Below are 224,490 nucleotides of genomic sequence, written 5' to 3'. Positions count from 1 at the left end.
AGAGCAGCGCCCTTGCGCAGGTTGTCCGAGACGCACCACAGGTTGATGCCGTTCTCAACCGTGCTGTCCTGGCGGATACGGCTGATGAAGGTGGCGAAATCGCCAACGCATTCTTTCGGCGTGACGTAGCCACCGGCCTCGCGCTTGTCGATCACCATGATGCCGGGGCTTTCGCGCAGGATGTCGCGGGCCTCGTCCTCGTCCAGGAACTCTTCGAACTCGATGTTCACGGCCTCGGAATGGCCAACGAAAACCGGCACGCGGACGCAGGTGGCCGTGACCTTGATCGCGGGGTCCACGATCTTTTTGGTTTCGGCCACCATCTTCCACTCTTCCTTGGTCGAGCCGTCTTCCATGAAGACGTCGATGTGCGGAATTACGTTGAAGGCGATTTCCTTTTGGAACTTGTTTGGCGGCACGTCCGTTGTGGGGTTGTAGACCGCTTTGGTCTGATCCCACAGCTCGTCCATACCCTCTTTGCCCGCGCCCGACACCGACTGATAGGTCGACACGACAACGCGCTTGATCTTGGCGCGGTCGTGCAGAGGTTTCAGCGCGACAACCATCTGCGCGGTCGAGCAGTTGGGGTTGGCGATGATGTTTTTCTTGGCGTAGTCGTGGATCGCCTGCGGGTTGCACTCGGGCACGATCAGCGGAATGTCCGGGTCGTAGCGATAGAGCGAGCTGTTGTCGATCACGGTACAACCAGCCGCCGCCGTCTTGGGTGCATAGACCTTGGTCGCGTCAGAACCCACGGCAAACAGCGCCATGTCCCAGCCAGTGAAATCAAAGGTATCCAGATCCTGGGTCGTGAGTGTCTTATCGCCAAAGCTAACCTCGGTACCCAGCGAACGGCGGCTGGCCAGAACGGCGAGCTCGTCCACGGGAAACTGGCGCTCGGCCAGGATGTTCAGCATTTCGCGGCCCACGTTGCCAGTGGCGCCGACGACGACGATGCGATAACCCATTTTCTTTCTCCAGATATCCCGGTCTTATGACCGGCGGCGGTTCCATACAGCGAAAGTGGCCGAGGGGAAAGAGGTCAGGGGGCAAAAGCCGCGTGTCAGTCCACACTGTCGCGGCTGAAGAGGTAGACCACCAGACCGGCGGTCAATGTAACTGCGAAGAACCCGAATATGATCACATAAGGTGTTCCGGGGGTGGCGGTCGTGGCGCCCTCGTGCAAGCGGCCCGAGGCGATCTGCATGACCCCCACGCCACCGATACCAAACAGATTGAGCAGGGTCACACCGCGTCCAACCAGATGCGCAGGCACAAAGGCACGACCATGGGCCATGATGACGGGGAAGGTGGCCCCGGTGAACCCGATCACCGCCAGCAGAATGACCGAAGTCCAGACGCCCTGGTCAATCCACAGGCACAGCACGGTCAAGGCCACGGCGGACAGCAGGTTGCCGCCAAAGATCACCCATTTGCGCGTGCCCAGGATGCGGTCGAGGGGGCCATAGACAAAGGTGCCCGCAATCATCGCGGCCCCCATGACCAGCGTGGCTTGTCCAATTTGCCCGGTCGACAGGCCAAACACGTCGGACAGATACGGACCAGCCCACAGGCCCCGGATGGCGCCCGACGGGGCGTAGGCCACGAACATCAGTGGCAGAATGGCCCAAAGTGCGGGCAGTTTCAGCAGGTCGAGCAGCGAACCTTTCTCTTCTGTTTCAACGGGTTCAGGGTCCTTGACCGTCAACCAGATGCCCAGGGCAACAAGGCCGGACAAAACCGCCAACCCCATCAGCGTGCTGCGCCAGCCGATCAACTCGACGGCCAGGGCGGTGGGGTAAGAGGCAACCAAATTGCCGCTGGACCCTACGCCCAGCATCAGCGCGGCCAGGGTGGCAAAGCGCGCGGGGGGATAATTGCGGGCGAAAATGTAGTAGGACGCCATAAGCACAGGCGAACATCCGATCCCGATCAGGACCATCGACAGGCTCACGTGAATGGGGGTTGTGGCCAAGGCAAACAAAACTGCACCGCCGCTGCCGCCTGCGAGCAAAAGCACCGCAGCCGTACGTCGCGGACCGATCTTATCCAGCGCCAAACCCACCGGCAGCTGCATCGCGGCAAAGGTCAAAAACCAGAGGCCGGACGCAAAGGCCAGATCATCGGGACTTGCCCCGATATCCTGGTTCAAGACACCGGCGAGCACGGCCAGAAAGGCGCGGAAGAATTGGCTCAACACATAAGCCAGACATAATATGATCAACCCTACCTGCATGTGACGGCCCTCTGCATGACTCTTCGGGCAGATGGGTGACATGTTAACCAACCGTGCACAAGCCCGTGTGTTTTGTTGCAATCGCGCGACAATGCGACCGTGCGCGTTAACTTCGGCGTATGAACGTGCACGAGCAAATACCTGAAGCGCAGGCGCAAACCAGCGCGCGATTCTACGAGGCGTTGGACGTAACGGCGAGCTTCGACGTGTTGACCGAGCCATCGCACTATAAGCCGGTTCCAAATGATTGGTTCGTGGGCACCGCCGACATTGTTAACTCCACAGGCGAAATTGCAAACGGCCGCTATAAAACCGTCAATATGGTGGGTGCTGCCGTAATCTCGGCCATTGCGAATGCCATTGGCAGCAATACGTTTCCGTATGTGTTCGGTGGGGATGGCGCGTCTTTTGCGTTGCACGTTTCACAGCGCGAGATCGCCGAGCGAACGCTGGCTGATCTACGTCGGTGGGCATCCGAAAAGTTTGACATCGAACTGCGGGCGGCGATTGCTCCGGCGCCTGACATCCGTCAGGCTGGTGTGGATGTACGGGTCGCCCGGTTTGCGGCCTCCAGCGGGGCCGACTATGCGATGTTTGCCGGTGGCGGTCTGGCCTGGGTCGACGAGCAGATGAAGGCCGGGCACATGATGGTTGGCCTTTCTGATCCGGGGGCCGAGCCCGATCTGACCGGATTGTCTTGCCGATGGACCAACGTGCAGGCTGAACAGGGGGAGATTATCTCCTTGGTGGTTCTGCCAACATCTGGCGCGTCCGAACGCGACTTTGCCGATATCGCGCAAAGGGTGGTTCAGGCCATAGGCGGTTTGAACCGAGCAGGTCACCCAGTTCCGGTCAACGGACCGCGCGTCGGCTGGTCCTCACCCGGTCTGAATCTCGAGGCGCACTCGCTGCGGGGACGAATGCCGGTCTGGCTGTTCAAATGCAGTTTGTTTTTCAAAACGCTGTTCAGTTGGACACTGTTCAAGACAGACCTCAACGTGGGTTCGTTCGATCCGGTGCACTACAAACGCATGCTCAGCGCCAACGCGGATTATCGCAAATTCGACGATGGGCTCAAGATGACGCTGGACTGCGATCCCAAAACCCGCGCGAAGATCGAGGCGATCCTGTCCGAAGCCGAAACACGCGGCAAAATCCGTTATGGGTTGTTTGCCCAGTCCGAGGCGATGGTCACGTGTTTCGTGCCCTCGGCCATGGAGGACGACCACGTGCATTTCATTGATGGGGCGGCTGGCGGCTATGCGCAAGCCGCGGCGCAGCTTAAGACCTAGCTTTTTCTTTCCACTGTTTGGCCAGTGCCCGCGCGTGGTTTGCCAGAATCAGCACGTCGATCCCAACCGCAAGAAACTGCGCCCCCATGTCCAGATACGACTGCGTCGATTCCTGGGTCACACCCAGAATGCCAGGCGCCTTGCCTGCGGCCTTGATCCGTTTGAGCGCGTCGACGATCACTGCGCGCACCTCAGGCGCGGCGCTGTCGCCTTGGAACCCCATGTCCGTGGACAGATCCGCCGGTCCGATAAAGACGCCATCAATGCCGTCAACGGTCAGAATTTCGTCCAGCGCCTCCATCCCGGCGCGGTTTTCGACCTGTACCAGCAAGCAGATTTCTTGGTCCGCAGTCTGGATGTAGTCCGAGGTTGAGCCGAACATGGTGGCTCGGGCCGCCATCGCGCCGACGCCACGGGTCCCGTGCGGGGGGTACTGACAGGCCCTCACCAATTCGCGCGCTTGGTCTGCGGTTTCGACAATCGGAACCAGGACCGTTTGTGCACCCGCATCCAGCACCTGCTTGATGATCCAGGTCTCTCCAATCGGTACGCGCACAACCGGGTGCGACGCGCTAGCGGCCAAGGCAATCAATTGATCGCGGATCGAGCGGATATCGTTGGGCGCATGCTCGCCGTCCACAACCAACCAATCGAACCCGGCAGTGCCCATGATTTCCGCGCAGAGTTGTTCAGCAAGGCTCATCCAACATCCGATCTGCGTCTCGCCTCGGGCTAGGGCCTGTTTGAACGGGTTTGTGGGCGCTGACATGGCTGGACCTTTCTGTGGTGTGAGATTTCGGATTCTGTGGGCAAATAGGACGGATCTTGCGCGACGTTAAACGGGCAGGAAACGCGTTGTCCATAGAGTGTTACTTGTCGTTCTGGAAATGCCCGGACCGCGGCAGGAATTGCGCATAGCGGTGTGCGAGACGCTGCGAAACACTCTACAGTTGAACTGCATAGGCTAATCTGTGACAGTTGGACATGACCAGCGCTGACCGGAAAATCTCGCGTTCTTTGCCGATCATGCTGTTGCGTGGGCGGGAAAAGGTGATGGGGCCGATCCGTGCCATGCTGGCCGATGTGGACATCACCGAACAACAATGGCGCGTGCTCAGGGTGCTGACCGAAGAAGGCGCACAGGACCCCACACATATCGCGCACAAGGCCTGTCTGTTGCTGCCCAGCCTGACCCGTATCCTACAGAAGCTGGAGGAGAAGGGACTGATCCATCGGCACCCTGACCCCGAAGATGGGCGCAAGCAGATCGTCGAAGTGACCGAGGCAGGCGCAAACATCATTCGCGAGAACCTGGGCACCAGCATCGAGTTGACCCGGCAGTTGCGCGATCAGATGGGGGCGGATCGGTTCGAATTGCTGCTTGATCTGCTCAATGAGCTTGATGGTCTCAAGGAAACGTGATCGCCACAATTGCACTTGGCAGGTGATGTGAAAAACGTGGCCGAGGAGGGCAATCTCGGGCCACGCTCTTTTGTTAGCGTGGGAATGAATGCCAAGTGATTCCCCGACCCAAGGTCACAGTTTCAGGCCGCAGTTTTCGAACGCTTCACGTGTCGCGGCCTTTTCTGCGTCGGTCAACTGCAATAGGGGCGAACGCACCGGTCCGCCCACCTGACCCAGCAGTTCTTGCCAGTATTTGCCATGCGCTTGCGGTTTGCCACCGGGTTTTGTGCGTTTGATGGCTTCGCGCACGGGTTCCAGGCTGTCACGTACTTTGCGGGCCTCGGTAAATTTCCCCTCGAACGCCAATCGGGTGTATTCATTCATCCGCTGGTCGTTTTTGGTCTGAATTTGATAGGGCGGAGACGAGCAGAGGTAGAGCTTCCAATCGAGCTCTTCGATGTTGTCCAGCCATTCGGCCTCGGACGCGGTCGAGACGTGGATCTTGTCGCCGACCAGATGGGTCAGCTTCACATACATCTCGCGCGGGACAGAGTACTTGATCGCGACGATGTTGGGCAGATCAGCAACCCGAGCGCAGAGCTCGGGACTCATCAGGTATCCGCTGTCTGGGTGGCTCCACATGGCGATGCCTATGTCCACACGGTCGCAGAGTTCCTTGTAGTAGTTGTAAACCGTATCGTCCTGATCGGTGACGAAATGAAGGATCGGCGCGTGGACCACCACATAGTCTGCGCCACAGTCTTGCGCGTGTTTGGCAAGTTCCACCACGGTGTCAAAGTTCTGGTCCGAGGCGGACATGATCGTGCCTGCCTTGCCATCGCATTCATCGACCGCGATTTCGAAGTTCCGCTTCCGCTCGTCCAGTGACATGGAAAAGAACTCACCCTGCTTGCCGGCGATGAACAGACCCTGGATGTCCAGATCGTCCACCCAATGGCGGATGTTCGATCGCAGCCCAGCCTCGTTGAACGACCCGTCTGCATTGAACGGGTTGAGCGCAGCGGCCCAGATCCCGCGCATGTTCTCGCGGGCGTAATCCTTGGCGTCGAGTTTTGAATACTTCATGAGCTGTGTCCTTGTTTCGCCGCTTGCATGGCCTGCCAAAGGGCATGGGCTGTAAGCGGCATGTTCAGATCGGTGACGCCCAGTGGGCTGAGCGCGTCGATGGCGGCGTTTAGAATGGCGGGGGGCGCGCCGATGGTTCCGGCCTCGCCCACGCCCTTGGCCCCAAGTGCGTTGAGCGGGCTGGGGGTTTCGAACGTGTGCATCGCAAGCGATGGAACGTCATCTGCGCGCGGCATGGCGTAATCCATGAATGATCCGGTCAGCAGTTGCCCATCCTCATCAAACACGACCTGTTCCATAAGCGCCTCGCCCAACCCTTGGGCAAAGCCGCCCTGGATCTGACCTTTGACCAGATCAGGGTTGATGATGTGGCCCGTGTCATCGACGCAGACGACTTTTTCCAGCGTTGGCGTCCCAGTGTCAGAGCAGATCGACAGCATCGCCAGATAGGCACCATAGCCCCAAGCCTGGCCTTCGTTTTCGTACCGGACTTCGGACGTCAGCGGCAGGGATTGGCCCTGATCCAGGCGCGCGCGGATGTCTTCGCAAGCCTTTAATACGGCGCTGCCGCCGATGGCGGTTGATCTGCTCGCAAGGGCGCCGATCCCTTCGGGACAGGTGCCAGTGTCGCCGCAGCGGACAGTGATTTGTCGCATCTCTACCCCAAGAGCATCTGCTACGATTTGGGCAAAGACGGTCTCGCGCTCATGCCCTTGAGAGGAGCTGCCGCTGTCCACTTGAACTTGGCCGTCGTCAGTCATTGTGACCCGCGCGCTTTCCCAACCGGCACCTGACGGCTCAACATAGAAACACACGCCAATGCCAACCAATTCGCCAGCTGCGCGACGGCGATCGCGCTCTATCTTCAACGCGTCATAGGCGGTGTAATCCCGCAACAGGGTCAAGGCGCGCGGGTAGTCGCCGGAATCAAGCAGGTTTCCAGTGGCCGTGGCGTGGGGCAGCTGATCCGATTGCAGCAGGTTCTGCAGACGCAGGTCAATTGGGTCGCGCCCAAGGGCCGTGGCCGCCTTGTCCACCAAGCGTTCCATCAAGCAGTTGGCCTCGGGCCTTCCTGCGCCGCGATAAATGCCTGTAGGGCCGACCCGCTGCTGGGTGGCTTTGGTTTCTATATCCAGTGCGCCGACCTTGTAGCCCGAGGGCAGCAAACGCGCCGCGTTCCAAGCTGTGATCAAGCCGCTGTTTGGCAGCCAGGCACCGATTGGAGCCTCGACTCGCGCCTCAAGTGCCAGAAAGTTCCCATTCCCGTCTACGGCCAGGCGACCCCGGCTTTGCACACCGCGCCCATGGGTGGCGGACAGGAACTCTTCGGACCGGGTCGCTGTCCATTTTACATTACGTTTGTGGGTGAAAGCGGCCCAGACCGAAAAGACCTCTTCGGGGTAGATCGAGCCTTTCATCCCAAACGCCCCGCCAACGTGCGTGGCGATGACACGGATACGGTCAGGGTCGATCTTCAGGATACGGCTGAGTTCTGAGCGAGACCGGTGGGGCGTCTGGGTCGAATGCCAAACTGTCACTGTGTCTGTTCCTGCGTGATAAGCTACGGCAATGGTACGTGGTTCCATCGGATTGGGGGCCAGGCGCGGATGCTGGACCGCGACCTCAATCACATGTGCGGCCTTGGCAAATTGCCCGGCCGCATCGCCCGCGTTCCAACGCTCAGCGGCGATGGTGCGCAGCGGGATCGGATCGCTTTCATCCAGATCGGCATAGATCATCTCGGCAGCGTCCATGGCCAGGGACGGACTTTCGGCAAGTACGGCCGCGATGGGCTGACCGACGCTTTCCACCAGCGATCCGGCAAGGATGGGATAGTCCAGCGAGTGCAGCAGGGGAATGACCTGATTGACCGCCAGAGCCCCCAGATCTGCCACCTCCGCGCCGGTATGAATGCCTACAACACCCTCGCTTTCGCGCGCGTCGTCGATGTCCAGCGAAGAAATCCGGCCAAAGGCAACAGGGCTGCGGTGAAAGGCGACGAACAGCGGCGGATCCAGGTTGATGTCATCGGCATATTGCCCCTGACCCCGCAACGCCACAGGGGCGGCACGGGTGGGGGCTGAGCGTCCGACATGTTTTGGCGTTGGGGCTGACATAGCTACCCTGCAGTCCGAGTTTCGATGTTGTGAACTGACCACGACAGGGTCATTCCGCAAAATACAAAGATGCAAAACAGCTATAACAGGAATGGATAGCAAAGCGGGCTGTGCGAAAGTATATAGGGGATCGAAACGTCTTTGGGGGCAACACATGAAAATCGCGCTGATCGGCAATGGGGCCATCTCTCAATTCGTTCAGAAGGCGTTGGCAGATAGCGACGTCGCACTTGCAGCGCTGATCGTACGGTCCGAAAGGCTGGGCTCTGTCGACGTATCAGAGGGGGTAAAGGTCGTCGCTGCGATCCAGGAATTAGCGAGCGATGTCACCCATGTGGTAGATTGCGCCGGGCACGCAGGGCTGCGCGAACATGGCGCAGCGGCATTGGCCAGTGGGCGTGACGTCATCACGGTTTCTATCGGTGCGCTGGCGGATGACGTTCTGCTGTCAGAGCTGGAGGGCGCAGCGCGCGCGGGTAACAGCCGCCTGCATTTGGCCAGCGGTGCCATCGGTGGATTGGATGCCTTGCGCGCCGCGCGCGCGGGTGATCTGGGTACCGTGCGTTACGTGGGGCGCAAGCCGCCCGCTGGGTGGAAAGGATCGCGTGCCGAAGAGGTTCTGGATCTTTCGACCCAGCTCACTCATCCGCAGATCCATTTCATGGGCAATGCGCGCGATGCCGCGCTGGCCTATCCCAAGAACGCAAACGTTGCAGCCGCCGTGGCACTGGCTGGGGTTGGGTTCGAACGGACCGAGGTCGAGCTGGTTGCGGATCCGGGCACTGAAACCAACGTGCATGAAATCCATGCACAGGGCGATTTTGGCAGTTTCACCTTCACGATCTCGGGCAAGACTCTGCCGGACAATCCGCGCAGCTCGGCCCTGGCGGCGATGAGTGTTGTGGCTGGCATTCTGGACGCCAGCCAACCCATTGGCAGCTGACGAGAGGGGGGATCATGCGCCATTCCCGCATCGTCGAACGTGTGTTGACCCGGCTCAAGCTGCGGCAACTGCGGTTGTTGGTGGCCGTGGGAAAACACGGCAACATCCAGAACGCGGCGCGGGAATTGAACGTCTCGCAACCAGCGGCGACCAAGATGATCAAGGATCTGGAGCTGGATTTTGAGGTGCAGCTGTTCACCCGGACAAACCGAGGGGTTGTGCCGACTGTCTACGGAGACGCGCTGATCCGGCACGGCAAGTTGATCTTTGCCCAAGTGTCGAATGCCGCGCAGGAACTGGATGACTTGAACGAGGGCAACAGCGGCCGGGTGGTCGTGGGCACACTGTTGGCAGCCTCGCCCCAACTCTTGCCTGCCGCCATCGAACGCGTGATCCACGCAAGACCCAATGTCGCAATCAAAGTGGTCGAGGGCACCAACGAGGTTTTGATGCCGGCCCTACAGTCGGGCGAGATTGACCTGGTGGTCGGGCGTCTTCCGACACATCGCTATCGAGATGCGCTGGAGCAGCGCACCTTGTTCGACGAAAAGATACTGCTTGTCGTGGGTGCGTATCATCCATTGAGTGGGCGCGCAGATCTGACGTTCGAAGACCTCAAGGAATTTGGGTGGATCTTGCCCCCGATCGAAACGACGCTGCGGCGGCAATTGGACCAGTACTTTGTCCGCAACGGTCATTTCTCGCCCGCGATGTCGGTGGAATCCGTATCCTATCTTACCAACCGGGCCTTGTTGCAGAACAATGCCCTGATCGGCCTGATGCCCGCCCATGTCGCGGCGCAGGATCTGGCCGCTGACACCCTGGCTGCCCTGTCCCTTACCTTGCCGTTCGGGACTGGGCCGGTTGGCGTATCGTACCGGGCCAAGACGCAGCTTTCTCCGGCCGGGGCTGCATTTCTTGAGGCGCTGATTCAGGTCGCCGAGGGGCTTTAGCTCCGCAGCGCCTGATCCAGATCCGCGATCAGATCATCCGCATCCTCGATCCCGATCGACAGGCGCAGCAGGTTTTCGGGAATGCCGGTGTGCGGCTCGATCGTGTGGCGATGTTCGACAAGGCTTTCAACGCCGCCCAAAGACGTGGCACGATGAAACAGATTCAAGCGCCCGGCAACCGCCAAGGCCTCAGATGCGCCGCCTTTGACCAACACAGACATCAGAAAACCGTAGCCGCCTGCCATCTGACGGCTGGCAATGTCATGGCCGGTAAATCCGGAAAGGCCAGGGTAATAGACGTCTTCGACCCGATCGTGGGACAGCAGGGCCTCGGCAATCTTTTGGGCGTTTTCGCACATCCGCTCGACCCGCAGGGGCAGGGTGCGCATGCCGCGTACCAACAGCCATGCGTCAAACGGGCTCATCACTGCGCCCGCGCCTTGGCGGTCGGTGGCAATTTCCTGCCAGAGGTCATCGTCGCGGGCCGTCGACAGAACACCGCCCAAAACATCCGAATGCCCATTCATCGCCTTGGTCACCGAATGCATCACCAGATCGGCCCCGTGCTCGACGGGACGGCACAGGATTGGAGTTGCAGCGGTCGCGTCCACCAGCAGCTTGGCGCCTGCTCCGTGCGCTTGCTCTGCAGCGCTCGCGATATCCACAGTCAGCAGCCAAGGGTTCGAGGGGGTCTCGATCAGCACCAGTTGCGCAGGGGTGACACAGGCCTGCGCCAAGGTTTCGGGCGTGCGGGCATCAAACTCGTCTAAGGTGATCTGGCGGCGTTCGCAAAATTCCCGCACCCATTTGGTCGTGCCCCAATAGATGCCGGATTGCACGATCGCCCGCCCGCCATTGGGGATGGTTCGGAACGCTGCCGCGATCGCGGCCATGCCGGATGGGAACAACAGCGAAGCCTCGGCCCCTTCAAGTCGTGCGATCAGTTTTTCAGCCAGCCGTGTGCCCTCGTTCTGGTCCCGCAGATACACGTTGTCCGGGTTCAGGGGTTGGTAGTCACGGTCGCGCGCAAAGGTTGTTGCGGGTTGGATCGGCGGCACCACGCCCCCGCTTTGATGATCAAGCGCGCCCATGGCTTGAGCAGCCAGTGTCGCGGGTTTCAGCTTGGGGTTATCCATTGCAAATCCTTTGGTAGCGGTGGCAGGCGCGCGCCATTGGTGTCGCGTGCTGTGTCCAATGTCCAGCCCGATTGCATTTGTCGGATGGGGTAGGTCGCGGTAAGCTTGGCCAAAACCCAGCGTACACGACAGGTACGACCGCGTGTTCCACGGGACCTACTCATTCCGGTCAACGGGATCAAAAGACACTGTGGGACCGAATTGAAAGACGAACATAGACCGAAGACCGCCCAAAGCGCGCAAAGTGGGGCGATGATGCAAGATACAGTGACCGCAATGCCCAAGCAGATCCCGGTGAAACGGTTGAGCGTAACGCAGGTTTTTCTGCGCGGGCTGGGCCGCATTGTCATGACCGCTTTTTTTAGTCGTATCGAGGTCGTGAACGCAGAACGGTTTCCCGCAAACGGTCCAGTGCTGGTTGTCTCAAACCATGGCAACAGCCTGGTCGATGGCGTGCTGGTCAGCTGTTATCTGCCTCGGATGCCGCGCCTGTTGGCGGCCAGCATTCTGTGGAACTACAAGCCCCTGATCCCGCTTTTGCAAGCGGCGGGTGTTGTGCCCATCTTTCGCCAACAGGACGTAGGGGTCAAAGCGGCCAAAGAGCAACCGATCTTTGACCGTTCGTCCCAAGTGCTGGCACAGGGCGACTCGCTGTCGGTGTTCCCCGAGGGGCTCAGTCACAATCAACCGCATTTGCTGCCGTTCAAAAGTGGCGCGGCCCGTATGGCACTCGAGGCCGAGTCGCAGGGAGAAGACCTGGGCGTGCAAGTTTTGCCTGTAGGGCTGACTTTTGATGAAAAGAACAAGTTCCGCTCGCGAGTGCTGATCCAGGTTGGCGAACCCATGGACATATCGCGCCAGGCCCGGGTCTATACCTCGACCCGCGATGTTGCGACGCGTCGCGCGGTTGTGCGCGACCTGACCGGTAAGATCCAGGAAAGGCTTGCACAGGTCACGCTCAGCTTCGCCAATTGGGAAGATGCGCAGATGATCCGGCAAGCCACGGATCTTTGGGCAGCAACCACGGACGAGGCCGAGACCACGGACGACATGTTGGATCGGGTCGAGCTTCAACGGTCTTTCTCGGAAGGCTATGCTTGGCTCAAGCGGAATTGCCCAGCCGAAGTGCAGCACGCCCGCGACAGCCTGAAACATTACAATGATGTGTTGGAAAGTTCTGGGCTGGAGGTCGAAGAAAGCACGCCGCGTTCATCTGCGTGGGACGGTCTGATCCTGTTGGCCTTGCTGCCAATGTGGTTGATTGGATCAACGTTGAACTTTGTTCCTTTTCACGTGTCTCGATGGGTCGCGCATGGCAAGGACGAGGATAAGATGGCCACATGGTCGCTGTTTTCCAGCCTGATCCTGTTTCCTGGCAGTTGGATCGTCCAGGCGGTGCTTTTGGGAGCTCTGCTTGCCACGCCGCATGGCTTTGGCTGGGGTGCGTTCTGGGCGGCAATGATCCTGGCGCCCGGAGCCGGGTATCTGGCGTTGGAGTTTCTGGATCGCCGCCGTCGATGGTTCAGCAGGCTCAGATCGCGCAGGGCGTTCGAGAAAGTGTCTGCATCTGGGGCAGATCTGATCAAACTCAGGGCGAATCTGACAGAGCAGATCAAAACGCTTGTTGATCTTTATGTGAACGGTGCTCAGCAAAACTCTGCAGAGTACGATGAGATGAAATCCGTTGTGGCGGAAAAAAATCCGCAATAGTGAAAATCCTCTATTTCGGAAAATCATCCGCTATGGTAGAAAGTGACTCGAAATCAGGAGGTCACCCATGTCCCACGCGTTTTTGTCCCATGTTTCCGACACCCTTGAGCAGATCGAAGCCGAGGGCCTTTATAAACGCGAACGAATGATCACCTCCGCCCAAGGGGGCGAGATCACCGTGGGCGATCGCGAGGTGATCAACTTGTGCGCCAACAACTACCTGGGTTTGGCGGACCACCCCGCTTTGATCGAGGCCGCACAGGGCGCGATGGGGGACAAAGGGTTTGGCATGGCCTCTGTCCGGTTCATCTGCGGTACGCAGGACATTCACCGCGAGCTGGAGCAGCGCCTGGCCAAGTTCCTGAACAAGGACGACGCGATCCTGTTTGCGGCCTGTTTCGATGCCAACGGCGGACTGTTCGAGCCGCTGTTGGGCCCCGATGATGCCATCATCTCGGACAGCTTGAACCACGCCTCGATCATCGACGGGGTACGGCTGTGCAAGGCCAAGCGCTATCGCTATCTGAACAATGACATGAACGACCTCGAGGCGTGGTTGAAACAGGCCCGCGCGGATGGTGCGCGGCATATCATGATCGCGACCGACGGTGTGTTCTCGATGGATGGTTACCTGGCCAATCTTCCCGCCATCCGTGCGCTGGCGGACAAATATGACGCCGTAGTCATGGTCGACGACTGCCACGCCACGGGCTTTATGGGTCCGAACGGGGCTGGCACCCCAGATCACTTTGGCGTTGATGTGGACATTCTGACGGGGACTTTGGGCAAGGCACTCGGGGGGGCAATCGGCGGTTACATCGCTGCTCGCCAACCAGTGATCGACCTGCTGCGGCAGCGGGCGCGGCCCTATCTGTTCTCAAACTCGCTGCCGCCTGCCATCGTCGCCGCCGGGATCGAGGCAATTCGCCTGGTCGAAGAAGGGGGCGCCTTGCGCGCGCAATTGTTTGAAAACGCGGTGTACTGGCGCAAAGGACTGTCCGAGCTGGGGTTCGACCTGCTTGAAGGGGAACACCCGATCATCCCTGTGATGCTGGGCGATGCGACCCTGGCGCAAGAGATGGCCTCCAAGCTGTTTGACGAGGGTGTCTATGTTTCCGGCTTCTTCTTTCCTGTGGTCCCGCGAGGCAAGGCGCGCATCCGGACGCAGATGAATGCGGCCCTGACACGCGAGGATCTGGACCGTGCACTGGCCGCCTTTGGCAAGGTAGGCAAAGAGCTGGGAGTGATCTGATGCGACCAAATACGATGAAGGCTCTGGAGAAGTCGCATCCCCGAGAGGGGCTGTGGCAGGTGCGCGCGCCGGTGCCCGAGATTGGCCCGGATGAAGTATTGGTACGGGTCAACAAGACCGGGATTTGCGGAACCGACATTCACATTTGGAACTGGGATGAATGGGCGTCACACACGGTGCCGGTGCCGATGATCACGGGGCACGAGTTCGCCGGTGAGATCGTCGAACTTGGGCGCAACGTGACTGGTCTGAGCGTGGGCCAGCGCTGCTCGGGCGAGGGTCATCTGATCGGCACTGACAGCCGTCAGAGCCGCGCGGGCAAGTTTCACCTTGATCCAGGCACACGCGGGATTGGCGTGAACGAGCAGGGGGCCTTTGCCGAATACCTGCGGCTGCCCGCCTTCAACGTGGTGCCCTTGCCGGATGACATCCCGGATGAGATCGGCGCCATTCTGGACCCTCTGGGCAATGCGGTGCACACCGCACTGAGCTTTGATTTGCTGGGTGAAGATGTGTTGATCACTGGTGCAGGCCCCATCGGCATCATGGCGGCAGCGGTGGCGCGTCACGCGGGTGCGCGCAACGTGGTGATAACCGACATCAATGTAGACCGTTTGAAACTGGCCGGACACGTGGTGCCCACGGTTCGTGCCGTTGATGTGTCGCGCAAGGATCTGAACGATGTGGTCAATGAGCTCGGGTTGACCCAAGGGTTCGACGTCGGGCTTGAAATGTCGGGCTCTCAGGCCGCGCTGGATCAGATGGTCGAGGCGCTGGTGATGGGCGGCAAGATTGCCTTGCTGGGTATTCCACCGGGCACATCGCCGGTGGATTGGTCACGCATCGTGTTCAAGGCGATCACGATCAAGGGCGTCTATGGCCGCGAGATGTTCGAGACCTGGTACAAGATGATTGCCATGCTGCAAAACGGGCTGGACGTCAGCCGCGTTATCACGCACCGTTTTCGGGTCGATGAGTTCGAGGCCGGGTTTGCGGCGATGAAATCGGGTCAGAGTGGCAAGGTGGTTCTGGATTGGAGCTGAGGGATGGGGGCTCTGCCCCCGTCGCCACGCGACTCCCCCGGAGTATTTTCAAAAGGGTGAAAACATGGGTCACAGCTCTATCGTGGATGTGATTGGCGGTACGCCATCTGTATGGCTGGACCGGGTGGTCGCCGCACGCGGACTGCAGGGGCGGATCTTGGCGAAGCTGGATTATCTGAACCCGGGGTTCTCCAAAAAGGACCGCGCGGCCAAGGGGATCATCGAAGCAGCCGAAGCGGATGGCAGTCTTGTGCCCGGCCAGACCGTGGTCGAACTGACCAGCGGCAACATGGGCACCGGGTTGGCGATTGTCTGTGGAATCAAGGGCTATCCTTTTGTGGCGGTCATGTCGCGCGGCAATTCCGAAGAGCGCGCGCGGATGATGGCAGCCCTTGGCGCCGAGGTGGTGTTGGTCGATCAAGCCCCTGGGGGCATATCAGGCGAAGTGTCTGGTGCGGACCTGGCCTTGGTCGAAGAAGAGGCTGCTCGGATTACCGCAAGGCGCGGCGCTTTTCGGGCCGATCAGTTTCATCATCCAGGCAATGCCCAAGCGCATGCAGCCACTACAGCGCCCGAGCTTTGGACGGACTCGGATCACACGCTGACTGCATTTGTGGATTTCGTTGGCTCCGGAGGGACTTTTGCGGGAACGATGCAAGGCTTGCGCCAATTTAAGGCCGATCTGCGCGGATATCTTGTCGAACCTGAAGGGGCTGCGACCTTGGCCGGTCACGAGGTCACCCAAGCTGGGCATCCCATTCAAGGTGGCGGCTATGCCATGCCGGATTTGACGTTCCTGCGCGGTGTCTGCGCTGAGGGGTTCTTGACCGTGACAGGTGAAGACGCCCGGAAGACGACGCGCGCGCTGGCACAAGAAGAGGGGATCTTTGCCGGGTTTTCTGCCGGGGCCAATGTGGCCGCGGCACTAAAGCTGCTGGAGGGACCAGAGGCCGGAGGGGTGATCGGCGTTGTGATCTGCGACAGTGGTTTGAAGTATCTTTCAACCGATCTCTGGAACTAATCGCATCCGGCCTTGATCCGTCAACAACCAGCAATCACCGTTTTCGAACACGGCAGCGGACAAAGGCCCGCCAAATGCAGCGCCGGAATCGAGATTGACGCGGTTGCCTTTGTGTTCGGCCTGTTTGGCCGGGGTGTGCCCATGCACCACCAACCATGGATGTGGTTTTCGGTAATCCAGAAATGTTTGTCTGATCCAGATCAGATCATCTTCGGTCTGATTTTCAAATGCCACTTCGGGTCGGACACCTGCGTGTACGAACAACAGACCGTCCTGCAGATGTGCTGCAGGTAAGTCGTTCAGAAATGCCACATGCTGAGACGGAATAGCCTGGCGCGCAGATGCATGGACTTGATGAATGCGAGCGCGCTCGGGGACGTCGACACCGTATGAAGCCAGCGTTTCGATGCCACCAAGGCGTTCGTGCAGCCAATGGTAGCCAACAAGCAACTGATTGTCGTTCATTGGGTAGTCTTGCATGAACATGGCAAACATTCGATCGTGATTGCCCTTGAGTGTAATCCAATTACGCCCTTGAGCTCTGCCTTGCACCAAAAGATCAAGCACCTTGCGACTGTCTGGTCCCCGGTCGGTATAGTCACCCAAGAACACGATGCGTGCATCTTTGCCCCCATCCGTTTCGATCCGATCGAGAGCAGCTTCGAGAAGCCCCAACTGACCGTGAATGTCACCAATGGCATAAACAGGTGTCGTCATCGTGCGGCTTTCAATGTCCTAGGCCAGACGTATCGGCAAAGAGGTTGGGCCCCTGAAGGCAAAGCCATACCAGGGAACACTGTGAGGGTCAGGCAGTGAGATATTTGGAAACCGCTCAAAGAGCAACGGGAGCATGACCTTGATCAGCATCATCCGGGCCACATGTGTGCCTTGGCAAAAATGCGGACCGCTGGCAAAGCTTTGATGTGTCTTCTTGGGGCGAAACAGATCAAAGTGTTCGGGGTTCTTGTGGATGTCTTCGTCATGACCAGCACTGGCTTGAATCGTCATCACGATTTGATCCTTTGCAATTGGCATGTTCCGAATTTCCGTATCTTCAGCAGCGCGACGAGAGCTGGTTTGGATCGGCGCCACCCAACGAACACCTTCTTCGAAGGCTTCAGCGAACCATTTGGGATCTTCTTTGGTGGCGGCCAAGTATTCAGGATTGGTCAGCAATCCAAACAAAATCGTGCAAAGTGCATCGCGTGGTTCGTTTATTCCCCCGCCAATGGCAATCTTCAGGTTCGCACGGATTTGCGAAAGCTCGATGGGATCGGCTGCGTTGACCATGGTTGACAGAGCGGAAGGGCCTTGTTGGTGAAGGTGTCGTTTGGTTTCGTGTTCGAACAACGCGTTCATTTCTATATTGGCCGCATCTGTCGCTTGGAAAGGGGCTGCCTTCCACGCGAAATTACCGGCTCCATCGATCAGCGTCTGTGACCAATGGATCATCTGTGCGTCCGATGCCGATTCAATGCCAAGCAAATGAGCTAGACACCGCGCAGCATAAGGCGCGGCGAGGTCATGGAATATGTCAATAGTGCCATTGCGTGGCAGTCTATCCAAACAATCCTGTGCGGTTTTAAAATAGATGCCGTGCCAGTGGTCCTTGAGGTTTCTTGGAGAGAATGCAGGCGCCATTGCCTGACGGTCACGTGTGTGATCATCACCATCCTTACGCATGAGAGTCGTCGCTTGGAACGCGCGCTCCATCGGCGTTTCTGTGCCCCCTGACCGAAAGAGTGAAGGGTTGTCCTTTACGTTTCGAATATCGTCTGCCTTGGTCAGGAAAATTCGCCCCAAGGCAGGTACGTTCAGTACAGGTGTTTCACGCCGCAATCGTCGATAGATCGGATAGGGATCGCGGTGGAGCGTATTGATGTCAATTGAGGAATCAGATGGGACTTGGGGCATGACGCGTCCTTGGATGCACGGCACCAATATATCCATAAATGTTAACAAGTGAATTAAAATAGTGCACGGCAACTTGGGTCAACTTTGTCCCAAGCATGTTCTTGAAATGAGAAAACGCTCCTCAATTGGAGAAGCGTTTTCAAAGCACCGTCGAAATTACGGATTAGACGACGTCAAATTCAAGTGGCTTGATCTGGGTGAACAGGCCGGTTTCTGCAAGTTTGGCACGTGCTTCGGCCGGAACGGGTTCGTCCACGTAAAGCAATGCGATGGCTTCTTCACCAGCACCAGCGCGGCCCAGGGTAAAGTTTGCGATGTTTACGCCGTTTTCGCCCATGGTCTGACCCAATGTACCGATGATGCCTGGCACGTCCTCGTTGGTCGTATAGAGCATGTGGCGTCCGATTTCGGCGTCGATGTTGATGCCTTTGATCTGGATAAAGCGCGGCTTGCCATCACTGAACACGGTGCCACCGATCGAACGCTCGCGCTTGTCGGTGACCACGGTAACCTTGATATAACCCTCAAATGCGCCCGACTTGTCCTGATTGGTTGTCGAAATCTGGATGCCACGTTCCTTGGCGACAACCGGAGCCGAGACCATGTTCACCTCGGGGTTGAACTTTTTCATGATTCCCGCGACCACGGCACAGTTGAGCGCGGCCAGGTTCATCTCGGCCGCGACGCCGTCATAAAGGATGTTGATCGCCTTGACCGGCTCGTCCGTCATCTGACCCACGAAAGAGCCCAAGTGACCGGCCAGTTTGATCCAAGGGCCCATGACCTTGGCCTCTTCTGCGGTGACCGACGGCATGTTCAGCGCGTTTTCCACCGCGCCGGTCAGCAGATAGTTCGACATCTGCTCGGCCACCTGCAGGGCGACGTTTTCCTGTGCCTCGGTCGTGGCGGCGCCCAAATGGGGCGTGCAGACCACGTTGGGCAGGTTGAAGAGCGCATTGTCCTTGGCCGGTTCCACGGCAAAGACGTCAAAGGCCGCACCAGCGACATGGCCCGATTGCAGCATCTCGGCCAGGGCTTCTTCGTCGACCAGACCACCACGCGCGCAGTTGATGATGCGAACACCTTTTTTGGTCTTAGCCAGGTTTTCGCGGCTCAGGATGTTGGCAGTGGCGTCGGTGAACGGCACGTGCAGGGTGATGAAATCGGCGCGCGCCAGCAGGTCGTCGAGTTCGACCTTTTCAACGCCCATCTTGTCGGCCTTCTCTTCGCTCAAAAAAGGATCATAGGCGACGACTTTCATTTTCAGACCACGGGCGCGGTCACAAACGATGCCGCCGATATTGCCCGCACCAATGACGCCAAGCGTCTTGTTGGTCAGTTCGGTGCCCATGAACTTGGATTTTTCCCATTTCCCGGCATGAGTGCTTTCGCTGGCCTCGGGGATTTGACGTGCAACGGCAAACATCATCGCAATGGCGTGCTCGGCGGTGGTGATCATGTTGCCGAACGGCGTGTTCATTACGATCACGCCCTTTTTCGACGCGGCATCCTTGTCGATGTTGTCGGTGCCGATGCCAGCGCGGGCGATGACCTTGAGGTTGTCGGCATTGGCCAGGATCTTTTCGGTCACTTTGGTGGCCGAGCGGATGGCCAGGCCGTCATATTGGCCGATCACCTCGGCCAGTTTGTCTTTGTCCTTGCCCAGATCAGGCTGGAAATCCACGTCGATGCCGCGATCGCGAAAGATCTGAACGGCGGTTTCGCTGAGTTTGTCGGAAACGAGTACTTTGGGGGCCATTGGAATGGGTCCTATGTTCTGGGTGCGGGAGGGGAGCGGAATTTTTGAAAAATTCCGCCTCGTTTTCTTTTCAAGAAAACGGTCCCCGTTGCGTTAAGCGGCTTGGGATTGTGCTGCGATTTCGGTGTCGAACGCCCAGGCCAACCAAGGCAGCATCGCCTGGATGTCCAAAGTTTCGACCGTGCCGCCACACCAGATCCGCAGACCGGCGGGAGCATCGCGGTACGCGCCGATATCGAGCGCGATGTTCTCGGCCTCCAACCGTTTGGCGACAGCCTTGGCAAAGGCAGCGCCGTCTTGGATGCGGGCGTCGGTGAACTTCAGGCAGACGCTTGTGTTCGAGCGGGTTGCGTCATCTTCGGCCAAGTTGGTGATCCAATCGTTGGCGTCGCAGAAATCGAAAACGGCCTGTGCATTGGCATCCGCACGGGCAATCAGACCCTGCAGGCCACCAACGGAGCGAGCCCAGTCCAGCGCAAACAGGTAATCTTCGACCGCAAGCATTGAGGGCGTATTGATGGTTGCTCCGGTAAAGATGCCATCGATCAGTTTGCCACCCTTGGTCAGGCGGAAAATTTTCGGAAGTGGCCAGGCTGGGGTGTAGCCTTCCAAACGTTCCACCGCACGGGGGCTGAGGATCAGCATGCCATGCGCGGCCTCGCCACCCAGCACCTTTTGCCAGCTGAACGTGGTCACATCCAGCTTGTCCCAGGGTAGGTCCATCGCAAAGGCGGCCGAGGTGGCGTCGCAGATGGTCAATCCGTCGCGGTCATCAGCGATCCAGTCGCCGTTGGGGACGCGCACGCCGGCAGTGGTGCCGTTCCAGGTGAACACAACATCATTGTTGAAATCGACGGATGCGAGATCAACGATCTGGCCATAATCGGCGGTTTTGACCTCAGCCTCGATCTTCAGCTGTTTCACAACATCGGTGACCCAGCCCGAGCCAAAGCTTTCCCAGGCCAGCATTTCGACCTTGCGCTGACCCAGCAGCGACCAGAGGGCCATTTCCACGGCCCCGGTGTCCGAGGCGGGCACGATGCCGATCTTGTAATCTGCGGGGATGCCCAGAACCTCTCGCGTGCCTTCGATCGCGGCCTTCAGCTTGTCCTTGCCAACAGCGGCACGGTGCGAGCGGCCAAGAGCGGCGTCGGCGAGTTTGGAAACATCAAATGTGGGGGGTTTGGCACAGGGGCCAGAGGAGAAACGCGGATTGGCCGGGCGCGCTGCCGGTTGCTGAGTAGCCATTGCTGGTATCCTTACAGATATCTGCCCTTCGTTGGGGAAGGGTGTCCCGCGGACAGAGCTAGGCCGCTGCGGCGCGGCGTGCAAGTCGAAAAGAGGTCTGATTTCGACCGTTTGTTGTGAGAAGGCGACGTAAATGACCACTATCGGAAACTCTTGTTCCGAGTATGAATGGCTGTTCTGGAGCGGTTTGATTGTTGGTTGAGGTTTAGGGTTCCTTTGAAAAAGTGTACTAAATCAATGTGGTAAGGTTCCCTGACTGGATCGACGGAAACGTGCGACGAAGGTTGAAGCTTAAGAAAGCTGATCTCTGGTGCATTTTCTGCACCTGCGGTATGTGAAGGGCAAAGGAGATGCCCTCATGTTTGTCGTCACGCTGCTCACGAATCCCGCTCAACCAAACCTGGACCCGGCTTTGGTCGAATCCCTGCGCAACGCATGGGGCGGCGGCGACGCGCAGTGGCTTAGCCCTGATGAGGCGGCCGAGTTCACGCTGACAACGCTGCCCGAGAATCAGTGGGACGTCTGGGCCGATCTGCAAAAAACGGGTGTGGATCTGGTGGTGCAACCCTTCGAGGGGCGGCGCAAAAAGATGCTGCTCGCGGATATGGACAGCACCATGATCCAGCAGGAGTGCATTGACGAACTGGCCGAAGTGGCCGGTGTGGGCGCGCGCGTCAAAGAAATCACCGCACGGGCAATGAATGGTGAGTTGGACTTCGAAGGGGCGCTGACCGAGCGTGTTGGATTGCTCAAAGGCCTGGACGAGAGCGTTATTCAGCAGGTGCTGGAGGAGCGGATCACATTGATGCCGGGTGGTAAGGCGCTGTTGACCACGATGAAGGCAAATGGCGGTTACGCCGCATTGGTGTCGGGCGGGTTCACGGCCTTTACTTCCTCGGTTGCAGCAACGCTGGGGTTTGACGAGAACCGGGCCAACACGCTGCTGGTGGCAGACGGCAAGCTGACCGGAGAGGCGGGTCGCCCGATACTTGGAAAGCAGGCCAAGGTCGAAGCTTTGGAACAGATCACAGACCGTCTGGGGATTGCCGAGGCGGATGTGATTGCTGTCGGTGACGGGGCCAATGATTTGGGCATGCTCAAGCGGGCTGGAACCGGCGTGGCGCTGCATGCCAAGCCCTCTGTCGCGGTTGAATGTGACGTGCGGATCAACCACGGCGATTTGACCGCGTTGCTTTATGTGCAGGGCTATGCGCGTAGTGAGTTTGTTCTGAGCTGACAGCCTCGGCAGATCGGGACTTTACATATTTAACGATGGTGTTAAATATTGGGTATGCCTGATCTCGTCACTGCATTTTCTGCCCTGTCTGATTCCACCCGATTAGGAATCGTCGAACAACTTATGGCGCAAGGTGAACTGCCTGCGGGGGACCTGATCGAGGGGCGCGGCATGTCTGGTGCCGCGATCTCGCGGCATCTGAAGGTATTGCGCCAGGCGGGGTTGGTCAAACAGCGTGCCCAAGGCCCTCAGCGCCTCTATTCCATCCAACCTGACGGGCTGCGCGCCATCGCGGATTGGACCATTTCGAAACGTGAATTTTGGGAAACCAGCCTTGACCGGTTGGAAGCCGCCATTCTGGAGGATGAGCAATGACCGACCTGCGTCTTGAGCGTGAGTTTCCCGTGAGCCCTGACAAGCTGTATGCTTGGGTGACGAACACTGAAAAGCTGCTGAAATGGTGGGGCCCCGAGGGGCTGCATGTGCCGGTGCATGATCTGGATTTCTCGCGCCTTGGCCCCTGGTATTCGGTCATGCAGAACGAAGAGGGGCAGCAATACAAGGTATCCGGTCAGGTGACCCATGTCGACGCGCCCAAGTCGGTTGGTTTCACCTGGGGCTGGCACGATGACGACGACAAGCGCGGCGCCGAAAGCCATGTGACGTTCACGATTGTCGAAACCGCATCTGGTGCGCGGCTGCTGATTGATCACCGAGAGCTTGGTGATGACGAGATCAGCGCCAACCATGAAAGCGGCTGGACGTCGTCGCTGCGCAAGCTGTCCGCTCAATTGAATTAACGATTGCAACAGGAGGAAATTGAAATGCCACAGTTCGTATTTGCCTATCACGGCGGTGCAAAGCCCGAAACTCAGGAAGAGGGCGAGCGGGTCATGGCAGCCTGGGGTGCCTGGTTCGAGAACATAGGCGAGGCGCTGGAAATCCCCGGCGCGCCGGTTGGCATGTCCAAGACTGTCAGCGCAGGTGGCGTAGCTGACGATGGCGGGGCGAACCCAATCTCGGGCTACACCGTGGTCAAGGCCGACAGCATGGATGCGGCCACCGAAATGGCCAAGGGGTGCCCGATGGTCGTTGATGGCACCGGCTCGGTCGAGGTTGCCGAAGTGATGGAGATGTAAGCCCGCAGGCCTGGGTTCAAAGGAACCCAGCCGCCGGTTTGATCACGCCACAATCCACATTGCGCCGGTTCAGGATCGGCGCGTTCATGTACTTTCTGGTCGCCGGGTGATCGGCGTCCAGAACGCCAAGCTCGACCAGAATGGCGGCAATCGCACATTCGCTGGCGCGCGTTGTGCCATCCGCGATTTTCAGCGCAACGCCCATGCGTTTTTCAGGGATGATGGCGATGAACACGGCCTCGGCCCCGGTCTTGATCGCAACTTTGCCATTCATCGCCCGCATCAGCTCGGTGCAGGCACGGCCTTCGCCCGCGACCAATTCCGGGTGCTTGATCATGGCGGCGGTCAACTGCTCGGCGGCGGCGCTTTGGCGGTCCGAGCGGTCGGCTGCCGAAGCAAACCACGCCATCGATCGGGCCAGCCCTGTCAGCGAGGTTGCAAAATTGGGTGCTGAACAGCCGTCGATCCCGTAACCGGGACTGGTCTCGCCTGCGGTTTCTTCGAATGCTGCCAGACAGGCCTGTTGCACGGGATGATCGATGTCGATGTATTCGGTGCCCGCATCCATGTGCTGGGTCAGGGTCAGAAAACCGGCGTGTTTGCCTGAGCAGTTGTTGTGCATCTGGCAGGGGGATTTGTGATCAAGGATCAGGCCATTGCGGGCCTCTATGTCCGCGGGCTCTTGCGGGCCGCAGCGGAAATCATCATCCCCCAACCCAAGGTGATCGAGCCATGCCGACACTCGATCGGTATGGATCGCAGCGCCATTGTGTGAGGCGCAGGCAAGCGCCATGTGCTCGCTGTTGAGCCCGTATTTGGCAGCAGCCCCCGAGCTGAGCAGGGGGAGCGCCTGAATCATCTTGGCGGACGAGCGGGGATAGATGCGCGCGTTGGGATCCCCCCAGCTGCGCACGATCTGACCGGTGTCGTCACAGATCACCGCGTGACCCAAATGGACGCTCTCCAGAAACGGGCCCCGCCAGATTTCGGTCATCGGTACCGGATTTGTCATCGTAAACTCCCCTTTTCTGGGCAGATTCCCGCCAATCACTCTTTCAACCATGGCGAAACCTGCGTTAATGTGTCTATGTCGGCAAACGATGGGTTGCGCAAGACAGACAGGTCCTAAAGCCTGCAGGCGCACCATGGAATTGAGGTTAAGGACAGTCTAGGAGGCTGGACAAATGGGATCGAAACTTGTCCGCATGATCGCGGGCCTGTGTATGGCGGGCATGACCGTCTCGGCAACCAGCGCATATGCTCAGGCGCAGAGCTCGAACCGGGTGGCGGCCAAAACGGATTGGAGCGTCTTTGTCGAAGACGATCCCACCGAATGCTGGAGCGTGTCAGCCCCCAAGGAGACCGTGAACACCCGTGGTGGTCGTGTCGTCGCCGTGCGGCGCAGCGACATCCTGCTGTTCGTGTTCTTCCGCCCCAAGGCAGAGGTGAAAGGTCAAGTTACCTTTACCGGTGGCTATCCCTTTGCGCCGGGTTCGACCGTGAACCTGAACGTTGGCGGCACCGAGTTTGAGCTGTTCACCGAAGGCGAATGGGCATGGCCCGCGACGGCTGCGGATGACGCCAAGATCATCACCGCGATGAAGCGCGGCGCTCAGGCGATTTTGACCGCACGCTCGGCGCGCGGGACGCAGACCAAGGATACATTCTCTCTCTTGGGCTTTACCGCTGCGATCGAAGACGCGGAAAAACGCTGCACCAAGTAATTGAGCGTCAATATGGCCCCGGGCTGCTCCGGGGCCGTCGCTTTCGCGAGCCTGGTTCGGAATGCCGCAAATCTGCGAATATCTTGTTTCCAAAAGCCACAATCCCGTGATCTGCTGAGCGTTGATGCACAGAATACTGTGCCAGGATCGCCGTTTTGTCCCTTGGATTTCGTGACTACTTTGCGTCGGTAATTCTGACCAAGGACCAGGATCCATGACCGAGACCACCATTCACACCATCGAAACCGCCCCCGACGCCGCCATACCCCTGCTCGAAGGGTCGGTCAAAGCCTTTGGCTCGATCCCCAACTTGCACGGCGTCATGGCGACCAGCCCCGCATTGCTTGAGGCGTACAAAGAGCTGTCGCGTCTGGCGATGACAACCGGCTTCTCGCCCGAGGAACGCACGGTGATTTGGATGACGGTGAACGTTGCCAACCATTGCCACTACTGCGTGCCTGCCCACACCGGGATTGCCAAGCGCGAGAAGGTGTCGAACGACATCATTGATGCGCTGCGCGATGAAATGCCACTGGCGGATGCCAAGCTGGAAACCCTGCGCGGCTTTACCCTGGCTTTGCGCGACAACCATGGCCGCCCATCAGCGGATGATCTGGCTACGTTCCGGTCTGCGGGCTATGACGACAAGGCGCTGCAGGACTTGCTGGTGATCTTTGCGCAAAAGGTTCTGTCGAACTACACCAACGCGCTGTTTGAAACGCCGGTGGATGGGATGTTCCAGCCCTTTGCGTGGCAGCGCCGCGCGGCGGCCGAGTAACGGTATTTGCCACTTTGGCTTGCAGCGGTCGACCTGTCATAAGGCGGGCCGACCGTTTTTGTTTGACCGCTCAACTTACGATCGGGCAGCATACCGATATTTGAATATATGAGGGTCAAGATGACTTTTTCCGAAGCCGTTAAGACATGTTTCTCAAAGTACGTAACATTCTCAGGCAGGGCTGGCCGACCAGAGTATTGGTGGTTCCTGCTGTTTGTAGTGTTGATATCTGCGGCGCTATCGGTCGTTGACCGCATGCTTTTTGGAGTGAACCCAGAAACACTGGAACAGAGCCGCCTGTTCACTGGCCTCTTTCAGATCGCAACCTTCCTGCCTTTGCTTGCAGCTGGATGGCGGCGCATGCACGATGGTGGGTATCCAGGATGGTACCTTTTGCTGCCAATGCTTGTTTCCATGACGACCGTGTTGTTCCTGTTTTCGGGGATCATGGCCTTTTCCTTTATGGAAGCACGTGTCGAGGACCCGGATGTTCTGCGTGGTCCCGCCGCAGCCGTTGGTCTGACCGGACTGTTCGTAGCCGGAATCGTGCAACTTGCACTGGCAATACTCATGATCTGGTGGCTGACCCGTCCATCTCAGCCCGAAACAAACGAATATGGAGCACCTTCATGATCAAGAAGATATGTTTGTTCCTTCTGTGCCTTTACCCTTTCCATGTTGCTGCTGACCCGTCGTTGGAATGCAGCGATGCGGGCTCGCAAGTTGAAATCGGAGCTTGCGTCTCGGAAGCGGCGCAACGCGTCGAGGCTGCAATGGGGATCGCGCAAGAGATCGCGATGGCATCGGCACAGGAATTGGATGAGGTCACGGGACGAGCGGTTGCGGTGCCTGCGATGAACACGGCGCAGGAAGCCTGGGCAGCCTATCGCGATGCACAATGCAATGCTGTGGGGGCTTCTTTCGGTGGAGGTTCGGGCACAGGTATCGCCATCCAATCCTGCAAGATTGAATTGGGACGGGCCCGGATCACAGAGCTTATGAGCATGGCCCAATAGGCGCCGCGCTTTGTTCCGCGAAACCTTTTGATCTTTGCTGGAAATCCTATATAGAGGCTCATCCCGCGACAGAATCCGAGCAAAGCCATGTCTGCCAAAGCGCCGATCACCCAAGACGTCATGACGATCCCCCGCAAATTGCCCGAGGGGCCGATCAACCTTGTTGGTCTGACCCGTGCGCAAATGCGCGAGGTTCTGATCGAAAACGGCACGCCGGAAAAGCAGGCCAAGATGCGGGTCGGACAGATCTGGCAATGGATCTATCAGTGGGGCGTACGCGACTTTGCCGAGATGACCAATCTGGCGAAAACCTACCGTGCGGATCTGGCTGAAAAGTTCGTGATCGAAATCCCCGAGGTTGTCTCGCGTCAGGTGTCCGAGGACGGCACCCGCAAGTATCTGGTGCGGATCGCGGGCGGGCACGAGGTCGAGGTGGTGTACATCCCCGAAGAGGGGCGCGGTACGTTGTGTGTGTCGTCTCAGGTGGGCTGCACCCTGACCTGTTCGTTCTGTCACACGGGCACGCAAAAGCTGGTACGCAACCTGACGTCGGCTGAAATCGTGGGGCAGATCATGATGGCGCGCGACGATTTGGAAGAATGGCCCGTTCCGGGCGAGCCCAAAGACGAAACCCGCCTGCTGTCGAACATCGTGCTGATGGGCATGGGCGAACCGCTGTACAATTTTGACAACGTCCGCGACGCGATGAAGATCACGATGGACCCCGAGGGCATCTCGCTTTCCCGTCGCCGGATTACGCTGTCGACAAGTGGGGTGGTGCCCGAAATTGCCCGCACCGCCCAAGAAATCGGCTGTCTTCTCGCGATCTCGTTCCACGCGACCACGGACGAAACGCGCGACATTTTGGTGCCCATCAACAAGCGGTGGAAGATCAAGGAACTCTTGCAGGCTTTGGCGGATTACCCGCGTGCCAGCAACTCGGAACGGATCACCTTTGAATACGTGATGCTCGATGGCGTAAACGACACCAAGGAAGACGCACACCGGCTGATCGAGTTGATCAAGGAATACAACATTCCGGCCAAGATCAACCTGATCCCGTTCAATGAATGGCCAGGTGCGCCGTACAAGCGCAGTTCCGGCAACCGGATCCATGCCTTTGCGGACATCATCTACAAAGCGGGCTACGCCTCGCCGATCCGCACGCCGCGGGGCGAGGATATCATGGCCGCCTGTGGTCAGCTCAAGTCCGCGACCGAGCGCGCGCGCAAGTCACGCAAACAGATCGAGGCCGAAGCCGGGCTTTGAAATTCTTGATGAATTTCACCTGATCCGGGGGTAGGGTGCATTCAAGTTCTGATGAAATTGAATGTGAGGAGTTGATCCCATGTCCCGCCGTATCTTGTCGGCTGTCGCACTTTTGATCGGCAACGCTGTCGGTCTTTTGCTGGCGGTGGCCTTGTTGCCCGGATTCAAAATCGCGCCACTGTCTATCATTGTTGTCGTATTGGTTTTCACCGTTGTTCAGGTGATTGCCGATCCGCTGATCACCAGGATCAGCGAGAAAAATGTTCCGGCGCTCAAAGGGGGTGTGGCCCTGGCCGTGACCTTTGTTGGCCTGCTGATCACCGACCTGGTCGCATCCGGCCTGACCATCGGCGGGGTGTCGAACCTGCTGGCCGCAACTTTGCTGGTCTGGCTAGGTGCGGTAATCGCGGGTGTTCTGATCCCGATGTTCCTGTTCAAGGAACTGCAAGACAGCAAAACTAAAAAGTAAACGACCCTAAGGCAGCTGAAACGGCTGCCTTAATCTTTCCCCATTCCCGGTAAATTTCGGCCCTGATCAACAGTCAGTTTCCATTTTGTAAACAAACATAACGATTGAGGATGGAATAATGGCACAGGCAGATATTGGCGGCACGCTGATCGAAGACGGCATTCTGGATTTGCTCCGTCAGGAACGCACCAAGGCATTGAGCGCGCGGGAATGGAAATTCCGGATTGCGGGCTTTGGCTATGCAATCAAGGACGTGCGCGGCTCGCAGGTCGTTACCAAGCTCCCCCAGGGTACAGAGCTGGGCGTTCTTCCGGTGCAGTTCGGCTGACACATCTAAGCCGACTTACACTGAAACCGCGGCTGGCCCTTCCAGCGCGCCGGTGTTGGTGCCGCCCGTTTCAGGGCGCGTATCGGCTCGCATGTGCATGACGGTTTCACGCACACGGTTCCACGTCCCCTCGTCTGGGTAGATCAACACGATCATCCCCTCAGTCGGACCGGTTCGGACCAGGTGACCCGAAGTTGCCCCCATGGCTTTGAGCTGACTGAGCTTTGACTCTGCGCTTTCGATCAATGCAGCTTCGTCGAGCGTTTCGTCATAACGCCAGGTCGAGACGGTTACATATGCCATTGGCCCCTCCTGTGTGGCTGAGGGGCCCAGTCTAGCACAGATTTGCCGATTCCCGGATCAGCGTCCCGGAATGTCGGTGCGCGGCGGTGCAACGCCCCAGTTTTCGATCAACTCCATCGCCTGCTGCGCGGTGTCGACAAAGCGGAACAGGTCCAGATCCTCGTCCGAGATCGTTCCTGCATCCGCCAGCGCGCCCCAGTTGATCACCTTCTCCCAGAATTCACGACCAAAGAGCAGGAACGGAACCCGATCCATTCGGCCGGTCTGAATCAGGGTCAGTGCCTCGAACAGCTCGTCCATCGTGCCGAACCCGCCGGGGAACACAGTGATGGCGCGCGCGCGCATCAGAAAGTGCATTTTGCGGATCGCAAAGTAGTGAAAGTTGAAGCTCAGGTCGGGGGTGACATAGGCATTGGGGGCCTGCTCGTGTGGCAACACGATGTTCAAGCCAATGGAACAGCCACCTGCATCTTCAGCCCCTCGGTTACCCGCCTCCATCACGCCGGGGCCGCCGCCGGTGACGATCACGTTCTCGCGGCAGCCCGATTGCTTGGATTTTTCGGCCATCAGTCGCGCAAATTCACGCGCCTCGTCATAGTACTCCGACAAATCCGCCAGCGTCTGAGTCCGCGCTGTGTGTTTCTGCGCGGGCTCTGGAATGCGCGCACCGCCGAACATCACGATGGTCGAAGTGATCTCTCGCTCACCCATCATCAGTTCCGGTTTCAGCAGCTCCAGCTGCAGACGCACGGGCCGCAGCTCATCCCGGCACAGGAAATCCTCATCCGCAAAGGCCAGCTTGTAAGCGGGTGAGCGGGTTTGCGGCGTATCCGGAACCTCGCGCGCGGTGGATCGGTCGGTACCCGCATCGCGGAAGGGGCTCAGGCGGTCTTCTTTCATGGCACGGGGTTCCCTGCTTGCGTGTTTTCCCAACAGCTATAGGGTTCGCCCCGGCAACACCAGTGACAGGAACGCGACCATGCAATGGAAATCGGACATCAAGGCGGCAGCAGAGCGGATTGTGGGTCATGTGCAAAAGACGCCGGTGATGACCGTCACTGGGTTTGGCCTGGATTATCCGGTTGAGTTGAAGCTTGAGCACACCCAGCACACTGGCAGTTTCAAGGCGCGGGGTGCGTTCAACACCTTGCTCAGTTGCGATGTTCCCGCGGCGGGTGTTGTTGCAGCATCGGGCGGTAATCATGGTGCGGCGGCGGCCCATGCGGCGCGGGCCTTGGGATACCCAGCAAAGATCTTTGTGCCCGAAATGGCAGGCCCGTCAAAGATTGCCCTGATCGAAGGGATCGGTGCGGATCTGACAGTTGTGCCGGGCGAATACGCCAATGCTCTGGCTTTGGCACAAACCTATGAGGCCGACACGGGCGCGATGCAAATCCATGCCTATGACGCGCCTGCGACCGTCGTCGGTCAGGGGACCTGTTTTGCGGAATGGGACGCGCAGGGGTTACAGGCTGATACGGTTCTGATCGCAGTTGGCGGCGGCGGTCTGATTGCGGGTGCTTTGGCGTGGTTTCAGGGCGCGCGCAAGGTTGTGGCGGTTGAACCTGAAACCTCTTGCGCGCTGAACGCGGCATTGAAAGCGGGTGAGCCGGTGGATGTCAGCGTGTCAGGTGTGGCGGCCAATGCGCTTGGCGCTCGACGGATCGGAGACATCTGTTTCGGGTTGGCGCAGGGGATGCAATCGGTGCTGGTCAATGATGACGCGATTACCGAGGCGCAACAGGTGGTCTGGCGCGAGCATCGCCAATTGGTCGAGCCTGCCGGGGCGACGGCACTGGCCGCGTTGATGTCAGGGGCATACGTGCCCGAGCCGGGCGAAAAGGTCGCTGTTCTGGTCTGTGGCGGCAATATCGCGCCCGATCCCCTTGCAACATGACTAAAACGCCGCAAAGAGGCGCGGGCGCGTCGGATTGCGCCTTGGCCCGTTGCCCCTTATAGGCCATGTCAACGTGACGAGAATCTCAGGGAGCCCATCCATGTCGAACGCACAACTCGAAGCCGCCATCGAAGCCGCCTGGGAGGCGCGCGACACAATTACTCCGGCCACCACCGGTGAACAGCGCGACGCCATCGAAGACACGCTGAACGCGCTCGACAGTGGCTCGCTGCGCGTGGCCGAAAAGCTGGAGAGCGGCGATTGGCACGTGAATCAGTGGGCCAAAAAGGCGGTTCTGCTGGGTTTTCGCATCAAGGACATGGAACAGCAGGACGGTGGGCCGCAGGGCGGCGGCTGGTGGGACAAGGTCGACAGCAAGTTCAAGGGCTGGGGCGACAACCAGTGGAAAGCTGCCGGGTTCCGCGCCGTGCCCAACTGCGTTGTCCGCAGATCCGCCTACATTGCACCGGGCGTGGTGCTGATGCCGTCGTTTGTGAACCTGGGCGCCTATGTGGACGAAGGTACCATGGTTGACACTTGGGCCACCGTTGGCTCGTGTGCACAGATCGGCAAGAACGTGCACCTGTCGGGTGGCGTTGGCATCGGCGGCGTTCTGGAACCCATGCAGGCTGGCCCCACCATCATCGAAGACAATTGTTTCATCGGTGCCCGGTCTGAGGTTGTTGAAGGCTGCATCGTGCGCGAAGGTTCGGTTCTGGGCATGGGCGTGTTCATCGGCCAATCGACCAAGATCGTCGACCGCGAAACCGGCGAAGTCATGTACGGCGAAGTGCCGCCCTACTCGGTGGTTGTGGCAGGCTCGATGCCGTCCAAGAACAACGTCAGCCTTTACTGCGCCGTGATCGTGAAGCGCGTGGACGAAAAGACCCGCTCCAAGACCGGGATCAACGAGCTGCTGCGCGACTGATCTCCAGCTCAAATCCAGAGTTTTAAAACGGCCGCGACGGAAATCTGTCGCGGCCGCGTTGTATCAGGCATCCGACAAGGGAGGAGGAGACCTGATGACACGTTTGTTTGTTCTGGGCGCGTTGATGACGCTTGCCATTGTTTTAAAAAGTTCTCCTGGTCAGGCGGCCAATTCCGTCAAGATCAGCACCAAGGGCGATCAGCTCTGCGTCAGTTCCAATGGAACGCCCAACCACACGATCGGCACTTTTCCGAATCGAGGGAACCCGCACCGGTTTCGGGCGCAAAAGCTGACGTATTGTATGGATGCGACGCCGCAGGACACGGGCCGTATTACGCATCGAGCCAATGCCTCGGGCATCTCGTTGACCGGCGTTCCTTTCCGGCCGGGTACGGCGGATTTCTATGATGCCTCCAGCCCGCGTGGGTTTTCACGCGACAGTTCCAGTGGTTGGCGGCTTGAGGGGATGGGAGCTGCGGACATGTTGGGAATGGACCGTCAGAACGCCCATGTCGATCATCGCGGGCTGTATCATTACCACGCCCCGGCCCCTGCTTTGACTGCATCGCTCAGGGGTACGGTGATTGGTTATGCGGCGGATGGCTTTCCGATCCATTACGTGGGCGACAGCGTCAAGCCGTCCTGGCAGCTCAAGCCGGGCAAACGCCCAACCGCGCCCTATGGTCGGTATGATGGGACCTACGAACAGGACTGGCAACATGTCCAAGGAAGCGGCAACCTGGATGAGTGCAACGGGGCCGTTGTTGACGGGAGTTACGTCTACTTTGCCACCGATCGCTTCCCCTTTTTCCCAAGGTGCTTTCGCGGTACGGTCAGTCGTGATTTTCTGGGCCGTCCCTAACCCCTGATCAACGCGCGGGTTTCGTACCCGCGCAAAGACATGCGGGCCGACGGACCATAGCCAAAATCGCTTTTGGTCAAATCGGGCATGAGGTTCAAAATCTCGGCCCGTGTTTCCGCATCAAAGGCCTCCATTGTCATGTCGCCGGGGTGATAGCTCTCGCTTTCCAAGCCGTTGCCACGCACGACCTCATGCCGGTCGAACAAGAGATGGACATAAGTGATCGGCTCGCCATCGGCGCAGCGTCGGATTGAGCGGTCGTTGATCAGATGTTTGGCCTGAACCAGAACCTCGGACGACCCGAACATCATTTCAGATAGGGCAGTGGTCAGTAAGACGCGGTGGTTGGGCGACACGGCAACGGCGTCATGATCACCAAGTGCACCACGGGCAAACAAAATCGGCGCGTCATTGCCCGTTGCAATCCGCTCGGTCTTTCCGATCCAGCGCAGCGGTTGTGGACCGTGATCACGGGTCAGTACCAGGTCACCTGGTCGCAATTCTTCGACCGGTATGGGGCCATCGACAGTGTCAATCAATGTTCCGGCCACAAAGCAAGGTGTCGTGCGGATGGTGACAATTGCCGTGTCGGTGTTCCCTGCACCGTCTTCGACCTGGTACGAGAAAGTATTCGACCCCTCGTCGCCATCGGAATCGATGGTCAGCGTCCCATCGCCGTTGACGGTGATTTCCTCACCGCTGTTCAGGGTGATCGTATCCCCCGCCGATACGGTTTGACCATTGATCATGGTGATCTTCATCTCGCCGGACGCCTGCGAGTTGTCGTTGGCGAGCACGTCGACGGTCTCTTCACCATCGCCGTTGATGTTGACTTCATCATTTGTGGCAATGAGCGTGGATTGGATGGAATCCCCTGCGATCAGCAGATTGGAATCGTACATCCCATCACCAGCATCGGCGATTGCGATCTTGATCGTGTTTACCTCACCGGCGTTCACCGGGGCCTTGACCGTCAGAGTGACGGTAAAGCCGTCCATCTCGGTATTATAGTCGTCCGATTTGGCCGCGTTGTCGACGTAGAGGTTGGAATTTGACGTGTCGTTGATGTTGTTGATGGTGACTTCGCCGTCCCCAACCATCAACTCGGCCGGTTGACCGTTGACGTAAATACCAACCGCATCGTTGAACCCCGATCCCACGTATTCGAGGTACTCCTCGGACGCGAAAGTGAATTGCATGGTCAATGTGTTGCCGTCTGGGACAAATTCGGCTTCAAACACCGCAGCATCATAGGTTTGCGCCCCGGCCATTTCGGTCAGATCATCGTCACCTGCACGCCAGTGATTGGTCGATGTGCCGGAACTGTCGTTCACATCACCCTTGCTGTTGGTGACGTCGCTGGCCCGGCCTGTGGACAGGATCACACCGGTGTCAGACGGGGTCAGCGCATCGCTGACACTGTCGCCGTTGCTATAGATGCCTGACGCCGAATTCGCCCCGATGTAATCGGCGCTTACGATTTTGACGCCGTCTCCGAACATGGCTTCGGCCATTTCCATGTCGGTCGCTTTGGTGTCTACGGGCAGCTTCGAGGCTTTGGGCATTTCGGTCTTCCAAACGTCTGTCTTTGACGTAGGAGTACCCGGGCAATTCTTCTGATTCCGTTTGCAACCAAGGGTGATTTATCTCGGATTTTACCGAACGAACGACCATTGACCCGCCCGCGCGCGGCACGGTATGGCGCGCATATGGAAAAGAAAAAGAAACCCTCCCGCCAGCAAGTCTATACCCTGTTGGTTCAGATCGGCCGCAAAGAGGGCGATGGCCTGCCCGATGGTGCGACCGGTGCGGCGCTGATGTGCTATGCCAGCGGCGTAGACGAGGCCGAAGCTGTGCGCGAGACGGTTGCCATCTTGAAACAGGCCGACACCGCACCGCTGGATGTGACCGGTTACGGCACGCTGGCCGAGCGCGAGGCGGAAGGGCATGACATCAGCGATGAAGAGCGCGCTCTGATGGATAGGGCGCTGGCGGAAAACGCAGTCATCGTGGCGCAGATGACGCCGTTCTTTGATGACGGCACGCTTGAGGCCTGATCAGTTCCGGACTCCGAACCATTTCCGGTAAAGATCGTCGTAGGTTCCGTCTTCGCGGATGGCCAACAGGGCTTGATTGACGTCCTCGACCAGAGGCGAGCCTGTTGGAAAGGCGATGCCGTAGTTCTCGCGCAGGAAGATGGCACCGGTCGTCGAGGCAAAATCGCGTCCTTCGTGCGTGGAATAGTAGGACAAGATCGGTGCGTCAAAAACCACGGCGTCCAGGTCGGCCTTTTCAAATGCAGCAATCATCGGGTCCAGCCCTTCGAAAGAGGCATAGGTGATTTCGCGGCGGTCCAAGAATCCGGCGGCTGTTGATCCATCGATGGTCCCGACGCGTTGTCCATACAGGTCGTTGACCGAATTGATCGAGCCGCTGATCGCCTCAACCGTCATTACCGAAGTGATCCTCGCGGTGAAAACCGACACAATGAACAGCGAAGAGATCACCAGGATCACGCCAAACACGCGGCCAAATGCGGTGCGGGGCACGCGCTCTTCAAAACCGCCGTTTACCACCAGGTTAAGGGCCCACCAGAACGACGGAAACCAGGCCTGATTGGCAGGACGGTCGAAGTAGGGTTGTGCGCGGCGTTCAAAATACCACATCAACATACCGCCACCCATCAGCATCAAGAAGGCAAGGCCAATGGCCATGAACAGGTCAAATGACAGCAGTGCGGACAACAATGATGGCGAGCGTGTTTGATCTGCAGGCACCATCAGTTGCAGACCGGATTCAAAGATCGGTTGGCTGAAATCCATCCGAGTTTCGCGCGCCGCGGTGATGGAGATGTTGGCGATGGCCATATCGGCGATGCCAGTTTCGACTGACGACAGCATGTCCGAGAATTGGTCGAACCTCTGAATTCGAATGTCCCAGCTCAGCGCTTCAGCCAAGGCCGTCATCAATTCGATCGAGAAACCTTCATCCGCTCCGTTCTCGGCATACGAGAAAGGCGGACGGGAGACCGTAGAGACCGTCAGGGTCTGTGCAATGGTTGCTTGAGCCCAAAGTGTGAGTGTCAGGCACAAGCCGAGGAGAAGGCCGCGCATATTAACCATCAAGATTTTACGCGTTCCTAGACAGATTCAACCAACCGGGCAAGCCCGCCTTTAGGTCAAGCAACCCGACGTTCAGCAAGGATGCGGGCGTCAAAGGCGCGCAAGACCGGGAATTTCGACCTTCCGTGGTCAGGTAGACCATGGCGATCCAACTGCCCCAACAGGCTTGCTGCCAGTTGCTGTGGCTTGCGACGCAAGCGACCGATGTACAGGCTTTCTGCAACTGTTCCTGCCGCCAGGATCGGTTCGTGTTCGGGCAAGAGCAACTGTTGATAGGTCACGGTCAATCCGCAATCAGCCGGCAAAACGGATGGGCCGCCCGCAAGATGGCAGACAGGGGTCAGAACAGCCTCGTGACCGAACATGTACTCGACCTCGCTGCCTGACAGCAAAAGGCGCTGATCGGGCGCGGTATGAATGTCCTGTTGCAGGCCAAAGTATGGCGCGCGCAGGTGGAGAGGCTTGGCTGTGCCGCGGGCCACCATTGTGCGGGTGATCTTGTGCAACACCGGCACAATCTCGAGATCGGCAGTCAGCACGACATCGCCGCGTTGAATCTTGCTGATCGGGCGATAGCCGTCTGGGGTGGCGACCGGCGTTGATGGCAGCAGCGTCGGCATTGGTCCGACCGCCTCTATGTCATTGCTGAGTGCCATATAGATCACGTCCGGCGAAACAAAGCGGTGTTCGCCGGGCTTGAACAGCGCACGCACGTCCCCGGCGCGGAGCGGGCAGGGACGCGGTACATCGGTCACAAACAAGGTGTCCTGATCGTTCTGTTCGACAGCCAACCGACCCCAGCGGGCAGGAGCGTCCCAGGAATAGGTTAGGCGCAAGACATCCAACCGACCCATCTCGGACGGGTTCAGGGCTTTGTGCAGAACGGAATCCCCCTGATAGAGGATCAGGATCAGCCCACCGCCTGGGATGGCCTGCAGCGACAGGTGAAAGGGCCAATCGCCACCGCGTTCATAAAACACCAGTGAGCGCGGGCGGCTTGTGGTGGGAAGCCGTGTTTCGATGACCAAGGAACCGCGCGTCAACAGATCATCTTCGCGCGGGCCGATCAGGGGCGGATCCTCGGGGTGGCGATCCAACCCCTGTGGGGCAAAGTGGTGGCCGTCGGCGTCAGAAAGCGCAATCCAGGTCATGATCAGGCCACCCTTTGTGCTGACATCAGAACTTTCGCCTCATACTTGCGCAGGGTGCGCCGGGCGGCAGGGCTGTAGCCTTGGCCCGTATCCGGGTCGAGTTCTGGAAAAATGGCGCAGATTTCGTCGACGATGGGTTGCTCGAACAGTTCGGTCGTTTGGGGGCCGGGCAGAAAACTCTCGGTTGGCAGACCTTCGGAGTAGATGACCTGATGTTTATCGAACATCAGGTGTACATATGTGACGGCACGGCCTTCGACGCGAGTGACCGAGTGATCATTGATCAGATCCTTGGCGGCAACCAGGACCTCACCCTCGCCAAACAACAGTTCGGCCAGACTGTCGCGAACCAGAACGCGGTGCTGCGGTGATACCAGAAGGTCGCGATGATCGCCGAATGTGCCCGCGCGAATGTGGATCGGTGCCAGATCCCCATGGGCTCGCACCGTGCGCCGCCCGATCCAGCGCAAGGGTTGAGGGCCGTCATCCTGGGTATCGACCAATTGCCCCAAGGCCAGCCGTTCGACCGGTTTCTCTCCGTCGGGGGTCTGGATCAGGGTGCCGGAAACGAAACAGGGAACTGAACTGACGTTGACGATCCCGGTGTCTTCGTTCGTACCGTTCGTCACACCGTAGGTGAAATTGAAATCTTCGGTGTCTCCGTCTCCGAAGATCGTGATTGTACCGTCACCGTTTAGCTGAATGGTTTGTCCGGTATTGAGCGTTACAGTGTCGCCAGCGTTGACGGCGACCCCGTTTAGATGGGTGATCGTTAGCGTGCCACCGCTCGTGTTCTGATCATTGGATAAGACGTCAATGGTTTGTGACCCATCTGGGTGTACGGTCGTGCTGTCCTCATTTGCGACCAATGCGGTCTGGACGCTGTCCGCCGCGATCAAGAGCGCTGAATCATAGCTGCTGTCGGACACATCGGCGACGCCGATGCGAATGTTGTTGACGACACCGGGAACGACATCGATCGTCAGCGTCATGGTGACCGTCAGGCCATCCATTTCTGTGTTGTAGTCGTCGTTTGTGTTGTCCAGAAACAGGTTTTCGTTGTTGGTCGAATTGATGTTGCCGGGGTCGGCATCCCCATCGCCAAATTGCGTATCTACCTGGGCACCGTTGATCCAGACGCCTACAAAGTCCTGATAGACCGAGTTTACGAACTCCGGATACTCTTCCGATGCAAAAACAAACTGGAACGTCATCTGCGTGACAGTCGGGTCGTCGACAGTAAAGCTGATGTCTAGATATGAGGCGTCAAATGTATTTGTACCTGCGGCCGCGTTGAAATCCGCATTGTTATCTTCACCAGAGGTGTTGGTTGATGTGCTTGCCGAACGGTTCGGGTCACCGCCGCCGCGGGTGTAATGGTTCACGCGCCCTGTCGAGAGAATGACACCGGTGTCAGATGGGGTCGCACCGGGGGCCAAAGCGTCCCCGTTCGAAAAGATTGCCGAGGATCGGCTCCATCCAGAGTATGAGGCATCGACGACGGTTACCCCGTCACCAAAAATCGTCTCGGCCATCTGAATAGCAGATGCATTTGTATTGTAGCCAAGCTCCGCACCGGTCGCCATGTCCTGCCCCAACCCTTGGTATTGATGAGGCATTGCACCCGGCTGCAGGGGTTGTCCCCTGTCCAGACAAAACGGGTAGCCACGACCGTTTCATTGACGGCGCGCGGTTTGGTTTCGGTCAGTCTTTTGCGACTGTACTGCTAGGTGCCCTGCCTCGGGTCATATTATTACTCAAAGGGTTAGCACGGGTTTCGCCCATCTGTTAAGCACATTTGGGCCGAAAGGGGTTGGCAACGCGACCTTTTCGTCACAAGTGTGGCGCAACAAAAGGTCCTGACCCAAGCGAGAGACGAGATGACCCAGACCGACGCCGCCCAATTGACCGCTGATCTGATCCGCTGCCCTTCGGTGACGCCGGACGAGGGCGGGGCACTGGTATTGCTGGCCGAAAAACTGAGCGCTGCCGGGTTTGAATGCACCCGTGTGGATCGCGGCGCGGTGTCGAACCTTTTTGCCCGCTGGGGCGCCAAGGGCCACGCGCGAACCTTCGGATTCAACGGGCATACGGATGTCGTCCCCTTGGGAGATGAGGCGGCCTGGACCATGGCGCCGTTTGGTGCAGATGAGAAAGACGGTTTCATGTACGGGCGCGGGGCCACCGACATGAAATCAGGCGTTGCTGCGTTCGCGGCGGCTGCCGTTGACTACGTCACGCAGACCCCGCCGGATGGGGCCGTGATCCTGACCATCACCGGCGACGAAGAGGGCGATGCCATCGATGGTACCACTGCCCTGTTGGACTACATGGATGCCGAGGGCGAGGCGATGTCAGTTTGCTTGGTAGGTGAACCAACTTGCCCGGATACCATGGGCGAGATGATCAAGATCGGCCGACGCGGTTCGATGACGGCATGGTTTACTGTGACAGGCGTTCAGGGACATTCGGCCTATCCGCACCGCGCCAAGAACCCGTTACCTGCCCTGGCGCGCCTGATGGACCGGCTTGCAAGCCATGAGTTGGATCAGGGGACCGATCACTTTGATGCGTCGACCCTGGCAGTGGTGACTATGGATACCGGCAACCCCGCCACTAACGTGATCCCGGCGCAATGTACCGCTGCCGTGAACATTCGTTTCAACGATACGCACACCGGCGCGGGGCTGACAGACTGGCTGCAAGCCGAGGTCGATCAGGTGGCCCAGGCCTTTGGTGTCGAGATCGGCATGAAGGTCAAGATCTCGGGCGAAAGCTTTCTGACCCCTCCGGGTGAATTGTCTGATCTGGTCGCGGCCTCGGTTGAGGCGGAAACCGGCATAAAGCCCGAGCTGTCGACCACCGGCGGCACTTCGGACGCGCGCTTTGTGAAAAATCACTGCCCGGTGGTCGAATTCGGTTTGGTTGGGCGCACTATGCATCAGGTGGATGAACGGGTTGAGGTGGCGCAGATTCACCAACTCAAAGGTATCTATGCGCGTATCCTGCGGGATTACTTTGCATGATGCTGACCATTGAGGTGACCCAGGATCGCGACGCCTGTTTCGTGCTCCGTCACAGGGTTTTTGTCGAGGAACAGGGTGTTCCGATCGAAGAAGAGATCGACGTCATGGACGAGGTCGCAACACATATGCTTGCAACGCTCGACAGCGCGCCATCCGGAACAGCGCGTGTTCTGTTTGATGGTGAAACGGCCAAGATCGGCCGCGTATGTGTGCTGCCTCAAGGGCGGGGAACTGGCATGGGTGTAGCGCTGATCCGCAAAGGGATAGAGATAGCGCAAGAGCAATCGGGCATCACGCGGGTCAAATTGGGCGCGCAGGTGCAGGCGCTTGGGTTCTATGAAAAGCTGGGGTTTGAGGTCTGCGGTCCGGTTTATGACGATGCAGGGATAGACCATCGCGACATGGTATTGAACCTGGCATGAAGCGCACGCTGGTCATCATGGTCAAGGAGCCGCATCCCGGACGGGTCAAGACGCGGCTGGGGCGTGACATCGGCATGGTTGGCGCGGCCTGGTGGTTTCGCCATCAGACTCGCAGCCTGATCCGTCGCCTGCGTGATCCACGCTGGCAGATCGTTTTGGCCGTGGCCCCTGACCGCGAAGGTTTAGAGAGCTGCATCTGGCCCGTTGATCTACCGCGCGCACCGCAGGGGCGCGGCGATCTGGGGGACCGAATGGGGCGTATGCTGCGCGGGATGCCACCCGGTCCGGTTTGCGTGATCGGAGCGGACATCCCCGATATCACTTGTCCGCGTATTTCTCGGGCTTTCCAAGCGCTTGGATCGCATGAGATGGTGTTTGGTCCGGCCCCCGATGGCGGCTATTGGCTGGTGGGGGCCAAGCGTGCGGCAGCCCTCCCCAACACGCTGTTCAAGGGCGTGCGCTGGTCGACCGAACATGCGCTGGCTGACACGATGGCCAGCGTTCCCGGCCTTCGAATAGCCTTGGTGGATGAGCTGCGTGACGTGGACACCAAAGCGGATTTGTCCCGGCTTTGACGTTTTGGTCATGACCTTGTCAAAGGGCCGTGATAGGCCAGAGGTATGACGCGTATTCCCACCAAGGAAGAAATCCTCGACTGGATTTCGGCCAACCCGACCCTCACTTCGAAACGAGACATCGCCAAAGCCTTTGGCATCAAGGGCTCGGACCGGATCGACCTCAAGCGGCTGCTCAAGGAGCTTGAGGCCGAGGGACATCTGGAAAAACGCAAGCGCAGCTATTCAGATCCGGACCGCCTGCCGCCAGTCAGCGTGTTGCAGGTCAAAGCGCCGGATGACAACGGTGATCTCTTTGCCAAGCCTATGGAATGGCATGGCGAAGGGGTCGAACCTGTCGTGCTGGTCATTCCGCGCGCCTCGGATCCCGCCTTGGGCGCAGGGGATCGCATCCTGGCCCGTCTGACCGTCGTGCATGAAGAGGACCACAATTACGAGGCCCGCCTGATCCGCCGCATCGGGGCAAATCCCAAACGCATCCTGGGTGTGTTCCGCAAGCGCAGCGAAGGCGGGCGGATCGTGCCCATCGACAAATCGGCAGGCACCGAATGGACCGTGGACGAGGCTGCTGTGCTTGGCGCCAAGGATGGCGAGTTGGTCGAGGCCGAGCAGGCCGGACCCAAGGGCCGCATGGGTCTGCCAAAGGCGCGGATCGTGGAACGATTGGGTGATCCGTCTGCGCCCAAAGCAGTGTCGCTGATTGCCATCCATCAGCACGGCATCCCCGATGACTTCCCCGACAAGGTGATTGCCGAGGCCGACGCCGCAAAGCCCATGGGGTTGAGCGGTCGCGAGGACCTGCGCGATCTGCCTTTGCTGACCATCGACCCCTCGGATGCGCGCGACCATGACGATGCGTGTTATGCCCATGCCGATGATGACCCCAAGAACCCGGGCGGCCATATCGTCTGGGTCGCAATTGCAGATGTGGCGGCTTATGTACGTCCGGGTTCAGCGCTGGATCGCGAGGCGCGCAAGCGTGGTAACTCCAGCTACTTCCCTGACCGCGTGGTCCCGATGCTGCCCGATCGCTTGTCGGGTGATCTGTGTTCGTTGCACGAAGGTGTGCCGCGCGCCTGTCTGGCGGTGCGGATGCAGCTCGATGCAGACGGCAATAAGCTGTCGCACCGCTTTGTGCGCGGGTTGATGCGCTCGGTCGCCTCGCTGCATTACGCCGAGGTGCAAGACGCCATTGACGGCAATCCAAACGACCGAACCGGGCCGCTTCTCGACCCGATCCTGAAGCCGCTTTACGCAGCTTATGGGGCTTTGAAGAAGGCGCGCGAAGAGCGGCAGCCGCTGGACCTGGATCTGCCGGAACGCAAGATTGTGCTGGATGACGATGGCACGGTACAATCGGTGAATTTCCGCGACCGGCTGGATGCGCACCGCCTGATCGAAGAGTTCATGGTGCTGGCCAATGTGGCCGCCGCCGAGACGCTCCGCGCCAAGAAATCCCCGCTTCTGTTCCGTGTGCACGAAGAGCCTTCGCCCGAGAAGCTGGAGTCGCTGCGCGAGACTGCGCAGGCGGCGGGATACAACCTAGCCAAGGGGCAGGTGCTGCAGACACGTCACCTGAACACGTTGCTGCGAGCAGCAGCGGGCACGGACGATGCAGAGTTGATCAACTTGTCGACCCTGCGGTCAATGGCGCAGGCCTATTACTCGCCTGAAAATTTCGGTCACTTTGGCCTCGCTTTGCGCAACTATGCGCATTTCACCTCGCCCATCCGACGCTACGCCGACCTGATCGTGCACCGCGCTTTGATCAAAGCGCATGGTTGGGGCGATGATGGGCTGCAGGTCGACGAGATCGACCGGCTGGAAGACACGGCCACCCATATCTCGGACACTGAACGCCGCTCGATGATGGCCGAGCGCGATACGACGGATCGCTATCTGGCTGCTTATCTGAGCGAGCGGGTGGGCAATGAATTCTCTGGCCGGATCAGTGGCATGGCGCGGTTCGGGGCATTCGTGAAGATGGACGAAACCGGGGCCGACGGGCTGGTTCCCGTGCGTTCGCTGGGGCGGGAGTTCTTTCATTTTGACCGCGAAGCCGGAACGCTCATGGGGTCCGACACTGGCATGATCCTATCCATCGGTCAGCGGGTCACGGTGCGTCTTGCTCAGGCCACACCCGTCACCGGCGGGCTGGAGCTGGAACTGTTGTCGGTCGAAGACAAGGCTATGCCAAAGCCGGTCAGCCCTGCGGGTCGCACGCAGCGTCGCAAGGCGATCAAGGGCAAGCGCAAGCGGGACAAGATCAAGCGCAAGGTGGAGCGGAAGCGGCGCTAACTCACTTCTTTTTGTGGTAGGTCAACGCCCGGGCGATGAGCCAGCCGTGCCGCCCCTCGTCAATTTGGTCAGCATCCGTGAACAGGATAGCCCGGGTTCCCTCGATCTGGTCTACATTGGGAAAGGCCATTTCGTAGTCCGGGATCAGGCGGCTTTGGCAATGGACAAACAGGGCAAAGCCGCCGGACTTTGGAACACCCAACCGGATGGTTGATCCCTTGGCCGTCAGATAGGCAGGCTGACCCCATTTCAGGGTTTCTTCAACCTGCGGCGCATTGGGCAAGTCACTGGCCACGTCAAAGATCAGCTCGCGCAGGCGGAGCAAACCGTCGCGCGGTTCGCATGGGATCGCCGCATAAGCTGCGGCGACCTGTTCGTTGGCATAGGGTGTCATTTCAAATCAAACGCCTGATCCATTCTTGCGACATAGTCGGTCAGCAGCCTGTCATTGGCAATGCGCTGTTGCAGGGGCGTTTTCACCGGCGTTGCCGACATCGCGGCCAGCATCGGAGCGACAGAGTAGTCGGCAGAGGTTGGCGTGCTGCCCATCAAAAACGGAGAATGCCACAGGAATGCGGAGATTGCGGTCAGGTCGTTCTCGACCCGCTCCAACCGTTCGGCTTGCGAAAACCGGGACACGCCTTGCATGTCCAATCCGCGCAGAACCGACTTGCGCACCGATTTGGTGATCGGCCCCCGGATCAGGCGCGGCACGCCAGAAAAGAATGTCTCGCGCAGGATCGGCCAGACCTCGTCATTGCCCCAGCGGTCCATGACCAGCTGAAAGTACAGATGATCCTCGGCCATGCGGATCAGGGCGCGGGATTGGCCCTTTTGCAGGTCACTCAGGCCTTGGTCAAAATCCGCGCCTTGCGCCTCAAGCCAGCCGCGAATGGCATCGCTGTCTGGCATTAGTCGCTCAGGCGTGCGTAGCACCGGAAGCTTACGATGGGGCATCTTACGTGGGTCCAGCAGGTCGGACCGTTGCCACGCTTGCCCGGAGGCTTCGAGAAGATAGGCGGCTTTGACACAGAAGGGGCTGCCGCTGAAGAGGCCAAAGGCTGAGGGGTAAATGAGAAGGGTCAACATGACTGAACTCCGAGATTTGAATTGAGTCGGACCCTAGGCGTGCGTGATGACAGTTTCTGTCATTAGTGTTAGGCAGTATGAACCCATGTCACGCACCGCCCGCCTGTTCCAATTGATGCAAGCCCTGCGTTCAGGGCCGCAGCCGCGCACCTCGATCCAGTTGGCGCAGGATCTGGGGGTTTCGCCGCGCACGGTGCATCGCGACATCGACACACTGCGGGGCTTGGGCGCGGTGATCGACGGTGAAGCCGGGTTTGGCTTTACCTTGATAGAGGACGCGACACTGCCGCCCTTGGGGTTTTTGGATGACGAGCTTGAGGCGTTGGTTCTGGGCCTGCGTGAGGTCGAGTTGATCGGCGATCCAGCCTTGTCCGAAGCGGCCAGTGCGGCCCTGCGCAAGTTGCAAGGGCGATTGCCGCAGCGCCAGTCCCATCGGCTGAGCCACGCAGTGCTCACGGCCACCCGATTTGACCGCCCGCCCAAACCGGGGATCGAGGTTGCGCGCCTGCGCAAGGCAACGTGGGATGAGCAGGCGGTTGAGTTTGGGTATTCGGACGCACATGGAGCCGAGACTCACCGTCGGGTGAACCCACTGTCGATTGTCTATATGGATCGGGCCAGCGTTTTGGTGGCCTGGTGTCATCTGCGGCAGGACTTTCGCACCTTTCGTCTGGATCGTATGCGCGAGTTGGTTGTGACCGAACAGAGCTTTCGTCCCAATCGGGTGCCGCTACTGCGCCAGGCCATCGCGCGACTGCGTGCGCAACAAGCGGCGGAGGATTGCACACCGCCTGAGTGATCTCTTTTGCGGATGCGGCTTTCACGCTACCCTTGTGCCAGAGCAGACAATCGGGACAACCAAGATGCGTGTATGGCTGAGTGCTGCGGCAATGACCGCCGCCATGATGCCCGGGGCAAGCACCGGGTCCGAGACCAAAACCACAGTCAAACTGGCCTCGGCAGAGGTTCTGACCTCGCCGAGACCGCAATTGCGACCCGCGAGGGTGGATGCGGTAAAACCCACCGCTGTGGCGTCCGAGGGTGGCTTTCAGGAATGGAAGGTTGGCTTTGGCCCTCGAGCCGAAGCTGCGGGGATCAAACGGTCGGTTTGGCAGGGCGCTTTAAACGGTGTGAGCTACGACGCCGAGGTCATCAAACGCGATCGCAACCAATCCGAGTTCACCAAGACGGTTTGGGTCTATCTGGACAGTGCGGCCTCGGATCTGCGGGTGCAGAACGGGCGGGCAGCGCTGAAAAAGCGCGATGCGCTGCTGAACCGGATCGAGGCCAAGTATGGCGTCGAGAAAGAGGTCGTTGTGGCGATCTGGGGGCTGGAAAGCGCCTATGGCACGTTCCGGGGCTCAAAGAGCGTGATCCGCTCGCTGGCGACCTTGGCCTATGACGCGCGGCGCAGTGAGTTTTTTGAGGAACAGTTGATCGCAGCGCTGCAAATCTTGCAGGCGGGCGATGTGGCCAGCCGCAACATGAATGGCAGTTGGGCCGGTGCCATGGGACATACACAGTTCATGCCGACCTCGTTCCTGGACTATGCCGTGGATCATTCGGGTGACGGCAAACGGGATATATGGTCCGACGATCCGACAGACGCCTTGGCGTCCACGGCCGCTTATCTGGCCGCGCATGGGTGGACCAAAGGGCAGCCTTGGGGTGTTGAGGTCACCTTGCCCAAAGGGTTCGATTACACTCTGGCAAATCGTGAGATCACCAAGAGCCCCAAGGAGTGGGCCAAGCTGGGGGTGAAAGGCGTGAATGGCAAGGCGGTGCGCAACCATGGCGCGGCATCGATCCTGTTGCCCGGCGGGGCAGAGGGCGTGCCCTTCATGATCTTTGACAACTTCGAGGTTTTAGAGAGTTACAACACGGCTGATGCTTACGTGATTGGCGTAGGCCACCTGAGCGACCGCATCCGGGGGGCGGGTAAGCTGCAAGGTGGTTGGCCGCGCGGAGACCGCGCATTGACCTATGACGAGCGGATTGAGTTGCAGGAACGCCTGACCGCCAAAGGGTTCGACACGCAAAAGATTGACGCAAAGATTGGCCCGCTGACGATAAATGCAGTCCGGGCCTATCAGGTGGCCAATGGGATGGTGCCGGATGGCTATGCCTCACCTGGCTTGCTGCAAAGCCTGAGATGAAAAAAGAGGGGCGCTGCCCCTCTTGATCCTTTGGATCAATTCACCCCGCCGTATTTTCCACGAGAAGAACGGCGGGGTGTTTTTTTGTTTAGCCGGGTGACATGCCCCGCAGACGTTCCGAACGGCGGCGCAGCAGTTCGACCGTGGTCAGCAGCGCGATCGAAATCACCACAAGGATCGTGGCCACCGCCAGGATGGTCGGGCTGATCTGCTCGCGCAAGCCGGTGAACATCTGCCACGGTAGCGTCTTCTGGCTGGCTGAGCCGACGAAGAGGACCACAACAACCTCGTCAAACGAAGTGATGAAAGCAAAGAGGCCACCCGAGATCACGCCGGGCAGGATCAGAGGCATCTGCACCCGGAAGAAGGTGGTCACAGGATTTGCACCCATGTTTGCGGCCGCACGAGTCAGTGAACGGTCGAAGCCCACCAGTGTCGCTGTCACGGTGATGATCACAAAGGGAATGCCTAGAACCGCGTGGGCCAGAATGACTTTGACGTATCCCACGAAGTTTTTGGAAAGCCCCAGTGTACCTTCCATCCAGTTGCCGATGCTCGAGTAGAAGAAGAACATGCCGGTGGCCGAAATGATCAACGGCACGATCATCGGTGAAATCATGATGGCCATGATGGCGCGGCGACCGGGCACGTGGCTCTGGCTCAGGCCGATGGCGGCCAAGGTTCCCAGGCTCACCGAAATGACTGTGGCGATCGGCGCAATGATCAGGGAGTTCTTGAACGACCGCTGCCATTCATTGTTGGTGAAGAAGTCCTGATAATGCTTGAGCGAATAGCCTTCGGCCTCAAACCGGAGCATTTCCGGCGTAAACGTAAAGAAGTCCTGCGAGTTGAAGCTGAGCGGCATGACCACAAGGATTGGCGTGATCAGGAAGACAAAGATCGCGCCACAGATCACCCGGAAGCCGTAATGCCACAGAACCTGACCGGGGGTCAGATAGGGCAACAGATGCTGGCGATAGCGGCCTTCGTACATCCAGTATGTGAACCAATGAAAGAACCAGCCCGCAATTGCGCCCAGGATTGCACCGGGAATGCCACCAAAGACATAGCCCAAGGCGACAAAGACCAGGATCGAAATCCACTTGGCCATCTGTTCGTTCTTGAGCGCAAAGATGTAAATTGCCGCCAGGGCCGTGACGATGGCCGCGCCGATGACGATGCCAAGGAAACCGGAGTTGTTGGCGGTGCCGACAAAGAGCCCCAACAGTCCGCCTGACGCCGCAACGGTTGGCAGGACAAGAGACATCGGTTTGCGCGAGATAGGTGTGAGTGCAGCCATGTCCGTTACCCCAGCTTCACGTTGTCGATGCCCACGATCTTGTCATAGGCCCAGTAGAGGATCAGAACGACCACCAGCAGGATCGTGCCCAATGCGGCCGCAAGGCCCCAGTTCAAAGAGCTTGAGATGTGGTAGGCAATCCGGTTTGAGATGAAGACACCTTTGGTGCCGCCAACGATTTCAGGCGTGATGTAGTAGCCAATCGCCAGAATGAAGACGAGGATCGAGCCCGCCCCAATGCCGGGGATCGACAGTGGAAAGTAAACGCGCCAGAACGCCGTCCAGTTGGTCGCGCCCATGGATTTCGCCGCGCGCAGATAGGTCGGCTGGATCGTCTGCATCACCGAATACATCGGCAGGATCATGAATGGCAGTAGGATGTGGGTCATCGCAATGATCGTGCCTGTTTGATTGTTGATCATGACCAGTCGGGAATCATCTGCCACCATACCCAGCCAGACCAGGACCTCGTTGATGACACCCTGTTGCTGCAGCATGACCTTCCAGGCCGATGTCCGCACCAGTAGCGACGTCCAGAAAGGCAGAAGCACCAGGATCATCAGCACGTTTGCGGTGCGCATCGGCAGGTTGGCCAAAATCCAGGCCACCGGATAGCCCAACAGAATACAGGACCCTGTGATGATCAAGGACATGATCAGCGTACGGCCAAACAGCTTGACCAGGATCTGCTTGTCTTCGGGTTGTGACTGCGCCCCCTCGGGCGTGCGGCGCATATCCACGGCGTTCAGGAAGTAGCCGTTGGTGATCGTCGGTGAGTGTGTTTTGATCACGCGCCAAGTTTCGACGTCGCCCCATTTCTTGTCGACGTCGATCAGCTTTTCCTTGAACGGCGCGTCCGCCTCCGGGTCCATCCGCTTGATTTTTCGGCCCGACTTACGAAACAGCGACGACATGCCAGTCTGTTCATAGTTCAGGCGGGTGCCAAGGCGAGTGTGCTTCTTGGCGTCGATTGCGACAACCATATCAGCGACAAAGGCGGCATAAACGGGTTCATCCGGCAGCTCACCGCTGTCGGCGTTCCAAGCCTGCAACTCTACCACTGTAAGAGGAAGGGTTTCCACGACAATGCTATTCTCGACCGAGCGGGACAGCATCGAAAAGATGGGGATGATGAAAGAAAACAGCACAAAGAGGAGGAGCGGCGCAATTAGCATCAACGCCCTCATCTTTTGCAGTCTCAGCGCGCGGGCCAGGCTTTTCTTTAGCGGCGTGCCGTCTGCGGCAAGCATTGGCCCATCGGAGGTGGTGTCCGTCATATCTTCCCCGTTGGTCTTGTTTTTATTGGTAAATGTCCAAACGAATGGAGGTGGAAAGGGCCTAATACTGGCCCTTTCCGAATTCGGACGAGGCGATTACTTCGCCAGCCACGCCTGGAATTTGGCGTCGATGTCGTCACGGTAGTCAGCCCAGAACTCGTAGTTGTACAGGAACGTGTTCTGCGCGTTGTTCGGATCGGTCGGCATGTGCGGTGCCATGTCAATGCCCAGATCGGCGTGCTGGCCAACCAGCGGTGCCGAAGAAGCACGAGCCGGACCATACGAGATCCACTTGGCCTGATCTGCCAGACGCTGGGTGTCGGTTGCGAAGAAGATATAGTCCAGAGCTTGCTTCTTGCGCTCGTCGCTCAGACCCGCCGGAATGATCCAGCCGTCCAGATCGAACACCTGCGCGTCCCACAGCATGGCAACCGGCTGCTTCTGCTCTTCGATGACCGAGAACAGACGGCCGTTATAAGTCGAACCCATGATGACTTCGCCGTCCGCCAGCAGCTGCGGAGTGTCCGCACCGGCCGACCACCAGATCACGTCGTCTTTGATGGTGTCGAGTTTGGCCAGAGCCTGATCCTGACCTTCGGGAGTGGCCAGAACGTCATAGACGTCGTCTTTGGCAACGCCGTCACAGATCAGAGCCCATTCCATGTTGTTGATCGGACGCTTTTCAAGCGAACGCTTGCCCGGGTATGCATCGGTGTCGAAAACCGCGCAAACGCTGGTGGGGGCAGTGTCGCCAACCAGGTCGGTGCGATAGCCGAAGGTGGTCGAGTACACGATCTGCGGGATGAAGCAGTCAGACACCAGCAGGTCGCCAAAGTCGTCAGCCGCCGAGGTGCCATCAGGCGCGGGCGCCAGCATGGTGTCGGGGTCGATTTCCATTGCCAGACCTTCGTCGCACAGGCGGATCGCGTCCGCTGCAACTACGTCAACCACGTCCCAGGTCACGTTGCCCGCTTCGTTCATGGCGCGTAGTTTCGCAACCGCTTCGGCTGAGCTGTCGTCGTTGATGATAGTGACGCCGGTCTTTTCCGAATAGGGGTCGTGGTACGCGTTCTTTTGCGATTTGGTGTAGGCACCACCCCAGGACACGATGGTCATTTCCTGCGCAAATGCAGCAGGCGCCACCAGAGCTGTGGTCACTGCAAGTGCTGTGAGTTTGGTGAATTTCATATTTCTCTCCATTGTTGAACGTATATTTCAGACGGCCCCGATCTGACGTCGGGGTCCGCAAAGGTTTGCAATCAGGCGTCCAGCGCCCGGCAATCTTCGGGCAGCCAACCGATCTCGATCATCGAGCCTGGTTCGTGACGAACCTGATCGGGAGCATTCCGGGTTTTAATGACGAATTCGTCATTTCCAGCAACGCGCAAGCGTGTGCGGAAGATGTCGCCCATATAGATGAATTCCAGCACTTCGGCCTTGATCGTATGTGTGCCTTCCTTCAGGCGATCCTTGTTGTATTCAACCCGCTCGGGGCGGATTGACACGCGGGTGCGGTCGCCCACGCCCACATTGATCGGCTTGGCATCGATCAGCTCACCATCATCGAGCTTGACCAAGGCAACTTCGCCATTGATTTCCTGAACCACCCCTTCGAGCGTGTTGTTTTCGCCGATGAACTGGGCGACGAAACTGTTTTCGGGTTCTTCATACAGCGTATCGGGTGGCGCCAACTGCTGGATTCGACCGTCGTCGAATACCGCAACGCGGTCCGACATGGTCATCGCCTCGGTCTGATCGTGGGTCACATACACGGTGGTAATGCCCAGGCGGTGCGCCAGATCGGTGATTTCGAACTGCATCTTTTCGCGCAGCTGTTTGTCGAGCGCGCCGAGAGGTTCGTCCATAAGAACCAATTCGGGTTCAAACACCAGAGCGCGCGCCAGGGCGATCCGCTGCTGCTGACCCCCCGAAAGCTGCGCCGGGCGGCGACCGCCAAAAGCGCCCATTTCCACCATGTCCAACGCGCGCTTCACCTTCTCTTCACGCTCGGACTTGCCGATCTTGCGCACTTCCAGAGGGAAGCTCAGGTTCTCGGCAATCGTCATGTGAGGGAACAGGGCGTAGTTTTGAAACACCATACCAATGCCACGTTTGTGCGGCGGGATGTTGTTGATCGACGTGCCGCCCAAACGGATGTCGCCATGTGTTGCGGTCTCGAAACCGGCCAACATCATCAGGCAGGTTGTTTTGCCTGAGCCCGACGGGCCGAGCATCGTCAGAAACTCGCCCTTTGGCATTGTGAGATTGAGATCTTTGACGACCAGAGTTTCGCCGTCATAACTTTTCTGAACGCGTTCGAATTCTACGAACGCGTCATTGCTGGATGATGCAGTCAACGCCAGCTCCCCGAAGTTTGTTTGCCGCGGTCTGTGCCGCTTTGGATAAAGCTTAAGCGCCGAGTTGGTCCGAACGCAACCGATTTACGACACTCGAGAGACAGTTGCGACTGTTTTTAGGCCATTATCGCCATTGGTCAGCACACAAAAGAGGCGACCAATTTGATTGGTCGCCTCGAGAATCAGGTAGTTCGGGACGTTAAATCTGACGCTAAGTCAGGATGCGGCCTTCATCATGTCCTTTTCGACAAGTTCCGCATGCGCTTCATCCAGAGATTTGCGAATCCGTCTCATCATCTCGTCAATGTCCGCAGGGGTCAGGATGAGGGGCGGCGAGATGATCATGCGGTCGCCGACATGGCGCATCACCAGATTATTGGCAAAACAACGGTCGCGACAGACATAGCCAACGGTTCCCGGCTCGGTCGCAAACTTCGCGCGGCTTGCCTTGTCCGGGGTCAGGGCAATCGACGCCATCATGCCGCAGATCTTGGCCTCTCCCACCAGCGGGTGATCGGCCAGAGCTTCCCATTTTTCTTTCAGATAGGGGGCGGCCACGTCGCGGACGTGATCGACGATGCCCTCTTCTTCGAGGATACGCAGGTTTTCCAGAGCGACGGCTGCTGCCACCGGGTGACCCGAATAGGTATAGCCGTGGTTGAATTCACCGCCTGCGATCACTTCGGCGACTTCGTCACAGACGATCGACCCGCCGATGGGCGCATAGCCCGAGCTGAGACCCTTGGCGATGGTCATGATGTGGGGCTTGATGCCGACAGTTTGCGAACCGAACCAATCGCCCGTCCGGCCAAAGCCGCAGATCACCTCGTCCGCGATCAGCAGGATATCGTATTTGTCGCAAATGCGCTGAATTTCGGGCCAGTAGGTTTCAGGCGGGACGATCACGCCACCCGCACCCTGAATGGGTTCACCGATAAAGGCCGCGACGCGATCTTCGCCCAACTCAAGAATGGCTTTTTCCAGCTCTTGCGCGCGGGCGAGGCCAAAGTCCTCGGGTGACATGTCGCCGCCTTCGGCCCACCAATTGGGTTGGTCGATGTGGTGAATGTCGGGGATCGGCATGCCGCCTTGGGCGTGCATGTGCACCATGCCACCCAGGCTTCCCGATCCAACGGACGAGCCGTGATAGGCATTCTTGCGGCTGATGATGATGTTTTTGTCAGGTTGCCCTTTGTTGGCCCAATAGGTGCGCACCATTCGGATGTTGGTGTCGTTGGCTTCGGACCCGCCAGCGGCAAAGAAGACGTGGTTCAGATCGCCCGGCGCCAGCTCGGCCAGTTTGTTGGCCAGCGCGATGGCGGGTACATGGGTGGTCTGAAAGAAGGTGTTGTAATACGGCAGCTCGCGCATCTGGCGCGCGGCTACATCGGCCAATTCGTCACGGCCGTAGCCGATGTTGACGCACCACAGGCCCGCCATGGCGTCCAGGATTTCCTCGCCTTCGCTGTCGGTCAGATAGACCCCCTTGGCCCGCGTGATGACACGCGCACCTTTCTGAGCCAGCTCGCCGTTGGCGGTGAACGGGTGCATGTGGTGGGCGGCATCCAGCGCCTGAAGTTCGGCGGTGGGCAGGTGGTTCGTGATGGTCGTCATGATGCGGACTCCTCGCAAAAGGGCTTTGAACGCAGAATATGATCAAATTATCCTAAGTCAATCGACAAGCTGAGTCACGTGGTTTTGGACAGCATCCCCACCATCAGTTCCATGCCTTGCTCGACGTCCTGCTCCATGGCGCGACCAGCCGCGGCAGCATCGCCATTGCGCAATGCATTCAGCATGTCCTTGTGGCGGTCAGGTAGGTTTTGCGTTCCAAAACGGCCACATACGACCCGCAACGATGGGCCAAAGCGGAGCCACATGCGATCTGCAAGATCGCGCATGATCGGCGCATCTGCAGCACGATAGAGAGCTTCGTGAAATGCGTGATTGTGCTTTAGGTAGCCAGCGACATCGCCTACTGAAATCGCACGATCAAGCGCATCATCTATCGCCTCCAAGGCGTCGACTTGGGCCGGGGTTATGCGTTTAGCTGCTCGACGTGCTAGCTCTGATTCCGTTGATTTTCTTACATAAATCAGCTGCTCGACGTCATTGGTGGTCAGGACGGGTACGCTGACGCGCCGATTGCCTTGGAAAATCAATGCCCCATCCGAGATCAAACGGCGGATCGCTTCGCGCACCGGGGTCATGCCCACGCCAAGCGAATCAGTCAGGCCCTGGATGGTCACAGCCTGCCCCGGAGCCATCTCTCCGAACAAAATTTGCGCCTTGAGCGTCTGGTAAACCTGCTCGTGAGCAGGACGTTTGCCATTCTCCGAGTTTTCGGCGGGCGCCTTATTTTTGATCATATTCAAGGGACTTGACCCAAATTTTCCTACGTTGAGCTGCGTTTGCTTTGGGTGAAACCATAAACACTGTTGCCGCAGAAGGCAAAACTTGATCAAATCTAGGCAGGCGGGAGCATACCCGCTGCCATGCAGGGAGACACTCATATGAAATTCAAAACGCTGACGCTGACAGCCGTGATGGCGCTTGCGACCTCGGCGGCTTTCGCTGAAGAGGTCCGGGTCTACAACTGGTCCGACTACATCGACGAAGAACTGCTGACCAAATTCGAAGAAGAAACCGGGATCAATCTGATTTACGACGTGTTCGATAGCAACGAGGTTCTGGAAACCAAAATGCTGGCCGGCGGATCGGGTTATGACGTTGTGGTCCCGTCTGGTACCTTCCTGCAGCGCCAAATTCAGGCGGGCGCGTTCCAGAAGCTGGATATGTCCAAGCTGCCGAACGCCGTGAACCTGTGGGATGTCATCCAGGACCGCACCTCGGGGTATGATCCTGAAAACGCTTATTCAATCAACTATATGTGGGGCACCACTGGCCTGGGCGTGAATGTCGGCAAGGTCAAAGAGGTGTTGGGCGAAGACGTCTCCATGAGCAACATGGATCTGGTGCTCAAGCCCGAGAACATGGAAAAACTGGCCTCTTGCGGAGTACACTTCCTGGATGCGCCGGCCGAGATCATTCCAATGGTCTTGCAGTATCTGGGCGAAGATCCCGACAGCCACGACAAGGACGTGATCGCAAAGGCCGAACCGGTGCTGGCTGCTGTTCGTCCCCATATTCAGAAATTCCACAGCTCGGAATATATCAACGCGCTGGCCAATGGCGACATCTGTGTAGCGGTCGGTTGGTCGGGCGACATTCTACAGGCACGTGACCGCGCGGCCGAAGCCGAAAACGGGGTTGAGATCGCCTATAACGCCTTCTCGCAGGGTTCCCTGATGTGGTTTGACCAGATGGCTATTCCGGCAGATGCCCCCAATCCCGAGGCAGCGCACAAGTTCCTGAACTTCATCCTTGACGCTGAAAACATGGCGGCGGCGTCGAACTATGTTTACTACGCCAACGGCAACAAGGCGTCGCAGCCGATGCTGGAATCCGATGTGATCGACGACCCTGCGATCTATCCGGATGATGAAACTATGAAGAACCTCTACATCACAACGCCTTACCCGGCAAAAACACAACGGGTTGTCACGCGTCTGTGGACCAAGATCAAATCGGGCACCTGATTTGAGACGGACAGCGGCCAGGCCAGAATGGTCTGGCCGTTTTTTGGTTGCACTACAAGGCCCGCATGGGCGGGATGTATGGGGGTTATCGTGAACTCGACCGTTTTTGCACCGTGGGAAGATCCACAGGCTGAGCCACTGATCCATTTTCGAAATGTCACCAAGCGATTTGGGTCTTTCATTGCGATCGACAACCTGACGCTGGATATTTACGAACGCGAGTTCTTTGCTTTGCTGGGTCCATCTGGATGCGGCAAGACTACCATGATGCGGATGCTGGCAGGGTTCGAAAACCCGACCGAAGGCAGCATCGAGCTTGCTGGCCGGGATATCGCGGGCGTGCCTCCAAACAAACGTGCGGTGAACATGATGTTTCAGTCCTACGCGCTGTTCCCGCACCTAAATATCTGGGAAAACATCGCGTTTGGTCTGCGTCGCGACAAGATGCCGAAACTCGAGCTCGAGGCGCGGGTCGAAGAAATGCTCAAGCTGACCCGTCTAGAGAAATTCGCGACCCGCAAACCGCATCAGATCTCGGGTGGGCAACGTCAGCGCGTGGCGCTGGCCCGTTCGCTGGCCAAGGCTCCGAAATTGCTTCTGCTGGATGAGCCGTTGGGCGCTTTGGACAAGAAGCTGCGGCAGGACACGCAGTTCGAACTGATGGACATTCAGGAAAAGACCGGCACCACCTTTGTCATCGTGACCCACGATCAGGAAGAGGCGATGACCGTCGCCAGCCGCGTTGCTGTCATGGACGAAGGCCGCCTAATGCAGGTGGCCACGCCAGACCGGATTTATGAGAACCCGGAATCTGTTTATGTTGCTGATTTCATAGGTGATGTGAACATCATCCAGGGGCGCGCGACCGCCGCCGGAGAAGACTCCTATCGAATCGATTGGGCCGAAGGGCAGGGGCAATTAACCGCGACTTCGGCCACCTCGTTCGACGCCGGACAAACCTGTCATTTGGCGATCCGCCCGGAAAAAGTGACAATCACGGCCGACCGGCCCGAAGCTGCCGACAACGTGGTGCAAGGCCGGGTGCATGACATCGCATATCTGGGCAACCTGTCGACCTATTATGTCGAGCTGCCCAACGGCACAATCATCAAGGCGCAGACGGCCAACACCCGCCGCATCTCGCGCCGCAGTTTCACGTGGGAAGACCCGGTCTGGCTGTCCTGGACGGCCACCGCCGGTGTCTTGTTGGCGAACTGATGCGTCGCGTTTTTCTGATCGCCGTTCCCTACGCCTGGTTGCTGGCGCTGTTTCTGGTGCCTTTCGGGATCGTCCTGAAAATCTCGCTCAGCGACACGGCCATCGCCATCCCGCCCTATGTCCCGACACTTGATCTGGCCGAAGGGTGGGCCGGGTTCCGAGCATTTCTGTCCGAACTGGATTTCGAAAACTTCGTCTGGCTGACCGAGGATGATCTGTATTGGAAAGCCTATCTCAGCAGCCTCAAGATCGCGCTTATTTCGACGGTCTTTACTCTTTTGGTCGGTTACCCTATGGCCTACGGCATGGCCCGGGCCCCATCCGAGTGGCGCCCGACGCTGATGATGCTGGTCATCCTGCCGTTCTGGACCTCGTTCCTGATCCGCGTCTATGCGTGGATGGGTATTCTCAGCAACGAGGGGTTTCTGAATCAGATCCTGCTGTGGCTGGGTGTAATTTCCGAGCCGCTCACGCTGCTCAACACCAACACCGCTGTCTACATCGGCATCGTCTACACTTATCTGCCGTTCATGATCCTGCCGATCTATGCCGCGCTTGAACGGTTGGACGGTTCTCTGATTGAGGCGGCCGAGGATCTGGGCTGTTCGCGACTACAGGCATTCTGGCTCGTGACCATTCCGCTGTCGCGTCCGGGGATCATCGCCGGCTCGTTCCTGGTCTTTATCCCGGTCCTGGGTGAGTTCGTGATTCCCTCGCTCTTGGGTGGGTCCGGCACGTTGATGATCGGCAAGGTTCTGTGGGAAGAATTCTTTTCGAACCGCGACTGGCCGGTGGCAAGTGCCGTTGCAGTGGTCCTGCTGTTGATCCTGGTGATCCCGATCGTGTTGTTCCAGCGCAACCAGCAAAAACAGGCGGAGGCAGAGCAATGACCAGATTGAGTTGGTTCAATGTCGTCTCGCTGACGCTGGGGTTTGCGTTCCTGTATATCCCGATGCTGATCCTGATCATCTTCAGCTTCAATGAAAGCAAGCTGGTGACCGTTTGGGCGGGGTTCTCGACCAAGTGGTATGGTGAACTCATGCAGAACGAGGCGTTCTTGAACGCAGCTTGGGTCACCGTCAAAGTGGCGGTGATGTCGTCGACACTGGCAACTGTTCTGGGAACGATGGCGGCCTATGTGTTGGTTCGGGGTGGTCGTTTCATGGGGCGAACTCTGTTCTCAGGGATGATCTACGCTCCGCTTGTCATGCCCGAAGTTATCACAGGTCTGTCGCTCTTGCTGTTGTTCATCGGGATCGGCTTGGATCGTGGGGTGCTGACAATCGTGCTGGCTCATACGACATTTTCGATGTGTTACGTTTCGGTAGTGGTGTCATCACGGTTGGTCACCTTTGACCGTTCCCTAGAGGAAGCAGCGCTTGACCTGGGATGCTCGCCCTCAGAAGCGTTTCGGCTTGTCACGCTACCAATTATTGCGCCTGCTGTAATTTCAGGCTGGCTTTTGGCGTTCACGCTGTCTCTGGATGATCTTGTGATCGCATCTTTCACGTCTGGCCCGTCGGCGACAACTCTGCCGATCAAGATATTCTCGGCTGTGCGCCTTGGAGTTTCGCCTGAAATCAATGCCTTGTCCACGATCATGATCGCAATTGTGACAGTCGGGGTGATCACTGCCTCGCTGGTCAGTAAACGCGCCATGGTACGTCAAAAACAAGAGGAGCAGGCGGCGGCTCGAACCGCCTGATCCTTAACAGGTGTCGAGAGCGGCCAGCTCCAGCTCCAGAGCTGATCCATAATCAGCCGCGCCGCGCTCTTGCCTCCACAGGCAATAGGCCGCCATGCGCCAATGGTACCAAGGACGCAGTTCGGCGTAGCGCCCGACTGTCTCGTTGTCAGGGTAGGCTGCCAAGAACAACTGGGATTCAGCCTCTGTTAGGGGCGCCCCACGATACAGCATTTGCATTGCAGGAGACAAAAACATCGCCAGATCCTCGCAGGGGTCACCAACCGCCGGGCACTGCCAGTCAATCAGTATGGCTTGTTTGTCGTGCATCAGGACATTCCCCGGAACAGGATCACCGTGGATCAATCTGCATTCGGAGAGCTGTGACAAATGGCGAACGGGTTTGCTGTTGCCGATAGTCCTGCGGGCATCAGACCTGCATTCAGACAGGATCGCCAGTCCGTGAGCTTCCAGGTCCGAACTGCCGTTGCAGCCGTCCGGAACATCCGCAGGCGGGGGCACCTGATGAAGGCGGTGCAGAACTTGTGCTACCGGTTCGGGATTGCACGACCAACATGATCCCGGAGCATGATCGTAAAGAACCCAATCTCCTTCGTCGAACGGGCCGTGGCCAAGCAATTTGGGCGCGATCCCCGTCAGTTCCAATTCGCGAAGGCAAAGGCTCTCCAGCTTTGGATCATTTCGAAACAGTGGGTTTTGCAGATCATTGCGATAGAGTTTCAGAACCGCATGACGATGCCGCCCCAGAATTTTCCAGACGCGGTTTGTGCGCCCGCCCAACAAGACTTCGAACCGGTCATCAGTCCGAGCCAATCTACGCTCGACAAGTGTCGAGATTAGGCCGAGCGGTGGCAACTCTTCTGGATTTGACAGCACGATGCTCCAGCAAATTGGCTGGATCAACACCAGCGGGCTTCAGGTCTGGTCCTATCCATGCGCGGACAGAGACTATCCCTGAGCACGCACGGCCGTAACCTTGGATGCCAAAATCGCCTGTCCGCCATCCAGGATCAAGGTCACTTCGCCATTCTGGACCTGAGCTTCAATGACTTTGCTGTAAGCAGCTGCGGGTTCTTCCTTGATAACCTTGCTGTCTTTGCGGCTTTCGATCGCAAAGCTGTACAATCCCGAGGGTCTTGCTGCTCCTGATTCGTCCAACCCTGACCATTTCAGAGGAGCGTCTGACACAGGAATTTTCTGCCGATCCACCACTGTGCCTTCAGCATTGCGGACGACAAGATATGCTTCGGTTGCGTCTTTGTCCGGAGCAGGCGATACGGTGATCGGTTGACCGGAATAGTGCGCCGGTGCGATGGCGCGCGCCTCTTTGCCGATCCAGTTGGACAACTCGGCCATTGAGTTTCCACCCAGCTTGCTGACCAAAGCTTCAAGTGTCTGGTTTGTTTTTGTTTGCTGTTCGACCATCGAAAATTGCGCCAACTGCGCGGCGTATTCAGACGAATCCAAAGGTTCCAGTGGATCTTGGTTCTGGGCTTGAACAGTCAACATTTTCAAAAAAGTTTCAAAGTCGGACGTCAACGCGCTCGACTTACTCGGAGAAGACGTTGTCTGGTTTGACGAGTTGGTTGCTGCGGCTTGCGAAGTTTGTGTGATCATAACTAGAGCCTCATATCCAGGCCAGATTGCTGAACAGGCCGGTTGGGGGGCGATGTCGAAGGAGCAGACATCTCGGGTTCGATGCCCTTGTTGGCATGCGAATCGTCGTTAGGGGCGTGGCCCGCAGAGTCACCTGACGCTGATGACCCATCTGAAAATTCGAACTCTATGTCACCATAGCCCAAATTCCGGAACTCTTCGATCAACAGATCTGCATGCCGTCGCATCAATTCCAGGGTTTCCGGGCGTTCTGCCACGATAGATATGGCTACGGTCGATTCGCCTGCGGCTATGGCCATTCTGACACGACCAAGTTCTTCCGGGTTCAAGGCGATATCGACGGTGCCTTGTGAGCGAGCGTTTGCTTGAGCGGCCAGTTGGCCACCAATCGACCTTGCGATGTCCGGCCTAAGGACGTCCGCTGGGGCAGTCACTGTTTGCGGGGTGGCCGCAGATGTTCCAGCAAGGCCTAGGGCATCTTCAAGTGGTAGTGAGCTCAGCATGGCGGAGAAATCTTCGCCGCTCGAAAGTTGTAGGTTGTCTGATATGCTTTGGACAATTGCACCTTGGTGAGCTCCGGTGAAAGTCGGCGAGAGATTTAACTGCGGTTTCGGAGACGGATGTTGCACAGCTGAGGTTTCGGTCGGCCAATTCTGCCGAACCCTAAGGCCAGCGTCCTCTTCTGCCTCTCCCTGCAGGCTGAACGGCAACCCGTTTGCCATCTTTTGAACCTCAGAAGCGTCAAATTCTGCGGCAATGACCGACTTGCTCACCTCCGAAAGTGGAGGCGGAGTGCTGTGGGGAAATGCCCACGCACTTGTCAGGTGGCCCGCACCTAACGTGGTGGGCTGACGAAGTGTTTGAGAGGAGTGCGTGGAGAGATCATTTTTTGCCTCATCCGGTGACTTTTCGGCGGAACGCTTGCTGAATTCGAGCAAGTTACCTTGGTCGGTTGCAGGGCCCGTCACTTGTCTGGATAGGGAATGTGGATGCGTGGGGTCCACGCCAGTTGCTTCAGGAATTGTATTGCTTGCTTCTGGACCCAGAGCAGCGCGAGACAGCACTGACGTTTCTAGCACATTTGCGCTCAAATCGACCGGTGACATTCCCTCGGCAAGGCGGCTTGCATCCTGCATAGTTGCAACGTCCTGAGCGCCGACTGTCACGGAACCGGTCTTATTGGGTATCTGTTTGCGATCATTCGAATAAACCGCCTGAGAGTGTTGTGAAGCCACAGGGAAGGCGACCGACTCCGTTGGCCCCGCGTTATGCGAAAACAAGGCAGTTCCACCTGGTTCCTGGTGTCTGTTGAGATGTGTGTGAGATCCTAGAGCGTACTCTGCCGTTTCAACGTTCTCAGGGCGTGTCACGTCTTCCTCGGCCGAAAATTCCACACGCGATTCAGTGACTCTTGCAACCGCCAAAGAGACGTCATCAGGTGGCATTTCCGATGGGGTTTTGGCATGCGTCTGCGCGATGGCATCATGGCTGTCGGAGCTGGGCGCGCCAATATTCGGCGGCACCTGGTTATCGAGAACATGCGCCTCGCCCTCGGGCGTCTGCATGTTCTCGATAACCGCACCAAAGTCTTGCTCTGGCGCTTCGCGAGACCGCCTTTCGCTGGGGGACGCAGTTCTTGTGACAGTATCCCTAACGGTTTCTGGGAGAGGAAGAAGAGACATCTTTTTGAGCCCGAAGTTCTTTCGATTGAAAATACTCTGCGCTGAATTCGGTTACGTTTATTTTAACCGGTTTGACCGCAAGCTCTGACAATTCGATGTAATTTGAGGAAGCATGATGGATCCTTTGTACCGGACCACTCCCCCCCCGCAGGCCTTGTCAAAAACACGCGGAGATGGCGCGCTTCGAGACGTTGCGCAGAAACTTGAGGCCACCTTTCTGGCCGAAATGCTGACATCTGCAGGGTTGGGTGAATCCCGATCTCTTATGGGTGGTGGCTCTGGGGAAGATCAATTTCAATCGTTTCTGGTCCGGCAGCAGGCCGAGCAGATTGCAAAGTCGGGAGGGATTGGATTGTCGGAAACTCTCTTCAATGCACTGAAGGAGGCTCAGAATGAAAAATGAAACTGCGTCCGATTTGATTGCGGCCTTGGACGAGCTGCTGGACTTGGAACGGACAGCTTTGGTTGACGGTGAGTTGGAGCGCCTTGGCACCCTGTTGCCCCAAAAAGAAAAACTCATCGAGCGAATCAATCAACTGGATTCGGTTGAGCGTGACGCCTTGGTCGGAGTGCAGAACAAGGTGACGCGGAATCAATCTCTTCTCAACAGCGCAATGGAAGGGATCCAGGCGGTAGCCAATCGGATGGCCGAATTGCGCCGGGTTCGTCGGGGACTTGAGACCTATGATGAAAGCGGCCGCAAGACGCAGCACAGCACTGAAGTCAGCAAAAACCTGGAAAAACGCGCTTAGTACGCGATTGAATAAAATGCGAAAAATCTGGAATTTCGCTTTTAGCACTCCATTAGGACATCCCGGTCAATTGTGTCCTCGCACCTCGGATGAAGGTGGCGCGACGCCAAGGAAACAGAGCTCGCAGTCGTCAGAAAGACGTTTAGGCCGCCGCATTGGCGGAAGCAACTCTGGGCGGAAACCGTCCAATGACTGAAGGAACATGAAAATGACCAGCATTCTGACGAACAACGGCGCAATGGTTGCGCTGCAGACTCTCAAGTCGATCAACAACGATCTGACGTCGACCCAGAACGCGATCTCGACCGGTAAAGAGGTTGCGATGGCCAAGGACAACTCGGCCATTTGGGCGATTTCCAAGGTCATGGAATCGGACGTGTCCGGTTTCAAAGCCGTGTCCGAGTCGCTGTCTTTGGGTGAATCCACAGTGGCTGTCGCTTCGGCTGGTGCCGAGCAGATCACCAATATCCTGAACGAGATGAAGGAAAAGGTTGTCGCGGCAACTGGTGAAAATGTTGACAACGCCAAGATCACGGCCGACGTCAACGAACTCAAGGCGCAGATCACGTCGATCATCAGCGCATCGCAGTTCAACGGCTCGAATCTGCTCAACACTGCGGGTGGTGACATCACCGTGCTGTCGTCGCTGGATCGTGACGCAGCAGGCGCGGTTACGGCGCAGAACATCACCGTATCCTCGGTGGACTTTGAGGCAGGTCTCGACCTTACCACCATCGATGTTTCAAGTGCTGCAAACGCTGACGCATCGATCGATGACATGGAGACCTTGATCCAGGCTGCAGTCAACGGGGCGGCTGCCCTTGGTGCTTCGGCCAAGCGTATCAGCGACCAGAACGAGTTTGTGGGCAAGGTGTCGGACGCCATGAAATCCGGCATCGGGTCGTTGGTCGATACCGATATGGAAGCAGCATCTGCGCGCCTCAAGGCGCTGCAGACTCAGCAGCAGCTGGGTGTGCAGGCTCTCTCGATCGCCAACAGCGCGCCGCAGACCGTTATGTCGCTGTTCCGTTAAGGCAACCCTGGCCAGGGCTCTCACGGCCCTGGTCAACCTTGTTTCAGGTCTGATCACAGTAAGGATAGAATGTGAACGCGATTTCCGTAGCTCAAAAAGGATATGCCTCAACTTCCGCGCCGACGCGAACCCCGCGCAGCGTCGAATATGAGGCGGTGGCCCGGATCACCCACCGAATTCGTCTTGCGCAACAGGAGGGAGAACAAGGGTTCCCAGCATTGGTTGAAGCACTGCATATGAACCGTAAGCTTTGGACCATTTTTGCAGCCGAGGTTGTCGATGGGGACAATACCCTGCCCACAAACTTGAAGGCTGATCTGTTTTCCTTGGCGGAATTTACGCGCCATCATACCAGCAAGGTACTGGCCCGAACGGCCTCAGTAGACCCTTTGCTCGAAGTTAACACGGCCATCATGCGTGGCCTAAGGGGCGGGGCATGACGATATGAGTGGTTTGGTTCTGAAATTGGCACCGAAAGAGCGGCTTTTGATCAACGGTGCCGTCATCGAAAATGGCGACCGCCGGGGTCGGTTGTCGATTGTCACGCCGGATGCAAACATCCTGCGTCTGAGGGATGCCATCCACCCCGAAGATGCAACCACGCCGGTTCGACGTGTGTGCTATGCGGCCCAACTGGTCTTGTCCGGTGATAGCGATCCCACTGAAGCTCGTATGCCGTTGCTGCGGCGGATCGAAGAACTCAGCCAGGTGTTCACGGATCCCGACAGCCGGGCCTCTTTGGCTGAAGCAACAGATGCATTGGTCAAGGACCATCATTATCGTTGCCTGAAAGCGCTCAGGAGTCTCTTACCCCGCGAAGAACGGCTGCTTGCCGCGCATTCGCCATGAGTTTCTCACCTGTTGTGCCCACATCCGGTATTGTCGGTTGGAAGTTTCTTCAACGCACGTACGACAGTCAGTTGGAGAATTTCTCGAAATCACAAATGCGCTCACGAGAGCATCAGTACTTCTTAGACAATATTGGCGAAATAAAATCTGCTGAGGAGCTTGTGAACAACCGGCGTTTGCTCTCGGTCGCGCTGGGTGCATTTGGTTTGCAAGACGACATTGATAGCAAGTTTTTCGTCCAAAAAATCCTTCAGGATGGGACAAAGAGCGACGATGCCCTGTCCAATCGCCTGGCAGATGCGCGCTATCAGAAATTCAGCGAAGCGTTCGGATTCGGACCAGGTGAGCTGCGTAAAACCGGCTTGCAAACCAACATGGCCGAGGTTGTCAGACTCAACAACTTGGAGGCTTTCGAGGCCTCAGTTGGAGAGCAAGATGGGTCAATGCGCATCGCTCTTTTTGCGCAACGGGAATTGCAGGACTTGTCAGGTCAGTCGATGAGCGACGACGCCAAGTGGTTCAATGTCATGGGGCAACCGCCTCTTCGTCAGATGTTCGAGGTTGCCTTGGGTTTGCCCAGCAGCTTTGGTCAAATTGACTTGGACAAGCAGCTGGAAGTGTTCCGGGACAAGCTGCAGGCCGTGACAGGGTCGTCCGAGTTGTCGCAGTTTACGGATCCCGCCGTTTTGGAGAAGTTCACAAATCGGTATTTGGCTCGCGCCCAGATCAACGAATTGAGCAGCGGAAGCGATTCATCGTCTATCGCCTTGATGCTGCTACAATCATAACGCGCTTTATGTTGGTAAGGTCGTGCTTCAATTGACGATCGCTCTCTTCGCTCTTTCGCATACATGGCGATGAGCTGAGCTTGCTTTAAATCGCCTTGCTCGCGGAGATGCGGAAACGTGATTTCCGGTTCGCATCAAGCCGACAGAAAACCCCCTCGGCTCAAGAGCACTGGCTGATGGCTGTCAGTAGAACAACGTACCATGGTTGGATCGTTACTCTCTCCATCAATTCCTACTAACATTTAATGCCAAATGGCTAACATATTGAGCCAGGAACACCTCGTTGATCGTCCGGCACTGGACATTGGGAATTTAGATACAATGTACTTTGTGCACTGTTTAGTTTGGATCGCAACCGAATGCCCAGACCTGCCCGATACCCGTTTTCTCGTTTCGCACAGAAACTTTGCTTGCACCTAGATGTGCCTCAAGATGTTGCGCTGAAGCATGCGGGGCTTCCGGCGAATTTATTGGACGGTGACGGGCAGGGATTTTCGTCCAAGCAGTTGTTCGACATGTGGGATAGCATCATTTCGCAGGCAGGCGATGTAGACGTGCTGCAAATGGCGCGCGATTCGGCGCGAGGGCCGTTCAATCCTGCGATCCTGGCATTTTCCTGCAGCCCCAACACCGAAGTCGGTCTGCAGCGGTTGGGTGTTTTCAAACCTTTAGTGGCGCCGGTTCGAATCCAGACGATGCGGATAGACAACGCCCTGCGAGTTTCTATTGTCCCAGTGGACCCCGAGGTGCCGTTTCCGCTGAGCTTTGCCACGTTTGAGCTGGCATATTTCCTTGAGCTTGCACGCGTTCACACAGCCCGAGCGGTAATTCCTTTGCGCGCAGGCATCCCCGGGATGCCCGAGCAGCGTAACCGCCTGCAGTCGTTTGTGGGTATACACATCGAGCAGACACCACATGTGACCTTTGATCTGAGCTTGGAAGATGCTTTGCATCCGCTGATTACCGAAAATGAAGAACTTTGGCCCAGCTTTGAAAAAGGATTGCGCGCGCAGCTGACTGTACGGGACAACAAGGCGTCTTTTAGCGCCCGGGTTCGCGTGGCTTTGATGGATTTGCTGCCAAGCGGACAATCCAGCGCTATGGCGGTCAGTCGCGAGCTGAATGTGTCGAAACGCAGTTTGTATCGCTATCTGGCCCATGAGGGGCAGAGCTTTCAGGGCATCCTGGACGACATACGTACCGAATTGTCGTTGCAATATCTGCGTGATGATGACCTGAGCGTTGATGAGATTTCTTATCTGTTGGCATTTAGCGACCCCAATTCGTTCTACAGGGCGTTCAAGGGGTGGACTGGGCTTACACCATTGCAGGCGCGCTCGCGGCAGCTCATCGAACAGGTTGGCACCATTTGAAAGTCATTTGGCACAATTTGGTTTTGGTTGGGCGACGTAGCGGCACTAGATCAAAACTCTAACGCTATGGCATTGCATGGTCTCAATTGCGACTTAAGTGATCGTTCACTTTATGTTTGCATCCGGGGCTTGCCGCTTGGCGTCACCGACAGGAGAGAATTGGATAATGACCCTGAACCTCAAGCTGAATGGCCAGACACATCAGGTCGAAGCAGAACCCGGAACGCCGTTACTTTGGGTGATCCGAGATGAATTGAAACTGACGGGAACCAAATTCGGATGCGGCGTTGCGTCTTGTGGCGCTTGCACCGTGCATCTGGATGGAGAGCCCGTGCGCTCGTGTCAGACCTACATCGAAGATGTGGAAGATGCCGAGATCACCACCATCGAAATCGTGGATCAAAACCCTGTGGGCGCGGCCGTGCAAGAGGCTTGGGCCGAGCTTGACGTTGTGCAATGCGGGTATTGCCAATCTGGGCAGATCATGTCCGCGATTGGGCTGCTGAGCGAGAACAGCAAACCCACGCTGGAAGAGATCGACGATTACATGAATGGCAACGCGTGCCGCTGTGCAACGTATCAGCGCATTCGTGCTGCCATCGTACTTGCATCCGAAAAACTGGAGGCCTGATCATGACACTGAACACATCTCGTCGTGGTTTTCTCAAAGGGGCCGCTGCAGCTTCGACCGTTCTGTTTGTTGGCATGCGACCCGATGGTGCGCTGGCAGCTGGATCGTCGCAGAGTGCCATGCTGAACCCGTTCGTCAAAATTGATGCGGACGGAACTGTAACTGCCATCGTCAAACACTTTGAAAAGGGGCAGGGGCCTGCAACCGGCCTCACCACTTTGATCGCCGAAGAACTTGGCATTTCGATGGAAGACATCGCTTACGAATTCGCACCGTCCGATCCGGGCGCCTACAACAACCTTCTCTTTGGTCCGGTGCAGGGTACCGGCGGTTCGACGGCCATGGCGAATTCTTACATGCAGTATCGTCAAGCCGGCGCCGCGGCACGTGAGATGCTGATCCGTGCCGCCGCGACGGAATGGGGCGTCAAAGCAAGCTCCTTGGACATCGTGGATGGGCAGGTGACAGATGGCACAAAGAAAGCACCTTTGGCGCAGTTTGTGGTGGCTGCGGCGCAGGTGGCGGTTCCTGAAAACCCGACACTCAAGGACCCATCAGAATTCCGCTTGATCGGAAACGCCAATGTGCAGCGCAAGGATACGCCACCCAAGATCAACGGCACCGCGAGATATGCCATGGACCTTCATCTGGACAATCAGATGGTCGCGGTGATCCTGCGCAGCCCACGCAAGGGCGCATTGGCTACCGGGTTCAATGACGAAGGTGCCAAGGGGATCAAGGGGTACATCCGCGCGGCCGTTCTGCCCAACAAAGCAGGCGTCGTGGTTTATGCCGAGCACACTTGGGCGGCATTCCAGGCGCGCGAGGCGCTAAGTGTCGATTGGGATGACACGAACGCCGAAACGCGCAGTTCGGATGAGATCCGAGAGCAGTTGGTTGCCGCTGTTAATGCTGAGCCAACTTATGTCCTGACAGAAACATCGGCGACCAAAGCGCAATCGTCGATGGATAGTGCGGCAACTGTGCTGGAAGAGACGTTCTATTTCCCTCTGCTGGCGCACGCCCCGATGGAACCTTTGACCTGCACCATCGAGGCGACGGCAGATGGTGGTGTGATCATGCACGATGGTTGTCAATTCCCGACGGTTCCGCATGGCGCGCTCTCGCAGATTTTGGGCCTGCCGATGGACAAGGTGCAGATCAATACGATGTTTGCAGGTGGTTCTTTTGGCCGCCGCGCAACTCCGGTGGCCGATTATCAGGTCGAAGCGGCTTTGGCTTTTGTCCTGACCGACTGGTCGCGTCCGGTGAAACTTGTCTGGTCACGCGAAGATGACATCACCGGCGGTTTCTACCGTCCTGCGGTGGCTCACCGGGTCCGAGTTGGGTTGAACGCTGACGGCGAAATTCTGGGTTGGGACCACCGCATCGCTGCGCAATCCATCATGAAGGGTACCCCGTTCGAGGCGATGGCTGTGCGAGACGGAGTGGACCATTCATCGGTTGAGGGTGTCACACAGTCACCCTATCTCATTCCGCAGCAACACATCGGCCTGACGGATGTGGCACCGGCAACCACGGTTCTGTGGTGGCGTTCGGTGGGGCACACACATACCGCTTATGTGGTCGAAAGCATGATGGATGCAGCGGCCAAGGCGGCGGGTCGCGACCCGGTTGAGTTCCGATTGTCGTATTTGAGCGGGGATGGAGCAGATCAGAAGCGGATGACCGGCGTTCTGAAACTGGCTGCTGAAAAGGGCAACTGGGGTTCCCCACCCGAGGGGCGCGATCAGGGCATTGCCGTCCACAAGTCGTTTAATTCATACGTGGCCGAAGTGGTCGAAATTTCGCGGGATGAAGACGGCTATGTTAAGGTCGAGAATGTGACCTGTGCGGTGGATTGTGGCATCGCAGTCAACCCGGATGTGATCAAGGCCCAGATGGAGGGCGGCATAGGTTACGGCATCGGCCATGTCATGCGGGATGAAATCACGCTGACGGAAGGTGTTGTCGATCAGTCGAACTTTCCCGATTACGAACCGCTGCGGATCGGGGACATCGGCTCTATCGACGTCCACATCGTGGCCTCGAATGAGGCGCCGACTGGTGTTGGGGAGCCCGGCACACCACCGTCTGCACCGGCGCTGGCCAACGCGATTGCGGTTAACGGTCCACGCGTGACAGCCTTGCCGATGATCAACAACGGCGTCGATTTCGTTTGAAGACGATCTCACAGTTGCGGCGCCCGTCCCTTCCTGGGGCGGGCCTATTATTTCAGCCTCTGACAGCGAAGCAGGCTACAGGCTGCGAAACATTGTGCAGCGCCACATCCCCCAAGGGTTCGCAGTCACCGCAGGCGGTTAGGATATCCTTGCTCAGCACGATCCGGTGGCCGACGGTTTTGCCGTAGTCCCCCAAACGGGCAGCGACATTTGCAGCTTGACCGATCACTGTGAAATCCAAACGTTCCCTCGACCCGATGTTGCCATAGGTGACGCGCCCGAACGAAAGCCCAATCGAACAGTCGCAGCTCTCGTCAGGGCAGTCGATCTCGGGCATCCGATGCACGATCTCATTAGCGCTGTTGAGCGCATTTTTCTTTGCCATCATCTCGTTATTGCCCGCAGGGAACACAGCCAGCACCGCATCGCCGATGAATTTGAGCACTTCGCCACCGTTTTCATGCACGATGTCCGAGGTGGATTCGAAGAACGCGTTCAGAAGCTCGATATAACGGTCGCGGCCCAGGCGTTCCTCGAGCCGAGTTGATCCGCGCAAATCGCAGAACATGATGGCGGCGTCGATCTCATCCCCGTCGCCCCGGCGGATTTCGCCACCCAAAACCCGCGCGCCAGAGCGTTTGCCCACATAGGTTTCCAACAGGGACTGCGCGTTTTCGCGTTGCATGAAAACTTCGTAAAAGCGTGCGATCACAACCGAGCATTCAAAAATCAAGCCAAGGTTGGCTGTTGTGAACCCATCCGGGTGGTCGCTGGTCAGGGTCAGAACGTTGGTGCGCCCATCCGAGAATGGCAGCGGCATGGCGACATAGTCCGTGGCGCCCTTTGCACGCAGGTCCTCCATGATTGGAAAGCTGTTTTCGGGATGTTCGTCATCCAGCCGCTGGCGCACACCGCCCAATCCGTTCGACACGTGGCGCAACGGGCTGTTTGTGTATGCAGGGTGGTCGTGAATTTCATAAGTCGGGGCAAAGGTCGAAATTTCGGGTGCGCCTTTCTCCCAGATGTAGTGTTTGCCTGCGATTAACGGATGTAGCGACCAGACCAGAACACCCAGGCGTGAAACGGCCACACCGTGTTCTGTCATTTTTTCAGCCAGTGCGCGGGTGAAATCTTCGGGTGTGTTCAGCGTCCAGGCGCCCCGCAGCAGCCAGTCAATCAGGGGCCCGCTGATGTTGCCATCGCTGGTCGAACGCAGTGTGTTTTCGCCCAGATCGATGTGGGTATAGCTTTGTTGCGCAAACCCGATATGTTCCGCAATCCCTTCGCTTTCGGGCAGGGCGTTTTCGTAGGCCCAAACCGAGTTGGTTAGCCGCTCACTGTCGAGTTGGATGTCGCGGTAGGTGGCGGTGCCCTTGAACGGGCAAAAGGTCTGCAGCTCTGTCGCCTCGCTCAGATCGACGCGGACGTCATCTTTGGGGAAATAGATCGTGGGGGGCAGGCGGGTTTCATACATGACCTTGGCCCGCTCGCTTGATGCGAGCTTGGTGCCATTGCGGAACACTTCGACCCGGCCTGTCAGCGGTTCGATGTCGATGGAATACCCCTGAACCTGCGGGGACGTGTGGACGTTCATGTTAGCCAGAGCCTCCGTCTTTCATGCGCAGATGCCTATTAGGATGGGGGGCAAGCCGAGACATTCCAAGAGGTCGGTACAAATTCAACCAATTGGAATGTGATGATGATGGTGGCATTCTGCAGATGCGATAGGAGGGTGAGATGGCGCGTATACTATGGGTGGCTTTGGTGTGTTGTGCGTTGCCTGCCTGGGGGCAGACACAAAAACCCCTGACGCGGGACGAATGCATCTGCGTGGCGGCTTGTGCGTTCAAGGGCACTCCGATCCAGCCGCCTGGCGCCAAACAATGCCCGCCGATTCACGACGAGCTGATCTATGACAACATGGCTCGATGCGCCTGTGTTACACCGAACCAGTCGGTGCGTCCCACCAACCAGGAGCAACAGCGCACGTCGCCAAATCACTAGAGTTGACAGGTCTTGATCCGTGAGACGGGGGTGCTCCCGCCCGTCGTCAATTTTTCTTGGCAGAAAAACCTCCTCCCGTTGGGCCGGGCCTCGCTGCGCTCGGCGGTTGGCGTGTGGGGCAAGGATGTTTGCAATCAAACCATCTGGATCACGTCCTTTTCGATGGCCAGCATATAGCCGCGGCGGGCGATGTTCCTGACCAAAAGTTCGCTCACCATCTGGTTGCCAAGCGTATCGCGCAGTCGTTTGATCCGCGTAGCCCCAGCGGCCTCTTCACAGTCCGAGGCATGCTTGCCCGAGATCATGGCCTCGATCTGGGCCCCTGAAAGCACGTCGTCGTCCATCCGCGCCTCGGCCAGCACTGACAGGGTTTCAATCGCCGCAGGCGTCAGTTTGAAGTCCATGTTGTTGAGGTAGACCGTGTTCTCTTCGCGGCTGATCAGCAAAGACGTCACTTGAATGCCCGAGCGTTCAATCTGCGCCATGCGTCGGTTCATGGTGACCAGCATCACCAGAAACGCCAATGCGGCGATCAGCATGGCGCTGGCAAAGACCAGCAGGACAAAGATCACCATGCGATAGCTGGTCAGCGTATCGGCAAAGGCGGTGCCGGATTGCGCCAGGATTTCGAGCAGTTTGATCTCGGCTTGGGTCGTGAGGTCATTATCGATGAACACCTGCTCGACACGCGCGTTGAATGCATTGGCATCCGGCAGAGTTAGAAACAAGAACACCGCCGCTGTTGCCAGGATGACCACGATCGCCGCGATCCCAAGCCCGACAAGTCGCGTCCCGGACCGGCGTGTCTCAGAAACGGAGATAGTAGGGTCCGGCATCCGCCTTCCTTTCCTGCAGGCCCTCGGGGCCAAAAACCGAAATCACATTGAGCAGGGTCCAGCCTGCAGCCTGCAGCCGCGCAGAGACCTCGGCGTTGGCCTGACCAGGAGAGCAGGCACTGACCTGCATCACGCCATAGTGCAGCCGCAGGGGACTGTCCTGCTTCGCCTTGTAGTCGGCATAACATTCAGCCGCAGCATGGCCAGAAGAGGCGGCAATCAGGGCGGCCAGTGCCGCGATTTGCATGATCTGTTTCATGGTCCTCATCCTGCGCGCTTGGGCGTGGTTATTCAATAACCACAGGGCTTTGAGGTGCCAGTTATTCGATAACAAGCGGGCGATATTGCCTGTCTGAGCGGTGCGAACCCAGTGTCGCTACATCCAAGACGCCCAACCTCGTGGGCCACATCAAGACCTCGAAAGGAAATGATCCATGCATCGTAAGTTCATCGCTCTCATCGTTGCCACCGCCGTTGCAATCACCGGGTTGTCTGCCGCTCCAGCTCGGGCGGGGGACGCTGAAAAGATCCTGGGCGGGTTGGCCGCCATTGCTTTGTTTGGTGCAGCCGTCCACCACTATGACAAAAAGAAAAAGCGCGAGCGGGTGGCGCGCCAGCACAATCGTTATCAGCCGGTTGCCCCGCGCCCGCTGCCGCCGCGCATCTCGCGGTATGATCTGCCGTCGCAGTGTCTGAAACAGATGCGCGGCTATCCCGGCAATCAACCGCTGCTCAAGCCCAAGTGCTTGCAAAAGCATTATTCGTACACGGGCAGCTTGCCGCAGATGTGTCGTATCTCGTTCTGGAACGGTCAGCGCAACAAGCAGGCCTATGAGCCGCGTTGCCTGCGCCAGCAAGGCTACCGTGTGGTGCACAGCCAATACTGAACCCAAGTCGGGCAGGGAGAGCGCCGACAAACGGCGCCAGGGGGAGAGAGGACAACCTCTCTCCCCCTTTTGGCTTGCTATTGGCGGGCAGACAGGTTTTTCCGGTTGCCATGACACAGCCAGATTACGAAATGGAGCGGGTGCTACGCGCCCAAGGATACCTACGGATAGCGGGGGTGGACGAGGTAGGTCGTGGCCCCTTGGCCGGGCCTGTAACGGCGGCAGCGGTGATCCTGAACCCTGATGACATCCCTGAAGGGTTGAATGACTCCAAAAAGCTGACAGCCAAGAAACGCGAAGCGCTAGAGACAGCCATCTATGCGCAGGCTGAGGTGTCCATCGCCCATGCCACAGTGGAAGAAATTGATCGAATCAACATCCTCAAAGCCTCGCATCTGGCGATGGAACGGGCTGTGGCGGAACTGAATCCGCCCCCCGACTACCTGCTGATCGACGGAAATCTGATTCCTCAAGGGCTGCGGACTCGATCCGAGGCCGTGGTCAAGGGCGACGGGCGATCCGTGTCGATTGCGGCGGCTTCAATTGTGGCCAAAATATGTCGAGATCGTGTCATGGTGGATTTGGCGCAACAGCATCCCGGTTATGGGTGGGAAACGAACGCGGGATATCCGTCGAAAAAACACCGCGAGGCGCTTCTAAACCTTGGCGTGACCCCACATCATAGACGTTCGTTCAAGCCGGTACACAATATCTTGTATCAAGAGTAAATCATAACCTCATGATTCAAAAAAGAAATTGACCCGGAATCCGGTTTGACTCATCTTTAGGTTAACCAAATGAGCGCAAAAATGCGCCGTGGAACCTGAGGCAGAACATGACGACAACCAAAGTAAAGGGCGCAGCTGCGCTCCCTCTAAACACGATTCTATCTGGGGACTGCATCGAAATGATGAACAGTCTGCCGGAGGCGTCCGTTGATCTGATTTTTGCCGATCCCCCCTATAACTTGCAGCTCAAAGGCCAGCTGCATCGCCCGGACAACAGCCAGGTGGATGCGGTTGATGACCATTGGGATCAGTTTTCGAGTTTTGCTGTTTACGATCAATTTACCCGCGACTGGCTGAAAGCCGCGCGGCGTCTGCTCAAGCCCAACGGGGCGATCTGGGTGATTGGCTCGTACCACAACATCTTCCGTGTGGGCTCGGCCCTGCAGGACGCGGGATACTGGATCTTGAACGATGTGGTCTGGCGCAAGTCGAACCCGATGCCGAACTTCCGCGGCAAACGTTTTACCAACGCGCATGAGACGATGATCTGGGCCTCGAAAGAGGAAGGCGCAAAATACACCTTCAACTATGAGGCGCTCAAGGCGCTGAACGAAGGCATCCAGATGCGCAGCGATTGGGTCATGCCGATTTGTACAGGCCATGAGCGGCTCAAGGATGAAAACGGCGACAAGGCGCATCCGACGCAAAAACCCGAGGCGCTGTTGCACCGCATTCTGGTCGGCTCGACCAAGCCGGGTGATGTGGTTCTGGACCCGTTCTTTGGCACTGGCACCACCGGTGCTGTGGCCAAGATGCTGGGACGCGAATTCATCGGCATCGAGCGCGAAGAGGCGTATCGCAAGGTGGCGCAGAAGCGGATTGCCAAGGTCCGCAAATTCGACCGCGAGGCGCTCGAAGTCAGTGCGTCGAAACGCGCCGAGCCGCGCGTGCCTTTTGGCCAGCTGGTTGAACGTGGCATGCTACGTCCGGGCGAAGAGCTTTATTCCATGAACCAGCGCCACAAGGCCAAGGTACGCGCCGATGGCACGTTGATTGGCGACAATATCAAAGGGTCGATCCATCAGGTCGGTGCGCATCTGGAAAACGCGCCTTCGTGCAACGGCTGGACTTATTGGTGCTTCAAACGCGATGGCAAGACGGTTCCGATCGACGTTCTGCGCCAGCAAATCCGATCCGAGATGCGGAACTAATCCAACAATAGATCAAGAATACCGCCGGTGCCTGTGGCCTGACACATGGCACTACACCTTGCCCCGCCGATCTCGGCGGGGTTTTTTCTTTTTGTCGCAGGGGGTTTTGGGGGGTAAGTTGCTGTCTTATCTCTGTCTCGGACACGAGGGAAAACAACCATGACCGAAACCGCCGCCCCGCAAACGCGCCGCGAGAGGTTCTTTTTCACCCAGCCAGACATTCCAGATGAGGTGAATGAGTATACGCAAGCGGTTCTGGAGCGTCACAAGCGAGAAGGGCTGGAGCTGGCTGTGCGAGCCCGCTGGATCGCGATGGCAATCATTGCGGTGTTCCTGGTCCTCATAAATCCCGCGTGGGAGGTGGTATACTATCATTTCATTCTGGCTTTGGTGGCCTTGAATGGGTGGTTCATCCGTCGCGCAGGTCGGGTCGGGCAATCCGGGCTTGAGTTGCTTTTGCTGTTCCTGGATCTGCTGATAATGACCTTGGGGATGCTGGTCCCGAACCCGCTCAGCGAAGATGTTCGCCCCTTGGCGATGCAGTATCAATTCGACAATTTTCAGTATTTCTTCCTGATCCTGGCGGGCGGCACGCTGGCATACACATGGCGAACGGTGATCGCTATTGGCACTTGGACTGCGGGTATGTGGACGGTGGGCTGGATCGCCATGTGGTGGTTTGCGACTCCGATTCCGGGGCTGTCTGAGCAAGTGACGCGGGCCTTTGCAGGTTATCCGGATGTGGCCGAATTCATGAAGCCCGACAGCGTGATGCCAAGCTTGCGTATTCAGGAAGCTGTTGTTTTCATGATTGTCGCCGTGACGCTGGCCTTTTCGGTGCGCCGCTTCAATCGGCTGTTGCTGAGCAATGCGAGCCTTGAGCGTGAACGCGCGAACCTGTCGCGGTACTTCTCACCGAATGTGGTGGATCAGTTGAGCCAGAACGACGAGCCGCTCAAGCAGGTGCGCAACGAAAACATCGCCGTTTTGTTCATCGACATCGTTGGCTTCACCAAGTTTGCGGCCGACCGGGACCCCTATTCGGTGATCGAACTGCTGCGCGGGTTCCATTCCCGGATGGAGGCCGAGGTGTTTCGTCACAATGGCACGCTCGACAAATACCTGGGCGACGGGTTGATGGCGACTTTTGGCACACCGATATCGGGTGATCGCGATGCGTCGAACGCTCTGGCCTGTGCGCGGTCCATGGTACAGGTGCTCGAGCAGTGGAATGCTGAGCGCAAACGCGCGGGAGAACCAGAAATCCAGGCCGGAATTGGGGTCCACTATGGACCGGCGCTTTTGGGCGATATCGGAGCAAACCGGTTGGAATATGCGGTGATTGGCAATGCGGTGAACGTGGCGGCCAAACTTGAAGGGTTGACGCGGGACTTTGGGGTGAAGTTGGTAATCAGCAGTGACCTGCGTGATCAGGTGATCCGCGAGCATATCTCAGAGTTGGAGTGCCTTGAGGGGCTGGAGTTGCGCTCAGATCAGGGGGTACGTGGTGTGGATGGCCGTATGGATGTCTGGACCTTGTGACGGGGGTGCTCCCGCCCATCGTTGACGCCTGCGGCGTCGCCTCTGGTTGGGCCGGGCAGCGCACCTGCGGTGCGCTGCGGTCGCATTCTCTTGTCAGCGTGGCATCGGGTTGCGTGCCTTGTTGTAGTCCAGCCAATCTGTGATCTCAGGATAGTAGTGTCGCCGCCAACTGCGCACACGCGGGTTCATGACACGACGCCAGAGAGGTGGGATCATCGCCGCGACGGTCATCACTGGATAGCCGTAGGGCAGTTGTGGCGCGTCCTCTTCGGTGTGGTTCTGCAGCAGCGGAAAGCGGCGGTCAGGTTTGTAATGGTGGTCTGAATGTCGCTGCAGATTGATCAACAGCCAATTCGACGCCTTATGTGCCGCGTTCCATGAATGGCGCGGCTGGACCGTCTCATACTTGCCATCGCCCAGGTGCTTTCGCGTCAGCCCATAGTGTTCCACGTAGTTCACCAGTTCCAACTGCCAAATCGCCACCCCGGCCTGCACCAGAAACAGCAGCACACCGCTGAAACCACCCAGCACGAAGGCCAGCAGGATCATCCCTGCTTGGAGCGCCCAATAGCGGAAGAAGGGGTTGCGCAGGTTTGTCCAAGGCAGGCCCTTGCGCGCCAGCATGTCCCTTTCCGCTTTGAACGCGCTGCGCAGGCATTGGATCAAGACGCGGGGGTAGAAACGGTGAAATCCCTCGTTGTAGCGGGCGGTCACTGGGTCGCGTGGGGTGCCGACATAACGGTGATGTACCAACAAATGCTCGGAGCGGAAGTGGCTGTAAAGGACCATGGCCAACAGGATATCGCCCAGGGTCCGCTCGAATCGACTTTTCTGGTGCATCAACTCGTGGCTGTAATTGATGCCGATGGTGCCGGTGATCACGCCGACGCCAAAGAACAGGGCCACCTTCTCCAGGCTGCTCAGATGGGCGCTGTGTGTCGCGTACCAGATCAGGCCAAAGAGCGTCAGGAATTGTATTGGCACCCAAAGCTGCGTAAGCCGGATGTACCAATTCAACTGCCCGTCGGGCGTCTGTGGATCGGCGTTTTCGGTGTTCAGCCCGGTCAGCTGATCGAGGATCGCAAAAGCCCACCATGTCGTCAATGGCACCAGGATCAGGCTCCAGCCACCGGTTATGGCCGCAAACCAAGCCAAAGGGACCAGCAGGATGGAGATCCAGAAGGGCAGGGCGCTTTGCCAACGGTTTAAGATTTCGGGTGCGATCACGATGAGCTCCGCATCAGATTTGCGCGTAGTTTATCGCGGATTTGCCTTTGACTACAGGGTGCTAATGGTCACGCCATAGATCATATGCTTTGCGCATCACAGTGGGCAGGTCCGAGGGGCGAAAGTCGTGTTTGGTAACGATGTGGAGGCCCTTGGGCAGCGGCCCGTCTGCCATCGGCGCAGTCAGCACGACCAGACGCAAATGGAAGTGGGTGAAGGTGTGGCGCACCTCAGCCCCGATATCGTGCCAATCCGCCTCAAACGGGGGCTTGGGGGTCGGGCTTTCAGACCATTCCGATCCGGGCCAGCCCAGCATGCCGCCCAGCAATCCCTTGTCCGGGCGCCGTTCCATCAGCCAGCCGCCTTCGCTATCGCGGGAGATATAGGCATAGCCGTAGCGGGTCGGTTTGGGTTTCTTGGGTGTTTTCTTCGGCAACTCTGCAGCCGTGCCTGCCAGCTGTCCTTGGCAATCGGGCATCAGGGGGCAGATCCCACAGGCCGGGGACTTGGGCGTACACACGGTCGCGCCCAGATCCATCACTGCCTGGGCATGATCACCGGGGCGCTTCGAGGGCGTGTGCCCCTCGGCCAGGTCGCGCAGCCTAGGCTTTGAGCCGGGCAAGGGGTCGTGGATGTCGTGGAACCGGGCCATGACCCGCTCGACGTTGCCGTCCAGAACGGTCTCGGATCGATCAAACGCGATTGAGGCGATGGCCGCGGCGGTGTACGGGCCAATGCCGGGAAGGGTCAGAAGCTCATCATGCGTGTCCGGGAAGATGCCGCCATGGGCCTCGGTCACGTGGCGCGCGCATTTCAGCAGGTTGCGGGCGCGGGCATAGTATCCCAGACCGGCCCATTCCCCCATCACATCCTCATCCCGCGCGGCGGCCAGATCCAATACCGTGGGCCAGCGAGACGTGAAGCGATGAAAGTAGTCTTTGACCGCAGCAACGGTGGTTTGCTGCAGCATGATCTCGGACAGCCATACGCGATACGGGTCAGGAACCACCCCAGCTTGCCGATCCGAGGGAGAGATCCGCCACGGCAATTCGCGCGCATGCACATCGTACCACGCCAATAGCGCGCTGCTCACAACCTTGTGTTCGTGCTTTTGCAAACAATTTTCCCCTGCTCTACGGGTTTCACTGGCACCTGTCCGAGTGCTCTCTACAATAGCGCCAACAGAGTCGGAAACCAGATGAAGCCCAGACGAACGACAACTTACGGGTTCAAACGCACAGGGACGGTGCTCAGCGACCAGATCCGGCGCGCTGGGGAAAGCCGTGGCTTTGCCGTGTCGCGGGTTCTGACCCATTGGGCCGAGATTGTGGGACAGGACATTGCTGCCATCGCGCGGCCTGTAAACGTGGGCTATGGGCGCAATGGCTTTGGCGCGACACTGACGGTGCTGACCACTGGGCCACAGGCGCCGATGCTGGAAATGCAAAAAGAGCGGTTGAGGGAAAAGGTGAACGCGGCCTACGGGTACAACGCGATCAGCCGCATCCGTATCACCCAGACCGCGCCCACCGGATTTGCCGAGGGGCAGGCCAGCTTCGGGCACAAACCGAAGCCAGCGGAACCCAAGATCAACCCCGAGGTCGTGACTGCCGCGCGCGATGCGGCCGATGGGGTCGAAAGTGACGATTTGCGGGCGGCTCTTGAACGTTTGGGCCGCAACATCCTATCTAAGAAAAAACACTGAGAAAGGGCGAGGTATGACCCGTTTTGGAACAATCTTTTGTGCTGCCGTGGCAATCGCTGCGGGCGGGTATTGGCTGAGCACGTCGCAAAGCCCGCTGCCCAGCAACCCGCTGGTGGGTGCAGCCCATGCGCAAGAGACCGAGATCGACACATCCACCGTCATCGAGATGGTGCAGGGCGCCGAAGACGCGCCGGTCGAAATCATTGAATACGCCTCTTATACGTGTCCGCATTGTGCGGCGTTTCACGAAGGGCCGTACAAGCAGCTCAAGAAGGATTTCATCGACACCGGTAAGGTGAAATTCATCTACCGTGAGGTGTATTTCGATGCGCCTGGGGTTTGGGCCTCGATGATTGCGCGTTGTGCTGGACCCGAGAAGTTTTTTGGTGTCAATGATCTGATCTATTCGAGCCAATCCGAATGGGCGAGGGCCGGTGGCCCGTCCGAGATTGCCGACGCGCTTCGCAAGATCGGCCGCATCGCGGGTCTGGATACTGAAACGCTGGAGGCGTGCTTGTCGGATGCCGGCAAAGCGCAGACTCTGGTGGCGTGGTATCAGGAAAACGCGCAACGCGACGGGATCGAAAGCACCCCAAGCTTCATCGTCAACGGCGAAAAGGTCTCGAACCAGTCTTATGCCGATTTCAAGGCCCTGATCGAAGCCGAGCTGGGCAGCTGATGACGGCACCGCTGGCGGGCCTCAAGGTCATCGAACTGGCTCGTATTCTGGCCGGCCCTTGGGCCGGTCAAACGCTGTCTGACCTAGGGGCCGAAGTGATCAAGGTCGAGTCCCCCGCTGGCGATGACACCCGCGCCTGGGGGCCGCCCTTTGTGACGCGGGATGAGGATGAAGCGGCTGCTTATTTTCACTCAACGAACCGGGGTAAATCCTCGGTCACGGTCGATTTTGCGTCCCCCGAGGGCCAAGCGCAAGTGCGCGAGATGGTCCGCAACGCCGACATATTGATCGAGAACTTCAAGGTTGGTGGGCTGGCGAAATACGGTCTGGATTACGACAGCTTGAAAGAGGTCAATCCGCGCCTGATTTACTGCTCGATCACCGGTTTTGGGCAAGATGGGCCTTATGCGCACCGGGCGGGTTATGACTTTATCATTCAAGGCATGTCCGGCTTGATGTCAATTACGGGTGAGCCGGACGGTCAACCTCAGAAATCAGGTGTTGCCATCACCGACATCTTCACCGGCATCTATGCCGTGTCGGGCATTCTGGCGGCGTTGCATCAACGCGAGACAACGGGTCGGGGCCAGCATGTGGACATGGCCTTGCTGGATGTCGCAGTTGCGGTGACCGCCAATCAGGCTCTGAATTATCTGACCACCGGCAAGGCGCCGGAACGGATGGGCAATGCCCATGTGAACCTGACGCCCTATCAGGTGTTCGATTGCGCCGATGGTCACATCATCATCGCAACTGGCAACGATCGTCAGTACCAGCGGTTGTGCAAGATTCTGGACCTCGAAGACATGGCCGAAGCGCCCGAGTTCCTGCGCAACAAGGACAGGATCGCGAACCGCCGAGTCATGATTGCCCGTCTGAATGGCGCAACGGCGCAACGCAGCAAAGCCGACCTGCTAGCGGCCTGTGAAGCGCAGGGTGTTCCCGCCGGCCCGATCAACACGCTGGACGAGGTTATGGCCGACCCGCAGATCATCGCGCGTGGAATGCAGATCGAGTTGGACGGCGTGCCCGGCGTCCGGTCTCCGTTCCGCTTTTCTGACGCAGAACTTGCACTGCATCGCCCGGCTCCAAAGCTGGGTGAAGATAACTAGCGGTTTTCACCAAGCTCGGAGGGATCCCGCGCCCGAGCGATCCTGACTTCGTCAGCACCGCTAGCGGCCTTGGGCCGGGCGCCGAGCGATGCCCGGCGCCGGCGCGTGTGGCACACGTCGCCGTCATTAGGCTGGCAATCGAACTCTTTTACACCCTCCAGAGACTACAGATGATGTAAGCGCCACCCGCCGCGCCGAAGGCGCGGCCGGGCCCAACGGGAGGAGGTGTTTCGTCAGAAACATCGACGACGGGCGGGAGCACCTCCGTTCCCTTTGTTCTCAAGGTGCAGGAGCGGCGCGCAGCATCATCTCGGTCAAGCGTTCGCCGTCATGTACATGCAAGCGAACTGGCAGGGTGATTACCTTGCTGCGAAAGGCAGGTGGCAATCGCACTGCGTCTTTTTCTGTTGTGACCATTTGGGCGCCCAACAGTTTCGCTTCTCCTTCGAGGCGCGTCATCAAAGCTTGGGTCAAGGGCTGATGGTCATCCAACGGCTCGGCGCGGCGCAGTTCGGCGCCTTGGTCCCGGAGCGTGCGAAAGAACTTGGTCGGATTGCCGATGCCGGCAAACGCCAGCACAGGGGTGTCGGACCAATCCATACCGGTTTGAAGCGGCCGAACCTCTCCGCTGACATGTGGAACGCTCAGTGAACCACCCCAGGCGTCGACGAACGAGGTTTGCGCGTCCGTATCCCCAAGTGACAACACCACATCGGCACGGGCCAGTCCCACGTCGACCGGCTCACGCAAGGGACCGGCAGGCAGGCAGAGACCGTTGCCAAACCCCTGGGCGGCGTCCACAACGATGATAGAGAGGTCTTTCTTGACGCTGGGGTTCTGGAACCCATCGTCCAGGACAATCACCGTCGCCCCAAAGTCAGCCGCCGCCTGCGCGCCAGCGGCGCGATCTTTGGCGACCCAGACTTCGGCAAATGCAGCCACCAGCAGGGGTTCGTCACCCACCTGAACAGCATCGTGTTTGCCTGGCTCAACCCGAACCGGCCCTTCGAGCGTTCCGCCATAGCCACGAGTAACCACATGCGGCTCGTGCCCTGCGTTGCGCAGCTGTTCGATGACCCAGATCACGGTTGGTGTTTTGCCTGTGCCACCTGCATTCAGATTGCCAACGCAGATCACCGGAACGCCGGGATCCAGGGGCGCTCGTTTGGCGATCCGGCGCGCGGTTGCCGCCGCATAGAGCGCGCCCAGGGGACGCAAGCACCAAGCGCGCCAATCCAATCGATCAGGGGCGGTGTTCCAGAAGTTGGGCGGTCTCATGCTATCGGTCCTGTTCGTCCAGTTTGTCCTGTATCAGGTCAATCAGCTGATCCGTCAAATGCGCCCCTTCGGTCACCACCTGCCAGCCGGCCAACGCTACGGCGGCTGCCTGATCCGGGGCCAACAGCTGTACAACACCTGATCCCAGATCATTGGCATTGCGCACCGCGCGCGCAGCCCCGGCAGACGCCAGACGCGCGTAGGTGTCAATGTGACCCTGTACGTGCGACCCATAAAGAACCGCTGACCCCAGGGCGACAGCAGTCAGCGGGTCTTGCCCCCCGGCGCCGGGTTCTAGCGAGCTTCCCAGAAAGGTCACGGGTGCAACGCGATACCATAGCTCCAGATCCTCGGCGACCGTGCTCAGGACCACTTGGGTGGTGTCCTCGATCTCGTCGCCCGCATCCCAATCGGCGCAGCGCAGATCCATGGCAGCCAGCCGCGCCTTCAACGGGTTGGCCTCGGAAGGGTCAGCAACGTGCAGGACCAACAGCAGCCGATGCAGGTACCGCAGTGCATGCCGGTGGGCGATCAAGATCGAAATGAACTCGCTGTCTTGCGACCAGGCGGACAACCACACGGGTCGCCCGGCCAAAGTTTGATTGGTTTCGGCCAGTTCCTCTTCGGGCCAGGGGCGGGGATTTGGGCTCACCTGTAACGCGGCAGAGACCGATACTTTGCCTGACCCGATGCCTGCACGGCGAACATAACGGGCCGATGCCTCGCTATCGGTCAGGATCGTGTCGAAGCAATCCAGCGTGGTGCGCAGCAAATCGGGCAGCCAACGGTGGCGCCGTAAGTGCAGTTCGCTTTCAACTGCGCCGAGCAGGATCATGGGCACGCGGTTTTCGGCAGCTTGGCTGATCAAGTTGGGCTGTAGCGATCCGCCGGTCCAGATGCAGATATCCGGTCGCCAATGGCTGAGAAAACCACGTACCGCGCCAGGGTGATCCTGGGGCAGTTCAACCGCGTTGAGCAGATGTCGAGGCCAACGCCTGCTTTCCGAGGCAGGAGGACGCGTGAACAGCACGCTGAGCTCCGGTCTTTGTTGCATCAACCGACCGCTCAAGTCTTGCAGTGCTGCAAGTCGTTCGGGTGTTGTGGCATGAAACCAAATCAATGGCCCGTCCGGACGCGCGTCGGGTAGCTGCTCGGGGGACTGCTGTCCACCCCAAGACAACGCACGGTATGCTGTCAGGCTAAGAGACCGCGCCATGGATCAAAACGCCAAATGTTGCTGGACCGGCCTTGGGTCGGCAAGCTGTTTGAGCATAAAGCGGTCCATAGAAATGTTCCTTGAGCGCCATGGGGCCGAGTTGACTGCAACCTACGAAATCCGCGAGTTCAGTCAATTGTCGCAGAGACAGAGGTCAATGTCCCGGAATACCTGAACTGTCAGGGTTCAATGCGGCGCTGAGCTTGGTGTGGAGCAGTTGCCCCCCTGCGACGACACCGCTGAGCTTGGGTTGCGGATTGTTAAACCGCAGCGGCGCGCCGAAACGGTCAGTGCACTGGCCGCCCGCCTCGCGAATGATCAAATCACCGGCGGCGATGTCCCATTCCCAGCTGGGGCGCAATGTCAGCATGCCGTTGAACCGCCCCTGAGCCACCAAGGCCATGCGATAGGCCAGTGACGGGCGATAGGCGCGCCCAAAGTCGGGCACTTGGCCGCCCCGCCAATGGGTGCTGTTCAAGTTGGGTTTGGCTGCCAGCACCTGGGCTTCGGTCAGGTTTGCTGTGTCGGTGACCGTAATCAGATCGCCGTTGAGCGTTGCACCCTGCCCGGTCGCGGCTGCAAAGAGCATGTCACGCTGTGGAAGATAAACCACGGCGGCCGTGGTAACCCCGTTCTCGCAAATTGCCAGCGAATGCGCCCAGGTGCGCGAGCCTTCGGCAAAGCTGCGGGTGCCGTCGATTGGGTCGATGACAAAGACGCGGGACCGGTCCAGGCGATCGGTGCTGTCTTCGGTCTCTTCCGACAGCCAGCCATAATCCGGCCGGGCGGCGGGCAATGTGTCCTCGAGCATTTCATTTACGGCCAGATCCGCCTCGGTCACGGGGCCTGCACCGTCGGGTTTTTCCCAACGCTTGGCTTCTTTCCCGGAATAGCGTGAAGCGATTTTACCCGCTTCAAGCGCGGCATCGACAAGTAGTGACAGATCAGTTCCCGGCAAGCGTCATCCCTTCGATCAAGAGCGAGGGTACAACGCGTGACAGATAGCCCCGCGCGTCGTTGGCCGGGATTATCCGCATCAGCATGTCACGCAGGTTACCCGCGATGGTGCATTCGTTGACCGGGTGGGTTATTTCACCGTTTTCGACCCAGAATCCGGATGCGCCACGTGAATAGTCACCCGTGTTGGGGTTGATCGTCGATCCGATCATCGAAGTGACCAACAGGCCGGTTCCCATGTCGCGCAATAGATCCACGCGGCTTTGATTGCCTTGGGTCAGTTCCAGGTTCCAGTTGCTGGGTGACGGGGGCGAAGAGACTCCGCGCGCTGCGTTGGCGGTGGATGCCATATCCAGCTTACGCGCGCTGGACAGATCCAGCGTCCAGCCGGTGAGCATCCCGTTTTCCACGACGGCGCGACGTTGCGTGGGCAGGCCTTCGGCATCAAAGGGCCGGGACCCTGGTACACGAGGGCGGTGGGGATCCTCGATCACCGACAGATGATCTGGCAGGACCTGCTGCCCCATCGAGTCCTTGAGCCAGGAGGACCCGCGCGCGATTGCAGCCCCGTTGCTGGCCGCCATCAGGTGGCCAATCAAGGATGATGAAATCCGCTCGTCGAAGAGCACCGGATAGGTGCCCGTTTCGGGTTTGCGGGCGCCCACCAATTGAACGGCGCGCTCACCTGCTGTTCGTCCGATTTCCACTGGATTGCGCAGATCGGACTGAAAACAGCGGCTGTCACCGTCATAGTCACGCTCCATCCCGGTTCCGGTGCCTGAGATCGCAACGCAGGACACCGACCGCCCGGTGCGTGCATAACCGCCCGAAAACCCGTTGGTTGCGGCCAGGTGCACGCGGTGCTCGCCATACCCTGCGCCAGCGTCCGAGACCTGCGAGACACCCTCGACAGCGGCCGCGGCGGCTTCGGCAGCGAGTGCGTCTTCTTTCAGGGCCTCAGGGGTTGGTTCCGCCGTGGGATCAAACAGCTCGAGCGTGTCATAATCCCAATCCTGCGCAATCTGCGATGGATCAGCCAGACCGGTATAGGGGTCTTCGGGCGCTTCTTTTGCCATCGCCACGGCCCGTTCTGCCATGGCATGCATGGTTTCAGGGCGCGCGTCCGAGCTTGAGACGATGGCCTGTCGTTGCCCCAAAAAAACCCGCAACCCCAGGTCGCTACCTTCGGACCGTTCGGCCATTTCCAAGGCGCCGTTGCGGACATCGACCGATACCGATGTGCCCCGGATCACGATGGCATCCGCCGCTTCGGCTCCGGCCTTGCAGGCGGCGTCAATCAGGGCGTGGCTCAGCTCTTCTGGGGTTTGCGACATCCGGCCTCTCGTTGTGTTTTTCGGGCTACCCCTTGGACCTAGCCTTGCAGGCAGAGCCCTGCAAGCCCCACCCGGAAAAGAAAAGGGCCACCCAAAGGCAGCCCTGATCGTGAACTGTCAAAGCGGTTACTTGATCCGCTGTCCGTTGGCGACGATGTGACCTTGTTTGTTGATCTCGATCGTCGATTTCAGCGTATCGGGCGCGTCACCCGGTACCGCCAGCAGGCCCATCATCATCCGCGCGCCCATGGCGTCCTGATCCGAGACGAACCCCATCGCGATCAGCTTGTCGATCAAAGCGTTGGCGCCGCTGATTTCCAGGTTGGCGACACCCGAAGGTGCAGGCATGCCGTCAAAAGCTTCGAGGTTCGAGTTGTCGAATTCGAAATCACCAGTACCTGCCAGCTTGGCGCCAACCAGCGAAACCAGAAGTTCGTTGATCTTGAGTGTGTTCAACTCACCCGGTGCGGCGCCGGTTTTTTCCAAGGTTTCGGCCACGGCCGGATCCAGAAAGTCGACCAGAACCTTGGCCGTGCCAGAGGTGTCCAGCGCCACTGTGGCCGGGTCACGCGGCAGTGCGCCTGCCGGGTCGAACATGCCCCAGATCATGTCGGACATGGTGAAATCGGTCAGGTTCATACCAAAGGCAAAGGGCTGAGGTGCATCGCCCGCCTGGATCGGCATGTCCAGTTTGAAGCCCGACTTGGCCATTTTTAGGTCGATCGGAAACGGCAGTTCCGACACGGTGACAGAGATTTCAGCGCCGCTTTGGCTCAGATCATAAAGCAGGTGGTTGCTGTCCATCGCAAAGCGGAAATCGCCGCCGGTGGATTTCGAGCTCATGGCGAATTGGTCGCCATCTCCGCTGCCTTGCATCGCGCCGTTGCCGGATTTGTAGCTGAACGCGCCATCAAACTTGAAGCCCGAGTTTAGGAAGGCGCTGTAATCGGCAGCGTTGATTTCGTTCGGGATCGAACCAGAACCGGTATAGCTGACGTCGGCCACCGAGCCCGAGAAATTGCCAGCGTCGTCCGATTCGGGGTCATCGAATGCAATGTCATAGGTGACGTTGCCCGCAGTCATACTCTGGGCAATGTCGCGCATGGTGTCGCCGATTTTCATCTGCGACGTTCCAGCCAGCGCATCCAAGACAAAGCTGACGTCCACCGCCCCTTCAGGCACGGTTTCGCCTTCTGCCTCAATCGAGGCCAGCGACACTGCATTCTTCTCGACCGAATAGGTATAGGTCATGTCAGTGGGGGTTCCCGAGACAACCATCACCATGTTGGTCAGCGTGTAGTCCAGAACCACTTTGACCGGATCTTCGCCTTCGGCTGCAATGTTCACGCTCACAGGGAATTGTTCGGGCATACCGATGGCCACGGTTCCATCACCGTTTTCGGTGAACGTGACCTCGGGCATGATTAGTTCAAAGCTGGCTTCGGCATCGGGGATCGCCATCGCCATCGTCATGTCCGAGACTGTGGTTACGTTGCCGGATGTGCTTTCTCCGCCAGAGATGGAATAGCCCATTCCACCCATGTACGCTTTCCAATCGGACCAAACGTCATTCGCGGTCAAATCGGCCCATGCACCTTGGGTTGCGACGGCATAAGCTATGGCGGCGCCGGCAGAGCGGCGGAAGAAAACAGACATAATAGAACCCTTCTCTATCAAAATTTGCCGTTATCGTCGGCCCTTAGGCGGCGGTCGTCAAGGGGGGAGGGGCTGGACGCTTTCCCCTTGGCTCGGTACGACTTGGCGCAAATGGGACAACCAAGGGGACGGGGATATGAATATGCTGGGCAAAACGGTTCTAATCACGGGGGCAAGCCGCGGTATAGGTGCCGAGGCTGGGCGGATTTTCGCTGCTGCGGGGGCCAATGTTGTCCTCGTTGCGCGAGGTGAGGCGCAAATCACTGCTTTGGCTGAGGAAATTGGGGGGCAGGCTCTGGCTGTCTCTTGCGACGTCAGCAATTATGGTCAGGTGAAGGCGTCCATTCAGGCGGCGGTTGACCAATTTGGCGGGCTGGACGTTCTGATTGGAAATGCAGGTGTGATCGAACCTATCGCGCGGTTGTCCGACAGCGATCCGTCGGGCTGGGGACAGGCCATCGATATCAACCTCAAGGGTGTCTATTACGGCATGCATGCTGCCCTTTCCGAGATGAAGAAGGCTGGCGGCGGCACCATCATCACGATCAGCTCGGGCGCGGCCCATGGCCCGGTCGAGGCCTGGAGCCACTATTGCTCATCAAAGGCGGGGGCGGCGATGCTGACCGCCTGCCTGGACAAGGAAGAGCGTGAGAACGGCATCCGTGCCATGGGCCTGTCGCCAGGCACGGTCGCAACTCAGATGCAACGCGAGATCAAGGCCAGCGGTATCAATCCGGTCAGTCAATTGGATTGGGAGGTTCATGTTCCCGCCGATTGGCCTGCCCGTGCCCTGTTGTGGATGTGTTCGGCGGACGCAGACGAATTTGTGGGCACCGAAATCTCGCTGCGTGACGAAGGCATCCGTGCTCGGGTCGGTCTGACATGATCGAACTGGAAAAAGACGGTGGGCTTTGGATCGCAACCATCAACCGCCCGGACAAAGCCAATTCCTTGACCGAAGCCATGCTCGAAGAGTTGGTGCAGATTGCCGAAGCCGCGACTGAGGCCAAGGCGTTGATCCTGACCGGACAGGGCAAGGTGTTCAGTGCCGGCGCCGACCTGGATGAGGCACGCGCAGGCCTTGCGACCTCGGACTTGTGGGAGCGGTTGTCGAGCGCCATTGCTGCGTTGCCATGCCTTACGATTGCGGCCTTGAACGGCACGCTGGCAGGTGGGGCAAACGGCATGGCGTTGGCCTGTGATCTGCGGATCGCGGTGCCAAGTGCCAAGTTCTTCTATCCAGTCATGAAGTTGGGGTTTCTGCCGCAGGCCTCTGACCCGGTGCGCATGAAGGCTTTGATCGGCCCTGCACGGACCAAGATGATCCTGATGGCAGGGCAAAAGATCACGGCGGATGAGGCCTATGCCTATGGCTTGGTGGACCGGGTGGTCGAGCCTGATGCGCTCATGTCCACGGCCCGCGACCTGACGGCAGACGTCGTTGCGGCCAAGCCCGAGATTGCCATGGGCATTGCCGAGATGTGCCGATGAGCCTGAACGCCCTGCGCCTGCGTGTCGCCGACCCCAAGGGACTGGCGGCATTTTATCGGGACACCCTTGGAATGCAGGCGCGCGCCGACGGGGATGCGTGGCGCGTTGGCTATGTTGGTGTGGACGCGGATTTGGTGTTGGTGCCGAGTGGCGGGGGGTACACCCACGACCGGGGGCAGCGGTATTGGAAGATCGGAATCACCCTTCCGAATGTCGATCTGGCAGTTGACGCCTTACGCGCGGCCGGTGTCGAGGTCTCAGACCCGCGCCAGTTTCTGGACATTGGATACATGGCACATCTGTCCGATCCCGAAGGGTTCGTGATCGAGCTGTTGCAGCATGATTTTGAAGGCAACCGACCTGATGGGGCGGGCGACGCCGAAGCCCCGTTTGCGCAGGCGTGCATCGGGCAAATCACACTTAGAACCGGGGACATACAGGCCGAAGATCAGCGGTGCCGTGATCTGGGCATGCGCCTGTTGTCCGTGCAGGATGTCGAACCTTACGGGTTCGACCTGCATTTCTATGCTTTCACCAGCGATCAACCCCCAAATTCGGACCTGTGGGCCGTCAAAAACCGCGAATGGTTGTGGAAACGGCCTTATACAACGCTTGAGTTTCAGCACATCGCTGACGCGTCCTTTGCTCCGGTGCCCGACTTTCTTGGAATTGAGATCGGCGGTCAACCGGACCCCTACACCTAACAGTCATCACCTTTTTCGGCGTCTCCCCGGAACTTTGGAACGAAAACCGGGGGGACGTTTACGCACCCAGTTCAGGAATTTATCCAGCCTCGGATGCGCCCGCAACGCCTCGACCGTGGCATAGGAGCGCGCCAGTTCTGCTTCGGTCAACGTGGCGTGAATCTCTTTGTGGCAGATCTGATGCAACAGCACGGTCGGGCCGCCCTTGCCACCTTTGAGCTTGGGGATCAGATGGTGCAGGCTGCCGTCCCCTTCGGGGATCGGCCGATCACATAAAGGGCACACCGGCACATCTGCGGGGAAGGTGTCAGGGTTTTTTTCCTTGTTCGGCATCGGTAAGAGGATGCACCACTTTGCAAAAGGATCAACCGGGGGCGATTATGGAATTTGGATCCGATCTGCAAAATCAGGTGCTGGAGCAGGCGCAAAGGCTTTGGGACATCGCCCTGAGTTGGCTGGTCAGCCCGGCTGCGTGGTCACAGTTTGCCCTGCTGGTGGTGGCCTACCTGCTTGCTTTGGTCGTGGCGGGCAAACTGCGTGCGCCCCTGACACGGCTGCTGACCCCGCCTGAAGATCTGGATAGCCCGCTGGCCAAGACCCGACGGTTCGTTCTGATCTTTGTGCCGCTGTTGCTGCCACTCATGGCCTATGCCTTTACCGGCATCGGCGAAAGCGTGACGCGCTCGCTCTTTGGCTCTGGCGCGGTGATCGCCTTTGGTAAGCGTGTGTTCCTGTTCCTGGCCGTGCGCATACTGGTGCGCGAGATCATCGCCGACCCGATGATGAAGCTGTTGGGGCGTTACATCCTGATTCCCGTGGCGGCGCTCTATGCGCTTGGGCTTCTGGAGCCGGCGATGGCCAAGCTGGATGAGACGATCGTGCCGCTGGGAAACCTGTCGTTCTCGTTGCTGTTTGCGTTGCGGTTCATTGTTGTAGGCGGCGCGATCTTTTGGCTCGGGCGCTGGTCCAACGATCAGTCGGCGCAGTTTCTGAAAAAGCAGGACGACATGCGCCCGGCTATGCGCGAGCTGACCGCCAAGGCCATCGAGATCGGTATTTTTGGCGTCGCCTTTCTGTTGGTCATGAACATCATGGGCATCAACCTGACCTCTCTGGCGGTTCTGGGTGGCGCCATCGGTGTTGGTCTGGGCTTTGGCCTGCAAAAGATCGCATCGAACTTCATCTCGGGCCTTATCCTGCTGCTCGAAGGTCAAGCGACCGTGGGGGACTACGTCGAACTTGACGGGGGTGAGGCGGGCACAATCGTCAAGATGGGCGCGCGCGCCGCGATCCTCGAAACATTCGACGGGCGCTGGATTGTTGTCCCGAACGAGGACTTTATCACCACCCGCGTCGTCAACTTCTCGGACAGCGGTTCGGCCAACCGGTATGAGGCGCCGTTTTCGGTAAGCTATGACACCGACATCAACACCGTGCCCGACATCATTGAGGCGGCCGTGGCCAAACACCCGCGCGTTCTGTCCGAGCCTTTCCCACCCGATTGCGAGCTGCGGGGGTTCGGTGACAGCGGCGTCGATTTTGCGGTCGAGTTCTGGATCGAAGGCATTGATGACGGGGCCAACAAGTTCTCGTCTGATGTGCTGTTCCTCATCTGGAACGCGCTCAAGGAACACAACATCGAGATTCCCTATCCTCGCCGTGTGGTCGAGCTGTCGGGCAGTATCGAGACGCGTCAGGCATGAAAAAAGCAGTTGTCATTGGGGCAGGGCCTGCGGGTCTGATGGCGGCCGAAGAATTGGCGCGCGCTGACCTTTCGGTCGTTGTGACCGAAGCCAAGACATCCGTGGCGCGCAAGTTCTTGATGGCTGGGAAATCCGGGTTGAACCTGACCAAGGACGAGCCGATTGAAGCCTTGATGGCGGCCTATGATGAGGCCGCTGATTGGCTGCGGCCAATGGTGACCGACTTTGACGCCCAGGCCGTACAGGATTGGGCGCGAGAGCTGGGGCAAGAGCTGTTTGTCGGCTCGTCGGGCCGGGTGTTCCCAAAGGTCATGAAGGCCTCGCCACTGCTACGCTCATGGCTGCATAGTTTGGAGTCTTTGGGCGTGGAGGTTCGAACACGCCATCGTTGGACAGGGTGGCGAGAGGGCCAGCTTTTGTTTGCCACGGAGCAGGGTGAAATCACGCTGGAAGCGGATGTTACGGTCTTGGCCATGGGGGGGGCGAGTTGGTCTCGGTTGGGTGCGGATGGGGCTTGGGCGGAGGTTCTGGCAGGTGCCGGCGTATCGCTTGCGCCGTTCAAGGCCTCTAATGCAGGGCTGCTGATGGAATGGTCGGACTACATGAGGGATTTGTTCGGGCAGCCGGTCAAGGGTGTGGCTTGGTCTGCAGGGAATGTGATGGCCCAGGGCGAGGCGGTGATTTCGGCACGTGGGCTAGAAGGCGGCGGTATCTATTCGGTTTGCAAGGCCGTGCGTGAAGGCGCGGCGTTGCACATCGATTTGATGCCGGATGTGAGTGATGCCGATGTGGCCAAGCGGTTGTCGCGCCCGCGCGGCAAGGTGAGCCTGTCGAACCATCTGAGGAAAGTGTTGAGGTTGGGTCCGGTGCGCACCGGGCTCTTGATGGAATTTGCTCGGCCATTGCCCAGTGATGCGAGAGCCTTAGCCGGGCTGATCAAAGCACTACCGGTGAAACATGTCGGCTTGCGCCCTATGGACGAGGCGATCTCGACCGCGGGCGGCGTGCCGCACGAAGAACTGGATGCGGGGCTGATGTTGAAGCGGTTGCCGGGCGTATTCTGCGCCGGGGAGATGCTGGATTGGGAAGCGCCGACCGGGGGGTATCTGTTGACGGCCTGTCTTGCCACCGGGCGATGGGCCGGGCGTGGGGCGGCGCAGTGGATCCCCCAGGGCTGTTAGGCCGACGGATCCAGAAGCGCTCCCGCCCGTCGTCGATGCCCCTTTGCGGGACACCTCCTCCCGTTGGGCCGGGCGCCGCGCTGCGCGCGGCGCGACACCGCAGGACGCCTGTCGCAGGGACCGACCGGGGGCTGTTGAACCCCCGATGAAACTGTCCGTTTCAGGTTCTCTTGGCCAGAGCGCCCATGCGCTGAGCCGCCGGGCGGCTGCGCATTTCCTTGCCGTGGGCGCGCAGATTGTCTGCATTCACCGGAAATTCGATTCCGCGGGCCCAAGTCATACAATGCGCGCACAAAATGTCTGCGATCGTGGGTTTGTCCCCTTGCAGGAACGGTCCCTCGAACCGCTTGCTCAGACGGCTTACGCTGTTTTCGAATTCCCACTTCAGACTTTCGTAGATCGCCGGAACCCGTTTGTCTTCGGGCAGGATACCCATGTGGCGGGTGGCGGTCCAAAGCAGCGCGTCAAACTCGTCGACCAGTGCATGAAATAGCGAATCCTGCTGCGCGCGTTCGGGTGTGCCGGCCGGATAGGTAAAGGCGCCGTGTTTGTCGGCCAGATAGGTCATGATTGCAGAGCTGTCCGAGATCACGTGATCGCCGTCGACCAGAACCGGGATCTTGCCAGTGCCGTTCAGCTTGGTCACTTGCGGGTCGTGCGGACCCACGTCGATGAACTCATACTCTTGCTCGAGCTCTTCGAGCAGCCACAGGACCCGCGAGGCGCGGCTTTGAAGGCGACCAAAGACTTTGTACATGCTGAAAATTCCCTGTTGATCCGTTTGTATGCAAATGTGCGGATTGCAGAAGGCAAATCAAGAGCTACGCCTCGTCACATCACCTCAGCGTGAGCGTGAGAGCATCGCGAGGCGGATCATGGCACGTTCTACCAAGGCCATGGCGGGGGCAGTCTGCCCGGCCGAACGCAGCGCAAGGTCGGTGTCTGTCAGCACTGTCAGCGCGGTTTCCAGCTTGTACGCGCCCCAGCCTTGCGCCTGTCGCAGCACTCGGTCGCGGCGTTTGCCATAGACGGGCGGGCGCAAGCGGCTGACGCCTTCGGATGGGCCACCGGGGGCCGAGGCGCAGGTGTATAGCATGCGGAAATGCCGGGTTGCTCCAATGCAGAGGCTAACGGCATTGGTGCCTTGCGATTGCAGGCGGCGGATCAGCGGGCCGATCTCGCCTGCGCGCCCTTCGGCCACAACATTTAGGACATCGTCCAGCGCCGCCTCGGTCGAGCGCGGCGCGCAGGCTTCGATGTCGTCGATGCTCAGCTCGCCACTGTCGCCACGTTTGTAGAGCGCCAGCTTTTCGATGGTCTGGGTAAAGTCACCCGGTCCCAGGTCATTGGCCAGATCGGTCAGGGCGGCCATAGAATCAGGGGGGACGCTGCGAATACCTGCCTCACCCAATGTGCGCTCGATTTCGGCGCGCGAGGGGGGCTCGTCATAGATGCCGACAGCGTAGGTGTTGGAATGCCCCTCGAACGCCTTGCGGATCTTGGACGTGGGTTTGAGCTGCCCCGCAGTGATCACGATCTGGGCGTCGCCCGGTTCCCAATCCTCTAACGCGGCCAGAATGGCGGGATGAGAGGTTTCGGGACAATCCTCGACAAAGGCCACGCGGGGGCCGGGGAAGAAACCAACGGCCTTGATCGCATCGACCAGCTGTGCGGGGTCTTTGCGAAGCTCTGCACCGGGCATGCGGGTCAGACGCATTTCTTCTTCGGCACCAGGGCCAAGCAGGGCCGCGATCACCTGTTGCCGCTTCAGCGCCACGCGCATGGCATCGGCACCATAGATCAGCAGGCCGGTCTTGCCCGCATCAGGCTTGGCGAAATACCCTTCTGCCTCGCGCGGGCTTAGCTTCATGTGGGCAGGTCCGCAGTAGAATAAAGCTGTGTGGTGATCTGATCCGCCAGGATGGTCATCAGCCGGTGACGCGCGTCCCGCTCACTGGCCAGTGTTTCCACGGTCGAACCTGTGGCGGAATAGCCAGTGAAGTTGTCGACCTTGCCCGACGCCACAACCTGGCCCGAAGCCTTGTTGGTCAGGGTGTAATCGGCCGTACCGATGATCGAATAGCGTGTGATCTCGTTCGAGGCGGTGATCGCCTGACCCTGCTGTGTGGTCAAGACAGTCACTGCCAGATCATAGTCCGAGGCCGAAGAGGCGCTGCGACCCAGTCGCTCTTCCAGGTTTTGCACCAGCCAATAGCTTTCGACGTCATCAGGTGCAGACACTTCGACCTTGCCGCGCAGGGCCGCGCCTGTGCCGCCTGTGCCGTAAACGGGCTGGAACCCGCAGGCCGACAGGGCCAGCGGGATCATCAGCAGGATTTTTCGGTTAAACCACGACATTCACGATCCGGCCCGGCACAACGATGACTTTCTTGGGCGCCGCACCATCCAGCGCCTTTTGCACAGCTTCGGTCGCCATGGCGATTTTTTCAACCTCTGCCTTATCCATGTCGGCAGGCACGCTGATTTCCGCGCGGCGCTTGCCGTTGATCTGGATCGGCAGGGTGATCGTGTCGTCGACCAGCATCGCCTCGTCCGCGACCGGCCAGGGCGCTGTGGCCACCAGACCTTCGCCGCCCAAGAGCTGCCACAGCTCCTCGGACAGGTGCGGGGTCATCGGTGACATCAGCTGCGCCAGGGTCTTGGCGGCCTGGCGTTTGGCGTCGCTGCCTGCCTTGGATTTGGCGAGAACGTTTGTGAAAGCATAAAGCTTGGCGATCGAGGCGTTGAAGCCAAAGCTTTCGACCCCGCCAGAGACATCATGGATCGCCTTGTGCGTCTCGCGCAGCAGGGCCTCGTCCTGATCATTCGCAGGTGCGTCTGACGCCGCGATTTCCGCAGCGACGCGATAAACGCGGCTCAGATGTTTGTGCGCGGCTTCTGCACCGGATGCGGTCCATTCCACATCCCGCTCGGGCGGCGAATCGGACAGCACGAACCAGCGCGCGGTATCGGCGCCAAAGGCCGAGATGATGCTGACCGGGTCGACCACGTTTTTCTTGGACTTTGACATCTTGGCCGAAGGGATAATCTCAACCTCGGTGCCGTCAGCCAGTTTGCCGTCGGTCACATCCTCGGGCAGGTGATAGACCGGGCGGCCATTGGCGTCGCGGGTCTGATAGATCTCGTGTGTCACCATACCCTGCGTAAACAGCGCATCAAACGGTTCGATTGCTTTCTCGGGCAGGTGGCCGGTGATGTTCATCGCACGGGCAAAGAAGCGCGAATAGAGCAGGTGCAGAATCGCATGCTCGATGCCGCCGATGTATTGATCGACGTTCATCCAGTACTCGGCCTCGGCCAAATCGGTCGGTGTTTCAGCGCGCGGAGCGGTGAAGCGGGCGAAATACCACGACGAATCGACGAAGGTATCCATCGTGTCGGTCTCGCGCTTGGCCGGTGCACCGCAGGACGGGCAGGCGCAGTCGCGCCAGGTCGGGTGACGGTCAAGCGGGTTGCCGGGTTTGTCGAACGACACATCGTCAGGCAGCTGAACCGGCAGGTTCTCTTTCTTCTCGGGCACCACACCGCAGGTGTCGCAATGGACGACTGGGATCGGGCAGCCCCAATAGCGCTGGCGGCTCAGACCCCAGTCGCGCAGGCGATATTTGGTGACGCCTTCGCCCCAACCGGCCTTTTCGGCGAAATCGACGGTGGCGTTGATCGCCTCGTCGCCCGTCGCCTCGGTCAGACCGGCGAAGTGGTTCACCCAGCGGACTTTTTCGGTTTTCGGCGGTACAAAGGCGACGTTGCCAACGGGCATATCGTCGTCCAGTGCAAAGAAGGTGTCCACGACCGGCAGGCCGTACTTGCGGCAGAAATCCAGGTCGCGTTGGTCATGCGCAGGGCAGGCAAAGATCGCGCCGGTGCCATAATCCATCAGGATGAAGTTCGCGATCCAGACCGGCAGCTCCCAATTCGGGTCCAGCGGGTGTTTCACGCGGATGCCAGTGTCGTAGCCCAGCTTCTCGGCGGTCTCGATCGCCTCTTCGGTGGTGCCACCCTTGCGGCACTCGGCCAGAAACTCGGCCAGTTCCGGGTTGTCTTTTTCCAGCTCTTTCGAGATCGGGTGGTCGGGTGAGATGCCGACAAAGGACGCCCCAAGCAGCGTGTCGGGGCGCGTGGTGTAGACGGTGATCGGCTCGGCACCATCAGTCCGCTCGAACGCAAATTGCAGGCCGCGCGACTTGCCGATCCAGTTTTCCTGCATCAGGCGCACCTTGGCAGGCCAGTTGTCCAGTGTGTCGAGTGCGCTCAGCAGTTCCTCTGAATAATCCGAGATCTTGAAGAACCACTGCGTCAGCTCGCGACGCTCGACCAGAGCGCCAGAGCGCCAGCCGCGCCCCTGTTCGACCTGTTCGTTGGCCAGAACGGTCATGTCGACCGGATCCCAGTTCACCACGGCGTTTTTGCGATAAACCAGACCTTTGTCCAGCATATCCAGGAACAAGGCCTGTTGCTGGCCATAGTATTCCGGGTCACAGGTTGCGAATTCGCGGGACCAGTCAATGGACAGGCCCAAGGGTTTCATCTGACCGCGCATGTCGTCGATGTTGCCGTATGTCCAATCCTTGGGGTGACCACCAATGGCCATGGCCGCGTTTTCTGCAGGCATTCCAAAGGCATCCCAGCCCATCGGGTGCAGCACATTGTGACCGGTTGCCAGTTTGTGCCGCGCGATCACGTCGCCCATGGTGTAGTTGCGCACGTGCCCCATGTGGATGCGCCCCGAGGGGTAGGGAAACATCTCAAGCACATAGTACTTGGGTTTGTCCGCGCTGCGTTTGGCGGTGAAAATCCCGGCCTTGTCCCAGGCCTCTTGCCATTTGGCTTCGATTTCGTTGGCGGAATAGCGCGACATCAGATGCGGTCCTTGGGTAAATGAAAACGCCGGGCAGGAACCCGGCGTCGTGATAGATGGAATTTCTGCGGGTTTCTAGAGTTTGTCGTCCGCAATACGTAGCTGGCGCGCTCGTGAAAGAATCGCATCTTCGACGGCGCGGGTGGTTCCGGCGCTTACTGGGCCGCCGCGAGATTGAAGCGCCACGTTCAAAGAACGAGCTTCCAGTGCCGGGTCTTTGATGTGCACGGTAGCGCGATACGAGCGCCCTCCGCCGGGCGGGGTCCCGTATCCTGTCACGATGACGCCAGTGAAGGGATCAACCGACTGCACGGGCAAAAAGCTCAGAACGTCCAGCGACGCTGCCCAAAGGTAGCGGTTCACATTGCCGGTCTGCTCGTTGTTGCCGCCGCCAAACACGTCCCAAATCGAAGATTTCTCGTAGTTGGTCGGGGCTGATTCCCGGTTGGTTGTGATTGCCTGGTCAGGACCCAGAGGCCCGATCGAGTTTTCTGCCGAGCGTCTGCTGCCGCAGGCTGCCACTCCCAGACACAAGGTCAGGAGCAAAGTCGCTTTCATTGTCTTTTGCAGCACCATCAGGCATTCCCACCACTTCTTTCTACAGCATGTCCTACCGTTGCGGGCGAAGCTGGGCAAGAGTCTAAGTGCCACGCGCGCGTGTGTGAGGTATATATAGCAGGCGCCAAACCCGCTATCTGGCGACAAGGGGTCAGAAATTCGCCGGTGAGTTGCGTGTACTGTGGCAAAGCTGCACCATCCGTGACGACTTTGCTGACGAGCAGCGCCCAAGCCTTGCAAGAAGGGGGCGAAAAGAGCGAAACCCCTCTCCATACCCACGCTGGATTCTCCGGTTTGGGCATGTGAATAGAAAACCGAGGGAAAAAACGATGAAAAAAGTTCTCTTCGCAACGACTGCGCTGATCGCTACCGCAAGCGTCGCAGCCGCAGACGTTCGTATCAGCGGTTACGGCCGTTTCGGCTTGGACTACAACGACGCCAACGACAGCAACGTCAATGGTATCTCCAAGACCACCATCACCAGCCGTCTGCGTCTGCAGTTCGACATGTCGGCAGAAGCTGACTCGGGTGTTGGCTTCGACGCTCGTTTCCGTATCCAGGCTGAAAGCCGTGACAACGTTGTTGGCGGCACCCGCCAGGCAAACGGCGCACGCTTTGGCGTGACCTACGAAGGTTTCCGCGTCAACGTCGGCAACATCATCGGTGCGGTTGAAAACACCCCCGGCACCTACCTGGAAACCCGTACCGCAGGTACCGGTGTTGACGGTGCGGGCTTCGTTTCGCACGTTGGTAACGTCAGCAACGAATACTTCAACTGGGACTCGTACTCGTCGGGTGGTTCGGGCGTGAACGGTGTGGAAGCACTGTACTCGGCTGGCGGCTTCACCGGTCACATCTCCTACTCGAAGCGTAACAACAGCACCGTTAACCCGGGCGTTGGCAACGGCGCAGCAAACGCAGCTGCTCGTTCGGCAATCATGCTGGCGTACAACTTCGGCGACTTCAACATCGCTGCTTCGTACCAGGATTCCGACTTCGCGTGGGAAAAGAAAGCCATCATCACCGGTTCGTATGACGGTGGCCGTTGGGGCGCTCGCCTGGCCTATGCTGACAACGACGGCATCGGCAAAGTTGGCCTGTACGGCAACTTCGACATCGGCGCAGCTTCGAACGTTGTTCTCTGGGTCACCAACGAAGACGCAGTTTCGGCAGCAGACGTTGCAAACGGCCGTGGCGACAACCGCGACAACATCGCCGGTTCGAACAACGGCGAAGGCACCTCGTATGGTATCCACTACTCGTACGACCTGGGTGGCGGCGCGTCCTTCGAAACCGGCTACCGCCGCGCTTCGAACGACAACGACACCTTCCAGGCTGGTGTGTACTTCAGCTTCTAAGCTGTACACCGCTTGACGGTATCGAATTTGGGCAGGTCTTCGGACCTGCCCTTTTCTTTTGCCGCTACATGGTGTTTTCCTGCAGCCAAACGCTGATCGAGGAATTCCATGTCGCTGCAAGACATCTCTGCCCGTATTGCCAAAGCCGCCCAAGCCGCCGGACGCGATGCAGATTCTGTGAAATTGATTGCCGTGTCCAAGGTTCAACCCAATGACCGGGTTGAGGCCGTATTGGAGCAAGGGCATCGCTGTTTTGGTGAAAACAGGGTGCAAGAGGCCGCTGGCAAATGGCCCGATTTCATGGAGCGATTTTCAGGCGTCGACCTGCATTTGATCGGCCCGCTGCAAACCAACAAGGCACGCCAAGCGATGGAGCTGTGCCACGCCATTCATTCAGTGGATCGCGCCAAGCTGGCCAAAACGCTGGCGAGACTGGCGCAAGAGATGGGTCATTGCCCGGATCTGTTCATTCAGGTCAACACCGGTGAAGAGCCACAAAAGGCGGGTATCCTGCCCTTGGAAGCTGATGATTTCATTGCGGAATGCCGCTCCTTGGATCTGCCGGTCAAAGGCTTGATGTGCATCCCGCCGGTCGAAGAAGAGCCTGCGTTGCACTTTGCGCTACTGGCAAAGATTGCGGCCCGCAACGGGCTGAATGGTCTGTCGATGGGCATGAGCAGTGATTTTGAGCGTGCAATTGCTTTGGGTGCCACCCATGTGCGCGTCGGATCAGCGATCTTTGGTGACCGGGTTAAAGCTCAGGCACAATAAGTCGGGCGCCGGGCTGAATGGTTCGGGCAATCTTGTGCAGATGATCACGGCCAAAGGCGATGCAGCCCTCGGTTGGATAACCTGGCCGACGCCATTGGTGTATGAAGATGGCCGAGCCTTTGCCTGCTTCGGCCACCGGCCAATTCCAATCTGTGATCAGTACCAAATCGTAAAGCGGATCGGCACGGCGTAATCTTTCGTGGCTGTGCGCGTAAGGGGCTCGGACCTGAAGGTTATAGTCCCGTTGTCCAGACGCATCTGACCACAGATCGTGTGGCCCGATGGGAACGGCCCATGGCGCCGGTTGATCGATCCGGTCTGGGCGATAGAGCATTCCAACAATTTGGTGCGTGCCAACAGGCGTGGCCCCATCGCCTTCGCGTTTATCCGTGCGGATACCGCCTTTCCCGATCGAGCAAGGGTAGAGTCGACCCTGAAACCGAACGCCCCGTGGCGTCAGTACCAGATCGTATGGGGTCACAACATATGTCCCGACTTGGCTGCTTTGGTGGCCAGATAGCCGCGGTTGTGTTCTGTCTCGCCGACCTTCAGCGGGACACGTTCGGTCACGGCGATACCGGTCCGTTCCATCATCGCGATCTTGTTGGGGTTGTTGGTCAACAGGCGCACAGATTTGAAGCCCAGTTCTCTCAGGATGTCTGAGCCCAAACGAAAGTCGCGTTCATCATCTTCAAACCCCAGCCGGTGGTTGGCCTCGACTGTGTCAAACCCTTGATCCTGCAGGAAATAGGCGCGCATTTTGTTGGCCAGACCAATCCCACGCCCTTCTTGGTTGAGATAGAGTAGAACTCCTGCGCCCTCGGCGCCCATCTGTGCCAGAGCGCCCCGCAACTGTGGGCCGCAGTCACATTTTAGGCTGCCCATGATGTCACCGGTGAAGCAGGCAGAATGCAGCCGGGCCAAAACCGGTTTGTTGCGGTCCGGGCGGCCGATTTCAACGGCGTAGTGTTCTTCGCCGCCATCTTCGGGTCGGAAAACGTGCAAACGGCCAGCCTCGGACACTTCCATCGGCAGGCGAGCGGCCGAGATGACGTGAAGCGGGCTGCGTTCTGACAAATGCGGGGCTGCGCGGGCGTGGTCGATCAACGTCAGACCATTGGCCGCCGCAAACGATGGGCCACCTTCGACCGGAACCACCACGGCTGCTGGAAGCAACCGTGCGGACTTGGCCAAGGTGATGGCGATTCTGTGCAAACTGGCGCTGCCTTGGCGTTCTGTCAGCACGGGACCTTTCATAGGCGTGTTCAGATCATCCGACGGATCAGCGATCGACTGGATCCAATGAAGGTCGGCATGGCCGGGTATCTCGATGCGGGCCAGATCCCCATCATAGGCGCGGGCTTTGAGCGTTTCGGCCCGACGAACGGTCACGGCAACAACAGGGTTTCCATTTGCCAGATCACGCAGATCCTGCAGGCGCACAGAACTCAATGTCTCGGTTGAACATGCCAAGACGCTTAATCCCGCGTCGTCGGTCAGAACAACCGGAACACCCATGCGCAAGTCAGATCGCGCACGTGCCAGAAGTTCGGTGATGTCTGGGATAAGACTCATGGATGTTACCCTATAACGTTCGCGCTCTTCCTAACCGCAATTGTAAGGAATGTGAAACAATTACCCTGCGATAGACACGAGGGCGTGAGACGATTGCAGTAAATCTTGTCGAATGCGTTTAACGGTCTCAAGTGTAGAACACGGAATTAGGAGGGCGCCACGATGGCTCAGCTGAAAAAGATCCTGCTGGTGGATGACGACGAAGACCTGCGCGAAGCGCTGAGCGAACAGCTCGTGATGACCGAGGACTTTGACGTGTTCGAAGCAAACGACGGCCAGAGCGCCATGGAACGCGTCAAGGAGGCGCTGTATGACCTGGTGATCCTGGATGTGGGCTTGCCGGACACCGACGGGCGCGAATTGTGCCGCCTGATGCGCAAGCAAGGCGTCAAAAGCCCGATCCTGATGCTGACGGGTCATGATGGCGATGCAGACACCATCCTGGGATTGGATGCGGGCGCCAACGACTATGTGACCAAACCGTTCAAATTCCCGGTGCTGCTGGCCCGTATCCGTGCACAGCTGCGCCAGCACGAGCAATCTGAGGATGCCGTATTCACGTTGGGGCCGTATACCTTCAAGCCCGCGATGAAGATGCTGATCACCGAAGACGACCGCAAGATCCGCCTGACCGAGAAGGAAACGAACATTCTCAAGTTCCTCTATCGCTCGACCGATGGGGTCGTGGCGCGCGATGTGCTGCTGCACGAGGTCTGGGGATACAATGCGGGCGTTACAACTCACACGCTGGAAACTCACATCTATCGCCTACGCCAAAAGATCGAACCCGATCCGTCGAACGCCCGTTTGCTGGTGACGGAATCCGGCGGCTATCGCTTGGTGGCCTGATGTATTGACCCAGATCAAAGCAGCACCTGCGCTGCATCTTTAGGGTCGCCTTATCCCGCGCATGTCCGGGTTATGACATGTACCTCCCTGTTGGACTGGGCCGGGCCTTGCGCCCGGTCTTTTTTTGTCCGGTGGGGTGCTGTGACGATTTGATAATCTGCGCTATCTTTTGCGGCATCTGATTTTCAACACAGTGGATACCCCCATGAAACGACTTTCAACTTTCACCTTTGTTGGCGCCATGCTGATTTCAGGCACGGTGTCAGCTTGCCCGTGGTCATCGGGCGCTTATGCGTTTAGCGAGCATGGCGTTTACGGCGACTTCACTGTCAACGCAGACTGTACCCAAATGGTTTGGGAACGTCTGAGCGACGGTCCGGAAACCGCAGCGCTTGAACGCACGAAACACGGCTGGAAGGGCGAGCTTGAAAAGGCCGATGTCGAGCTGCTGGAAAACGGTGAAAACCTGCGGATCACAGGAAATGGCGGTGCCATGCGACAGGTCCGCGCTGAACGCAAGAACTGAACCAATCAGGCAATAGGTTTGGGATGGCACACCCCGATGCGCCACGCTAGGGTGTGCCGACCGCGAACAAGGAACGCCTGATCATGCCCTTTACCCTTGCCACCTGGAATATCAATTCGGTCCGACTGCGCGAGCCGATCGTGCTCAAACTGCTTGAGGAAGAGGCGCCCGATGTGCTCTGCCTGCAAGAGTGCAAAAGCCCGGTCGACAAAATCCCGATGGAAGGGTTCGCGGCCCTTGGCTACACCCATATGGTTGCGCGCGGGCAAAAGGGGTACAACGGCGTCGCCATCCTGTCGCGAATTCCGATGGTCGAGGCGGGCAGCCAGGATTTCGCGGACCTGGGCCACGCGCGCCATATCGCGGGCACGCTGGAAAACGGCGTCACGGTTCACAATTTCTATGTGCCTGCAGGTGGTGATGTGCCGGACCGCGAGAAGAATGAGAAATTTGGGCAGAAGCTGGACTACCTCACTGACATGCGCGACTGGTTTAAATCTGAGCAGATGAAAAAGTCGATCCTGGTGGGGGATCTGAACATCGCTCCGCGCGAAGATGACGTTTGGGATCACAAGAAACTGCTTAAGGTGGTGAGCCATACCCCGATTGAGGTCGAGCATTTGGCGGAAACGCAGGACGCAGGCGGTTGGATCGACATCACCCGGCAGGACCTTCCCGAAGGTCAGCTCTATTCCTGGTGGTCGTACCGTGCCCGCGATTGGGACGCGGCCGACAAGGGGCGGCGGCTCGATCACATCTGGGCCACGGGCGATATCTCGAACGCGGGCCATTCCAGCCGCGTCTTGCGTGATGCCCGTGGTTGGGAAAAACCCAGCGATCACGCTCCGGTCTTTGCGAGTTTTGATCTGTAACCGCGACAGCGCCTGTTTTTTCAGCAAACAGGCGCGTCCCCACTTGGTTTCCAGCGCGTTGGGCTGCATATAAAGGCCAAGTTCGAACCCAAAGAGGCACGTGATGGACATTCTCAACGGCGCAGGCGGCGCTCCGGCCGCAGATCTGATCAAAGACAGCTCTGAGGCAACTTTCATGGCCGATGTGGTCGAAGCTTCGCAAGAGGTTCCGGTCATCGTGGACTTCTGGGCGCCGTGGTGCGGTCCGTGCAAGACGCTTGGCCCGATGCTGGAAGAGGCCGTGACCGCCGCCAAGGGCGCGGTCAAGATGGTCAAGATCAACGTGGATGAGGCGCAGATGATCGCGGGTCAGCTGCAAATCCAGTCGATCCCGACGGTCTATGCCTTTTTCAAGGGGCAGCCCGTTGATGGGTTCCAGGGCGCTTTGCCGGGCTCTGAAATCAAGGCCTTCGTCGACCGGGTGATCGCCGCTGCGGGTGGTCAATCGCCAGGTGGTCAGTTGGACGAGGCTGTAGAGGCCGCCGAGGAGATGCTCGGCAGCGGTGCAGCTGTGGACGCGGCGCAAACCTTTGCTGCAATCCTGGGCGAAGATCCCAATCACGCTGCAGCCTATGGTGGCTTGGTGCGCGCACATATCGCACTCGATGATCTGGATCAGGCCGAGGCGATCTTGAATGGCGCACCAGCTGAAATCTCGGATAGCGCCGAACTGGAAGCAGCCCATGCGCAGTTGGAACTGGCCAAGCAGGCAGCAAATGCCGGGCCCGTGGCTGAGTTGACAGCGACGGTCGACGCCGAGCCCGACAACCACCAGGCACGGTTCGACCTGGCGCAGGCCTTGCATGCAAATGACAATGTCGAAGAGGCCGTGGCGCAACTGCTGGAGCTGTTCCGTCGGGACCGCGAGTGGAACGATGGGGCCGCCAAGGCTCAACTGTTCACGATCTTTGATGCGCTCAAGCCCAACGATCCGGTGGTTTTGAACGGGCGGCGCAAGCTCAGCTCGATGATATTTGCCTAAAAATAATTCAGGGCTACCATCGGTACATGATGCAATCCGCCGATTTGCCGGACACGATCGCGGTGTTTCCACTGCCTGGGGCGCTCTTGTTGCCCCGGTCCCGGCTGCCACTTCATATTTTTGAACCGCGCTATCTTCAGATGCTGAACGATGCGCTGAAGACGCCGCAACGTCTGATCGGGATGGTTCAACCGAACCCGTCGCCTGCGAGTTCGGACAAGCTGCACATGATCGGTTGTGCAGGCCGTGTGACGCAGTTCTCTGAAACCGAGGATGGCCGTTACATGATCACGCTGAGCGGTGTCTCGCGGTTCCGGGTCAAAAGCGAGATTGAGGGGTTCACACCCTATCGCCGGTGCCAGGTCTGCTGGAACGGGTTCGACCGGGATCTGGGGCGCGGTGAGGCCGATGATCGGTTCGATCGAACGGGGTTTCTGGATCTGTTGCATCGGTTCTTTTCCGCGCGCGATCTGTCGACGGATTGGGAAACGCTCAAGGATGCAGATGACGAGTTGCTGGTGAACTCGCTGTCCATGCTGCTGGATTTCGACCCCGAGGAGAAGCAGGCGTTGCTTGAGGCACCTTGTTTGGCCACACGGCGCGAGACGCTGGTGACATTGATCGAATTTGCCCTGCGGGGCGGTGACGGGAATGAGGAAACACTACAGTGAATGAACAGAACCAGGCGTTTGACCGCCGCATGCTCGAGGTGCTGGTCTGCCCGATGAGCCAGGCAACACTGGAATATGATGCCGAGCGGCAGGAGCTGATTTCGAAATCTGCGGGCCTGGCCTATCCTATCCGCAACGGTATACCGGTCATGTTGCAGGACGAGGCGCGCGAACTCGAATGAGAATGCTGCGGCTCCGGGGGCGCTCCCGCACCCGAGCAATCCTGACTTTGTCAGCACCGCTAACGGCCTTGGGCCGAGCGCCTCGCTTGTCGCTCGGCGCGGTTCCGCCTTGGGGCACTTGTTTCGCCACAAGTGCAGGCCACCGAGCGAAGCGAGGCCCGGCCCAACGGGAGGAGGGCATCTTTGATGCCTGATCGACGGGCGGGAGAGCCCCCGAAACCCAAATACGCTATCTAGCGTTTCAGATCGCTCGGCCTTGCATCAGTTTTGGCAAGTCTCCGGTTAAACCCGCGGCTTCGCGCACAAAGCCACGTTTTAGTCCGGGCAGTGATCCAACGATCCCCATGCCGATGTCGCGCCCCAGTCGTAGCAGCGGGTTATCGTTTGAAAACAGCCGGTTGAATGTATCTGTCGCCAAGGCCAGCGTAGCCGTGTCGAACCGTCGCCACTGTTGATACCGCTCCAGCACCAGCTGCGAGGCCAGATCCTCTCCGCGCCGACCGGCGAGTGTCAGCACCTCGGCCAAGGCTGCCACATCCCGCAGACCCGCGTTCAGCCCCTGGCCCGCGATTGGGTGCATACCGTGCGCTGCATCACCGACCAGCACCACACGGTCTCCGACAAAGGAGTTCGCCACGGTTAGGTTCAGCGGATAGGTGAACCGGTCGCCTGCGAGTTTGATCTGTCCCAGAAAATCGCCGAACCGTGGGCGCAACACCTGAACATAGTCGTCAGGTTCCATCGCATTGATCCGATGGGCCATATCGGTCTTTTCACTCCAGACGATCGAGCTGCGGTTGCCTGTCAGTGGCAGGATGGCCAGTGGTCCGTGGGGCATGAAGAACTGGTGTGCAACACCGTTGTGCGGCAGTTCGTGTTCGATGGCGCAGACCAGGGCTGTTTGCCCATAGTCCCAACCGGTGCGTTTGATGCCTGCGCGCGTGGCGGTGCCGCTTTTGCGGCCATCACACCCTACAAGCAGCTTGCCTGTGACCTCGGCTCCATCGTCCAGCGTAACCGAAACACCGGCTTGCAAAGCCTGTTGTGCAACCACCGATTTGCCGTTGATCTGGGTGATCATCGGATCAGCCGCCATCGCATTCATGAACGCGCGGCGCAGGTGGCGGTCCTCGACCATGTAGCCCATTGGCCCTTCTTCAAGCTCGGCATGGTCGAAATGCATGAAGAATGGCGAGGGACCTGCACCTGCGTGCCCGTCCGTGACCTTGATCTCTAACATCGGTTGGGCGTGATCTTCGACCGCCTCCCAAACGCCGATTGCCTGTAACAGCCGCTGCGAGGCCAAGGCCAAGGCATAAGACCGCCCGTCAAAGGCTGCATTCTTGCGAGTCTTGACCGGCAGCGCGTCGATCACGGTCACGCTGTGTCCGGTAGCGGTCAGGGCCAAAGCCAGCGCAGGGCCGTTCAGCCCACCACCAACAATCACGATATCCGATGTCATATCCATGAGGTGCAATATGCGCAGCCTTTCGGGATTGTCCATGCGGAACGCTGTCGCTACCGTCGCACCCGAACCAAGGGAGAGAGGGCAAGATGGGCGATTGGCTGAAAATGACGGCAAGCGATCTGGGACGTGGGATTGCTGCGGGCGATATCGACCCGGTTGATTTGACGCAAACCTATCTGGACGCCATTGACGCTCACCCGCTGCGCGACCGGATCTACGCCCGCGTAACCCATGACCGCGCGCTGGCCGAGGCAAAAGCGGCCGCAGAACGTGCCAAAGTGGGCCGCCGCCTGTCGTTGCTGGACGGGGTGCCGATCAGTTGGAAAGACCTGTTCGACACGGTAGGTGTTGGAACCGAGGCCGGATCGGCGCTGCTCAAGGGGCGCGTGCCGGATACGGATGCGCTGGTGTTGCAGAACGCAACTGCCGCCGGATCGGTCTGCCTGGGCAAGACACATATGTCTGAGCTGGCGTTTTCCGGCTTGGGCTATAACCCGATCACCGCAACGCCGCCTTGTGTGCATGACGAATCCGCCGTTCCAGGCGGGTCGTCATCCGGGGCGGGGGCCTCGGTCGCGTTCAATCTGGCAGCTTGCGGGATCGGTTCGGACACGGGCGGTTCGGTGCGCATTCCGTCGGCGTGGAACGATCTGGTGGGGCTCAAGACCACGTCGGGCCGCGTCAGCCTGGAAGGCGTTGTGCCGCTTTGCCTGCGGTTTGACACAGTCGGCCCGCTTGCCCGCTCGGTCGAGGATGCAGCACAGATGCTGGCCATGCTCGAAGGTGGGGTGCCTGCGGACTTGCGCGGTGCGTCGCTCAATGGGCGGCGCTTTGCGGTTCTGAAAACCGTGGCTTTGGACAATCTGCGGGACGTTCCCGGTCAGGCCTTCGACGATGCCGTGCGCCGGTTGGAAGCCGCGGGTGCCACTATCGATACGATCGAGGTGCCGGAAGTGGAGCAGGCCATGGCGTTGACCGGCGCGCTCTACACAGCCGAAGCTTATGGCCTGTGGCGCGATGTGATTGAGGCCAACCCCGATGCGATGTTTTCGGAAATTCGCGAGCGGTTCCAGGCGGGGCGCAATTTCTCGGGGCCTGATTATGTGGCGGCGTGGGCGGCTTTGGAAAGCTGCCGCGCGGCTTGGGATGCTTCTTTTGCGGGGTATGACGCGGTTCTGGCGCCGACCTCTCCGATCCTGCCGCCGAATCTGGAGCGGTTGGAGAGCGACCATGATTACTATGTCACTGAGAACCTTTTGGCGCTCAGAAATACGCGCATTGGTAATTTGATGGGGCTTTCAGCGCTGACGTTGCCCACCGGCACGCCGAGCTGCGGTATCATGCTGATGGGTCTACCCGACTGCGAAGAGGCTCTGCTGCGCGTTGGCGCTGCGGCCGAGGCGGCGCTGACCTGAATGCCACAATTGCCAATCACGGCAATGCTTTGTCTGGACGAAGTGGGGTGCGATCTGTAATTTGGTCTCAAACGGGGCGCGAATGATCCCGGTATTGAGGCAGTTGAGATGAATTTCCCCGAGCGGTTTTCGAACCTTCCGGCTTATGCATTCCCGCGTCTGCGCGCGTTGCTCGATCACCATGATCCAGGCGGCGATGTCGTGCATATGACGATTGGGGAGCCCAAGCATGATTTTCCGCAGTGGGTGACGGATGTCATCATGGAAAACGCGGCCGGGTTCCGGGGCTATCCCGACAACAACGGCATGCCTGAGTTGCGTGGTGCAATCGCGGATTGGATCGGGCGTCGATATGGCGTGCAGATGGACGCGGACAGCCAGGTGATGGCGCTGAACGGCACGCGCGAGGGGCTTTACAACGCCGCCATGGCGCTGTGCCCGGAAACCAAGAATGGCCAAAAGCCGGTCATCCTGTGCCCAAACCCGTTCTATCAGGTCTATATGGTGGCAGCGCTTTCCGTTGCGGCCGAGCCGGTTTTTGTACCTGCGACAGCGGCAACCGGTCATCTGCCTGACTACGCAGGCTTGTCTGACGACGTGCTTAACCGCACCACTGCGGCTTACATCTGTTCGCCGGCCAACCCGCAGGGCGCGGTAGCAAGTCGCGATTATTGGGCCGAGCTGATCCGCCTGGCCGAACGGTTTGATTTCCGCATCTTTGCGGACGAGTGCTATTCCGAGATCTACAAAGGCGAAGCCCCGGTTGGCGTTCTGACCGTTGCGCAGGACCTTGGCACGGATCCTGAACGGATCACGCTGTTCAACTCTCTGTCGAAACGATCGAATCTGGCCGGATTGCGATCGGGCCTGATCGCAGGCGGGCCCGAGACAATTGCACGGGTCAAGCAGCTGCGCGCCTATTCGGGTGCTCCTCTGCCGATGCCGTTGCAAATGGCAGCAGCGCGGGTCTGGGCGGACGAGGCGCACGTCGTGGAAAACCGCCGTCTCTACCAAGAGAAATACGCGATTGCCGATCAGGTCATGGGTGGTGTGCAGGGGTATCAGTCGCCCGAAGCAGGCTTCTTCCTGTGGTTGCCCGTGGATGATGGCGAGCAGACAGCGTTGAAGCTGTGGCAACAGACAGGCGTGCGGGTGCTGCCCGGGGCCTATCTGGCACAGGGCGAACCGGGGCAGAACCCGGGCGAGGCATATATTCGGGTCGCTATGGTGGCCCCAAAAACAGAATTGCAGCGCGGGTTGGAAACACTTCGCGACTGCATTTACGGATGAGGTTCGAGGGTAGGCATGGCATCATATAACGCACGCGGTCGCGATCCGTTGTTGGACAGCAACATGCAGGCGGCCATTGAAAGGCGCGGCAAAGAGCTGGCAGGGATCGTTCTGGTTCTGGTTGGATTGGCCTTTGCCGCCATGCTGGGCTCGTATACGCCCGAAGACCCGAATTGGATGGTGTCCACTGATGCGCCGATCCAGAACTGGATGGGGCGTATGGGCGCCTGGATTGCTGGTGTTCTGATGCTGATCATGGGCATGGCTAGCTGGGGGATCCCGGTTTTCACCATTGCATGGGGCCTGCGTCTGGCCTTGCACCGGGGCGAGGATCGATTCTTTTGGCCGTTGGTGCTGTCGCCATTCTGGCTGGTGACCATCGCGATCTACGCCGCGTCGTTGACGCCAAGCGATGAATGGCTGGCGTCGCATCAATACAGCCTTGGCGGAGCAGGCGGGGACTTCTTCCTGAGTGTGTTCCTGCTGTTGTTGCCCGTGGGGCTGCATTTCCTGGTCAAGATCGTGTCGATCCTGGCTGCAATCGCGATGGTATCCTTGGGTGTTTTTGTTCTGGGCTTCAGCCGCGACGAGGTCCGGTTTGGTCTGCGTCGTTTTGTGATCGGAATCATCATGGCCTATGGCGCCGTGATGACGCTTCTGGGTCAGGGGGCTTCGGCCACCGTCCATGCCGCCCGCGAGCGTCAGGCGCTGCGCGCTGAACGCAAAGAAGCCGCGCGCGCCGCCGCAGAACAGGCCGCTTTGGCCGCGCAAACGGCTGAGGCCGACGCCGTGATCGAGCAGGAACCTTTCGTCGAACCCGAGCCGGCACCAGTGGCAGAACCCAAAGCTGGTCTTCTGTCGCGGATGCCCAGCCTGATCCGTCGTCCCGAGCCGATGCCTGAACCCGAGTTGGTCGAGCCGCAGCCCGTTGCAGGTGAACAGGCCATGCCGGGGGATGACCGGATCAAATCCAAGATTGCCCAGGTCGTGCGCAACCGCAAAGAAGCCGCAGGCGTTGTTCAACCGCAGCCGGACCCTGCGCGCCCGCTGACCAAGGGCCGGGGACGCGGTCCAGACCCGCTGGTTCTGGACCCCACAGCAGGTGGCGATTTCCCAGCCGAGCCGCCGTTGACTGCTGCGCAACCCGTGGAGCCGCAAGTACCTGCGCAGCCTGTGCAACCTCGACCGGTTTATGTCGAAGAGGTGGCGCCACAGGACGCCCCGGCAGATTATGTGCCGATGGATGACATGGCAGAAGCCGAACCCGCGCCTATGCCGGAACCGGCTCTTGCCCCGCAGCCTGCACCTCTTGCTGCGCCCATCCCAGTGGCGCATCCGCGCAAGGCGGTTGTCGAACAACCCGTGCGCAAGGCTCCGCAACCGTCTCGGCGTGCGCAGGCTGAAGCCCAGCCGACTTTGGCGTTCGAGGAGGTTGCGACGCAGTTTGAATTGCCGCCACTGAGCCTATTGGAAAACCCGACCACAATTCAGCGTCACCATCTGAGTGACGAGGCGCTCGAAGAAAACGCGCGCATGTTGGAAAACGTGCTGGATGATTATGGCGTCAAGGGCGAGATCGTTAGCGTCCGCCCTGGCCCGGTTGTCACCATGTACGAGCTGGAGCCTGCACCGGGCCTGAAAGCCAGCCGCGTGATCGGCCTGGCCGATGATATTGCTCGTTCGATGTCGGCCTTGTCAGCGCGTGTTTCGACCGTTCCTGGTCGCTCGGTCATTGGCATCGAACTGCCGAACGAGAATCGCGAAAAGGTGGTCCTGCGCGAGATCCTCGCCAGCCGCGATTTCGGTGATAGCACCATGAGCCTGCCGCTGGCTCTGGGCAAGAATATCGGTGGCGATTCCGTCGTCGCCAACCTGGCCAAGATGCCTCACCTGCTGATCGCGGGTACCACCGGTTCCGGTAAGTCGGTGGCGATCAACACGATGATCCTGTCGCTGCTTTACAAGTTGACGCCGGATGAATGCCGCTTGATCATGATCGACCCCAAGATGTTGGAACTGTCCGTCTATGACGGCATCCCGCACCTGCTGTCCCCTGTTGTGACCGACCCCAAAAAGGCCGTTGTCGCGCTGAAATGGACGGTGGGCGAGATGGAAGATCGCTATCGCAAGATGTCCAAGATGGGTGTCCGCAACATCGAAGGATACAACGGCCGCGTGCGAGAAGCGCTGGCCAAAGGCGAGATGTTCAGCCGCACGGTGCAAACCGGCTTTGACGACGACACTGGCGAACCCGTGTTCGAAACGGAAGAGTTCGAACCCAAGGTGCTGCCATACATCGTTGTGATCGTCGACGAGATGGCCGATCTGATGATGGTTGCAGGCAAAGAGATCGAGGCCTGCATCCAGCGTCTGGCACAGATGGCACGGGCATCAGGTATTCACCTTATCATGGCGACTCAGCGCCCATCGGTGGACGTCATCACCGGTACAATCAAAGCGAACTTCCCGACCCGGATATCGTTTCAGGTAACCTCTAAGATCGACAGCCGAACCATTCTAGGTGAGATGGGCGCCGAGCAGCTTTTGGGCATGGGCGACATGCTGTATATGGCGGGTGGTGCCAAGATCACCCGTTGCCACGGCCCGTTCGTTTCCGATGAAGAGGTCGAAGAGATCGTCAATCACCTTAAGGCGTTTGGCCCACCTGCATACATGAGCGGCGTGGTCGATGGCCCGGATGATGACAAGGCAGACAACATTGATGCGGTCCTGGGGCTAAACACCGGCGGTAACACCAATGGTGAGGACGCTCTATATGACTCTGCAGTGGCCATCGTGATCAAGGATCGCAAATGCTCGACCTCATACATCCAGCGCAAGCTGGCGATCGGCTACAACAAGGCCGCGCGCCTGGTTGAGCAGATGGAAGAAGAAGGGTTGGTCTCTCCTGCAAACCACGTGGGTAAACGCGAAATCCTGGTGCCTGAACAACAGTAAGTTCGGGCTTTTATTCCGGTCTGGGGTGCTTATCTAGGGATCATGAAACAGTTCGCTTTTGCCATTGCGGTTACGCTTGCCGCGCCTGCTGCATGGGCCGCTGAAAAGCTGCCCCTGTCAGAAATTTCGACCTATCTGAACGGTCTGAAAACCGTTCAGACCACCATGACCCAGATCAACGATGATGGGTCGCTGTCCACCGGTAAATTGTGGTTGCAGCGCCCTGGTCGGATGCGGTTCGAATATGATCCGCCTGACAGCGCCGTGGTACTGGCCAAGGGCGGTACTGTGATCATCCATGACCCGAAGTCGAACCAACCCCCCGAGCAATATCCGCTCAGCAAAACGCCGCTGTCGATCATTCTGGCGCGCAACGTTGATCTGGCGCGGGCTGGGATGGTGGTTGGTCACGACTTTGACGGCACATCGACCATCGTGACGGCTCAGGACCCGAAAAACCCCGACTATGGGCGGATTGACCTGTTGTTCACTGGTGATCCTGTCGAACTGCGAAAGTGGGTCGTGCACGATGGCGCGGGGTCACGCACCACAGTCATTCTGGGGCCCCTGACCAAAGGCAATAGCCTGAACCAGAATCTTTTCATCAACGGAGAACCTGGCGTTTCTTCGAATCGCTAAAGTTCGTGGCTCCCCTGAGATCACATTTTGGATCGCAGGGGCGCAGCACCAGCCTTAGTATTTGAAGCGTCCACAGGTGTTCAGCTGTTTGCGATACATCTCGCCCCGTGCAGCAACCTTGTCAGCCGTCCGCAACAGCCAGGACTTGCTACGATAGGTTCCGCGCGCATATCCGGTGTGCCCTTCGTGATACGCCAGATACTGGTTTCGGGTGTCGGTCATTGCGATGCCGTTGCGTCTGTTGCTGGTGGCCATATACCAACCGATAAAGTCAGAGGCATCGCTCATCCGGTCGCGACGCGCGCGGCGGCTGCGGGTTTCTTTCTTGTACTGCTCCCAAGTCCCGTCCAGTGCCTGACTATAGCCATAGGCGCTGCTTTGACGGCCCATGGGTAGCACGCCCAAGACGTATTTGTGCGGTGTCCGCGCATCAGAGCGATAGCGGCTTTCCTGATAGATCGTCGCCATCTGGACGTGCACGGGCACACCCCATTTGCGTTCTGTCTTTTTGAACGCCTTGATGTATTCCGGGCGCTGTTTGGCAATGCTGCAGGCATTGTCCAGATTGCGCGGAGGGGACTTTGACCCGCCGCCGCAAGCTGCCACCAGCAACACGACCATCAACACGCAAAGAGATCTGCTCATCTGCCTCTTGCCTTTTTTTGGCAGATATTAACCCATTTGCGCAGGGGCGCAAATCACATTCCCGGGTTTGCGCGTGTCAGAGCACAAATGCCAAAACAATTGGCATCGCCAAGATCGACAAGACGGTCGAGGCAACCGTCATTCCCGCAACTGCGTTGGAATCGGCCCCGAACCGTTCCGCCAGCAGGTACGATGTGACGGCCACTGGCGTGGCAAATTGCACAATCAGAACGCCTGCTGCGATTTTGCCCAGCTCAAAGTACTCGGCCACGGCCCAACCCAAGGCGACGCAGACGGCAAGCTTGACTGCAGACAGGACGATTGCCGGGCCGATGTTGCCCGGTGTCAGACGTGCCACAGCAACACCCAGAGTGATCAGCATCATCGGAACCGCCATCTGTCCCATCAGGCTCAGGCCGTTGGTCAGGAATGTTGGCGTCTCCCACCCCTGCCACAGGAACAGGGCGCCCAGGATCGTCGCCCAGACCATCGGTTCGCGCACGACCTTGCCGAATGAACCTTGGCCCGCCACCAGATATATGCCGTAGGTGAACGACCAGAGCGCGGTCACAGACAAAAAGATGACAGCATACCCAAGCCCCGCGTCGCCGAAGGCAAAGATGCACAACGGAAGACCAAGGTTACCGGTATTGCCGAACACCAAGGGGGATAGATACGTGCGTTGGTTCAGCCCCGTGACTTTGACAAAGACCCAAAACACAACAGACAGCACCAGGTTCCCGGCGACCGTGGCGATGGTGAATACGCCAAGATCATCGCCCGAAATCTTGGTCTGCATCAACGCCACAAAGATCAGGCTGGGCACAGCCAGTGTCATGGCAAAGCGTGTGATGAACTGAATTCGATACTCGAATCCCAGTTTCACCCAAGTAAAACCAACTGCGGCCAGCATAAAAACCGGGGCCACAATTTCCAGGACTGTCAAGGCAAGGTTCACAGACTGTTTCCCTAAATTTCGGTACAATTGTTGGACAAATGTGTCGCGTTAAGGGTAGTAACAGGACACGGGGGCTGAAACTGCAATGCTAAAAACGCGCGCAAAATATCATTTGGGCCAAGTGGTTCGCCACAAGCGTCATCCGTTTCGCGGAGTGATTTTTGATGTCGATCCGGAATTCGCCAATACCGAGGAATGGTATCAGGCGATTCCCGAAGACAGTCGACCTCTGAAGGATCAACCGTTTTATCACCTTTTGGCTGAAAACGACCAAAGCTATTACGTTGCATACGTGTCTGAACAGAACCTTGTTGCGGATTATTCCGGCGAGCCGGTGGATCATCCGGACATTCCTGACATGTTCGGCCCGTTTCAAGACGGCGCGTACCCGCTTCACTTTCAGTTGAACTGAGGTGTCCCGCCCGAGACCGGGCGTGACGGACCTGATCAATAGCCCAAAGCACACCCATCCTTGCGGGGATCGCTGGCGCCTTCCAGGACGCCATCGTTGCGGATGCGGATTGCCTGAGCGCCGCCAATCGCGGTGTCGGGTATCGCAACTTTGTGGCCCATATCAGTCAATTCTTGGCGAACCTGATCGCTATATCCACGTTCCACCTTGGTCACGGCGCCATCGGCAAAGGCGCGCGGTGCATCCAGTGCCTGCTGCAAGTCCATGTCGAAATCGACCAGGTTGCTCAGGAACCTTGCGTGCCCATTGGGTTGATAGGCCCCGCCCATCACGCCAAAGGGCATCGTCACGCGCCCGTTTTCGGCCAGCATGCCCGGAATAATCGTGTGCATTGGCCGTTTGCCGCCCCCAAGTTCGTTGGGGTGGCCGGGTTGCAGGGTGAACCCTGCGCCCCGGTTCTGCAGCAGGATACCGAATTTGTCCGAAGCGATCCCCGAGCCAAACCCATGGAAAATGGAATAGATCAGTGACACCGCCATGCCATCACGGTCGACAACGGTGATATAGATCGTGTCTTTGTGTACCGCTTCGCTGACCTCGGCCGGGGCGCTCATCGCGCGCTTGGGGTCGATCAGTGCGGCCAGTTTCTGGGCAGTCTCTGGCGACAACATATGATCCAGGCGTGCAGTGTGATCCGGATCGGCAATGAACCGGTTGCGGGCATCATAGGCCAGTTTGGCGGCCTCAGCTTCGATATGGGCGCGTTCTGTGCCAAGTGGATCCATGCCCGCGATGTCGAAATGCTTGAGGATGTTGAGCATCAGGATCGCTGTTGCGCCCTGGCCGTTAGGCGGATGCTCGATCAGATCAACGCCTTTGTAGATGCCGCTGATCGGCGCGGCCGACAGGTCACAAGGGGCGGCAAAGTCTTCGGCCGTGTGAGCGCCGCCAAACGCTCGAAGAGATGCGACCATGTCGTCAGCAATCTCGCCGGTGTAGAAGGCATCGCGCCCCGACTTGGCCAGCCGCCGCAGCACCTCGGCTTGACCGGGTGCTCGGAAAATCTGTCCTCTCTGGAAAGCTGCGCCGTTGGACAGATAGATGTCACGCGCGCTGCCTTGCAACGTGTCTGCGTCATTGGCCCAATCGAACGCCACGCGCGCCGCAACCGGAACGCCACTGTCGGCATAGTGGATCGCAGGCTGCAAAATCGCATCCAAACCCAATCGGCCGACGTTGTTGGACAGGTGGCAAAAAGCATCAATCGCGCGAGGGATCGTTACGGCATCCGGGCTGGTCAGCGGGATCTTGGTGTGACCGTCGATGCGCAGCTTGTCGGCCGAGGCCGCGGCAGGGGCATGACCTGAACCGTTCAGCGCGTGGACCTGACCCGACTTGGGGTCAGAATACAACACAAAGCAATCGCCCCCGATCCCGGTCATTTGAGGCTCGCAAATCCCAAGGACAATCGCACCGGCAATCGCCGCATCCATGGCATTGCCGCCTTGCTTGAGAATGTCGACAGCGACTTGTGCCCCCAAAGGGTGCGATGTGGCGCACATCCCATTGGTCGCCAGAACCTCGGACCGGCCCGGCAGATGAAAATCACGCATGAATTGGATCTCCCTTCTCTTGCTCACGACATTAAGTCGCACGCGGCGAAGGTCAATTGCGCTGACGTTTTTCTGGAAGTGTAGTCCTCGGTGTCGCGCACTGGGTGGGGGCTGTTACGCGCAACACCGAGGGAAGCCAATTTGCAGCTACACTTAGGTTATGCTGCGGGTTTGAGGCGCGAGTGCGGAGCGATTGAGGCCTTATTGTGGCAGTGGGCCTTCAGGCCAGGTCAAACCTCATCGATAGGCGATTGTGCCCATTGATCCGGTCATAGCGGATGTCGCTGGTCAGTTGTCGGATCAGGAACCAGCCGAATCCCCCTTCGGGTAGGTCCTGTCTGTCATCGGTAATCACTGCGGGGGCGCCTTCGGGAAGTTCGCCAGCGGGTAGGGGAACGCCTTTGTCGGAAACCCGGATGTCCAAGCGGCTCTGTTGAAACGAGCAGATCACCCGTATGTTGCCGGATTCTATCCCCGAATAGGCATGCTCAACGATGTTGTTGATTGCTTCGGCCAGCGCAATTTCGATGTCTCCGGCGGTGTCTTCTGACACCCCTTGAAGTCGCAATTCCTGTGCAACGGCACAAATCCCGCTGCGCGCCTCTAATTCTGTGGCGCGAAAGGATAAGGCGAATTTGCCTCGCTTCGCAGTCTCGGTCACGGTGCCGCCTCCGATCCGGTTCAATTAGTGGTTTGCGGTGGCTGCCAGGGCATCGTCCAAAGACGGAAACAGGTTGAACACGGTATCCATACGGGTCAAGCGAAAGACTTTGTCGACCACGGGTGTCAGACCGGCCAGATCCAGACTGCGATTTGCGTCCAACTGCTTCATCGAAGCGACGATGGCTCCCAGGCCACTGGAATCGATGAATTTGACGGTGGACAGATCCAGGATGACCCGGTCTGGCCCGCCCTCGGTTTCAGAGCGCATATCCTCTTTGAACTGGATGGCCATGGCGGCGTCGATGCGATCAGCGTTCACTGTGATGATCCGCGCGTGATCGGTTACGGTGCTTGTCAGGCTCATGACGGTTCCTCAGGTGGCGTTTGTCGTGGCCGTAGGTTAAGTGACAATTCTTACCAATCAGTATTCATGATCAGGACTTTGGAGGAGGAGTTCATGAAAGAGGTTGTTATCGCCGGGGCTGCACGCACGCCCATGGGCGGATTTCAAGGCGCATTTGATGGGGTCGAAGCCGCAGAACTGGGCGGAGTCGCGATTCGGGCTGCGTTGTCCGGGGCCGGCACGGACACTGTGGACGAGGTCCTGATGGGCTGCGTATTGCCCGCGGGCCAAGGCCAGGCACCTGCGCGCCAGGCTGGATTTGCCGGGGGGTTGGGCGAAGAGGTGCCTGCGACCACCCTTAACAAAATGTGCGGTTCGGGCATGAAGGCGGCAATGATGGCCTTTGACCAGATTGCTTTGGGCCACGCCGACACGATGATCGCGGGCGGGATGGAGAGCATGTCAAACGCGCCCTACCTGCTGCCCAAGATGCGCGGGGGTGCCCGCATTGGTCATGGTCAGGTGATCGACCACATGTTCTTGGATGGTCTAGAAGATGCCTACGACAAGGGCCGCCTGATGGGCACCTTTGCCGAAGACTGCGCCGAAACCTATCAGTTCACCCGCGAAGCGCAGGACGAATATGCGCTCAAGTCCCTCTCGAACGCTCTCGCGGCGCAAGACAGCGGTGCGTTCGATAGAGAAATCGCGCCCATGACACTCAAGTCTCGCAAGGGAGAGGTGCTCGTCGACGCGGACGAGCAGCCCAAATCGGCGCGTCCCGACAAGATCCCAACGCTGAAACCGGCCTTTCGCAAGGATGGAACAGTGACTGCTGCCAACGCCTCTTCGATTTCGGATGGCGCGGCGGCTCTGGTGCTGGCCTCAGCCGAGGCGGCCGAAGAGCAGGGCCTCACCATCCGTGCGCGCGTCCTGGGCCATGCCAGCCACGCTCAGGCGCCCGGCCTGTTCACGACGGCCCCGGTTCCAGCCGCGCAAAAGCTGCTCGACCGCTTGGGGTGGACCGCCGACGACGTCGATCTGTGGGAGGTCAACGAAGCCTTTGCCGTGGTTCCCATGGCGTTCATGCGTGAAATGGGTCTTTCGCGCGACAAGGTGAACGTGAACGGCGGCGCCTGCGCACTGGGCCACCCGATTGGTGCCTCGGGCGCGCGGATCATGGTCACGCTGCTGAACGCTCTGGAAAAGCGCGGTCTCAAGCGCGGCATCGCCGCCATCTGTATCGGTGGCGGAGAAGGCACGGCCATCGCGATCGAGCGGGTTTGACCCTTCTTTTTGTTTCAAATACGGCGGGGATGAATTGAGCCTTTGGCTCAAGAGGGGGCAGCGCCCCCCGACCCCTTTCACAAGCGGAGCACGACATGCGCGCGAATTATGACACTCTGGCCACCACAATCGCCTCGCTGACCGAGGGCGAAACAGACGAGGTCGCCCTGATGGCCACGGTGACTTGCGAGGTGCACCATTCGGACGATCGGTTCGATTGGACGGGCTTCTATCGCGTGACCGAGCCTGAATTGCTCAAGATCGGGCCCTATCAAGGCGGTCATGGGTGCCTGGTCATCCCGTTTGCGCGGGGTGTCTGCGGAGCGGCCGCGCGGACGGGCGAGGTTCAGCTGGTTCCGGATGTCGAGGCGTTTCCAGGCCACATTGCATGTGCCACCTCGACCCGGTCCGAATTGGTGCTGCCAGTCCACAACACCAGGGGCGAGGTGATTGCGGTCTTCGATATCGACAGCGATCAACCGGATGCCTTCACCCAAGAAGATGCGGATGCTCTGGCATCTATCCTGTCACAGGTATTTGCCCGCTAGAATCACGCCCACAGTGATCTGAAACAACAGAATCGAAAGCAGCCATCGTGAAAATGGCTGCTTTTTTGTTTTGTGTCGGAACAGCCAGCGCGCCAGATAGGCCGCCGGAGAGCCGCCCAAAACCGCCAGCCACAGCAGAAAGTGTTCTGGAACGCGGCGCCACTTCCAGCGCGCGCACAGTTTGTCCCAGGCGAACAGCACCAGGGTCAAGCCATTGATGGCCCAGACATAAATGATGGCATTCCAGAGGAGTGAGTTCTGTTCCATGTGCCCGCACACATGAGGCAGCAATCAGAAAGTTTCAATCCCCGTGAAAAAACACTTGGATTTTTCAGTGATTCGGGTGATCGTGAAAAATGAGGAGAAATTTTCACGACCTGTGAAAGGAGCGATTGGTGAACACCCAGGCCCCACAAAGCGCAACCTTGGGCGCCGATATTCGCGCGCTGCGCAAGGCGCGGGGGTTGACGCTCAGCGAGATTGCCGGGCGGCTGGGGCGCTCTGTCGGGTGGTTCAGCCAGGTTGAACGGGACATGTCGGACCCTTCGATCTCGGACTTGCGGCAAATCGCAGAATGTCTTGGCGTGCCGATGTCGATGCTCTTTGCGCATTCTGCGGCGCCTGCGAGCGAGCAGGGCTACATTGTGCGTGCGGGTACCCGTCGTCCTATGGGTGCAGGTGAAGAAGGGTTGGTCGAAGAACTGCTTTCGCCCGATCTGACCGATGATTTCGAAATGGTGCATTCCACCTTTCGCCCAAAGTCCAGAATGCAGAAACCGGCCAACCGTCCGACGCAGGAAGTGGGCTACATGGTCTCGGGTCATCTGGACCTGATGATCGGAGAGCGCACGTTTACGGTTGGTCCGGGCGACAGCTTTCGGATCAAACACGAGCCCTACCAATGGTCCAACCCCTATGACGAGCCTGCCGTGGCCGTCTGGGTCATCGCGCCTCCGGTCTATTGAGGAAAGGGTACTGATGAGTTTTGAGGCCTGGACCATATTCGCGCTGTTCTGGCTGGTCTTTGTCACCACGCCGGGACCAAACGCGGTGAATTGCATTTCCAACGGGATGAGCCTGCCGTTCACGCGGGCCATGGTCGGAGTGCTGGCAATCCTCACGCAGGCCTGTGCGTTTCTGGTCCTCTCTGCACTTGGGGTCACTGCCTTGATTGCCACGTCTCCGACCGCCTTTTTAGTGGCCAAGATGATCGGGGCCGGGTTCCTGATCTACCTGGGCATTCGCGGCTGGATCAACGCAAGTAAACCCGCGCCCTCCGAAGTGCGCCCGGCGCGGCAGGTCTATCTGCACGCTTTGGCCGTGGCGACGATCAACCCAAAGAGCGTCGCGGGCTATCTGGCGGCGTTTTCACAGTTCGTGCAGCCGGATGTCCCGATCTGGGGACAGATGACGGTGATCATGCCAACCGCACTGGCGCTAACAGCACTCAGCTACACCGGGTTCACCTTGCTGGGCGCGATCATGGGGCGTGCTGCTTTGGGTGCCGTGTTCAACACTTCGGTGCGTCGGGTCATGGCCGTCTGTTTCATCATCTACGGGGTGTTGTTGGGGGCCAGCGGCGCGCCACAAACAGGGGGAGCACAATGATCAAGGGATCTTGCCTGTGCGGAGACATCCGCTTTGAAACCGCGGCTACGCCGCAAGGCACATCGATGTGCCATTGCGGCCAGTGCCGCAAGCAATCGGGCGGTATCTGGTCGTCGGCCTATGTGCCCGACACCGAACTGATGATCACCGGCGACGTCAGCTGGTACCAGGCCAGCGATCTGGCCAAACGCGGCAGTTGCCCGCGTTGTGGGTCATTCCTGTTCTGGAAGGCCCGCGACGAAGACACAACCAGCTTTGCGCTTGGCGCAGTGGACGGACCTACGGGCCTGAAACTGTCCAAGCACATCTTCACCGCCTCAAAGGGCGATTATTACGACATTGCGGACGGTTTGCCGCAAAAGGACTGAATGAGGAGCATCATGTCTGATTTCCCAACCAAGGCCCGTGTGGTCATCATCGGCGGCGGCGTTGTCGGCTGTTCGTCGCTGTATCATCTGGCCAAAAAAGGCTGGACCGACTGCGTTCTACTCGAAAAGAACGAGCTGACCGCCGGTTCCACCTGGCATGCTGCGGGCAACGTGCCGACGTTCTCGACCTCGTGGTCGATCATGAACATGCAGCGCTATTCGACCGAGCTTTATTCCGGGCTGGCCGAAGAGGTCGATTACCCGATGAACTATCACCAGTCGGGCTCGATCCGTCTGGCGCATACCAAAGAGCGGATGCAGGAATTCGAACGCGCCATGTCGATGGGTCGCTATCAAGGCATCGAGATGGAGATGTGGACGCCCGAAGAGGCGAAAGAGCGTTACCCGTTCCTTGAAACCCATGACCTGGCAGGTGTTTTGTGGGATCCTTCGGACGGCGACATCGACCCGGCACAGGTCACACAGGCGCTGGCCAAAGGCGCGCGCGATATGGGCCAAAAGATCATCCGCTTCTGCCCGGCGACCGGCGTGACGCAGCACGACGATGGCACCTGGACCGTTCACACCGATAAGGGCGACATCGCCTGTGATTATGTGGTGAACGCCGCCGGTTACTATGCGCAGCGTATTGGCGAATGGTTCTTGCCCTACGGCGGTCGCACCGTTCCGTCGATGGTGATGGAGCACCAGTACCTGCTGACCGAACAGATCCCCGAGGTCGAGGCCTGGTCCAAGGAACACGGCGGCAAGCTGCCTCTGATCCGGGATGTGGATGTGTCCTATTACCTGCGTCAGGAAAAGCACGGCTATAACCTGGGCCCGTATGAACCGAACTGCAAAGGCCACTGGCTGAGCGACGACGACAAGATGCCCGAGGATTTCAGCTTCCAGCTGTGGCAGGAAGACCTGGACCGGATCGAAGACATCGTGACGGACGCCATGGAACGCGTGCCGCTGATGCAGACATCCGGCGTCAGCAGCGTCATCAACGGCCCGATCCCTTACGCACCCGACGGCCTGCCGATGATCGGCCCGATGCCCGGCGTCAAGAACGCGTTTGAGGCGCACACCTTTACCTTTGGCATCGCCCAGGGTGGCGGTGCCGGCAAGGTGCTGGCCGAATGGATCGTTGACGGTCACACCGAGTGGGACATGTGGGCCGTCGATCCGCGCCGCTACACCGACTACACCGATCAGGATTACTGCAACCAGAAGGGCATGGAGGTTTACGGCAACGAATATGCCATGCACTTCCCGCACCACGAATGGCCAGCCGCGCGCGATAAGAAGCTGTCGCCGGTTCACGCCAAGGTCAAAGAGCTCGGTGGCGTCATGGGGGTTTACAACGGCTGGGAACGTGCGAACTGGTTTGCGCAAGAAGGCGACGACACTTCGCTGGAAGCAACGCACACCTGGGGCCGCTCGGGTCCGTGGGAGCAACGTATCAAGGAAGAGTGCGAAGCCGTGCGTGACGGCGTTGGCGTGCTCGACCTGCCGGGTTTCTCGCGGTTCTACCTGAGCGGGGAAGGCGCGGCCGAGGCGCTGCGCGGTCTGGTCACCGGTGGCCTGCCCAAGGTTGGCCGAATCAACCTGGTCTATGTCTCGGACAGCCGTGGCCGTATCCTGACTGAAATGTCCTGCATGCGTCTGGGCGAGGATGAGTTCGTGATGATCACCGCTGCAACCGCGCAGTGGCATGACCGAGATATCCTGGTGAACGCAATGCCCGCAGGTGTGACCGTTATGGACGTCACCACCACCCGCGACACGCTGATCGTCACCGGCCCCAAATCGCGCGATCTGCTGGCTGGCATGTCGGATGCCGATCTGTCGACCGGTTGGTTGACCCATCAGGCTGCCACCGTAGCGGGCCGTCCTGCGCATCTGGTGCGCGTGTCTTTTGCTGGCGAGCTGGGCTGGGAAGTGCACGCGCTAAACGAAGACATGCCCGCAATCTACGAAGCCATTCTGGAGGCAGGCGCCAAACCGTTCGGCATGTATGCGCTGAACTCCCTGCGTCTGGAAAAAGGCTATCGCGCGTGGAAAGGTGATCTGAGCACCGATTACTCACTGCTCGAAGGTGGTCTGGGCCGGTTCGTCAAGCTTGACAAGCCGCAGGATTTCCCGGGAAAGGCCGCTATCCAGAACGAAAGGCAGCAGGGCGTGAAGAAGTCCTTTGTCACGCTGACGGTTGAGGCCGGGGATGCGGACGCGCCCTATATGTCCTGCATCTGGTCAGGTGACGAGATCGTTGGTGAAACCACCAGTGGCGGCTGGGGCTACCGCGTTGGCAAGTCCATTGCGCTGGGCATGGTGCGCGCCGAGCTGGCACAGCCGGGCACCGAACTGGAGGTCGAAATCTACGGTCAGAAATGTCGCGCCGTGGTACAAGAAGACCAACCGCTGTGGGATCCCGCAAACGAGCGTCTGCGCGCATGATGCTCTGAGAAAGGACAAGGTATGGCCGAACGCTACACTCTGAACCGGGTCGGGGAAGGCCCGAATTATGACTGGGAGAACGACCATACCTTTGTCAAAGTCTCGTCCGAGCAATCGGGCGGGGCGTATACATTGATGGAAGACAACCTCAAGGCCAGCTTTGCCTTGGGGTTGCACCGCCACGACACCCATGCCGAGACGTTCTATGTCTTGGAGGGAGAGATCGATTTCTACGTCGATGGCGATTGGCATCGGTGTGGGGCTGGAGCGACGCTGCATGTGCCGCCGGGTGTGCCACATGCGTGCCGCGTGGCTCATGGCCAACCGGCCCGGATGTTGATGATCTTTCAACCGGCGGGGTTCGATCTGTTTCTGGCCGAGTTGGCAACAATGACTGAGGCCGACTTTGCGGACGAGGCGAAGATGGCCGAGCTCAACGCCAAATATGACATCGTTCAACTGGGCCCAGTGCCGCCACACCCTGATGACAAGGAGTGAACCGGTGACCATTCCCGACACCATGCAGGGCGTTTACCTGACCGGCCATGGCGGGCCAGAGATGCTGGACTGGCGTGAAGACATTCCCGTGCCAACGCCCGGACCGGGACAAGTTTTGGTACGCGTTGCAGCGGCGGGTGTGAACAACACGGACATCAACACGCGCGTGGGCTGGTATTCGTCGGATGTGACGGGGGCGACCTCGGACGTGGATCAGGACGTCGATGCAGGCGGATGGGGTGGCGCGCTGGCGTTTCCGCGCATCCAAGGTGGTGATCTGTGTGGTCATGTGGTGGCAGTTGGTTCTGATACTGGGTTTGAACCGGGGCAGCGCGTGACCTGTCCAATCAACTTACCGCGCCCGCGTACGGGCAATCCGCAAGGTTTCATCGCTTTGGGGTCCGAGATGGATGGTGCGTTTGCACAGTATTGCCTGGTTGAGGCGGACGACTTGTATGATGTTTCGACCTCCCCTCTCTCTGATCAGGAAATTGCCGCCATTCCATGCGCGTTTGGAACGGCCGAGAACCTGTTGACCCGCGCAGGCGTAACCGCCGGTCATCAGGTGCTGATCACCGGGGCGTCGGGTGGCGTTGGGCTGGCGGCCGTTCAATTGGCCGCGTTGCGAGGGGCCACTGTGACCGGTGTGACCAGCGCATCCAAGGCCGAGATTGTTTTGGGGCAGGGCGCATCAAGCACTATTGATCGCGGCGCGCCTCTCCCAAATGGCACCTATGATGTGGTCATTGACGTGGTCGGCGGGGCAGCCTGGGCCGATCTTATCCTGGCCTTGAAGCCTGGTGGGCATTACGCCTGTTCGGGCGCCATCGCAGGGCCGATGGTGCAGGCCGATTTGCGCGAAATTTATCTGCGCGACATCACGATACACGGCTGCACTTATCAATCGGCAGAGGTTTTTGGCCGACTGGTCGGGCTTATGAACGCCGGAAAAATCCGACCCTTGATCTCGAAAACCTACCCGCTTCGCGATATCGCTCAGGCCCAGGCGGAATTTGAAAGCAAGACGCTGCCGGGTAAACTGGTGCTGATCCCCTAAGGAGACATTTGAATGGCTGACATTACTCTTCTGGATGGCTCAATCGGGCAAGAGCTGGTCAAGCGTAGCGGTGACCGGGCGACGCCGCTCTGGTCCACCCGCGTCATGATTGACCATCCCGAATTGGTGGGGGATGTGCACAAATCCTATTTCGACGCAGGCGCCACGGTCGCCACAACCAACACCTACGCGGTTCATCGTTCGAGGTTGGTGCGTGTCGACATGGAAGACCAATTGCCTGATCTGATCGAATGTGCTGTGTCCCAGGCCGAACGCGCCCGTCAGGGGAGCGGGCGAATTGCTGCCTCTCTGGGGCCCCTGCTGGCGTCTTACCGACCGGATTTGAAACCTGATCTGGATGATGCTGCGGAAAAGTTCGGTGAACTGGCGGACATGATGAAAGATCGCGTGGATCTGTTCCTGTTGGAAACCGTGTGCTCTGTGCAAGAAGCCGAAGGTGCTCTGCGTGGGGCTGAAGGCACGGACAAGCCGGTCTGGTTGGCCCTGTCAGTCATGGATGATGACGGCACCCATCTGCGCTCGGGCGAGCCGTTGGCAGACATTGCGGCATTGGTTGAGCGGTTTGATCCCGAGGCGGTGCTTATCAATTGTTCGCGCCCCGAGGCGATTCCTGCAGCGCTGGATATCGTCAAGGGCTTTGGCCGCCCATTCGGGGCCTATGCAAATGGCTTTACCCGCATCAGTGAGGGGTTCTTGAAAGATGCCCCAACCGTTGATGCGTTGGAGCAGCGAACCGACCTTGGGCCAGAGGCTTATGCGGAACATGCTATGGGATGGGTCGCACAGGGGGCGTCAATTGTCGGTGGCTGTTGCGAAGTAGGACCGGCGCACATTGCAGAATTGGCACGTCAATTGCGGGATGCAGGGCATCGGATCGTCTAGGAGGGGCGGCGACATGGGTGGAAAGAACAAACTGCATCTGGTGTCGGACACCAATCGCCAATGGCAATTCGATATCGTCGTGGCGGATGGCTTTGTCCTGACTGAACTGGCAGGCGTCGTTGATGTCATCCGCCTGGCCAATCGCGTCTGCCCGACGCCCCCATTTGCCTGGACCTATCGCTCGCTGTCGGGCGGGATGATCGAAAGCAGCTCGGGTGCGATCGTTTCGACCGAGCGCATGATCAGCCAACCCAATGCGGATTACGTCTTTGTCATCGGCAACGCTGACCCGGACTGTCCCGATCTGGCGCTTGGTCGTAAAGTATCCGACTACACCTTTCGCGGCGCACAAGTGTTCCTGCTGGCCGAGGCCGCCAGCCGCTATATCCACGACAATGGCGAGATTGAAACCCACACCACCCATTGGGAAAACTCGGCCTTTCTGCGCGAACGGACGGGCGCGTTTGACGCAAATTTCTCGATTGCCACTGAAAACGGGCCTGTCGTGACCTGTGCTGGCATGGGCGCAACCGTGGACGTAACGCTTGAGGTGATCGGGCGGCATATCTCGGGCGCGGCGCGGATGACGGTGGCCGACATCCTATTGCACGAAAAGATCCGCGACTTTGGCTCGCAGCAGCCGTTTTCGGGCGTCAAGACAACGACCACGGGGGACGACAAGCTGGATCAATGCATCAAGATCATGCAGGCCAATGTCGAAGACCCCGTTCCGATCAATGAAATCGTCGCCGCGCTGGGACTTTCGAATCGCTCGCTGGAACGTAAGTTCAAGACCTATCTGGGGGCGACGCCGAACACCTTCTATCGGGAAATGAGGCTCGCCAAGGCAAACAACCTGCTGCTGAACACCACCATGAGCGTGCGTGAAATCGGTCTGGCTTGTGGTTTTCCCAACGGATTTTCAGCGGTTTACAAAAGCTTTTACGGCATAACGCCCTTTGTTCTGCGCCGACAGAGGCGGTCATTGCCCGGCTAATTCTCGGGTGATTTTGGCGGATTCCCTGACGCTTTTTGTGGATTTTTCGTCGCCTCGATGTGCCAATCTTGCGCGCAGAAATCTGAGGCGGAGAAAAAATGGCTGATCTTCCCAACAAGGCCCGCGTGGTCATCATCGGCGGCGGCGTCATTGGCTGCTCGGTGGCCTATCACCTGACCAAAAAAGGCTGGAACGACGTTGTTCTGCTGGAACGCAAGCAACTGACCAGTGGTACCACCTGGCACGCGGCCGGCCTGATCGCGCAGCTGCGCGCGACGGCGAACATGACGAAACTGGCGAAATACAGCCAGGAGCTGTATGGCGAGCTGGAAGCGGAAACCGGCGTTGCCACCGGCTTCAAGCGCAACGGTTCGATCACCGTGGCGCTGACCGAAGAGCGCAAGGAAGAGATTTACCGTCAGGCGGCCATGGCGCGTGCCTTTGGCGTCGAAGTTCACGAGATTTCGAACGAGCGTGTGGCCGAACTCTATCCCCACTTGAACGTCGAAGATGTCAAAGGCGCTGTACACCTGCCGCTTGACGGTCAGGGTGATCCGGCCAACATCGCTCTGGCCCTGGCCAAAGGCGCACGTCAGCGGGGCGGCATCGTCAAGGAACGCACCAAGGTCACCAATATCGTGCGCCAAGGCCGCAAGGTCACCGGCGTCGATTGGGCTTCGGACGACGGCTCGGAAAGCGGCCACATCGAATGCGACATGATCGTGAACTGCGCAGGTATGTGGGGCCACGAGGTTGGTCGGATGTCGAACACCAACGTGCCGCTACATGCCTGTGAGCACTTCTATATCGTGACCGAAAGCATCGACGGTCTGACCCAGTTGCCGGTTCTGCGTGTTCCGGATGAATGCGCATACTACAAAGAGGACGCAGGCAAGATCCTGCTGGGCGCCTTTGAGCCCAACGCCAAACCCTGGGCGATGAAAGGCATCCCCGACACCTTTGAATTCGACCAGCTGCCAGAAGACTTCGATCACTTTGAACCGATCCTGGAAGCAGCCTGTGAGCGGATGCCGATGCTGGCAGAGGCCGGTATCCACACCTTCTTTAACGGCCCCGAAAGCTTCACCCCCGACGACGCCTATCACCTGGGGCTGGCGCCCGAGATGGACAACGTCTGGGTTGCGGCGGGCTTCAACTCGATCGGGATCCAATCTGCCGGTGGCGCGGGTCATGCGCTGGCCGAGTGGATGGACAGCGGCGAGAAACCTTTTGACCTGGGCGATGTGGATATCAGCCGCATGCAGCCGTTCCAGGGCAACAAACAGTATCTGTTCGAACGCTCGAAAGAGACGCTGGGTCTGCTTTACGCCGACCACTTCCCGTTCCGTCAAAAGGCCACCGCGCGCGGTGTGCGCCGCACACCGTTCCATCACCACTTGAAGGAAAACGGCGGGGTGTTTGGTGAGATCGCTGGTTGGGAACGCGCCAACTGGTTCGCGCGCGAAGGTCAGACGCCCGAGTATGAATACAGCTGGAAGCGCCAGAACTTTTTCGACAACGTCGCCGAAGAGCACAACGCGATCCGCACAAACGTCGGCATGTACGATATGTCGTCCTTCGGCAAGATCCGCGTCGAAGGCCCCGATGCTTGCGCCTTTATGAACTACATCGGTGGTGGTCAGTACGATGTGCCCGTGGGCAAGATCGTTTACACCCAGTTTCTGAACAGCCGCGCCGGGATCGAGGCGGATGTGACCGTCACGCGCATGTCGGAAACCGCCTATCTGGTGGTCACACCGGCGGCGACCCGCCTGGCGGATGAAACCTGGATGCGCCGCAACCAGGGCAACTTCGACGTGGTGATCACTGACGTGACCGCGGGTGAGGGCGTTCTGGCCGTCATGGGCCCCAACGCGCGCAAGCTGTTGCAGATGGTCTCGCCCAACGACTTCTCGAACGAGGTGAACCCGTTCGGCACCGCGCAGGAGATCGAGCTGGGCATGGGCTTGGCCCGTGTGCACCGCGTGACTTATGTGGGTGAGTTGGGTTGGGAGATCTATGTCTCCTCCGACATGGCAGGCCACGCCTTTGAAGTGCTGCACGAAGCGGGTCAGGACCTTGGCCTGAAACTCTGCGGCATGCACATGATGGACACCTGCCGGATCGAAAAAGGCTTCCGCCACTTCGGTCACGACATCACCGCCGAGGATCACGTGCTTGAGGCTGGTCTGGGCTTTGCGGTCAAGACCGACAAGCCGGACTTCATCGGTCGCGATGCGGTGCTGCGCAAGAAAGAAGAAGGTCTCAAGAACCGCCTGTTGCAGTTCAAGCTGACCGACGCCGAGCCGCTGCTCTATCACAACGAACCGGTGATCCGGGATGGCGAGATCGTGGGCTACCTCTGCTCCGGTTCTTACGGCCACCACCTCGGTGCCGCCGTTGGTCTGGGATACGTGCCCTGCGAAGGCGAAACTGCGGCCGAAGTGCTGGCTTCGACCTATGAGATCGACGTCATGGGCACACGGGTCAAAGCCGAAGCCTCGCTCAAGCCGATGTACGATCCCAAGTCCGAGCGGGTCAAAGTCTGATCTTACAGGGCTGAAAACCAAATGGATGGGGCGAAACGCGCGCCCCATCCAAAAACTTTTGCCATTTGGTCAAAAAACGCGCCGTCAGAAGCTGTCCGTCGCTTGCCAATATGCCGCACCCATGCGATTTTGCGCCTCTAACTCCTCAGAGGATGCATCAGATGGAATCGCAGAGCACCCAAAGCGCTGAGACACCTGTGCGCACCGCGCATCTGCCGCTTGTCACGGAACCCCGAAACCCAGGCACCGCGCTGGACCTGGATTGGGTGCGGGCCGTGCAGGCCAATACATCAGCCATCGAGCGCCGGGCCGCGACGTTGCCCGGACGCCGGTCGGTGAAGAAAGACTATCAGGCGGCCTGGCTGCTCAAGGCGGTCACCATGATCGACCTTACGACGTTGTCGGGTGATGACACCGTGGGCCGCGTGCGTCGCCTGTGTGCCAAGGCGCGCCAACCTGTTTCGGGCGCGCTGCTGGATGCGATGGATATGCCCGCGATCACCACCGGCGCGGTCTGCGTTTATCACGACATGATCGAAACCGCTGTGGACGCCCTCAAAGGCACCGGCATTCCGGTGGCGGCTGTGTCGACCGGTTTTCCTGCAGGCCTCTCGCCCTTTCACCTGCGTGTGGCCGAAATCGAAGAGAGCGTGAAGGCAGGTGCGGAAGAGATCGACATCGTGATCTCGCGCCGTCACGTGTTGTCGGGTGATTGGCAGGCCCTCTATGACGAGATGAAGGCATTCCGCGCAGCCTGTGGTGATGCCCACGTCAAAGCGATCCTGGCAACCGGGGAGCTGGGCAGCCTGCGCAACGTCGCGCGCGCCTCGCTGGTGTGCATGATGGCGGGGGCAGATTTCATCAAGACCTCGACCGGCAAGGAGAGCGTCAACGCCACCTTGCCAGTTACACTGGTGATGATTCGGGCCATCCGCGACTACTATGACCGCACAGGCTATCGCGTCGGCTATAAGCCCGCAGGTGGCATTTCAAAAGCCAAAGACGCACTGGTTTATTTGTCGCTGATCAAGGACGAGCTGGGTGATCGCTGGCTGCAACCTGACCTGTTCCGCTTTGGCGCTTCGTCGCTGCTGGGCGACATCGAACGCCAGTTGGAACACCATGTCACCGGGGCATACTCCGCCGGTTACCGTCACTCCATGGGCTGAGGAAGTACGCATGTCTGTAAAAGAGATCTTTGAGACCATGGATTATGGCCCCGCCCCCGAAAGTGCCGCCGAGGCTTTGGCTTGGCTGGTGGATCAAGGCGACCGGTTTGGTCACTTCATCAATGGCGCCTTCACCAAACCCGGCGATGGGTTCGAAAGCCGCAACCCTGCGACGGGCGAAGTTCTGGCAACCCTGAGCCAGGCGTCACAGACGGACGTGGATGCAGCCGTCGATGCCGCCCGCAAGGCGCAACCCAAATGGGAAGGCCTGGGTGGTGCGGGCCGTGCGCGGTACCTCTATGCGGTTGCGCGCCTGTTGCAAAAACATTCACGCTTGTTCGCAGTGCTCGAGTCGATGGACAACGGCAAACCGATCCGCGAAAGCCGTGACATAGATATCCCGTTGGCACAGCGGCATTTCTACTATCACGCGGGCATGGCCCAGTTGATGGAGAGCGAGCTGCCTGATGCGGAAGCTTTGGGTGTTTGCGGTCAGATAATCCCGTGGAATTTCCCCCTGCTGATGCTGGCGTGGAAGATCGCGCCCGCACTGGCCATGGGAAACACCGTGGTTCTGAAGCCCGCCGAATACACCTCGCTAACCGCGTTGCTGTTCGCCGACATCTGCATCCAAGCGGGCCTGCCCAAGGGCGTGGTCAACATCGTCACCGGCGATGGCGCCGTGGGTGAGATGATCGTGGGCGCGGACGTGGACAAGATCGCCTTTACCGGCTCGACCTCGGTGGGTCGTCGCATCCGCGAGGCAACGGCGGGTTCGGGTAAGGAACTGACGCTCGAACTGGGTGGCAAGTCCGCCTACATCGTCTTTGACGACGCCGATATCGATTCAGCCATCGAAGGTCTGGTGGACGCCATCTGGTTCAATCAGGGCCAGGTCTGCTGCGCCGGTTCGCGCCTGTTGGTGCAAGAGGGGATCGCGGATCGGTTCCACACCAAACTGCGCGCGCGCATGGATGGCTTGCGCATCGGCAACCCGCTCGACAAATGCATCGACGTGGGTGCGGTGGTGGACCCGGTCCAGTTGCAGACCATAAAGGCCATGGTCGAAAGCAACACCGCCGGTGAGCTCTATCAAGCCGCGTGCGACATGCCGGAAAACGGCTGCTATTTCCCACCGACCCTGATCACCGGTCTGGAAACCAGCGACCCGCTGATGCAGGAAGAGATCTTTGGCCCGGTTCTGGTTTCTTCGACCTTCCGCACACCGGGTGAGGCGGTCGAGCTGGCCAACAACACGCGCTATGGCCTGGCAGCCACCGTCTGGACCGAGAACGTGAACCTGGCGCTCGACATCGCGCCAAAGCTGGTCGCGGGCGTGGTCTGGGTGAATGCCACCAACCTCTTTGATGCAGCCGCCGGATTTGGCGGCGTCCGCGAAAGTGGCTTTGGTCGCGAAGGTGGCTGGGAGGGTCTGAGCGCCTATACCAAGTCCAAGGGCAAGACCAAGCCGTTGGCCAAAGTTGAAGCCATCGCAGGCGAAGGCGCGCCCGTTGACCCAATCGACCGCACCGCCAAGATGTACGTCGGCGGCAAACAGGCGCGTCCTGACAGCGGTTACTCCAAACCGATCTATGGCAAGTCGGGCCTGTTGGGCCATGTGGGCTTGGCAAACCGTAAGGACGTGCGCAACGCGGTTGAGGCCGCAGCGGGTGCCAAGGGCTGGGCCAAGGCCACTGGCCATCTGCGGGCGCAAATCCTGTATTTCATTGGCGAAAACCTCTCGGCCCGGGCGGATGAGTTTGCCCATCGGATCGATGCCATGACCGGCAAGACAACCGGCGCGAAAGAGGTCGAAACCTCGATCCAGCGGTTGTTCACCGCGGCGGCCTGGGCGGACAAATACGACGGTCAGGTGCACGGTGTCCCGATCCGGGGTGTTGCATTGGCGATGAAAGAACCCACAGGTGTGATCGGCGCGCTATGTGCGGATGAGGCACCTTTGCTGGGTCTCGTGTCCGTCATGGCGCCTGCAATTGCCATGGGCAACCGGGTGGTTCTGGCCGCAAGTGAGCCATATCCTCTGGCGGCGACCGATTTTTACCAGATCCTGGAAACCTCGGACGTGCCTGCGGGTGTCGTGAACATTCTGACCGGCAGCCATGCCGAGCTGGCGAAGCCCCTGGCCTCGCACCTGAATGTCGATGCGGTCTGGTCGTTCTCGTCCAGCGATGTGTCTGCCGAAATCGAAAAGGCGGCGGCGGGCAATCTGAAACGGACCTGGGTGAATAACGCCACGGCAACCGATTGGAGCGTGGACCACAGCCGCAAGTTCCTTCAGGCTGCGACCGAGATCAAGAACATCTGGGTGCCTTACGGGGAGTAGGGCGTAAGGCACCCCGTTTCAAACGGGGAGCGTTACATGGACTTTTCAGGCAAGACCGTCGTTGTGATCGGCGGCACCAGCGGCATCAACCGTGGCATCGCCGAGGCCTTTGCGGCCTCGGGCGCAAAGCTGGCGGTCGCCAGCCGGTCGCAGGAGAAGGTAGACGACACGGTCGCGGCACTGAAAGCAGCGGGTGCGCAGGAGGCCATTGGCGCTGCATTTGACGTGCGCGACGCCGAAGCTGTGGCGGCGGGGCTCAAAGGGTTCCACGACGCATTTGGTGACTTCGACGTGTTGGTGTCCGGGGCCGCCGGCAACTTTCCGGCGCTTGCTGCCGAGATGTCGATCAACGCGTTCAAAACCGTGATCGACATCGACCTGATGGGCACCATCCATGTGATGAAAGGAGCCTATGACTTTCTACGACGCCCAGGCGCCAGCATCATCAACATCTCGGCCCCGCAATCATATCTGCCCTATGAGGGGCAGAGCCACGTCTGCGCGGCAAAGGCAGGTGTGGACCAGATTACGCGCACGTTGTCGATGGAATGGGGGCTTGAAGGTATCCGTGTGAATTCGGTCGTGCCTGGGTTTATCGAAGGGACCGAAGGCGCGAAACGGCTTGCACCGACACCGGACGCTGAAGAGAAGTTCAAACGCGATGTACCACTGGGCCGTTGGGGACAGCCACAGGACGTGGCCAATGCCTGCCTGTTCCTTGGGTCGGATCTGGCCGGGTACATCAGTGGAACGGTTCTGGCCGTCGATGGCGCGCTCTACCAGCGTGGCTCTGGCCGACCAGGACAGATGATCGGGCAAATGCTGCGGTCGATGTCCAAGGGCAGCAACTAAGGTAAGCGTCCGGAAAGAGAGCTCTCCCGCCCGTCGTCGGTGTCCCTTGCGGGAAACCTCCTCCCGTTGGGCCGGGCCTCGCTTCGCTCGGCGGTTGGCGTAAGGTTGTACCGGTGCCGCCATGATGGGCCTGTTTTGCGAACCACTGGCCCCAGACGGAACCGCGCCGCGCAAAGCGCGGCGCTTGGCCCAAGGCCGTTCGCGGAGCTGACGTAGTCAGGTCTGCTCGGGCGCGGGCGCACCCCCGGTTGCGGCGCGCCCAGGCACAACCACAAGGCTCAGTTCGTGGTTTCCAGTCCCTCGGGTTGACCGACCACGACAAAGTGCAGCTCTTCAGGTTTTAGCAATTCGCCTGCGACCCGCTTGATGTCTTCCAACGTCACCGCATTTACCTTGTCGTTGCGAGTGGCGATATAGTCGATGGGCAAGTCCTGCATCTGCATCCCGACCATGATCCCCGCGATTCTGGCGTTGCCGTCAAACCGCAAAGGATAGGCGCCTGTCAGATAGGTTTTGGCGTCTTCCAGTTCTTCTTCGGTCACGCCGTCTTCCGCCATGCGGATCCATTCTGCCCGGATTACGTCGATGGCTTCTGCGATGCGCGCGTTGCCCGAGGCAACGCTGCCCAAGTAGATCGAGGCAAGATCCTTGGGAACCAAATAGGAATAGACACCATAGGTGAGGCCGCGTTTCTCTCTTACTTCTGCCATCAGGCGGCTTTCGAAAGAACCGGCTCCCAGGATGTGGTTCAAGATGTACGCGGCAAAGAAATCTTCGTCATCGCGATCAATCCCTGAGTGACCGAACAGAGCGACTGATTGTGGGGTTACAAAATCGACCACAGTCACACCGCCATCGATGGTGACATCTGCCTTGCCGGGTATCGGCGCGCCTGTGCCGGGAAGATCAGCAAGCAGTTCGTCCAGCAACGTTCCCAATTCTTCCGCCGAAATGTCGCCGACCGCTCCGACATAGATACGGTCCAAAGCAAAGGCGCCCTTGTGGGCCGCGACGATGTCGTCACGCGTCAGCGCCGTCACGCTCTCGATCGTGCCTTTGCCGTCAGTGGCATAGGGGTGATCTCCGAACGCCATCGCAGAAAAAGCCTCACCAGCGATCGTGTTGGGATCCTTGGCGTCCGATTTGAGACCCGAGATCACCTGTGCCCGGACCCGGTCAATCGCATCCTGGTCAAACCGGGGTTGATGAAGCGTGGTCCGCAGAAGATCGATCACCTCGTCGCGGTTCTCGGTTAGAAATTTTGCCGAGATCGAGACCGAGTCGTCGTCCGCACTATAAGAGAATGAGGCAGCCAGCGATTCCAACTCCTTTGCATAGGCGCGGGCATCCAGGTCTCCGGCCCCTTCTTCGATCAGCCCCATCATCAAGTTTGTGGCGCCCCGCTTGCCCGCAGCATCAAGTGAGGTACCCCCACGAAAGCGGATCTCAAGTGCGGTAAAGGGGATCGAATGCTCTTCGACCAGCCAGGCGTTTATGCCACCCTGCGACGTCACTTCTTGAATTTTGACCTCGGCCCAGGCGGGTAGGGCCAGGACCAGGGCTGTGATCGTGCTCAGGAACAGTTTCATTGGGTCACCCCCTGCTTGCGCATCAACCAGCCGGTTACGGATGTTTCGGGTTGGATCACGGATTTGGCAGCGGCAATGACGTCCTCGCCTGTTACCGCTTGCAGGATATCCGGCCAGGCTTGCACATCTTCGACCGTCAGGCCCGATGTCAGCGCCTGCCCATAGCGGTTGGCGATCCTGTCCACATCATCACGCGCATAGATTTGCGAGGCGCGCAGTTGCATCTTGATCCGATCCAGATCGTCGAGATCAACGCCTTCAGCGATGAATTCAACGACAGCGGCGTCCATCGCATCTTCGGCTTCTTTCAGGGATACGCCTTCGCTTGGCACCACGATCAGATCAAAGGTCGTATCGTCCAGCGAAGTGCCGTTGTAGAAGGCGCCGACATAGACAGCTGTCTGTGTGTCAAACTGCAGCTTTTCGTTCAGATATGAGGTCGTCCCGCCCCCCAGCAATTGGGCCAGCATAAAGAGCGCGGCGGCCTGCTCCTGCTCGCCGGGGTCTCGCTCCGGGGCCAGATACGAGCGGTGGACATATGGCTGCGCCACGCGCGCGTCTTCATAAACGATGCGGCGCGCGGCGGTTTGCGGCGGTTCCTGGCTTCGGACCCGCTCGGGCAGATCAGGGTTGGCGGGAATGACACCATAATATTCACTTGCAAGACGCTTTACTTCTTTGGGTTCCACATCACCCGAGACGATCAGGATCGCATTGTTGGGCGAATAGTATGTCTGGTAGAACGACAGGGCGTCCTCCATATCCAGTTCTTCCATTTCGTGCCGCCATCCGATGATGGGCACCCCGTAGCGATGGTTTAAGTATTGCGAGGCATTGAGCTGCTCGCCGAACAAGGCGCGCGGATTGCTGTCGGTGCGCTGGTTACGCTCTTCCAGAATCACGTCGCGTTCCGTGACGATATCGCGTTCGGTCAGGCGGATGTTGCGCATCCGGTCGCTTTCCATCTGCATCATCAGCTCAAGCCGGTCGGCCGCAACGCGCTGAAAATATGCGGTGTAGTCATAAGACGTGAACGCGTTATCGCGCCCACCATTGGCGGCCACGGTCGCCGAAAACTCTCCCGACTCCAGCTTGTCAGTCGCTTTGAACAGCAGATGCTCCAGATAGTGCGCAACGCCGGACGAACCGATGGGCTCGTCAGCCGACCCCGCCCGGTACCAGGCCATATGTTGGACAACAGGTGCGCGGTGATCTTCGATCACCACGACGTCCATGCCGTTGTCCAGTGTAAATGTTGTGACTTTTTCGCGCTGCTCTTGCTCGGCCCAAAGGGCCGTGGCGGAACAGACGGCTGCAGCCAAGGCAAATGCTCGGATCATCAATCGTCCTCCGTGACGGTTGTGTGTCAACCTACGACAGGACGCCTCATGTTCAAGGAGGGCTGACGCAAAATTAAGAAAACTTCATTCCCGCGTCAGGTAGAGATCACAAGATCACTCGCCTGAGGGCGGAGAAGAGGGCGTGCCGAAGCCAGAGTTGCGGAACTGATCCGTCTGCTGGTACGGATCCAGCGACTCCTTGCGATAGACCTGCTCGTAGCGGTCCACCGGGAACAGTTTTATGCGGGTCCAACGGCCTTGGCGCTTGCGGAATTCGGCATCTTCTTGAGCAAGGGCAGAGCGCGTATTGGCGGGAACACCATAGCGGCTGGTTGCGGCGACCAGCGCGCTGTCCGACGATGGGACACCGGTATCTTCAAGGGCCGAAGCACGACCACCCAATGCCACAACGGCGTCGGCCGTTGGATTTGGATCGGTCAGGTTGCTGCCGCCCGGCGTGGGGGCGGGTAGAACCGCATAGTCCTTGGGCGCAGTCAGCGGTTTGACAGGCATGATCGAAAACTCATCAGGGCCATCGCCGGTCGAGCGGATGTCCTTGAGCCCCTTGCTGCTGCTGCAGCCGGCAACCGCGACAACGGTCATCAATGCAATCATTCCAAGCGGCGTCCGCATGGTCGTCTCCTGCCTGTTTCAGGGGCTTTTATCGCATTTCGCATCCGCCGTCACGGGGCGTTTTTGTCAGGTGCTTTTTTGTGATGTGCCTTTGCCATCCAAAAGGATCAGACCTGCAGCACCTGCAAAGATGAAAACGTCCGCGACGTTGAAGACAAAGGGATTGTTGATTCCGCAGCAGGACATGTTCAGGAAATCCAGCACATAGCCATAAAGCAGCCGATCCACGACGTTGCCCAGAGCTCCACCAATCAGCAATCCGCCGCTGATCAGCATCCATCGACTCGGCTGCGTGCGTGCCAGCCGCAGAAAAACGCCCAGGCAGATGGCAACGGACAGGCCGATCAGAATCCAGGCCGACGCGGAACTGTCACCCTGAAACAGGCCAAAGTTGATGCCGCGGTTTTCACCATATTTGAACGTCAACAGTGGCGGCACGACGTCGATGCCGCCGGGCTGATCGGCCACCCGCATGACATGCACGACCAGATACTTGCTGATCTGGTCGAGCAGAAAGGCCCAGAAGGCGGCCCATATGAGGGGACCGTAACGCATCAGTGGCGGAAATGGCGCATGCCGGTAAAGACCATGGCAAGCCCGGCCTCGTCAGCTGCTGCGATCACTTCGTCATCACGCATCGAGCCACCCGGCTGGATCACACAAGTGCCACCTGCGGCAGCCGCTTCAAGCAGACCGTCAGCAAAGGGGAAGAACGCGTCCGAGGCCACTGCCGAGCCTTTGGCAAGGCTCTCGTCCAGACCCAGTTCGGCAGCCATGCGTCCGGCTTTGGCAGCGGCAACGTTGGCGCTGTCCAGGCGGCTCATCTGACCGGCGCCCACACCTACGGTGGCGTTGTCCTTGACATAAACGATGGCGTTCGACTTGACGTGTTTGGCAACCTTCCAGGCAAAGAGCAGGTCTTGCAGCTGCTCATCGGTGGGTGCCTTCTTGGTTACGACCTTCAGATCGTCCAAACCAACATAGCCAACGTCCTTGTCCTGAACCAGAACGCCGCCCGCGACCTGTTTGTAAGCCGTGATCGGCGCACGCGGGTCGGGCAGAGCGTCGGTCAGCAGCAGGCGCAGGTTCTTCTTGGCGGCAAAGATCTCTTTTGCCTCATCCGATGCGCCGGGGGCGATCACGACCTCAGTAAAGATGTCGACAATCTTCGCAGCGGTGGCGGCATCCAACGGCTGGTTCAGCGCGACGATCCCACCAAAGGCCGAGGTACGATCGCAGTCAAAGGCTTTCTGATAGGCTTCGACCAGGGTCGCACCCTTGGCCACGCCACAAGGGTTGGCGTGTTTGATGATGGCGACGGCCGCGCTTTCGGCCGGGTCGAACTCGGCCACCAGCTCATAAGCCGCGTCAGTGTCGTTGATGTTGTTGTAGCTCAGCTCTTTGCCTTGCAACTGAACAGCAGTGGCAACGCCCGGACGGTTCGAGCCATCGGTGTAGAACGCGGCCCTCTGATGGCTGTTCTCACCATAGCGCAGGGTCTGTTTCACCTCACCGGCAAAGGCGCGGCGGCGCGGGGTTTCCTCGCCGATGGCACCGGCCATCCACGTCGACACAGCCGCGTCATAGGCGGCGGTGCGGGCATAGGCGATCTGCGACAGGCGCTGGCGGAAGGCGTAAGTGGTCTTGCCGTCGTTGGCGTCCAGCTCTGCCAGCAGCGCGTCGTAGTCTTCGACATCTGTGACAACGTTGACAAACAGGTGGTTCTTGGACGCCGCGCGGATCATCGCCGGGCCGCCGATGTCGATGTTCTCGATCATCTCATCATAGTCGGCACCACGGGCCAAGGCCGCTTCAAACGGATAGAGGTTGACCACCAGCAGGTCGATAGCGCCGATGCCATGCTCGTTCATCGCGGCGACATGCGCGTCGTTGTCGCGCAAGGCCAGCAGACCGCCGTGCACCATCGGGTGCAGGGTTTTGACGCGGCCGTCCATCATCTCGGGGAAGCCGGTGACGTCGCTGACGTCCTTGACCACCAGACCAGCCTCGCGCAGTGCCTTGGCTGTGCCGCCGGTCGACAAGAGTTCGACCCCGCGTGCGGCCAGTGCCTGCCCCAGCTCGATCAAACCGGTCTTATCGGAAACGGAAAGCAGCGCGCGGCGCACGGGATGAAGGTCGGTCATGGGCTTGGATCCTTGTCGTGATCAGTCGAATTCGGGTTCGTCCCGGTTCAGATCGCGAATGGCAACCGCAGTGTCCTGCGCCTTGCTCAGCGACCACCGGATGCGCGTCGCATACTCCATTGCGCGCCCGGATAGAACGATCTGTTTTGTCGCGCGCGGCTTTAGACGGTTTTTTTCCAGGTAAACGCTTGGTTCCAGTGACAATTTAAATTGACCGTCATGACGGAAAACCCAGATCTCACCGCTCTTGAGCGCCATCGAAACCGCTGCACCACCTAAATCCACCGCCGCATCGACCTCGGGATGCAGGTGTAGCCGGATGTCGAATCCCACACCAGCCAGCACAGTGGCGTCCATCGCCTTGTCGAACTTGCGCTTGGCCTCATCCTCCATCGCAAGCAGCATGTCCTCGCCCGCCATGCCCCGACCATCGAGCGTCAGTTCCAGCGTCCGCGCGTGGGTCAGTCCAAAGACAGCGGCATAGCCATCGTGACCGCCCTGGAATCGGATACCGTCAGGGGCCTCGGACATTTCGATGGGGACGTGTTTGGGGGCATCCACCAGCGCCTCGTAAGCCGTGCCTTTGATTGGGTCAGCTAGGCGGGCGCTCGAATAGCCATCCAGACAAAGTGTCGAATGCGAAGGGGTCGCGCGTCCTGCGCGGCGCCAATCGACACCAAATGTTTCACCCGAGCCACAGTTGACGATCAGCGGACGACGGCCCGAGGTCAGTTCAAACGCCAGTGTCGAGGCATGCGCGTTGAACGACGCCGCGCCTGAAGGTGGCGGGCTGGCGTCGATCACCACGCTGGTGCGGTGGGCCGACAGGCGGGCATAGCCCATGGCCAACCCATCGGAATGCAGCGGCCTGACCGGGCTTGCGGCCAGTGCGTGATCCAATCGCCCTTCCAGCCCACGACCGCCGCCATGAAACCGGGCCAAACCGCCGTCAGCGTGGCGCAGGGTGCGCAGGGTGGGCGTAATGCGGGCAATCGCGGCAGAGTGTTCCGGCGGGGTGCCGCGCCCGGCTTCGTGCAGGGCGGCGGCGGCCCAAGTAAGCAGGGTGAAAACCTCGAGCAGCTCTTCGGCGTTGCGGGTGGGCAGGCCACCTTGTTCGTCGATCTGAGATTGGCAGTCCTGTGCCAGGGCACGCACGGCTGGATCGGCCAGTTCTTCGCTACCTTCCAGTGCGAGGCCAGCATAGATCAGCCCGGTCAGAGCCTCGAACCGGGGGAGGCCCGGAGTGGCCGCAGGCCAGCGTTTTGATAGGAACCAAGTCTGCTGAGCAAGTGACAAGAAGAACGCGTCGCTTTGCGCGGGCTCCATCCCGCGCAGCAGGAACAGCGCGTGGTTGATCCATCGGATCAGGCGGCGCCCGGCGAGTTCAGGCGTCCAACCCGGACCGCGCCCGTCACCATGTGCCTCGATCCAGCCCCACAGCCATTTTTGCGCCTTTTCACGGGCCGCGAAATCTCCAACGGCGGCCAGATCATCCAGCCAGGCAAACCCGTGGCGTTCGGCATCGAATGCCGCGTTGGGGGCTTTGACTTCCCACAATCCGCTTTCCTTGGATTCCACCAGATAGCCGGCAAAGAGCAGATTGCCTGCCACCAATTGTCGACCCCGCGCAAACGAGCCAATCGTGCGCGGTTCGGGTTGCGAGACAAAACCGGTAAGCGATTTGCGCCTTTGGCTTAGACGTGCGTACAGGCGGTTCAAGAACCGCGTGCGTCGACTGGCCATGGAATCCGGACTGAACATCGCTGCTGCCTCTCACGCTCTTTGGCGTTTGAGGCAGAGGATAGCGGCACAATCCGCTCAAGTCACCGATGAATAACGGGGCTCAGGCCGACTTGCGCAAACAGGCCACATAGAAGCCATCCATGCCGCCACGGTCAGCCCAGTAATCCGGGCGCAGGCGCAAACCACCCTCTTCGCTGCGCCAATCCGCGTTGATGCCGGCACGGTCCAGCGCGGTGCGGTCGACTTCCATATCGGGAAACATCTCCAGCGCCTCTTCCACCTGCACTTCCCCCTCGTCCGGGAGGAGTGAACAGGTGCAAAAGATCAGCCGCCCGCCTGGTTTCAGAAGCCCCCAGGCATGAGCCAGCATGCGCGCTTGCAGCTCGATCAACTCGCCAAACTGTGAGCCGTCCTTGGCGTGCGGCAAATCGGGGTGGCGGCGAATCGTGCCAGTGGCCGAGCAGGGTGCGTCCAGCAGGATCGCGTCATAGGTGCCTTGATGCTCGAGCGCGTCGCCAGTGATCAGGGTGGCTTGCAGACCGGTGCGGGTCAGGTTTTCCTGCACCCGCTCCATTCGGTTTGCGCTGATGTCCAGTGCTGTGACCTTGGCCCCGGCTGCCGCCATCTGCATGGTCTTGCCGCCTGGTGCGGCGCAGAGGTCGAGGATTTCTTCCCCTTCCTGCGGGTCCAGAACCTTGACCGGTAGGGCGGCGGCTGCGTCTTGGACCCACCAATCGCCAGCGTCAAAGCCGGGCAGGGTCGAAACCTGTTTTGCGTCATGCAGACGCACGGATCCCGTAGGCAGAACCTCTCCGCCCAATGCGGCCGGGTCCACGCCGGGTTTCAGGGTCAGGTCCAGCGGTGCACTGGCCAGATGGGCCAGTTCGATCTGCAACATCGCCTCGTTCCCCCAGGCCTGCGCCAAGGGGCTGCGCAGCCATTTCGGCAGGCGCGGCGCGCGCAAGGCGGGCCAAGCCTCGGGCCCTTCGGCGGCGATCTTGCGCAGAACCGCATTCACCAACCCCTTGAGCCGACCATAGCGGCGGTTGCGGGACACGATGTCGACCATCGAGTTCACCACGCCATGCGCTGCCTCGCCCTGACATAGCTCAACCGTGCCCACACGCAGGGCGTTGTGTACGGACAGGGGTGGTTTCTTTTGCAGATGTTTCTGTAACAAGCGGTCGGCCCGTTCCAAGCCGCGCAGGGTTTCCACGGCCAGGCGCTGCGCCCGCGCGCGATCCTCGGGTGCCAATTTATCCAATGCTCCGGCAGACAGGCATTCGGCCAGCAAGCGCTGTTCGCCCAGAACCTGATCAAGCAGGTAGATGGCGCTGCGGCGGGCGCTGGTTGCGGGGTCTGACATGGGACGGCTCCTGCGTGTTGAGACCTTTGGCCACCTTGCCTTGGGTCGACGCGCGCGTATATCACGGATGTGCGATAAAGGAACCCGCCCATGACCGAGACGCCTGCTGACCAGAAGAAAGACCTGCCCCCTGCCGCGCAGCGCGCATTGGCCGAGGCCGCAGAGCGCCGCAAGGCCGCCGAAGACAGGGTCAAGGCCATGCCCAAAGAGCTCGGCGGGCGTGATGGCCCCGAACCTGTGCGCTATGGCGACTGGGAGAAAAAGGGCCTCGCCATCGATTTTTGAGATGGGCATCTCACAAATCTTGATGAATGATCTGGTCGAATTCCATTCCCTATACCGGGACGCGTAACCTAAGGACATAGGGTATCATTCGGAGACCCGTTCATGTCCACCCCAGCCGCCCCCACCAAAAATATTGACACGCCGCAGGGGTTGGCCTTTGCCATCTCGGCCTATGTGTTGTGGGGGTTTCTGCCACTCTATCTGAAAGCCGTATCCCATATTCCTGCCGCCGAAGTCGTAGCACACCGGGTCTTGTGGTCGGTACCACTGGCAGGGGTGCTGTTGATCCTGTTGGGACGGACCAAGGATCTCAAGGTCGCTTTGCGTACACCGCGTATGCTGGTGATGGGGTGTGTGACAGCGGCGCTGATCTCGATCAACTGGGGCATCTACGTCTGGGCGATTGCCAATGACAATGCGCTGGACGCTGCGCTTGGATACTACATCAACCCGCTCTTTAGCATCGCGCTTGGCGCGTTGTTGTTGGGCGAACGCCTGAACCGCGCGCAGCTGGTGGCGATTGTCTTTGCCAGCGCGGGGGTCTTCGTTCTGATTTTTGAGACGGGCAGTGTGCCTTGGGTGGCTTTAAGTCTGACGCTCAGCTGGGGGTTTTATGCCTTCTTCAAGAAGTCGCTGCCCATCGGTCCGAACCAGGGCTTCTTGCTTGAGGTGTTGATCCTGACCGTCCCGGCGCTTGGCTATCTGGCCTATCTGACGTCGCAAGGCGCATCCAGTTTTGGTGCCGACTGGACGGATACAGCGCTGTTGATGGGCTGTGGCGTGGTCACGGCCGTGCCTCTGATCCTTTATGCCAACGGGGCCAAATTGCTGCGGCTTTCTACCGTGGGCATACTGCAATATATCGCGCCGTCGATGATCTTTCTCAATGCCGTCTTTGTCTTTGGCGAAGAGGTCGATCGGGGCCGCATGATTGCCTTTCCGCTGATCTGGGCCGGGCTGGTTGTCTATTCGATGGCGATGATCCGTGGCATGCGGCGCGGGGCCTAGGCACGCCGCGCGATGATCTCGTCGGCCAACATCTGCGCCCAGAACCGATAGGCCAAAGCGCTTGGGTGATAGCCATCTTGTGCCGCATAGGCTGGTTCCGGCGGGATCGTCAGTTTGAAGTGGTGCAGATGCGGCAAAGTACTGGCGAGCTCAGCTAAGCCGCCATCCAGTCGCCTGGCCTGTGCCCCAAGCACCCAGGCGAGCGGGTCGGGCAAGGCGGGAAACAGTTCCATCTGCGGGACGCCGGTGGCAAGGATCAGCGAGACGCCTAGGCGATTGGTGAGCAAATTCACCAATTGGGACTGCCTTCTTTTGAACGTCTTGCGGCTCACTCCACGGGTCACGTCATTGACGCCAAGGGCTGTAACGGCGATGTCAAAGGTGCCGTTCAGTTTCGACAGCCGATGCAGCGTGTCACGTGTGGTGTGGCCGGTCGTGGCCTCAAGCCGCCACACCACTGTAAAGCTGCGACTCAGATGGGCCACTAACTGGCCGCTGAGCGCGTGGACTTGATGATCGACGCCAACCCCGGCGGCCGAGCTGTCGCCGATGATTAGCAGGCGCAGGGTTGGGCCTGCGCCCGCGCGACCATGCCGTGGCCCTGCGGGTTCGTCCAGCAATTGGGCCTTGCGTCGGATGGCAATGGCCTGCGCCGCCAGCACCGGGGCCAGCGGCACGCGCAGGATCTGATCCAAAGCGATCAGGTCAGCGCCTCGCGGAACTTGAGGAACCGCGCATCTGTCATGACCCGGGCGTTCATCGCATCGCGCAGCGCACCGATCGTTTTGTAGGGGCGCATCACCACCTCAAACGACTGGATCAGCCCGTCTTCGTTGAGTGTAATCAGATCCACGCCAACCGCATCCAGTTCGCCCACCTTGCATTGAAATTCCAGCGCCCAGTCGTTGTCTTTCCCCATGACGCGGCGATAGCGGAAATCGGAGAACACCTGCCCCACGTGACCGAGAACTGCAGCAACTGGCTCGCGCCCTGTCCAGGTCTTGTAATACGTGGGGGGCATGAACTGCACATCTTCGGCCAGCAGCTCGTGGATCAGGCTCTCGTCGCCTTTGGCTACGACCTCCTGCATTTTGGTTATAGTGGGGTGCATGGTGTCTCCTCTCTCGGGTCTCGAGCGTCAGGGATCGCGCGGCGTGCTGCAAGGGCGACGTTGCGGGAAGCAGCGACCTGGGGTAGGGACGCGGGCATGAGTGACGACTACACCCCACCGATCGACCCACTGGACGTGCTGCATGAAGATGCGCAGCTGATTGTGGTCAACAAACCATCGGGCCTATTGTCCGTGCCGGGACGCGGTGAGCATTTGGCCGATTGCCTGTTGAGCCGGGTTCAAGCGGCGTTTCCGCAGGCGTTGTTGGTGCATCGGTTGGATCGGGACACCTCGGGCGTGATGGTCTTTGCCCAGACGCCACATGCGCAGCGACACCTGGGGTTGCAGTTCGAGAAACGCCAAACCCGCAAAACCTATGTGGCGCGGGTCTGGGGGCGGCTCGAGCCCAAAACGGGGACGGTGGATCTGCCCCTGATCGTGGATTGGCCCAACCGCCCACGTCAGATGGTGTGCCATGAGACGGGCAAACCTGCTGTCACGGACTGGCGGGTGGCCAAGTACGAGGGGGACACAACACGGGTGAAACTGAGCCCGAAAACCGGACGTTCGCACCAGCTGCGTGTGCACATGCTGGCGCTTGGGCATCCGATCCTGGGTGACCCGTTTTATGCCGAAGGCCCAGCCCGCGATTTCCCGCGCCTGATGCTTCATTCTGAAGAGCTACGCCTGAAGCATCCCGAGGGCGGCGTGTCGATGAAATTCCGCGCCCCGGTTCCGTTTTGAAACAGGCGGGGCGCTCCCGCGCCCGCGCGATCCTGACTGCGTCAGCACCGCTGGCGGCCTTGGGCCGGGCACCGCGCTGCGCGCGGTGCGGGCGGATGTGGCAGCTGCATCTCGAGAGCTTCTGACGTTGCTTCTCCTCAGGATGGGCTTTGCCGCGGGCGCCAACCGCCGAGCGCAGCGAGGCCCGGCCCAACGGGAGGAGGTTTTTCTGCCAAGAAAAATTGACGACGGGCGGGAGCGCCCCGTTCTTTGAAGAAAGCAGACGTAAGTGATTATGCCTCGATCCGATGCCAGTTGGGCGGCAGGATGTCGGGGTTTGACAGTTTCGGATCGCCGAACCATTTGCTTGGGCCCGCCACCTGTTTACCCGCGTTCTGGTTCAGCCACGCCGCCCACCAACTGAAAGACGAATTGCCGATGATGTTGTGCTGACACAGGCTCATCAATCGCATGTCTTCGAAATCAGTCTCGGGTCCGTTGAAATCAACCACCACCTTTTCGACCGGTAGGGGCAGGTTGTCTTTGGCCCATTGCGGATCATCCGAGAATACAAAGACGGTCGGCGCACCGTTCACACCTTCCAGAACGCGCCCAAGCGCAGCCTCGTAGTAGGCTTGGTCGCACAGCACATGCGCATTCAGGCTGACATAGTCGCCGCGCCGCACGTGAAGCGAGATGGCTTGCGCCTCAGCAATGCGCACGGCCATTTCGGCGTTTTGCGAGTTTGTGAACGCAGGAAATGCAAAGGCTGCGCGAATGTCCTGGGCTACATGGGTAAAATACGCCTCGCTCTGCCAATACCCATGCAGATAGGTGCCATCGGCCCAACCTTCGATCTGCGGATTATAGCCCAACCCCTGCTCGCGCCGGAATTTTGGATGGTTGCCAAAAGCGCGCCACATGCCATAGCGCAACAGCCCTTCGGATTTCAGTGGCGGCAGCGGTTCCGCCTCTACCACAGGTAGGTCGAACACCCGCGTCAGCACCCCTTCACCACGGGCGATGGCGCCGCGCGCGTCCAGGGCAACCTGCGTTCCAACTCGCGCTGCCAACCCGGCGGCGGCGGCGTATTGGAACATCTGGTTGCCGAGGCGGCCGTGCAGGCGGGTGATGATCATCGCGGGCTGTCCCTGGTGAAGCTTACCTGTGACTGTTTAGGCGCTCTGTCCGGGCAAGGCCAGCCATGGCGTTGACATGGTGGGTGCGGTTTCCTATCTCAGCGGTTCAGGTTCGGGTATCCTGCCGCTCGCGGCCTTTTGGCTTTGGTGAAACCCGATTTTTGCATCTGACGCCCCTTTCACGGCGCGCCCGGATGGCAATGCGAGCCCCGTCCCTGTTTTCGCGTGTCCGTTTGAACGAAACGAGGCAAATGATGACGACTGTTCATAACATTGCTCCGGTGTCGGAGCTCAAAGCCCAGGCCAAGCGCCTGAGAGAGAAACTGCGTGGCACAGGCGTGCAGCTGAGCCACAGTGAATCGCTTGAACTGGTGGCCACCCAGCACGGGGTGCGCGACTGGAACACCCTGCATGCGATGGCGGGAAACCGGATGTTGCTGCGGGTCGGAGACCGCGTGCGCGGGACCTATCTTGGGCAAGCGTTCCGGGGCGAAGTGCGCGCGCTTTCCACGATGGGGGACGGGTCGCATCGCCGCGTGACCCTGCACTTCGATCAGCCTGTGGATGTGGTGACCTTCGACAGTTTCTCGTCCTACCGCCAACGGGTAAGCGGCGAGATCGGTTGGGATGGGCGTTCGACCCGCAAGACGTCGGACGGGCAACCACAACTGGTCGTGATGCCGGAATGACAAGAAAAACGGGCCGGGCAGATTGGAACTGCCCGGCCCGCGCTGTTTCAATGTGTCCAGTGCTTAGTCAGCCGCCCAACCGCTGACGGCTTTAACTTCCAGGAAATCTTCAAGGCCATAGACACCGCCTTCGCGGCCATTGCCCGACTGCTTCATGCCGCCAAAGGGCGAGCCCGCGCCGCGGCTGGTGCCGTTCATCTCGACCATGCCCGAACGCAGAGTGCGGGCCATGCGGTTCAGGCGCTGCGGATCCTGGGTTTGAACATAGTTGGTCAGACCATAGGGCGTGTCGTTGGCGATCTCGACCGCTTCCTCTTCGGTGTCGAAGGGGATCATGGTCAGAACCGGGCCAAAGATTTCCTCGCGTGCAATGGTCATCTGGTTGTTGGCGTCGGCAAAGACGGTGGGCTTGACGTAGTAGCCCTTGTTCATGCCATCGGGGCGACCGGTGCCGCCTGCAACCAGCTTGGCACCTTCGTCGATGCCCTTCTGGATCAGGTCCTGAATCTTGTTCCACTGCAGTTCGTTCACAACGGGACCAATGTGGCGACCTTCTTCCAGGGCGTTGCCCACGGACACCATCTGCGCAACCTGACCGGCGGTTTCGACCGCCTGATCATAGACACCACGCTGCACCAGCATCCGGCTGGGGGCGTTACAGCTTTGGCCGGTGTTGTTCATCATGTGCAGAACGCCACGCTTGATCGCCTTTTCGTCGGCGTCGTCAAAGACAACGTTGGCGCCCTTGCCACCCAGTTCCAGGTGCACCTTCTTGAGTGTGTCAGCGGCGTTCTTGGAAATCGCGGTGCCCGCGCGGGTCGAGCCGGTGAAGCTGACCATGTCGACGTCGGGGTGCCCCGACAGCTGCGAGCCCACGCCGACACCATCGCCATTCACCAGGTTGAAAACACCCGCGGGGAACCCGGCTTCATCCATCATTTCGGCAAAGATCATCGCGTTCAGGGGGCTTTGCTCGGACGGTTTCAGCACCATGGTACAGCCTGCAACCGCCGCCGCGCCAACCTTGAGCGTGATCTGGTTCATCGGCCAGTTCCACGGAGTGATCAGAGCCGCAACACCAACCGCCTCGTGAATGATGCGATCATTTGGGGCGTGTTCGCCAAGCGGTTTTTCGAACTCGAAGTTTTTGGCCGCCTGCACAAAGTTCATCAGGTGCCAGATGCCGGCACCAACCTGCTGAGTGCGAGCCATTTCGATCGGCGCGCCCATTTCGGTCGACATCGCCTGTGCCAGATCTTCGCCACGGGTCTTGTAGACCTCGATCAGTTTTTCGACGAGGGCGATCCGCTCTTCGACCGGGGTTGCCATCCAACCGGGCAGAGCGGCTTTGGCGGCTGCAACCGCGGCGTCGGTGTCGGCTTGATCCCCCAACGAGATAACGGCGCAGGGCTCTTCGGTGGACGGGTTGATGACTTCAAAGTCGTTGGTGGCTGCAGGGGCGACCCATGCGCCGTTGATGTAAAAGTCGCGTTTTTCGATCATGTCTGGCTCTCCTGATCCTGCCAATAAAACGACCGATTGGTCGAATTTGTGGCCAATGTGTCACCACCCCCGGTTCCGAGCAAGGGGTAAACGGATGAATTGATCGCATCATCCGGGTGAAGCTCCTCCGTCGTCAAAGCTGCGCATCGTGCGGGTCTTTGCAAGCAGGATTTGTTTCCCCATCGTCACTTTGCCCCTGTAACCTTGCGGCAGAACCACTAAGTTGAGCGGGTCAGGACGATCCGACCCGGATTTTCATACCAAAGGAGATGAGCCATGGGTTTGCGTATTAACGATACTGTTCCGAATTTCACCGCAGAAACCGATCAGGGCACCATTCAGTTCCACGACTGGATCGGCGACAGCTGGGCGATTCTGTTCTCGCACCCCAAAGATTTCACCCCCGTCTGCACCACCGAGTTTTCTGCCGTGGCTCAACTGGCCGACGAATGGGCTGCTCGCGGCACCAAGGTCATTGGCGTGTCGGTTGACGGTGTCGAAGATCACAAAAAGTGGAAAGGCGACATCGAAAAATACGGAAACGCTGCTGCGGGCTTCCCGATCATTGCGGACGAAGGTTTGGCCGTGTCCAAAGCGTTCGACATGCTGCCTGCCGAAGCTTACATGCCCGATGGCCGCACTCCGGCTGACAGTGCCACCGTACGTTCGGTGTTCATCATCGGCCCGGACAAGCAGCTGAAGCTGTCGATGACCTACCCGATGACCGTGGGTCGCAACTTTGCCGAGATCCTGCGCGCGCTGGATGGTCTGCAGATGTCGTCCAAGGGCGTTGCAACACCCGCCAACTGGGTGCCGGGTGAAGACGTTATCATCCCGCCGACCGTTTCGAACGAAGACGCCAAGGCGAAGTTTGGCGAGTTCGAGACGATCTTCCCCTACCTGCGCAAAACCAAAGCGCCGGAATAATCAGGGTCAGGGTTTTTGGGGGCGCAGCGCCAGTTGCGCCCGGTAGACGCCGCGTTTCCATTCGCGCCCCAGCTTACCGCTGGGGCGTATTTTTGTCTGAATGGTCGAGCCGCCGATTTGCGCCGCCACTTCGCGGTTGCCGGTGCCCAGAACGGTGTGAACCGGCTGTTTCGTTACCCAATGCATCTGCAACAGTGTGTCCACGGGGCGATCTATTTGATCCGTCACCCCAAGCAAGCGTCGGGCTGCCTCGCGCCCGACCACCTGGCAAATACATTGCAGGCCGATGATCTTGGGTAGGATGAGTCTGAGATCGTCCTTTTCCGCCACGACTTGAACGGCAGTTTCCCGCTGTTTGACAGGCAGGCGGACATAGCTATCCACGGTCGCGTGATCCTGCAGCAGGTCCAGTGTTCGGGCAAAACGACCCGGATCAATCGCCAGATCATCTTCGGTGATGATGGCCAGGTCGATGTTTTCTTCAACCATTTTGCGCCAGATGCGGCGATGGCTTTGGAACACGCCAATCTCGGCCGGGCGCAGGGCAAAGGGGTATGACGGTTTGAACAGATTGCCGGGATGGCAGTGTATATCTGCGATCTGGGCAGGGTCGCGACCATTCACAGCCTCGCTAAGCTCGGCGTTGGGCAAGTGCTTTACCAATGTGTCGGCGTTGGCGCGTCGCGCCGTGCTCGAGGACATGTGAATGATAAAAGATCGCATGACCCGATGCATACAGCGCCGGATCATGCTGGGAAAGCGAAACTGAGGTGGGGGCTGTTTTCCGCTTTCTTTCTTGGTCTAAAACTTGAAGCGAACACCCAAGTTGAGGCTGAAGTTATCCAGATCGTCCTCGACCGTGCCGGTATTGATGAAATCACTGTTCACACGGCTGCTGGACACGTCAAAGGCACGCGCGTAACGGGCGTCCAGGGTCAGCGCGGTGTTGCTGTTGATGTCGTAGCTCACACCGGCAATCGCTTGGGCGGCAAAGCTGGTGTCGCTGTCGCGGATGGTCACGCCAGGCCCGTAGATCAGATCATAGCTGGTGCGTTGCGCACCCAGACCAAAGCCCACAAATGGGGTAAAGGCGCCCTTTTGCTTGAAATCGAAAAGCACATTGGCAAAGAGCGAAGTCGAAGAAATGTCGCCGCTGGTGTTGACCTCGTTCCCGGCACCGTTGCCGGTAAAGTCCAACCTCTCGACGTCGTTGTTGCGGTAGGACAGCTCCAATTCGATCCGGGTTCCGATATTCGAATTGCTCCATTGTGGGATCTCGCGGCCTACGGCGATCCCGATGCCATATCCGCCATCAAAGTCACCGAACACGGACTGCGGCGCGCCGCCAATGGTGCCGGACAGGTTGGTGTCTTGCAACTGATTATAGCCCAGGAAACCTTGGACGTAATAACCATCTGGAAGGGTCTGTGCAGAAAGAGTGGTCGCCGAAAGCGACAGCGCCGCAGCGGCGAGAAGAGGACGGGGAAGCATCGGGTGATCCTTTGTTCAGGCAGGTGATGCAAGACCATTTGCCCGTCTCAACGGCGATTGAAAGAGGCGCACCCGTCACGTCTGATCACAGATTTTTCTGCTGCAGTGAATGAATAAAATGGGATGGGAGAAAATCCCATATTTGCCGGAAGATGTACTCTCACGACGGTGCGAGCGTTACGTTTGGGGGGATCTGTCCAAAACAGGTTCGGCAATCAGCTCTTCGACAAAATAGCTTAGCAACTGCATCCGCCCCGAGACGCCTGCTTTGCGATAGACTGCCCCACATTGGGCCTTGATGGTCCCCTCTTTGGTTTGTCGCAGCGCTGCAATGTCCGCCACGGACAACCCCTTGAGAGCAAGCATTGCCACTTCGCGTTCGGCTTTGCTGAGTTGCCATTGATCGAAATGTTCTTGGATGAGTTGTTCGAACGCACCAGACGCCATGTCGAGCTGCCGCTGCATTTGCGCCTCGCGCTGGCCAAACGTACGGATGTGCATTGCGGTCACTGCAATACCGGCGAACAGGGCAAAGCTCAGCAACAGTTCGAAGGCGTGAAGATGGCGAAAGCCCAAGGGCTCGGGCCTCCCGGTCCAATCGAACAGACCATCGACAACAAAGAAGGCGGCGCAGACGGCCTGCACCACCAACAAAAGCCACAACCAGACTTTTCCGGAATTCTTCAAGTGGCTCCTTTTCCGGGACGCACTCAGTCGTCCTCTTTTTCCATCTCGATTTCAATCACCGAGCCGTCAGCCTGGCTCAGCACCAGCTCAGTTTCCACACCATCCTTGAGGACTTCAACCTCGATCTCGTCGTCTTCGAATTCGATCTCTTGCACCTGATACCCTTGCTCTTCGAGCATGGTGCGGATGGCGGCCTCTTCGGTGCCCACGGTGTCTCCGATGTTGAAGTTGGCCATCGCGATGGCAGGGGCGGCCAGCATTGCAGTGATCAGGGTCAGAGTTTTGAAGGTGGTCATTGGGTCTCTCCTTTTCGGCGTTGTTGATGACACCGAGCTGGGAAGGGGACCGGGCTTTGACGATTGGTTTTCGGTTGATTTGACCGCTATTGCACCCGGGTTTACGCGGTTTTTGCCCTTTGGCCGACCCAATTCGCGACCAGGGGCCAGATTTCGATGCGCGCCGGGGTAGAGGCCAGGATGCGTCCGTGTTCGTAGTCTTCGATGAATCCCTGGTCCTTGCCGCAAATCTGGATGGTGCGGTCCGCGCTGCCAAAGGCTTTGGCAAAATTTTCGCAACCCGGGCGTGGAGCAACAAAGTGATCGCCCCCGGCAATCAGACAGAGCAGAGGAATATCCAAGGCCCCAAGAGCGGGAAGATAATCGAACCCGTCCGATCCCAGAAACTGTCCCTCAAGGTTCCAGCGGCACCATTGCTGCATCAGATGGGCGCTTTCGCGCTCGGACCCCACCCCCATCTGACGCGGCGGGATGATGTCGATGGTTTCAAGATACCGCGCCATTTCAGCAATGCGCTGACGATGCTCGGGGCGTTCTGCGGCCAGATGCGCTTGGGCTGCCATTGTGACAAGGCCGCGGATGCAACCATTGGCCAAATCGGGATTTCGAGCCGCCCACATGCCGATAATCAGCCCACCGCCGGAATGTGTGACAAAAATGGCCGTGCGTTGACCCGTCTCGGCCTGAACCAGATCCAGAACCGCCGGAATGTCCATCTGCGCGATGGTGTCGAAATCAAAAGGCGCATCCGGCAACTCACTGCCGCCGCGCCCGCGCCAATCCATGGCCCAAACGTCCAGCCCATCGTCAGCAAGGCGCCGGGCCAGGCCAGTGCAACCTTCATGGCTGGAAAACGTGCCATGCACAACGATGACCGGAACCCCGCCGGGATTGGCGAACCGATAACAGGCGATGCGCACGCCATCAGCACAACGAGCAGTGTATCGGATCGGCAATATCTGGGGATCGGCTTGCATGGCAAAACGCTAGCAGGCGAATGACCGCCAGAGCACCTGAAACCCCACGTAACGATTTGTAATTCACCAACGAAAAAGGCCCCGACGTTTGGTCGGGGCCTTCTGAAAGATGAGACTAACGATTAGTCTTCTTTCTTTTCTTTCTTCTCGGGCGCGATCTCTTCGCCGGTTTCCTGATCGACGATTTTCATCGACAGGCGAACCTTGCCGCGATCATCAAAGCCCAGAAGCTTGACCTTCACTTCCTGACCTTCCTTCAAAACGTCCGAAGGGTGGTTCAGGCGGCGGTTTTCGATCTGGGACACGTGGACCAGACCGTCGCGCTTGCCAAAGAAGTTCACAAATGCACCAAAGTCGACGATTTTGACGACCTTACCGGTGTAGATCGCACCTTCTTCGGGCTCTGCCACGATCGAGTGGATCATGTCGTAGGCCTTCTTGATGGCTTCGCCGTTGGGCGATGCGATTTTGATGATGCCCTCGTCGTTGATGTCGACCTTGGCGCCCGACACTTCGACGATCTCGCGGATCACTTTACCGCCCGAACCGATCACTTCACGGATCTTGTCGGTCGGGATCTGCATGGTCTCGATGCGCGGTGCGTGGACCGAGAATTCGTTGGTCTCGGACAGCGCCTTGGACATTTCACCCAGGATATGGATACGGCCGTCTTTGGCCTGAGCCAGGGCTTTTTCCATGATCTCGGGCGTGATGCCTGCGACCTTGATGTCCATCTGCAGCGAGGTGATGCCGTTTTCGGTACCCGCCACTTTGAAGTCCATGTCGCCCAGGTGGTCTTCGTCGCCCAGGATGTCCGACAGGATCGCGTAGGAACCGTCGTCTTCCAGGATCAGGCCCATGGCCACACCGGCAACCGGTGCTTTCAGCGGAACACCTGCGTCCATCATCGACAGCGAGCCGCCGCAGACGGATGCCATCGACGACGAGCCGTTGGATTCGGTGATTTCCGACACAACGCGGACGGTGTAGGGGAAATCGGTTGCCGCGGGCAGAACAGCCTGCAGGGCGCGCCATGCCAGTTTGCCGTGACCGATTTCACGACGGCCCGGAGGGCCCACGCGACCCACTTCGCCAACCGAATAGGGAGGGAAGTTGTAGTGCAGCAGGAAGTTCGATTTGAAGTTGCCGTGCAGGGCGTCGATGAACTGCTCATCATCGCCGGTGCCCAGAGTGGTCACAACCAAGCCTTGGGTTTCGCCACGGGTGAACAGGGCCGAACCGTGTGTACGCGGCAGCAGGCCGGTTTCCGACACGATGTCGCGGATTTCGTCGGTACGACGACCGTCGATGCGCTTGCCGGTTTTGACAACGTCACCGCGCAGGATGCCTGCTTCGAGCTTTTTCAGCGCCGAACCCAGGTTCGCGTCTTCAAGTTGTTCTTCGGTCAGGGCTGCCTTGATTGTTTCGCGAGCGGCGGCAACAGCGGCGGTACGCTCTTGCTTGTCGCTGATCGCAAATGCGGCGCGCATTTCGGTTTCACCAGCGGCTTTGACCGCGTCATACAGCTCGGAGTAGTCCGGGGGGGTAAAGTCGAACGGCTCGTTTGCAGCTTCTTCAGCCAGCGAGATGATCAGGTCGATAACCGGCTGGATCTGCTCGTGCGCGAATTTGACGGCGCCCAGCATCTCAGCTTCGGAAAGTTCGTAGGCTTCGGATTCGACCATCATCACGGCGTCTTTGGTGCCGGCAACAACCAGGTCCAGACGCTGTTCGGGGTTCAGGCGCAGGTCCTGCATGTCGTCGACGGTCGGGTTCAGAACGTATTCACCGTCCTCGAAACCAACGCGCGCACCGGCGATCGGGCCCATGAACGGAGCACCCGACAGGGTCAGCGCAGCCGAAGCGGCGATCATTGCAACCATGTCCGGGTCGTTGACCAGGTCGTGGCTCAGCACGGTGCACATCACCAGAACTTCGTTTTTGAAGCCGGGCACAAACAGCGGGCGGATCGGACGGTCGATCAGACGCGCGGTCAGCGTCTCTTTCTCGGTCGGGCGCGCCTCGCGCTTGAAGAAGCCACCCGGAACTTTACCGGCTGCATAGTATTTCTCTTGGTAATGAACGGTCAGCGGGAAAAAGTCCTGACCGGGCTTTTGCTGACGGGCAAAGGTCACGTTGGCCATGACGCTGGTTTCGCCCAGAGTGGCGATCACCGAGCCGTCGGCCTGACGGGCAACCTTGCCGGTTTCCAGTGTGAGCGTCTCTTCGCCCCACTGCATGGATTTCGTTGTTACGTTAAACATCTAGCGTATCCTAAAAGGGAGCACTCGCGGGCCCTCCCGCGTCTCCCGATTGCATGACGGCCCCATTGCCGCCGACCCCTGTTATCTTCCTTCACGGTGCCGGGGTCCCTTGCACCACGTCTCAGATGCTGCCGCCCTTACATGATTTCGCTATGGATTGAAAGGTCCATTGGGCGTTGAGGGAGGTTCGGGGCACAGGTTCGGTTTCTTAGCCGCAAATTGCCCTGACAAGGCCGCCTTGGAGGTGTGAAATTCGGAAAGCAGCTCAATGCCTTAGAAAATGTCACAATATAAGCATCAATGCACTGCAAAATGTGTGTTTGACCCGTTGCCTTGATATTTCGATAAATGATCAACTGTTCAATTCCTTGGGTTTCCCAGAATTGAACAGTGAAATGTCAGGGAGGAAAACGCATGTTGGACAATATTGGTCAGATCCCGGGGCGCGCTGCCAAAAGGTTTGGAGATCGCGAAGCGCTTGTGTTTGAGGGACAGAGTTTCAGTTTCATCGAACTCGACACTCTGATTGAGAAGGCGGCAGGCGGTTTGCACGCACTGGGCATCCAGCCAGGCGACGTCGTAACGCTTTATGGATCCAACTCTTGGCAATGGGTTGTCAGTTACTACGCAATTGCCAGGCTGGGTGCGGTGATCAACCCGGTGAACACGATGCTGACCCCGGCTGAGATCGAATACGTTGTTCGAGACTGCAAAGCCCGTGCTGTGCTGGCTTCGGAAGACAAGATCGCTGCGATCAAGGACGTGTGTTCGGCAGCCGGAGTTGAGGCAGTGGTATCCCTTGGGGCCTCGACGCCCGAAGCCATGGGATTCGAGGACTTGATGGACAACGGCACAACCGCGCCAGCGCTGCCGGACGTCAAAGGCGAGGATTTGTCGACCATCGCCTACACCTCGGGTACGACGGGGCATCCCAAGGGGGCCATGCAATCGCACCGTGCGGTGATCATCAACGGGGCCATGACCAGTCAGATGCACATGCGGGGGCCATCAGACACCGTCGTCAGTGCGCTGCCCTGTCCGCATGTCTACGCCAACGTCCTGATGAACGGGATGATGATGTTGGGAACCAAGCTGGTCTTGCATGCCACTTTTGATCCGCAGGCCGTCATGGCTGATATCGCAACGCACAAGGCCACCATATTTGACGGTGTCCCGACGATGTACATGTTCATGCTGAACCATCCTGACTTTGCCGCCGCTGATCTGAGCAATTTGAGCCGCTGCTACGTGGGTGGTCAAACCATGCCAGCCGCAACAATGGCGGCCGTCGAAGAGGGGTTTGGGGTGCCGCTTTATGAGCTTTGGGGGATGACAGAGATCGCAGGACTAGGGTCAACGCACCCTCTTTATGGTGACAACAAGCACGGCAGCATCGGCTGCGCCATTCCCTACTGCAAGCTGCGCATTGCTGACGTGGAGGATGCCAGCGTCACGATGCCGAAGGGCGAAGTTGGTGAGCTGATGGTGCAGGGGCCGGTCGTGATGATGGGTTACTTTGGAGCACCTGAAAAGACACGTGAAACCATCGAGCCGGACGGCTGGCTGCACACGGGCGATCTGGGCACCATGGATGCGGACGGGTGCGTTTACATCGTGGACCGGAAAAAGGACATGATTCTCACCGGTGGTTACAATGTCTACCCAGCCGAGATTGAGCGCGTGTTGGCGGGGCATCCGGACGTCGCTTTGGCCGCAGTTGGCAAACAGGCGGACGCGATCAAGGGCGAATTGGCCAAGGCCTATGTCGTTTTGAAACCCGGTGCCACATGTACTGAGGAGGACGTCATCGCGTTCTGCCGACAGTCCCTTGCAGCTTACAAATGCCCGCGCAGCGTTCAGTTCGTCGAGGACGTTCCGAAGACCAGCACAGGCAAGATCATGCGCCGCGAACTGTATACGCTGGACCCAACATAGTCCGCAAAAAGAAAGGCCGTCCCCCAGATCGGGCGACGGCCTTGAAACCTCTGGTGCGGCGCTTGGATTAGCGACGCAGACCCAGGCGCTTGATCAGGTCCTGGTAACGGGCCTCATCCTTGCCTTTCAGGTAGTCCAGCAGCTTGCGGCGCTGAGCAACCATCTTGAGCAGACCACGGCGGCCGTGGTTGTCTTTTTTGTGGGTCTTGAAGTGTTCGGTCAGAGTCGAAATACGCGAGCTCAGGACAGCAACCTGTACTTCGGGCGAACCGGTGTCGCCTTCTTTGGTTGCGAATTCAGTCATGACGCGTGCTTTTTCTGCAGCTGTGATCGACATCGGGGTCTCCTTTACAAGGTTAGAGTGGATGGCGCAGGCCGGGATGTCGTCCAGCACAGGCCCGTGGAGATGTCTGTCGCAAACCCAGCCACATGGCCGAATCCCCGACAGATGCGGGGATATATGCGGTTTTGGGGGGATTGGCAAAGGGTTTGTCGCGCGCCTTGTGTGCTTGCCTCAAGCCATGGTGCTTCAGCTTGCGAGGCTGAATTGGCTGACTTCGCTTTCATTCACAACCATGATGTCCGAGGCCAAGACTTGGGCGTCGCCCCGCAGCAACGCAATCTCTTCACCGTTGATCAGGACACGGTTGAGGTTGGCGTTGTTCGGGTCCGGTTGCACCTCGATCTGCGGATCAGGGCTGGCTTGAAAGTCCCAACTGATCAACAGGCGGTCTTGCGAGGGGTCAAAGTCCATGATGTCTGCAGCCTCGCCGTCTAGGACCCAATCGCCCAGGATGATCTGGTCTGCCCCGGATCCCGCCGTCACGATGTCGCCTTCTCCGGCCACGATGGTGTCATTGCCTTCGCCGCCGTTCAGATAGTCGGGGCCGCTGTCACCGCTGTCATCATCCCGCCCTATGATCAGGTCGTTATCTCGCCCGCCAAACAGGGAATCCTCGCCCTCTCCGCCGATCAGGGTATCATTCCCGTAGCCACCGTGCAGGGCATCGTCGCCTGCGTCGCCGCTCAGAGAGTCGGTGTCCTGGCCGCCGTAAAGCGTGTCGTTGCCATCACCGCCCTGCATATGGTCCGAGCCGAAGTGGCCATACATCTCGTCATCACCGTCACCACCGTCCAGGGTGTCGGTGCCATCTTCGCCGTGCAACAGGTCGTCGTTTGCTCCGCCCTGCAGGGCGTCATCCCCTTCGGCGCCGTGCAGAGTATCGTTGCCTTGCCCGCCGGACACTGTGTCATCACCACCGTAACCGTTGATCTGGTCGTTGCCGTCTTGGCCATCGATGGAGTTGTCACCTTCGTCCCCGGCAATCACCAGGCCTGTTTCATCTTGGCGATTTTCAGCGTCACCATCAGATGGATCGGTCGGCTGGTTTTCTGGCTGTGTGGGGTCATTTTCCAAAATGGGATCATCAGGGCTCACATCGTCAGACACCTCTGTGTCGTTCGAGCTGTCATCCCCAAGAAACACGACGCTACCGGCAGCCATGAGGCCCAGTAATCCTGCAATTGCCAACATTTTTGCACTCCACACACACGTCACCCACGGGGGTCATTAGGCCACGTCAAAGGGGAGGCGGTCAAAGCAGGATTGGGGAAATGGTTAACGCGATCAGGTCGGGAACCAGAGTTTTGGCTGTTGCGCGTATGAGATGTAGAGCGGGTGTTTGGGGTGCCCGGCCTTGCTCAAGCCCAGATGATAAACGGGGCTTTGGGAGGTGCGCAGCAGGGCCTCTACTGCCGGGCCGCGATCCAGATGCTCGCCATGGGTGCCCCAAGCCGCCACCACCTGATCTGCCCAGTCCACACCAGCCAGGATGGTCGCGTCATTCTCGGGACCAACCGGTTCGGCGGCGGCGCGCATCTTGCGGGGGTCAGTGTCGCGCCAGGCAAAGATGTTGGTGACCTGAAACGCACCAAACCCAAGCGCTCGGGCGCGACGTTCGCAGCGTTCCACGGTGGGGTCGTTCTGCACCTCGGTCGCAGTCGACGGGTTCAGCATCACGAACAGAACCTTGCCGCCCGAGGGATCCCAGATCCGGGTCAGGCTATAGCGATAGCGTTCGCAATCCGAATAAACGGCGGTCGAGGGCGCGTCGCCCTTGGTATGAGTGCGCGTGATCATGGCCGCTGGCTAGCACGTCCGGTGCGGCCAGGCCACCAGGATCATTTCGGCTGCACAAAGACACGGGTGGGGTGCAGCTCGCCTGCCTTGTAGGTGCCAACAGCAACCGCCTGACCATCGAGCGAGGCCCAGGCCTCGTCCCCGTATTCCACGTCGGATGCCAGTACCATGCCGGGGTTGCCGTTACGCAGGCGCGCGGCCCCCTCAGGGGTGCATTTCAACTCGGTCAACTCGGCCAGACCCTGTTCCAGCGGGTGCAAGTGTTGGTCCAGGGCAGGTGTCTTGGCCATCTCGTCGATCTGCTCGATGGTGATCCCGTCTTCGGCTTCAAATGGCCCAGACCAGATGCGACGGAGCTCACGTACATGCCCGTGACACCCCAGCGCCGCGCCCAGATCGCGCGCGATCGAGCGGACGTACCCGCCTTTGCCGCAGGTCATCTCGAGCGTCACGTGATCGGCGTCGGGGCGGTCCACAAGGATCAGCTCTTCGACCCAGAGAGGGCGAGCGGCCAGTTCGAAATCTTCATCCCCGTCGCGCGCAAGCTTGTAGGCGCGCTGCCCGTCGATCTTTACGGCCGAGAATTTGGGCGGCACCTGCATGATGTCACCCAAAAATGGGGCGAGTGCCTCTTTGATCTCGTCATCGGTTGGACGCTGATCGCTCTCGGCGATCACCTCACCCTCGGCGTCGTCGGTGTTGGTGGCCTGACCCAGCCGCACTGTGAAGGTGTAGGCCTTGAGTGCATCGGTGATGTAGGGAACGGTCTTGGTTGCTTCACCAAGGGCGATGGCCAGCACGCCGGTTGCATCTGGGTCCAAGGTGCCCGCATGACCCGCTTTCTTTGCGTCCAGGGCCCAACGAACTTTGTTGACCACAGCGGTTGACGTCATACCTGCAGGCTTGTCCACCACCAGCCAACCGGAAATGTCGCGACCCTTGCGTTTGCGTGCCATGATGCCCCTCGAATGTGTTAGAGGCGCGCCACCTAGCGGATTGATCCCGCTCTGTCAAATGGCGCTAAAGCTCATTCCGTTGGCGCAGCAACGCCCACGATCGGACCCATGGAAAACCCGGCATCCGACCGGTTCAACTGTGGCGCGTAAAGACGCGAGATATTGCCGTCGAAATAGAGCGCGTTGGGTGTTTTCAGAACATCCCGAAACAAAGAGCCGAACTCGTGAAAGGTGACGGCGTTTTTCGAGATGGCAAAGACGGCGCGCGTGCCATCCGTGCTGGTACCCACTCCATTGCGCAGATAGCGCGAGGTGCTGTCTGGCAGGAAGCGGGGATGCAAAGCCCCATCAATCACCAGCATCGGGCCGGATTGGGTGGCAAAGCGACAGGTGGGCTTGGTGTCCAGAAACTTTAGTGTCTCAAACACACGCGCCTTGCCGACTTCGATGCAAAACACCCCATTGGGTAACAGGCCAAAGTTGCCGGGGCCTGCGTTGGGCACAACCCGCATCTCTTCGGTGCCGTCTTCGACGTAATGCCCAACCGGAGAGCGGTCGGAATGATACATGCCTGCGTTCATGGCAAAGGTCAGTTCTTTGCCTTCGCCGCGCAGTTCCGAATCCACCGCCGAAAACTGCCCCAGGACCTCTCCGGCTTCGTCGCGCAGGAACAGGCGCAGGTCTTCGGTGGTCAGATCGACCTCGCAGATCGAATACCTGTTGCCCGCATGCGCCAGGTCGCGACAGTCCACCGCTGCTGCCGGGCTGGCAACCAAGGCGGCCAATCCGATCAGCAGCGCGCGGATCACTCGTCCAGATCGCGGCGCACCGCGTCCTGTTCGAACAAGCGGCGGGTGTCGTCCATCTGATCGAATGTCTCGTCCAGACGGAACCGCAGGTCTGGTGAGAACTTCAGCCCCACCTTCTTGCCGATGACGCGACGCAACTCACCCTTGTTACGTGCCAGCAGTTTAAGCACCTCATCCTGGCCTTTGCCGCCCAGGGGCAGCACATAGGCGGTTGCGATCTTGAGATCGGGAGAGGTGCGCACCTCTCCCACGGTGATCGACAAGCGGTTGAGATCGGGATCATGCACGTCGCCACGCGCCAGCACCTCGGACAAGGTGCGGCGGATAAGTTCGCCGACGCGCAGCTGACGTTGGGACGGGCCTGGCCCGTCGTGGAATTTGTTCTTGGCCATAACCCCGATCTAAGGCCAAAGCCGGGCTTTGCCAAGCGGGCGCGAAGCGGGTAGGAGGCAATGAGCCGACAAAAAGGGAATCGTGCCATGACCCACACACCAGGGATCGTCATTACCGGAGCATCGGGCCGCATGGGTCAGATGCTGATGAAAACCGTGCTGGACAGCGACGCGGCGAAACTGGTGGGTGCGGTCGAGCGCAAGGGGCACGATTGGGTCGGGCGTGATGTGGGCGAGGCCATGGGCGGCCAGCCCGTGGGCGTTACCGTCACCGATGACGCGCTTGAGGCGTTTTCCCATGCGCAGGCAGTCATCGATTTCACCGCACCCGACGCGACGCTGGAATTTGCCGCGCTCGCCGCACAGGCGCGCTGCGTGCATGTGATTGGCACCACCGGCATGTCGGATGAGCAGATTGCGCGGCTGGAACCAGCCTCGCGCCACGCCGTCATCGTGCGCGCGGGCAACATGAGCTTGGGCGTGAACCTGCTTGTGCAACTGACCAAAAAGGTCGCCGCTGCGCTGGACGAAGATTTCGACATCGAAGTGATCGAGGCGCACCACCACCACAAGGTTGATGCGCCCTCGGGCACAGCGTTGATGTTGGGCGAGGCTGCCGCCGAAGGGCGCGGCGTTGATCTGAACGATGTGTCCGACCGAGGCCGCGATGGCATCACCGGCGCGCGCAAGCGGGGCGACATCGGGTTCCACGCGGTGCGTGGGGGCGACATCGTGGGCGAGCATGACGTGCTTTTTGCGGCCCCCGGCGAACGCATCGTTTTGCGCCACCTGGCCACCGACCGGGCCATCTTTGCCCGCGGGGCACTCAAGGCGGCGCTTTGGGGGCAGGGCAAAGCCCCCGGTGAATACGATATGGTCGACGTTCTGGGCTTGTAACCCCACGCCAATTGGCGATTTTTGCCTCGCGCCCTTTACCGGTTCACGATGTTCTGCCTAACCTTGGGCAGGCATCGCACGGGGGAGGGCAAGGTGCACAGGGGTATCACTGGGGCTTTTTTATTGGCACTGGGCGCAGGCAGCGCATGGGCGCAGCAAGGTGGGAATACGCAGGTGGCCTGCACCGTGTCTGGCTGCAAAGAAATTACGCTGCAAAAACCACGCTACAACGACGCCAGCGCCTTTTCGGTGCAGCAGGTCTGGAGCGTAGTGAACAACATCTTGGCGGTGTCGGGATTGCTGCCCAACTTTCAGGTTGTTGAAACGGGCGAGGTCGGCAATGCGGCCGCCATCATCATCGACGGTGAACGCTATCTGGCGTTCAACCCGGATTGGCTGGCACAATACGAGACCGATCCAAACGGGCGCTGGCAACTTTTGGGCGTCATGGCGCATGAGGTCGGGCATCATCTGCAAGGCCATACCCTGACTGGCGAAGGCTCTCGCCCGCCGACAGAGTTGGAGGCGGACGAATACGCGGGCTTCATCCTTGCCGCTTTGGGGGCAAACCTGACCGAAGCGCAATCGCTTTGGGCCACCCTGCCTGCCGAGGGCTCGGTCACGCACCCACCACGGCATCAACGACTTGCAGCGATCGAACGCGGTTGGTTGCGACGTCAAGGGCAGACGCCGGTTGTTGCCGCGCCAGCCGTTCCCGTCGCAAAACCGGCCGCTCCTAAGCATCCACCACCGCCTGGTTGGGCCATGCGCAACTGCACCGGTGTGACTGCTGTCAACCGCCGGGCCGAGTTGTGTTTCACCTCGGTTCTGGCATCTCAAAGCGGCAACAGCTACGGCCCACGCAACGTGACCGACGGCAATCACCGCACGGCCTGGGTGGAGGGCGCGCAGGGGCAGGGGATCGGTGAAGCGTTTACAATCGTGTTCAATGAACCGGTGCTGATCAACCGCTGGAGTTTGCGCAACGGGTATGCCAAGTCGAACAAGACCTACACGCGCAACAGTCGCGTGCGGGAATTGCGATTGAAGTTTTCAAACGGCAAGCAGACTCATTTCACCATGGATGACACGCCGGATTGGCAGGGAACATCGGCCCTGTCAGAATATGGGCCGGTCTCGTGGATCACCTTTGAGATCATGGATGTTTATCCGGGCACGCATTACCAAGACACGGCAATAACCGAGCTTGCGTTCGACTGACGCGCGCTTGTGATCAATCAATTTAAGCTGGAGGCCAGAGCGCTGTGGATTGGAAAGCAATTGCAGAACCCTGGCTGCGGGTTGAGGCCGAAACCGACGCTGCCCATGCCCCGGTACTGGATGGGTTGATTGCCCGAGCGGGTCTGCACCGGGGACAGTCCGTTTTGGACATCGGGCCGGGTGGTGGCGTTTCGTTGCTTGCCGCAGCCAAGACGGTTGGACCAACGGGGCACATCACCGGGGTCGAGATTGCCCCACCGTTTGCGGAACGGGCGCTTGCTCGTGTGCCCGGGAACGTTGCCGTTCAGGTCGGCGATGCGGCTGACTATCCATTCATGGGGCGAGAATTCGATGCCGCTATTTCGATGCTGGGAGTGATGTTCTTCGCCAATCCGTCGCGCGCATTTGCCCATATCCGAACCGCTCTCAAACCTGGTGCGGTGCTGACTTTTGCCTGCTGGGGTGCGCCCGAGGCGAACCATTGGTTCGATGCGCCTGCTCGCGTGGCAGATCAAGTGTTCGGAGCAGGCCCAGCTTTCAATCCAAATGCTCCGGGCCCGCTGTCCTTGAGTGATGCAGACAAGATCTCGCGGCTTTTGAACGGTGCAGGTTGGACGGTCGAAATTGACACCCAAGACCTGTTTCTTACACCGCGCGGGGGGCCCGAAGAGGTCGCTCGATTATACATGACCGTCGGAGCAGCAGCCATGCGGATGGGGGCAGAGAAGGCCAAGGGAACTCTGGGCAAATCTCATCGAGACGCGGTGCGCTCGAAGCTGATAGATGTATTTTCCGAGATGACGGTGGGGGACACAGTTCGGGTGCCGGCTCAGGTGCATTATGTGCGCGCCACCGCCTGACGGCGCGCATGTGTTCAGATCACAGGTCTTTCACCTTGTCCGCGCGCAGCGGGCAGGACAGGTAGACGCCGAACTCTTTGCCGATGTCGGCGCTGACGCGGGCGTGCACCTTGCCTTGGCGATCCAGAAAACGCTGGCTGTCTTCGACCGGGAAAATCCCCTCGTGCCAGATGCCCGGATGAATATACAGCCCGCGCGAGCCATCACACCAAAACGCGACCACCTTGTCCGGCGTCAGGTTGTCTCCCGTTAGGGCGGCAGGCACGATGAACGGCTTGTTGTCTAGCGGCCAGAACATCTGCCCCCCGTCGGGGTGATAATTCATGTGCCACAACAACACCTGATCGCGCGCCGCGGTCTGCGTTTCGGTCTTGGCGTGCTGCGGATCCGCGGACCAGCCCAGAACATAGTGGCCCTTGACCGCTTCGTTCTCGCCATAAAGCACATCACCCTGCCAGTCGCATTTGAACGTGCCCTCGACCCAGCCTGCCTCGTCCCCCGTGCCGTCATCAATCGGACGCCAGCCTTGCTGTGGCCAACGGACGATTTCGATCTCAAAGGTATCGGGGTTATCGACCAGGCAACCGTATCCTTTGACCGACGCGTCCGTGGCCCGGATCAAAGGCACCTCATGCCAGGGCAGTGAGGGTTTCGAGCTCGCCTCGAATATGTACTCGGGCGCGCTCATGCGGCACCCAGGTGCCGGTCGACCATACGTTGCACCATGGGGGCGAAATGGGTAAAATCTGGGGTGTCCATGTCTGCCCGTTTGCCAGCCTCGTCCAGATATCGCACCTGAATGATCTCTTTTAGGTTCGGGTTGGCCTCGAACGCGGCAACTTCATCAGCGCTCATCGGCCCGCCTTGCAGTTCAAGCGTATGGACCGAAGCGGCAGACAGTCGGTTGAAGTATTCAGGCTTGGTCGCGCAGAGATACCGCTTGGCCGCCACGTGATAGCGGCAGCAGTCGGTGATCACGGATGGAAAGAACTGCTCCAGCACCTCGGCGCCTGCATCCTCGTGATGGCGGTCTTCGGTGTCGTCGGGGTGATAGGTGCCAAACTCGGACGTGAAGTGGCCGATGTCGTGCAGCAGGGCACCCACGATGATCTCTTCGGGTTGGCCATTCTGTTCGGCAATGGTGGCGCCTTGCAGCATGTGCTCGGCCATGGTTACTGGCTCGCCCAGATATTCCTCCCCACCGCGCCGTTCAAAGATGTCGGCGATGAAGGCCACGATGTTGGATCGGTCCAATGTCGAGAAATCGGGCTTCATTCCGCCGCCTCCGGCTGCGCCATTTCCATCGCCGCCAAGGTCGACAGCAACCCGTCCTTGTCGGCGTAGCACCCCTGCAACCAACGTGAGCCCGCGCCGGAATACCCCAGACGCGCATGCAGCACACGGGTGTTGTCGACGATAAAGCTTTCACCCGGTTCCAGCTTGAACGATACGCCCATGGCCCGATCGTCGATGATCTCGCCCAACTGACGATAGGCAGCGTAGTAGGCTTCCATCTTGTCGAACGGTACATCGACAATCGGCGCGGAGGAGCGATTGTTGAACCGGATGCCGACCAGTTCTCCATCAGGCGACAGTTCGATCATCGGTCGGCGCGAACGCAGGCAGACGCCATCCGACCCCTTGTATTCGAACCGCGCCGGATAACCCGCAAGCAAGGCAAACCCTTCGGGGTTTTCATCGCGCAGTTTTTCCGCGGCACGGAACCCATCAACAACGATCGAATCTCCGCCCTCGGCCGAGTTCTCCAGGCAGTAGAGAATCTGCAATGTCGGAACCGGATCGCGATAGGGGTTGTCGGTGTGCGCCTGCAGACCAAGGCCTGTGTAAGCCAAGTTGGTCGGGTTCACCTCGGTGCGCACCTCAAAATAGGGGCCATAGTTGGTCTCGCGCACGTAACCGAACAGATCAGCAACTTTCAGCAGCGATTCCGGCTCGGTCGGGCCGCCGGTCAGTTTGGCGAACCCAAACTCAGCGACTGCGGCCAGCCAATCGCGTTTGGCGGCACGGGTCGACTGAACGGCGGCCCACTCGCCACTTGGTGCATCGATGCCGCGCTCCCAGGTCGTGATGCCCGGCGCGATGCGACCAAATGCGATGGATTGCGCGCGATCATAGCTGTGTTCGGCCAACCAATCGGCAGGAAATGTGACAGTTTTGTTTTCGGGCGCAAAGGTCACAGACAGATCGCCATTCACGACGCCAGCCGCGCTGATTGCAATGTCGGCAGGGATGTCCCCGATGGTGATCAGCCGCTGCCCATTGCCCGGCGCGCGGGTCTCGGGGTCCAGCGCGTTGTCGCGCAGCCAGATGGCGTGGAAGCGGGTTGTGGTGCCATCGTCAAACTCGATCGTGACGACGGACGGATCATGGGTGGCAGAGCGCAGCATGGGGTCTCTCCTTGTGGCGCGAGCTTTCCCTTGAGGAAATAGCCGCTGCATGCCATCACGACAATTAAACCTTATTCTACCTCAGGCTTGGAAATTCTTATGGATGAGAAAAAGGTCGGCTTGCCGCCGCTGGACTGGTTGCGCGTGTTCGAGGCTGCCGGGCGATTGGGTGGATTCTCTGCGGCCGCGCGTGAATTCGGGATTTCGCAGGCCGCCGTCAGTCAGCGGATAGGCAACCTTGAGGCATGGCTGGGCCGCAGTCTTTTTGTCCGCGAGGCGCGTGGTGTTTCGCTGACCACCGATGGTGAAAGTTACCTGCCGCTGGTGCAGGACAGCCTGACCGCGTTGGAAAGAAACACCGAAGACCTGTTTGGAACGGTGCCGAAAGAGTTGCGACTGGCGGCGTTAAGCTCGCACATCGACACGCTGATCCTGCCGCGGGTTGGGACGTTCTGGACGCAATACTCCAATGTGCGACTGGTGACGGATTCTGTCGCCAAACGATCCGAGTTTGACGAGGAACGCACCTGGCTGCAGCTGCGTTATGGGCGCGGGGCATGGGCAGGGCGCAGGGCCCGGCTGATTGAACAAGAGGTCATGGTGCCCATGATCGCGCCTGACGCACAGGGGCAGGACTTGCCCCGGATCGAGGTACGCGGCGAGCGTCCCGGCTGGCAGGATTGGAGCCGTGAGACTGGCGGCACGGTCCCCGGCGGCGCGGGCCTGAGCGTGGATTCCATGGCGCACGGTCTACGCGCCGCCCGCGTAGGCCTGGGCGTTGTTTTGGGGTCTTTGCCCTTGGCGCATGCGGATCTCGCAGCAAGAACTCTGGTACAAACCACGGATCAAAAGTTGAAAACGCGGGACGGATATTGGCTGACCTGGCCCGAGGATCGGCTCTATTCCAAGTCATTGCGTCGGCTTGTTTTTGCTCTTTTGGATGATCTGACGGCTGCAAGTATGAACTAAACCTCATATTTTACAGGCGATTGCAGGTTTTCTTGCGAATAATTCTCAATAGCATTGACTTACTTGCGAATTGTTCTCAATTTATGTTGGAAGCACAAACCAGAGGTTCGACATGATTCTGCGACGCTCTTTGCTGATTGCTGGTGTTCTGCTGGCTCTGCCTGTCACGGCCTGGGCGCAGGACCCGCTCAAGGTGGTGGCCACAACCGGCATGATCGCGGATGCTGCACGCCAGGTGGGCGGGGATGAAGTTGAGGTGAAGGGCCTGATGGGGCCGGGCGTTGACCCCCATGCTTACCGTCAAACCCGAAGCGATATCGTGGCCATGACCCGCGCGGATTTGATCCTGTGGCACGGCCTGTATCTTGAGGCGCAGATGGAAGAGTTCTTTCACGACCTCGAGCGCAAGCGCACCGTGGTGGCTGTGGCCGAAGGGTTAGACAAATCCAAGCTGCGCGCCCATGACGACTATGCCGATAAATTTGATCCGCATGTCTGGATGACGCCGGACTTGTGGCGTGATGTGGTGGTCGAAGTGCAAAAGGCCCTGACCGACGTGCGCCCCGAGGCGGCGGATGTCTTTGCGGCTAACGCGGAAAAGCACCTCGCTGATCTGGACCGTCTGTCAGCCTACGCGACCGAAACGCTGGTGCAGGTGCCTGACACCAACCGCGTTCTACTGACAGCGCATGATGCCTTTGGTTACTTCGGTGGCAGCTATGGCTATGAGGTGATGGGCATCCAGGGCATCTCGACCCAGTCCGAGGCCGGTTTGAACCGGATTGGTGAACTGGTGGATCTGCTGGTTGACCGTCAGATCACCGCCGTCTTTGTCGAAAGCTCGGTTTCGGACCGTTCCATTCGCGCCTTGATCGAAGGAGCCGCGGCGAAGGGGCACAAGGTACATGTCGGTGGCGAGCTCTTTAGCGATGCCATGGGCGAAGATGGCACCTACGAGGGCACCTATATCGGCATGCTCGATCACAACATCACCGTCATTGCTGGCGCATTGGGCGCAAAGGTGCCTGCGCGCGGCATGGACGGCAAACTGTCGGCGGGGTTTTAAGTGATGCTGGAACTCGCAAGCAGCAACGGCATTGCAAACACCAACGATGCTTTGCTTGAAAGCCCGCTGGCGATCCGGGGGCTGACAGTCTCTTACGGTCAGAAACCGGCGGTTTTCTCAGTCGACATGACGGTGCAGGCTGAGGCGATGACTGCAATTATTGGTCCCAACGGGGCCGGTAAGTCGACCATGCTCAAGGCCGCATTGGGCATTGTTACACCACTTTCAGGGCAGGTTACGGCCTTTGGCAAACCGCTCGAGGATCAGCGCGCTCGCATCGCCTATGTCCCGCAGCGCGCCAGCGTGGATTGGGATTTCCCGACTCGCGTGATCGATGTGGTGCTGATGGGGCTTTACCGCGAACTTGGTCTGCTGGGCCGTCTTCGCGGGCGGCATAAGGCCAAGGCGATGGACTGCCTGAACCGCGTGGGCATGCGCGACTTTGCCGATCGCCAGATCGGGCAGCTATCTGGCGGGCAACAACAGCGCGTCTTCTTGGCCCGGTCGCTGGCACAGGATGCGGATTTGTATCTGCTGGATGAACCCTTTGCTGGTGTTGATGCCGCCACCGAAAAGGCAATTATCGCGGTACTGAAATCGCTCAAGGACGCGGGAAAGACGGTGGTTGTGGTGCATCACGACCTGGCAACAGTGACCGATTATTTCGACCACGTGTTCCTGATCAACACCCGCAAAGTGGCCGAGGGACCCGTGGACGAGGCCTTTACCGCTGAAACGCTTCAGGCTGCTTATGGCGGTCGCCTGGCAACCGCGCAGATCGACCAACTGTCGCGCGCCGCCAGTTAACAGACGGAACCCACGGTTATGTTGAGCGATGCTCTGCTGCTGCAGCTTGGCTACAATGCCACTTTGGTTGCCATCGGCGCAGCCCTTTTGGGTGTGTCTGCCGGGGTGACCGGCACTTTTCTTTTCTTGCGCAAACGCGCCCTTGTCAGCGACGCGATCAGCCATGCGACCCTACCGGGTGTCTGCATTGCTTTCATGGTCATGGTTGCGCTGGGCGGGGATGGCCGCAATCTGATCGGGCTCTTGCTGGGTTCTGCCTTGTCCGCATGGGTCGGGCTCCTGTGCCTCAACTGGCTGACGCGCCACACCCGATTGGCCGAGGATGCGGCCATCGGCTCTGTCTTGTCGGTGTTCTTTGGCTTTGGCGTGGTGTTGCTGACCGTGATCCAGACCATAGGTGTTGGACGGCAGGCGGGGCTCGAGGGGTTCTTGCTCGGTTCGACCGCAGGCATGTTGTGGGCCGATGCGATGGTCATCGCGATTGGCGGCGGCGCGACGCTGCTGTTGATCCTGCTTTTGCGCCGCCCGATGACGCTTGTGTCCTTTGATCCCGAATATGCCGCCGCGCGCGGTCTGCCGGTGGCGCGGATTGATCTGGCGATGATGGGTCTGGTGATGGCCGTGACGGTTGTGGGGCTGAAAATCGTTGGTCTGATCCTGATCGTCGCATTGCTTATCATCCCACCCGTGACGGCGCGTTTTTGGACGGAACGTTCGGACCGCGTGGTTCTGCTCAGCGGTCTGGCGGGCGGGGTGTCCGGGTTTGTCGGTGCGGCGATCTCGGCCTCGGCCCCCAATCTGCCCACGGGGCCGATCATCGTGCTGGTCAGCTTTGCTCTCTTTGCCCTGTCTTTGCTGCTTGCCCCCAATCGCGGTGTGTTGGCCGCAATCCTTGGGCATCTGCGGTTCCAGCGTCGGGTACACTTACGTCAGGGGCTGCTGGCCTTGGCCCAAGGGCAGCCGATCTATGAACGCCTGACCGTACGCCTACTGTCACGTGCGGGGTTTGCCCGTGCTGATGGGGTTGCAACCGAGCTTGGCCGCGCCCGCGCCGCCAAGGCCCTGCGTGACGAAAAGCGATGGGAAGTGGTGCGCAGTGATCAAGCGCATGAAGCGGCTGCGGCGCTTTATGACGGGTTGCGTGATATCGAAACGGTTCTGACCAAGGATCAGATCGCAGACATCGACCGCCGAATCGGTGGGCCGCAGGAGGTGCCAGTATGATCGGCGAAGAGTTTGTCCCCCTGTCTTTGACGCCCTTGTTGATCGGGATCTTTGCGGCTGTGGCCTGCGCCTTGCCCGGCAACTTTCTGGTGCTTCGAAAACAAGCCTTGATCGGGGATGCCATCAGTCATGTGGTTCTTCCGGGCATTGTTGTGGCCTTTCTGCTGACCGGTGTGATCTCGGCCTGGCCCATGATGTTGGGCGCGGCCGGTGCGGCCCTCGTGGCCGTTGTGATGATCGAGGCCATCCGCCGTCTGGGCCGGATCGAACCCGGCGCTGCCATGGGAGTGGTGTTCACCACCATGTTTGCGGGCGGCGTTCTGCTGCTGGAGCAAACCGACACCTCGTCGGTGCATCTGGACGTGGAGCATGCGCTTTATGGCAATCTGGAAAGTCTGATCTGGCTCGATGCCACAGGGTGGTCTTCACTGCTGGACGCAGAAGCCTTGGCCGGGTTGCCAGTGGAACTAGGCCGGATCGCCGCGACACTGATCGGGGTCATCGCCTTCATCTGGCTTTTCTGGCGCCCCCTAAAGATCTCGACCTTTGACGAAGGGTTCGCCCAGACGATGGGCATCCATACAAATGTTCTGGGCCTCGCGCTGGTGGTGGTTGCGGCCATTGCCGCCGTTGCCGCCTTTGACGCTGTGGGGTCAATCATCGTGATCGCCATGTTCATCTGCCCGCCCGCTGCGGCACGAATGATGACCAATCAGTTGGAGAGCCAGATCGCCTGGAGCGTTCTGTTCGCCACACTTTCTGCCGTGTTCGGTTATGTCCTGGCAGGGTACGGTCCGCTGTGGCTCGGAGCCACGGATGCGGTGAGCGCGGCTGGTATGATCGCGACGGTCTCTGGTCTTATTCTGGCGCTGACAGCCCTGTTTGGTCCCTGCCGAAAACGTGCAGGTGCTCCGGCGCAGGCCTGAGCATTCCCAGACCGGGTCAAGCCATTGCTGAAATGCGCCAATTGTAACCTTCATGTGACAAGGGGCTTAACAACGGGTGCCAAAACCCCCAGTTTCAGATCATGGCAAGGGCAATTTCAGCCCTAAGATGACCACCACTCACTCAAGACCCGGTGCCCCATTGCATGATCACACTGATCGCAAATAGAGAGGCACCGGGTCTTTTGCTTTCCGCAGCAAACGGGTGGCAGAATCGCGTGTGACCATGCTAGGTCTAGCGGTATGGCAAGCCTCGACCCCAATATCAGCGGTTTTCGACCGGTCATCCGGCAACTTGACGACGCAGCAATCAACCGGATTGCAGCGGGCGAAGTTGTGGAGCGCCCGGCCTCTGCCGTCAAGGAGCTTGTCGAGAACGCCATCGACGCAGGTGCCACGCGGATCACCGTCGACATTGCCGACGGGGGCAAGACCCTGATCCGGGTCACGGATGACGGTTGTGGCATATCACCCGAGCAATTGCCGCTGGCCTTGTCGCGCCATGCGACCTCGAAAATCGACGGCTCGGACCTGTTGGACATCCACACCTTCGGGTTCCGGGGGGAGGCGCTGCCTTCGCTGGGGGCTGTGGGGCGTTTGACCATCACCAGCCGGGTTCCGGAGGCCGAGGCCGCGACCATCCGCGTCGCGGGCGGACAAGCTGAGCCAGTCAAACCGGCAGCCTTGCGCTCGGGTACCGTGGTTGAGCTGCGGGATCTCTTTTTTGCCACGCCTGCGCGGCTCAAGTTCATGCGAACCGACCGGGCCGAGGCGCAGGCGATCACCGACACAATCAAACGGCTGGCGATGGCGGAACCGTCGATCGGGCTGACCCTGCGCGATGTGTCAGGTGGCGGCGAAGGCCGGATCGTGTTCCGGGCCGATGCCGAAAGCGGTGATCTGTTTGATGCGCTGCACGCGCGCCTGGCCCGTGTTATTGGACGCGAGTTTGCCGAAAACGCCCTGCGGATTGAAGCCGAACGGGAGGGCATTCGCCTGTATGGCTATGCCGCTCTGCCGACTTATTCCCGCGGTGCCGCCGTATCTCAGTACCTGTTCGTCAACGGGCGGCCCGTGCGCGACAAGATGCTGAACGGTGCATTAAGGGCTGCTTATTTCGATTTCCTCAGCCGCGACCGCCACCCGGCGGCGGCCTTATTCGTGGACTGTGACCCGACTTTGGTCGACGTGAACGTCCACCCCGCCAAATCCGAGGTCCGCTTTCGCGACCCTGGCATTGCGCGCGGATTGATCATCTCAACCCTGCGCCATGCTTTGGCGGACGCTGGTCACCGAGCGTCGACCACCGTAGCCAATGCCACTTTGGGCGCGATGCGACCCGAGCAAGCACCGCACCCCGGCCCTGCGCGCGTCTATCAGATGGATCGACCGTCCATGGGTGCACGCACCGCCGCTTACCGCGCGCAAGCGCCCGAACCGATGCCAACGCCGGGGTTTGCCGAGCTATCGCAAAACTATTCCGGCCAGATGATAGAGCCCACAGCGGTGGTCGATGACCAAACGCCCGAGACACCTGTTGAACAGCTGCCCCTTGGTGCGGCACGTGGGCAGGTGCATGAAAACTACATCATTGCACAGACCGCCGACGGCATGGTGATCGTGGATCAACACGCGGCGCACGAGCGGCTGGTTTACGAAAAGCTCAAAACTCAGATGGCCGAAAACGGCGTGGCTGCTCAGGCGCTGTTGATCCCCGAGATTGTCGAGCTGTCGGACGGCGATTGCAGTCGGCTGCTAGAGGTGGCGGATCACTTGAGCAAATTCGGGCTGACCATCGAAGCGTTTGGTGGCAATGCCGTGGCCGTGCGCGAAACGCCCGCGATCCTGGGCGAGGTGAACGCCCGGGCGATGATCCTGGATATTCTGGATGAATTGGCCGACCAGGGCGAAAGCCAGATGGTGCAGGCCCGGATCGAGGCGATTCTAAGCCGCGTGGCTTGCCATGGCTCAATCCGCTCGGGCCGCCGAATGCGTGGCGAAGAGATGAACGCGCTGTTGCGCGAGATGGAAGCAACGCCCCATTCCGGCCAATGCAACCATGGGCGGCCAACGTATGTCGAGCTGAAGCTGGCAGACATCGAACGGCTGTTCGGACGCAGTTGATTTTCCCCGGTCCCCTCGCTAGAGACTGGGGAAACAAAAAGAGAACACAGGCGAGGCGCAGATGATCGAGATTGCAGGACAGACCTATTCGTTGGAGGACCCGATCGTCCTTTTGGCCCTTGGTGCGGCTGCGATCCTGTTGCTGATTGCCTTGATGGTGCTTCTCAGCCTGCGGGCAGCCAACCGTTCGGCGCGGATGGCGGAACCTTTGACGCAGCAGATTGCGATTCTGGGCCAAAACGTGCAGCAGTTGGGCGCTGGCCAAGAGCAGTTGCGCGGTGGGTTGCAACATGTCTCGGATACGCAGGCCAATGCGCAGGTGCAGGTGATCCAAACGATGGAGGCTCGCCTGGGGGATGTGCAGCAACACATGAACGACCGGTTGGCGGACAATGCCATGCGCTCGGCGCGGGCTTTGGCCGAAATGCAGGAGCGGATGAAAGAAAGCTTGCATGGCTCATCCAAACAGACCGCGACCTCGCTGACGCAGTTGCAAGAACGGCTCAAGACCATCGACAAGGCGCAGGACAACATCACGAAACTGTCGGGTGATGTGCTGAGCTTGCAGGACATCCTGTCAAACAAGCAGACACGCGGGGCATTTGGGGAAATTCAGCTGAATGACATCGTGTCCAAGGCGCTGCCGTCAGACAGCTATGCCCTGCAGCACACGCTGTCGAACGGCAAGCGGGCGGACTGTCTGATTCACCTGCCCAACCCGCCGGGCCCCATCGTGATCGATAGCAAGTTCCCGCTCGAAGCTTATGAGGCGCTGCGCCGGGCCGAGACGCAGGGTGAGTTGAACGAGGCCGCACGGATGATGCGCACAGCGCTGAAGGCTCATATCAAGGCGATCGCTGAGAAATACATCATCGAAGGCGAAACCGCTGATGGCGCGCTGATGTTCCTGCCATCCGAGGCGGTTTATGCCGAGTTGCACGCAAACTTTCCCGAGATCGTGCGCGAAGGGTTTGCAGCGCGGGTTTGGATCGTCTCACCGACGACCTGCATGGCGACGCTCAACACCATGCGCGCGATTCTCAAGGACGCCCGGATGCGCGAACAGGCGGGTGCAATCCGCAAAGAATTGGGATTGCTGCACAAGGATGTGGAACGTCTGGGCGACCGAGTGGCCAATCTGGATCGGCATTTCGGGCAGGCGGCCAAAGATATCTCGGACATCAAGATAAGCGCCGACAAGGCCGGTCGTCGGGCTCTGCGGTTGGACAATTTCGATTTCGAAGAGCTGGCACCCGAAGAGACGGGGTCGGTTGTGCCATTGACCAAGCCGGGTGAGTGAGGGTTTGACACGACGCAGCCGCAATATCTGGGTCAGATGATTGATGGATTCTGATTTTCGGCAACCGGTTTGGTGAAAAATCTCATTCCTTGGGGCGTATGCTCTGCACAAAGACAGCCCCAAATGGAATTCCCAAATGTGCCGATTTCTCGCGTGGGCAGGTGCGCCACGCTATTTTGATGAACTGGTCCTCAACCAAGAACAATCGCTGGTCGAACAAAGCCGCAATGCGATGATCGGCAAGACGCCAATCAATGCGGATGGTTTTGGTCTGGCGTGGTATTCCGAGCGTGAGAGCCCCTGTTTCTACAAGGACACCAACCCGGCCTGGTCAGATGCGAACCTGCGGCAACTGGCGCATCACACGCGGTCGCGTCTGTTTCTGGCGCATGTGCGGGCCTCGACTGGGACGGCCACGTCGCGCAACAATTGCCACCCCTTTGGGCACAAGCGCTGGAGCTTCATGCACAATGGGCAAGCGGGGGGGCACGAGCGTATCCGGCAGGAACTGGACGGGATGATCCCGCCTGAGTGTTACGAGCACCGCCTGGGCGCGACCGAAAGCGAAGCGATCTTTTTGATTGCCCTTGGCGAAGGGTTGGACACCGATCCAATCGGCGCGATGGCTCGCGCGGTTGGTCGGGTCGAAGCGCTGTCGCGCAGACGGGGTGTGTCGCCGTTCATGCGGTTTGCAGCCTGTTGGTCCGATGGACAGCGGCTCTTTGCGGCACGCTATGCTTCGGACGAATTTGCGCCCAGCCTGTTTCATCGCCGCTGTGCCCATGGGATCATCGTGTCGTCCGAGCCGCTGGATGATGAACAGAAAAAGTGGGTCGAGGTGCCGACTGGGGAAGCTATTGAAATCAACGATGGTCAGATCAGCCACCATCGCTTTGTCCCGCCTTTGGAAGAGGCCGTTGCTGCCTAGGTTCTTGTTACCGAAGGCGTTCACGAAGCTGGGGGTGCTCCCGCCCGTCGTCGATGCCCCTTGGGGCAACTCCTCCCGTTGGGCCGGGCGCCGCGCTGCGCGCGGCGCGGCACTGCAGAGCGCAGGTGTTGTGTTAGAGCGCAAGCGCGGCTTTAGCGGCCTCAGTTACGCCTGCCATGGCAGTCAGGTAAGGGGCCGGGCCGTGGCTGATCCTTGCCACCCCCAGGTCGGCGAGAGTTTGGTGATCCGGAGCATTGCCGGTTTGCATGATGTTCACCGGCAGGGACGTCGCCGCGCAAATCCCGCCGATCAGTTCGGGGGTGACCAATCCCGGCACAAAGAACCCGTCTGCTCCGGCCTGCGCATAGGCCTGCGCGCGCTCGATGGCCTCGGCCATCAATTCGGGATGGGCCTCGGGTTTAGCACCTTGGAAGAAGATGTCGCATCGTGCGTTGATGAAAATGGGTACATCGGTTGATTGCGCGGCTCTGCGCAGGGTGGCGATCCGTTCGGCTTGGCTTGAGACGGCCAGGAGACCGGCACTGCCGATGACCCGATCCTCGAAATTGACCCCCACGGCGCCTGCGGCGATCACGCGCTCCATATTTGTGGCCAGCGTCCCAAGGTCATCAGTATAGCCGGCTTCGAAATCGAAGCTCACAGGCAGATCGACGGAAGTGGTGATGCGGGCAAGAATATGCAGTGCGAACTCCAGCGGCATGTCCTGCCCGTCGTCGAAGCCCTGCGCATGGGCGAGCGACCAACTGCCGGTGGCGATCGCGGGGGCGCCTGCCTTTGCAATGGCCTTGGCACTGCCTGCGTCCCAGGCGTTGTATAGGATCAGCGGTGTGCCAGGACGGTGCAGGTCTGCAAAGGTTCGGGCGGTGTCGGATTGGGTCATGCGGGGATGCTTTCGGTTGGGGCGTATTGCCGTTCCAGGTCGATCAGTTTCTGTTTGCGCCACAACCCGCCGCCATATCCGGTGAGCGAGCCGTCCGCGCCCATGACACGGTGGCAGGGGATGACGATGGCGATCTGGTTGGCGCCGTTGGCACGGGCCACGGCTCGGGTGGATTCAGGGCGATCCATGCGCCGGGCAATGTCGGAATAAGAGTGGATGCTGCCCGCGGGCAAAGTCTGCAACATGTCCCAAACTGCGCAGGTGAAAGGGGTGCCATGCAAGGCCAAGGGCACGTCGAACTGCGCGGAACGTCCGTGAAAGTATTCATCCAGCTGCGCCTCGATCCGATCTGTGGGGGCCAAACGGCCAAAGCCGAGCGAGCCCTTGCAGGCCTTGTGCAGACGCTTGAGTTCGGTCGGCAATGCCTTGCGGTCGGTGAATTCCAGCAGATGCAAATGCGTGGCATCGCTGACAGCGATCATGGGGCCCAGGGGCGTCTGGAACCAATCAGCCTTGAGCAAGGCATCTGACCGAAACGCTCCGGGCGGCAAGCCCAGATGGCGGGCAAAGGCCGCCCGAAATGCGGCACCCGAGGAAAACCCCGCATCCAACTGTGCGTCTATCACCCGACCGTCTTGGGCAAGCGTTGTCAGCCCTGCATGCAATCGGGTTTGGCGGGCCATATCCAGAAAGGTCATCCCAAAGTGGCGCTTGAACGCGCGACGAACGGTCGAGGGATCATGCCCCAATGCCACCAGATCCCCCTCGCGCCAGCGGCGAGAGGGATCAGCCTCAAGCGCCTTGATCAGGGCTTGGACAGCCGGATCCGCCTGCGCAGCAGGCTGCAACGGATGGCAGCGTTTGCAGGGGCGGAACCCGGCTTCGATCCCGGCGCCAATGGTGCCAAAGAACACGCAGTTCTCGCGCTTGGGTTTGCGGGCAGGGCAGGTCAGGCGGCACAAGATGCCGGTGCTGGTCACACCGACATAGGCGCGACCATCCCAAGCCGGGTCACGGGCAAGCAAGGCGCCATACAGGATATCATCATCAGGTAAGTCGAGTCTCATGCCCAGACCCTAGCGCGAATACTGGTACTTTGGGCGCCGGTTTTCGGGCATCTATGTCATTTTTTGGTGAAAAGAGCAGGCCGAAGGTTTGCGCAAGATCAAAGACAGTTGGCGGCCAACCCCCGAAACATCACAGGCGAGACGCGAACAGGAGGATCAGAAGATGCTGGAAATTTCGACACGCAAAGTGGCCCAGGTGGCAATGATGGCGCGAGAATTGAACCGTGCCGAAGGTGAATTGCGCGCCTTTGTTGACCGGATGAGCGAGGACGAGCAGGCAGAATTGGTGGCCATCATGTGGATCGGTCGCGAGAGCTTTTTCGCCGAAGACCTGGCCGAAGCGATTGCGACTGCCCGGTCCGAAGCTTCGACCCCATGCGCGGACTACCTGATCGGAACCCCGCATCTGGCCGATCATCTGGAAAACGGGTTGGATGCCTTGGGCGTGTCGGCCGAAGATGTCGAAAACGATCTGATGTGAGATCGAACAGGCGTCTTCTAGGTGCTGTCAAAGACAAGGTCACAAAGGGACGTGCAACCCGACTTTGACGCGATTCACCACGACATTTGAATGAAACCTTCGAATGTTTGGATTGTCGGTGAACACCTTGCGGCTGAATTCCTCATACGCGGCCATATCGACTGCAGTCACGATCAGAATGAAGTCGGTATGACCGGTCACGTAATAGCACTGTTGAACATCCTCGAGCAGGAGCATTGAGCGGCGGAATTCATCCAGCAAATCCGTGCGTTCCCGCTCCAGTTCGACTTCGACGATAAATGTCATGGCGCGCCCGACCGCATGTGCGGACAGAACCGAGATGTCAGCCTCGATGATCTGCTCGTCTCGAAAGCGTTTCAAGCGTCGCTGCACCGAGGATCGCGAAAGCCCGGCGCGCTCCCCCAACTCGTCGGCGGTCAAGCGGTTGTTGTGTTGAAGGATGTCCAGAAGCCTTTTGTCAGTCTCATCAAGGTGGATGGGCATTTTGCTTGTTATTGTCTTCTATTTTGATGAATTTTACCCGATTTTTGTTGGATATTCGGGCATCATGATCGACTTTCTAAAGTAATCTTTTCCAAACGATCCTTTCAGGTCAATGGAAAGTTAGATTATGAGCACCTTGCCCAAGTTATCCGATCGCCATGTCGATGCCCGTAATTACCCGCCCGGCGTTTCTTTTATGGATGGTCAGTACCTGCCGATTCACGAAGCAAAGCTATCGGTTCTCGACTACGGTTTCTTGCATTCGGACGCGACGTACGACGTTGTCCATGTATGGAAAGGTGCCTTCTTCCGCCTGGATGACCATCTGGATCGGTTCTTTCGGGGCATGGGCGAGCTGCACATGTCGATCCCATATGACAGGGCGCAGGTCGCTGAAATCTTGCACAATTGTGTGGCCTTGTCCGGATTGGAAAACGCCTATGTCGAATTCATCTGCACCAGAGGAACGTCGCCCGATTTCAGTCGCGATCCCCGAGACGCAGAGAACCGTTTCATCGCGTTCGCAATCCCGTTTGGGTCGGTGGCCAACAAGCAGCAGCTGGAAAAGGGCCTTCACCTGGCGGTGACAGATATCCTGCGTATCCCTGCGTTGTCGGTTGACCCAACGGTTAAGAACTATCACTGGCTGGACATGATCAAGGCGCTTTATGTGGCCTATGACCTTGGTGCTGACACGGCCATTCTGGTTGACGGCAGTGGCGATATCTCTGAAGGGCCCGGCTTCAACGTCTTTGTGATCAAGGACGGTGCGGTTTCAACACCGGGTGCCAGCGTCCTGCTTGGGGTGACACGTCAGACTGTTTTTGAAATTTGTAAGGAAATGAGGCTGGAGTGCCAGGTGCGAGCAATCTCGCGCAGTGATCTGCTGAACGCGGACGAGGTTTTCATTACCTCAACAGCCGGGGGTGTCATGCCGGTTTCGAAAGTCGACGGTCGATCAATTGGGTCCGGAGCGATCGGCACCCAGTCAAAGCGCATCATGGACCGGTATTGGCAATTGCACGATGCACCCAGGCACCGCACGCCGGTGTCCTATGCATAGCCGGGCAGTGGCGGCAGGCTTGAAACACGGCGACCCGCCAGGTTCCCGGCGGGTCGATCAAGTTGCGGCGCAATCCTAGGGCAGGTGCCCTTGGCCTGAACTAGGCAGTATGATCCACGATTTGCAGGTGCTGCGCCAATTTATCGATCTCACCCATCCAGGCGCCGACCAGTTTCGGGTCGCTGGGGGCGGCGTGAACTCCGGCCGCGATGGCGCGATCCATCACCGCTTCGATCGCCAGGGACACCGGGATCGACACCAGACGGGCCATCGCGGTACCGCGTTCGTCGCCCCAGGCGTCCATCACATAGGTCTTGTGCCAGACTTCGGTGCCGTCTTTTTCGGCCTTGAGGCCGACGCAAAGCACCACGCGATCCGGTTCGCCCTCGTCATAGGCATTCTCGGCCCAGAACTGATCGGACATCTCTTTCAGACGGGCATCACCTTCGGGACCCGACAGCGTTTCAACCTCTTTGAACACACCGTCCCAGGCCTCGGCCCAGCCATTCAGACGCAGGGTGCCGCGGACGAACTCTTTGACCGGCCAGTGCTCTTCGAAATGGTACTGCGCTTGAAACGGGAGCGAGTCGCGGTTTGGGTAGACCTCAAAGCTTTCCGGCATGGGAAGCGGGGCCACATAGCTGCTGATCGCGTCCCACGGACGTGCCACGTCCAGCGGAGCATAGTTGCGGATCGAACGCGACGGCGAGCGCAGCGCCTTGAGCACACCCAGGGGCGACCAGCTGAATTTATAGCGGAACGGGTTCGGTGTTTTGGGAATGCCGCCACAATATGAGATGAAACTCAGGTGGTTATCGGCATCAAACGCGTCCGAGGCGCGATAGTCGTCGATCAGCGCATGTGCCATCAGGTGGTCGATACCCGGATCCAGACCCACCTCGTTCACGATCACCACTCCGGCCTCGCGGGCACGCTCGTCCAGCGCGCGCATTTCCGGCGCGATGTAGGACGAGCTGACAAAGTTCGCGCCCTTGGCGATGGCCAGTTCCGCCAGCGGCACGTGCCAGTCACCTGGCAGCATGGAGACGATGACGTCCTCCTTGGCCAATTCCCCGGCCAGAACGTCGATGTCAAAGGCTTTGATCTTGTCGGTCAGGTCGCCGACCTCGGCCTGCGCCTTTTCGACGGTCCGATTCCAGACGGTCACATCATGACCAGCCTCGATCAGGCGTCGCAGTCCGGGGATGGCCGACAGGCCGGTTCCGCACCAATGGATTGTCATCTGGATCTCTCCCTTATCCGAATTTCAATTTGGCGGTGACGATGACCAGAACCGCCGTGACCGCACAGACGTTGGCCAGGATCAGCGGCAGGTCGCCCACCATCAGGCCGTAAATCAGCCACAACGAGACGGTTAGCAGGAACATCAGGTTGGATGGCAACGACAGGCCGGATGTGTCGCGGCTGCTCCAGGCTTTCCACGCCTGCGGGATCCAGCAGACGGTGCCAAATATCGCCGCAGCGATACCGATGTAGAGTTCCATGTCAGACGTCCTGCATGTGGGTTTTGAACGTGTCGCGTGCCCGACCCCAGACGCCGGTGTCGAGATCAGCCAGCATCAGCAGCGAAGGCAAAAGCTGGTCGGCGTAATCTTCGGAACTTTCGGCAGGCAGCATTGAGGGCAGGTTGTCGATGGCCATCACATCCAGCACCGGGTCGCTTGCCACACGCAGTGCAGGCGCATCCCAAGTGGTGGCGCGGTCATAGACAGGCACGGGGTTATAGTCGCTGTCCGGGTCGCAGGCGACATCGCCGATGGCGGTCAGCTTGCGGTCCGCACTTAAGGCCTCTTGCGGCACAAACACGGGCGTTCCGGGGCGGGCGAAGATGCAGTTCAGGAACAGATCGTGATCCAGGATCTCCGGGAATGGTCCGCCGCTTGCGGTTTCGGCCATGTCCCATTTAGTGACTGCAACGCCCATGGCCTCGCACAGGTCCGCGGCACCCGATCCCACGCGGCCAAGCGCACCGATCACGATAGCCGAAGGGCGGGCGACGCCGGTTTCGTCCAATTCCGAGCTCAATTCTGCCAGCAGGGCGTCCTTGCCCGGATAGGCCCCAACCGGGCCGCATTCCTCGCCCCGTTGTTGCGCAGCCCAGGTTTTGAGCGTCACGGTAGCGCCGGCATAACCGGCCCAATAGCCAAAGGCGGCGACGCGACGGCCGGTTTCATCCACCAGATATTCAAGATCATAGAGCGTTCCGCCCCCGGCCTTGAACCGCTCCAACAGGGCGCGGCCCGAATGCTGGCCCTTGAACGCATGGCCGAACATGATGTGTTTGTGCAGCAGGGGCGTGCCGTCCTCGGGTAGTTCCTTGAGGCCAAAGATGATGGCCTCAGCAGGGGCCTGCGGCCAGCTGTTCTCGGCTGCGATCTCGCAGCCTGCGTCTCGGTACCCGTCGATGCCGATGGCGCGTGTGCCGCTTTCCTCGACCGTGACCTTGATGCCTGCTGCAATCAGCTTGGCCGCGCCCGCAGGCGTCAGGCCCACGCGATCTTCGTTTAGGCGCTGTTCGGCCCGAACCCAGAGATGTGTCATGTTACGTCCTTTTCAGAGCATACCATTAAAGCATGCCGGCGGCTTTGACGGCCTGAACCGAGGCACGCGCTTCCATCGCGGCGCGGAAGGCTACAATCTTGGGGAAGGTCGAAACATCGACACCGTCCCCTTCAAGCCAGCTGCACACCACATAAAGATAGATGTCTGCAAGGCTGATGCTGTCGCCCAGCACAAACGGCCCACGCAGACCATTGCTTTCGATGTATGCGCAAGAAGCGGTCATGGTTTCGGCAACTTTGCCCTTCATATCCGCCCAACTGCTTTTCTTGTCCGCCCACCGAGGGCCTCGCATCTTATGGGCGTGGTTCACATGCATGGTCGAGGCGAGGTAATACATCACCTCACGCATACGGGCCGCCATCACCGGATCGGCGGGCACCAGCCCGGCTTCGGGCGCCTTGGCGGCGACGTAATCCAGCAGCGCCCCGGTTTCCGTCAGAATACCGCCGTCGACCACCAGAGCAGGCACCCGCGCTTTAGGGTTGATCTGGGCATAAGCTGGGGTCGTCTGCTCGCCAGAGGCAAAGTCCAATTTGACAGGTTCATACTCCAACCCTGCCTCTTCCAGCGCGATGGCGATGGCGATCGAAATTGTTCTGGGGGCGTAATACAGCTGCATCCGAGGTCTCCTAGAGGTGGGTCTGGGCGTAATGCCGATCGGGGGCTTCCAGGTGCGGCACCGCGTTGAACAGAACCGGGCTCAGATGGTCGCCAATCGGGAACAGACGATGCATCGACGTGTTCATGATGGCAAGAGCCAGCCGCGACATCGACGGTATGTCCAGTCCCATTGCCTGCCGCATCACCATCGAGATGAACGCGCCCGAGGTGACCACCACGGCAGGTCCAGCCCCTTTGCCGATTTCGTGGATCACGTCATAGGTGCGAGCCTCGAACTCTTGAAAGGTCTCAGGAGGACCATCAAGCTCGCCATTCTGCCAGGCGGTGAAGACGCGCGGCAGGTGTTGGATGAATCCCTCACGCTCGATCGGGATTGCGACGCCGTGCTGTTCTTCGAGCAGGTTGGCGAGCGTAAAGTACTCGATCTCGTTCAGCCGGGCGTCCTGCTCGGGCGCGGGCAGTCCCATGCTGGCCGCGGTTTCGATGTGCCGGGTCAGGGTACCGGAATAGACGCGCGGGTGGTGGGCCTGAGCATCTGACAGATGCGCGCCCAGCCAGGCGGCTTGCTGATGCCCCAGCGGGCTGAGCTTGTCATAGCTGTCTTCGTCACGGGCTTCGGTATTGGCCTGACCGTGACGGATGAGTGTGATGTGGGACATTCGGGCGCTCCTGTTCGGGCCAAGTCTTAGGCGAGGTCTCAGGCAGGGACCAGAGGCGTTTGAACGATGGTTGATGAAAACTGTCGCGGTGTCTTGTGACGGGCCACAAGCTGAATATGTTGAAGCCTCACGATGAGGAGCGCCTGCTATGTCCATCAATCCCGAACGGTATCTGAAATCTCTGCATGATTTGCGCCAATTTGGCGCGTCGGGGATTGGCAAGGGCGTGATCCGACCTGCCTATTCAGATACGGACATCGCTGCACGCAAATGGCTGGCCGATCAGATGCGAGAGGCTGGTTTGACGCCGCATTTCGATCCGGTGGGCAATCTCTTTGGGCTGGCGGATGGTCCGTCGATCCTGTTGGGTTCACACTCGGACAGCCAACCCGAAGGCGGCTGGCTGGACGGTGCACTGGGCGTGATGGCCGCGCTTGAGGTTGCTCGAAGCGCTGACGTGCCTGTTTCGGTTGTCAGTTTTCAAGACGAGGAAGGGCGGTTCGGCGTCACCACCGGATCGGCTATCTGGTCGGGGAACCTGTCCTTGGAACAGGCCGAAGGGTTGAAGGATCACGCAGGCGTTCCTTTTGCCCAGGCACGGGCGTGTCTGGGCGATCTGGCAGGAGAGTTTGTCGATCCCGCGCAGTTCTCGGGCTACATCGAGATGCACATCGAGCAGGGTCCGACGCTGGATGCCGAAGGCGAGCAAATCGGTGTGGTGACCGAAATTGTCGGCATCCGGGACATGAAGATCACTTTTGACGGGCAGCAAAATCACGCAGGGACAACGCCGATGCACCTGCGGCGCGACGCGTTTCAGGCGCTTTCAGCTTTCAATACCGAGCTGAACGACCGGTTTCGCAATGTGGTGACCCCTCGCACGGTCTGGACCATCGGCCACGTCAGCCTGCATCCCAACGCCTCATCCATCGTGCCGGGGCGGGTGACGTTTTCGATGCAATGGCGCGATGGGGATGGCGACCGCCTGAACCGCATGGAAAAGATCGTGCGCGCAACGGCAAGCGATATCGCGTCGAAAAAGGCGATTGAGGTCGGCTTTGGCCCGCTCCTGGGTTTGGAGCCGGTGGCCATGGATATGAAATTGCAAGCCGCTTTAGTATCAGCCGCTGAAAAGGTGGCACCGGGCAAATGGCGCAAGATGCCCTCGGGCGCCTTGCATGATGCAACCAATGTGGCGGAACTCATGCCTGTTGCCATGCTGTTTGTTCCTTCGATCGGTGGCATTAGCCATGCATTCGAAGAGGATACAGACGAAGCGGACTTGGTGGCCGGATTGCATGTTCTTTCTGGCGCTGTGAACAGTCTGTCTTAAAGAAAAGCCTGTCTCTCGCCCTGATTTTGCCACCAAAATTTGGTTAGGATCTTGATAGCGAACAACGAAGCAGGTTTCCTTTTCAATGCGTTTCTTTGGTGTAAAATTAGGTATCATATTGATTTTCCTCACAGGCTTGGTCGCGGCTTGCCAGGAAAGCGTCACGCGCAATGAAGGCGCGCGTATTCTTGCGGTTGGTGATTCCCTGATGGCCTGGAATTCGGCCTGGGGCAGTTCGATCCCACATGTGATGGAAGACGTTCTGGGCGAGGCCGTCGTTGACAGGTCCGTCCGCGGTGCCTGGATGACGGTCCGCGATCCGAACAACACCAAGGGCGGGATCAATATTCCGAACCAATACGTTGCTGGCGATTGGGACTGGGTTGTTGTCAACGGCGGGGGCAATGATCTGTTGTTTGGTTGTGGCTGTGGGCGGTGCAGCGGGATGCTGGATCGCATGATCTCGAAAGACGGGATGAGCGGGCAGATCCCGACCTTTGCGCGCCGGGTCCGAGACGACGGCGCGCGGGTTCTTTTCACTGGCTACTTACGCAGCCCAGGTCTGCTAACGCCCATCGAACATTGCAAATCGGCAGGCGACGAGCTTGAGGCGCGATTGATCAAGCTGGCCAGCCAAGAGGACGGGGTCATCTTTGTGTCGAACAAGGATGTGGTGCCAAGTGGCGGTATCACCTATTTCTCGCCCGACTTAATCCACCCGTCGCGCAAGTCCAGCCGGATCATCGGCCGGAAATTGGCGTCGGTCATTACTCAGTTCGACAACCGATAAGGTCAAGTCAGAAGCAGGATCTCGGTTTCCCCTGCGCTCCGTCGCAGAGCGTGGAGATCGGCCAACTCTGGGTCGTTGATCCAGGATTGCGCGGCTTGGATCGAGGGAAAGGACAGAAGTGCCGCGACATCTGGCACACTTGGGGCGCCATCCAGTGCTTGCGCCACCGGGGTTGCGTGTTCAACTTTGCCTCTATGTTTGGCCAGGGCTGTACCCGCCTGTTCGCGGTACTCTGCGAGCGCCTGGGGGTTGTTCAATTTGGCTTTGAAAACGGCATAGATCATTTTGCTCTCCTGATGTGGGTGTCTGCGTGACATTGAGCTAGCAACGAGATTGATTTGCGAAAACGCGTGTATTTGCTTGCTGGCCATGCGAAAATGCTTGCATGAATGCCGAATGGGATGATCTGAAAACGATCCTGGCCGTTGCGCGAGGAGGTACACTGGCTGCCGCGGCCGAGGCGTTGGGGCTGAACTACACGACCGTCGCCCGTCGTATCCAAAGGGCCGAAGTTGCTCTGGGTGTAACGCTGTTTCACAGATTGCCTGAGGGATATCAGCCGACCGAGACCGGGCAATTGGTGGCAGCAAAAGCCGCCGAGATGGACCACCGGGCCGATGACCTTTTTCGGTCGGTTCAGGGACAAGACCAAACCTTGCGCGGGCGTCTTGTTCTCACGGCGCCGCAGTTGTTGATCGGCCCCCATATCGCGCCAGTGCTGGCTCAGTTTTCTGACGCCTACCCCGAGGTCGAGGTGCTTCTGAGAGCAACAAATGATCTGCTTGATCTGAACCGACGCGAGGCGGATATGGCCATTCGGATCAGCCGCACGCCCGGAGATACGCTTATGGGATTGCGTCTGTGTGAGCAGCAGGTGGCAAGTTTCGCTTCTCTGTCGGTGGCGAAGAGTTTGGCCGATACGCCGCAGCATCCAATTGATTGGATCGTTTACGAGCAAACCCCTGGCGTTCCCAAGCCCGCTTTAGAGCGGTACCCGAATAGCCGGGTCAGGCTTGTGTTCGATGACATGGTTGCGATGATCGGTGCAGCCAAAGCCGGGTTGGGTGTGGTTCGCATGCCGATGTTTCTTGGGCGTGCCACCGAAGGGCTTGTGCAGGTACCTATACTACCACCACAGAGCTACGCCGACATTTGGGTTGTCGCGCATCGCGATGTCTGGCCATCGGCCAAGGTCAAGGCGTTTCGCGATCTGTTGGTGCCGTGGTTCAAGGCACACAAAGATTGCTTTGTTGCCTGATTGGATTAGGGGTGCTCCGACGCGCGGCTTGGAGTATGCAGGCTGCAAATCGATTTTATTGAGAGTGTTTGTTTTGGACATCATCGAAAGGCTGTCGCGCCGAACTGTTTATCGCAATAGATGGACAACCGTGCATGAGGATGAGATCCGGTTTCCGAATGGGCAGTCCGGGATCTACGGTCTCGTGGAAAAGACCGATTTTGCGCTGGTTGTTCCACAGCATGCAGACGGCCGATTTCAGATGGTTGAGCAGTATCGCTATCCGGTGTCTGGCCGGTTCTGGGAGTTTCCGGCCGGGGCATTGGAAGAGAACCCTGATGCAGACCCCACCGAGATTGCGCGCACCGAACTGGAAGAAGAGACGGGATTGCGCGCGCAAGTGATGACAAAGCTTGGAGAGCAATTCCCAGCCTCGGGCCTGACCACCAATGTATGTCATATCTATCTTGCAACCGGGTTGGAGCCCGGTCCGACGGAACGCGAGAGTCAAGAGGCGGACATGATCACGGCCAAGTTTAGCCGGGCTGAAATCATCGAGATGATCAATAAAGGTGCTGTCAAAGACAGTTTGACAATTTCCGCCTTTGGGCTCTTGGCCATTGCAGACTGGGGTTAGTTCAGCGCCACTCGACTTCGCCCAGAAAGATATACCCGGCCCCATAGATCGTTTTGATCAAGCGGGGGTTCTTGGGATCCTCTTTCAACTTGGTACGCAGCCGTGAAATGCGTACGTCCATGGCGCGGTCGAAACTTTCGCCAGCGCCGCCGCCCAACATCTCTTGCATTTGTGCGCGGCTGATCAGGCGTTTGGGGCTTTCCAGAAAAAGGCGTAGAACTTCGCCTTCGGCGTGGGAAAACGGGCTTTCCGTGCCGGTTTCATCCTCAAGAACGTAGCGGTCGAAATGGGCGATCCAACCATTGAAGACTGCCGTGTTGCCGCCGGGCTGTACCACCTTGGTGCCATCGCGCAGGCGGGCGCGTACGCGGGCCACAACCTCGGCCGGTTCAAAGGGTTTCGTGATATAATCATCCGCCCCCAATTCCAGTCCGGTCACGCGGTCCTGCACCTGCGCCCGGCCTGAAATGATGATCACCGACGCACCCTGTTCCAATGCAAGCCGGTGCACCAAAGCCAGCCCGTCGGTGTCGGGCAGCGACAGGTCCACCAGGCAGACGTCCGGCGTTACTCGCTTGAGAGAGGCTTCAAACTCACGCGCACGGGAAAACGCCTGAGTGCGGAAACCAGCATCTTCGAGCACATCCGTCAGGATTTGGCGGATTTCGGGTTCGTCGTCGAGAATTGTGACGAGCGGTGCAGTCATCGGTGGGCCTCGGATCTCAGCAGCGCAGACAGCTGCGCGCGGGTGAAAGGTTTGCGCATGACCGGCCCCATTGCCAAGGCCTGTCGGTGCAACGGGTCGCTGAGCGGCAGCGACGTCATCAGAATGATCGGCAGATCATTCTTGAGCCGTTCGGCCAAATCGAGCCCTGTTGCCAGCCCTTCGAGCTTGATGTCGGACAGAACAAAGCTGATGTCTGGCAAGTCCGCTGCCAAAGCGCAGGCTTCATCCACGGACGTGGCTTCGATGACTGTATGACCCAGTTCGACAAGCATGTCGCGGAAGGTGGCGCGCAGATCTTCGTTGTCCTCGACCAGCAGGGCCAAGCCACCCTTGGAGTGCGGAGCCGCACGATAGGGTAAGCGCAGGACCACCGAGGCGCCAGACGGCGAGTTGCGCAGTTGCAAATCACCCCCGGCGAGTTTGACAGTGTCATAAACCATTGGCAGTCCCAGACCGGACCCCTCGCTGCCCTTGGACGTAAAGAACGGGTTCAGCGCCTTCTCTAGCGCCTCTTTCGAGAACCCGGGGCCGGTGTCGCTGACGGTGATTTCGATCCAGATGTTGCCGATCGTGTGCGCACTGATCGTGATCTGCCCGCTGGTGCCGCAGGCGTCGCGTGCGTTCAGGATCAGATTCAGCAACGCGTCCTGCAACATGCCGGGATCCAGCATCAAGGCCTCGTCTGGCGTGTGGTCCAGCACGCTCAACCCGATTCCTTGCGGCAATGATGGAGTGGCCAGCAGTTTGAGGTCTTCAAGCACGCCATGCATGTCGGTGGCGACAGGGCGTAGCGTGCGGTTTCCCGTCATGTCGGCAATTCGGTTCAAAAGCCGCCCGCCGCGTTGTGCGGTTTGTTGGGTGGCCGCAATCAGTTTTGCGGCCTCTTCGGGTAAGCCCATGCGTTCCAGTTTCGACTGCATGCCCAGAATGATGGTGAGAAGATTGGAAAAGTCATGCGCCAGACCGCTGGTCATCTGGGCAGCCATGGCGCGACGGCGCGACTGCTGCAGGGCAACACGGGCCTGGGTTTCCTCGGTAATGTCCATCGAAAGGATATAGACGCCGCCGCTTTCTTCGGGCGTGAAAGCAACGCGGATGCGGCGGGAATCGTGATCCTCGGTAAATTCGAAAACCGAGCTTTCACCGGAATAGGCGGCTTTGAGATGGGGTTCGATCTTGTTGAATGCAGGCCCCAAGGCTTCGGCAATATGCATCCGCAAGATATTGGAGGGTCGACCGGGGATAACCGAGCTGAGCCGACGGTTCGAATAGGTATAGTAACCTTTCGCGTCCACATGGGCGATGTGGGCGGGCATCATTTCGGTTGTCAGGCGGGTGCGGGCTTCGGTTACCGTAAGTTGTCTTTTGGTTTCCTCAAGCGCGCTGTTGGTTGCGGCCAGTTCGCGGTTGGTGGCCGAGAGTTCCTCGGCATGGCTAAGGAGTTGATCTGAGAGTTCTTCGGATCTGGCGCGTAGCAACTCCTCGACCCGTTTGGTGCGGGTGATGTCGGTATAAACCGTGACCCAGCCACCTTCGGTCAGTGGCGCCCCTTCGATCGAGATCACTTGACCGTTGGGACGAACACGCTCGAAGTAGTGGGGCACAAAGGCCAATGCCTGGTCAACACGGCTCTGGACCAATGTTTCGATGTCGGTGACGGGGCCGTAGTCTCCACGCTCGGCGATGTAGCGGATAGTTTCGTCAAACCGTGCGCCAGGTTGCACCAAGGCGTCCGGCAGATAGAACATTTCCTGAAACCGGCGGTTGCATACGGCGAGTTTCAGATCGTCATCATATATCGAGATGGCCTGCGCGATCAGGTTCAATCCCGCCGTGGTCATCGTCTTGATATATGCGTCCGTGGTGCTCAATTGTGTCCTCTCTCCCGCGTTGTTCCTAACACTGCTTTGATGTGGGGGGTAGCCATTCGGTTGGTCGAATGTAACGGAAATCGGGTAACTGCTTGGGTGCTGTTACAATTCGTAAGATTTGGGAAAACATCACGAAAAAGTTGACGCTGAACACTGGGCGCGTTCCTAATTGGGACAGAATCGCCTTGGGGTGCCCAAGGTGGTCGTTTCCGACCCAGTGGAGGGGGTCGGATTGGGGAGGAGAAAGACATTGGCTCAGACGCAGTCTGGCGTCGAAGGGATGCAGTCCCTTCCGGCGCTGCTTCATCGCAATGCGACCCAGTATGGGTCGTCGCCCGCATACCGGGAAAAGGAATTCGGGATTTGGCAGACCTGGTCATGGTCCCAGACCGAAAAAGAGATTGAAGCACTGGCCTTGGGGCTGATCAATCTTGGCGTGAATGAAGGTGATTTCATTGCCATCATCGGGCGCAACCGCCCGTATCTCTATTGGGCGATGGTTGCCGCGCAGTCGGTTGGGGCCGTGCCGGTTCCACTCTATCAAGACGCCAATGCCGAAGAGATGGCATACGTTCTGCAACACTGTGGTGCGCGATTTGTCATCGTGAGTGATCAGGAACAGGTCGACAAGGTGATTGAGGTGCAGGACCAACTGCATCAGTTCGAGCATCTGATCTACCTCGATCCGCGTGGTCTGCGGAAGTACGACCATCACACGCTGCATCAGTACAGCCATGTGCAGGACCAGGGGCGTGCAGCCCATGACGAGTGGATCACCGATCTGAATGCGCGTCGGGCCAAGCTGACATACGACAGCACCTGCGTGATGCTTTACACCTCAGGCACCACGGGCAAGCCAAAGGGCGTCGTGCTGTCAAACCGCAACGTGATCGAGAGCGCCAAGAACGCCAGCGAATTCGACAAGCTGACGGACAAAGAGGACATCCTGTCCTATCTGCCGATGGCATGGGTCGGGGACTTCATCTTCTCTGTTGGTCAGGCCTATTGGTGCGGGTTCTGCGTGAACTGCCCAGAAAGCGCCGACACGATGATGACCGATCTGCGCGAGATCGGACCGACGTATTTCTTTGCCCCGCCGCGTGTGTTCGAAACCCAGCTGACAAACGTCATGATCCGGATGGAGGACGCGGGCGCTCTGAAAAAGAACATGTTCCACAAGTATATGGAACACGCCAAGAAGGTCGGCGGAGACATTCTGGACGGCAACCCCGTCAGCACCGCAGACCGCCTGAAATATGCGATCGGCAACACTCTGGTCTATGGCCCGCTGAAAGACACACTTGGACTGGGTCGTGTGCGTGTGGGCTACACCGCGGGTGAGGCGATTGGGCCCGAGATTTTCGAGTTCTACCGCTCGCTTGGTATCAACCTGAAACAGCTTTACGGGCAGACAGAAGCGACAGTGTTCATCACCGTGCAGCCCGATGGCGAAGTGCGCGCCGACACGGTTGGCGTTCCGGCCCCCGACGTCGAGATCAAGATCGACGACAATGGCGAGATCCACTATCGCTCGCCGGGGACCTTTGTTGAGTACTACAAGAACCCGGAATCGACGGCCTCGACCAAGGACTCCGACGGTTGGGTTGCGACCGGTGACGCGGGCTTTTTCGAGGAAAACTCGGGCCATTTGCGGATCATCGACCGTGCCAAGGACGTGGGTAAAATGGCCGATGGAGCGATGTTTGCGCCCAAATATGTCGAGAACAAGCTGAAGTTCTACCCTGATATCCTTGAGGCGGTTCTGTTTGGCAACGGCAAAGACCGCTGCGTGGCTTTCATCAACATCGACCTGACGGCCGTGGGCAACTGGGCGGAGCGCAACAACATCGCTTATGCGTCCTATCAGGAACTGGCTGGGCATCCGAAGGTTCTGGAGACGATACAGAACCATGTGGAGACGGTGAACAAATCCGTGGCCGAGGACCCGATGCTGTCGGGCTGCCAGGTGCATCGTTTTGTTGTGCTGCACAAGGAGCTGGATGCCGACGATGGCGAGATGACCCGGACTCGCAAGGTGCGCCGCCGGATCGTGGAAGAGAAGTTCGCCGACATCATCGGGGCGCTGTATGACGGCTCGCCGCGGATCGCGACCACCACGGAAGTGACCTATGAGGATGGGCGCAAAGGGTCGATCAGCGCGACGCTCGATATCCGCGATGCGGCCGTGTCGCAGGTTTCGGCAAAAATGGCAGCGGAGTGAGGGACGGGAGGACGACGCTTGTCCCCGTGCCGGGGACATCGCCCCGCCCGCCGTCCCGTAGGGAGCAGTCCCGCCTGAAGAATGAGGGAGAGTTTGATGCTGGATGCATCTGAAGGCTACATCACCGAGGACGGTCGCAAGATCGGCGGTGTGGTGATGGAGATGAAAAACATCACGCTGCGCTTTGGCGGTGTGGTGGCAATCAAGGACATTTCGTTCGATATTCGTGAAGGCGAAATCCGGGCGATCATTGGTCCGAACGGGGCTGGCAAATCGTCGATGCTCAACGTGATCTCGGGCTTTTATGTGCCGCAGGAAGGCGAGGTGTTCTTTCACGGCAAGAAGCGCCCGCAGATGCGCCCTTATGAGGTGGCACGCCAAGGGATCGCGCGGACCTTTCAGAATATTGCATTGTTTGAGGGGATGAGCGTTCTGGATAACGTGATGACCGGCCGTCTGAACTATATGAAGTCGGGGTTATTCTCTCAGGCGCTGTGGAAGGGCAAGGCCGAGCGTGAGGAGACCGAGAACCGCGAACTCGTGGAGAAGGTCATCGACTTTCTGGAAATTCAGCACATCCGAAAGACGCCTGTTTCGCGGTTGCCCTACGGCTTGAAGAAGCGGGTCGAGTTGGCGCGTGCCCTGGCCGCCGAACCCAAACTTTTGCTTCTGGATGAACCTATGGCTGGCATGAACGTCGAGGAAAAAGAGGACATGTCCCGCTTTATTCTGGACGTGAATGACGAGTTTGGGACCACCATCGCGCTGATCGAGCACGATATGGGCGTGGTTATGGACCTGTCCGACCGTGTGGTTGTGATGGATTACGGGAAAAAAATTGGCGACGGCACACCAGACGAGGTGCGCAACAACCAGGACGTCATCGACGCCTATCTGGGGGTGAGCCATGACTGAGTTTTCCAGCATTTCTAAGAAGTTTGAACGAATTTCAGTGCTGAAGTTCGCGAGGGGAGAGCAGGATGCCTGATTCACTTCTATTCGGGACCGAGGTCGTTCTGAACGGTCTTATGGCGGGTGTTCTTTATGCGCTTGTGGCATTGGGTTTTGTCCTGATCTACAAAGCATCGGGCATCTTCAACTATGCACAGGGCGTCATGGCTTTGTTCGCTGCGATGACCCTGTACGGGATCATGGTTGGCCAAGTGCCGTTTGCGCATCTGATCAACGCTATCTTTGGAACGCACATTCACCACTTTGGGTGGGAAGTTCCGGCGGTCATTGCAATTGTACTGACGGTTGTTGTCATGGTGCTGTTTGCCTGGCTGGTGCAACAGTACATCTTTCGTCACCTGGTTGGGCAGGAACCAATCATTCTGTTCATGGCAACTATTGGTCTGGCTTACTTTCTGGAAGGCGTGGCCGATTTGATGTGGGGGTCGGAAATCAAGGCTCTGGACGTCGGTCTGCCGCAGGGTGGTAGCTTCTGGATCGAAGAGAACACGCAGTGGATGGGCATGGGGAATGAGAACTTCTATGGGTTCTTCCTGGACAAGTTGGATCTGATTGCCACGGTGATTGCTGCGGTACTGGTAATCGCGCTGGTGGCGTTCAGTCAGTACACCAAGCAGGGCCGTGCCATGCGGGCTGTGGCGGATGATCACCAGGCGGCACTGTCGGTTGGCATCAATCTGAACTTCATCTGGGTTCTGGTCTGGTCGGTCGCAGGCTTTGTGGCTCTGGTTGCCGGGATCGTCTGGGGCAGCAAGTCGGGCGTACAGTTCTCGCTGTCCCTGATCGCGCTGAAAGCGCTGCCGGTTCTTATGCTAGGTGGGTTCACTTCGATCCCAGGCGCCATTGTGGGTGGTTTGATTATCGGGGTTGGTGAGAAGCTTTTCGAGTTTGCCATTGGCCCGCTGGTTGGCGGTGCGACCGAGAACTGGTTCGCCTATGTGCTGGCGCTGCTGTTCCTGGTGTTCCGTCCACAGGGCCTGTTCGGGGACAAGATTATCGAAAGGGTCTGAAGCTCCGGTGGGCGACCCCGTTGCGCGATGCGCAACGAGACCCGCCCACCCGAAACCTTCGCCTGATATGAGAAACGAAAGGGATATCCGAAGATGAACAAACTGATCGCCATCATCAATGTGATTGCGTGGTCCGGGTTTTGGGCATTCGGGTATCTTGCCGTCACGGCCGAAGGGCTGACGGAGAGCCAACTGGTGATTGCCGCATTGCTGGCCTTTGGCGGGCTGGTGACAGGGATCGCTGCTTACATGCGGCTGGTGCGGGCCTCGGAGGCCAGCGGCTATGCCAGGAAATCAAATCAACTCGACGCCGCGGCCCGGAACCGCGCGCAGTCCGAAGGGGGCATCTGAACATGTTCTACCGCGAAGCCGGAGATTTCAAAATCTCCTACACTCAGGACAACCAGACCTTTCCGATCCGGTTTGATCGCTATCGTTACTATGCCGTCATGGTGTTCGCCTTTGCGGTGGTCCCGTTCCTGATCAATGACTATTGGGCCAATGCGATCATGCTGCCCTTCCTGATCTATGCGATTGCGGCGATTGGGCTGAACATCCTGACCGGCTATTGCGGGCAGGTGTCGCTGGGCACCGGCGGGTTCATGGCGGTGGGGGCGTATGCCTGTTACAAGCTGATGACCGCGTTCCCGGATGTGAGCATGTTCATCCACGTTCTGCTGGCCGGCGGGATCACGGCCCTGGTGGGTGTGTTGTTTGGTCTGCCGTCTTTGCGGATCAAAGGGTTCTATCTGGCGGTCGCCACGCTTGCGGCGCAGTTCTTTCTCGTCTGGCTCTTTAACCGGGTGCCGTGGTTCTACAACTATTCAGCCTCGGGACAGATCAATGCGCCTGAGCGCGATGTCTTTGGCATCATCATCACCGGCCCCAACGCGCCGGCCTGGGCGACATACCTGTTCTGTCTGATTTTCCTGACACTTTGTGCCTTGATCGCACGTAACCTGACCCGCGGCACTGTTGGCCGTAAGTGGATGGCCATTCGTGACATGGACATCGCGGCCGAAATCATCGGGGTGAACCCGCTGAAAGCCAAGATGACGGCCTTTGCGGTCAGCTCGTTCTTTGTGGGCATCTCGGGCGCGCTGTTCTTTGCGGTCTACTTGGGTGCGGTCGAAGTGGGCGAGGTGTTTGGCATCCAGAAGTCGTTCCTGGTTCTGTTCATGGTGATCATCGGCGGTTTGGGTTCGATCTTTGGATCGTTTGCTGGCGCGGCGTTCCTGGTGCTGCTGCCTGTGGTTCTGAAAGTTGTGGGTGCGGACATGCTGGGCTGGCCTACGGACATCGTGGCACACCTGCAGTTGGTGATTGTTGGCGCGCTGATCATCGTGTTCCTGATCATGGAACCGCATGGGCTGGCACAGTTGTGGCGTGTTGCCAAAGAGAAATTGCGTCTCTGGCCGTTCCCGCACTGACGCGGGGCCGGGCATGGAATTGCGGGGCGGAGGACCTCGTTCACGATCGGATAATACCTAGGGAGGAATAAAGCCGATGAAAATGAAACTGACCACTCTGGCGCTTGGTGCGCTGATGGCCGCCGGACCTGTGATGGCAGACCTTGTGTTCCCATCGCTGAGCTACCGGACAGGACCTTACGCAGCAGGCGGCATTCCGTTTGCGGATGGCTATGCCGATTACTTTACCCTTCTCAACGAGCGGGACGGTGGTATCGGTGGCGAGCCAATCCGTCTGGTCGAATGCGAAACCGGCTACAACACCGAAAAAGGCGTGGAATGTTATGAATCTACCAAGGGCGAAGGTGCTCTGGTGTATCAGCCGCTGTCGACCGGTATCACCTATCAGTTGATCCCCAAAGCAACCGCTGACGGCATCCCGATCCACACCATGGGATACGGCCGAACATCGGCTGCAAATGGTGACGTGTTCTCGAACGTGTTCAACTACCCGGCCAACTATTGGAACGGTGCGTCGGGCGTTGTGAACTATCTGCTTGAGGTCAACGGTGGCAACATCGAAGGCAAGAAAGTATCGCTGGTCTATCACAACTCGGCTTACGGCAAAGAGCCGATCCGTACGCTGGAAGAGCTGTCCAAGAAGTATGGCTTTGATCTGAAAGCACTGCCTGTCGATCATCCTGGTCAGGAGCAGAAGTCGCAGTGGCTGCAGATCCGTCGCGACCGTCCGGATTACGTTGTGATCTGGGGCTGGGGCGTGATGAACCAGGTTGCTGTTCAAGAAGCTGCAAACATCCGCTTCCCGATGGAAAACTTCATCGGTGTCTGGTGGTCGGGCGCCGAGCATGACGTTCTGTCCGCAGGCGACGCGGCCAACGGCTATAAGGCGATCACCTTCCACAATGTTGGTAGCGACTTCCCGGTCTTTGACGACATCAAAAAGCACGTCATCGACGCAGGCAAGGCAGCTGGCGCTGGCGATCAGGTTGGTACGGTCCTGTACAACCGTGGTCTGTATGCGGCGATGCTGGCGGCCGAAGCTGTGAAAACCGCACAGGAAATGCACGGCGTGACCGACATCACCCCGCAGCAGATGCGGGACGGTATGGAAGCTCTGGAAATCACCGAAGACAAGATGGCTGCGCTTGGCATGCCGAACTTTGGTCCTTCGTTCAAGGTGTCTTGCGAAAACCACGGTGGCCCTGGTCTGGTTGGTGTGAACCAGTGGGATGCGGCGTCCAAAACCTGGTCGCTGATCTCGGACTTCAAACCGACCGATGCCGAAGTCATCGGAGCGTTGGTCAAAGAAGATTCCGGTGCCTATGCGGCGGAGAACAACATCGAGCCGCGCTGCTGATCGGCCCGGTTTGAACATCCATTGGAGCGGCGGGTGTGCCTGCCGCTCCATTCCCCAAAGCCCGGCATGGGAACCGGGCATGCGTGAGGACAACAACTGATGCTGGATGCAGCCAACACAAACGACGTCGGTGTCGAGACCCTTTTGGAGGTCAACAATATCGAGGTGATCTACAACCACGTGATCCTCGTGCTGAAAGGCGTCAGCCTGAATGTGCCCAAGGGTGGGATCACCGCTCTGCTCGGGGGCAATGGTGCCGGCAAGACCACGACGCTCAAGGCGATCTCGAACCTGCTTCATTCGGAACGTGGCGAGGTAACCAAGGGATCGGTCAAGTATCGTGGTCAGGATGTGCACGATTCTGATCCGGCGGAATTGGTGCGCAAGGGCGTGATCCAGGTCATGGAAGGGCGCCATTGTTTCGAACACCTGACGGTCGAGGAAAATCTGCTGACGGGCTATTACACCCGTAAATCTGGCAAGGCTGAGATGCAGCGTGACCTTGAACTGGTCTACAATTATTTTCCGCGCCTCAAGGAACGGCGCAAATCCCTGGCGGGCTATACCTCGGGTGGTGAGCAGCAGATGGTGGCCATTGGCCGCGCCCTGATGGCCAACCCTGAAACGATCCTGCTGGACGAACCTTCGATGGGTTTGGCCCCGCAGCTGGTCGAAGAGATCTTTGGCATCGTCAAGGACCTGAACGAGAAAGAAGGCGTGTCCTTCTTGCTGGCTGAACAGAACACCAACGTGGCGCTGCGGTTTGCGCACTATGGCTACATTCTGGAATCGGGGCGTGTCGTGATGGACGGTCCGGCCGCCGACCTTCGCGAAAACCCGGACGTAAAAGAGTTCTACCTCGGTGTGTCCGAAGAAGGGCGCAAGAGCTTCCGTGATGTCCGATCTTATCGCCGCCGCAAGCGGTGGTTGAGCTGATGAGGGATCAGGTCATGACGCATTTTGATACCCTTGAAACTCGCAGTGATGATGAACGCGCCGCAGATTTGGCTCGGTCCCTGCCAGAACAGATCGCTCGTGCGCAGTCGGCCTCTGGTTACGTCGAAAGCCTGGCCGGAGTGGATGCAACTGCTATCCGCAGCGCGGGTGATCTTGTTGGATTGCCTGTTCTGCGTAAATCCGAGCTCAGCCGGGCCCAATCCGAGAGTGCGCCTTTTGGTGGTTTCACGGCAAAACCGGCTGCGGGTTTTGCTCATATCTTTCAATCGCCAGGCCCAATTTATGAGCCGGGCGGCGTGGATCATGACTGGTGGCGCATGGGGCGGTTCCTGCATGCGGCTGGCATCGGGCAGGGGGATATCGTTCATAACTGCTTTGGCTATCACCTGACGCCTGCGGGCATGATCTTTGAAAATGGTGCACGGGCGGTAGGGGCAGCGGTTCTGCCCGCAGGCACGGGTCAGACCGAGCTTCAAGTCAATGCAGCGCGCGACATCGGTTGCACGGCTTATGCAGGGACGCCGGACTACTTGAAAGTGATCCTGGACAAGGCGGACGAGATGGGGGTGACCCTCAAGATTTCGAAAGCGGCTGTGGGTGGTGGGGCCCTGTTCCCATCACTGCGCCAGGAGTACGCAGATCGCGGCATCACTTGTTTGCAGAGCTATGCCACGGCTGATCTGGGCAACATCGCCTATGAAAGTCCGGCCATGGAAGGCATGATCGTCGACGAGCATGTCATCGTCGAGATCGTGACACCCGGTACGGGTACACCGGTGGCCCCAGGCGAGGTGGGCGAGGTCGTTGTAACCTCCCTGAACCCTGACTACGCGCTCATCCGCTTTGCCACCGGTGACTTGTCCGCCGTGCTGCCTGGCGTGTCGCCCTGTGGCAGGACCAACATGCGCATCAAGGGGTGGATGGGTCGCGCCGATCAGACCACCAAGATCAAGGGCATGTTCGTGCGCCCCGAGCAGGTTGCGGCCCTGGTCGACAAGCATGACGAGATCGTAAAGGCCCGCGTGATCGCCTCACGTCAGGGAGAGATGGACACCATGACCGTTCAGATCGAAAGCCCAGGCGGTGACGACATGAGCTACGCTAAATCGGTAGTCGAGGTGCTCAAGCTGAAAGGCGCAATCGAAGTGGTGGCGCCGGGATCATTGCCCAAGGATGGCCTAGTGATCGAAGATCAACGCGTTTACGACTAAGTTCAGATTGAAATGCTTGGGATGCCCCGCCGATCCATGGACCGGTGGGGCATTCCAATTTCAAAGTGGTGGGATCACATAGTTCATGATGCTCTGCATGCGGATCATCACGCGGCGTATGATGTGTGTGGGCTTTACAGACTCGGTATAGATAGCAGCCGTTCCAACGGCGCCGGGGGGGAGTGCCGTTAGCAATGCCGGGTCGTCCAAATCGATCCGAGCCACAAAGGGTTCGGCCTGAATTTGCCCGGCAGAGTAAACTGTGCCCGACACCAGCGCCTGTCCTTGAGACGCAATTTCCGTCACCAGGCGCACTTTCCCGGTCAGAATTTCTCCGGGCTTGGTTTTTAGCGCGATCTCAACCTCTTGCCCGGGTTTCAAGTGCCGCATGTAGATCTGCTGGATGTTCACAACGAGAGTTTTCTCAGAGGTATCAACAAACACCATCGAAGGGGCAATCGGAAAGCTGGTAACGCGTTGCCCCACGGCCAAAGCCAGATTGGTGATGTACCCGTCGCTCGGCGCCACAACGGTGGTCTGCTTCAGGTTCCAACGCGCTTGATCCAAGTTTGCCTGCGCCTCGGCAACCTTTGCCACGGTTCCATCGGCAGTCACTGCGCCCAATTCGGTTTCTGCCTGGGAAATTGCTGCGCTTGCCTGATCGACAGCGGCTTCGGCAGCCTCCAGGTCTGTTTCACGCTGCTCCAGCCGGTTCTCAGATATGGCCCCGCTTTGGACAAGTTGAGCGTCGTCGTCATATCGGTTTTGAGCGAGGACTTGGGCAGCGAGCGCCTGCCTTAGCTGAGCTTCGGCGTTTCGCAGTGCATCTATGTCCTGCTTGGCTTGTGCCTCAACGCGGACCAGTTGCGCCTCGGCTGCGTTCAGCGCGATCTGAAATGGTTCGGGATCCAGTTGGAACAGCAAATCACCCTTTTTCATCGCAACATTTGGTTCGGCTGTGATCTCGATCACCTCCCCGTTCACGTTGGGAATCACCTGCACTGCGCGGGTCAGAACACGGGTCGAACCCTGCGGAGCGCCCCACTGCAGCGGGATGAAGAGAAAGATGAACAGCACCACCATCCAGACCAACGTCGTGGCCCAAGTCAGCCCTGAATTTGGAACCACTTTGAGGCGGATCAGGACAAAAAGCAGGGCGACATAGATCAGAGTTAGAAAGACGATCATGGTTTGGACGCCTCTGGTTGTGATTTGGTAAAGGCCCAGATCAGGGCGAGCGGCCAAAACACGCCGACCATCAGCGCGCCGAGCCAACCGGCGACGGTGATGGCTTCGGCCTGTGGGTGATTGCGGCCATGAGCGATTTGGCCAGGCAAGCGGGCCAAGACAACAAAACCGATCAGAGCCGTGACAATCAGAACGATCAGGACAACCCAGGCAAAGTAATCCAATGCAGCCATAAACATATTACCTTTGTGATGCGAAATCGAATTCAGCTTATCGTATGGGATTGGAACAAGGCAAAGTTGAAATTCGGGTTGTGGCACCTCAGGTGGGATTGCCACTGGAATTACCGACAAAAATGATCGAATAAGGGCGAAACGCCTCGTACAGAACCGATCATGGCTGACATAGAGTATTCAGATCAGGGCACGCGCCACCGCAATTCCACCGGCACTCGGGTGCTGGGTTGGATTGCGATGGTGATTGCCGCAACTTGTCTGTTGCCGATGATGGCGGTTGTTCTGGCGGCAGTCACGGGCGGGACGGATACGGTTTCGCACCTGTTGTCGACCGTGCTGCCGCGCTATGCCACGACCACCTTGATCCTAGTGCTTTTGGTGGCCGCAGGGACCTTTTGCATCGGAGTGGGCGCGGCCTGGCTGGTGACGATGACGCGGTTTCCGGGGGCACGCGTGATGGAGATTGCGCTGGTGTTGCCGTTGGCCTTTCCGGCCTATGTGCTGGCCTATGCCTACACCTTTGTCCTAGACCATCCGGGTATCGTGCAAAGCACCCTGCGAGACGTGATGGGTTGGGGACCGCGCGACTATTGGTTCCCCGAGGTCCGTTCGACCGAGGGCGCGGCGGTTATGCTGATCTTGGTGCTATACCCGTACGTCTACCTTTTGGCGCGGGCCGCGTTCCTACAGCAAAGCGCGACGGCCTTTTTGGCCGCGCGATCCTTGGGTTCGAACCCTTTTGTCGCGTTCTGGAAGGTGTCGCTGCCGATGGCGCGCCCGGCGATCGCCGGTGGCGTTCTTTTGGCGGTGATGGAGACGATCGCGGATTTTGGCACCGTTGCCTATTTCGGGGTACAGACCTTTGCGACCGGCATCTACACCAGTTGGTTTACGATGGCTGACCGTGCTGCAGCGGCTCAGCTGGCGCTTTGCCTGTTAGGCGCCGCATTGATGCTGGCGGTTGCGGAACGCACGCAACGCGGCAAGTCAAAGTACCACCAGGCCGGACGCCGTCACGCGGCCTTGCCGTCGGCGCAACTGCGTGGGTTTGCGGCTTTTGGGGCGTTTGTTCTTTGCGCCATTCCAGTTGTCCTGGGCTTTGCACTGCCGGTTTTCATCCTGTTCCAGATGGGGCTTGAGTCCGAGCAGAACCTGCTGTCGCGTCGTTATATCGGTTTCATCCAGAATTCTCTGACGCTGGCGTCGATCGCAGCTGTGGTAACGGTGTGTGCGGCGATCTGCGTGGGTTTCTTTCAACGCCTGAAACCGGGGCGCCAGTCGATGTCAGCCGTCTATATCTCGCGCCTGGGCTATGCAGTGCCGGGCGGGGTGATCGCGGTTGGCCTGATGGTGCCCTTTGCGAACTTTGACAATCTGCTGGATGGCTGGATGAGGGCGAGTTTTGGGGTCTCGACCGGTCTGTTGGTGACTGGGTCCATCTGGCTCTTGGTTGCGGCTTATATGGTGCGCTTCCTGTCTGCGGCGCTGTCTGCCTATGAGGGCGGGCAGAGCATGGTGCATCCCAACATGGATGCCGCTGCGCGATCCCTGGGCAAGACGCCGATGGGCACCCTTCGCCGGGTGCATCTGCCGATCCTGACACCGTCGTTGCTGACGGCCTTGCTGATCGTTTTTGTAGATGTGATGAAGGAGCTGCCCGCGACCTTGATCATGCGCCCCTTCAACTATGACACTTTGGCGGTGCAGGCGTTCCGCTTGGCCTCGGATGAGCGGCTCGAGGGTGCGGCGGTTCCGTCGCTGGTCATCCTGGCCGTTGGGCTGCTGCCTGTGATCCTGATCTGTCGCCAGGTGGGGCGCGGCCATTAGCGCCAGACGGTCAATCCGGCCCCAACCGCGACAAGGCCAAGGCCGATCAGATTAGCGGTTGAGAAATCCCTGACGCCCATCCCAAAGGCGCCAATTCGGTCATGCGCGTATCCGGCCGCCAGTTGTCCGACGATCACGCAGACCATGTATGAGGCAACGCCCAAGCGCGGCACCGCAAGGATGGAGACCAGAACCACATATACCCCGATCAACCCGCCTGCCCACATCCATAGGGGGACGCTTGCCAGGTCCGATTTGCGCGGCAATGTGCTGCCGGTCGTCAACAACAACATCAACAATGCCAGCGTTCCCAGGCCAAAGGCCAGTGCGGCGGTCTGGAGCGGGCCACCCAACAGCTCGGCCATTCGGGTGTAGATCGGGCCTTGGGCTGCGATCAGTGCCCCGCCGAGGATAACGCCCACGACCAACAGCAGGATCATTGCAGGTGCTTGTACATGTAGGTGGTGGGTTCAAGCCGATCGTCATGTGGATTGCGGCAGAACTTCGGGATTTCACCTGCCACTTGGAAACCAAGGGAGTGGTAGAGCGCTTGGGAAGGATCACCGCTGCGCGTGTCGAGAACCAGCAAGGACAGACCAAGTTCGCAGGCCTTGTCCCGTAGAGCGGTCATCAAGCCCCGCGCCAAACCGATCCGACGAAAACTTGGGTGCACCAAAAGCTTTGAGACATCCGCCCGATGGGGTTGGTTCGGCATCGACGCGGGCACGAGCTGAACTGTGCCGACAACACGTCCGTTGTGTCGCGCCACAAATAGGGTCGCTGCCCCGGTGGACACCATCGGGAAGATTCGCGTTTGCCAGAACTCCTGAGCATCCTGTTCGGAGAATGGCAGGACAAACCCAACACTGGCGCCGTCATGGACACAGGCATGAAGGGTATCGGCCAAATCCCCGAGGAGCGTGGGCAGGGCTGAAGATGAGGCCTCTTCGATCATATCAGAACCAGCATGTATCGCACGCCACGGCGCTCTGAGGTTTCAAACACCGTGGGTCCTGACAGATGATAACGCAGGCAATCCCCCGCGCTCAGGTTGTGGCGGGTGTCGTCCACGGTCAGTGACATAGCGCCATCCAGGAGGATCACGTGATGTTCCTGTCCAGGTTTGGGCGGGCCGTCATAGGCCACGCGAGTCCCCGGCGGCAGATGGCATTCGATCACCTCACCCGACAGGCCGGGGGCCGGAGGAGAGACGGAGCGGCGGACATAGCCAGTTTCCGGATCGGTCCATTCTGTTTGACGTTCCACTGGAACGCGCGGGGTAAACGTATCCTCGACCATCATCATCAGACGCGACATTGGCAGGCCGAATGCGCGGCACAGTCGGCCCAGGCTTTCGGCCGTTGGGCTGACCTCGCCCTTCTCCATCCGGGACAGGGTGGCGCGGCTCAAGCCACTGGCAGTGGCCAGTTCATCCAGAGACCAGCCGCGCCCTTGACGCAGCTCCTTGAGGCGTTCACTCAGGCGGTTCGACAGGTCATCAAGCATGATCATATCCGAGACAGATTCTCAATTATGGAAATGCTGCGCTGAAATTTAATGTGATTGCAAGAGAAGAGGCGCGAGATTTCTCTCGCGCCTCATAGACGATCATATTTTGGGCGGGCTTAGCGCCAGCCTGCCTCGTCAAAGATCTTTTGAGCTGTGGGGATGTTCTTGGCCACGGCTGACAGGCTCACGTCGTCGGGTTTGAAGTGGCCCAGTTTGGCGACGGTTTCGGACAGGGCAACGCCCGGAACAGCCGGGTATTCATCGTTGCCGCCCGAGAAATATTGCTGCGCCTGATCTGACGCCAGATACTCTAGAAACTTGATCGCGTTTTCCTTGTTCGGAGCGTGCGCCGCAACGCCACCACCCGACAGGTTCATATGCGCGCCTTCGGCATCCTGCGAGGGGAAGATCCAGCCGATCATGTCGATGTCATCGCTGACGCCCTTGACGTTTTTGCGCAAGGCACGCGCAAAGTAGTAAGTGTTGCCAACGGCAATTTCGCACTCGCCCGAAACAAGGCCGCGCAGTTGATCGGTGTCGCCCCCCTTGGGGGCACGCGCCATGTTGGCGACCACGCCATCAGCCCAGGCCAGAGCAGCCTCTTCGCCGTGGTGCTCGATGATCGAGGCCAGCAGGGTCTGGTTGTAAGTGTTGCTGGACGAGCGGATGCAGACCTTGCCTGCATATTGCGGGTCCGCCAGATCCAGATAGGTGCGGGGCGGGTTGGCGACGTCATTCTTGTCGTAGAAGATCACGCGCCCGCGCTGCGAGAAACCAAACCACTGGTTGTCGCTGTCCTGCAGGTAGGCTGGGACACGGGCCTCGAGAACCTCGCTGTCGATGGATTGAAGCACGCCTGCATCCTTGGCGCGTTCTAGGCGCGAGGTGTCCACGGTCAGCAGGATATCGGCCGGCGAGTTGGCGCCTTCGGCGCTCATCCGGGCGATCAGTTCGTCCGCCTTGCCCTCGATCCGGTTGATGGTGATGCCGGTGGCCTCTTCGAAGTCGGAATAGAGCCGTTCGTCGGTGTCATAGTGGCGCGACGAGTAAAGGTTGACTTCTCCCTCGGCCCATGCGGCCGTGGTGAGGGTGGTGGCCACGATGGTGGCAAGTGCTGTCGATGCTTTGAACATTGCAATTCCCAAGTGTTGACGAATCCAGACGAGAACCCGATTGCCCAGTGAAATATAGCAATCCTGTCCGAATACAATCGAAATCCGATAAAAACACTCGGGAAGAGGGACTCAGCCGTCGGCGCTGTCCATTTTCCAGGCTTTGAGGAGTTTGGGTAAAGCGATATTCCAATCCATGACACCCACAGTGTCGGCCCAATTCTGATAGCTGCGACGCATGGCTTTGGCGCGATCAGCCTCGCCGTGAATCAGGTTGTGCAACTCGGTCCTGTCGGCTTCCATGTCATACAGTTCCCAGTCCTGACCATGCAGACGGACAAGTTTGAACTGGCCCAGGCGAACGGCGGCGTTGCCTTCGTGTTCGAAAAAGATTGGCTGTTCGCGGGCCCAATCGGTTCCCTGCAAAAGCGGGAGCAAGCTTTCACCCTGTGTGGGTTGGATTTCGTGACCGTCTAACTCTTTGAGATAGGACACTCCTGTCGCCTCAAGAATTGTGGGGAGGATGTCGACTACATGGCTGGGGGCATGGCGAACTGGTTGCGGACCAAACCCATTCGGCCAATGCGCCACCAGGGGCGTCGAAATCCCGCCTTCGTGGACAAAGTGTTTGAACAAGCGAAAGGGCGCGTTCGACACGTTTGCCCAAGGCTTGTCATAGCTTTGAAAGGTCTGCGCGTCACCGGGGTGCAGACCCGGCACGTTGCCCATCGTGATCTTGCGCCCGTCATGGGTGACGTCTGGATAGAATTGCGCCCAGCCATCTTCTGCCATGAACTCGGCGCAGCCGCCGTTGTCAGACAAGAACAGGATCAGGGTATTGTCCAGTTGCTCCATCCGCCGCAGCGCCGCCACAAGTGTCCCAATGGATTGGTCCATCCGGTCGACCATGGCGGCATAGGTGGCCATCTTGGCGGCTTCCCAATCGGGATGTGCCTCGTCAGTCCAGCGGTGCACATCCTGATCGCGGGGCGAGATGTCCCACTGTGTCTGAAACACGCCCAAGCCGTTCATCGTTTCGTGTCGGGCGGTTCGGGTCGCATCCCAGCCCTTGGCATAGACGCCGTCGTAGCGAGCGATGTCTTCGGGGTGGGCATGCAGGGGCCAATGCGGCGCTGTATGGGCAAGATAGAGGAAGAAGGGGGCGTCATCTTGAACCGCCCCTTCGATCATTCCGATGGCTTTGTCGGTGATCGCGTCGGTGAAGTAAAAGTCATCTGGCAGAACCTCGACCCGGCTGTCATCCTCCATCATGTAATGCGGCGAAAAGAAATGCGTGGCGCCGTCCATGATACCAAAGAAGCGGTCAAAGCCGCGTTGACGCGGGGTGGGGTGTTCGACGTCGCCGGGGCGCCAACTGTCATAGTCACGGGATTCGAAATCACCGGCGACATGCCATTTGCCACTCATCAACGTGCGGTACCCGGAGGCGCGCAGATGTTCGGCAACAGTGGCGGAATCGTTGCGCAAAAATCCCTGATACGCAGGCGTGCCCAGATTGGCTCCCATGTGCCCGATGCCTGCGTTGTGGGGATAAAGCCCGGTCAAAAGCGAAGCGCGCGTGGGACAGCACCGGGCGCAATTGTACATCGCACTTAGCAAGGTGCCACCCTTGGCCAGGGCGTCGATATTGGGTGTGCGGATTTCAGAGCCGGTGCAGCCAAGATCGGCAAACCCCATGTCGTCAGCGAGGATCAGGATGACGTTGGGACGAGACATGGCGGACCTCCGGTGCTGTGCTGCCGATTCAGAGTAACAGCTATCGGCACATCGCCACAGAATTCTCGGAGTGAGGCCTGGGTCAGGGCAGGGCGCACAAAAAAACCGCGCTCGAAGGCGCGGTTTTCTTTGGGTATGCGGTCTGGTTCAGCCCTGGCGAGCTTTGAACCGACGCTGCGTTTTGTTGATCACATAAACGCGGCCTTTGCGACGCACAACACGGCAATCACGGTGCCGGTTCTTGAGCGAGCGGAGCGAGTTCTTGACCTTCATGGCCTGTCTCCTGTTCCTGCGGCGCCTTTGCAAGGTGGCCAGCGCCTGGTGTTACGGGTGTCCCGGAAATCCGAAACAGTGAATTCATGGTGGGCGATACAAGGTTCGAACTTGTGACCCCTTCGATGTCAACGAAGTGCTCTACCACTGAGCTAATCGCCCATGAATACCCTTGCGATCCCTGTCCCAGAAAAAACTAGGACGCGGAGAACCGCGCCGGTAGCGGGGTCTATAAAAGGAGTCGTCGGGGGGATCAAGGGCTTTTGATCGAACTATTTTCCGGTCTATGTTTTTCTTTGTAAGGAGACCTCATGCCCCGTGCTGCATATTACCTGTCCGAGCCTAACAAACGCACGTCTTGTGTGGTCTTTGCCTCTCCGCACAGTGGCAGCGACTATCCGGATTGGTTTCTGAAGCAAACGGTGCTGAATCCTAAGACGATTCGCTCGTCCGAAGATGCTTTTGTCGATCTATTGTTTCAGGACGTGGCGGATTACGGAGCACCTTTTCTAAAAGCGGGTGCGCCGCGGGCGTTTCTGGACCTCAATCGCAGTCCCGAAGAGTTGGACCCGGCTTTGATCGTGGGGGTCCGCAAGCCAGGGCACAATCCGAGGGTGGCATCAGGTTTGGGGGTGATTCCCCGCGTTGTAGCAAATGGGCGCGCGATTTATCGGGGCAAATTGCCCATGTCCGAGGCCAAGCGTCGGATCGACGGATATTGGCATCCTTATCACGCACGCTTGCAGTCCTTGCTGAACGAATCATATCAGATGTTCGGTGAAGCCATCTTAGTGGATTGCCATTCGATGCCGCATGAGGCGTTGGACAGTGTGTGTCGCAAGGGTGGAAAATGTCCTGACATCGTGCTTGGTGACCGATTTGGCGCGGCAGCTTCGCCAGAGATCGTGGATGAGATTGAGTCCGCGTTTGCCGCAGCGGGTTTGACGGTGATGCGAAACACGCCCTTTGCGGGGGCTTATGTGACGCAGGCCTATGGACGCCCATCACGCAAGCAGCACGCCGTCCAGATCGAAATCGATCGGTCGATCTATATGGACGAGAAACGCGTTCGCCCCAACGCGGACTTTGACCAGGTGCGCGCATTGCTGAGCCAGGTCGCTGCGAGAATTGTTGCCTTTGGCCAGGGTGGCGCCCGATTGGCGGCCGAATGATCAGCGCAACGTGCGTCCTTTGATGATGGCATCCGAGCCATAACGCTTGCGAATGGCATCTGTGGCACGTTCTGCCTCGCTGCGTTGGGCCGCACCGGGGTCCAGCAGGTCGCCGCTTTTGTCCGCCTCGGTTTCCGGGCACAGATCCGACAGGCCGCAACCCAACAGGCGATAGGGGCCTTGATCGCCCACCTGATCAAACAGCCCTCGTGCGGTCCGGTAAAGCGTGCCCGCCATTTGCGTAGCATCCCTGAGGGACACGCGTCGGGTCAAAATGGCGTGGTTGGCACGCTTGAGCTTGAGCGTCACCACGCGCCCTGCCAACCTTTTGGCCTTGGCCCGGTCAGCCACCTTTTCCGCCATTCGCCAAAGATGGCCGTCCAATATGTCGGGGTTGCTTGTATCCTCAAAGAACGTGGTCTCGTTCGAGATCGACTTCATCGGTTCGTTGTTAGAGACCCGCCGCTTGTCCTGACCGCGGGCCAAGTGCCACAACCGATACCCCATCGAGCCAAACCGGTCGGTCAGCGCGTCTTGCTCCCACCTCAACAAATCCGAGAAGGTCCGGATGCCTGCCTTTTCCAACGAAGCTTGCGCGGCAGGGCCGATACCCCAGATCAGCCGCACGGGCTGGTTCTCCAGAAATGCGGCCGTCTCTTGCACCCCGATCACAGAAAAGCCACGCGGCTTATCAAGGTCTGAGGCCACTTTGGCCAAGAACTTGTTGTGGCTCAACCCGATGGAACCGGTCAGCCCCAGTTCGTCTTTCATCCGCTTCACTAGTTTGGCCAGCATCACGGCCGGCGGCGCGCCATGAAGTTTCTGCGTGCCCGACAGATCTAGGAACGCTTCGTCTAGGGACAGGGGTTCGATTGCTGGAGTGAGTTCGTCCATCATCGCCCTGATTTGGCGGCTGACCTCGGCATAGACGCTCATGCGGGGTTTGACGACGATGGCGTCGGGGCACAAATCCAGCGCCTTGAACATTGGCATGGCCGATCGCACCCCCCGAATCCGCGCGACATAGCAAGCGGTGGATACAACGCCGCGTTTTCCGCCGCCGATGATGACGGGTTTGTCAGCCAGTTCCGGATTGTCACGTTTTTCGACCGAGGCATAGAAAGCGTCGCAATCCATGTGGGCAATGGACAGATCGAAAAGCTCGGGGTTGCTGGCAACACGCGGACTGCCGCAGGACGGACAGCGGCGTCCGACATCGAATTGGGTCAGGCAATCGCGGCACAGGGACGGCATGATCAGGCTCAAGTCAGCTTTGCAAGCACTGGCGGTTGTGCCAGTCCGCTCATTTTAGTGGGTTGAACAGAGCAAGAACAGGGGCCCTCTCCGAGAAAACCCCCGCTGTTTGAGCGGGGGAGGAGACGAACCACAGGAAGATAAGGTTCGTTGGGGAGTGTCTCAATCTTAGACTCGCCCAAAATCTGGCTCAGGCATAGTAGGGAATTCCCCACGCCCCAAATGTATGTCCAAAATGTGCTTTCGGGGGCACAGGACCTTTTGCGGTACTCAGGGCCGGTTTGGTGTCGTGGCTTGGGCCGAGCGCATTTCGTCCAGAATCGCCTGAGCAGCGGTACGAGGGTCTTCTGCGCGATAGATTGGGCGCCCGACGACGATATGATCGACGCCATCCGAGATAGCATTTGCAGGAGTCGCCACCCGTTTCTGATCGCCCAAATCAGCACCGGCGGGACGTACACCAGGGGTGACGATCAAACGGCCTTTGGCCTGTGGCAGAGCGCGGATCAGTGCGGCCTCTTGGGGGGAGGCGATAATGCCATCGGCGCCGGCCTCAAAGGCCTTGGCAGCGCGTTCGATGGCCAGCTCTTGCACATCGCCCGGTTTGATCAGGCCAGCGTCCAGATCGTCGCGGTTAAGAGAGGTCAGGATGGTTACGGCCAAGATTTTCAGATCTTTGCCGCTTGCGCCTTCCTTGGCGGCGCGCACAACATGCGGGTCACCGTGGACGGTTAGGAAATCCAGATCGAATTGGGTCAGACCCCGGACTGCGTTTTCGACGGTGTTACCGATGTCAAAAAGCTTCATGTCCAGGAAGATGCGCTTGCCATGTTCCTGCTTCAGCTCGTTTGCCAGGGCCAAGCCCCCGCCTGTAAGCATTCCGAGGCCGATTTTGTAAAAGGAAACCGCATCTCCCAGCTGTTCGGTCAGTGCCAGACCTTGCAGGGCGTTGGGTACATCCAGCGCAACAATCAGGCGGTCGTCGGACGCAGGTGTGGCGGGCGCAGGTGTGGCGGACATGGGCGCGATCCTTGTTTTGTGGGGTCGCGCCTCTCTAATTAGCTGCCACTTGCGATGCAAGTGTCCTTGCGGGATCAGGCCAACATGGGCAGGGGTGCATCGACCTGTTCAGAAAGCTCGATAGATTTGTGGCCCGAGCGATATTCGGGCATGCGGCGCAGCTGTCGCATCGCGTCCCCGACAAAGGCTTTGGCACGCGTCTTGGGGCATTCGTTTGCCGGTATGTCCAACGCGCAGAACAAGGTGACGAACATGTCCCCAAGTGTCATGCAAACGTTCGCTGTATGTCGCTCGGTCCGCTCGCAGTAGGTGTATTGTGAAATCTCAACATTGGTTACTAGCATAAAAGCCTCCACTCTGGACCTTAGTATGACCGAGGAAATATTACTAAAGTGAGGCAGGGTTGAGGTGAAATTCTGAGAATTTAACTCATTTTGAATTTCCGTCATCCAGCCTCTTGAAGACCAGATAGCATTACCCAAATTGAATGCGAGGCCCAACAAAAGGCGTGCCGATTTCGGGCGCCGACACGACCGGGCGCTTGGAAAAGGAGAGAGTGATGGACTTGAACAAGTTCACCGAGCGGGCACGAGGCTTCGTGCAGGCGGCGCAGACCATTGCGATGCGCGAAGGGCATCAAAGACTGACGCCCGAACATATTCTCAAAGCACTGATGGATGACGAGCAGGGGCTGGCAAGCAACCTGATCACCCGCGCAGGCGGAGCGCCTGGACGCGTGGTCGAGGCGCTGGATGTTGCCCTGTCGAAACAGGCCAAGGTCAGCGGCGATGCAGGCCAGATCTATCTGGATGGGCAAACTGGTAAAGTCTTGGCAGAGGCCGAGAAACTGGCGCAGAAGGCGGGCGACAGCTTTGTGCCGGTCGAACGGGTTTTGATGGCGCTTTGCATGGTTAAGTCCAAGGCCAAGGAAGCCTTGGATGCGGGCGCAGTGAGCGCGCAAAAACTCAACGAGGCGATCAATGATATCCGCAAGGGCCGAACAGCTGACACAGCGAGTGCCGAGGATGGCTATGATGCGCTCAAGAAGTACGCGCACGACCTGACCGAAGCGGCGGCCGCCGGCAAGATCGATCCGATCATCGGTCGGGACGAGGAAATCCGCCGCGCGATGCAGGTGCTCAGCCGTCGGACCAAAAACAACCCGGTTCTGATCGGTGAGCCTGGCGTTGGTAAAACCGCGATTGCCGAGGGAATGGCCTTGCGCATCATCAACGGAGATGTGCCTGAATCCCTTCGGGACAAGAAACTTCTGTCGCTCGACATGGGGGCGTTGATTGCCGGTGCGAAATACCGGGGTGAGTTCGAGGAGCGGCTCAAGGCGGTTCTGACCGAGGTGACCGAAGCCGCGGGCGAAATTATCCTGTTCATCGACGAGATGCACACGCTTGTAGGCGCCGGTAAATCCGATGGCGCGATGGATGCCGCCAACCTGATCAAGCCTGCGCTTGCTCGGGGGGAGTTGCACTGTATCGGTGCAACTACGCTGGATGAGTATCGCAAGTACGTGGAAAAAGACGCGGCCCTGGCGCGTCGGTTCCAGCCTGTTTTGGTCAGCGAGCCGACTGTCGAGGATACCATCAGCATCCTTCGCGGTATCAAAGAGAAATACGAACTGCACCACGGTGTGCGTGTATCGGATTCGGCGCTGGTTTCAGCCGCGACCCTGTCGCATCGCTATATCACCGACCGCTTCCTGCCCGACAAAGCCATCGACCTTGTGGACGAGGCTGCCAGCCGCTTGCGAATGGAGGTCGACAGCAAACCCGAAGAGCTCGATCAACTCGACCGTCAGATCCTGCAGCTGCAGATCGAAGAAGAGGCACTGAAGCTCGAGGATGATGCCGCGTCCAAGGACCGTCTGGAAACACTCCAAAAGGATCTGTCGGACCTGCAAGAGAAATCCGCAGAGATGACGGCCCAATGGCAGGCTGAACGAGACAAGCTGAACGCTGCTCAGTCGATCAAGGAACAGTTGGACAAAGCGCGCGCCGATTTGGAGATCGCCAAGCGCGAGGGCAACCTCGCCAAGGCGGGTGAGCTGTCCTATGGCGTCATCCCCGAGCTGGAAAAGCAGCTGGGGCAGGCGGAAGACCGCGAAGATGGCGGCATGATGGCAGAAGAGACCGTGCGCCCCGAGCAAATCGCGGCCGTGGTCGAGCGGTGGACGGGCATCCCCACCTCCAAGATGCTGGAAGGTGAGCGCGAGAAGCTGCTGCGGATGGAAGACGAGTTGCACCGCCGTGTGATCGGCCAGCATTCGGCTGTGACCGCCGTTGCAAACGCAGTGCGCCGGGCGCGGGCCGGTCTGAACGACGAGGGGCGGCCTTTGGGTTCGTTCCTGTTCCTCGGGCCGACGGGTGTGGGTAAGACCGAGCTGACCAAAGCGGTGGCAGATTTCCTGTTCGACGACGACAGCGCCATGGTGCGCATCGACATGTCCGAGTTCATGGAGAAACACGCGGTCGCCCGTCTGATCGGCGCTCCTCCGGGCTATGTCGGCTATGACGAGGGCGGCGTATTGACCGAGGCCGTGCGCAGGCGCCCGTATCAGGTTGTCCTGTTTGACGAGGTCGAAAAAGCGCATCCGGATGTGTTCAACGTGCTGTTGCAGGTGCTGGATGATGGTGTGCTGACCGATGGTCAGGGTCGCACGGTCGATTTCAAGCAGACGCTGATCGTGTTGACCTCGAACCTGGGCGCTCAAGCGCTGAGTCAACTGCCCGACGGCGCGGATGCGGCGGATGCGCGGCGCGACGTGATGGACGCGGTACGGGCCCATTTCCGGCCCGAGTTCCTGAACCGTCTGGACGAGACGATCATATTTGATCGCCTGGCCCGTGCGGACATGGATGGCATCGTCGACATCCAGTTGGGTCGTTTGGCGAAACGCCTTGCTGGCCGCAAGATCGGGCTCGAGCTGGACGAGGCCGCCAAGACCTGGCTTGCCGACGAAGGCTATGATCCGGTGTTTGGGGCTCGCCCGCTGAAGCGTGTAATCCAACGCGCGTTGCAGAACCCGCTGGCCGAAGCGCTGTTGGCAGGGGACATCAAGGATGGTGAAACTGTTCCGGTCTCGGCAGGCGCGGACGGGTTGATCATCGGCGACCGCCTGGGCACCAGCGATCGTCCACGACCGGATGATGCGGTTGTGCATTGACCTGAAATAGCTCACAAAAAGCCCGCTGTTCGCAGCGGGCTTTTTTCTGGCACTTACATACGGACCTTGGATTTTGGACTGGCACACCCTCATCAACACCGACCGCGGCAGGGATCACGGCAAGGAAGAAGATCCACTGCGCCAGAATTTCGTTCAGGACGCGGACCGGATCACCTTTTCCGCCCCATTCCGCAGGCTCGCCAACAAGACCCAGGTTCATCCACTTTACGAGCATGACCATCTGCGTCACCGCATGATCCATTCGGTCGAGGTGGCCAGCGTCGGGCGCACCCTTGGGATGAAGGTCGGTCATTGGCTCGAGGGGCAGGGGAACCTCGCTCCCGGTGAGGCCACCAAGGTTGCGGGTATCGTCCACGCGGCCTGTCTTGCGCACGACATTGGCAACCCGCCATTTGGTCATTCGGGCGAAGAGGCGATGGGCGGCTGGATTGAGGAACAGTTCCAGGCCAAGCGTGCCCTTTTCCACGAAATCCCAGAAGACAAACGGGCCGAATTCACCCCGCTTGAGGGCAACGCGCAGGGGTTTCGGATCATCACCCGGCTTGAAATGTATCGCAATCAGGGCGGCATGAACCTGTCCCACGCGGTTCTGGGAGCGTTCACAAAGTACCCCATGACTGCCAGCGCCTCCAAATCGCTCTGCGAGGCCAACGGCGGTAAAGCGCCCTATGTGGGCGCCAAGAAGTTTGGCGTCTTTCACAGCGAGTTCGACTATCTGCAAACAGCGGCGCGTGCACTTGGCTTGCCAGAAGAAACCGCGCCAGACGGCAGCACATGGTGGCGACGTCATCCGCTGGTCTTTCTGGTCGAGGCTGCTGACGATATTTGCTACAATATTGTTGACCTCGAAGACGGGTTCTCTTCCGGTGATCTGAGCCTCAAGCAAGTTGGGGATTTGCTCGATCCCATAGCGATCCCGACCAATCGCGACATAACGGGCTATTCAGATTATGAGCGCGTCAGTTATCTGCGCGCCCGCAGCATCGGCGGTGCGATTAATGCGTGTGTTGAGGCTTTCATCGACCACCACACGGCAATACTTGCGGGCCAGTTTTCAGACGAGCTGATTGCGGTCTCGGACAAGGCAGAGGCATTCGCTACAATCAAGGACTGCGCGCGCAATCGTCTTTTCACTGCGCCGCGCAAAACCAAGCTTGAAATTCAGGGCCGCAATACCATCCGGCGCGTGCTGCAAGGTGTTTGGCCTGTGTATGAAGCCCTGGCCGCAGCGCAGTGGCAGCAGGACGAGCTTCCTGCATATGAAACGCAGCTTGCCCGTGCGTTTGCCTTGGATCTGCGCGATGTGACCAACGCCTATTCGGCGCTGCATTCGCTGACCGATTTCGTCTCTGGCATGACGGACCGCTACGCCGTCAAAACTGCCGAGCTGCTCTAGGGCCTGCGTCGGATCAAAGCAGATAACGTGGAGTAAATGGGCCAACTAGGGTCTTTCATTGCCCCAAGCAGCCGTCACAATGCGGATGAAACCGATCTGGATCGGGAAGGGGAGAAAGATGTTGAAATGGGTCAAGCGGATCGTCGCCGTTTTGGGGGTGGCCATCGTGGTTCTGGCGGGGGTTCTGCTGTTCAATACCTTTCAGTACGGTCCACCGCCCGTTCCCGCCTCGGACCCGATCACGGTTGAGGTTGACGTCAACCAGGCCGCTGCCCAGCTGTCGCGGGCCATTCAGTTCGAGACGGACAGCACCAAGCCCGATCACCCGGATTTCGACGGGTTTCTGTCTTTCCTTGAAACCACCTATCCCGCCGTTCACGGCGCGACCGAGCGGGTCGTTCTGGATCAGAAGACCCCCCTTTATCGCTGGCAGGGCTCCAACCCGGATCTGAAACCGGTCTTGCTGGCGGCTCACTATGATGTGGTGCCCGTTGCGCCGTGGAATTTGGATCAATGGGTGCATGATCCCTATTCCGGGGCAATTGCGGATGGTTTTGTCTGGGGGCGGGGCACATTGGACAACAAAGGCGCGCTGATCGCCATGCTCTCGGCCGCCGAATCCATGATCACGGCCGGTTTCAGGCCCGAGCGCACCATTTATTTCAGTTTTGGCGGGGATGAAGAGGTGGGCGGCAAGGGCGCGATCTCGGTTGCCAACCACCTGAAAGAACAGGGTGTGCTGCTGGAATGGTCGCTGGACGAAGGATCGTTTGTTCTGGACAAGATCATTCCGGGGCTGAGCGAGCCGGTGGCCAGCATCAACCTGTCCGAAAAGGGTTATGTGACCCTGACACTGATTGCCCGCGCCGAAGGGGGGCATTCGTCGATGCCGCCGCGCGTGACGGCGGTGGGGCGTCTGGCGCGTGCAGTGGACCGGGTGCAGACCAACCCGATGCCCGGCGGTCTGACTGGTGTGTCGGCCGAGTTCTTTGATGCCCTGGGGCGTCATTTCTCATTTGGTCAGCGGGTGGTCTTTGCCAATCGCTGGTTGTTTGACCCGCTGCTGGAAAATATTCTGTCGGGGGCTCCGTCCACGGATGCGATGCTGCGGACGACAACAGCGCCCACGATGCTGTCGGGATCGACCAAGGAAAACGTTCTGGCAACCGAGGCCCGCGCGGTCATCAATTTCCGCATCCATCCCCGAGACAACATCGACAGCGTAGTCGAGCATGTGCGCACTGTCATTGATGACGACGAGATCGAGATTGTGGCGGATCGAGACAACGGCGGCGATGCCTCGCCCGTGTCCAGTTCGACCGCGCCGGGATATCTGGATGTCGAGGCCTCCATCCGCGCGGTCTTTGGCCCCTTGGCGGCTGTGCCGGGGTTGACGATTGCAGCCACTGATGCACGGCACTACGCCAAGGCCAGTGAAAACACCTATCGCATCAACCCCTTCATGATCACCGGCGAGGATCTGGTGCGGTTTCACGGTTTGAACGAGCGGTTGTCGATCGAGAACCTGGAACGCGGGATCGGGTTTTATCTGGCACTGATGCAAAGACAGTGATCAGCCACTGGCGGTTCTTTCGTCGCAGGTGCGTTTGGCCTGTCCAACCGATAGAGAGTTGCCGACCAGGGAAACGTCCGTGGTGAACGAGGTGCCGGTGCTGGCCCCTGGTGGTGGTGTAAAGCCGAACGTCACTGCGCGTTCTCCGGGGCGGGCGGTGCTGGGGGCGGGACCTCTCCAGACATAAATCCGTGCGTTGCCGCGTTTCGACAGGCGTAGCAGAGCGTAATCACCTACACCGCACCAATAGATCGCGTTTTCCGAAAAATCGGCAACCACTTCGATCAGACCGTCGCCGATGTCATAGGCGGCGGAACGGGATTCATTGCCGGCCAGGGTAACTGTCGGCAGCATGGCCAAAGAGACCAGCAGAGTGATCAGGTTGAATTTTGGGGTCATTGGAACGGCCCTCAAGAGTTGGTGTATGCATTTGATACTCCTGAAACGCAGGTGTGGATCATTTTCAACGGTCACATTGCGTCGCCATTTTCCAGAGATTGCTGCCTTGCCCCGTTTACATCAGCCCGCTAGGTTTTGCCCTGCTACGAAATCCCCGAAATCCGAAAGGTCGCATCATGAGGATCTGGACCCTGCTCGCGGTCATAGTGCTTGGAACGGGCCTGGTTTTGGTGTTTCTGCAATTGCACCCGCCAAAAACCTTGAAAATCGCGGCCGGACCGGTGGGTGGGGCCTATGACCAGGTGGCCAAGCGTTACGTTGAGCAGTTGGCAGCTGATGGCATCACCCTTGAGGTGATTGAGACCGCGGGTTCCGTCGAAAACGAGCAACTGCTCGCTGAGCGTAAGGTCGATGCCGCGCTTTTGCAGGGGGGGATCGCGGTCAGTGATCCCGAGGTCGAAGCCATCGGCGCGATCTTCTTTGAGCCGATGATCTTTCTGGCGCGCAGTGAGCTTGAGTTGCCCGGCAATCCTGCGCTGTGGCGGGGGTTGAAGATCAATGGGGGGCGCCCGGGATCTGGGACAGCGGCGGCATATGTTGACTTTTTGGCCGCGATCGAGCTGGATCTGTTGGCAAACCAAACGGTTTCCATCGGCTATGATGACGCCATCAGTGCTCTGATTTCTGACGAGATAGACATGGCCGTCTTTGTCGCGCCAATTGATGCGCCGTATTTGCAACGTGCCTATGGTCATCCGGACATTCAGTTCATACCGCTGGACCACAGTAATGCGATTGCCCGCCGCTTGGCCTATGCCGCCACAGTGACCGTTCCAACTGGGGCTATCTCGCTGGACCCGGTTATCCCAGCCGAACCTCAGTCGATCCTGGCGCTTGAGGCGCGGCTTGCCGTCTCACCGGACTTGCATCCCGCATTGATCAACCGCGTTACAATGGCCGCCAAGGCCTTGCATGCGTCGCGCGATATCATCACGGATCCGGATGCCTTTCCTTCGGTCGAGGGCACGGATTTGCCCGTGAACAACGCGGCGCGGCAGTTGATCACGGAAGGCCCATCAACTTGGCACGATTGGCTGCCATATTGGATGGCGGCACAGGTGAACCGGACGCTGCTTCTGCTGCTGCCGATTCTGTTCATCGTGGTCCCCATGCTGCGCGCGTTGCCGGGGATCTACGCCTATATCATGGGCTGGAAAGTCTGGCAGCATTACCCCGACATTCGTGCCATCGAGGATGAGCTGGACGAGAACCCCTCGGTCGAGGACCTTAAGCGTATGGATGCGGAATTGGTTGAGCTGGATGATCGGCTGTCCAAGGTGCGTTTGCCCGCCGCCTATCGTCAGGCCGCCTATCACGCGCGGATGCATGTCGAGCTGGTGCGCAAGCGGATTGAAGGGATGCGCACGGCTTGAGGTGTCGGACGACTTGGACTGTGTAACATTTGCCCAATGCCTGATTTGCATAGGTGATCTAGATGTGGTGCGAAACTCTTCGCTACATCTACATGTGGGGTAAGCCCGCCGATTTCTGTTTCAATCTGCTTTTCGCAACGTGATTGCGCGTGGCTTGATTGCCTGTGCCATTGTGGCCAGTCTCTAAGACAGACCAGCAACGTTAAAACCGCAGCAAAAACAGAACGGAGGTCCCCACATGGGATTTGCAATGAACGCCATCGAGTTTATGGCCTTTGCCTTTGTCAGTGTCATCGGGGTGGTGGCCCTTGGCGCGATCGTTCTGTTCTTTATCGACCGGTTCCAGACCCACGACGCCATCCGCCGAAACTATCCTGTCATCGGGCGATTTCGGAAACTGTTCAGCGGGCTGGGGGAGTTCTTTCGGCAGTACTTTTTTGCCATGGACCGCGAAGAGCTGCCATTCAACCGGGCGCAGCGCGAATGGGTCAACCGCGCAGCTGAGGGAGAAGGAAACACGGTCGCCTTTGGCTCGACCCGTAACCTGAGTGTTCCTGGCACGCCGATTTTCGTGAATGCACCTTTCCCACCGCTGGGGGATCAGTTCACCACGTCTGAACCGCTGCGGATTGGGCCGACTGCGCGTGCGCATTATGATGCGCCGTCATTCTTCAACATTTCGGGCATGAGTTATGGCGCGATTTCCAAACCGGCGGTGCAGGCGCTCAGCCGTGGGGCGAAAGAAGCGGGGGTTTGGCTGAATACCGGCGAGGGTGCGCTCAGCCCGTTTCACCTTGAAGGCGGCTGTGACATCGTCTTTCAGATCGGTACCGCAAAATACGGTGTTCGAGACGAGCACGGCAACCTGAGCGACGACAAGCTGCGTGAAGTGGCGGCCCATGAAACCGTGCGCATGTTCGAGATCAAGCTGGCCCAGGGCGCCAAACCCGGCAAAGGGGGCATTCTGCCCGCCGAAAAGATTACGGATGAGATTGCCGCCATTCGCGGGATCAAGAAAGGTCACGACAGCCAGTCTCCCAACCGTCACCGCGAGGCGGGCAATGTCGAAGAGCTGCTGAACATGATCGCCCATGTGCGCGAGGTCACGGGCAAACCAGTGGGCATCAAGACCGTGGTCGGATCCGAGCAGGTGTTTACCGAACTTTTTGATGCCATCGTTGCGCGTGGCGACGATTGCGCGCCGGACTTCATTACTCTGGATGGGGGTGAAGGCGGGACAGGGGCTGCGCCCATGCCGCTTATTGACCTTGTTGGTATGTCCGTGCGCGAGGCATTGCCCGTTGTGGCAAATCTGCGCGATCAACATGGCCTCAAGGATCGCATCCGGCTGGTGTCCAGTGGTAAGCTGATCAATCCCAGCGACGTGGCCTGGGCCCTGGCAGCGGGCGCGGATTTCGTGACGTCGGCGCGCGGCTTCATGTTCTCGCTTGGCTGTATTCAGGCACTAAAATGTAACAAGAATACCTGCCCCACGGGCATCACCACCCATGACCCGCGCTTTCAAAAAGGGTTGGTGGTCGAACACAAATACAAGCGTGTCGCCCGCTATGCGCAGGAAATCAGGCACGAGGTGGAAACCATCGCGCATTCCGTTGGCGTGCCCGAGCCCCGGCAACTGCGCCGCCGCCATGTGCGGATCATGATGGAGAATGGCCGTTCAACTCCCATGAACGAAATCCTGCCAAGTTACAGTCCCGTCTCTGAATCGTGAGACAAGTTGGTTTGGTTCAAATGACCGGACCGTCTACCTGATAACAAACGATCAACAACCGGAGACCGAGATGGCCCACCGCTGGAAGAATGACCTGACCCACGCCGACGTGACACCCGAGGCGGCATTCCTGAACCGCCGTCACTTTATGGCTGGCCTTGCGGGGGTTGGTCTGGCGTCGATTGCCAAACCTGCATTGGCCGAAGAGCTGGAGCCCAATAGCTGGGAAGAGATCACAACCTACAACAATTTTTATGAGTTCGGCACCGGCAAAGGCGACCCGGTGCAATATGCCAATCTGATGAAGACCGATCCCTGGACGGTTCAGATCGACGGCATGGTCGACCGTCCCGGCGATTATGGCTTTGAGCAGATCATGTCCGAGATGACGGTCGAAGAGCGCATCTATCGTTTCCGCTGCGTCGAGGCCTGGTCGATGGTGATCCCGTGGAACGGGTTTGAACTGGCCGATCTGTTGAATCTTGCTGGCGTGCAAGAGGGCGCAAAATACGTGGGCTTTGAAACCCTTTATCGTCCCGAAGAAATGCCGGGCACCCAGTACCCTGTGTTGGAATGGCCCTACAAAGAGGGGTTGCGTCTGGACGAGGCGATGCACCCGCTGACCATCATGGCGACTGGGATCTACGGCAAGCCGATCCCGAACCAGAACGGCGCGCCGTTGCGCTTGGTTGTGCCGTGGAAATATGGCTTCAAGTCAATCAAGTCGATCGTGCGGATCACGCTCACTGACAAAGAACCACCCACCAGTTGGAACCAGGCCAATGGCCGTGAATACGGATTCTATAGTAACGTGAACCCTGAGGTGTCGCACCCGCGCTGGTCGCAGGCCAGCGAACGCAAGATTGGCGGGGGGCTGTTCGCAAAGCGAATCCCGACCCTGATGTTCAACGGTTACGAAAAGGAAGTGGCCAGCCTGTACGAAGGCATGGATCTGGCGAAATTCTACTAAGCAGTGGCTTGCAGATCAGCGCACGAGGAAAGACGGCACATGACAGTTGTTGATCACTTGAATTCGACAGTGCGAAAGCTCCCGACTTGGGGGCTTTATGTTGTGGGTGCCGTGTACCCGGCGTGGCTTTTGTATCAAGGTCTCACCGGTGGGTTGGGCGTAGATCCTGTCAAAGTGCTCGAGCACGAAATGGGTGAGCGCGCGCTGCAGCTTCTGATCCTTGGTTTGGCCGTGACCCCGTTGCGCCAGTTCACAGGGGTAAATCTGATGAAGTTTCGCCGCGCCATTGGGGTGCTAACCTTTGTCTATGTGTTTCTTCATCTGCTGGTCTGGCTGGTGTTGGATGTGCAGATCCTCAGCCAGGTCTGGGCTGATATTCTCAAGCGTCCCTATATCACCATTGGCATGGCGGGGTTTGTCGTCCTGTTGCCCTTGGCTTTGACATCCAACAACTGGTCGGTGCGAAAGCTTGGTCCCAAATGGCGTACGTTGCACAAGGCCGTCTATGGAGCGGCTCTGTTGGGTGGGGTTCACTATGTTATGGTGGCCAAAGGGTTTCAAATCGAACCTTTGGTGTATCTGGGCGTGACCACCGCCCTTCTGGCGCTGCGGTTCCCCAAGCGGCGCGGGCGGGTTCAGCGCGCGTGATTCCGGATTTCACCTCGGTTTTGTGGAGCCGAACTTGCGAGTCTGTGGGCGAGTCTGTGGAAAACTCTTGAAAACCCAATGCAACGAGATGCCCCTGATAGATATCGCTCGATCTTACATGTCGGCTTCCCCTTTAACATGTTGAATTTGTTTATGTTTTCAAGTTTTTTGATGTTTTTGTGATTTTTGTGAATTTTTGGGTTGCGGGTGTTTGGAGTTAGGACTAGAACCCCCTTCACCGGCGGCGCTGAGGCGCTACGG

The 224,490-nt window shown here is 59.0% G+C and carries 224 protein-coding genes and 1 tRNA gene (1 of these 225 only partly in view); 122 read left to right on the top strand and 103 right to left on the bottom strand.

What is annotated here, in order from left to right:
• Nucleotides 1-968: the 5' portion of an aspartate-semialdehyde dehydrogenase gene (locus TRL7639_RS17410; protein WP_085797142.1), read on the bottom strand. Its footprint begins 55 nt before the window's first position; 968 of the gene's 1,023 nt are visible here — the first part of the coding sequence; its start codon is at nt 966-968; the stop codon falls past the left edge of the window.
• A 95-nt stretch (nt 969-1,063) separates the two neighbouring features.
• Nucleotides 1,064-2,236, bottom strand: a complete 1,173-nt coding sequence (locus tag TRL7639_RS17405; protein ID WP_085797141.1) for an MFS transporter — start codon at nt 2,234-2,236, stop codon at nt 1,064-1,066.
• Nucleotides 2,237-2,361: 125 nt separating this feature from the next.
• Here TRL7639_RS17405 and TRL7639_RS17400 point away from each other — a divergent pair, with 125 nt between their 5' ends.
• Entirely contained in the window at nt 2,362-3,528 is a 1,167-nt protein-coding gene (locus TRL7639_RS17400) for a DUF3095 domain-containing protein (protein WP_235820441.1), read from the top strand.
• Here TRL7639_RS17400 and TRL7639_RS17395 read toward each other — a convergent pair.
• Nucleotides 3,518-4,297 (bottom strand): aldolase/citrate lyase family protein, encoded by a 780-nt coding sequence (locus TRL7639_RS17395; RefSeq protein WP_085797139.1) that lies wholly within the window; start codon nt 4,295-4,297, stop codon nt 3,518-3,520. The genes TRL7639_RS17400 and TRL7639_RS17395 overlap by 11 nt on opposite strands.
• A 215-nt stretch (nt 4,298-4,512) precedes the next feature.
• Here TRL7639_RS17395 and hpaR point away from each other — a divergent pair, with 215 nt between their 5' ends.
• Entirely contained in the window at nt 4,513-4,950 is a 438-nt protein-coding gene (gene hpaR, locus TRL7639_RS17390; protein ID WP_085797138.1) for a homoprotocatechuate degradation operon regulator HpaR, read from the top strand.
• Between the two features lie 114 nt (nt 4,951-5,064).
• Here hpaR and TRL7639_RS17385 read toward each other — a convergent pair whose 3' ends face one another.
• Both TRL7639_RS17385 and TRL7639_RS17380 read right to left on the bottom strand, forming a co-directional pair.
• Entirely contained in the window at nt 5,065-6,018 is a 954-nt protein-coding gene (locus TRL7639_RS17385; RefSeq protein ID WP_085797137.1) for a dihydrodipicolinate synthase family protein, read from the bottom strand.
• The gene (locus TRL7639_RS17380) at nt 6,015-8,135 is read right to left on the bottom strand and encodes a xanthine dehydrogenase family protein molybdopterin-binding subunit (protein WP_085797136.1); all 2,121 of its coding nucleotides are present in this window, start codon (nt 8,133-8,135) and stop codon (nt 6,015-6,017) included. The genes TRL7639_RS17385 and TRL7639_RS17380 overlap by 4 nt, the downstream gene beginning before the upstream one ends.
• Nucleotides 8,136-8,289: 154 nt before the next feature.
• Between TRL7639_RS17380 and TRL7639_RS17375 the strand changes: the two genes are divergently transcribed.
• Both TRL7639_RS17375 and TRL7639_RS17370 read left to right on the top strand, forming a co-directional pair.
• Nucleotides 8,290-9,078, top strand: coding sequence for an aspartate dehydrogenase (locus tag TRL7639_RS17375; RefSeq protein WP_085797135.1), 789 nt, complete (start codon nt 8,290-8,292; stop codon nt 9,076-9,078).
• A gap of 14 nt (nt 9,079-9,092) precedes the next feature.
• Nucleotides 9,093-10,031: a LysR substrate-binding domain-containing protein gene (locus TRL7639_RS17370; protein WP_085797134.1), complete on the top strand. Its 939-nt coding sequence runs from the start codon at nt 9,093-9,095 to the stop codon at nt 10,029-10,031.
• Here the strand turns inward: TRL7639_RS17370 and TRL7639_RS17365 are convergent.
• Nucleotides 10,028-11,167, bottom strand: coding sequence for a trans-sulfuration enzyme family protein (locus tag TRL7639_RS17365; protein ID WP_085797133.1), 1,140 nt, complete (start codon nt 11,165-11,167; stop codon nt 10,028-10,030). The genes TRL7639_RS17370 and TRL7639_RS17365 overlap by 4 nt on opposite strands.
• 252 nt (nt 11,168-11,419) lie before the next feature.
• On the opposite strand from TRL7639_RS17365, the gene TRL7639_RS17360 reads away from it, so the two are divergent.
• The 4 genes from TRL7639_RS17360 (at nt 11,420) to TRL7639_RS17345 (ending at nt 16,193) form a co-directional block, all read left to right on the top strand.
• Nucleotides 11,420-12,877, top strand: a complete 1,458-nt coding sequence (locus TRL7639_RS17360; protein ID WP_085797132.1) for a lysophospholipid acyltransferase family protein — start codon at nt 11,420-11,422, stop codon at nt 12,875-12,877.
• A 67-nt stretch (nt 12,878-12,944) separates the two neighbouring features.
• Nucleotides 12,945-14,129 carry a glycine C-acetyltransferase gene (locus tag TRL7639_RS17355; protein WP_085797131.1) on the top strand — a complete coding sequence of 395 codons (1,185 nt, stop codon included), beginning with the start codon at nt 12,945-12,947 and terminating at the stop codon, nt 14,127-14,129.
• A gap of 14 nt (nt 14,130-14,143) precedes the next feature.
• Nucleotides 14,144-15,172 (top strand): L-threonine 3-dehydrogenase, encoded by a 1,029-nt coding sequence (gene tdh, locus TRL7639_RS17350; protein WP_085797130.1) that lies wholly within the window; start codon nt 14,144-14,146, stop codon nt 15,170-15,172.
• Between the two features lie 64 nt (nt 15,173-15,236).
• Nucleotides 15,237-16,193, top strand: coding sequence for a PLP-dependent cysteine synthase family protein (locus tag TRL7639_RS17345; protein ID WP_085797129.1), 957 nt, complete (start codon nt 15,237-15,239; stop codon nt 16,191-16,193).
• On the opposite strand, the gene TRL7639_RS17340 is transcribed toward TRL7639_RS17345, so the two are convergent.
• The 4 genes from TRL7639_RS17340 to TRL7639_RS17325 all read right to left on the bottom strand — a co-directional run bounded on the left by TRL7639_RS17340 (nt 16,173) and on the right by TRL7639_RS17325 (nt 21,114).
• Complete coding sequence (locus tag TRL7639_RS17340) at nt 16,173-16,910, bottom strand: metallophosphoesterase family protein (RefSeq protein ID WP_085797128.1); 738 nt, start codon at nt 16,908-16,910, stop codon at nt 16,173-16,175. The two genes, TRL7639_RS17345 and TRL7639_RS17340, sit on opposite strands and share 21 nt — an antisense overlap.
• A gap of 18 nt (nt 16,911-16,928) precedes the next feature.
• Entirely contained in the window at nt 16,929-18,107 is a 1,179-nt protein-coding gene (locus TRL7639_RS17335; protein WP_085797127.1) for a cytochrome P450, read from the bottom strand.
• Nucleotides 18,108-18,270: 163 nt separating this feature from the next.
• Nucleotides 18,271-19,866, bottom strand: coding sequence for a phosphoglycerate dehydrogenase (gene serA, locus TRL7639_RS17330; RefSeq protein ID WP_085797126.1), 1,596 nt, complete (start codon nt 19,864-19,866; stop codon nt 18,271-18,273).
• Nucleotides 19,867-19,959: 93 nt separating this feature from the next.
• A complete protein-coding gene (locus TRL7639_RS17325) occupies nt 19,960-21,114 on the bottom strand; it encodes a phosphoserine transaminase (RefSeq protein ID WP_085797125.1) in 1,155 nt (384 codons plus the stop codon).
• Between the two features lie 358 nt (nt 21,115-21,472).
• Between TRL7639_RS17325 and serB the strand changes: the two genes are divergently transcribed.
• From serB to TRL7639_RS17305, 4 genes are read left to right on the top strand one after another with little or no spacing between them, the layout of a single operon-like run.
• The gene (serB, locus tag TRL7639_RS17320; protein ID WP_085797277.1) at nt 21,473-22,351 is read left to right on the top strand and encodes a phosphoserine phosphatase SerB; all 879 of its coding nucleotides are present in this window, start codon (nt 21,473-21,475) and stop codon (nt 22,349-22,351) included.
• 54 nt (nt 22,352-22,405) lie between these two features.
• Nucleotides 22,406-22,726 carry an ArsR/SmtB family transcription factor gene (locus TRL7639_RS17315; protein WP_085797124.1) on the top strand — a complete coding sequence of 107 codons (321 nt, stop codon included), beginning with the start codon at nt 22,406-22,408 and terminating at the stop codon, nt 22,724-22,726.
• A complete protein-coding gene (locus TRL7639_RS17310; RefSeq protein ID WP_085797123.1) occupies nt 22,723-23,151 on the top strand; it encodes an SRPBCC family protein in 429 nt (142 codons plus the stop codon). Before TRL7639_RS17315 ends, TRL7639_RS17310 begins: the two co-directional genes overlap by 4 nt.
• A gap of 24 nt (nt 23,152-23,175) precedes the next feature.
• Nucleotides 23,176-23,490, top strand: coding sequence for a YciI family protein (locus tag TRL7639_RS17305; RefSeq protein WP_085797122.1), 315 nt, complete (start codon nt 23,176-23,178; stop codon nt 23,488-23,490).
• 16 nt (nt 23,491-23,506) lie between these two features.
• Here the strand turns inward: TRL7639_RS17305 and TRL7639_RS17300 are convergent, their stop codons facing one another.
• Nucleotides 23,507-24,502 (bottom strand): asparaginase, encoded by a 996-nt coding sequence (locus TRL7639_RS17300; protein WP_085797121.1) that lies wholly within the window; start codon nt 24,500-24,502, stop codon nt 23,507-23,509.
• Nucleotides 24,503-24,674: 172 nt separating this feature from the next.
• Between TRL7639_RS17300 and TRL7639_RS17295 the strand changes: the two genes are divergently transcribed.
• The 7 genes from TRL7639_RS17295 (at nt 24,675) to TRL7639_RS17265 (ending at nt 29,074) form a co-directional block, all read left to right on the top strand.
• Entirely contained in the window at nt 24,675-25,214 is a 540-nt protein-coding gene (locus tag TRL7639_RS17295) for an invasion associated locus B family protein (protein ID WP_085797120.1), read from the top strand.
• A 214-nt stretch (nt 25,215-25,428) separates the two neighbouring features.
• A complete protein-coding gene (locus tag TRL7639_RS17290; RefSeq protein WP_085797119.1) occupies nt 25,429-25,992 on the top strand; it encodes a carboxymuconolactone decarboxylase family protein in 564 nt (187 codons plus the stop codon).
• 120 nt (nt 25,993-26,112) lie between these two features.
• The gene (locus TRL7639_RS17285) at nt 26,113-26,625 is read left to right on the top strand and encodes a DUF805 domain-containing protein (RefSeq protein WP_085797118.1); all 513 of its coding nucleotides are present in this window, start codon (nt 26,113-26,115) and stop codon (nt 26,623-26,625) included.
• The gene (locus TRL7639_RS17280; RefSeq protein WP_085797117.1) at nt 26,622-27,008 is read left to right on the top strand and encodes a lysozyme inhibitor LprI family protein; all 387 of its coding nucleotides are present in this window, start codon (nt 26,622-26,624) and stop codon (nt 27,006-27,008) included. Before TRL7639_RS17285 ends, TRL7639_RS17280 begins: the two co-directional genes overlap by 4 nt.
• An 87-nt stretch (nt 27,009-27,095) precedes the next feature.
• Entirely contained in the window at nt 27,096-28,277 is a 1,182-nt protein-coding gene (rlmN, locus tag TRL7639_RS17275; protein ID WP_085797116.1) for a dual-specificity RNA methyltransferase RlmN, read from the top strand.
• Nucleotides 28,278-28,356: 79 nt separating this feature from the next.
• Nucleotides 28,357-28,746 carry a phage holin family protein gene (locus TRL7639_RS17270; protein WP_085797115.1) on the top strand — a complete coding sequence of 130 codons (390 nt, stop codon included), beginning with the start codon at nt 28,357-28,359 and terminating at the stop codon, nt 28,744-28,746.
• A 118-nt stretch (nt 28,747-28,864) separates the two neighbouring features.
• Complete coding sequence (locus TRL7639_RS17265) at nt 28,865-29,074, top strand: hypothetical protein (RefSeq protein ID WP_085797114.1); 210 nt, start codon at nt 28,865-28,867, stop codon at nt 29,072-29,074.
• A gap of 15 nt (nt 29,075-29,089) precedes the next feature.
• On the opposite strand, the gene TRL7639_RS17260 is transcribed toward TRL7639_RS17265, so the two are convergent.
• Both TRL7639_RS17260 and TRL7639_RS17255 read right to left on the bottom strand, forming a co-directional pair.
• Nucleotides 29,090-29,377, bottom strand: coding sequence for a hypothetical protein (locus TRL7639_RS17260; RefSeq protein WP_085797113.1), 288 nt, complete (start codon nt 29,375-29,377; stop codon nt 29,090-29,092).
• 57 nt (nt 29,378-29,434) lie between these two features.
• The gene (locus TRL7639_RS17255) at nt 29,435-30,277 is read right to left on the bottom strand and encodes an LOG family protein (protein WP_085797112.1); all 843 of its coding nucleotides are present in this window, start codon (nt 30,275-30,277) and stop codon (nt 29,435-29,437) included.
• A 79-nt stretch (nt 30,278-30,356) separates the two neighbouring features.
• Between TRL7639_RS17255 and TRL7639_RS17250 the strand changes: the two genes are divergently transcribed.
• The 3 genes from TRL7639_RS17250 (at nt 30,357) to TRL7639_RS17240 (ending at nt 33,064) form a co-directional block, all read left to right on the top strand.
• A complete protein-coding gene (locus TRL7639_RS17250) occupies nt 30,357-31,274 on the top strand; it encodes a threonine/serine dehydratase (RefSeq protein ID WP_085797111.1) in 918 nt (305 codons plus the stop codon).
• A gap of 100 nt (nt 31,275-31,374) precedes the next feature.
• On the top strand, nt 31,375-32,202 hold the full coding sequence (dapD, locus tag TRL7639_RS17245) for a 2,3,4,5-tetrahydropyridine-2,6-dicarboxylate N-succinyltransferase (protein WP_085797110.1): 828 nt from the start codon (nt 31,375-31,377) through the stop codon (nt 32,200-32,202).
• A gap of 94 nt (nt 32,203-32,296) precedes the next feature.
• Nucleotides 32,297-33,064: a YHYH protein gene (locus TRL7639_RS17240; protein ID WP_085797109.1), complete on the top strand. Its 768-nt coding sequence runs from the start codon at nt 32,297-32,299 to the stop codon at nt 33,062-33,064.
• On the opposite strand, the gene TRL7639_RS17235 is transcribed toward TRL7639_RS17240, so the two are convergent.
• The gene (locus TRL7639_RS17235) at nt 33,061-34,629 is read right to left on the bottom strand and encodes a choice-of-anchor L domain-containing protein (RefSeq protein ID WP_085797108.1); all 1,569 of its coding nucleotides are present in this window, start codon (nt 34,627-34,629) and stop codon (nt 33,061-33,063) included. The genes TRL7639_RS17240 and TRL7639_RS17235 overlap by 4 nt on opposite strands.
• A 144-nt stretch (nt 34,630-34,773) precedes the next feature.
• On the opposite strand from TRL7639_RS17235, the gene TRL7639_RS17230 reads away from it, so the two are divergent.
• Nucleotides 34,774-35,121, top strand: a complete 348-nt coding sequence (locus TRL7639_RS17230) for a DUF8846 family protein (protein WP_110647171.1) — start codon at nt 34,774-34,776, stop codon at nt 35,119-35,121.
• Here TRL7639_RS17230 and TRL7639_RS17225 read toward each other — a convergent pair whose 3' ends face one another.
• The 3 genes from TRL7639_RS17225 to TRL7639_RS17215 all read right to left on the bottom strand — a co-directional run bounded on the left by TRL7639_RS17225 (nt 35,122) and on the right by TRL7639_RS17215 (nt 38,923).
• Nucleotides 35,122-36,177 (bottom strand): transporter substrate-binding domain-containing protein, encoded by a 1,056-nt coding sequence (locus TRL7639_RS17225; RefSeq protein ID WP_085797106.1) that lies wholly within the window; start codon nt 36,175-36,177, stop codon nt 35,122-35,124.
• Between the two features lie 65 nt (nt 36,178-36,242).
• The gene (locus TRL7639_RS17220; protein ID WP_085797105.1) at nt 36,243-37,337 is read right to left on the bottom strand and encodes a Hint domain-containing protein; all 1,095 of its coding nucleotides are present in this window, start codon (nt 37,335-37,337) and stop codon (nt 36,243-36,245) included.
• Nucleotides 37,338-37,339: 2 nt separating this feature from the next.
• Nucleotides 37,340-38,923, bottom strand: a complete 1,584-nt coding sequence (locus tag TRL7639_RS17215; RefSeq protein WP_085797276.1) for a Hint domain-containing protein — start codon at nt 38,921-38,923, stop codon at nt 37,340-37,342.
• 294 nt (nt 38,924-39,217) lie between these two features.
• Here TRL7639_RS17215 and dapE point away from each other — a divergent pair, with 294 nt between their 5' ends.
• Genes dapE through rnr form a run of 4 tightly spaced genes read left to right on the top strand, consistent with a single transcriptional unit; the run spans nt 39,218 to nt 43,658 of the window.
• The gene (gene dapE / locus TRL7639_RS17210; RefSeq protein ID WP_085797104.1) at nt 39,218-40,363 is read left to right on the top strand and encodes a succinyl-diaminopimelate desuccinylase; all 1,146 of its coding nucleotides are present in this window, start codon (nt 39,218-39,220) and stop codon (nt 40,361-40,363) included.
• The gene (locus tag TRL7639_RS17205) at nt 40,360-40,785 is read left to right on the top strand and encodes a GNAT family N-acetyltransferase (RefSeq protein WP_085797103.1); all 426 of its coding nucleotides are present in this window, start codon (nt 40,360-40,362) and stop codon (nt 40,783-40,785) included. Before dapE ends, TRL7639_RS17205 begins: the two co-directional genes overlap by 4 nt.
• On the top strand, nt 40,782-41,360 hold the full coding sequence (locus TRL7639_RS17200) for a TIGR04282 family arsenosugar biosynthesis glycosyltransferase (RefSeq protein WP_085797102.1): 579 nt from the start codon (nt 40,782-40,784) through the stop codon (nt 41,358-41,360). Before TRL7639_RS17205 ends, TRL7639_RS17200 begins: the two co-directional genes overlap by 4 nt.
• Before the next feature lie 45 nt (nt 41,361-41,405).
• Nucleotides 41,406-43,658: a ribonuclease R gene (rnr, locus tag TRL7639_RS17195; protein WP_085797101.1), complete on the top strand. Its 2,253-nt coding sequence runs from the start codon at nt 41,406-41,408 to the stop codon at nt 43,656-43,658.
• 1 nt (nt 43,659) lies between these two features.
• On the opposite strand, the gene TRL7639_RS17190 is transcribed toward rnr, so the two are convergent.
• Both TRL7639_RS17190 and TRL7639_RS17185 read right to left on the bottom strand, forming a co-directional pair.
• Nucleotides 43,660-44,052: a DUF1801 domain-containing protein gene (locus tag TRL7639_RS17190; protein WP_085797100.1), complete on the bottom strand. Its 393-nt coding sequence runs from the start codon at nt 44,050-44,052 to the stop codon at nt 43,660-43,662.
• Nucleotides 44,049-44,747 (bottom strand): glutathione S-transferase family protein, encoded by a 699-nt coding sequence (locus tag TRL7639_RS17185; RefSeq protein WP_085797099.1) that lies wholly within the window; start codon nt 44,745-44,747, stop codon nt 44,049-44,051. The genes TRL7639_RS17190 and TRL7639_RS17185 overlap by 4 nt, the downstream gene beginning before the upstream one ends.
• Before the next feature lie 85 nt (nt 44,748-44,832).
• Between TRL7639_RS17185 and TRL7639_RS17180 the strand changes: the two genes are divergently transcribed.
• Both TRL7639_RS17180 and TRL7639_RS17175 read left to right on the top strand, forming a co-directional pair.
• A complete protein-coding gene (locus TRL7639_RS17180) occupies nt 44,833-45,546 on the top strand; it encodes a helix-turn-helix transcriptional regulator (RefSeq protein ID WP_085797098.1) in 714 nt (237 codons plus the stop codon).
• A gap of 64 nt (nt 45,547-45,610) precedes the next feature.
• The gene (locus TRL7639_RS17175; RefSeq protein WP_085797097.1) at nt 45,611-46,903 is read left to right on the top strand and encodes a lytic murein transglycosylase; all 1,293 of its coding nucleotides are present in this window, start codon (nt 45,611-45,613) and stop codon (nt 46,901-46,903) included.
• Between the two features lie 88 nt (nt 46,904-46,991).
• On the opposite strand, the gene TRL7639_RS17170 is transcribed toward TRL7639_RS17175, so the two are convergent.
• From TRL7639_RS17170 to TRL7639_RS17145, 6 genes are all read right to left on the bottom strand, one after another.
• The gene (locus tag TRL7639_RS17170) at nt 46,992-48,203 is read right to left on the bottom strand and encodes an ABC transporter permease (RefSeq protein WP_085797096.1); all 1,212 of its coding nucleotides are present in this window, start codon (nt 48,201-48,203) and stop codon (nt 46,992-46,994) included.
• A 5-nt stretch (nt 48,204-48,208) separates the two neighbouring features.
• Nucleotides 48,209-49,480, bottom strand: a complete 1,272-nt coding sequence (locus TRL7639_RS17165; protein ID WP_085797095.1) for an ABC transporter permease — start codon at nt 49,478-49,480, stop codon at nt 48,209-48,211.
• A 96-nt stretch (nt 49,481-49,576) separates the two neighbouring features.
• Entirely contained in the window at nt 49,577-50,668 is a 1,092-nt protein-coding gene (locus TRL7639_RS17160) for an extracellular solute-binding protein (RefSeq protein ID WP_085797094.1), read from the bottom strand.
• Between the two features lie 71 nt (nt 50,669-50,739).
• Entirely contained in the window at nt 50,740-51,837 is a 1,098-nt protein-coding gene (locus TRL7639_RS17155) for an ABC transporter ATP-binding protein (RefSeq protein WP_085797093.1), read from the bottom strand.
• Nucleotides 51,838-52,053: 216 nt separating this feature from the next.
• The gene (locus TRL7639_RS17150) at nt 52,054-53,451 is read right to left on the bottom strand and encodes an aspartate aminotransferase family protein (protein ID WP_085797092.1); all 1,398 of its coding nucleotides are present in this window, start codon (nt 53,449-53,451) and stop codon (nt 52,054-52,056) included.
• Nucleotides 53,452-53,525: 74 nt separating this feature from the next.
• Nucleotides 53,526-54,206 carry a GntR family transcriptional regulator gene (locus tag TRL7639_RS17145; RefSeq protein WP_085797091.1) on the bottom strand — a complete coding sequence of 227 codons (681 nt, stop codon included), beginning with the start codon at nt 54,204-54,206 and terminating at the stop codon, nt 53,526-53,528.
• 144 nt (nt 54,207-54,350) lie between these two features.
• On the opposite strand from TRL7639_RS17145, the gene TRL7639_RS17140 reads away from it, so the two are divergent.
• From TRL7639_RS17140 to TRL7639_RS17125, 4 genes are all read left to right on the top strand, one after another.
• On the top strand, nt 54,351-55,436 hold the full coding sequence (locus tag TRL7639_RS17140; RefSeq protein WP_110647170.1) for a polyamine ABC transporter substrate-binding protein: 1,086 nt from the start codon (nt 54,351-54,353) through the stop codon (nt 55,434-55,436).
• 90 nt (nt 55,437-55,526) lie between these two features.
• A complete protein-coding gene (locus TRL7639_RS17135) occupies nt 55,527-56,654 on the top strand; it encodes an ABC transporter ATP-binding protein (protein WP_110647178.1) in 1,128 nt (375 codons plus the stop codon).
• Entirely contained in the window at nt 56,654-57,544 is an 891-nt protein-coding gene (locus TRL7639_RS17130) for an ABC transporter permease subunit (RefSeq protein ID WP_085797088.1), read from the top strand. Before TRL7639_RS17135 ends, TRL7639_RS17130 begins: the two co-directional genes overlap by 1 nt.
• On the top strand, nt 57,541-58,359 hold the full coding sequence (locus TRL7639_RS17125; protein WP_085797087.1) for an ABC transporter permease: 819 nt from the start codon (nt 57,541-57,543) through the stop codon (nt 58,357-58,359). The genes TRL7639_RS17130 and TRL7639_RS17125 overlap by 4 nt, the downstream gene beginning before the upstream one ends.
• Nucleotides 58,360-58,362: 3 nt before the next feature.
• Here the strand turns inward: TRL7639_RS17125 and TRL7639_RS17120 are convergent, their stop codons facing one another.
• The 3 genes from TRL7639_RS17120 to TRL7639_RS17110 form a co-directional block, all read right to left on the bottom strand.
• A complete protein-coding gene (locus TRL7639_RS17120; protein ID WP_235820438.1) occupies nt 58,363-59,172 on the bottom strand; it encodes a phosphotransferase in 810 nt (269 codons plus the stop codon).
• A 135-nt stretch (nt 59,173-59,307) separates the two neighbouring features.
• Nucleotides 59,308-59,976: a flagellar hook capping FlgD N-terminal domain-containing protein gene (locus TRL7639_RS17115; protein ID WP_085797086.1), complete on the bottom strand. Its 669-nt coding sequence runs from the start codon at nt 59,974-59,976 to the stop codon at nt 59,308-59,310.
• Between the two features lie 2 nt (nt 59,977-59,978).
• Nucleotides 59,979-61,541, bottom strand: coding sequence for a flagellar hook-length control protein FliK (locus TRL7639_RS17110; protein ID WP_165759838.1), 1,563 nt, complete (start codon nt 61,539-61,541; stop codon nt 59,979-59,981).
• A 232-nt stretch (nt 61,542-61,773) separates the two neighbouring features.
• On the opposite strand from TRL7639_RS17110, the gene TRL7639_RS17105 reads away from it, so the two are divergent.
• The 9 genes from TRL7639_RS17105 (at nt 61,774) to TRL7639_RS17065 (ending at nt 69,267) form a co-directional block, all read left to right on the top strand.
• A complete protein-coding gene (locus TRL7639_RS17105) occupies nt 61,774-62,061 on the top strand; it encodes a rod-binding protein (RefSeq protein ID WP_085797274.1) in 288 nt (95 codons plus the stop codon).
• Nucleotides 62,051-62,410: a flagellar export chaperone FlgN gene (locus tag TRL7639_RS17100; protein WP_085797084.1), complete on the top strand. Its 360-nt coding sequence runs from the start codon at nt 62,051-62,053 to the stop codon at nt 62,408-62,410. Before TRL7639_RS17105 ends, TRL7639_RS17100 begins: the two co-directional genes overlap by 11 nt.
• A gap of 208 nt (nt 62,411-62,618) precedes the next feature.
• Nucleotides 62,619-63,443, top strand: coding sequence for a flagellin N-terminal helical domain-containing protein (locus TRL7639_RS17095; protein ID WP_085797273.1), 825 nt, complete (start codon nt 62,619-62,621; stop codon nt 63,441-63,443).
• Between the two features lie 71 nt (nt 63,444-63,514).
• Nucleotides 63,515-63,883 (top strand): flagellar biosynthesis regulator FlaF, encoded by a 369-nt coding sequence (flaF, locus tag TRL7639_RS17090; protein ID WP_085797083.1) that lies wholly within the window; start codon nt 63,515-63,517, stop codon nt 63,881-63,883.
• Nucleotides 63,884-63,887: 4 nt separating this feature from the next.
• Nucleotides 63,888-64,292 (top strand): flagellar biosynthesis repressor FlbT, encoded by a 405-nt coding sequence (gene flbT, locus TRL7639_RS17085; RefSeq protein WP_085797082.1) that lies wholly within the window; start codon nt 63,888-63,890, stop codon nt 64,290-64,292.
• Complete coding sequence (locus tag TRL7639_RS17080; protein WP_085797081.1) at nt 64,289-65,080, top strand: DUF1217 domain-containing protein; 792 nt, start codon at nt 64,289-64,291, stop codon at nt 65,078-65,080. Before flbT ends, TRL7639_RS17080 begins: the two co-directional genes overlap by 4 nt.
• A gap of 422 nt (nt 65,081-65,502) precedes the next feature.
• Nucleotides 65,503-66,453 (top strand): AraC family transcriptional regulator, encoded by a 951-nt coding sequence (locus tag TRL7639_RS17075; protein WP_165759837.1) that lies wholly within the window; start codon nt 65,503-65,505, stop codon nt 66,451-66,453.
• A 166-nt stretch (nt 66,454-66,619) separates the two neighbouring features.
• Complete coding sequence (locus TRL7639_RS17070) at nt 66,620-67,084, top strand: (2Fe-2S)-binding protein (RefSeq protein ID WP_085797079.1); 465 nt, start codon at nt 66,620-66,622, stop codon at nt 67,082-67,084.
• A 2-nt stretch (nt 67,085-67,086) separates the two neighbouring features.
• Nucleotides 67,087-69,267 carry a xanthine dehydrogenase family protein molybdopterin-binding subunit gene (locus TRL7639_RS17065; protein WP_085797078.1) on the top strand — a complete coding sequence of 727 codons (2,181 nt, stop codon included), beginning with the start codon at nt 67,087-67,089 and terminating at the stop codon, nt 69,265-69,267.
• Between the two features lie 52 nt (nt 69,268-69,319).
• On the opposite strand, the gene TRL7639_RS17060 is transcribed toward TRL7639_RS17065, so the two are convergent.
• Nucleotides 69,320-70,861: a DUF427 domain-containing protein gene (locus TRL7639_RS17060; protein WP_085797077.1), complete on the bottom strand. Its 1,542-nt coding sequence runs from the start codon at nt 70,859-70,861 to the stop codon at nt 69,320-69,322.
• Nucleotides 70,862-71,004: 143 nt separating this feature from the next.
• On the opposite strand from TRL7639_RS17060, the gene TRL7639_RS22910 reads away from it, so the two are divergent.
• A complete protein-coding gene (locus tag TRL7639_RS22910; protein ID WP_133057670.1) occupies nt 71,005-71,271 on the top strand; it encodes a hypothetical protein in 267 nt (88 codons plus the stop codon).
• 134 nt (nt 71,272-71,405) lie between these two features.
• On the opposite strand, the gene TRL7639_RS17055 is transcribed toward TRL7639_RS22910, so the two are convergent.
• Both TRL7639_RS17055 and TRL7639_RS17050 read right to left on the bottom strand, forming a co-directional pair.
• Nucleotides 71,406-72,107: a winged helix-turn-helix domain-containing protein gene (locus tag TRL7639_RS17055; protein ID WP_085797076.1), complete on the bottom strand. Its 702-nt coding sequence runs from the start codon at nt 72,105-72,107 to the stop codon at nt 71,406-71,408.
• A complete protein-coding gene (locus TRL7639_RS17050) occupies nt 72,079-72,366 on the bottom strand; it encodes a hypothetical protein (RefSeq protein WP_085797075.1) in 288 nt (95 codons plus the stop codon). The genes TRL7639_RS17055 and TRL7639_RS17050 overlap by 29 nt, the downstream gene beginning before the upstream one ends.
• A 175-nt stretch (nt 72,367-72,541) precedes the next feature.
• Between TRL7639_RS17050 and TRL7639_RS17045 the strand changes: the two genes are divergently transcribed.
• The 4 genes from TRL7639_RS17045 to TRL7639_RS17030 all read left to right on the top strand — a co-directional run bounded on the left by TRL7639_RS17045 (nt 72,542) and on the right by TRL7639_RS17030 (nt 76,475).
• Nucleotides 72,542-72,994 carry a hypothetical protein gene (locus tag TRL7639_RS17045; protein WP_085797074.1) on the top strand — a complete coding sequence of 151 codons (453 nt, stop codon included), beginning with the start codon at nt 72,542-72,544 and terminating at the stop codon, nt 72,992-72,994.
• A gap of 110 nt (nt 72,995-73,104) precedes the next feature.
• Nucleotides 73,105-73,722 carry a ribonuclease HII gene (rnhB, locus tag TRL7639_RS17040; protein WP_085797272.1) on the top strand — a complete coding sequence of 206 codons (618 nt, stop codon included), beginning with the start codon at nt 73,105-73,107 and terminating at the stop codon, nt 73,720-73,722.
• Between the two features lie 107 nt (nt 73,723-73,829).
• Nucleotides 73,830-74,933, top strand: coding sequence for a site-specific DNA-methyltransferase (locus TRL7639_RS17035; protein WP_085797073.1), 1,104 nt, complete (start codon nt 73,830-73,832; stop codon nt 74,931-74,933).
• 159 nt (nt 74,934-75,092) lie between these two features.
• On the top strand, nt 75,093-76,475 hold the full coding sequence (locus tag TRL7639_RS17030; protein WP_085797072.1) for an adenylate/guanylate cyclase domain-containing protein: 1,383 nt from the start codon (nt 75,093-75,095) through the stop codon (nt 76,473-76,475).
• Between the two features lie 93 nt (nt 76,476-76,568).
• Here the strand turns inward: TRL7639_RS17030 and TRL7639_RS17025 are convergent, their stop codons facing one another.
• Both TRL7639_RS17025 and mutY read right to left on the bottom strand, forming a co-directional pair.
• A complete protein-coding gene (locus TRL7639_RS17025) occupies nt 76,569-77,702 on the bottom strand; it encodes an alkane 1-monooxygenase (RefSeq protein ID WP_085797071.1) in 1,134 nt (377 codons plus the stop codon).
• A 61-nt stretch (nt 77,703-77,763) separates the two neighbouring features.
• On the bottom strand, nt 77,764-78,795 hold the full coding sequence (gene mutY, locus TRL7639_RS17020; RefSeq protein WP_110647176.1) for an A/G-specific adenine glycosylase: 1,032 nt from the start codon (nt 78,793-78,795) through the stop codon (nt 77,764-77,766).
• A 105-nt stretch (nt 78,796-78,900) separates the two neighbouring features.
• Between mutY and TRL7639_RS17015 the strand changes: the two genes are divergently transcribed.
• Genes TRL7639_RS17015 through TRL7639_RS17005 form a run of 3 tightly spaced genes read left to right on the top strand, consistent with a single transcriptional unit; the run spans nt 78,901 to nt 81,198 of the window.
• Nucleotides 78,901-79,407: a DUF721 domain-containing protein gene (locus tag TRL7639_RS17015; protein ID WP_085797069.1), complete on the top strand. Its 507-nt coding sequence runs from the start codon at nt 78,901-78,903 to the stop codon at nt 79,405-79,407.
• Nucleotides 79,408-79,420: 13 nt separating this feature from the next.
• Nucleotides 79,421-80,086 (top strand): DsbA family protein, encoded by a 666-nt coding sequence (locus tag TRL7639_RS17010; protein ID WP_085797068.1) that lies wholly within the window; start codon nt 79,421-79,423, stop codon nt 80,084-80,086.
• The gene (locus TRL7639_RS17005; RefSeq protein ID WP_085797067.1) at nt 80,086-81,198 is read left to right on the top strand and encodes a CaiB/BaiF CoA transferase family protein; all 1,113 of its coding nucleotides are present in this window, start codon (nt 80,086-80,088) and stop codon (nt 81,196-81,198) included. Before TRL7639_RS17010 ends, TRL7639_RS17005 begins: the two co-directional genes overlap by 1 nt.
• Before the next feature lie 279 nt (nt 81,199-81,477).
• Here the strand turns inward: TRL7639_RS17005 and lpxK are convergent, their stop codons facing one another.
• The 5 genes from lpxK to TRL7639_RS16980 all read right to left on the bottom strand — a co-directional run bounded on the left by lpxK (nt 81,478) and on the right by TRL7639_RS16980 (nt 87,639).
• Nucleotides 81,478-82,476, bottom strand: a complete 999-nt coding sequence (gene lpxK / locus TRL7639_RS17000; RefSeq protein WP_085797066.1) for a tetraacyldisaccharide 4'-kinase — start codon at nt 82,474-82,476, stop codon at nt 81,478-81,480.
• Nucleotide 82,477: 1 nt separating this feature from the next.
• Nucleotides 82,478-83,692 (bottom strand): 3-deoxy-D-manno-octulosonic acid transferase, encoded by a 1,215-nt coding sequence (locus TRL7639_RS16995; RefSeq protein WP_085797065.1) that lies wholly within the window; start codon nt 83,690-83,692, stop codon nt 82,478-82,480.
• 154 nt (nt 83,693-83,846) lie between these two features.
• Nucleotides 83,847-84,650, bottom strand: a complete 804-nt coding sequence (locus TRL7639_RS16990) for a 3'(2'),5'-bisphosphate nucleotidase CysQ (RefSeq protein WP_085797064.1) — start codon at nt 84,648-84,650, stop codon at nt 83,847-83,849.
• Nucleotides 84,637-85,983 (bottom strand): TldD/PmbA family protein, encoded by a 1,347-nt coding sequence (locus tag TRL7639_RS16985; RefSeq protein ID WP_085797063.1) that lies wholly within the window; start codon nt 85,981-85,983, stop codon nt 84,637-84,639. The genes TRL7639_RS16990 and TRL7639_RS16985 overlap by 14 nt, the downstream gene beginning before the upstream one ends.
• A gap of 126 nt (nt 85,984-86,109) precedes the next feature.
• The gene (locus tag TRL7639_RS16980) at nt 86,110-87,639 is read right to left on the bottom strand and encodes a DUF2125 domain-containing protein (RefSeq protein ID WP_085797062.1); all 1,530 of its coding nucleotides are present in this window, start codon (nt 87,637-87,639) and stop codon (nt 86,110-86,112) included.
• A gap of 136 nt (nt 87,640-87,775) precedes the next feature.
• On the opposite strand from TRL7639_RS16980, the gene TRL7639_RS16975 reads away from it, so the two are divergent.
• Genes TRL7639_RS16975 through TRL7639_RS16965 form a run of 3 tightly spaced genes read left to right on the top strand, consistent with a single transcriptional unit; the run spans nt 87,776 to nt 89,834 of the window.
• Nucleotides 87,776-88,525, top strand: a complete 750-nt coding sequence (locus TRL7639_RS16975; RefSeq protein WP_085797061.1) for an SDR family oxidoreductase — start codon at nt 87,776-87,778, stop codon at nt 88,523-88,525.
• Nucleotides 88,522-89,130 carry an enoyl-CoA hydratase/isomerase family protein gene (locus TRL7639_RS16970; RefSeq protein WP_085797060.1) on the top strand — a complete coding sequence of 203 codons (609 nt, stop codon included), beginning with the start codon at nt 88,522-88,524 and terminating at the stop codon, nt 89,128-89,130. Before TRL7639_RS16975 ends, TRL7639_RS16970 begins: the two co-directional genes overlap by 4 nt.
• Entirely contained in the window at nt 89,127-89,834 is a 708-nt protein-coding gene (locus TRL7639_RS16965) for a VOC family protein (RefSeq protein WP_085797059.1), read from the top strand. Before TRL7639_RS16970 ends, TRL7639_RS16965 begins: the two co-directional genes overlap by 4 nt.
• Before the next feature lie 6 nt (nt 89,835-89,840).
• Here the strand turns inward: TRL7639_RS16965 and TRL7639_RS16960 are convergent, their stop codons facing one another.
• On the bottom strand, nt 89,841-90,167 hold the full coding sequence (locus tag TRL7639_RS16960) for an HNH endonuclease (protein WP_085797058.1): 327 nt from the start codon (nt 90,165-90,167) through the stop codon (nt 89,841-89,843).
• Nucleotides 90,168-90,214: 47 nt separating this feature from the next.
• Between TRL7639_RS16960 and TRL7639_RS16955 the strand changes: the two genes are divergently transcribed.
• Nucleotides 90,215-91,537, top strand: coding sequence for a mechanosensitive ion channel family protein (locus TRL7639_RS16955; protein WP_085797057.1), 1,323 nt, complete (start codon nt 90,215-90,217; stop codon nt 91,535-91,537).
• Entirely contained in the window at nt 91,534-92,718 is a 1,185-nt protein-coding gene (locus TRL7639_RS16950; RefSeq protein ID WP_085797056.1) for a TIGR03862 family flavoprotein, read from the top strand. Before TRL7639_RS16955 ends, TRL7639_RS16950 begins: the two co-directional genes overlap by 4 nt.
• Nucleotides 92,719-92,878: 160 nt before the next feature.
• On the opposite strand, the gene TRL7639_RS16945 is transcribed toward TRL7639_RS16950, so the two are convergent.
• The 5 genes from TRL7639_RS16945 to TRL7639_RS16925 all read right to left on the bottom strand — a co-directional run bounded on the left by TRL7639_RS16945 (nt 92,879) and on the right by TRL7639_RS16925 (nt 98,155).
• Nucleotides 92,879-93,475, bottom strand: a complete 597-nt coding sequence (locus TRL7639_RS16945) for a glutathione S-transferase family protein (protein WP_085797055.1) — start codon at nt 93,473-93,475, stop codon at nt 92,879-92,881.
• Between the two features lie 84 nt (nt 93,476-93,559).
• The gene (holA, locus tag TRL7639_RS16940) at nt 93,560-94,588 is read right to left on the bottom strand and encodes a DNA polymerase III subunit delta (protein ID WP_085797054.1); all 1,029 of its coding nucleotides are present in this window, start codon (nt 94,586-94,588) and stop codon (nt 93,560-93,562) included.
• On the bottom strand, nt 94,585-95,076 hold the full coding sequence (gene lptE, locus TRL7639_RS16935; RefSeq protein WP_085797053.1) for an LPS assembly lipoprotein LptE: 492 nt from the start codon (nt 95,074-95,076) through the stop codon (nt 94,585-94,587). The genes holA and lptE overlap by 4 nt, the downstream gene beginning before the upstream one ends.
• Nucleotides 95,063-97,597 carry a leucine--tRNA ligase gene (gene leuS, locus TRL7639_RS16930; protein ID WP_085797052.1) on the bottom strand — a complete coding sequence of 845 codons (2,535 nt, stop codon included), beginning with the start codon at nt 97,595-97,597 and terminating at the stop codon, nt 95,063-95,065. Before leuS ends, lptE begins: the two co-directional genes overlap by 14 nt.
• Nucleotides 97,598-97,672: 75 nt before the next feature.
• On the bottom strand, nt 97,673-98,155 hold the full coding sequence (locus tag TRL7639_RS16925) for a DUF3576 domain-containing protein (RefSeq protein ID WP_110647169.1): 483 nt from the start codon (nt 98,153-98,155) through the stop codon (nt 97,673-97,675).
• Between the two features lie 329 nt (nt 98,156-98,484).
• Here TRL7639_RS16925 and TRL7639_RS16920 point away from each other — a divergent pair, with 329 nt between their 5' ends.
• Entirely contained in the window at nt 98,485-99,513 is a 1,029-nt protein-coding gene (locus tag TRL7639_RS16920) for a porin (protein WP_085797050.1), read from the top strand.
• A 108-nt stretch (nt 99,514-99,621) separates the two neighbouring features.
• Nucleotides 99,622-100,284, top strand: coding sequence for a YggS family pyridoxal phosphate-dependent enzyme (locus TRL7639_RS16915; protein ID WP_085797049.1), 663 nt, complete (start codon nt 99,622-99,624; stop codon nt 100,282-100,284).
• Here TRL7639_RS16915 and TRL7639_RS16910 read toward each other — a convergent pair.
• Nucleotides 100,265-100,765: a L,D-transpeptidase family protein gene (locus TRL7639_RS16910; RefSeq protein WP_085797048.1), complete on the bottom strand. Its 501-nt coding sequence runs from the start codon at nt 100,763-100,765 to the stop codon at nt 100,265-100,267. The two genes, TRL7639_RS16915 and TRL7639_RS16910, sit on opposite strands and share 20 nt — an antisense overlap.
• The gene (ribA, locus tag TRL7639_RS16905) at nt 100,762-101,859 is read right to left on the bottom strand and encodes a GTP cyclohydrolase II (protein WP_085797047.1); all 1,098 of its coding nucleotides are present in this window, start codon (nt 101,857-101,859) and stop codon (nt 100,762-100,764) included. Before ribA ends, TRL7639_RS16910 begins: the two co-directional genes overlap by 4 nt.
• Nucleotides 101,860-102,021: 162 nt before the next feature.
• On the opposite strand from ribA, the gene TRL7639_RS16900 reads away from it, so the two are divergent.
• From TRL7639_RS16900 to TRL7639_RS16875, 6 genes are all read left to right on the top strand, one after another.
• A complete protein-coding gene (locus TRL7639_RS16900; RefSeq protein WP_085797046.1) occupies nt 102,022-102,708 on the top strand; it encodes a response regulator transcription factor in 687 nt (228 codons plus the stop codon).
• A 205-nt stretch (nt 102,709-102,913) separates the two neighbouring features.
• Nucleotides 102,914-103,234, top strand: coding sequence for a hypothetical protein (locus tag TRL7639_RS16895; protein WP_085797045.1), 321 nt, complete (start codon nt 102,914-102,916; stop codon nt 103,232-103,234).
• A gap of 83 nt (nt 103,235-103,317) precedes the next feature.
• Nucleotides 103,318-104,106, top strand: coding sequence for an exodeoxyribonuclease III (locus tag TRL7639_RS16890; protein WP_085797271.1), 789 nt, complete (start codon nt 103,318-103,320; stop codon nt 104,104-104,106).
• Between the two features lie 103 nt (nt 104,107-104,209).
• Complete coding sequence (gene trxA / locus TRL7639_RS16885; RefSeq protein ID WP_110647168.1) at nt 104,210-105,127, top strand: thioredoxin; 918 nt, start codon at nt 104,210-104,212, stop codon at nt 105,125-105,127.
• A gap of 26 nt (nt 105,128-105,153) precedes the next feature.
• Nucleotides 105,154-105,798 carry an LON peptidase substrate-binding domain-containing protein gene (locus tag TRL7639_RS16880; RefSeq protein ID WP_085797043.1) on the top strand — a complete coding sequence of 215 codons (645 nt, stop codon included), beginning with the start codon at nt 105,154-105,156 and terminating at the stop codon, nt 105,796-105,798.
• A gap of 29 nt (nt 105,799-105,827) precedes the next feature.
• Nucleotides 105,828-105,980, top strand: a complete 153-nt coding sequence (locus tag TRL7639_RS16875; protein ID WP_110647175.1) for a Trm112 family protein — start codon at nt 105,828-105,830, stop codon at nt 105,978-105,980.
• Between the two features lie 241 nt (nt 105,981-106,221).
• On the opposite strand, the gene TRL7639_RS16870 is transcribed toward TRL7639_RS16875, so the two are convergent.
• Nucleotides 106,222-107,448, bottom strand: a complete 1,227-nt coding sequence (locus tag TRL7639_RS16870) for an FAD-dependent monooxygenase (RefSeq protein WP_085797041.1) — start codon at nt 107,446-107,448, stop codon at nt 106,222-106,224.
• Nucleotides 107,449-107,534: 86 nt separating this feature from the next.
• Between TRL7639_RS16870 and TRL7639_RS16865 the strand changes: the two genes are divergently transcribed.
• The 4 genes from TRL7639_RS16865 (at nt 107,535) to TRL7639_RS16850 (ending at nt 113,750) form a co-directional block, all read left to right on the top strand.
• Complete coding sequence (locus TRL7639_RS16865; protein WP_085797040.1) at nt 107,535-108,863, top strand: amidase; 1,329 nt, start codon at nt 107,535-107,537, stop codon at nt 108,861-108,863.
• A gap of 108 nt (nt 108,864-108,971) precedes the next feature.
• On the top strand, nt 108,972-110,153 hold the full coding sequence (locus TRL7639_RS16860) for an aminotransferase class I/II-fold pyridoxal phosphate-dependent enzyme (RefSeq protein WP_085797039.1): 1,182 nt from the start codon (nt 108,972-108,974) through the stop codon (nt 110,151-110,153).
• A 15-nt stretch (nt 110,154-110,168) separates the two neighbouring features.
• A complete protein-coding gene (locus TRL7639_RS16855; protein ID WP_085797038.1) occupies nt 110,169-113,111 on the top strand; it encodes a DNA translocase FtsK in 2,943 nt (980 codons plus the stop codon).
• 42 nt (nt 113,112-113,153) lie between these two features.
• Nucleotides 113,154-113,750, top strand: coding sequence for a LolA family protein (locus tag TRL7639_RS16850; RefSeq protein ID WP_085797037.1), 597 nt, complete (start codon nt 113,154-113,156; stop codon nt 113,748-113,750).
• A gap of 54 nt (nt 113,751-113,804) precedes the next feature.
• Here TRL7639_RS16850 and TRL7639_RS16845 read toward each other — a convergent pair whose 3' ends face one another.
• Together TRL7639_RS16845 and TRL7639_RS16840 are read right to left on the bottom strand one after the other, a co-directional pair.
• A complete protein-coding gene (locus TRL7639_RS16845; RefSeq protein ID WP_085797036.1) occupies nt 113,805-114,395 on the bottom strand; it encodes a transglycosylase SLT domain-containing protein in 591 nt (196 codons plus the stop codon).
• Between the two features lie 76 nt (nt 114,396-114,471).
• Nucleotides 114,472-115,353 (bottom strand): AEC family transporter, encoded by an 882-nt coding sequence (locus TRL7639_RS16840; RefSeq protein WP_085797035.1) that lies wholly within the window; start codon nt 115,351-115,353, stop codon nt 114,472-114,474.
• A gap of 85 nt (nt 115,354-115,438) precedes the next feature.
• Between TRL7639_RS16840 and hspQ the strand changes: the two genes are divergently transcribed.
• Nucleotides 115,439-115,765: a heat shock protein HspQ gene (hspQ, locus tag TRL7639_RS16835; protein ID WP_085797034.1), complete on the top strand. Its 327-nt coding sequence runs from the start codon at nt 115,439-115,441 to the stop codon at nt 115,763-115,765.
• A gap of 35 nt (nt 115,766-115,800) precedes the next feature.
• On the opposite strand, the gene TRL7639_RS16830 is transcribed toward hspQ, so the two are convergent.
• From TRL7639_RS16830 to TRL7639_RS16820, 3 genes are all read right to left on the bottom strand, one after another.
• Nucleotides 115,801-117,378: a gamma-glutamyltransferase family protein gene (locus TRL7639_RS16830; RefSeq protein WP_085797033.1), complete on the bottom strand. Its 1,578-nt coding sequence runs from the start codon at nt 117,376-117,378 to the stop codon at nt 115,801-115,803.
• Nucleotides 117,379-117,598: 220 nt separating this feature from the next.
• Entirely contained in the window at nt 117,599-118,063 is a 465-nt protein-coding gene (locus TRL7639_RS16825; RefSeq protein ID WP_235820436.1) for an ATP-binding protein, read from the bottom strand.
• Nucleotides 118,064-118,405 carry an STAS domain-containing protein gene (locus TRL7639_RS16820; protein ID WP_085797032.1) on the bottom strand — a complete coding sequence of 114 codons (342 nt, stop codon included), beginning with the start codon at nt 118,403-118,405 and terminating at the stop codon, nt 118,064-118,066. It lies immediately after the preceding gene.
• A 93-nt stretch (nt 118,406-118,498) separates the two neighbouring features.
• Between TRL7639_RS16820 and TRL7639_RS16815 the strand changes: the two genes are divergently transcribed.
• Together TRL7639_RS16815 and msrC are read left to right on the top strand one after the other, a co-directional pair.
• Nucleotides 118,499-119,671, top strand: a complete 1,173-nt coding sequence (locus TRL7639_RS16815; RefSeq protein ID WP_085797269.1) for a thiolase family protein — start codon at nt 118,499-118,501, stop codon at nt 119,669-119,671.
• A 95-nt stretch (nt 119,672-119,766) separates the two neighbouring features.
• Nucleotides 119,767-120,219: a free L-methionine (R)-S-oxide reductase MsrC gene (gene msrC, locus TRL7639_RS16810; protein ID WP_085797031.1), complete on the top strand. Its 453-nt coding sequence runs from the start codon at nt 119,767-119,769 to the stop codon at nt 120,217-120,219.
• On the opposite strand, the gene TRL7639_RS16805 is transcribed toward msrC, so the two are convergent.
• Nucleotides 120,199-120,486: a DUF1294 domain-containing protein gene (locus tag TRL7639_RS16805; RefSeq protein ID WP_085797030.1), complete on the bottom strand. Its 288-nt coding sequence runs from the start codon at nt 120,484-120,486 to the stop codon at nt 120,199-120,201. The two genes, msrC and TRL7639_RS16805, sit on opposite strands and share 21 nt — an antisense overlap.
• 128 nt (nt 120,487-120,614) lie before the next feature.
• On the opposite strand from TRL7639_RS16805, the gene TRL7639_RS16800 reads away from it, so the two are divergent.
• The 12 genes from TRL7639_RS16800 to TRL7639_RS16745 all read left to right on the top strand — a co-directional run bounded on the left by TRL7639_RS16800 (nt 120,615) and on the right by TRL7639_RS16745 (nt 135,024).
• Nucleotides 120,615-121,184, top strand: coding sequence for a helix-turn-helix domain-containing protein (locus TRL7639_RS16800; RefSeq protein ID WP_085797268.1), 570 nt, complete (start codon nt 120,615-120,617; stop codon nt 121,182-121,184).
• A 13-nt stretch (nt 121,185-121,197) separates the two neighbouring features.
• Nucleotides 121,198-121,827 (top strand): LysE family translocator, encoded by a 630-nt coding sequence (locus TRL7639_RS16795; protein WP_085797029.1) that lies wholly within the window; start codon nt 121,198-121,200, stop codon nt 121,825-121,827.
• A complete protein-coding gene (locus TRL7639_RS16790) occupies nt 121,824-122,195 on the top strand; it encodes a GFA family protein (RefSeq protein WP_085797028.1) in 372 nt (123 codons plus the stop codon). The genes TRL7639_RS16795 and TRL7639_RS16790 overlap by 4 nt, the downstream gene beginning before the upstream one ends.
• 12 nt (nt 122,196-122,207) lie before the next feature.
• Complete coding sequence (locus tag TRL7639_RS16785; protein WP_085797267.1) at nt 122,208-124,655, top strand: GcvT family protein; 2,448 nt, start codon at nt 122,208-122,210, stop codon at nt 124,653-124,655.
• A gap of 21 nt (nt 124,656-124,676) precedes the next feature.
• Nucleotides 124,677-125,153, top strand: a complete 477-nt coding sequence (locus TRL7639_RS16780) for a cupin domain-containing protein (protein ID WP_085797027.1) — start codon at nt 124,677-124,679, stop codon at nt 125,151-125,153.
• A 10-nt stretch (nt 125,154-125,163) separates the two neighbouring features.
• Nucleotides 125,164-126,210 (top strand): alcohol dehydrogenase family protein, encoded by a 1,047-nt coding sequence (locus TRL7639_RS16775; RefSeq protein WP_110647174.1) that lies wholly within the window; start codon nt 125,164-125,166, stop codon nt 126,208-126,210.
• Between the two features lie 12 nt (nt 126,211-126,222).
• Nucleotides 126,223-127,113, top strand: a complete 891-nt coding sequence (locus tag TRL7639_RS16770) for a homocysteine S-methyltransferase family protein (protein ID WP_085797025.1) — start codon at nt 126,223-126,225, stop codon at nt 127,111-127,113.
• Nucleotides 127,114-127,126: 13 nt separating this feature from the next.
• Entirely contained in the window at nt 127,127-128,110 is a 984-nt protein-coding gene (locus tag TRL7639_RS16765; protein WP_085797024.1) for a GlxA family transcriptional regulator, read from the top strand.
• Nucleotides 128,111-128,208: 98 nt separating this feature from the next.
• A complete protein-coding gene (locus TRL7639_RS16760) occupies nt 128,209-130,659 on the top strand; it encodes a GcvT family protein (RefSeq protein WP_085797023.1) in 2,451 nt (816 codons plus the stop codon).
• Nucleotides 130,660-130,820: 161 nt separating this feature from the next.
• A complete protein-coding gene (gene deoC, locus TRL7639_RS16755) occupies nt 130,821-131,828 on the top strand; it encodes a deoxyribose-phosphate aldolase (RefSeq protein WP_085797266.1) in 1,008 nt (335 codons plus the stop codon).
• A gap of 10 nt (nt 131,829-131,838) precedes the next feature.
• The gene (locus tag TRL7639_RS16750; protein ID WP_085797022.1) at nt 131,839-134,172 is read left to right on the top strand and encodes an aldehyde dehydrogenase family protein; all 2,334 of its coding nucleotides are present in this window, start codon (nt 131,839-131,841) and stop codon (nt 134,170-134,172) included.
• 36 nt (nt 134,173-134,208) lie between these two features.
• On the top strand, nt 134,209-135,024 hold the full coding sequence (locus tag TRL7639_RS16745; RefSeq protein ID WP_085797021.1) for an SDR family oxidoreductase: 816 nt from the start codon (nt 134,209-134,211) through the stop codon (nt 135,022-135,024).
• Between the two features lie 278 nt (nt 135,025-135,302).
• Here TRL7639_RS16745 and TRL7639_RS16740 read toward each other — a convergent pair whose 3' ends face one another.
• The 7 genes from TRL7639_RS16740 to TRL7639_RS16710 all read right to left on the bottom strand — a co-directional run bounded on the left by TRL7639_RS16740 (nt 135,303) and on the right by TRL7639_RS16710 (nt 143,839).
• Nucleotides 135,303-136,613 (bottom strand): M16 family metallopeptidase, encoded by a 1,311-nt coding sequence (locus TRL7639_RS16740; RefSeq protein ID WP_085797020.1) that lies wholly within the window; start codon nt 136,611-136,613, stop codon nt 135,303-135,305.
• Nucleotides 136,610-137,953 (bottom strand): M16 family metallopeptidase, encoded by a 1,344-nt coding sequence (locus tag TRL7639_RS16735; protein ID WP_085797019.1) that lies wholly within the window; start codon nt 137,951-137,953, stop codon nt 136,610-136,612. Before TRL7639_RS16735 ends, TRL7639_RS16740 begins: the two co-directional genes overlap by 4 nt.
• A gap of 114 nt (nt 137,954-138,067) precedes the next feature.
• The gene (locus tag TRL7639_RS16730; protein ID WP_085797018.1) at nt 138,068-138,586 is read right to left on the bottom strand and encodes a DUF3035 domain-containing protein; all 519 of its coding nucleotides are present in this window, start codon (nt 138,584-138,586) and stop codon (nt 138,068-138,070) included.
• A gap of 66 nt (nt 138,587-138,652) precedes the next feature.
• Nucleotides 138,653-139,141: a signal peptidase II gene (gene lspA / locus TRL7639_RS16725; RefSeq protein ID WP_085797017.1), complete on the bottom strand. Its 489-nt coding sequence runs from the start codon at nt 139,139-139,141 to the stop codon at nt 138,653-138,655.
• On the bottom strand, nt 139,141-140,730 hold the full coding sequence (gene purH, locus TRL7639_RS16720; protein WP_085797016.1) for a bifunctional phosphoribosylaminoimidazolecarboxamide formyltransferase/IMP cyclohydrolase: 1,590 nt from the start codon (nt 140,728-140,730) through the stop codon (nt 139,141-139,143). The genes lspA and purH overlap by 1 nt, the downstream gene beginning before the upstream one ends.
• A 21-nt stretch (nt 140,731-140,751) precedes the next feature.
• Entirely contained in the window at nt 140,752-142,491 is a 1,740-nt protein-coding gene (locus tag TRL7639_RS16715) for a heparinase II/III family protein (protein WP_085797015.1), read from the bottom strand.
• Nucleotides 142,492-142,573: 82 nt separating this feature from the next.
• Nucleotides 142,574-143,839 (bottom strand): RsmB/NOP family class I SAM-dependent RNA methyltransferase, encoded by a 1,266-nt coding sequence (locus TRL7639_RS16710; RefSeq protein ID WP_085797014.1) that lies wholly within the window; start codon nt 143,837-143,839, stop codon nt 142,574-142,576.
• A 90-nt stretch (nt 143,840-143,929) separates the two neighbouring features.
• On the opposite strand from TRL7639_RS16710, the gene TRL7639_RS16705 reads away from it, so the two are divergent.
• Nucleotides 143,930-144,124 carry a DUF1674 domain-containing protein gene (locus TRL7639_RS16705; RefSeq protein WP_085797013.1) on the top strand — a complete coding sequence of 65 codons (195 nt, stop codon included), beginning with the start codon at nt 143,930-143,932 and terminating at the stop codon, nt 144,122-144,124.
• Between the two features lie 102 nt (nt 144,125-144,226).
• Nucleotides 144,227-145,132: an EamA family transporter RarD gene (gene rarD, locus TRL7639_RS16700; protein WP_085797012.1), complete on the top strand. Its 906-nt coding sequence runs from the start codon at nt 144,227-144,229 to the stop codon at nt 145,130-145,132.
• Here the strand turns inward: rarD and TRL7639_RS16695 are convergent.
• On the bottom strand, nt 145,129-145,827 hold the full coding sequence (locus TRL7639_RS16695) for an SGNH/GDSL hydrolase family protein (protein WP_235820434.1): 699 nt from the start codon (nt 145,825-145,827) through the stop codon (nt 145,129-145,131). The two genes, rarD and TRL7639_RS16695, sit on opposite strands and share 4 nt — an antisense overlap.
• A gap of 5 nt (nt 145,828-145,832) precedes the next feature.
• Entirely contained in the window at nt 145,833-146,243 is a 411-nt protein-coding gene (locus tag TRL7639_RS16690) for a nuclear transport factor 2 family protein (protein WP_085797010.1), read from the bottom strand.
• Between the two features lie 96 nt (nt 146,244-146,339).
• On the opposite strand from TRL7639_RS16690, the gene TRL7639_RS16685 reads away from it, so the two are divergent.
• Nucleotides 146,340-146,987 carry an RluA family pseudouridine synthase gene (locus TRL7639_RS16685; RefSeq protein WP_085797009.1) on the top strand — a complete coding sequence of 216 codons (648 nt, stop codon included), beginning with the start codon at nt 146,340-146,342 and terminating at the stop codon, nt 146,985-146,987.
• Between the two features lie 272 nt (nt 146,988-147,259).
• Here the strand turns inward: TRL7639_RS16685 and TRL7639_RS16680 are convergent, their stop codons facing one another.
• A complete protein-coding gene (locus TRL7639_RS16680) occupies nt 147,260-148,105 on the bottom strand; it encodes an alpha-1,2-fucosyltransferase (protein WP_085797008.1) in 846 nt (281 codons plus the stop codon).
• A 254-nt stretch (nt 148,106-148,359) separates the two neighbouring features.
• On the opposite strand from TRL7639_RS16680, the gene TRL7639_RS16675 reads away from it, so the two are divergent.
• Nucleotides 148,360-148,794: a glyoxalase superfamily protein gene (locus tag TRL7639_RS16675; protein ID WP_085797265.1), complete on the top strand. Its 435-nt coding sequence runs from the start codon at nt 148,360-148,362 to the stop codon at nt 148,792-148,794.
• Nucleotides 148,795-148,857: 63 nt separating this feature from the next.
• Here TRL7639_RS16675 and TRL7639_RS16670 read toward each other — a convergent pair whose 3' ends face one another.
• Nucleotides 148,858-150,297: an aldehyde dehydrogenase family protein gene (locus TRL7639_RS16670; RefSeq protein ID WP_085797007.1), complete on the bottom strand. Its 1,440-nt coding sequence runs from the start codon at nt 150,295-150,297 to the stop codon at nt 148,858-148,860.
• Between the two features lie 276 nt (nt 150,298-150,573).
• Here TRL7639_RS16670 and TRL7639_RS16665 point away from each other — a divergent pair, with 276 nt between their 5' ends.
• Nucleotides 150,574-151,224: a peroxiredoxin gene (locus TRL7639_RS16665; protein WP_085797006.1), complete on the top strand. Its 651-nt coding sequence runs from the start codon at nt 150,574-150,576 to the stop codon at nt 151,222-151,224.
• Nucleotides 151,225-151,230: 6 nt separating this feature from the next.
• Here TRL7639_RS16665 and TRL7639_RS16660 read toward each other — a convergent pair whose 3' ends face one another.
• The 6 genes from TRL7639_RS16660 to pnp all read right to left on the bottom strand — a co-directional run bounded on the left by TRL7639_RS16660 (nt 151,231) and on the right by pnp (nt 156,939).
• Nucleotides 151,231-151,947 (bottom strand): glycosyltransferase family 25 protein, encoded by a 717-nt coding sequence (locus TRL7639_RS16660; protein ID WP_085797264.1) that lies wholly within the window; start codon nt 151,945-151,947, stop codon nt 151,231-151,233.
• Nucleotides 151,948-152,025: 78 nt separating this feature from the next.
• Complete coding sequence (locus tag TRL7639_RS16655; protein ID WP_085797005.1) at nt 152,026-152,715, bottom strand: outer membrane protein; 690 nt, start codon at nt 152,713-152,715, stop codon at nt 152,026-152,028.
• Between the two features lie 177 nt (nt 152,716-152,892).
• Nucleotides 152,893-153,402 carry a helix-turn-helix transcriptional regulator gene (locus tag TRL7639_RS16650; RefSeq protein WP_085797004.1) on the bottom strand — a complete coding sequence of 170 codons (510 nt, stop codon included), beginning with the start codon at nt 153,400-153,402 and terminating at the stop codon, nt 152,893-152,895.
• Between the two features lie 23 nt (nt 153,403-153,425).
• Nucleotides 153,426-153,698 carry a PepSY domain-containing protein gene (locus tag TRL7639_RS16645; RefSeq protein ID WP_085797003.1) on the bottom strand — a complete coding sequence of 91 codons (273 nt, stop codon included), beginning with the start codon at nt 153,696-153,698 and terminating at the stop codon, nt 153,426-153,428.
• Between the two features lie 101 nt (nt 153,699-153,799).
• Entirely contained in the window at nt 153,800-154,675 is an 876-nt protein-coding gene (locus TRL7639_RS16640) for an alpha/beta fold hydrolase (protein ID WP_085797002.1), read from the bottom strand.
• Between the two features lie 122 nt (nt 154,676-154,797).
• Nucleotides 154,798-156,939, bottom strand: coding sequence for a polyribonucleotide nucleotidyltransferase (gene pnp, locus TRL7639_RS16635; protein WP_085797001.1), 2,142 nt, complete (start codon nt 156,937-156,939; stop codon nt 154,798-154,800).
• Nucleotides 156,940-157,353: 414 nt separating this feature from the next.
• Here pnp and TRL7639_RS16630 point away from each other — a divergent pair, with 414 nt between their 5' ends.
• A complete protein-coding gene (locus TRL7639_RS16630; protein ID WP_085797000.1) occupies nt 157,354-158,874 on the top strand; it encodes a class I adenylate-forming enzyme family protein in 1,521 nt (506 codons plus the stop codon).
• A 67-nt stretch (nt 158,875-158,941) separates the two neighbouring features.
• Here the strand turns inward: TRL7639_RS16630 and rpsO are convergent, their stop codons facing one another.
• The 6 genes from rpsO to rbfA all read right to left on the bottom strand — a co-directional run bounded on the left by rpsO (nt 158,942) and on the right by rbfA (nt 163,171).
• On the bottom strand, nt 158,942-159,211 hold the full coding sequence (rpsO, locus tag TRL7639_RS16625; RefSeq protein ID WP_085796999.1) for a 30S ribosomal protein S15: 270 nt from the start codon (nt 159,209-159,211) through the stop codon (nt 158,942-158,944).
• 192 nt (nt 159,212-159,403) lie between these two features.
• On the bottom strand, nt 159,404-160,378 hold the full coding sequence (locus tag TRL7639_RS16620) for a calcium-binding protein (protein ID WP_165759836.1): 975 nt from the start codon (nt 160,376-160,378) through the stop codon (nt 159,404-159,406).
• Nucleotides 160,379-160,501: 123 nt separating this feature from the next.
• The gene (locus TRL7639_RS16615; RefSeq protein WP_085796997.1) at nt 160,502-161,014 is read right to left on the bottom strand and encodes a DUF1643 domain-containing protein; all 513 of its coding nucleotides are present in this window, start codon (nt 161,012-161,014) and stop codon (nt 160,502-160,504) included.
• 41 nt (nt 161,015-161,055) lie between these two features.
• Complete coding sequence (gene truB / locus TRL7639_RS16610) at nt 161,056-161,970, bottom strand: tRNA pseudouridine(55) synthase TruB (RefSeq protein ID WP_085796996.1); 915 nt, start codon at nt 161,968-161,970, stop codon at nt 161,056-161,058.
• Between the two features lie 71 nt (nt 161,971-162,041).
• Entirely contained in the window at nt 162,042-162,779 is a 738-nt protein-coding gene (locus tag TRL7639_RS16605) for a phosphodiester glycosidase family protein (protein WP_085796995.1), read from the bottom strand.
• Nucleotides 162,776-163,171: a 30S ribosome-binding factor RbfA gene (gene rbfA / locus TRL7639_RS16600; protein ID WP_085796994.1), complete on the bottom strand. Its 396-nt coding sequence runs from the start codon at nt 163,169-163,171 to the stop codon at nt 162,776-162,778. The genes TRL7639_RS16605 and rbfA overlap by 4 nt, the downstream gene beginning before the upstream one ends.
• A gap of 87 nt (nt 163,172-163,258) precedes the next feature.
• On the opposite strand from rbfA, the gene dapB reads away from it, so the two are divergent.
• The 3 genes from dapB to TRL7639_RS16585 all read left to right on the top strand — a co-directional run bounded on the left by dapB (nt 163,259) and on the right by TRL7639_RS16585 (nt 166,149).
• Nucleotides 163,259-164,068 carry a 4-hydroxy-tetrahydrodipicolinate reductase gene (gene dapB / locus TRL7639_RS16595; RefSeq protein ID WP_085796993.1) on the top strand — a complete coding sequence of 270 codons (810 nt, stop codon included), beginning with the start codon at nt 163,259-163,261 and terminating at the stop codon, nt 164,066-164,068.
• Between the two features lie 93 nt (nt 164,069-164,161).
• Nucleotides 164,162-165,289, top strand: coding sequence for an NADase-type glycan-binding domain-containing protein (locus tag TRL7639_RS16590; RefSeq protein ID WP_133057668.1), 1,128 nt, complete (start codon nt 164,162-164,164; stop codon nt 165,287-165,289).
• Between the two features lie 44 nt (nt 165,290-165,333).
• Complete coding sequence (locus TRL7639_RS16585; protein ID WP_085796991.1) at nt 165,334-166,149, top strand: class I SAM-dependent methyltransferase; 816 nt, start codon at nt 165,334-165,336, stop codon at nt 166,147-166,149.
• A 19-nt stretch (nt 166,150-166,168) separates the two neighbouring features.
• Here TRL7639_RS16585 and TRL7639_RS16580 read toward each other — a convergent pair whose 3' ends face one another.
• Genes TRL7639_RS16580 through tmpA form a run of 3 tightly spaced genes read right to left on the bottom strand, consistent with a single transcriptional unit; the run spans nt 166,169 to nt 168,557 of the window.
• Nucleotides 166,169-166,837 (bottom strand): ureidoglycolate lyase, encoded by a 669-nt coding sequence (locus TRL7639_RS16580; RefSeq protein WP_085796990.1) that lies wholly within the window; start codon nt 166,835-166,837, stop codon nt 166,169-166,171.
• Nucleotides 166,834-167,424 carry a (R)-1-hydroxy-2-trimethylaminoethylphosphonate oxygenase gene (gene tmpB / locus TRL7639_RS16575; protein WP_085796989.1) on the bottom strand — a complete coding sequence of 197 codons (591 nt, stop codon included), beginning with the start codon at nt 167,422-167,424 and terminating at the stop codon, nt 166,834-166,836. The genes TRL7639_RS16580 and tmpB overlap by 4 nt, the downstream gene beginning before the upstream one ends.
• Nucleotides 167,421-168,557 (bottom strand): 2-trimethylaminoethylphosphonate dioxygenase, encoded by a 1,137-nt coding sequence (gene tmpA, locus TRL7639_RS16570; RefSeq protein ID WP_085796988.1) that lies wholly within the window; start codon nt 168,555-168,557, stop codon nt 167,421-167,423. Before tmpA ends, tmpB begins: the two co-directional genes overlap by 4 nt.
• A gap of 99 nt (nt 168,558-168,656) precedes the next feature.
• On the opposite strand from tmpA, the gene TRL7639_RS16565 reads away from it, so the two are divergent.
• The 8 genes from TRL7639_RS16565 to TRL7639_RS16530 all read left to right on the top strand — a co-directional run bounded on the left by TRL7639_RS16565 (nt 168,657) and on the right by TRL7639_RS16530 (nt 177,919).
• Complete coding sequence (locus TRL7639_RS16565; RefSeq protein ID WP_085796987.1) at nt 168,657-169,526, top strand: LysR family transcriptional regulator; 870 nt, start codon at nt 168,657-168,659, stop codon at nt 169,524-169,526.
• Between the two features lie 112 nt (nt 169,527-169,638).
• On the top strand, nt 169,639-170,592 hold the full coding sequence (locus TRL7639_RS16560) for a metal ABC transporter solute-binding protein, Zn/Mn family (protein WP_085796986.1): 954 nt from the start codon (nt 169,639-169,641) through the stop codon (nt 170,590-170,592).
• A gap of 3 nt (nt 170,593-170,595) precedes the next feature.
• Nucleotides 170,596-171,399: a metal ABC transporter ATP-binding protein gene (locus TRL7639_RS16555; RefSeq protein ID WP_085796985.1), complete on the top strand. Its 804-nt coding sequence runs from the start codon at nt 170,596-170,598 to the stop codon at nt 171,397-171,399.
• Between the two features lie 18 nt (nt 171,400-171,417).
• Nucleotides 171,418-172,623: a metal ABC transporter permease gene (locus TRL7639_RS16550; RefSeq protein ID WP_085796984.1), complete on the top strand. Its 1,206-nt coding sequence runs from the start codon at nt 171,418-171,420 to the stop codon at nt 172,621-172,623.
• Nucleotides 172,620-173,549, top strand: coding sequence for a metal ABC transporter permease (locus TRL7639_RS16545; protein WP_085796983.1), 930 nt, complete (start codon nt 172,620-172,622; stop codon nt 173,547-173,549). The genes TRL7639_RS16550 and TRL7639_RS16545 overlap by 4 nt, the downstream gene beginning before the upstream one ends.
• A 261-nt stretch (nt 173,550-173,810) precedes the next feature.
• Entirely contained in the window at nt 173,811-175,691 is a 1,881-nt protein-coding gene (mutL, locus tag TRL7639_RS16540; RefSeq protein ID WP_085796982.1) for a DNA mismatch repair endonuclease MutL, read from the top strand.
• A 61-nt stretch (nt 175,692-175,752) separates the two neighbouring features.
• The gene (locus TRL7639_RS16535) at nt 175,753-176,991 is read left to right on the top strand and encodes a DNA recombination protein RmuC (protein WP_085796981.1); all 1,239 of its coding nucleotides are present in this window, start codon (nt 175,753-175,755) and stop codon (nt 176,989-176,991) included.
• 136 nt (nt 176,992-177,127) lie between these two features.
• Nucleotides 177,128-177,919 (top strand): class II glutamine amidotransferase, encoded by a 792-nt coding sequence (locus tag TRL7639_RS16530; RefSeq protein WP_085796980.1) that lies wholly within the window; start codon nt 177,128-177,130, stop codon nt 177,917-177,919.
• Between the two features lie 133 nt (nt 177,920-178,052).
• Here TRL7639_RS16530 and TRL7639_RS16525 read toward each other — a convergent pair whose 3' ends face one another.
• Both TRL7639_RS16525 and TRL7639_RS16520 read right to left on the bottom strand, forming a co-directional pair.
• Nucleotides 178,053-178,820: an isocitrate lyase/PEP mutase family protein gene (locus TRL7639_RS16525; protein ID WP_085796979.1), complete on the bottom strand. Its 768-nt coding sequence runs from the start codon at nt 178,818-178,820 to the stop codon at nt 178,053-178,055.
• Nucleotides 178,817-179,887, bottom strand: coding sequence for a bifunctional transcriptional activator/DNA repair enzyme AdaA (locus TRL7639_RS16520; RefSeq protein WP_085796978.1), 1,071 nt, complete (start codon nt 179,885-179,887; stop codon nt 178,817-178,819). The genes TRL7639_RS16525 and TRL7639_RS16520 overlap by 4 nt, the downstream gene beginning before the upstream one ends.
• Before the next feature lie 163 nt (nt 179,888-180,050).
• On the opposite strand from TRL7639_RS16520, the gene TRL7639_RS16515 reads away from it, so the two are divergent.
• Entirely contained in the window at nt 180,051-180,368 is a 318-nt protein-coding gene (locus TRL7639_RS16515; RefSeq protein ID WP_085797263.1) for a DUF3775 domain-containing protein, read from the top strand.
• A 39-nt stretch (nt 180,369-180,407) separates the two neighbouring features.
• Here the strand turns inward: TRL7639_RS16515 and TRL7639_RS16510 are convergent, their stop codons facing one another.
• Entirely contained in the window at nt 180,408-180,872 is a 465-nt protein-coding gene (locus TRL7639_RS16510; RefSeq protein WP_085796977.1) for an Lrp/AsnC family transcriptional regulator, read from the bottom strand.
• Between the two features lie 127 nt (nt 180,873-180,999).
• On the opposite strand from TRL7639_RS16510, the gene TRL7639_RS16505 reads away from it, so the two are divergent.
• The gene (locus TRL7639_RS16505) at nt 181,000-181,935 is read left to right on the top strand and encodes an aminotransferase class IV (protein ID WP_235820432.1); all 936 of its coding nucleotides are present in this window, start codon (nt 181,000-181,002) and stop codon (nt 181,933-181,935) included.
• 100 nt (nt 181,936-182,035) lie between these two features.
• Here TRL7639_RS16505 and TRL7639_RS16500 read toward each other — a convergent pair whose 3' ends face one another.
• Genes TRL7639_RS16500 through TRL7639_RS16480 form a run of 5 tightly spaced genes read right to left on the bottom strand, consistent with a single transcriptional unit; the run spans nt 182,036 to nt 185,798 of the window.
• The gene (locus TRL7639_RS16500; RefSeq protein WP_085796976.1) at nt 182,036-183,178 is read right to left on the bottom strand and encodes a saccharopine dehydrogenase family protein; all 1,143 of its coding nucleotides are present in this window, start codon (nt 183,176-183,178) and stop codon (nt 182,036-182,038) included.
• 13 nt (nt 183,179-183,191) lie between these two features.
• On the bottom strand, nt 183,192-183,440 hold the full coding sequence (locus TRL7639_RS16495) for a SemiSWEET family sugar transporter (RefSeq protein ID WP_085796975.1): 249 nt from the start codon (nt 183,438-183,440) through the stop codon (nt 183,192-183,194).
• 1 nt (nt 183,441) lies between these two features.
• Nucleotides 183,442-184,497, bottom strand: coding sequence for a saccharopine dehydrogenase (locus tag TRL7639_RS16490; protein WP_085796974.1), 1,056 nt, complete (start codon nt 184,495-184,497; stop codon nt 183,442-183,444).
• Between the two features lie 25 nt (nt 184,498-184,522).
• Complete coding sequence (locus TRL7639_RS16485; RefSeq protein WP_085796973.1) at nt 184,523-185,137, bottom strand: glutathione S-transferase family protein; 615 nt, start codon at nt 185,135-185,137, stop codon at nt 184,523-184,525.
• A gap of 10 nt (nt 185,138-185,147) precedes the next feature.
• Nucleotides 185,148-185,798 (bottom strand): histidine phosphatase family protein, encoded by a 651-nt coding sequence (locus TRL7639_RS16480; protein ID WP_085796972.1) that lies wholly within the window; start codon nt 185,796-185,798, stop codon nt 185,148-185,150.
• A 148-nt stretch (nt 185,799-185,946) separates the two neighbouring features.
• Here TRL7639_RS16480 and TRL7639_RS16475 point away from each other — a divergent pair, with 148 nt between their 5' ends.
• Together TRL7639_RS16475 and TRL7639_RS16470 are read left to right on the top strand one after the other, a co-directional pair.
• Entirely contained in the window at nt 185,947-187,131 is a 1,185-nt protein-coding gene (locus TRL7639_RS16475) for a Zn-dependent hydrolase (protein ID WP_085796971.1), read from the top strand.
• A gap of 118 nt (nt 187,132-187,249) precedes the next feature.
• The gene (locus TRL7639_RS16470; protein ID WP_235820430.1) at nt 187,250-187,921 is read left to right on the top strand and encodes an SGNH/GDSL hydrolase family protein; all 672 of its coding nucleotides are present in this window, start codon (nt 187,250-187,252) and stop codon (nt 187,919-187,921) included.
• Nucleotides 187,922-187,923: 2 nt separating this feature from the next.
• Here TRL7639_RS16470 and TRL7639_RS16465 read toward each other — a convergent pair whose 3' ends face one another.
• On the bottom strand, nt 187,924-188,205 hold the full coding sequence (locus TRL7639_RS16465) for a DUF1330 domain-containing protein (protein ID WP_235820428.1): 282 nt from the start codon (nt 188,203-188,205) through the stop codon (nt 187,924-187,926).
• A 101-nt stretch (nt 188,206-188,306) separates the two neighbouring features.
• On the opposite strand from TRL7639_RS16465, the gene TRL7639_RS16460 reads away from it, so the two are divergent.
• Both TRL7639_RS16460 and TRL7639_RS16455 read left to right on the top strand, forming a co-directional pair.
• Nucleotides 188,307-189,179 (top strand): LysR family transcriptional regulator, encoded by an 873-nt coding sequence (locus TRL7639_RS16460; RefSeq protein WP_085796968.1) that lies wholly within the window; start codon nt 188,307-188,309, stop codon nt 189,177-189,179.
• Between the two features lie 64 nt (nt 189,180-189,243).
• Nucleotides 189,244-189,795 (top strand): NUDIX domain-containing protein, encoded by a 552-nt coding sequence (locus TRL7639_RS16455; protein WP_235820427.1) that lies wholly within the window; start codon nt 189,244-189,246, stop codon nt 189,793-189,795.
• 1 nt (nt 189,796) lies between these two features.
• On the opposite strand, the gene TRL7639_RS16450 is transcribed toward TRL7639_RS16455, so the two are convergent.
• Both TRL7639_RS16450 and TRL7639_RS16445 read right to left on the bottom strand, forming a co-directional pair.
• A complete protein-coding gene (locus TRL7639_RS16450; protein ID WP_085796967.1) occupies nt 189,797-190,501 on the bottom strand; it encodes a response regulator transcription factor in 705 nt (234 codons plus the stop codon).
• The gene (locus TRL7639_RS16445) at nt 190,498-192,363 is read right to left on the bottom strand and encodes a PAS-domain containing protein (RefSeq protein WP_207559693.1); all 1,866 of its coding nucleotides are present in this window, start codon (nt 192,361-192,363) and stop codon (nt 190,498-190,500) included. Before TRL7639_RS16445 ends, TRL7639_RS16450 begins: the two co-directional genes overlap by 4 nt.
• Before the next feature lie 310 nt (nt 192,364-192,673).
• On the opposite strand from TRL7639_RS16445, the gene TRL7639_RS16440 reads away from it, so the two are divergent.
• The 8 genes from TRL7639_RS16440 (at nt 192,674) to TRL7639_RS16405 (ending at nt 201,551) form a co-directional block, all read left to right on the top strand.
• The gene (locus tag TRL7639_RS16440) at nt 192,674-194,614 is read left to right on the top strand and encodes an AMP-binding protein (RefSeq protein WP_085797260.1); all 1,941 of its coding nucleotides are present in this window, start codon (nt 192,674-192,676) and stop codon (nt 194,612-194,614) included.
• Between the two features lie 96 nt (nt 194,615-194,710).
• Nucleotides 194,711-195,529: an ABC transporter ATP-binding protein gene (locus TRL7639_RS16435; RefSeq protein ID WP_085796965.1), complete on the top strand. Its 819-nt coding sequence runs from the start codon at nt 194,711-194,713 to the stop codon at nt 195,527-195,529.
• 65 nt (nt 195,530-195,594) lie between these two features.
• Entirely contained in the window at nt 195,595-196,596 is a 1,002-nt protein-coding gene (locus TRL7639_RS16430) for a branched-chain amino acid ABC transporter permease (RefSeq protein ID WP_085796964.1), read from the top strand.
• A 93-nt stretch (nt 196,597-196,689) separates the two neighbouring features.
• Nucleotides 196,690-196,947 carry a hypothetical protein gene (locus tag TRL7639_RS16425; protein ID WP_085796963.1) on the top strand — a complete coding sequence of 86 codons (258 nt, stop codon included), beginning with the start codon at nt 196,690-196,692 and terminating at the stop codon, nt 196,945-196,947.
• Between the two features lie 2 nt (nt 196,948-196,949).
• Entirely contained in the window at nt 196,950-198,026 is a 1,077-nt protein-coding gene (locus tag TRL7639_RS16420) for a branched-chain amino acid ABC transporter permease (protein WP_085796962.1), read from the top strand.
• Nucleotides 198,027-198,102: 76 nt separating this feature from the next.
• Entirely contained in the window at nt 198,103-199,383 is a 1,281-nt protein-coding gene (locus TRL7639_RS16415) for an ABC transporter substrate-binding protein (protein WP_085796961.1), read from the top strand.
• Nucleotides 199,384-199,482: 99 nt separating this feature from the next.
• On the top strand, nt 199,483-200,319 hold the full coding sequence (locus TRL7639_RS16410) for an ABC transporter ATP-binding protein (RefSeq protein ID WP_085796960.1): 837 nt from the start codon (nt 199,483-199,485) through the stop codon (nt 200,317-200,319).
• A gap of 14 nt (nt 200,320-200,333) precedes the next feature.
• Nucleotides 200,334-201,551 carry a phenylacetate--CoA ligase family protein gene (locus TRL7639_RS16405; protein ID WP_085797259.1) on the top strand — a complete coding sequence of 406 codons (1,218 nt, stop codon included), beginning with the start codon at nt 200,334-200,336 and terminating at the stop codon, nt 201,549-201,551.
• Between the two features lie 60 nt (nt 201,552-201,611).
• On the opposite strand, the gene TRL7639_RS16400 is transcribed toward TRL7639_RS16405, so the two are convergent.
• Together TRL7639_RS16400 and TRL7639_RS16395 are read right to left on the bottom strand one after the other, a co-directional pair.
• Nucleotides 201,612-202,739, bottom strand: a complete 1,128-nt coding sequence (locus TRL7639_RS16400; protein ID WP_085796959.1) for an HlyD family secretion protein — start codon at nt 202,737-202,739, stop codon at nt 201,612-201,614.
• Entirely contained in the window at nt 202,736-202,972 is a 237-nt protein-coding gene (locus TRL7639_RS16395) for a DUF3302 domain-containing protein (protein WP_085797258.1), read from the bottom strand. Before TRL7639_RS16395 ends, TRL7639_RS16400 begins: the two co-directional genes overlap by 4 nt.
• A gap of 162 nt (nt 202,973-203,134) precedes the next feature.
• Between TRL7639_RS16395 and TRL7639_RS16390 the strand changes: the two genes are divergently transcribed.
• Nucleotides 203,135-204,802: an ABC transporter permease gene (locus TRL7639_RS16390; RefSeq protein WP_085796958.1), complete on the top strand. Its 1,668-nt coding sequence runs from the start codon at nt 203,135-203,137 to the stop codon at nt 204,800-204,802.
• Here the strand turns inward: TRL7639_RS16390 and TRL7639_RS16385 are convergent.
• The 7 genes from TRL7639_RS16385 to TRL7639_RS16355 form a co-directional block, all read right to left on the bottom strand.
• Complete coding sequence (locus tag TRL7639_RS16385; protein WP_085796957.1) at nt 204,799-205,242, bottom strand: DMT family transporter; 444 nt, start codon at nt 205,240-205,242, stop codon at nt 204,799-204,801. The genes TRL7639_RS16390 and TRL7639_RS16385 overlap by 4 nt on opposite strands.
• Nucleotides 205,239-205,757, bottom strand: a complete 519-nt coding sequence (locus tag TRL7639_RS16380) for a GNAT family N-acetyltransferase (RefSeq protein ID WP_085796956.1) — start codon at nt 205,755-205,757, stop codon at nt 205,239-205,241. Before TRL7639_RS16380 ends, TRL7639_RS16385 begins: the two co-directional genes overlap by 4 nt.
• Nucleotides 205,754-206,308, bottom strand: a complete 555-nt coding sequence (locus TRL7639_RS16375; protein ID WP_085797257.1) for a helix-turn-helix domain-containing protein — start codon at nt 206,306-206,308, stop codon at nt 205,754-205,756. The genes TRL7639_RS16380 and TRL7639_RS16375 overlap by 4 nt, the downstream gene beginning before the upstream one ends.
• Nucleotides 206,309-206,427: 119 nt before the next feature.
• Nucleotides 206,428-207,444: a Fe(3+) ABC transporter substrate-binding protein gene (locus tag TRL7639_RS16370; RefSeq protein WP_085796955.1), complete on the bottom strand. Its 1,017-nt coding sequence runs from the start codon at nt 207,442-207,444 to the stop codon at nt 206,428-206,430.
• A gap of 111 nt (nt 207,445-207,555) precedes the next feature.
• Complete coding sequence (locus TRL7639_RS16365; RefSeq protein WP_085796954.1) at nt 207,556-209,160, bottom strand: arylsulfatase; 1,605 nt, start codon at nt 209,158-209,160, stop codon at nt 207,556-207,558.
• A 147-nt stretch (nt 209,161-209,307) separates the two neighbouring features.
• Complete coding sequence (gene ykgO / locus TRL7639_RS16360; protein WP_008562923.1) at nt 209,308-209,433, bottom strand: type B 50S ribosomal protein L36; 126 nt, start codon at nt 209,431-209,433, stop codon at nt 209,308-209,310.
• 87 nt (nt 209,434-209,520) lie between these two features.
• Nucleotides 209,521-209,595: transfer RNA gene (locus TRL7639_RS16355), tRNA-Val, on the bottom strand.
• A 149-nt stretch (nt 209,596-209,744) separates the two neighbouring features.
• Here TRL7639_RS16355 and TRL7639_RS16350 point away from each other — a divergent pair.
• The gene (locus TRL7639_RS16350) at nt 209,745-210,605 is read left to right on the top strand and encodes an N-formylglutamate amidohydrolase (protein ID WP_085796953.1); all 861 of its coding nucleotides are present in this window, start codon (nt 209,745-209,747) and stop codon (nt 210,603-210,605) included.
• Here TRL7639_RS16350 and TRL7639_RS16345 read toward each other — a convergent pair whose 3' ends face one another.
• The 3 genes from TRL7639_RS16345 to TRL7639_RS16335 all read right to left on the bottom strand — a co-directional run bounded on the left by TRL7639_RS16345 (nt 210,606) and on the right by TRL7639_RS16335 (nt 213,223).
• Complete coding sequence (locus TRL7639_RS16345) at nt 210,606-211,859, bottom strand: DNA polymerase IV (protein WP_085797256.1); 1,254 nt, start codon at nt 211,857-211,859, stop codon at nt 210,606-210,608. It abuts the gene before it with no gap.
• A 270-nt stretch (nt 211,860-212,129) separates the two neighbouring features.
• A complete protein-coding gene (gene pyrF / locus TRL7639_RS16340) occupies nt 212,130-212,879 on the bottom strand; it encodes an orotidine-5'-phosphate decarboxylase (RefSeq protein ID WP_085796952.1) in 750 nt (249 codons plus the stop codon).
• A 74-nt stretch (nt 212,880-212,953) separates the two neighbouring features.
• Nucleotides 212,954-213,223 carry a hypothetical protein gene (locus tag TRL7639_RS16335; RefSeq protein WP_133057667.1) on the bottom strand — a complete coding sequence of 90 codons (270 nt, stop codon included), beginning with the start codon at nt 213,221-213,223 and terminating at the stop codon, nt 212,954-212,956.
• A gap of 215 nt (nt 213,224-213,438) precedes the next feature.
• On the opposite strand from TRL7639_RS16335, the gene clpB reads away from it, so the two are divergent.
• From clpB to TRL7639_RS16320, 3 genes are all read left to right on the top strand, one after another.
• Nucleotides 213,439-216,057, top strand: coding sequence for an ATP-dependent chaperone ClpB (gene clpB / locus TRL7639_RS16330; protein WP_085796950.1), 2,619 nt, complete (start codon nt 213,439-213,441; stop codon nt 216,055-216,057).
• Between the two features lie 73 nt (nt 216,058-216,130).
• Complete coding sequence (dgt, locus tag TRL7639_RS16325; RefSeq protein ID WP_085796949.1) at nt 216,131-217,474, top strand: dGTP triphosphohydrolase; 1,344 nt, start codon at nt 216,131-216,133, stop codon at nt 217,472-217,474.
• A gap of 118 nt (nt 217,475-217,592) precedes the next feature.
• Nucleotides 217,593-219,047, top strand: coding sequence for a M20 family peptidase (locus tag TRL7639_RS16320; protein WP_085797255.1), 1,455 nt, complete (start codon nt 217,593-217,595; stop codon nt 219,045-219,047).
• Here TRL7639_RS16320 and TRL7639_RS16315 read toward each other — a convergent pair whose 3' ends face one another.
• Complete coding sequence (locus TRL7639_RS16315) at nt 219,048-219,446, bottom strand: hypothetical protein (RefSeq protein WP_085796948.1); 399 nt, start codon at nt 219,444-219,446, stop codon at nt 219,048-219,050.
• Between the two features lie 176 nt (nt 219,447-219,622).
• On the opposite strand from TRL7639_RS16315, the gene TRL7639_RS16310 reads away from it, so the two are divergent.
• From TRL7639_RS16310 to msrQ, 4 genes are all read left to right on the top strand, one after another.
• Nucleotides 219,623-220,879, top strand: a complete 1,257-nt coding sequence (locus TRL7639_RS16310) for a TAXI family TRAP transporter solute-binding subunit (protein WP_085796947.1) — start codon at nt 219,623-219,625, stop codon at nt 220,877-220,879.
• Nucleotides 220,880-221,117: 238 nt separating this feature from the next.
• Entirely contained in the window at nt 221,118-222,611 is a 1,494-nt protein-coding gene (locus TRL7639_RS16305; RefSeq protein ID WP_085796946.1) for an FMN-binding glutamate synthase family protein, read from the top strand.
• Between the two features lie 70 nt (nt 222,612-222,681).
• Entirely contained in the window at nt 222,682-223,581 is a 900-nt protein-coding gene (gene msrP / locus TRL7639_RS16300; protein WP_085796945.1) for a protein-methionine-sulfoxide reductase catalytic subunit MsrP, read from the top strand.
• 39 nt (nt 223,582-223,620) lie between these two features.
• A complete protein-coding gene (msrQ, locus tag TRL7639_RS16295) occupies nt 223,621-224,229 on the top strand; it encodes a protein-methionine-sulfoxide reductase heme-binding subunit MsrQ (RefSeq protein ID WP_085796944.1) in 609 nt (202 codons plus the stop codon).
• Nucleotides 224,230-224,490 lie beyond the last annotated feature (261 nt).

It is taken from the genome of Falsiruegeria litorea R37, from assembly GCF_900172225.1.
GTDB lineage: Bacteria > Pseudomonadota > Alphaproteobacteria > Rhodobacterales > Rhodobacteraceae > Falsiruegeria > Falsiruegeria litorea.
Note: the sequence above shows the minus strand (reverse complement) of the source record. Positions and strands in the feature narration are given on the sequence as shown.

Excerpts from the sequence above, each read along its gene's own strand:
- TRL7639_RS17405 (WP_085797141.1), bottom strand. The coding sequence starts at position 2,236 with ATGCAGGTAGGGTTGATCATATTATGTCTGGCTTATGTGTTGAGCCAA.
- TRL7639_RS17395 (WP_085797139.1), bottom strand. The coding sequence starts at position 4,297 with ATGTCAGCGCCCACAAACCCGTTCAAACAGGCCCTAGCCCGAGGCGAG.
- hpaR (WP_085797138.1), top strand. The coding sequence starts at position 4,513 with ATGACCAGCGCTGACCGGAAAATCTCGCGTTCTTTGCCGATCATGCTG.
- TRL7639_RS17385 (WP_085797137.1), bottom strand. The coding sequence starts at position 6,018 with ATGAAGTATTCAAAACTCGACGCCAAGGATTACGCCCGCGAGAACATG.
- TRL7639_RS17380 (WP_085797136.1), bottom strand. The coding sequence starts at position 8,135 with ATGTCAGCCCCAACGCCAAAACATGTCGGACGCTCAGCCCCCACCCGT.
- TRL7639_RS17375 (WP_085797135.1), top strand. The coding sequence starts at position 8,290 with ATGAAAATCGCGCTGATCGGCAATGGGGCCATCTCTCAATTCGTTCAG.
- TRL7639_RS17370 (WP_085797134.1), top strand. The coding sequence starts at position 9,093 with ATGCGCCATTCCCGCATCGTCGAACGTGTGTTGACCCGGCTCAAGCTG.
- TRL7639_RS17365 (WP_085797133.1), bottom strand. The coding sequence starts at position 11,167 with ATGGATAACCCCAAGCTGAAACCCGCGACACTGGCTGCTCAAGCCATG.
- TRL7639_RS17360 (WP_085797132.1), top strand. The coding sequence starts at position 11,420 with ATGATGCAAGATACAGTGACCGCAATGCCCAAGCAGATCCCGGTGAAA.
- TRL7639_RS17355 (WP_085797131.1), top strand. The coding sequence starts at position 12,945 with ATGTCCCACGCGTTTTTGTCCCATGTTTCCGACACCCTTGAGCAGATC.
- tdh (WP_085797130.1), top strand. The coding sequence starts at position 14,144 with ATGAAGGCTCTGGAGAAGTCGCATCCCCGAGAGGGGCTGTGGCAGGTG.
- TRL7639_RS17345 (WP_085797129.1), top strand. The coding sequence starts at position 15,237 with ATGGGTCACAGCTCTATCGTGGATGTGATTGGCGGTACGCCATCTGTA.
- TRL7639_RS17340 (WP_085797128.1), bottom strand. The coding sequence starts at position 16,910 with ATGACGACACCTGTTTATGCCATTGGTGACATTCACGGTCAGTTGGGG.
- TRL7639_RS17335 (WP_085797127.1), bottom strand. The coding sequence starts at position 18,107 with ATGCCCCAAGTCCCATCTGATTCCTCAATTGACATCAATACGCTCCAC.
- serA (WP_085797126.1), bottom strand. The coding sequence starts at position 19,866 with ATGGCCCCCAAAGTACTCGTTTCCGACAAACTCAGCGAAACCGCCGTT.
- TRL7639_RS17325 (WP_085797125.1), bottom strand. The coding sequence starts at position 21,114 with ATGGCTACTCAGCAACCGGCAGCGCGCCCGGCCAATCCGCGTTTCTCC.
- serB (WP_085797277.1), top strand. The coding sequence starts at position 21,473 with ATGTTTGTCGTCACGCTGCTCACGAATCCCGCTCAACCAAACCTGGAC.
- TRL7639_RS17315 (WP_085797124.1), top strand. The coding sequence starts at position 22,406 with ATGCCTGATCTCGTCACTGCATTTTCTGCCCTGTCTGATTCCACCCGA.
- TRL7639_RS17310 (WP_085797123.1), top strand. The coding sequence starts at position 22,723 with ATGACCGACCTGCGTCTTGAGCGTGAGTTTCCCGTGAGCCCTGACAAG.
- TRL7639_RS17305 (WP_085797122.1), top strand. The coding sequence starts at position 23,176 with ATGCCACAGTTCGTATTTGCCTATCACGGCGGTGCAAAGCCCGAAACT.
- TRL7639_RS17300 (WP_085797121.1), bottom strand. The coding sequence starts at position 24,502 with ATGACAAATCCGGTACCGATGACCGAAATCTGGCGGGGCCCGTTTCTG.
- TRL7639_RS17295 (WP_085797120.1), top strand. The coding sequence starts at position 24,675 with ATGGGATCGAAACTTGTCCGCATGATCGCGGGCCTGTGTATGGCGGGC.
- TRL7639_RS17290 (WP_085797119.1), top strand. The coding sequence starts at position 25,429 with ATGACCGAGACCACCATTCACACCATCGAAACCGCCCCCGACGCCGCC.
- TRL7639_RS17285 (WP_085797118.1), top strand. The coding sequence starts at position 26,113 with ATGACTTTTTCCGAAGCCGTTAAGACATGTTTCTCAAAGTACGTAACA.
- TRL7639_RS17280 (WP_085797117.1), top strand. The coding sequence starts at position 26,622 with ATGATCAAGAAGATATGTTTGTTCCTTCTGTGCCTTTACCCTTTCCAT.
- rlmN (WP_085797116.1), top strand. The coding sequence starts at position 27,096 with ATGTCTGCCAAAGCGCCGATCACCCAAGACGTCATGACGATCCCCCGC.
- TRL7639_RS17270 (WP_085797115.1), top strand. The coding sequence starts at position 28,357 with ATGTCCCGCCGTATCTTGTCGGCTGTCGCACTTTTGATCGGCAACGCT.
- TRL7639_RS17265 (WP_085797114.1), top strand. The coding sequence starts at position 28,865 with ATGGCACAGGCAGATATTGGCGGCACGCTGATCGAAGACGGCATTCTG.
- TRL7639_RS17260 (WP_085797113.1), bottom strand. The coding sequence starts at position 29,377 with ATGGCATATGTAACCGTCTCGACCTGGCGTTATGACGAAACGCTCGAC.
- TRL7639_RS17255 (WP_085797112.1), bottom strand. The coding sequence starts at position 30,277 with ATGAAAGAAGACCGCCTGAGCCCCTTCCGCGATGCGGGTACCGACCGA.
- TRL7639_RS17250 (WP_085797111.1), top strand. The coding sequence starts at position 30,357 with ATGCAATGGAAATCGGACATCAAGGCGGCAGCAGAGCGGATTGTGGGT.
- dapD (WP_085797110.1), top strand. The coding sequence starts at position 31,375 with ATGTCGAACGCACAACTCGAAGCCGCCATCGAAGCCGCCTGGGAGGCG.
- TRL7639_RS17240 (WP_085797109.1), top strand. The coding sequence starts at position 32,297 with ATGACACGTTTGTTTGTTCTGGGCGCGTTGATGACGCTTGCCATTGTT.
- TRL7639_RS17235 (WP_085797108.1), bottom strand. The coding sequence starts at position 34,629 with ATGCCCAAAGCCTCGAAGCTGCCCGTAGACACCAAAGCGACCGACATG.
- TRL7639_RS17230 (WP_110647171.1), top strand. The coding sequence starts at position 34,774 with ATGGAAAAGAAAAAGAAACCCTCCCGCCAGCAAGTCTATACCCTGTTG.
- TRL7639_RS17225 (WP_085797106.1), bottom strand. The coding sequence starts at position 36,177 with ATGCGCGGCCTTCTCCTCGGCTTGTGCCTGACACTCACACTTTGGGCT.
- TRL7639_RS17220 (WP_085797105.1), bottom strand. The coding sequence starts at position 37,337 with ATGACCTGGATTGCGCTTTCTGACGCCGACGGCCACCACTTTGCCCCA.
- TRL7639_RS17215 (WP_085797276.1), bottom strand. The coding sequence starts at position 38,923 with ATGGCGACCGGTGCGGAGCTTGGCTACAATACAAATGCATCTGCTATT.
- dapE (WP_085797104.1), top strand. The coding sequence starts at position 39,218 with ATGACCCAGACCGACGCCGCCCAATTGACCGCTGATCTGATCCGCTGC.
- TRL7639_RS17205 (WP_085797103.1), top strand. The coding sequence starts at position 40,360 with ATGATGCTGACCATTGAGGTGACCCAGGATCGCGACGCCTGTTTCGTG.
- TRL7639_RS17200 (WP_085797102.1), top strand. The coding sequence starts at position 40,782 with ATGAAGCGCACGCTGGTCATCATGGTCAAGGAGCCGCATCCCGGACGG.
- rnr (WP_085797101.1), top strand. The coding sequence starts at position 41,406 with ATGACGCGTATTCCCACCAAGGAAGAAATCCTCGACTGGATTTCGGCC.
- TRL7639_RS17190 (WP_085797100.1), bottom strand. The coding sequence starts at position 44,052 with ATGACACCCTATGCCAACGAACAGGTCGCCGCAGCTTATGCGGCGATC.
- TRL7639_RS17185 (WP_085797099.1), bottom strand. The coding sequence starts at position 44,747 with ATGTTGACCCTTCTCATTTACCCCTCAGCCTTTGGCCTCTTCAGCGGC.
- TRL7639_RS17180 (WP_085797098.1), top strand. The coding sequence starts at position 44,833 with ATGTCACGCACCGCCCGCCTGTTCCAATTGATGCAAGCCCTGCGTTCA.
- TRL7639_RS17175 (WP_085797097.1), top strand. The coding sequence starts at position 45,611 with ATGCGTGTATGGCTGAGTGCTGCGGCAATGACCGCCGCCATGATGCCC.
- TRL7639_RS17170 (WP_085797096.1), bottom strand. The coding sequence starts at position 48,203 with ATGGCTGCACTCACACCTATCTCGCGCAAACCGATGTCTCTTGTCCTG.
- TRL7639_RS17165 (WP_085797095.1), bottom strand. The coding sequence starts at position 49,480 with ATGACGGACACCACCTCCGATGGGCCAATGCTTGCCGCAGACGGCACG.
- TRL7639_RS17160 (WP_085797094.1), bottom strand. The coding sequence starts at position 50,668 with ATGAAATTCACCAAACTCACAGCACTTGCAGTGACCACAGCTCTGGTG.
- TRL7639_RS17150 (WP_085797092.1), bottom strand. The coding sequence starts at position 53,451 with ATGACGACCATCACGAACCACCTGCCCACCGCCGAACTTCAGGCGCTG.
- TRL7639_RS17145 (WP_085797091.1), bottom strand. The coding sequence starts at position 54,206 with ATGATCAAAAATAAGGCGCCCGCCGAAAACTCGGAGAATGGCAAACGT.
- TRL7639_RS17140 (WP_110647170.1), top strand. The coding sequence starts at position 54,351 with ATGAAATTCAAAACGCTGACGCTGACAGCCGTGATGGCGCTTGCGACC.
- TRL7639_RS17130 (WP_085797088.1), top strand. The coding sequence starts at position 56,654 with ATGCGTCGCGTTTTTCTGATCGCCGTTCCCTACGCCTGGTTGCTGGCG.
- TRL7639_RS17125 (WP_085797087.1), top strand. The coding sequence starts at position 57,541 with ATGACCAGATTGAGTTGGTTCAATGTCGTCTCGCTGACGCTGGGGTTT.
- TRL7639_RS17115 (WP_085797086.1), bottom strand. The coding sequence starts at position 59,976 with ATGATCACACAAACTTCGCAAGCCGCAGCAACCAACTCGTCAAACCAG.
- TRL7639_RS17110 (WP_165759838.1), bottom strand. The coding sequence starts at position 61,541 with ATGCAGACGCCCGAGGGCGAGGCGCATGTTCTCGATAACCAGGTGCCG.
- TRL7639_RS17105 (WP_085797274.1), top strand. The coding sequence starts at position 61,774 with ATGGATCCTTTGTACCGGACCACTCCCCCCCCGCAGGCCTTGTCAAAA.
- TRL7639_RS17100 (WP_085797084.1), top strand. The coding sequence starts at position 62,051 with ATGAAAAATGAAACTGCGTCCGATTTGATTGCGGCCTTGGACGAGCTG.
- TRL7639_RS17095 (WP_085797273.1), top strand. The coding sequence starts at position 62,619 with ATGACCAGCATTCTGACGAACAACGGCGCAATGGTTGCGCTGCAGACT.
- flbT (WP_085797082.1), top strand. The coding sequence starts at position 63,888 with ATGAGTGGTTTGGTTCTGAAATTGGCACCGAAAGAGCGGCTTTTGATC.
- TRL7639_RS17080 (WP_085797081.1), top strand. The coding sequence starts at position 64,289 with ATGAGTTTCTCACCTGTTGTGCCCACATCCGGTATTGTCGGTTGGAAG.
- TRL7639_RS17070 (WP_085797079.1), top strand. The coding sequence starts at position 66,620 with ATGACCCTGAACCTCAAGCTGAATGGCCAGACACATCAGGTCGAAGCA.
- TRL7639_RS17065 (WP_085797078.1), top strand. The coding sequence starts at position 67,087 with ATGACACTGAACACATCTCGTCGTGGTTTTCTCAAAGGGGCCGCTGCA.
- TRL7639_RS17060 (WP_085797077.1), bottom strand. The coding sequence starts at position 70,861 with ATGAACGTCCACACGTCCCCGCAGGTTCAGGGGTATTCCATCGACATC.
- TRL7639_RS22910 (WP_133057670.1), top strand. The coding sequence starts at position 71,005 with ATGGCGCGTATACTATGGGTGGCTTTGGTGTGTTGTGCGTTGCCTGCC.
- TRL7639_RS17055 (WP_085797076.1), bottom strand. The coding sequence starts at position 72,107 with ATGCCGGACCCTACTATCTCCGTTTCTGAGACACGCCGGTCCGGGACG.
- TRL7639_RS17050 (WP_085797075.1), bottom strand. The coding sequence starts at position 72,366 with ATGAAACAGATCATGCAAATCGCGGCACTGGCCGCCCTGATTGCCGCC.
- TRL7639_RS17045 (WP_085797074.1), top strand. The coding sequence starts at position 72,542 with ATGCATCGTAAGTTCATCGCTCTCATCGTTGCCACCGCCGTTGCAATC.
- rnhB (WP_085797272.1), top strand. The coding sequence starts at position 73,105 with ATGACACAGCCAGATTACGAAATGGAGCGGGTGCTACGCGCCCAAGGA.
- TRL7639_RS17035 (WP_085797073.1), top strand. The coding sequence starts at position 73,830 with ATGACGACAACCAAAGTAAAGGGCGCAGCTGCGCTCCCTCTAAACACG.
- TRL7639_RS17030 (WP_085797072.1), top strand. The coding sequence starts at position 75,093 with ATGACCGAAACCGCCGCCCCGCAAACGCGCCGCGAGAGGTTCTTTTTC.
- TRL7639_RS17015 (WP_085797069.1), top strand. The coding sequence starts at position 78,901 with ATGAAGCCCAGACGAACGACAACTTACGGGTTCAAACGCACAGGGACG.
- TRL7639_RS17010 (WP_085797068.1), top strand. The coding sequence starts at position 79,421 with ATGACCCGTTTTGGAACAATCTTTTGTGCTGCCGTGGCAATCGCTGCG.
- TRL7639_RS17005 (WP_085797067.1), top strand. The coding sequence starts at position 80,086 with ATGACGGCACCGCTGGCGGGCCTCAAGGTCATCGAACTGGCTCGTATT.
- lpxK (WP_085797066.1), bottom strand. The coding sequence starts at position 82,476 with ATGAGACCGCCCAACTTCTGGAACACCGCCCCTGATCGATTGGATTGG.
- TRL7639_RS16995 (WP_085797065.1), bottom strand. The coding sequence starts at position 83,692 with ATGGCGCGGTCTCTTAGCCTGACAGCATACCGTGCGTTGTCTTGGGGT.
- TRL7639_RS16985 (WP_085797063.1), bottom strand. The coding sequence starts at position 85,983 with ATGTCGCAAACCCCAGAAGAGCTGAGCCACGCCCTGATTGACGCCGCC.
- TRL7639_RS16980 (WP_085797062.1), bottom strand. The coding sequence starts at position 87,639 with ATGTCTGTTTTCTTCCGCCGCTCTGCCGGCGCCGCCATAGCTTATGCC.
- TRL7639_RS16975 (WP_085797061.1), top strand. The coding sequence starts at position 87,776 with ATGAATATGCTGGGCAAAACGGTTCTAATCACGGGGGCAAGCCGCGGT.
- TRL7639_RS16970 (WP_085797060.1), top strand. The coding sequence starts at position 88,522 with ATGATCGAACTGGAAAAAGACGGTGGGCTTTGGATCGCAACCATCAAC.
- TRL7639_RS16965 (WP_085797059.1), top strand. The coding sequence starts at position 89,127 with ATGAGCCTGAACGCCCTGCGCCTGCGTGTCGCCGACCCCAAGGGACTG.
- TRL7639_RS16960 (WP_085797058.1), bottom strand. The coding sequence starts at position 90,167 with ATGCCGAACAAGGAAAAAAACCCTGACACCTTCCCCGCAGATGTGCCG.
- TRL7639_RS16955 (WP_085797057.1), top strand. The coding sequence starts at position 90,215 with ATGGAATTTGGATCCGATCTGCAAAATCAGGTGCTGGAGCAGGCGCAA.
- TRL7639_RS16950 (WP_085797056.1), top strand. The coding sequence starts at position 91,534 with ATGAAAAAAGCAGTTGTCATTGGGGCAGGGCCTGCGGGTCTGATGGCG.
- TRL7639_RS16945 (WP_085797055.1), bottom strand. The coding sequence starts at position 93,475 with ATGTACAAAGTCTTTGGTCGCCTTCAAAGCCGCGCCTCGCGGGTCCTG.
- holA (WP_085797054.1), bottom strand. The coding sequence starts at position 94,588 with ATGAAGCTAAGCCCGCGCGAGGCAGAAGGGTATTTCGCCAAGCCTGAT.
- lptE (WP_085797053.1), bottom strand. The coding sequence starts at position 95,076 with ATGTCGTGGTTTAACCGAAAAATCCTGCTGATGATCCCGCTGGCCCTG.
- leuS (WP_085797052.1), bottom strand. The coding sequence starts at position 97,597 with ATGTCGCGCTATTCCGCCAACGAAATCGAAGCCAAATGGCAAGAGGCC.
- TRL7639_RS16925 (WP_110647169.1), bottom strand. The coding sequence starts at position 98,155 with ATGAAAGCGACTTTGCTCCTGACCTTGTGTCTGGGAGTGGCAGCCTGC.
- TRL7639_RS16920 (WP_085797050.1), top strand. The coding sequence starts at position 98,485 with ATGAAAAAAGTTCTCTTCGCAACGACTGCGCTGATCGCTACCGCAAGC.
- TRL7639_RS16915 (WP_085797049.1), top strand. The coding sequence starts at position 99,622 with ATGTCGCTGCAAGACATCTCTGCCCGTATTGCCAAAGCCGCCCAAGCC.
- ribA (WP_085797047.1), bottom strand. The coding sequence starts at position 101,859 with ATGAGTCTTATCCCAGACATCACCGAACTTCTGGCACGTGCGCGATCT.
- TRL7639_RS16900 (WP_085797046.1), top strand. The coding sequence starts at position 102,022 with ATGGCTCAGCTGAAAAAGATCCTGCTGGTGGATGACGACGAAGACCTG.
- TRL7639_RS16895 (WP_085797045.1), top strand. The coding sequence starts at position 102,914 with ATGAAACGACTTTCAACTTTCACCTTTGTTGGCGCCATGCTGATTTCA.
- TRL7639_RS16890 (WP_085797271.1), top strand. The coding sequence starts at position 103,318 with ATGCCCTTTACCCTTGCCACCTGGAATATCAATTCGGTCCGACTGCGC.
- trxA (WP_110647168.1), top strand. The coding sequence starts at position 104,210 with ATGGACATTCTCAACGGCGCAGGCGGCGCTCCGGCCGCAGATCTGATC.
- TRL7639_RS16880 (WP_085797043.1), top strand. The coding sequence starts at position 105,154 with ATGATGCAATCCGCCGATTTGCCGGACACGATCGCGGTGTTTCCACTG.
- TRL7639_RS16875 (WP_110647175.1), top strand. The coding sequence starts at position 105,828 with ATGCTCGAGGTGCTGGTCTGCCCGATGAGCCAGGCAACACTGGAATAT.
- TRL7639_RS16870 (WP_085797041.1), bottom strand. The coding sequence starts at position 107,448 with ATGGATATGACATCGGATATCGTGATTGTTGGTGGTGGGCTGAACGGC.
- TRL7639_RS16865 (WP_085797040.1), top strand. The coding sequence starts at position 107,535 with ATGGGCGATTGGCTGAAAATGACGGCAAGCGATCTGGGACGTGGGATT.
- TRL7639_RS16860 (WP_085797039.1), top strand. The coding sequence starts at position 108,972 with ATGAATTTCCCCGAGCGGTTTTCGAACCTTCCGGCTTATGCATTCCCG.
- TRL7639_RS16855 (WP_085797038.1), top strand. The coding sequence starts at position 110,169 with ATGGCATCATATAACGCACGCGGTCGCGATCCGTTGTTGGACAGCAAC.
- TRL7639_RS16850 (WP_085797037.1), top strand. The coding sequence starts at position 113,154 with ATGAAACAGTTCGCTTTTGCCATTGCGGTTACGCTTGCCGCGCCTGCT.
- TRL7639_RS16845 (WP_085797036.1), bottom strand. The coding sequence starts at position 114,395 with ATGAGCAGATCTCTTTGCGTGTTGATGGTCGTGTTGCTGGTGGCAGCT.
- hspQ (WP_085797034.1), top strand. The coding sequence starts at position 115,439 with ATGCTAAAAACGCGCGCAAAATATCATTTGGGCCAAGTGGTTCGCCAC.
- TRL7639_RS16830 (WP_085797033.1), bottom strand. The coding sequence starts at position 117,378 with ATGCGTGATTTTCATCTGCCGGGCCGGTCCGAGGTTCTGGCGACCAAT.
- TRL7639_RS16820 (WP_085797032.1), bottom strand. The coding sequence starts at position 118,405 with ATGAGCCTGACAAGCACCGTAACCGATCACGCGCGGATCATCACAGTG.
- TRL7639_RS16815 (WP_085797269.1), top strand. The coding sequence starts at position 118,499 with ATGAAAGAGGTTGTTATCGCCGGGGCTGCACGCACGCCCATGGGCGGA.
- msrC (WP_085797031.1), top strand. The coding sequence starts at position 119,767 with ATGCGCGCGAATTATGACACTCTGGCCACCACAATCGCCTCGCTGACC.
- TRL7639_RS16805 (WP_085797030.1), bottom strand. The coding sequence starts at position 120,486 with ATGGAACAGAACTCACTCCTCTGGAATGCCATCATTTATGTCTGGGCC.
- TRL7639_RS16795 (WP_085797029.1), top strand. The coding sequence starts at position 121,198 with ATGAGTTTTGAGGCCTGGACCATATTCGCGCTGTTCTGGCTGGTCTTT.
- TRL7639_RS16790 (WP_085797028.1), top strand. The coding sequence starts at position 121,824 with ATGATCAAGGGATCTTGCCTGTGCGGAGACATCCGCTTTGAAACCGCG.
- TRL7639_RS16785 (WP_085797267.1), top strand. The coding sequence starts at position 122,208 with ATGTCTGATTTCCCAACCAAGGCCCGTGTGGTCATCATCGGCGGCGGC.
- TRL7639_RS16780 (WP_085797027.1), top strand. The coding sequence starts at position 124,677 with ATGGCCGAACGCTACACTCTGAACCGGGTCGGGGAAGGCCCGAATTAT.
- TRL7639_RS16770 (WP_085797025.1), top strand. The coding sequence starts at position 126,223 with ATGGCTGACATTACTCTTCTGGATGGCTCAATCGGGCAAGAGCTGGTC.
- TRL7639_RS16765 (WP_085797024.1), top strand. The coding sequence starts at position 127,127 with ATGGGTGGAAAGAACAAACTGCATCTGGTGTCGGACACCAATCGCCAA.
- TRL7639_RS16760 (WP_085797023.1), top strand. The coding sequence starts at position 128,209 with ATGGCTGATCTTCCCAACAAGGCCCGCGTGGTCATCATCGGCGGCGGC.
- deoC (WP_085797266.1), top strand. The coding sequence starts at position 130,821 with ATGGAATCGCAGAGCACCCAAAGCGCTGAGACACCTGTGCGCACCGCG.
- TRL7639_RS16750 (WP_085797022.1), top strand. The coding sequence starts at position 131,839 with ATGTCTGTAAAAGAGATCTTTGAGACCATGGATTATGGCCCCGCCCCC.
- TRL7639_RS16745 (WP_085797021.1), top strand. The coding sequence starts at position 134,209 with ATGGACTTTTCAGGCAAGACCGTCGTTGTGATCGGCGGCACCAGCGGC.
- TRL7639_RS16740 (WP_085797020.1), bottom strand. The coding sequence starts at position 136,613 with ATGAAACTGTTCCTGAGCACGATCACAGCCCTGGTCCTGGCCCTACCC.
- TRL7639_RS16735 (WP_085797019.1), bottom strand. The coding sequence starts at position 137,953 with ATGATCCGAGCATTTGCCTTGGCTGCAGCCGTCTGTTCCGCCACGGCC.
- TRL7639_RS16730 (WP_085797018.1), bottom strand. The coding sequence starts at position 138,586 with ATGCGGACGCCGCTTGGAATGATTGCATTGATGACCGTTGTCGCGGTT.
- lspA (WP_085797017.1), bottom strand. The coding sequence starts at position 139,141 with ATGCGTTACGGTCCCCTCATATGGGCCGCCTTCTGGGCCTTTCTGCTC.
- purH (WP_085797016.1), bottom strand. The coding sequence starts at position 140,730 with ATGACCGACCTTCATCCCGTGCGCCGCGCGCTGCTTTCCGTTTCCGAT.
- TRL7639_RS16715 (WP_085797015.1), bottom strand. The coding sequence starts at position 142,491 with ATGTTCAGTCCGGATTCCATGGCCAGTCGACGCACGCGGTTCTTGAAC.
- TRL7639_RS16710 (WP_085797014.1), bottom strand. The coding sequence starts at position 143,839 with ATGTCAGACCCCGCAACCAGCGCCCGCCGCAGCGCCATCTACCTGCTT.
- TRL7639_RS16705 (WP_085797013.1), top strand. The coding sequence starts at position 143,930 with ATGACCGAGACGCCTGCTGACCAGAAGAAAGACCTGCCCCCTGCCGCG.
- rarD (WP_085797012.1), top strand. The coding sequence starts at position 144,227 with ATGTCCACCCCAGCCGCCCCCACCAAAAATATTGACACGCCGCAGGGG.
- TRL7639_RS16690 (WP_085797010.1), bottom strand. The coding sequence starts at position 146,243 with ATGCACCCCACTATAACCAAAATGCAGGAGGTCGTAGCCAAAGGCGAC.
- TRL7639_RS16685 (WP_085797009.1), top strand. The coding sequence starts at position 146,340 with ATGAGTGACGACTACACCCCACCGATCGACCCACTGGACGTGCTGCAT.
- TRL7639_RS16680 (WP_085797008.1), bottom strand. The coding sequence starts at position 148,105 with ATGATCATCACCCGCCTGCACGGCCGCCTCGGCAACCAGATGTTCCAA.
- TRL7639_RS16675 (WP_085797265.1), top strand. The coding sequence starts at position 148,360 with ATGACGACTGTTCATAACATTGCTCCGGTGTCGGAGCTCAAAGCCCAG.
- TRL7639_RS16670 (WP_085797007.1), bottom strand. The coding sequence starts at position 150,297 with ATGATCGAAAAACGCGACTTTTACATCAACGGCGCATGGGTCGCCCCT.
- TRL7639_RS16665 (WP_085797006.1), top strand. The coding sequence starts at position 150,574 with ATGGGTTTGCGTATTAACGATACTGTTCCGAATTTCACCGCAGAAACC.
- TRL7639_RS16660 (WP_085797264.1), bottom strand. The coding sequence starts at position 151,947 with ATGCGATCTTTTATCATTCACATGTCCTCGAGCACGGCGCGACGCGCC.
- TRL7639_RS16655 (WP_085797005.1), bottom strand. The coding sequence starts at position 152,715 with ATGCTTCCCCGTCCTCTTCTCGCCGCTGCGGCGCTGTCGCTTTCGGCG.
- TRL7639_RS16645 (WP_085797003.1), bottom strand. The coding sequence starts at position 153,698 with ATGACCACCTTCAAAACTCTGACCCTGATCACTGCAATGCTGGCCGCC.
- TRL7639_RS16640 (WP_085797002.1), bottom strand. The coding sequence starts at position 154,675 with ATGCAAGCCGATCCCCAGATATTGCCGATCCGATACACTGCTCGTTGT.
- pnp (WP_085797001.1), bottom strand. The coding sequence starts at position 156,939 with ATGTTTAACGTAACAACGAAATCCATGCAGTGGGGCGAAGAGACGCTC.
- TRL7639_RS16630 (WP_085797000.1), top strand. The coding sequence starts at position 157,354 with ATGTTGGACAATATTGGTCAGATCCCGGGGCGCGCTGCCAAAAGGTTT.
- rpsO (WP_085796999.1), bottom strand. The coding sequence starts at position 159,211 with ATGTCGATCACAGCTGCAGAAAAAGCACGCGTCATGACTGAATTCGCA.
- TRL7639_RS16620 (WP_165759836.1), bottom strand. The coding sequence starts at position 160,378 with ATGGCTGCCGGTAGCGTCGTGTTTCTTGGGGATGACAGCTCGAACGAC.
- TRL7639_RS16615 (WP_085796997.1), bottom strand. The coding sequence starts at position 161,014 with ATGATCACGCGCACTCATACCAAGGGCGACGCGCCCTCGACCGCCGTT.
- truB (WP_085796996.1), bottom strand. The coding sequence starts at position 161,970 with ATGGCACGCAAACGCAAGGGTCGCGACATTTCCGGTTGGCTGGTGGTG.
- rbfA (WP_085796994.1), bottom strand. The coding sequence starts at position 163,171 with ATGGCCAAGAACAAATTCCACGACGGGCCAGGCCCGTCCCAACGTCAG.
- dapB (WP_085796993.1), top strand. The coding sequence starts at position 163,259 with ATGACCCACACACCAGGGATCGTCATTACCGGAGCATCGGGCCGCATG.
- TRL7639_RS16580 (WP_085796990.1), bottom strand. The coding sequence starts at position 166,837 with ATGAGCGCGCCCGAGTACATATTCGAGGCGAGCTCGAAACCCTCACTG.
- tmpB (WP_085796989.1), bottom strand. The coding sequence starts at position 167,424 with ATGAAGCCCGATTTCTCGACATTGGACCGATCCAACATCGTGGCCTTC.
- tmpA (WP_085796988.1), bottom strand. The coding sequence starts at position 168,557 with ATGCTGCGCTCTGCCACCCATGATCCGTCCGTCGTCACGATCGAGTTT.
- TRL7639_RS16565 (WP_085796987.1), top strand. The coding sequence starts at position 168,657 with ATGGATGAGAAAAAGGTCGGCTTGCCGCCGCTGGACTGGTTGCGCGTG.
- TRL7639_RS16560 (WP_085796986.1), top strand. The coding sequence starts at position 169,639 with ATGATTCTGCGACGCTCTTTGCTGATTGCTGGTGTTCTGCTGGCTCTG.
- TRL7639_RS16555 (WP_085796985.1), top strand. The coding sequence starts at position 170,596 with ATGCTGGAACTCGCAAGCAGCAACGGCATTGCAAACACCAACGATGCT.
- TRL7639_RS16550 (WP_085796984.1), top strand. The coding sequence starts at position 171,418 with ATGTTGAGCGATGCTCTGCTGCTGCAGCTTGGCTACAATGCCACTTTG.
- TRL7639_RS16545 (WP_085796983.1), top strand. The coding sequence starts at position 172,620 with ATGATCGGCGAAGAGTTTGTCCCCCTGTCTTTGACGCCCTTGTTGATC.
- mutL (WP_085796982.1), top strand. The coding sequence starts at position 173,811 with ATGGCAAGCCTCGACCCCAATATCAGCGGTTTTCGACCGGTCATCCGG.
- TRL7639_RS16535 (WP_085796981.1), top strand. The coding sequence starts at position 175,753 with ATGATCGAGATTGCAGGACAGACCTATTCGTTGGAGGACCCGATCGTC.
- TRL7639_RS16530 (WP_085796980.1), top strand. The coding sequence starts at position 177,128 with ATGTGCCGATTTCTCGCGTGGGCAGGTGCGCCACGCTATTTTGATGAA.
- TRL7639_RS16525 (WP_085796979.1), bottom strand. The coding sequence starts at position 178,820 with ATGACCCAATCCGACACCGCCCGAACCTTTGCAGACCTGCACCGTCCT.
- TRL7639_RS16520 (WP_085796978.1), bottom strand. The coding sequence starts at position 179,887 with ATGAGACTCGACTTACCTGATGATGATATCCTGTATGGCGCCTTGCTT.
- TRL7639_RS16515 (WP_085797263.1), top strand. The coding sequence starts at position 180,051 with ATGCTGGAAATTTCGACACGCAAAGTGGCCCAGGTGGCAATGATGGCG.
- TRL7639_RS16510 (WP_085796977.1), bottom strand. The coding sequence starts at position 180,872 with ATGCCCATCCACCTTGATGAGACTGACAAAAGGCTTCTGGACATCCTT.
- TRL7639_RS16505 (WP_235820432.1), top strand. The coding sequence starts at position 181,000 with ATGAGCACCTTGCCCAAGTTATCCGATCGCCATGTCGATGCCCGTAAT.
- TRL7639_RS16500 (WP_085796976.1), bottom strand. The coding sequence starts at position 183,178 with ATGACAATCCATTGGTGCGGAACCGGCCTGTCGGCCATCCCCGGACTG.
- TRL7639_RS16495 (WP_085796975.1), bottom strand. The coding sequence starts at position 183,440 with ATGGAACTCTACATCGGTATCGCTGCGGCGATATTTGGCACCGTCTGC.
- TRL7639_RS16490 (WP_085796974.1), bottom strand. The coding sequence starts at position 184,497 with ATGACACATCTCTGGGTTCGGGCCGAACAGCGCCTAAACGAAGATCGC.
- TRL7639_RS16485 (WP_085796973.1), bottom strand. The coding sequence starts at position 185,137 with ATGCAGCTGTATTACGCCCCCAGAACAATTTCGATCGCCATCGCCATC.
- TRL7639_RS16480 (WP_085796972.1), bottom strand. The coding sequence starts at position 185,798 with ATGTCCCACATCACACTCATCCGTCACGGTCAGGCCAATACCGAAGCC.
- TRL7639_RS16475 (WP_085796971.1), top strand. The coding sequence starts at position 185,947 with ATGTCCATCAATCCCGAACGGTATCTGAAATCTCTGCATGATTTGCGC.
- TRL7639_RS16465 (WP_235820428.1), bottom strand. The coding sequence starts at position 188,205 with ATGATCTATGCCGTTTTCAAAGCCAAATTGAACAACCCCCAGGCGCTC.
- TRL7639_RS16460 (WP_085796968.1), top strand. The coding sequence starts at position 188,307 with ATGAATGCCGAATGGGATGATCTGAAAACGATCCTGGCCGTTGCGCGA.
- TRL7639_RS16450 (WP_085796967.1), bottom strand. The coding sequence starts at position 190,501 with ATGACTGCACCGCTCGTCACAATTCTCGACGACGAACCCGAAATCCGC.
- TRL7639_RS16445 (WP_207559693.1), bottom strand. The coding sequence starts at position 192,363 with ATGACCACGGCGGGATTGAACCTGATCGCGCAGGCCATCTCGATATAT.
- TRL7639_RS16440 (WP_085797260.1), top strand. The coding sequence starts at position 192,674 with ATGCAGTCCCTTCCGGCGCTGCTTCATCGCAATGCGACCCAGTATGGG.
- TRL7639_RS16435 (WP_085796965.1), top strand. The coding sequence starts at position 194,711 with ATGCTGGATGCATCTGAAGGCTACATCACCGAGGACGGTCGCAAGATC.
- TRL7639_RS16430 (WP_085796964.1), top strand. The coding sequence starts at position 195,595 with ATGCCTGATTCACTTCTATTCGGGACCGAGGTCGTTCTGAACGGTCTT.
- TRL7639_RS16425 (WP_085796963.1), top strand. The coding sequence starts at position 196,690 with ATGAACAAACTGATCGCCATCATCAATGTGATTGCGTGGTCCGGGTTT.
- TRL7639_RS16420 (WP_085796962.1), top strand. The coding sequence starts at position 196,950 with ATGTTCTACCGCGAAGCCGGAGATTTCAAAATCTCCTACACTCAGGAC.
- TRL7639_RS16415 (WP_085796961.1), top strand. The coding sequence starts at position 198,103 with ATGAAAATGAAACTGACCACTCTGGCGCTTGGTGCGCTGATGGCCGCC.
- TRL7639_RS16410 (WP_085796960.1), top strand. The coding sequence starts at position 199,483 with ATGCTGGATGCAGCCAACACAAACGACGTCGGTGTCGAGACCCTTTTG.
- TRL7639_RS16405 (WP_085797259.1), top strand. The coding sequence starts at position 200,334 with ATGACGCATTTTGATACCCTTGAAACTCGCAGTGATGATGAACGCGCC.
- TRL7639_RS16400 (WP_085796959.1), bottom strand. The coding sequence starts at position 202,739 with ATGATCGTCTTTCTAACTCTGATCTATGTCGCCCTGCTTTTTGTCCTG.
- TRL7639_RS16395 (WP_085797258.1), bottom strand. The coding sequence starts at position 202,972 with ATGGCTGCATTGGATTACTTTGCCTGGGTTGTCCTGATCGTTCTGATT.
- TRL7639_RS16390 (WP_085796958.1), top strand. The coding sequence starts at position 203,135 with ATGGCTGACATAGAGTATTCAGATCAGGGCACGCGCCACCGCAATTCC.
- TRL7639_RS16385 (WP_085796957.1), bottom strand. The coding sequence starts at position 205,242 with ATGATCCTGCTGTTGGTCGTGGGCGTTATCCTCGGCGGGGCACTGATC.
- TRL7639_RS16380 (WP_085796956.1), bottom strand. The coding sequence starts at position 205,757 with ATGATCGAAGAGGCCTCATCTTCAGCCCTGCCCACGCTCCTCGGGGAT.
- TRL7639_RS16375 (WP_085797257.1), bottom strand. The coding sequence starts at position 206,308 with ATGCTTGATGACCTGTCGAACCGCCTGAGTGAACGCCTCAAGGAGCTG.
- TRL7639_RS16370 (WP_085796955.1), bottom strand. The coding sequence starts at position 207,444 with ATGTTCAAAGCATCGACAGCACTTGCCACCATCGTGGCCACCACCCTC.
- TRL7639_RS16365 (WP_085796954.1), bottom strand. The coding sequence starts at position 209,160 with ATGTCTCGTCCCAACGTCATCCTGATCCTCGCTGACGACATGGGGTTT.
- ykgO (WP_008562923.1), bottom strand. The coding sequence starts at position 209,433 with ATGAAGGTCAAGAACTCGCTCCGCTCGCTCAAGAACCGGCACCGTGAT.
- TRL7639_RS16350 (WP_085796953.1), top strand. The coding sequence starts at position 209,745 with ATGCCCCGTGCTGCATATTACCTGTCCGAGCCTAACAAACGCACGTCT.
- TRL7639_RS16345 (WP_085797256.1), bottom strand. The coding sequence starts at position 211,859 with ATGCCGTCCCTGTGCCGCGATTGCCTGACCCAATTCGATGTCGGACGC.
- pyrF (WP_085796952.1), bottom strand. The coding sequence starts at position 212,879 with ATGTCCGCCACACCTGCGCCCGCCACACCTGCGTCCGACGACCGCCTG.
- TRL7639_RS16335 (WP_133057667.1), bottom strand. The coding sequence starts at position 213,223 with ATGCTAGTAACCAATGTTGAGATTTCACAATACACCTACTGCGAGCGG.
- clpB (WP_085796950.1), top strand. The coding sequence starts at position 213,439 with ATGGACTTGAACAAGTTCACCGAGCGGGCACGAGGCTTCGTGCAGGCG.
- TRL7639_RS16320 (WP_085797255.1), top strand. The coding sequence starts at position 217,593 with ATGTTGAAATGGGTCAAGCGGATCGTCGCCGTTTTGGGGGTGGCCATC.
- TRL7639_RS16315 (WP_085796948.1), bottom strand. The coding sequence starts at position 219,446 with ATGACCCCAAAATTCAACCTGATCACTCTGCTGGTCTCTTTGGCCATG.
- TRL7639_RS16310 (WP_085796947.1), top strand. The coding sequence starts at position 219,623 with ATGAGGATCTGGACCCTGCTCGCGGTCATAGTGCTTGGAACGGGCCTG.
- TRL7639_RS16305 (WP_085796946.1), top strand. The coding sequence starts at position 221,118 with ATGGGATTTGCAATGAACGCCATCGAGTTTATGGCCTTTGCCTTTGTC.
- msrP (WP_085796945.1), top strand. The coding sequence starts at position 222,682 with ATGGCCCACCGCTGGAAGAATGACCTGACCCACGCCGACGTGACACCC.
- msrQ (WP_085796944.1), top strand. The coding sequence starts at position 223,621 with ATGACAGTTGTTGATCACTTGAATTCGACAGTGCGAAAGCTCCCGACT.